Origin of the sequence: Gordonia sp. DT101 (assembly GCF_049844895.1) — a bacterium.
In the GTDB taxonomy this organism is placed as follows: domain Bacteria; phylum Actinomycetota; class Actinomycetes; order Mycobacteriales; family Mycobacteriaceae; genus Gordonia.
The window spans coordinates 457,959-684,969 of the sequence record NZ_JBNCLX010000002.1 but is presented as its reverse complement, the minus strand read 5'-3'; the positions used below and the strand labels follow the sequence as shown (position 1 = coordinate 684,969).

The 227,011-nt window shown below is 66.6% G+C and carries 216 protein-coding genes, 4 tRNA genes, 3 pseudogenes and 1 riboswitch (2 of these 224 only partly in view); of the genes and pseudogenes, 85 read left to right on the top strand and 138 right to left on the bottom strand.

Annotated features, from left to right (window positions below; translation table 11 throughout):
- The 3 genes from ACLQ3I_RS09780 to ACLQ3I_RS09770 form a co-directional block, all read right to left on the bottom strand.
- Positions 1 to 742, bottom strand: partial view of an ABC transporter ATP-binding protein gene (locus ACLQ3I_RS09780; RefSeq protein WP_425801558.1) — the 5' portion only. The gene continues 206 nt to the left of window position 1, outside the view; only the first 742 of its 948 coding nucleotides appear in the window; the start codon lies at positions 740 to 742; its stop codon lies off the left edge, out of view.
- Positions 743 to 804: 62 nt separating this feature from the next.
- The gene (locus tag ACLQ3I_RS09775; RefSeq protein WP_425801556.1) at positions 805 to 2,082 is read right to left on the bottom strand and encodes a methyltransferase family protein; all 1,278 of its coding nucleotides are present in this window, start codon (positions 2,080 to 2,082) and stop codon (positions 805 to 807) included.
- Between the two features lie 5 nt (positions 2,083 to 2,087).
- A complete protein-coding gene (locus ACLQ3I_RS09770; protein ID WP_425801553.1) occupies positions 2,088 to 3,209 on the bottom strand; it encodes a hypothetical protein in 1,122 nt (373 codons plus the stop codon).
- A 140-nt stretch (positions 3,210 to 3,349) separates the two neighbouring features.
- On the opposite strand from ACLQ3I_RS09770, the gene ACLQ3I_RS09765 reads away from it, so the two are divergent.
- Entirely contained in the window at positions 3,350 to 4,318 is a 969-nt protein-coding gene (locus tag ACLQ3I_RS09765; protein WP_425792697.1) for a YhjD/YihY/BrkB family envelope integrity protein, read from the top strand.
- Between the two features lie 4 nt (positions 4,319 to 4,322).
- On the opposite strand, the gene ACLQ3I_RS09760 is transcribed toward ACLQ3I_RS09765, so the two are convergent.
- From ACLQ3I_RS09760 to ACLQ3I_RS09740, 5 genes are all read right to left on the bottom strand, one after another.
- Positions 4,323 to 5,153: a DUF2786 domain-containing protein gene (locus tag ACLQ3I_RS09760; protein WP_425792696.1), complete on the bottom strand. Its 831-nt coding sequence runs from the start codon at positions 5,151 to 5,153 to the stop codon at positions 4,323 to 4,325.
- 113 nt (positions 5,154 to 5,266) lie between these two features.
- Positions 5,267 to 5,728, bottom strand: a complete 462-nt coding sequence (locus tag ACLQ3I_RS09755) for a VOC family protein (RefSeq protein WP_425792695.1) — start codon at positions 5,726 to 5,728, stop codon at positions 5,267 to 5,269.
- Positions 5,725 to 6,189, bottom strand: a complete 465-nt coding sequence (locus ACLQ3I_RS09750; RefSeq protein ID WP_425801550.1) for a helix-turn-helix domain-containing protein — start codon at positions 6,187 to 6,189, stop codon at positions 5,725 to 5,727. Before ACLQ3I_RS09750 ends, ACLQ3I_RS09755 begins: the two co-directional genes overlap by 4 nt.
- A gap of 22 nt (positions 6,190 to 6,211) precedes the next feature.
- A complete protein-coding gene (locus ACLQ3I_RS09745) occupies positions 6,212 to 6,481 on the bottom strand; it encodes an excalibur calcium-binding domain-containing protein (protein ID WP_425792693.1) in 270 nt (89 codons plus the stop codon).
- A 102-nt stretch (positions 6,482 to 6,583) separates the two neighbouring features.
- Positions 6,584 to 7,537, bottom strand: a complete 954-nt coding sequence (locus ACLQ3I_RS09740) for an L-lactate dehydrogenase (protein ID WP_425801548.1) — start codon at positions 7,535 to 7,537, stop codon at positions 6,584 to 6,586.
- Between the two features lie 153 nt (positions 7,538 to 7,690).
- Between ACLQ3I_RS09740 and ACLQ3I_RS09735 the strand changes: the two genes are divergently transcribed.
- On the top strand, positions 7,691 to 8,155 hold the full coding sequence (locus ACLQ3I_RS09735) for a hypothetical protein (RefSeq protein ID WP_425792691.1): 465 nt from the start codon (positions 7,691 to 7,693) through the stop codon (positions 8,153 to 8,155).
- Positions 8,152 to 8,460, top strand: coding sequence for a transcriptional regulator (locus ACLQ3I_RS09730; protein WP_425801545.1), 309 nt, complete (start codon positions 8,152 to 8,154; stop codon positions 8,458 to 8,460). Before ACLQ3I_RS09735 ends, ACLQ3I_RS09730 begins: the two co-directional genes overlap by 4 nt.
- Before the next feature lie 215 nt (positions 8,461 to 8,675).
- On the opposite strand, the gene rplA is transcribed toward ACLQ3I_RS09730, so the two are convergent.
- From rplA to ACLQ3I_RS09700, 6 genes are all read right to left on the bottom strand, one after another.
- Positions 8,676 to 9,392 (bottom strand): 50S ribosomal protein L1, encoded by a 717-nt coding sequence (gene rplA, locus ACLQ3I_RS09725; RefSeq protein WP_425792689.1) that lies wholly within the window; start codon positions 9,390 to 9,392, stop codon positions 8,676 to 8,678.
- Between the two features lie 130 nt (positions 9,393 to 9,522).
- Positions 9,523 to 9,957 (bottom strand): 50S ribosomal protein L11, encoded by a 435-nt coding sequence (gene rplK / locus ACLQ3I_RS09720; protein WP_164310977.1) that lies wholly within the window; start codon positions 9,955 to 9,957, stop codon positions 9,523 to 9,525.
- Between the two features lie 86 nt (positions 9,958 to 10,043).
- A complete protein-coding gene (nusG, locus tag ACLQ3I_RS09715) occupies positions 10,044 to 10,913 on the bottom strand; it encodes a transcription termination/antitermination protein NusG (protein ID WP_425801543.1) in 870 nt (289 codons plus the stop codon).
- Positions 10,914 to 10,984: 71 nt separating this feature from the next.
- On the bottom strand, positions 10,985 to 11,431 hold the full coding sequence (secE, locus tag ACLQ3I_RS09710) for a preprotein translocase subunit SecE (RefSeq protein WP_425792687.1): 447 nt from the start codon (positions 11,429 to 11,431) through the stop codon (positions 10,985 to 10,987).
- Positions 11,432 to 11,469: 38 nt separating this feature from the next.
- A tRNA-Trp gene (locus ACLQ3I_RS09705) sits at positions 11,470 to 11,542 on the bottom strand.
- A gap of 234 nt (positions 11,543 to 11,776) precedes the next feature.
- Positions 11,777 to 13,177, bottom strand: a complete 1,401-nt coding sequence (locus tag ACLQ3I_RS09700; protein WP_425801540.1) for a PLP-dependent aminotransferase family protein — start codon at positions 13,175 to 13,177, stop codon at positions 11,777 to 11,779.
- Here ACLQ3I_RS09700 and ACLQ3I_RS09695 point away from each other — a divergent pair.
- Complete coding sequence (locus ACLQ3I_RS09695) at positions 13,176 to 14,147, top strand: DMT family transporter (RefSeq protein ID WP_425801537.1); 972 nt, start codon at positions 13,176 to 13,178, stop codon at positions 14,145 to 14,147. The genes ACLQ3I_RS09700 and ACLQ3I_RS09695 overlap by 2 nt on opposite strands.
- A gap of 17 nt (positions 14,148 to 14,164) precedes the next feature.
- Here the strand turns inward: ACLQ3I_RS09695 and ACLQ3I_RS09690 are convergent, their stop codons facing one another.
- The 5 genes from ACLQ3I_RS09690 to ACLQ3I_RS09670 all read right to left on the bottom strand — a co-directional run bounded on the left by ACLQ3I_RS09690 (position 14,165) and on the right by ACLQ3I_RS09670 (position 16,122).
- The gene (locus ACLQ3I_RS09690) at positions 14,165 to 15,247 is read right to left on the bottom strand and encodes a fused (3R)-hydroxyacyl-ACP dehydratase subunits HadA/HadB (RefSeq protein WP_425792684.1); all 1,083 of its coding nucleotides are present in this window, start codon (positions 15,245 to 15,247) and stop codon (positions 14,165 to 14,167) included.
- A 253-nt stretch (positions 15,248 to 15,500) separates the two neighbouring features.
- Positions 15,501 to 15,668, bottom strand: a complete 168-nt coding sequence (rpmG, locus tag ACLQ3I_RS09685; RefSeq protein WP_003929651.1) for a 50S ribosomal protein L33 — start codon at positions 15,666 to 15,668, stop codon at positions 15,501 to 15,503.
- Between the two features lie 82 nt (positions 15,669 to 15,750).
- Positions 15,751 to 15,824, bottom strand: a tRNA-Met gene (locus ACLQ3I_RS09680).
- A 21-nt stretch (positions 15,825 to 15,845) separates the two neighbouring features.
- A tRNA-Thr gene (locus ACLQ3I_RS09675) sits at positions 15,846 to 15,918 on the bottom strand.
- Between the two features lie 123 nt (positions 15,919 to 16,041).
- Positions 16,042 to 16,122: transfer RNA gene (locus ACLQ3I_RS09670), tRNA-Tyr, on the bottom strand.
- A gap of 196 nt (positions 16,123 to 16,318) precedes the next feature.
- On the opposite strand from ACLQ3I_RS09670, the gene ACLQ3I_RS09665 reads away from it, so the two are divergent.
- On the top strand, positions 16,319 to 16,810 hold the full coding sequence (locus ACLQ3I_RS09665; protein WP_267630108.1) for a YajQ family cyclic di-GMP-binding protein: 492 nt from the start codon (positions 16,319 to 16,321) through the stop codon (positions 16,808 to 16,810).
- Between the two features lie 148 nt (positions 16,811 to 16,958).
- Here the strand turns inward: ACLQ3I_RS09665 and ACLQ3I_RS09660 are convergent, their stop codons facing one another.
- Positions 16,959 to 17,618 (bottom strand): hypothetical protein, encoded by a 660-nt coding sequence (locus tag ACLQ3I_RS09660; protein ID WP_425801534.1) that lies wholly within the window; start codon positions 17,616 to 17,618, stop codon positions 16,959 to 16,961.
- 97 nt (positions 17,619 to 17,715) lie between these two features.
- Between ACLQ3I_RS09660 and ACLQ3I_RS09655 the strand changes: the two genes are divergently transcribed.
- On the top strand, positions 17,716 to 18,645 hold the full coding sequence (locus ACLQ3I_RS09655; protein ID WP_425801532.1) for an oxidoreductase: 930 nt from the start codon (positions 17,716 to 17,718) through the stop codon (positions 18,643 to 18,645).
- A 252-nt stretch (positions 18,646 to 18,897) separates the two neighbouring features.
- A complete protein-coding gene (locus ACLQ3I_RS09650; protein WP_425792846.1) occupies positions 18,898 to 20,316 on the top strand; it encodes a stealth family protein in 1,419 nt (472 codons plus the stop codon).
- Here the strand turns inward: ACLQ3I_RS09650 and ACLQ3I_RS09645 are convergent.
- Positions 20,280 to 21,227: a phosphodiesterase gene (locus ACLQ3I_RS09645; protein WP_425801530.1), complete on the bottom strand. Its 948-nt coding sequence runs from the start codon at positions 21,225 to 21,227 to the stop codon at positions 20,280 to 20,282. The two genes, ACLQ3I_RS09650 and ACLQ3I_RS09645, sit on opposite strands and share 37 nt — an antisense overlap.
- 113 nt (positions 21,228 to 21,340) lie before the next feature.
- Positions 21,341 to 21,433: riboswitch (TPP riboswitch) on the top strand.
- Between ACLQ3I_RS09645 and ACLQ3I_RS09640 the strand changes: the two genes are divergently transcribed.
- Positions 21,424 to 22,206 carry a 3-oxoacyl-ACP reductase gene (locus ACLQ3I_RS09640; protein WP_425801527.1) on the top strand — a complete coding sequence of 261 codons (783 nt, stop codon included), beginning with the start codon at positions 21,424 to 21,426 and terminating at the stop codon, positions 22,204 to 22,206. (Overlaps the previous riboswitch by 10 nt.)
- Before the next feature lie 21 nt (positions 22,207 to 22,227).
- Here ACLQ3I_RS09640 and htpX read toward each other — a convergent pair whose 3' ends face one another.
- On the bottom strand, positions 22,228 to 23,088 hold the full coding sequence (gene htpX / locus ACLQ3I_RS09635) for a zinc metalloprotease HtpX (RefSeq protein ID WP_425792679.1): 861 nt from the start codon (positions 23,086 to 23,088) through the stop codon (positions 22,228 to 22,230).
- A 205-nt stretch (positions 23,089 to 23,293) separates the two neighbouring features.
- Here htpX and ACLQ3I_RS09630 point away from each other — a divergent pair, with 205 nt between their 5' ends.
- Positions 23,294 to 24,829 carry a peroxidase family protein gene (locus tag ACLQ3I_RS09630; protein ID WP_425801525.1) on the top strand — a complete coding sequence of 512 codons (1,536 nt, stop codon included), beginning with the start codon at positions 23,294 to 23,296 and terminating at the stop codon, positions 24,827 to 24,829.
- 6 nt (positions 24,830 to 24,835) lie between these two features.
- On the opposite strand, the gene ACLQ3I_RS09625 is transcribed toward ACLQ3I_RS09630, so the two are convergent.
- Positions 24,836 to 25,855 (bottom strand): polyprenyl synthetase family protein, encoded by a 1,020-nt coding sequence (locus ACLQ3I_RS09625; RefSeq protein ID WP_425792676.1) that lies wholly within the window; start codon positions 25,853 to 25,855, stop codon positions 24,836 to 24,838.
- Positions 25,856 to 25,957: 102 nt separating this feature from the next.
- Between ACLQ3I_RS09625 and ACLQ3I_RS09620 the strand changes: the two genes are divergently transcribed.
- Together ACLQ3I_RS09620 and ACLQ3I_RS09615 are read left to right on the top strand one after the other, a co-directional pair.
- Positions 25,958 to 27,232 (top strand): geranylgeranyl reductase family protein, encoded by a 1,275-nt coding sequence (locus ACLQ3I_RS09620; RefSeq protein ID WP_425792675.1) that lies wholly within the window; start codon positions 25,958 to 25,960, stop codon positions 27,230 to 27,232.
- Between the two features lie 26 nt (positions 27,233 to 27,258).
- The gene (locus ACLQ3I_RS09615; protein ID WP_425801522.1) at positions 27,259 to 28,230 is read left to right on the top strand and encodes an oxygenase MpaB family protein; all 972 of its coding nucleotides are present in this window, start codon (positions 27,259 to 27,261) and stop codon (positions 28,228 to 28,230) included.
- A 202-nt stretch (positions 28,231 to 28,432) separates the two neighbouring features.
- On the opposite strand, the gene ACLQ3I_RS09610 is transcribed toward ACLQ3I_RS09615, so the two are convergent.
- Positions 28,433 to 29,131, bottom strand: a complete 699-nt coding sequence (locus ACLQ3I_RS09610) for a demethylmenaquinone methyltransferase (RefSeq protein ID WP_425801520.1) — start codon at positions 29,129 to 29,131, stop codon at positions 28,433 to 28,435.
- Positions 29,132 to 29,261: 130 nt separating this feature from the next.
- On the bottom strand, positions 29,262 to 30,404 hold the full coding sequence (locus ACLQ3I_RS09605) for a glycosyltransferase family 4 protein (RefSeq protein WP_425801517.1): 1,143 nt from the start codon (positions 30,402 to 30,404) through the stop codon (positions 29,262 to 29,264).
- A gap of 113 nt (positions 30,405 to 30,517) precedes the next feature.
- On the opposite strand from ACLQ3I_RS09605, the gene ACLQ3I_RS09600 reads away from it, so the two are divergent.
- Positions 30,518 to 31,138 carry a Type 1 glutamine amidotransferase-like domain-containing protein gene (locus tag ACLQ3I_RS09600; RefSeq protein WP_425801514.1) on the top strand — a complete coding sequence of 207 codons (621 nt, stop codon included), beginning with the start codon at positions 30,518 to 30,520 and terminating at the stop codon, positions 31,136 to 31,138.
- Here the strand turns inward: ACLQ3I_RS09600 and ACLQ3I_RS09595 are convergent.
- Positions 31,087 to 31,608: a hypothetical protein gene (locus tag ACLQ3I_RS09595; protein ID WP_425801511.1), complete on the bottom strand. Its 522-nt coding sequence runs from the start codon at positions 31,606 to 31,608 to the stop codon at positions 31,087 to 31,089. The genes ACLQ3I_RS09600 and ACLQ3I_RS09595 overlap by 52 nt on opposite strands.
- A gap of 91 nt (positions 31,609 to 31,699) precedes the next feature.
- Here ACLQ3I_RS09595 and ACLQ3I_RS09590 point away from each other — a divergent pair, with 91 nt between their 5' ends.
- The 3 genes from ACLQ3I_RS09590 to ACLQ3I_RS09580 are packed head-to-tail and all read left to right on the top strand — an operon-like array spanning position 31,700 to position 33,723.
- Entirely contained in the window at positions 31,700 to 32,941 is a 1,242-nt protein-coding gene (locus ACLQ3I_RS09590) for an amidase domain-containing protein (protein WP_425801509.1), read from the top strand.
- Complete coding sequence (locus ACLQ3I_RS09585) at positions 32,938 to 33,348, top strand: hypothetical protein (protein ID WP_425801506.1); 411 nt, start codon at positions 32,938 to 32,940, stop codon at positions 33,346 to 33,348. Before ACLQ3I_RS09590 ends, ACLQ3I_RS09585 begins: the two co-directional genes overlap by 4 nt.
- Before the next feature lie 33 nt (positions 33,349 to 33,381).
- Positions 33,382 to 33,723: a type VII secretion target gene (locus ACLQ3I_RS09580; protein ID WP_425792667.1), complete on the top strand. Its 342-nt coding sequence runs from the start codon at positions 33,382 to 33,384 to the stop codon at positions 33,721 to 33,723.
- Between the two features lie 38 nt (positions 33,724 to 33,761).
- Here the strand turns inward: ACLQ3I_RS09580 and menD are convergent, their stop codons facing one another.
- Positions 33,762 to 35,438, bottom strand: coding sequence for a 2-succinyl-5-enolpyruvyl-6-hydroxy-3-cyclohexene-1-carboxylic-acid synthase (gene menD, locus ACLQ3I_RS09575; protein ID WP_425801503.1), 1,677 nt, complete (start codon positions 35,436 to 35,438; stop codon positions 33,762 to 33,764).
- Between the two features lie 86 nt (positions 35,439 to 35,524).
- Here menD and ACLQ3I_RS09570 point away from each other — a divergent pair, with 86 nt between their 5' ends.
- From ACLQ3I_RS09570 to ACLQ3I_RS09560, 3 genes are all read left to right on the top strand, one after another.
- Entirely contained in the window at positions 35,525 to 36,142 is a 618-nt protein-coding gene (locus ACLQ3I_RS09570; protein WP_425801950.1) for a class I SAM-dependent methyltransferase, read from the top strand.
- Between the two features lie 219 nt (positions 36,143 to 36,361).
- The gene (locus ACLQ3I_RS09565; RefSeq protein WP_425801500.1) at positions 36,362 to 37,459 is read left to right on the top strand and encodes an AbrB family transcriptional regulator; all 1,098 of its coding nucleotides are present in this window, start codon (positions 36,362 to 36,364) and stop codon (positions 37,457 to 37,459) included.
- Between the two features lie 45 nt (positions 37,460 to 37,504).
- On the top strand, positions 37,505 to 38,788 hold the full coding sequence (locus ACLQ3I_RS09560) for a saccharopine dehydrogenase family protein (RefSeq protein ID WP_425801497.1): 1,284 nt from the start codon (positions 37,505 to 37,507) through the stop codon (positions 38,786 to 38,788).
- A gap of 60 nt (positions 38,789 to 38,848) precedes the next feature.
- Here ACLQ3I_RS09560 and ACLQ3I_RS09555 read toward each other — a convergent pair whose 3' ends face one another.
- Together ACLQ3I_RS09555 and ACLQ3I_RS09550 are read right to left on the bottom strand one after the other, a co-directional pair.
- Positions 38,849 to 40,669, bottom strand: coding sequence for a hypothetical protein (locus ACLQ3I_RS09555; protein WP_425801495.1), 1,821 nt, complete (start codon positions 40,667 to 40,669; stop codon positions 38,849 to 38,851).
- 136 nt (positions 40,670 to 40,805) lie between these two features.
- Complete coding sequence (locus tag ACLQ3I_RS09550) at positions 40,806 to 41,456, bottom strand: PaaI family thioesterase (RefSeq protein ID WP_425792661.1); 651 nt, start codon at positions 41,454 to 41,456, stop codon at positions 40,806 to 40,808.
- Positions 41,457 to 41,831: 375 nt separating this feature from the next.
- On the opposite strand from ACLQ3I_RS09550, the gene ACLQ3I_RS09545 reads away from it, so the two are divergent.
- Both ACLQ3I_RS09545 and ACLQ3I_RS09540 read left to right on the top strand, forming a co-directional pair.
- Complete coding sequence (locus ACLQ3I_RS09545) at positions 41,832 to 42,800, top strand: 1,4-dihydroxy-2-naphthoyl-CoA synthase (protein WP_425792660.1); 969 nt, start codon at positions 41,832 to 41,834, stop codon at positions 42,798 to 42,800.
- Positions 42,801 to 43,009: 209 nt separating this feature from the next.
- Positions 43,010 to 44,845, top strand: a complete 1,836-nt coding sequence (locus ACLQ3I_RS09540; protein WP_425801493.1) for a glycosyltransferase — start codon at positions 43,010 to 43,012, stop codon at positions 44,843 to 44,845.
- An 8-nt stretch (positions 44,846 to 44,853) separates the two neighbouring features.
- Here ACLQ3I_RS09540 and ACLQ3I_RS09535 read toward each other — a convergent pair whose 3' ends face one another.
- The 9 genes from ACLQ3I_RS09535 to ACLQ3I_RS09495 all read right to left on the bottom strand — a co-directional run bounded on the left by ACLQ3I_RS09535 (position 44,854) and on the right by ACLQ3I_RS09495 (position 54,707).
- Positions 44,854 to 46,263: an O-antigen ligase family protein gene (locus ACLQ3I_RS09535; protein WP_425801491.1), complete on the bottom strand. Its 1,410-nt coding sequence runs from the start codon at positions 46,261 to 46,263 to the stop codon at positions 44,854 to 44,856.
- Positions 46,260 to 46,997, bottom strand: coding sequence for a hypothetical protein (locus ACLQ3I_RS09530; protein WP_425801489.1), 738 nt, complete (start codon positions 46,995 to 46,997; stop codon positions 46,260 to 46,262). Before ACLQ3I_RS09530 ends, ACLQ3I_RS09535 begins: the two co-directional genes overlap by 4 nt.
- 120 nt (positions 46,998 to 47,117) lie before the next feature.
- Positions 47,118 to 48,074 (bottom strand): GDP-L-fucose synthase family protein, encoded by a 957-nt coding sequence (locus ACLQ3I_RS09525; RefSeq protein ID WP_425801948.1) that lies wholly within the window; start codon positions 48,072 to 48,074, stop codon positions 47,118 to 47,120.
- Positions 48,075 to 48,088: 14 nt separating this feature from the next.
- Positions 48,089 to 49,111 (bottom strand): GDP-mannose 4,6-dehydratase, encoded by a 1,023-nt coding sequence (gmd, locus tag ACLQ3I_RS09520; RefSeq protein WP_425801945.1) that lies wholly within the window; start codon positions 49,109 to 49,111, stop codon positions 48,089 to 48,091.
- Positions 49,112 to 49,196: 85 nt separating this feature from the next.
- Positions 49,197 to 50,561: a hypothetical protein gene (locus ACLQ3I_RS09515; protein WP_425801486.1), complete on the bottom strand. Its 1,365-nt coding sequence runs from the start codon at positions 50,559 to 50,561 to the stop codon at positions 49,197 to 49,199.
- The gene (locus ACLQ3I_RS09510; RefSeq protein ID WP_425801483.1) at positions 50,554 to 51,795 is read right to left on the bottom strand and encodes a hypothetical protein; all 1,242 of its coding nucleotides are present in this window, start codon (positions 51,793 to 51,795) and stop codon (positions 50,554 to 50,556) included. Before ACLQ3I_RS09510 ends, ACLQ3I_RS09515 begins: the two co-directional genes overlap by 8 nt.
- Entirely contained in the window at positions 51,792 to 52,946 is a 1,155-nt protein-coding gene (locus tag ACLQ3I_RS09505; protein ID WP_425801481.1) for a glycosyltransferase, read from the bottom strand. The genes ACLQ3I_RS09510 and ACLQ3I_RS09505 overlap by 4 nt, the downstream gene beginning before the upstream one ends.
- Positions 52,943 to 53,485 carry a putative colanic acid biosynthesis acetyltransferase gene (locus tag ACLQ3I_RS09500; protein ID WP_425801478.1) on the bottom strand — a complete coding sequence of 181 codons (543 nt, stop codon included), beginning with the start codon at positions 53,483 to 53,485 and terminating at the stop codon, positions 52,943 to 52,945. The genes ACLQ3I_RS09505 and ACLQ3I_RS09500 overlap by 4 nt, the downstream gene beginning before the upstream one ends.
- Positions 53,472 to 54,707: a glycosyltransferase gene (locus tag ACLQ3I_RS09495; RefSeq protein ID WP_425792652.1), complete on the bottom strand. Its 1,236-nt coding sequence runs from the start codon at positions 54,705 to 54,707 to the stop codon at positions 53,472 to 53,474. Before ACLQ3I_RS09495 ends, ACLQ3I_RS09500 begins: the two co-directional genes overlap by 14 nt.
- Positions 54,708 to 54,979: 272 nt before the next feature.
- Between ACLQ3I_RS09495 and ACLQ3I_RS09490 the strand changes: the two genes are divergently transcribed.
- The 9 genes from ACLQ3I_RS09490 (at position 54,980) to ACLQ3I_RS09450 (ending at position 64,741) form a co-directional block, all read left to right on the top strand.
- Entirely contained in the window at positions 54,980 to 55,621 is a 642-nt protein-coding gene (locus ACLQ3I_RS09490; RefSeq protein WP_425792651.1) for an SGNH/GDSL hydrolase family protein, read from the top strand.
- Between the two features lie 354 nt (positions 55,622 to 55,975).
- Positions 55,976 to 57,040, top strand: coding sequence for a Gfo/Idh/MocA family protein (locus ACLQ3I_RS09485; RefSeq protein WP_425792650.1), 1,065 nt, complete (start codon positions 55,976 to 55,978; stop codon positions 57,038 to 57,040).
- Complete coding sequence (locus ACLQ3I_RS09480; RefSeq protein ID WP_425801476.1) at positions 57,037 to 58,032, top strand: NAD-dependent epimerase/dehydratase family protein; 996 nt, start codon at positions 57,037 to 57,039, stop codon at positions 58,030 to 58,032. The genes ACLQ3I_RS09485 and ACLQ3I_RS09480 overlap by 4 nt, the downstream gene beginning before the upstream one ends.
- Positions 58,029 to 59,174, top strand: coding sequence for a DegT/DnrJ/EryC1/StrS family aminotransferase (locus ACLQ3I_RS09475; protein ID WP_425792648.1), 1,146 nt, complete (start codon positions 58,029 to 58,031; stop codon positions 59,172 to 59,174). Before ACLQ3I_RS09480 ends, ACLQ3I_RS09475 begins: the two co-directional genes overlap by 4 nt.
- Positions 59,171 to 59,797: an acetyltransferase gene (locus ACLQ3I_RS09470; RefSeq protein ID WP_425801473.1), complete on the top strand. Its 627-nt coding sequence runs from the start codon at positions 59,171 to 59,173 to the stop codon at positions 59,795 to 59,797. The genes ACLQ3I_RS09475 and ACLQ3I_RS09470 overlap by 4 nt, the downstream gene beginning before the upstream one ends.
- Before the next feature lie 8 nt (positions 59,798 to 59,805).
- Positions 59,806 to 60,909 (top strand): DegT/DnrJ/EryC1/StrS family aminotransferase, encoded by a 1,104-nt coding sequence (locus ACLQ3I_RS09465; protein ID WP_425801470.1) that lies wholly within the window; start codon positions 59,806 to 59,808, stop codon positions 60,907 to 60,909.
- A 5-nt stretch (positions 60,910 to 60,914) separates the two neighbouring features.
- Positions 60,915 to 61,955, top strand: coding sequence for a glycosyltransferase family 2 protein (locus ACLQ3I_RS09460; RefSeq protein WP_425792645.1), 1,041 nt, complete (start codon positions 60,915 to 60,917; stop codon positions 61,953 to 61,955).
- A 1-nt stretch (position 61,956) separates the two neighbouring features.
- Positions 61,957 to 63,492, top strand: a complete 1,536-nt coding sequence (locus tag ACLQ3I_RS09455; protein ID WP_425801468.1) for an oligosaccharide flippase family protein — start codon at positions 61,957 to 61,959, stop codon at positions 63,490 to 63,492.
- Positions 63,419 to 64,741, top strand: coding sequence for a hypothetical protein (locus ACLQ3I_RS09450; RefSeq protein ID WP_425801466.1), 1,323 nt, complete (start codon positions 63,419 to 63,421; stop codon positions 64,739 to 64,741). Before ACLQ3I_RS09455 ends, ACLQ3I_RS09450 begins: the two co-directional genes overlap by 74 nt.
- Before the next feature lie 281 nt (positions 64,742 to 65,022).
- Here ACLQ3I_RS09450 and ACLQ3I_RS09445 read toward each other — a convergent pair whose 3' ends face one another.
- Both ACLQ3I_RS09445 and ACLQ3I_RS09440 read right to left on the bottom strand, forming a co-directional pair.
- On the bottom strand, positions 65,023 to 66,120 hold the full coding sequence (locus ACLQ3I_RS09445) for a WecB/TagA/CpsF family glycosyltransferase (RefSeq protein ID WP_425801464.1): 1,098 nt from the start codon (positions 66,118 to 66,120) through the stop codon (positions 65,023 to 65,025).
- Between the two features lie 907 nt (positions 66,121 to 67,027).
- Positions 67,028 to 68,095, bottom strand: a complete 1,068-nt coding sequence (locus tag ACLQ3I_RS09440; protein WP_425792641.1) for an LLM class F420-dependent oxidoreductase — start codon at positions 68,093 to 68,095, stop codon at positions 67,028 to 67,030.
- 232 nt (positions 68,096 to 68,327) lie between these two features.
- Here ACLQ3I_RS09440 and ACLQ3I_RS09435 point away from each other — a divergent pair, with 232 nt between their 5' ends.
- The 5 genes and pseudogenes from ACLQ3I_RS09435 to menE all read left to right on the top strand — a co-directional run bounded on the left by ACLQ3I_RS09435 (position 68,328) and on the right by menE (position 71,959).
- Positions 68,328 to 69,557: an anion permease gene (locus ACLQ3I_RS09435; RefSeq protein ID WP_425792640.1), complete on the top strand. Its 1,230-nt coding sequence runs from the start codon at positions 68,328 to 68,330 to the stop codon at positions 69,555 to 69,557.
- A 68-nt stretch (positions 69,558 to 69,625) separates the two neighbouring features.
- On the top strand, positions 69,626 to 69,907 hold the full coding sequence (locus ACLQ3I_RS09430; protein ID WP_425792639.1) for a hypothetical protein: 282 nt from the start codon (positions 69,626 to 69,628) through the stop codon (positions 69,905 to 69,907).
- A gap of 35 nt (positions 69,908 to 69,942) precedes the next feature.
- Positions 69,943 to 70,251, top strand: a complete 309-nt coding sequence (locus ACLQ3I_RS09425; protein WP_425801461.1) for a DUF3349 domain-containing protein — start codon at positions 69,943 to 69,945, stop codon at positions 70,249 to 70,251.
- A 110-nt stretch (positions 70,252 to 70,361) separates the two neighbouring features.
- Positions 70,362 to 70,685 (top strand): annotated as a pseudogene (locus tag ACLQ3I_RS09420) (DUF3349 domain-containing protein); the annotation flags it as partial.
- Positions 70,686 to 70,798: 113 nt separating this feature from the next.
- Positions 70,799 to 71,959, top strand: a complete 1,161-nt coding sequence (gene menE, locus ACLQ3I_RS09415) for an o-succinylbenzoate--CoA ligase (RefSeq protein ID WP_425801942.1) — start codon at positions 70,799 to 70,801, stop codon at positions 71,957 to 71,959.
- On the opposite strand, the gene ACLQ3I_RS09410 is transcribed toward menE, so the two are convergent.
- The 3 genes from ACLQ3I_RS09410 to ACLQ3I_RS09400 all read right to left on the bottom strand — a co-directional run bounded on the left by ACLQ3I_RS09410 (position 71,880) and on the right by ACLQ3I_RS09400 (position 74,964).
- A complete protein-coding gene (locus ACLQ3I_RS09410; protein ID WP_425801458.1) occupies positions 71,880 to 72,686 on the bottom strand; it encodes a pyrimidine reductase family protein in 807 nt (268 codons plus the stop codon). The two genes, menE and ACLQ3I_RS09410, sit on opposite strands and share 80 nt — an antisense overlap.
- Positions 72,683 to 73,186 (bottom strand): flavin reductase family protein, encoded by a 504-nt coding sequence (locus tag ACLQ3I_RS09405; protein WP_425792636.1) that lies wholly within the window; start codon positions 73,184 to 73,186, stop codon positions 72,683 to 72,685. Before ACLQ3I_RS09405 ends, ACLQ3I_RS09410 begins: the two co-directional genes overlap by 4 nt.
- 272 nt (positions 73,187 to 73,458) lie before the next feature.
- Positions 73,459 to 74,964, bottom strand: coding sequence for a sugar transferase (locus ACLQ3I_RS09400; protein WP_425792842.1), 1,506 nt, complete (start codon positions 74,962 to 74,964; stop codon positions 73,459 to 73,461).
- 1,507 nt (positions 74,965 to 76,471) lie between these two features.
- On the opposite strand from ACLQ3I_RS09400, the gene ACLQ3I_RS09395 reads away from it, so the two are divergent.
- Positions 76,472 to 76,975 (top strand): nitroreductase family deazaflavin-dependent oxidoreductase, encoded by a 504-nt coding sequence (locus tag ACLQ3I_RS09395; protein ID WP_425801455.1) that lies wholly within the window; start codon positions 76,472 to 76,474, stop codon positions 76,973 to 76,975.
- A gap of 181 nt (positions 76,976 to 77,156) precedes the next feature.
- On the opposite strand, the gene ACLQ3I_RS09390 is transcribed toward ACLQ3I_RS09395, so the two are convergent.
- Positions 77,157 to 78,230, bottom strand: coding sequence for a GmrSD restriction endonuclease domain-containing protein (locus ACLQ3I_RS09390; RefSeq protein WP_425801453.1), 1,074 nt, complete (start codon positions 78,228 to 78,230; stop codon positions 77,157 to 77,159).
- Between the two features lie 291 nt (positions 78,231 to 78,521).
- On the opposite strand from ACLQ3I_RS09390, the gene ACLQ3I_RS09385 reads away from it, so the two are divergent.
- From ACLQ3I_RS09385 to ACLQ3I_RS09360, 6 genes are all read left to right on the top strand, one after another.
- Positions 78,522 to 79,343 carry an SGNH/GDSL hydrolase family protein gene (locus ACLQ3I_RS09385; RefSeq protein WP_425801450.1) on the top strand — a complete coding sequence of 274 codons (822 nt, stop codon included), beginning with the start codon at positions 78,522 to 78,524 and terminating at the stop codon, positions 79,341 to 79,343.
- 136 nt (positions 79,344 to 79,479) lie between these two features.
- Positions 79,480 to 79,629 carry a hypothetical protein gene (locus ACLQ3I_RS09380; RefSeq protein WP_425801447.1) on the top strand — a complete coding sequence of 50 codons (150 nt, stop codon included), beginning with the start codon at positions 79,480 to 79,482 and terminating at the stop codon, positions 79,627 to 79,629.
- A 354-nt stretch (positions 79,630 to 79,983) separates the two neighbouring features.
- Positions 79,984 to 81,723, top strand: a complete 1,740-nt coding sequence (locus tag ACLQ3I_RS09375; RefSeq protein WP_425801444.1) for a DUF222 domain-containing protein — start codon at positions 79,984 to 79,986, stop codon at positions 81,721 to 81,723.
- A gap of 37 nt (positions 81,724 to 81,760) precedes the next feature.
- Positions 81,761 to 82,072 carry a hypothetical protein gene (locus tag ACLQ3I_RS09370; protein ID WP_425801441.1) on the top strand — a complete coding sequence of 104 codons (312 nt, stop codon included), beginning with the start codon at positions 81,761 to 81,763 and terminating at the stop codon, positions 82,070 to 82,072.
- 80 nt (positions 82,073 to 82,152) lie between these two features.
- Positions 82,153 to 82,737, top strand: a complete 585-nt coding sequence (locus ACLQ3I_RS09365; RefSeq protein ID WP_425801439.1) for a YdcF family protein — start codon at positions 82,153 to 82,155, stop codon at positions 82,735 to 82,737.
- A 76-nt stretch (positions 82,738 to 82,813) separates the two neighbouring features.
- On the top strand, positions 82,814 to 83,683 hold the full coding sequence (locus ACLQ3I_RS09360; protein WP_425792616.1) for a 1,4-dihydroxy-2-naphthoate polyprenyltransferase: 870 nt from the start codon (positions 82,814 to 82,816) through the stop codon (positions 83,681 to 83,683).
- Here ACLQ3I_RS09360 and ACLQ3I_RS09355 read toward each other — a convergent pair.
- From ACLQ3I_RS09355 to ACLQ3I_RS09335, 5 genes are all read right to left on the bottom strand, one after another.
- Complete coding sequence (locus ACLQ3I_RS09355; RefSeq protein WP_425792840.1) at positions 83,680 to 84,021, bottom strand: hypothetical protein; 342 nt, start codon at positions 84,019 to 84,021, stop codon at positions 83,680 to 83,682. The genes ACLQ3I_RS09360 and ACLQ3I_RS09355 overlap by 4 nt on opposite strands.
- Positions 84,022 to 84,468: 447 nt before the next feature.
- Positions 84,469 to 85,362 carry a Clp protease N-terminal domain-containing protein gene (locus tag ACLQ3I_RS09350; RefSeq protein ID WP_425801436.1) on the bottom strand — a complete coding sequence of 298 codons (894 nt, stop codon included), beginning with the start codon at positions 85,360 to 85,362 and terminating at the stop codon, positions 84,469 to 84,471.
- On the bottom strand, positions 85,355 to 85,645 hold the full coding sequence (locus ACLQ3I_RS09345; RefSeq protein WP_425792614.1) for a helix-turn-helix domain-containing protein: 291 nt from the start codon (positions 85,643 to 85,645) through the stop codon (positions 85,355 to 85,357). Before ACLQ3I_RS09345 ends, ACLQ3I_RS09350 begins: the two co-directional genes overlap by 8 nt.
- Positions 85,646 to 85,722: 77 nt before the next feature.
- Entirely contained in the window at positions 85,723 to 87,510 is a 1,788-nt protein-coding gene (locus tag ACLQ3I_RS09340) for an alpha/beta hydrolase (RefSeq protein WP_425801434.1), read from the bottom strand.
- A complete protein-coding gene (locus tag ACLQ3I_RS09335; protein WP_425801432.1) occupies positions 87,510 to 87,827 on the bottom strand; it encodes a hypothetical protein in 318 nt (105 codons plus the stop codon). Before ACLQ3I_RS09335 ends, ACLQ3I_RS09340 begins: the two co-directional genes overlap by 1 nt.
- Before the next feature lie 154 nt (positions 87,828 to 87,981).
- Between ACLQ3I_RS09335 and ACLQ3I_RS09330 the strand changes: the two genes are divergently transcribed.
- Positions 87,982 to 88,836: a DUF559 domain-containing protein gene (locus tag ACLQ3I_RS09330; RefSeq protein ID WP_425801429.1), complete on the top strand. Its 855-nt coding sequence runs from the start codon at positions 87,982 to 87,984 to the stop codon at positions 88,834 to 88,836.
- A 54-nt stretch (positions 88,837 to 88,890) separates the two neighbouring features.
- Here ACLQ3I_RS09330 and ACLQ3I_RS09325 read toward each other — a convergent pair whose 3' ends face one another.
- The 4 genes from ACLQ3I_RS09325 to ACLQ3I_RS09310 all read right to left on the bottom strand — a co-directional run bounded on the left by ACLQ3I_RS09325 (position 88,891) and on the right by ACLQ3I_RS09310 (position 93,777).
- Positions 88,891 to 91,455: an FtsX-like permease family protein gene (locus tag ACLQ3I_RS09325; protein WP_425801427.1), complete on the bottom strand. Its 2,565-nt coding sequence runs from the start codon at positions 91,453 to 91,455 to the stop codon at positions 88,891 to 88,893.
- A gap of 11 nt (positions 91,456 to 91,466) precedes the next feature.
- A complete protein-coding gene (locus tag ACLQ3I_RS09320) occupies positions 91,467 to 92,096 on the bottom strand; it encodes an ABC transporter ATP-binding protein (RefSeq protein WP_425792839.1) in 630 nt (209 codons plus the stop codon).
- Between the two features lie 214 nt (positions 92,097 to 92,310).
- On the bottom strand, positions 92,311 to 93,444 hold the full coding sequence (locus ACLQ3I_RS09315) for a PLP-dependent cysteine synthase family protein (RefSeq protein ID WP_425801424.1): 1,134 nt from the start codon (positions 93,442 to 93,444) through the stop codon (positions 92,311 to 92,313).
- Between the two features lie 6 nt (positions 93,445 to 93,450).
- Complete coding sequence (locus ACLQ3I_RS09310) at positions 93,451 to 93,777, bottom strand: DUF4229 domain-containing protein (protein ID WP_267630177.1); 327 nt, start codon at positions 93,775 to 93,777, stop codon at positions 93,451 to 93,453.
- 200 nt (positions 93,778 to 93,977) lie between these two features.
- On the opposite strand from ACLQ3I_RS09310, the gene ACLQ3I_RS09305 reads away from it, so the two are divergent.
- The 3 genes from ACLQ3I_RS09305 (at position 93,978) to ACLQ3I_RS09295 (ending at position 95,117) form a co-directional block, all read left to right on the top strand.
- On the top strand, positions 93,978 to 94,199 hold the full coding sequence (locus tag ACLQ3I_RS09305; RefSeq protein ID WP_161061864.1) for a BldC family transcriptional regulator: 222 nt from the start codon (positions 93,978 to 93,980) through the stop codon (positions 94,197 to 94,199).
- Between the two features lie 69 nt (positions 94,200 to 94,268).
- Entirely contained in the window at positions 94,269 to 94,478 is a 210-nt protein-coding gene (locus ACLQ3I_RS09300; RefSeq protein WP_425792608.1) for a hypothetical protein, read from the top strand.
- A gap of 162 nt (positions 94,479 to 94,640) precedes the next feature.
- Positions 94,641 to 95,117, top strand: a complete 477-nt coding sequence (locus tag ACLQ3I_RS09295; protein ID WP_425792607.1) for a helix-turn-helix domain-containing protein — start codon at positions 94,641 to 94,643, stop codon at positions 95,115 to 95,117.
- Here ACLQ3I_RS09295 and ccsB read toward each other — a convergent pair.
- From ccsB to ACLQ3I_RS09260, 7 genes are all read right to left on the bottom strand, one after another.
- Positions 95,102 to 96,118, bottom strand: coding sequence for a c-type cytochrome biogenesis protein CcsB (gene ccsB, locus ACLQ3I_RS09290; RefSeq protein WP_425792606.1), 1,017 nt, complete (start codon positions 96,116 to 96,118; stop codon positions 95,102 to 95,104). The two genes, ACLQ3I_RS09295 and ccsB, sit on opposite strands and share 16 nt — an antisense overlap.
- A gap of 27 nt (positions 96,119 to 96,145) precedes the next feature.
- Positions 96,146 to 97,849, bottom strand: a complete 1,704-nt coding sequence (resB, locus tag ACLQ3I_RS09285; protein WP_425801421.1) for a cytochrome c biogenesis protein ResB — start codon at positions 97,847 to 97,849, stop codon at positions 96,146 to 96,148.
- On the bottom strand, positions 97,846 to 98,658 hold the full coding sequence (locus tag ACLQ3I_RS09280; RefSeq protein WP_425801419.1) for a cytochrome c biogenesis CcdA family protein: 813 nt from the start codon (positions 98,656 to 98,658) through the stop codon (positions 97,846 to 97,848). The genes resB and ACLQ3I_RS09280 overlap by 4 nt, the downstream gene beginning before the upstream one ends.
- Positions 98,655 to 99,314, bottom strand: a complete 660-nt coding sequence (locus tag ACLQ3I_RS09275; protein WP_425792603.1) for a TlpA family protein disulfide reductase — start codon at positions 99,312 to 99,314, stop codon at positions 98,655 to 98,657. Before ACLQ3I_RS09275 ends, ACLQ3I_RS09280 begins: the two co-directional genes overlap by 4 nt.
- Positions 99,315 to 99,322: 8 nt before the next feature.
- Entirely contained in the window at positions 99,323 to 99,931 is a 609-nt protein-coding gene (locus ACLQ3I_RS09270) for a histidine phosphatase family protein (RefSeq protein ID WP_425792838.1), read from the bottom strand.
- A gap of 17 nt (positions 99,932 to 99,948) precedes the next feature.
- On the bottom strand, positions 99,949 to 101,286 hold the full coding sequence (gene hemL / locus ACLQ3I_RS09265) for a glutamate-1-semialdehyde 2,1-aminomutase (protein ID WP_425801417.1): 1,338 nt from the start codon (positions 101,284 to 101,286) through the stop codon (positions 99,949 to 99,951).
- 84 nt (positions 101,287 to 101,370) lie between these two features.
- A complete protein-coding gene (locus ACLQ3I_RS09260; RefSeq protein WP_425801415.1) occupies positions 101,371 to 101,970 on the bottom strand; it encodes a TetR family transcriptional regulator in 600 nt (199 codons plus the stop codon).
- A gap of 80 nt (positions 101,971 to 102,050) precedes the next feature.
- Between ACLQ3I_RS09260 and ACLQ3I_RS09255 the strand changes: the two genes are divergently transcribed.
- Positions 102,051 to 103,478, top strand: a complete 1,428-nt coding sequence (locus ACLQ3I_RS09255) for an MFS transporter (protein WP_425801413.1) — start codon at positions 102,051 to 102,053, stop codon at positions 103,476 to 103,478.
- 91 nt (positions 103,479 to 103,569) lie between these two features.
- Here the strand turns inward: ACLQ3I_RS09255 and ACLQ3I_RS09250 are convergent, their stop codons facing one another.
- The 3 genes from ACLQ3I_RS09250 to ACLQ3I_RS09240 all read right to left on the bottom strand — a co-directional run bounded on the left by ACLQ3I_RS09250 (position 103,570) and on the right by ACLQ3I_RS09240 (position 107,035).
- Entirely contained in the window at positions 103,570 to 104,457 is an 888-nt protein-coding gene (locus ACLQ3I_RS09250; RefSeq protein ID WP_425801411.1) for a DUF559 domain-containing protein, read from the bottom strand.
- Positions 104,458 to 104,651: 194 nt separating this feature from the next.
- The gene (locus ACLQ3I_RS09245; protein WP_425801409.1) at positions 104,652 to 105,536 is read right to left on the bottom strand and encodes an SGNH/GDSL hydrolase family protein; all 885 of its coding nucleotides are present in this window, start codon (positions 105,534 to 105,536) and stop codon (positions 104,652 to 104,654) included.
- The gene (locus tag ACLQ3I_RS09240) at positions 105,533 to 107,035 is read right to left on the bottom strand and encodes a PucR family transcriptional regulator ligand-binding domain-containing protein (protein ID WP_425801406.1); all 1,503 of its coding nucleotides are present in this window, start codon (positions 107,033 to 107,035) and stop codon (positions 105,533 to 105,535) included. The genes ACLQ3I_RS09245 and ACLQ3I_RS09240 overlap by 4 nt, the downstream gene beginning before the upstream one ends.
- 103 nt (positions 107,036 to 107,138) lie before the next feature.
- Here ACLQ3I_RS09240 and ACLQ3I_RS09235 point away from each other — a divergent pair, with 103 nt between their 5' ends.
- From ACLQ3I_RS09235 to ACLQ3I_RS09210, 6 genes are all read left to right on the top strand, one after another.
- Positions 107,139 to 108,533, top strand: coding sequence for an aminobutyraldehyde dehydrogenase (locus ACLQ3I_RS09235; protein WP_425801404.1), 1,395 nt, complete (start codon positions 107,139 to 107,141; stop codon positions 108,531 to 108,533).
- A gap of 10 nt (positions 108,534 to 108,543) precedes the next feature.
- Positions 108,544 to 109,896 carry a 4-aminobutyrate--2-oxoglutarate transaminase gene (gabT, locus tag ACLQ3I_RS09230; RefSeq protein ID WP_425792595.1) on the top strand — a complete coding sequence of 451 codons (1,353 nt, stop codon included), beginning with the start codon at positions 108,544 to 108,546 and terminating at the stop codon, positions 109,894 to 109,896.
- A 67-nt stretch (positions 109,897 to 109,963) separates the two neighbouring features.
- On the top strand, positions 109,964 to 111,934 hold the full coding sequence (locus ACLQ3I_RS09225) for a primary-amine oxidase (RefSeq protein WP_425801401.1): 1,971 nt from the start codon (positions 109,964 to 109,966) through the stop codon (positions 111,932 to 111,934).
- 49 nt (positions 111,935 to 111,983) lie between these two features.
- Positions 111,984 to 113,453, top strand: coding sequence for an NAD-dependent succinate-semialdehyde dehydrogenase (locus tag ACLQ3I_RS09220; protein ID WP_425801398.1), 1,470 nt, complete (start codon positions 111,984 to 111,986; stop codon positions 113,451 to 113,453).
- 76 nt (positions 113,454 to 113,529) lie between these two features.
- The gene (locus ACLQ3I_RS09215; RefSeq protein ID WP_425792592.1) at positions 113,530 to 114,078 is read left to right on the top strand and encodes a YdcF family protein; all 549 of its coding nucleotides are present in this window, start codon (positions 113,530 to 113,532) and stop codon (positions 114,076 to 114,078) included.
- 129 nt (positions 114,079 to 114,207) lie between these two features.
- Complete coding sequence (locus ACLQ3I_RS09210) at positions 114,208 to 115,128, top strand: type IV toxin-antitoxin system AbiEi family antitoxin (protein WP_425801396.1); 921 nt, start codon at positions 114,208 to 114,210, stop codon at positions 115,126 to 115,128.
- A gap of 88 nt (positions 115,129 to 115,216) precedes the next feature.
- Here the strand turns inward: ACLQ3I_RS09210 and ACLQ3I_RS09205 are convergent, their stop codons facing one another.
- The gene (locus tag ACLQ3I_RS09205; RefSeq protein ID WP_425792590.1) at positions 115,217 to 116,380 is read right to left on the bottom strand and encodes an acyl-CoA dehydrogenase; all 1,164 of its coding nucleotides are present in this window, start codon (positions 116,378 to 116,380) and stop codon (positions 115,217 to 115,219) included.
- A 117-nt stretch (positions 116,381 to 116,497) separates the two neighbouring features.
- A complete protein-coding gene (locus tag ACLQ3I_RS09200) occupies positions 116,498 to 117,256 on the bottom strand; it encodes a TetR family transcriptional regulator (protein ID WP_425801394.1) in 759 nt (252 codons plus the stop codon).
- A gap of 197 nt (positions 117,257 to 117,453) precedes the next feature.
- Between ACLQ3I_RS09200 and ACLQ3I_RS09195 the strand changes: the two genes are divergently transcribed.
- Positions 117,454 to 119,478, top strand: a complete 2,025-nt coding sequence (locus ACLQ3I_RS09195) for an acyl-CoA dehydrogenase (protein ID WP_425792588.1) — start codon at positions 117,454 to 117,456, stop codon at positions 119,476 to 119,478.
- A gap of 12 nt (positions 119,479 to 119,490) precedes the next feature.
- Here ACLQ3I_RS09195 and ACLQ3I_RS09190 read toward each other — a convergent pair whose 3' ends face one another.
- The 9 genes from ACLQ3I_RS09190 to ACLQ3I_RS09150 form a co-directional block, all read right to left on the bottom strand.
- Positions 119,491 to 120,168, bottom strand: coding sequence for a DUF3093 domain-containing protein (locus ACLQ3I_RS09190; protein ID WP_425801392.1), 678 nt, complete (start codon positions 120,166 to 120,168; stop codon positions 119,491 to 119,493).
- An 11-nt stretch (positions 120,169 to 120,179) separates the two neighbouring features.
- Positions 120,180 to 120,596 (bottom strand): hypothetical protein, encoded by a 417-nt coding sequence (locus tag ACLQ3I_RS09185; protein ID WP_425801390.1) that lies wholly within the window; start codon positions 120,594 to 120,596, stop codon positions 120,180 to 120,182.
- Entirely contained in the window at positions 120,583 to 121,347 is a 765-nt protein-coding gene (locus ACLQ3I_RS09180; protein WP_425792585.1) for a hypothetical protein, read from the bottom strand. Before ACLQ3I_RS09180 ends, ACLQ3I_RS09185 begins: the two co-directional genes overlap by 14 nt.
- Positions 121,348 to 121,484: 137 nt before the next feature.
- Positions 121,485 to 122,462, bottom strand: a complete 978-nt coding sequence (gene hemB, locus ACLQ3I_RS09175) for a porphobilinogen synthase (protein ID WP_425792584.1) — start codon at positions 122,460 to 122,462, stop codon at positions 121,485 to 121,487.
- A gap of 60 nt (positions 122,463 to 122,522) precedes the next feature.
- Positions 122,523 to 124,250 (bottom strand): uroporphyrinogen-III synthase, encoded by a 1,728-nt coding sequence (locus ACLQ3I_RS09170; protein WP_425792583.1) that lies wholly within the window; start codon positions 124,248 to 124,250, stop codon positions 122,523 to 122,525.
- Between the two features lie 113 nt (positions 124,251 to 124,363).
- A complete protein-coding gene (hemC, locus tag ACLQ3I_RS09165; protein ID WP_425792582.1) occupies positions 124,364 to 125,320 on the bottom strand; it encodes a hydroxymethylbilane synthase in 957 nt (318 codons plus the stop codon).
- Positions 125,317 to 126,675, bottom strand: coding sequence for a glutamyl-tRNA reductase (locus ACLQ3I_RS09160; RefSeq protein WP_425801387.1), 1,359 nt, complete (start codon positions 126,673 to 126,675; stop codon positions 125,317 to 125,319). The genes hemC and ACLQ3I_RS09160 overlap by 4 nt, the downstream gene beginning before the upstream one ends.
- Entirely contained in the window at positions 126,672 to 127,430 is a 759-nt protein-coding gene (locus ACLQ3I_RS09155) for a redox-sensing transcriptional repressor Rex (RefSeq protein WP_425801384.1), read from the bottom strand. The genes ACLQ3I_RS09160 and ACLQ3I_RS09155 overlap by 4 nt, the downstream gene beginning before the upstream one ends.
- 218 nt (positions 127,431 to 127,648) lie before the next feature.
- Positions 127,649 to 127,906, bottom strand: a complete 258-nt coding sequence (locus tag ACLQ3I_RS09150; protein WP_425801939.1) for a glutaredoxin family protein — start codon at positions 127,904 to 127,906, stop codon at positions 127,649 to 127,651.
- A 360-nt stretch (positions 127,907 to 128,266) separates the two neighbouring features.
- Here ACLQ3I_RS09150 and ACLQ3I_RS09145 point away from each other — a divergent pair, with 360 nt between their 5' ends.
- The gene (locus ACLQ3I_RS09145; RefSeq protein WP_425801937.1) at positions 128,267 to 129,334 is read left to right on the top strand and encodes an HAD family hydrolase; all 1,068 of its coding nucleotides are present in this window, start codon (positions 128,267 to 128,269) and stop codon (positions 129,332 to 129,334) included.
- 87 nt (positions 129,335 to 129,421) lie between these two features.
- On the opposite strand, the gene ACLQ3I_RS09140 is transcribed toward ACLQ3I_RS09145, so the two are convergent.
- The 10 genes from ACLQ3I_RS09140 to ACLQ3I_RS09095 all read right to left on the bottom strand — a co-directional run bounded on the left by ACLQ3I_RS09140 (position 129,422) and on the right by ACLQ3I_RS09095 (position 139,534).
- A complete protein-coding gene (locus ACLQ3I_RS09140; RefSeq protein WP_425801381.1) occupies positions 129,422 to 130,585 on the bottom strand; it encodes a zinc-binding dehydrogenase in 1,164 nt (387 codons plus the stop codon).
- A gap of 54 nt (positions 130,586 to 130,639) precedes the next feature.
- Entirely contained in the window at positions 130,640 to 131,833 is a 1,194-nt protein-coding gene (locus ACLQ3I_RS09135; protein WP_425801933.1) for a lysophospholipid acyltransferase family protein, read from the bottom strand.
- Between the two features lie 177 nt (positions 131,834 to 132,010).
- Positions 132,011 to 133,066 carry an NAD-dependent epimerase/dehydratase family protein gene (locus tag ACLQ3I_RS09130; protein ID WP_425792578.1) on the bottom strand — a complete coding sequence of 352 codons (1,056 nt, stop codon included), beginning with the start codon at positions 133,064 to 133,066 and terminating at the stop codon, positions 132,011 to 132,013.
- 126 nt (positions 133,067 to 133,192) lie between these two features.
- Positions 133,193 to 133,294, bottom strand: coding sequence for a 30S ribosomal protein bS22 (locus ACLQ3I_RS09125; protein ID WP_003402602.1), 102 nt, complete (start codon positions 133,292 to 133,294; stop codon positions 133,193 to 133,195).
- A gap of 243 nt (positions 133,295 to 133,537) precedes the next feature.
- Positions 133,538 to 133,771 (bottom strand): helix-turn-helix domain-containing protein, encoded by a 234-nt coding sequence (locus ACLQ3I_RS09120; protein ID WP_161061838.1) that lies wholly within the window; start codon positions 133,769 to 133,771, stop codon positions 133,538 to 133,540.
- Positions 133,772 to 133,960: 189 nt separating this feature from the next.
- Positions 133,961 to 134,830, bottom strand: a complete 870-nt coding sequence (gene proC / locus ACLQ3I_RS09115) for a pyrroline-5-carboxylate reductase (protein ID WP_425801379.1) — start codon at positions 134,828 to 134,830, stop codon at positions 133,961 to 133,963.
- A 113-nt stretch (positions 134,831 to 134,943) separates the two neighbouring features.
- A complete protein-coding gene (locus ACLQ3I_RS09110; RefSeq protein ID WP_425792576.1) occupies positions 134,944 to 135,843 on the bottom strand; it encodes a thioesterase family protein in 900 nt (299 codons plus the stop codon).
- 44 nt (positions 135,844 to 135,887) lie between these two features.
- Positions 135,888 to 136,811 carry a sugar phosphate isomerase/epimerase family protein gene (locus ACLQ3I_RS09105; RefSeq protein ID WP_425792575.1) on the bottom strand — a complete coding sequence of 308 codons (924 nt, stop codon included), beginning with the start codon at positions 136,809 to 136,811 and terminating at the stop codon, positions 135,888 to 135,890.
- 8 nt (positions 136,812 to 136,819) lie between these two features.
- Positions 136,820 to 138,442: a hypothetical protein gene (locus ACLQ3I_RS09100; protein ID WP_425801377.1), complete on the bottom strand. Its 1,623-nt coding sequence runs from the start codon at positions 138,440 to 138,442 to the stop codon at positions 136,820 to 136,822.
- Positions 138,443 to 138,541: 99 nt separating this feature from the next.
- The gene (locus ACLQ3I_RS09095) at positions 138,542 to 139,534 is read right to left on the bottom strand and encodes a hypothetical protein (protein ID WP_425792573.1); all 993 of its coding nucleotides are present in this window, start codon (positions 139,532 to 139,534) and stop codon (positions 138,542 to 138,544) included.
- 145 nt (positions 139,535 to 139,679) lie between these two features.
- On the opposite strand from ACLQ3I_RS09095, the gene ACLQ3I_RS09090 reads away from it, so the two are divergent.
- A complete protein-coding gene (locus ACLQ3I_RS09090; RefSeq protein WP_425801930.1) occupies positions 139,680 to 140,507 on the top strand; it encodes a hypothetical protein in 828 nt (275 codons plus the stop codon).
- A 166-nt stretch (positions 140,508 to 140,673) separates the two neighbouring features.
- On the opposite strand, the gene ACLQ3I_RS09085 is transcribed toward ACLQ3I_RS09090, so the two are convergent.
- The 4 genes from ACLQ3I_RS09085 to ACLQ3I_RS09070 form a co-directional block, all read right to left on the bottom strand.
- Positions 140,674 to 141,360 carry a response regulator gene (locus ACLQ3I_RS09085; RefSeq protein ID WP_425792572.1) on the bottom strand — a complete coding sequence of 229 codons (687 nt, stop codon included), beginning with the start codon at positions 141,358 to 141,360 and terminating at the stop codon, positions 140,674 to 140,676.
- Positions 141,357 to 142,772 carry a sensor histidine kinase gene (locus ACLQ3I_RS09080; protein ID WP_425801375.1) on the bottom strand — a complete coding sequence of 472 codons (1,416 nt, stop codon included), beginning with the start codon at positions 142,770 to 142,772 and terminating at the stop codon, positions 141,357 to 141,359. Before ACLQ3I_RS09080 ends, ACLQ3I_RS09085 begins: the two co-directional genes overlap by 4 nt.
- A gap of 151 nt (positions 142,773 to 142,923) precedes the next feature.
- Entirely contained in the window at positions 142,924 to 143,256 is a 333-nt protein-coding gene (locus ACLQ3I_RS09075) for a GNAT family N-acetyltransferase (protein ID WP_425801373.1), read from the bottom strand.
- Between the two features lie 64 nt (positions 143,257 to 143,320).
- Positions 143,321 to 144,067: a phosphoglyceromutase gene (locus ACLQ3I_RS09070; RefSeq protein WP_425792569.1), complete on the bottom strand. Its 747-nt coding sequence runs from the start codon at positions 144,065 to 144,067 to the stop codon at positions 143,321 to 143,323.
- Between the two features lie 79 nt (positions 144,068 to 144,146).
- Between ACLQ3I_RS09070 and ACLQ3I_RS09065 the strand changes: the two are divergent.
- Positions 144,147 to 144,461: pseudogene (locus ACLQ3I_RS09065) on the top strand (hypothetical protein); the annotation flags it as partial.
- Between the two features lie 272 nt (positions 144,462 to 144,733).
- On the opposite strand, the gene ACLQ3I_RS09060 reads toward ACLQ3I_RS09065, so the two are convergent.
- From ACLQ3I_RS09060 to ACLQ3I_RS09045, 4 genes are all read right to left on the bottom strand, one after another.
- On the bottom strand, positions 144,734 to 146,338 hold the full coding sequence (locus ACLQ3I_RS09060; RefSeq protein WP_425801370.1) for an AMP-binding protein: 1,605 nt from the start codon (positions 146,336 to 146,338) through the stop codon (positions 144,734 to 144,736).
- Positions 146,339 to 146,528: 190 nt separating this feature from the next.
- Positions 146,529 to 147,140 (bottom strand): YbjN domain-containing protein, encoded by a 612-nt coding sequence (locus tag ACLQ3I_RS09055; protein ID WP_425792567.1) that lies wholly within the window; start codon positions 147,138 to 147,140, stop codon positions 146,529 to 146,531.
- 4 nt (positions 147,141 to 147,144) lie between these two features.
- Complete coding sequence (mshA, locus tag ACLQ3I_RS09050) at positions 147,145 to 148,494, bottom strand: D-inositol-3-phosphate glycosyltransferase (RefSeq protein WP_425792566.1); 1,350 nt, start codon at positions 148,492 to 148,494, stop codon at positions 147,145 to 147,147.
- A gap of 9 nt (positions 148,495 to 148,503) precedes the next feature.
- Entirely contained in the window at positions 148,504 to 148,776 is a 273-nt protein-coding gene (locus ACLQ3I_RS09045; RefSeq protein WP_425801368.1) for a hypothetical protein, read from the bottom strand.
- Positions 148,777 to 148,799: 23 nt separating this feature from the next.
- Here ACLQ3I_RS09045 and ACLQ3I_RS09040 point away from each other — a divergent pair, with 23 nt between their 5' ends.
- Both ACLQ3I_RS09040 and ACLQ3I_RS09035 read left to right on the top strand, forming a co-directional pair.
- A complete protein-coding gene (locus ACLQ3I_RS09040; RefSeq protein WP_425801365.1) occupies positions 148,800 to 150,089 on the top strand; it encodes a cytochrome P450 in 1,290 nt (429 codons plus the stop codon).
- Positions 150,082 to 150,681 carry a TetR/AcrR family transcriptional regulator gene (locus ACLQ3I_RS09035; protein ID WP_425792564.1) on the top strand — a complete coding sequence of 200 codons (600 nt, stop codon included), beginning with the start codon at positions 150,082 to 150,084 and terminating at the stop codon, positions 150,679 to 150,681. The genes ACLQ3I_RS09040 and ACLQ3I_RS09035 overlap by 8 nt, the downstream gene beginning before the upstream one ends.
- A 17-nt stretch (positions 150,682 to 150,698) precedes the next feature.
- Here the strand turns inward: ACLQ3I_RS09035 and ACLQ3I_RS09030 are convergent, their stop codons facing one another.
- Entirely contained in the window at positions 150,699 to 151,082 is a 384-nt protein-coding gene (locus ACLQ3I_RS09030) for a DUF5313 domain-containing protein (RefSeq protein WP_425792563.1), read from the bottom strand.
- Positions 151,083 to 151,324: 242 nt separating this feature from the next.
- Here ACLQ3I_RS09030 and ACLQ3I_RS09025 point away from each other — a divergent pair, with 242 nt between their 5' ends.
- The 3 genes from ACLQ3I_RS09025 to ACLQ3I_RS09015 are packed head-to-tail and all read left to right on the top strand — an operon-like array spanning position 151,325 to position 154,051.
- Positions 151,325 to 152,260: a metal ABC transporter solute-binding protein, Zn/Mn family gene (locus ACLQ3I_RS09025; protein WP_425792562.1), complete on the top strand. Its 936-nt coding sequence runs from the start codon at positions 151,325 to 151,327 to the stop codon at positions 152,258 to 152,260.
- A 4-nt stretch (positions 152,261 to 152,264) separates the two neighbouring features.
- Positions 152,265 to 153,179 (top strand): metal ABC transporter ATP-binding protein, encoded by a 915-nt coding sequence (locus ACLQ3I_RS09020; RefSeq protein WP_425792561.1) that lies wholly within the window; start codon positions 152,265 to 152,267, stop codon positions 153,177 to 153,179.
- On the top strand, positions 153,176 to 154,051 hold the full coding sequence (locus ACLQ3I_RS09015) for a metal ABC transporter permease (RefSeq protein WP_425792560.1): 876 nt from the start codon (positions 153,176 to 153,178) through the stop codon (positions 154,049 to 154,051). The genes ACLQ3I_RS09020 and ACLQ3I_RS09015 overlap by 4 nt, the downstream gene beginning before the upstream one ends.
- A 16-nt stretch (positions 154,052 to 154,067) precedes the next feature.
- Here ACLQ3I_RS09015 and ACLQ3I_RS09010 read toward each other — a convergent pair whose 3' ends face one another.
- The gene (locus ACLQ3I_RS09010) at positions 154,068 to 154,574 is read right to left on the bottom strand and encodes a DUF2599 domain-containing protein (protein ID WP_425792559.1); all 507 of its coding nucleotides are present in this window, start codon (positions 154,572 to 154,574) and stop codon (positions 154,068 to 154,070) included.
- A 60-nt stretch (positions 154,575 to 154,634) separates the two neighbouring features.
- Entirely contained in the window at positions 154,635 to 155,609 is a 975-nt protein-coding gene (locus tag ACLQ3I_RS09005) for a DUF2510 domain-containing protein (RefSeq protein ID WP_425801362.1), read from the bottom strand.
- Between the two features lie 160 nt (positions 155,610 to 155,769).
- On the opposite strand from ACLQ3I_RS09005, the gene ACLQ3I_RS09000 reads away from it, so the two are divergent.
- Positions 155,770 to 156,804 (top strand): beta-mannosidase, encoded by a 1,035-nt coding sequence (locus tag ACLQ3I_RS09000; RefSeq protein ID WP_425801927.1) that lies wholly within the window; start codon positions 155,770 to 155,772, stop codon positions 156,802 to 156,804.
- Here ACLQ3I_RS09000 and ACLQ3I_RS08995 read toward each other — a convergent pair.
- Genes ACLQ3I_RS08995 through ACLQ3I_RS08980 form a run of 4 tightly spaced genes read right to left on the bottom strand, consistent with a single transcriptional unit; the run spans position 156,797 to position 163,524 of the window.
- Entirely contained in the window at positions 156,797 to 158,497 is a 1,701-nt protein-coding gene (locus ACLQ3I_RS08995) for an ABC transporter (RefSeq protein WP_425792557.1), read from the bottom strand. The genes ACLQ3I_RS09000 and ACLQ3I_RS08995 overlap by 8 nt on opposite strands.
- Positions 158,494 to 160,011, bottom strand: a complete 1,518-nt coding sequence (locus tag ACLQ3I_RS08990; protein ID WP_425801360.1) for a glycosyltransferase — start codon at positions 160,009 to 160,011, stop codon at positions 158,494 to 158,496. The genes ACLQ3I_RS08995 and ACLQ3I_RS08990 overlap by 4 nt, the downstream gene beginning before the upstream one ends.
- Complete coding sequence (locus ACLQ3I_RS08985) at positions 160,008 to 161,531, bottom strand: hypothetical protein (protein WP_425801358.1); 1,524 nt, start codon at positions 161,529 to 161,531, stop codon at positions 160,008 to 160,010. The genes ACLQ3I_RS08990 and ACLQ3I_RS08985 overlap by 4 nt, the downstream gene beginning before the upstream one ends.
- Before the next feature lie 7 nt (positions 161,532 to 161,538).
- Positions 161,539 to 163,524, bottom strand: a complete 1,986-nt coding sequence (locus ACLQ3I_RS08980; protein ID WP_425792554.1) for a hypothetical protein — start codon at positions 163,522 to 163,524, stop codon at positions 161,539 to 161,541.
- Positions 163,525 to 163,777: 253 nt separating this feature from the next.
- On the opposite strand from ACLQ3I_RS08980, the gene ACLQ3I_RS08975 reads away from it, so the two are divergent.
- On the top strand, positions 163,778 to 164,578 hold the full coding sequence (locus ACLQ3I_RS08975) for an alpha/beta fold hydrolase (protein WP_425792553.1): 801 nt from the start codon (positions 163,778 to 163,780) through the stop codon (positions 164,576 to 164,578).
- 88 nt (positions 164,579 to 164,666) lie between these two features.
- On the opposite strand, the gene ACLQ3I_RS08970 is transcribed toward ACLQ3I_RS08975, so the two are convergent.
- The 7 genes from ACLQ3I_RS08970 to ACLQ3I_RS08940 all read right to left on the bottom strand — a co-directional run bounded on the left by ACLQ3I_RS08970 (position 164,667) and on the right by ACLQ3I_RS08940 (position 171,350).
- Positions 164,667 to 166,217 carry a carboxylesterase/lipase family protein gene (locus ACLQ3I_RS08970; protein WP_425792552.1) on the bottom strand — a complete coding sequence of 517 codons (1,551 nt, stop codon included), beginning with the start codon at positions 166,215 to 166,217 and terminating at the stop codon, positions 164,667 to 164,669.
- 148 nt (positions 166,218 to 166,365) lie between these two features.
- A complete protein-coding gene (locus ACLQ3I_RS08965; protein ID WP_425801355.1) occupies positions 166,366 to 167,130 on the bottom strand; it encodes a LamB/YcsF family protein in 765 nt (254 codons plus the stop codon).
- Positions 167,131 to 167,170: 40 nt separating this feature from the next.
- Positions 167,171 to 168,124 carry a 23S rRNA (guanosine(2251)-2'-O)-methyltransferase RlmB gene (gene rlmB, locus ACLQ3I_RS08960; protein WP_425792550.1) on the bottom strand — a complete coding sequence of 318 codons (954 nt, stop codon included), beginning with the start codon at positions 168,122 to 168,124 and terminating at the stop codon, positions 167,171 to 167,173.
- 1 nt (position 168,125) lies between these two features.
- Complete coding sequence (gene cysS, locus ACLQ3I_RS08955; protein ID WP_425792549.1) at positions 168,126 to 169,520, bottom strand: cysteine--tRNA ligase; 1,395 nt, start codon at positions 169,518 to 169,520, stop codon at positions 168,126 to 168,128.
- Positions 169,521 to 169,573: 53 nt separating this feature from the next.
- Positions 169,574 to 170,032 carry a 2-C-methyl-D-erythritol 2,4-cyclodiphosphate synthase gene (ispF, locus tag ACLQ3I_RS08950; RefSeq protein WP_425792548.1) on the bottom strand — a complete coding sequence of 153 codons (459 nt, stop codon included), beginning with the start codon at positions 170,030 to 170,032 and terminating at the stop codon, positions 169,574 to 169,576.
- Positions 170,029 to 170,820: a 2-C-methyl-D-erythritol 4-phosphate cytidylyltransferase gene (ispD, locus tag ACLQ3I_RS08945; protein WP_425801353.1), complete on the bottom strand. Its 792-nt coding sequence runs from the start codon at positions 170,818 to 170,820 to the stop codon at positions 170,029 to 170,031. The genes ispF and ispD overlap by 4 nt, the downstream gene beginning before the upstream one ends.
- A gap of 41 nt (positions 170,821 to 170,861) precedes the next feature.
- Positions 170,862 to 171,350, bottom strand: a complete 489-nt coding sequence (locus tag ACLQ3I_RS08940; RefSeq protein WP_161061799.1) for a CarD family transcriptional regulator — start codon at positions 171,348 to 171,350, stop codon at positions 170,862 to 170,864.
- A 355-nt stretch (positions 171,351 to 171,705) separates the two neighbouring features.
- Between ACLQ3I_RS08940 and ACLQ3I_RS08935 the strand changes: the two genes are divergently transcribed.
- Both ACLQ3I_RS08935 and radA read left to right on the top strand, forming a co-directional pair.
- The gene (locus ACLQ3I_RS08935) at positions 171,706 to 172,293 is read left to right on the top strand and encodes a hypothetical protein (RefSeq protein ID WP_425792546.1); all 588 of its coding nucleotides are present in this window, start codon (positions 171,706 to 171,708) and stop codon (positions 172,291 to 172,293) included.
- A gap of 78 nt (positions 172,294 to 172,371) precedes the next feature.
- The gene (gene radA, locus ACLQ3I_RS08930) at positions 172,372 to 173,751 is read left to right on the top strand and encodes a DNA repair protein RadA (RefSeq protein ID WP_425792545.1); all 1,380 of its coding nucleotides are present in this window, start codon (positions 172,372 to 172,374) and stop codon (positions 173,749 to 173,751) included.
- A gap of 6 nt (positions 173,752 to 173,757) precedes the next feature.
- Here radA and ACLQ3I_RS08925 read toward each other — a convergent pair whose 3' ends face one another.
- Positions 173,758 to 174,342, bottom strand: coding sequence for a PaaI family thioesterase (locus tag ACLQ3I_RS08925; protein WP_425792544.1), 585 nt, complete (start codon positions 174,340 to 174,342; stop codon positions 173,758 to 173,760).
- A gap of 25 nt (positions 174,343 to 174,367) precedes the next feature.
- On the opposite strand from ACLQ3I_RS08925, the gene disA reads away from it, so the two are divergent.
- On the top strand, positions 174,368 to 175,453 hold the full coding sequence (gene disA, locus ACLQ3I_RS08920; RefSeq protein WP_425792832.1) for a DNA integrity scanning diadenylate cyclase DisA: 1,086 nt from the start codon (positions 174,368 to 174,370) through the stop codon (positions 175,451 to 175,453).
- Positions 175,454 to 175,469: 16 nt separating this feature from the next.
- Here the strand turns inward: disA and ACLQ3I_RS08915 are convergent, their stop codons facing one another.
- Complete coding sequence (locus ACLQ3I_RS08915; RefSeq protein ID WP_425801350.1) at positions 175,470 to 176,636, bottom strand: CaiB/BaiF CoA transferase family protein; 1,167 nt, start codon at positions 176,634 to 176,636, stop codon at positions 175,470 to 175,472.
- Positions 176,633 to 177,820, bottom strand: a complete 1,188-nt coding sequence (locus ACLQ3I_RS08910; protein ID WP_425792542.1) for an acyl-CoA dehydrogenase family protein — start codon at positions 177,818 to 177,820, stop codon at positions 176,633 to 176,635. Before ACLQ3I_RS08910 ends, ACLQ3I_RS08915 begins: the two co-directional genes overlap by 4 nt.
- A gap of 110 nt (positions 177,821 to 177,930) precedes the next feature.
- Here ACLQ3I_RS08910 and ACLQ3I_RS08905 point away from each other — a divergent pair, with 110 nt between their 5' ends.
- Positions 177,931 to 178,938 carry a LacI family DNA-binding transcriptional regulator gene (locus tag ACLQ3I_RS08905; protein WP_425801348.1) on the top strand — a complete coding sequence of 336 codons (1,008 nt, stop codon included), beginning with the start codon at positions 177,931 to 177,933 and terminating at the stop codon, positions 178,936 to 178,938.
- A gap of 58 nt (positions 178,939 to 178,996) precedes the next feature.
- Here the strand turns inward: ACLQ3I_RS08905 and ACLQ3I_RS08900 are convergent, their stop codons facing one another.
- On the bottom strand, positions 178,997 to 179,788 hold the full coding sequence (locus ACLQ3I_RS08900) for a hypothetical protein (protein WP_425801346.1): 792 nt from the start codon (positions 179,786 to 179,788) through the stop codon (positions 178,997 to 178,999).
- Positions 179,789 to 179,929: 141 nt separating this feature from the next.
- Positions 179,930 to 180,565 (bottom strand): carbonic anhydrase, encoded by a 636-nt coding sequence (locus ACLQ3I_RS08895; RefSeq protein ID WP_425792539.1) that lies wholly within the window; start codon positions 180,563 to 180,565, stop codon positions 179,930 to 179,932.
- On the opposite strand from ACLQ3I_RS08895, the gene ACLQ3I_RS08890 reads away from it, so the two are divergent.
- Positions 180,564 to 181,460 carry an A/G-specific adenine glycosylase gene (locus ACLQ3I_RS08890; RefSeq protein WP_425792538.1) on the top strand — a complete coding sequence of 299 codons (897 nt, stop codon included), beginning with the start codon at positions 180,564 to 180,566 and terminating at the stop codon, positions 181,458 to 181,460. The two genes, ACLQ3I_RS08895 and ACLQ3I_RS08890, sit on opposite strands and share 2 nt — an antisense overlap.
- On the opposite strand, the gene ACLQ3I_RS08885 is transcribed toward ACLQ3I_RS08890, so the two are convergent.
- Both ACLQ3I_RS08885 and ACLQ3I_RS08880 read right to left on the bottom strand, forming a co-directional pair.
- On the bottom strand, positions 181,417 to 182,310 hold the full coding sequence (locus ACLQ3I_RS08885) for an alpha/beta fold hydrolase (protein ID WP_425801343.1): 894 nt from the start codon (positions 182,308 to 182,310) through the stop codon (positions 181,417 to 181,419). The genes ACLQ3I_RS08890 and ACLQ3I_RS08885 overlap by 44 nt on opposite strands.
- Before the next feature lie 28 nt (positions 182,311 to 182,338).
- Positions 182,339 to 182,719 carry a DUF427 domain-containing protein gene (locus ACLQ3I_RS08880; RefSeq protein WP_425801340.1) on the bottom strand — a complete coding sequence of 127 codons (381 nt, stop codon included), beginning with the start codon at positions 182,717 to 182,719 and terminating at the stop codon, positions 182,339 to 182,341.
- 77 nt (positions 182,720 to 182,796) lie between these two features.
- Here ACLQ3I_RS08880 and ACLQ3I_RS08875 point away from each other — a divergent pair, with 77 nt between their 5' ends.
- The 3 genes from ACLQ3I_RS08875 to ACLQ3I_RS08865 all read left to right on the top strand — a co-directional run bounded on the left by ACLQ3I_RS08875 (position 182,797) and on the right by ACLQ3I_RS08865 (position 185,397).
- Complete coding sequence (locus ACLQ3I_RS08875; protein WP_425792536.1) at positions 182,797 to 183,105, top strand: antibiotic biosynthesis monooxygenase family protein; 309 nt, start codon at positions 182,797 to 182,799, stop codon at positions 183,103 to 183,105.
- A 29-nt stretch (positions 183,106 to 183,134) separates the two neighbouring features.
- On the top strand, positions 183,135 to 183,770 hold the full coding sequence (locus ACLQ3I_RS08870; RefSeq protein WP_425792830.1) for an LON peptidase substrate-binding domain-containing protein: 636 nt from the start codon (positions 183,135 to 183,137) through the stop codon (positions 183,768 to 183,770).
- 124 nt (positions 183,771 to 183,894) lie between these two features.
- Entirely contained in the window at positions 183,895 to 185,397 is a 1,503-nt protein-coding gene (locus ACLQ3I_RS08865; RefSeq protein ID WP_425801337.1) for an aldehyde dehydrogenase, read from the top strand.
- Positions 185,398 to 185,625: 228 nt separating this feature from the next.
- On the opposite strand, the gene ACLQ3I_RS08860 is transcribed toward ACLQ3I_RS08865, so the two are convergent.
- The 12 genes from ACLQ3I_RS08860 to ACLQ3I_RS08805 form a co-directional block, all read right to left on the bottom strand.
- On the bottom strand, positions 185,626 to 186,252 hold the full coding sequence (locus ACLQ3I_RS08860; protein WP_425792534.1) for a hypothetical protein: 627 nt from the start codon (positions 186,250 to 186,252) through the stop codon (positions 185,626 to 185,628).
- Positions 186,253 to 187,215, bottom strand: a complete 963-nt coding sequence (locus ACLQ3I_RS08855; protein WP_425801335.1) for a hypothetical protein — start codon at positions 187,213 to 187,215, stop codon at positions 186,253 to 186,255.
- The gene (locus tag ACLQ3I_RS08850; protein WP_425801333.1) at positions 187,212 to 188,675 is read right to left on the bottom strand and encodes an MCE family protein; all 1,464 of its coding nucleotides are present in this window, start codon (positions 188,673 to 188,675) and stop codon (positions 187,212 to 187,214) included. The genes ACLQ3I_RS08855 and ACLQ3I_RS08850 overlap by 4 nt, the downstream gene beginning before the upstream one ends.
- On the bottom strand, positions 188,675 to 189,925 hold the full coding sequence (locus ACLQ3I_RS08845) for an MlaD family protein (RefSeq protein ID WP_425792531.1): 1,251 nt from the start codon (positions 189,923 to 189,925) through the stop codon (positions 188,675 to 188,677). Before ACLQ3I_RS08845 ends, ACLQ3I_RS08850 begins: the two co-directional genes overlap by 1 nt.
- The gene (locus ACLQ3I_RS08840; RefSeq protein WP_425792530.1) at positions 189,925 to 191,190 is read right to left on the bottom strand and encodes an MCE family protein; all 1,266 of its coding nucleotides are present in this window, start codon (positions 191,188 to 191,190) and stop codon (positions 189,925 to 189,927) included. Before ACLQ3I_RS08840 ends, ACLQ3I_RS08845 begins: the two co-directional genes overlap by 1 nt.
- Position 191,191: 1 nt before the next feature.
- Positions 191,192 to 192,415 (bottom strand): MCE family protein, encoded by a 1,224-nt coding sequence (locus ACLQ3I_RS08835; RefSeq protein ID WP_425801331.1) that lies wholly within the window; start codon positions 192,413 to 192,415, stop codon positions 191,192 to 191,194.
- A complete protein-coding gene (locus ACLQ3I_RS08830; protein WP_425792528.1) occupies positions 192,412 to 193,470 on the bottom strand; it encodes an MCE family protein in 1,059 nt (352 codons plus the stop codon). The genes ACLQ3I_RS08835 and ACLQ3I_RS08830 overlap by 4 nt, the downstream gene beginning before the upstream one ends.
- Positions 193,463 to 194,641, bottom strand: coding sequence for an MCE family protein (locus tag ACLQ3I_RS08825; protein ID WP_425792527.1), 1,179 nt, complete (start codon positions 194,639 to 194,641; stop codon positions 193,463 to 193,465). Before ACLQ3I_RS08825 ends, ACLQ3I_RS08830 begins: the two co-directional genes overlap by 8 nt.
- A 5-nt stretch (positions 194,642 to 194,646) precedes the next feature.
- Positions 194,647 to 195,498 carry an MlaE family ABC transporter permease gene (locus ACLQ3I_RS08820; RefSeq protein ID WP_425792526.1) on the bottom strand — a complete coding sequence of 284 codons (852 nt, stop codon included), beginning with the start codon at positions 195,496 to 195,498 and terminating at the stop codon, positions 194,647 to 194,649.
- Positions 195,499 to 195,501: 3 nt separating this feature from the next.
- Positions 195,502 to 196,242 (bottom strand): MlaE family ABC transporter permease, encoded by a 741-nt coding sequence (locus ACLQ3I_RS08815; protein ID WP_203588569.1) that lies wholly within the window; start codon positions 196,240 to 196,242, stop codon positions 195,502 to 195,504.
- A 114-nt stretch (positions 196,243 to 196,356) separates the two neighbouring features.
- Complete coding sequence (locus ACLQ3I_RS08810; RefSeq protein WP_425801329.1) at positions 196,357 to 197,247, bottom strand: 3-oxoacyl-ACP reductase; 891 nt, start codon at positions 197,245 to 197,247, stop codon at positions 196,357 to 196,359.
- A gap of 95 nt (positions 197,248 to 197,342) precedes the next feature.
- On the bottom strand, positions 197,343 to 197,531 hold the full coding sequence (locus ACLQ3I_RS08805; protein WP_164310824.1) for a ferredoxin: 189 nt from the start codon (positions 197,529 to 197,531) through the stop codon (positions 197,343 to 197,345).
- A gap of 158 nt (positions 197,532 to 197,689) precedes the next feature.
- On the opposite strand from ACLQ3I_RS08805, the gene ACLQ3I_RS08800 reads away from it, so the two are divergent.
- The 4 genes from ACLQ3I_RS08800 to ACLQ3I_RS08785 all read left to right on the top strand — a co-directional run bounded on the left by ACLQ3I_RS08800 (position 197,690) and on the right by ACLQ3I_RS08785 (position 202,828).
- Positions 197,690 to 198,892 (top strand): acyl-CoA dehydrogenase family protein, encoded by a 1,203-nt coding sequence (locus ACLQ3I_RS08800; protein WP_425801327.1) that lies wholly within the window; start codon positions 197,690 to 197,692, stop codon positions 198,890 to 198,892.
- 151 nt (positions 198,893 to 199,043) lie between these two features.
- Positions 199,044 to 200,192, top strand: a complete 1,149-nt coding sequence (locus ACLQ3I_RS08795) for an acyl-CoA dehydrogenase family protein (RefSeq protein ID WP_425801324.1) — start codon at positions 199,044 to 199,046, stop codon at positions 200,190 to 200,192.
- Complete coding sequence (locus tag ACLQ3I_RS08790; RefSeq protein ID WP_425801322.1) at positions 200,189 to 201,793, top strand: long-chain-fatty-acid--CoA ligase; 1,605 nt, start codon at positions 200,189 to 200,191, stop codon at positions 201,791 to 201,793. Before ACLQ3I_RS08795 ends, ACLQ3I_RS08790 begins: the two co-directional genes overlap by 4 nt.
- A gap of 96 nt (positions 201,794 to 201,889) precedes the next feature.
- Complete coding sequence (locus ACLQ3I_RS08785) at positions 201,890 to 202,828, top strand: type IV toxin-antitoxin system AbiEi family antitoxin domain-containing protein (protein ID WP_425801320.1); 939 nt, start codon at positions 201,890 to 201,892, stop codon at positions 202,826 to 202,828.
- A 79-nt stretch (positions 202,829 to 202,907) separates the two neighbouring features.
- Here ACLQ3I_RS08785 and ACLQ3I_RS08780 read toward each other — a convergent pair whose 3' ends face one another.
- Together ACLQ3I_RS08780 and ACLQ3I_RS08775 are read right to left on the bottom strand one after the other, a co-directional pair.
- Complete coding sequence (locus ACLQ3I_RS08780; RefSeq protein ID WP_425801318.1) at positions 202,908 to 204,056, bottom strand: NAD(P)H-dependent flavin oxidoreductase; 1,149 nt, start codon at positions 204,054 to 204,056, stop codon at positions 202,908 to 202,910.
- 1 nt (position 204,057) lies between these two features.
- Positions 204,058 to 205,701 carry an acyl-CoA synthetase gene (locus tag ACLQ3I_RS08775; protein WP_425801316.1) on the bottom strand — a complete coding sequence of 548 codons (1,644 nt, stop codon included), beginning with the start codon at positions 205,699 to 205,701 and terminating at the stop codon, positions 204,058 to 204,060.
- A 69-nt stretch (positions 205,702 to 205,770) separates the two neighbouring features.
- On the opposite strand from ACLQ3I_RS08775, the gene ACLQ3I_RS08770 reads away from it, so the two are divergent.
- Complete coding sequence (locus ACLQ3I_RS08770; protein WP_425801314.1) at positions 205,771 to 206,592, top strand: crotonase/enoyl-CoA hydratase family protein; 822 nt, start codon at positions 205,771 to 205,773, stop codon at positions 206,590 to 206,592.
- A 50-nt stretch (positions 206,593 to 206,642) separates the two neighbouring features.
- On the opposite strand, the gene ACLQ3I_RS08765 is transcribed toward ACLQ3I_RS08770, so the two are convergent.
- The 3 genes from ACLQ3I_RS08765 to ACLQ3I_RS08755 form a co-directional block, all read right to left on the bottom strand.
- Positions 206,643 to 208,112 (bottom strand): cytochrome P450, encoded by a 1,470-nt coding sequence (locus ACLQ3I_RS08765; RefSeq protein WP_425792517.1) that lies wholly within the window; start codon positions 208,110 to 208,112, stop codon positions 206,643 to 206,645.
- 8 nt (positions 208,113 to 208,120) lie between these two features.
- The gene (locus ACLQ3I_RS08760; RefSeq protein ID WP_425801312.1) at positions 208,121 to 208,741 is read right to left on the bottom strand and encodes a TetR/AcrR family transcriptional regulator; all 621 of its coding nucleotides are present in this window, start codon (positions 208,739 to 208,741) and stop codon (positions 208,121 to 208,123) included.
- Positions 208,742 to 208,815: 74 nt separating this feature from the next.
- A complete protein-coding gene (locus ACLQ3I_RS08755) occupies positions 208,816 to 209,853 on the bottom strand; it encodes an LLM class F420-dependent oxidoreductase (RefSeq protein WP_425801310.1) in 1,038 nt (345 codons plus the stop codon).
- A 92-nt stretch (positions 209,854 to 209,945) separates the two neighbouring features.
- Here ACLQ3I_RS08755 and ACLQ3I_RS08750 point away from each other — a divergent pair, with 92 nt between their 5' ends.
- The 3 genes from ACLQ3I_RS08750 to ACLQ3I_RS08740 are packed head-to-tail and all read left to right on the top strand — an operon-like array spanning position 209,946 to position 213,250.
- Positions 209,946 to 210,980: a Zn-ribbon domain-containing OB-fold protein gene (locus ACLQ3I_RS08750; protein WP_425792514.1), complete on the top strand. Its 1,035-nt coding sequence runs from the start codon at positions 209,946 to 209,948 to the stop codon at positions 210,978 to 210,980.
- A gap of 42 nt (positions 210,981 to 211,022) precedes the next feature.
- Positions 211,023 to 212,072, top strand: a complete 1,050-nt coding sequence (locus tag ACLQ3I_RS08745; protein ID WP_425792513.1) for a thiolase domain-containing protein — start codon at positions 211,023 to 211,025, stop codon at positions 212,070 to 212,072.
- Positions 212,072 to 213,250: a thiolase domain-containing protein gene (locus ACLQ3I_RS08740; RefSeq protein WP_425792512.1), complete on the top strand. Its 1,179-nt coding sequence runs from the start codon at positions 212,072 to 212,074 to the stop codon at positions 213,248 to 213,250. The genes ACLQ3I_RS08745 and ACLQ3I_RS08740 overlap by 1 nt, the downstream gene beginning before the upstream one ends.
- A 196-nt stretch (positions 213,251 to 213,446) precedes the next feature.
- Here ACLQ3I_RS08740 and ACLQ3I_RS08735 read toward each other — a convergent pair whose 3' ends face one another.
- From ACLQ3I_RS08735 to ACLQ3I_RS08725, 3 genes are all read right to left on the bottom strand, one after another.
- Positions 213,447 to 213,995 carry a carboxymuconolactone decarboxylase family protein gene (locus ACLQ3I_RS08735; RefSeq protein ID WP_425801307.1) on the bottom strand — a complete coding sequence of 183 codons (549 nt, stop codon included), beginning with the start codon at positions 213,993 to 213,995 and terminating at the stop codon, positions 213,447 to 213,449.
- Between the two features lie 125 nt (positions 213,996 to 214,120).
- Positions 214,121 to 214,582 carry a nuclear transport factor 2 family protein gene (locus tag ACLQ3I_RS08730; RefSeq protein ID WP_425792510.1) on the bottom strand — a complete coding sequence of 154 codons (462 nt, stop codon included), beginning with the start codon at positions 214,580 to 214,582 and terminating at the stop codon, positions 214,121 to 214,123.
- Entirely contained in the window at positions 214,579 to 215,868 is a 1,290-nt protein-coding gene (locus ACLQ3I_RS08725; protein WP_425792509.1) for a cytochrome P450, read from the bottom strand. The genes ACLQ3I_RS08730 and ACLQ3I_RS08725 overlap by 4 nt, the downstream gene beginning before the upstream one ends.
- A gap of 341 nt (positions 215,869 to 216,209) precedes the next feature.
- Here ACLQ3I_RS08725 and ACLQ3I_RS08720 point away from each other — a divergent pair, with 341 nt between their 5' ends.
- Together ACLQ3I_RS08720 and ACLQ3I_RS08715 are read left to right on the top strand one after the other, a co-directional pair.
- Positions 216,210 to 217,373: a steroid 3-ketoacyl-CoA thiolase gene (locus ACLQ3I_RS08720; protein WP_425792508.1), complete on the top strand. Its 1,164-nt coding sequence runs from the start codon at positions 216,210 to 216,212 to the stop codon at positions 217,371 to 217,373.
- Positions 217,373 to 217,861 carry a nitroreductase family deazaflavin-dependent oxidoreductase gene (locus tag ACLQ3I_RS08715; protein WP_425801305.1) on the top strand — a complete coding sequence of 163 codons (489 nt, stop codon included), beginning with the start codon at positions 217,373 to 217,375 and terminating at the stop codon, positions 217,859 to 217,861. The genes ACLQ3I_RS08720 and ACLQ3I_RS08715 overlap by 1 nt, the downstream gene beginning before the upstream one ends.
- On the opposite strand, the gene ACLQ3I_RS08710 is transcribed toward ACLQ3I_RS08715, so the two are convergent.
- Positions 217,842 to 218,495, bottom strand: a complete 654-nt coding sequence (locus ACLQ3I_RS08710) for a TetR/AcrR family transcriptional regulator (RefSeq protein ID WP_425801303.1) — start codon at positions 218,493 to 218,495, stop codon at positions 217,842 to 217,844. The genes ACLQ3I_RS08715 and ACLQ3I_RS08710 overlap by 20 nt on opposite strands.
- Before the next feature lie 187 nt (positions 218,496 to 218,682).
- On the opposite strand from ACLQ3I_RS08710, the pseudogene ACLQ3I_RS08705 reads away from it, so the two are divergent.
- Both ACLQ3I_RS08705 and ACLQ3I_RS08700 read left to right on the top strand, forming a co-directional pair.
- Positions 218,683 to 219,938 (top strand): annotated as a pseudogene (locus ACLQ3I_RS08705) (cytochrome P450).
- Between the two features lie 114 nt (positions 219,939 to 220,052).
- Complete coding sequence (locus ACLQ3I_RS08700) at positions 220,053 to 221,297, top strand: cytochrome P450 (RefSeq protein WP_425801301.1); 1,245 nt, start codon at positions 220,053 to 220,055, stop codon at positions 221,295 to 221,297.
- 151 nt (positions 221,298 to 221,448) lie between these two features.
- On the opposite strand, the gene fadD8 is transcribed toward ACLQ3I_RS08700, so the two are convergent.
- Positions 221,449 to 223,089 carry a fatty-acid--CoA ligase FadD8 gene (gene fadD8, locus ACLQ3I_RS08695; RefSeq protein WP_425792503.1) on the bottom strand — a complete coding sequence of 547 codons (1,641 nt, stop codon included), beginning with the start codon at positions 223,087 to 223,089 and terminating at the stop codon, positions 221,449 to 221,451.
- A 182-nt stretch (positions 223,090 to 223,271) separates the two neighbouring features.
- Here fadD8 and ACLQ3I_RS08690 point away from each other — a divergent pair, with 182 nt between their 5' ends.
- The gene (locus ACLQ3I_RS08690; protein WP_425792502.1) at positions 223,272 to 223,925 is read left to right on the top strand and encodes a GNAT family N-acetyltransferase; all 654 of its coding nucleotides are present in this window, start codon (positions 223,272 to 223,274) and stop codon (positions 223,923 to 223,925) included.
- A gap of 185 nt (positions 223,926 to 224,110) precedes the next feature.
- Here the strand turns inward: ACLQ3I_RS08690 and ACLQ3I_RS08685 are convergent, their stop codons facing one another.
- Genes ACLQ3I_RS08685 through ACLQ3I_RS08675 form a run of 3 tightly spaced genes read right to left on the bottom strand, consistent with a single transcriptional unit; the run spans position 224,111 to position 226,228 of the window.
- A complete protein-coding gene (locus tag ACLQ3I_RS08685) occupies positions 224,111 to 224,491 on the bottom strand; it encodes a hypothetical protein (RefSeq protein ID WP_267630298.1) in 381 nt (126 codons plus the stop codon).
- 2 nt (positions 224,492 to 224,493) lie between these two features.
- Positions 224,494 to 225,390 (bottom strand): SDR family oxidoreductase, encoded by an 897-nt coding sequence (locus tag ACLQ3I_RS08680; protein ID WP_425792501.1) that lies wholly within the window; start codon positions 225,388 to 225,390, stop codon positions 224,494 to 224,496.
- 46 nt (positions 225,391 to 225,436) lie between these two features.
- Entirely contained in the window at positions 225,437 to 226,228 is a 792-nt protein-coding gene (locus ACLQ3I_RS08675) for an SDR family oxidoreductase (RefSeq protein ID WP_425792500.1), read from the bottom strand.
- 77 nt (positions 226,229 to 226,305) lie between these two features.
- Between ACLQ3I_RS08675 and echA20 the strand changes: the two genes are divergently transcribed.
- Positions 226,306 to 227,011: the 5' portion of a (7aS)-7a-methyl-1,5-dioxo-2,3,5,6,7,7a-hexahydro-1H-indene-carboxyl-CoA hydrolase gene (gene echA20 / locus ACLQ3I_RS08670; protein WP_425792499.1), read on the top strand. 68 nt of this gene lie beyond the right edge of the window; 706 of the gene's 774 nt are visible here — the first part of the coding sequence; the start codon lies at positions 226,306 to 226,308; its stop codon lies off the right edge, out of view.

The window sequence follows — 227,011 nt, the reverse complement described above, 5'->3', positions numbered from 1 at the left end:
TGACCTCGAGATGGCCGATGCCCCGCATCGCCGACAGGCCATCGGGGTTACCCCGGGTGCGCGCATGGACCTTGCTTCGCGACCCACGGCGCAGCTCGTCGAGACCGCCGGACCGCACCGTCTGGCCGGCCCGGATGATGGTGACGTCATGGCTGAGCGTTTCCACCTCGGCGAGGATGTGACTCGACAACAGCACCGTCACACCGTCGTTCACGCGTTCGCGCACCGACTCCTGGAACGCCTCCTCCATCAGCGGGTCGAGCCCGGAGGTCGGTTCGTCGAGGATCAGCAGGTCCGCGCGTGAAGACAGGGCCGCGATCAGCACCACCTTCTGCCGGTTGCCCTTGGAGTAGTCGCCCGCCTTCTTGGTGACGTCGAGTCCGAACCGGTCGACGAGGTCGGTACGGCGTCGTTCGTCGAGGCCGGAGCCGGCCGAGGCGAGCACGTCGATGCACTGCCCGCCGGTCAGGTCCGGCCACAGCGCGACATCACCGGGCACGTACGCCAACCGCTCATGCAACGCGACCGCGCGACGCCACGGGTCCTCGCCGAACAGTCGCGCGGTACCGCCGTCGGCACGGATGAGTCCCAGCAGCACGCGGATCGTCGTGGACTTGCCCGCCCCGTTGGGCCCGAGAAATCCGTGCACCCGACCGGTGCGCACCCGCAGGTCCAGACCGTCGAGCGCCTGCGTACGACCGAACCGCTTGCGTAATCCGGCGACTTCGATGACGTTGTCCACGGCAGCCCCTTTCTCGTGTCACTGTAATTCGGCGACGAGCCGCCCCCACCTCCGACACGAGGTCAATCTTGTGCAATGTCGCGGGGCGCTCCCCCGGACACATCGACCAGTACCTGCAGCACGTGCGAGATACCCGGCGTGGCGATGACCCACCCGGCGAGCGCCCATGCCAGGTTCAGGTGGGTCAGCATCAGGCCGAACGCCCGCACTCCGTCGACCACCACTGTCGGCGACTGATATCGCATGCGCCGCAGCTCATCCTGATGGTCTTCGGCCGGCAGCACCTCGAGGCCCACCGGTGATCGCTCGACGATCCACGCGGTGAGTTCGCTGCACGGGTCACAACCGCGCGCGAGATGCACCCGCGCCGGCTCGCCATAGGTCACCGGGTGCCGACGCGGCCACCACGGCCGCACCGCCCGTCGGTAGTCGGCCCAATCACCACCGAATCGGGTTGCCAGTGAATCGTTTTCGACATAGGCGGCGATACCGGAGGAGAACGCGGCAGCAATCAGCGCGGCACCGGCAAGCAGTGGCAACCCGGTGATCACCGCCAACAGGACCAGCAGCAGCGTGCCGCACAATTGCATCGGGTTGCGTACGTACGCATACGGCCCCGACGTCACCAGGCGATCCGGCGGGTCCCACGGGTAGGGCGTCCCGCCGTGCCGCGCGAACTCCACCACTGCCGCCACCGCCACCAGCGCGACGACCCCGGCGACCTGCATCAACGCCAGGTCGAATGGTCCGCCGACCTGGTCGAGCACCGCCTCGGCCGAGCGTCCGGACATCGTCGCCGCAACAGCCGGAATGGCCACCAGCAGGATCGCGGTGAACAACACGACCTGCAGACAGACCCGCAGGCGCAGGCGTCGTCGGCGGGCGGTCAGTTCACCGAGCAGCACGCCCGGGAGCAGGCAGGTGATCACGGCGACCACCTCACCCCACCACCAGTGCGGCGAGAGGCGGACGGCGGGATCGAGGACCGGCATCAGATAGATGTCCAGCAGGATCAAACCGACCACCGCGTAGCGGGGCGCGATCCATCGTCCGGCGAGCACCGGGATCAGCGACCACAGCACGGCCCACCCGATGATCAGGTCCGCCGGAACCCCGAACCATCCGCCGCCGGTGGTGCCGAACGACCACCACCCGACCTGCACGGCGAGAACATTCACCGCGGTCAGACCGATCAGATTCCACAGCAGCGCCGGCACCGCCGAAGCGCGGCGCGCGATGTCGGGCACCGCAAACCACAGGGCGGCGGCACCGAGCACCGGCAGCATCGTCGCCAGCGCGGTGATGGTGGCGGCGTCGAGCCAGGTACCGGCGGCGGGCATGCCCATCACCGGTGCGCGTGGGTGTCGGTCGCACCCGCGGCCGGCGGTGTCACCGACACGTCCTCGAGTTCGATGGTCCGGATCAGGTAGTCGGCGGCGCGCCAGGTGACGAGGCGTTCGATGGAACCGAAATACCAGGAGGGTGACAGCAGACGGGTGTAGCCCAGTTCCCACCGGACCTCGGTGTGGGTGGCGTCCACGGCCCGCCAACGCACGCGCATCTCGTCCCACCGCAGCCATGTGGCCAGGGGGCTCGTGTCCGCGACGCGGCGGAAGGTGACCGATGTTCGGGTCCGTTCGTCGACCACCAGATGCAGCGCCGAGGATTGTTCGCCCCAGTGGTGCGCCGACACCGGGCCCGACCGGTGATGCGCGCCGGCGAAGGTGATGGTGCGGCGTTGCCCGAGGCCGAGTCCGCCAGAGTCTGCGACGGGTCGCGGAAACCCGATCGCCAGCAGACCGTCGGGACGGGTCGCCTCCAGCCGCAGCGGCGCTGCCAACGCCGCCGGCATCTGTGCGGCCGGGAGGTCGATGATCCGGGTGGCCGACGACGTCGCGTTACCCGGCACGGTGAGCACCGGAGCCGTGCCCTCCAACGCCAGGAGAGCCAACAACGCCGGCCCGACGAAGACCGCCGGACCACGACGTTTGGCGTCTCGCGCCGACACCGACACCCGCGCACCGAGATACACGAACAGATAGAAGATCGGTGCCGCCATCAGCACGCAGCAGGCACCCTCACCCAGTACGGGAACCGACAACAACAGCAGAATCGTGGTCACCTTCATCGCCATGCCCGCCGGACGCCTGGCCGGCGAACCAAGGGTGAGGACCACGGCCAGCACGAGCGGGATGCCGATGTAGAGGGCGGCCGACTGTCCCAGACCCACGCCCTTGATCAGCCGGTAGAGGCAGAAGCCCACGCCGAACGCCACGATCGCGGCCGCCACCCCCCATTGTTGGGCAGTGGGCCGATACCGACTCTGGGCACCGTCGCCGGGATCTGCCGACGGCGGGCCGGTGTCCGCGCCGCTGTCGTCGGGCACGTGCTCCGGGGACGGATTGTCGCCGCGGTCGCCGTCGCCGTCGCCGTCGGAACCGTGCGCGCCATCGGGTGGCTCCGTCAACTCCCGCCCCCTTTCCGCGCCATCCGCGCGGGTACACCCGGGATCGGATGGACATACGCTACCGAGACGGCATCCGGCACGGCCACTAGGATTCGACCGGCAGCCGTAGGCCACCGCCCGCGGGAAGGGAGACGTCTGGGGTGAGTTCTCCGTCGCTGAGTACCCGGGTGCGTGAGCGGGGTGTCACTCTCGCCAACCGGGCCCGCGTGATCCCTGGCGCGTACCTCGTCATCCGCATCATCCGTGACCTGGCCGTCAACGACGTGACCGACCGGGCCATGACACTGGCGGCCCAGGCATTCACCTCCATCCTGCCCATCGTCATCCTGTTGACGGCGTTGCCCGACCAGACCTTCATCACCACAGCGTTGAGCGGTCTGGGCGTCGATCCCGACCGGGTGGATCTCGTCTCCGATGCCACCCCCGGCTCGGCGACCGCGATCGGGGTGCTCGGCGCGCTCATGACCATCGCGGGCGCGACGTCGCTGTCGCGGGCGCTCGGCCGGATGTACGTGTCGGTGTGGCAGGTGACCAAGCTGCCGATCTCGGGCTGGTGGCGTTGGGTGGTGGTGATCTTCGTCTTCCCCGTCGGGGTGGTCCTCCAAGGCCTCGCGAGTTCGCTGCACCACGTCACGTTGAACGGTCGCACGCTGTTCGGTGGGTACAGCATCGTCGGCCTCGCACTGGAGGTCGTGGCGACCTTCCTCATCTGGACCCTGCTGTGGACCGTCGTCCCGCGGCTGCTGGTGTCCGCACAGGTACCGATGCGGTTGCTGGCCCTCGACGGTGTCGTCTCGGGGTTGTTCATCACGATTCTGCTCATCGGCAGTCGCCTCGCCCTGCCCACCATTCTCAGTGAGACCACCAAGCACTACGGCACGCTCGGGGCCGTCTTCGTCGCGATCAGCTGGCTGTTCTTCTACGCCGCGATCGTGGTGGTCAGCGCGATCGTGGTGCACACGCTGGTCACCGACGACGGTTTCGTGGGTGCCTGGATTCGCCGCCATGCCGGCACCACCCATCCCTTTCCGGTCCGGCCCAGCGAGTTCCTTGCCGACGACGCGTTCCGCATCGATCCACCCGTCCACGACGCCCCCGCCGAACGGTGAGGTCTCACTTGTCCAATGCGCCACGGGCCGAGCCGAACTCTCGGTCCGCACCGATCTTGGCCCGTCGGCCCGCCCGATCCCCCGCCTTGCGGGCCGCCTCGGAGTAGCCGGCCGACGCGCTCGACGGCCGCCAGGTGCCGCGCGCCTTGGATTCCGCACGATAGAAGTCGGTGACCTCGATCTCCTTGTTGCGCAGGGCCAGCGCGGTACCCGACGGTCGGTCCGCGTCGTCGGTGTCGGCGGTGAGCGCATCGGCCCGGGCCTGTTCGCGGGCCTCGTTCAGCCGCTTGCCGATCCGTTCGGCGAACGCGGACTGGAAGTTGAGCCGGGCGGTGATCGGCGAGAGCGGCTTGGTCTCCACGACCCGCCGCGTCCGCCACCCCGATCCGCGGCTGACCACCCGCGAGAACTCCTCACCCTTGTAGGCGCCCGACCGCAGGTAGGCGTCGCTGGCCGCGACCATCTGCACCACCAACGACGTGTAGAGGGTCTCGCAGGTGTCGATGTCGGCGGCGTAGCCGTAGGCCATGACGAACGTGGAGTTGCCGGCCACGTCGACGGTGATGTCGTTCGCCCGTGCGATCGCCACGAACAGCTGCACGTACGTCTTGAGCCCACGTTTGCCTGCCGCACCGATGGTGATCTGCCGCGAGATCGGTGTGGTCTTCTGCCGGCCCGCCGGGTCGTGCGCCCGGGCGACGGCCAGGTCGATCGACGCCGTGGTCGCCAGACGTTGCGCGGCCTGCATGAACGTCTCGGCCTCGTGCGGGTTGTCGGTGCCCTCGGCCTGTCGCAGCAGCGCCGAGATCTTGGAGAGCAGCTTGTCATCGCGCATATGGATCAGACTATCCAGCGGCCCGTTTGGTTCCGTTCCGTCGCGAATTCGTCGCAGGGCGACACGATTGCCACGGTGCCACTGGTTGAACAGTCCACGGCCTCCGACACGGCTCAGGAACCGTCAGGCGCCCACCGGGAGAGGTCGTCGTCGGTGATGTCCCGATCCGTGGCGGCGCGTTGGGTCATCCGGATCTGGTTGCCGAACGGGTCGCGGAATGCACAGTCGATGCCGTACGGCTGGTCTTCGGGTTCCTGGGTGAACTCGACGCCCTTGGCCAGCAACTCGGCGTAGGTGCCACGACAGTCGTCGGTGGTCAGAATCGTCGTCCCCAGCGCACCCCGGGTCAGCAGATCGCGAACGGTCCCGGCCGCGTCGTCGGAGATCGAGGGCGGGCCGGGCAGCGACAACAGGATCTCGCGGTCGGGCTGACCGGGCGCGGCGATGGTCAGCCACCGCATGAAGCCCATGTCGACGTCGGTGGTCACCACGAATCCGAGTCTCCCGACATAGAACTCGAGTGCGGCGTCCTGGTCGAGGACGTAGATGGAATGGATGCTGATGCCGTTGATCATGTGCCCGACGATACGACGATCGGACGTGGCCCGGCTTCTCCGAAACTGCTCGGATCCGCTCGGCTCGGATCGTGTCGGGGGCGGGTCCAGTCCCTCACGAAGCACGACGGCACCGGCGCAGGCGCCGAGTTCCGGCGGTACTCCGTCGGACTGCGCCCGATGATCGCGGTGAACGTGCGTCCGAAGGTGCCGAGACTCTCGTATCCGACGGCGCCGGCCACCTCGGTCACCGGGAGTTCGGTGTTGCGCAGCAGCGCGCAGGCCCGTTCGATGCGCCTGCGCTGCAGGTAGCGATGCGGCGTCTCGCCGAACACGTCCCGAAACCGTCGGGTGAAATGCGCCGGGGAGCTCAGCGCGATGCGCGCGAGGGTCGCGACGTCGAGAGGTTCGGCGTATGCGCGGTCGATGGCATCCCGCGCACGCAGGAGTCGCCGGTTCTCGTCCTCACGTGGGGTGAACACACCATTCAGTGTTGCTCACAGGTCAGTGTCGCTCGCAGGCGATGCCGTCGTTGTCCCCGTCGTGCGACGATTCCTGACTGTAGAGATTGTCGTTCACCGTGAAGTTCGTGACCGGTGTCCCGGATGTCGAGTCCACGGCCCCGGACTTTCCGACACCGTGCGGGTAGTCGGCGTTGAGGGCCTTGCAGTTGCTATACGCCGATGCCTCCGCCGGCGCTGCGACCGCCAACGGTGCCACGACGAGTGTTGCCGCGGCGAGCATTCCGACAAAGATCTTCCGTGAGCACCGCATGATTGCCTCTTCCCACATTCCTCGATGAATGCGGTGACGGTAGCCCCGCCCGCGGCGTCCCGGGTCCCGAATCGAACCGGGTTACTCCGAACGACCGAACGGCTAGAGCCCGAACTTCGCCTGCATCCCCCGCAGGGTTTCCGCCGAACGCATCAGACCCGACAACTCGTCGTCGGACATCGGCATCTCCAGGCGGGTCCGGGCTCCCCCGCGGTCGACGATCGTCGGCAGCGAGAGGCAGACGTCGTCGAGGCCCTCGTAGCCCGTGGCGACCGTCGACACCGGCAGCACCCGGTGCTCGTTGTTCAGCACCGCCTCGACAATACGGGTGGCGGCCAGACCGATCGCGTAGTTGGTCGCGCCCTTGCCCTCGATGATCTTGTACGCGGCGTGGACCACCTCGTGGTGGATTCGTTCGCGAGCCGCCGCATCGATGGCCTCCCCCGAGCCCAACGGCTTCCAGTGCAGCAGTGGCACGCCGCCGATGCTCGCCGAACTCCACAGCGGGATCTCGCTGTCACCGTGTTCGCCGACGATGTAGGCATGCACGTTCTGCACCGCGACGTCGCAATGCTGCGCGATCAGGAACCTCAGTCGTGACGAGTCGAGCACGGTGCCCGAACCGAACAGCTGACTATTCGGCAGACCACTGTATTTCAGCGCCGCATAGGTGACGATGTCGACCGGGTTGGTGACCATGATGTAGACGGCGTTCGGGGCCACCTCGAGCACCCCGGGCATGATCTTCTTGGTCAAACCGATGGTGGCCTCGGCCAATTCGAGTCGCGACTGCCCGGGCCGCTGCTTCGCCCCGGCGGTGAAGACCACCACGTCGGCGTCGGCGCACACCGACACGTCGTCGTCGCCGATGATGTCGGCGCGCGGGACGAACTCCAGTCCGTGCGACATGTCGAGGACCTCGGCGGTCACCTTCGCGGTGTTGATGTCCATCAGCGCGATCGTCCGTGCCACGCCCCGGATCAACGACGCATACGCGACGGCGGTGCCGACCGCTCCCGCTCCGATGATCGCCAGCTTCGTCGGTCGTACGTCCATCAAGTCACCACCTGATCTCGTTGGCCCGCCCCTGCCGGCGATTATTCCTGCATCGCCAGGGGGTTGCAGCGTTCTGAGCCGACGGTTGACTTTCCCGGCAGGAAAGTGGACGATGACTTTCCAAGTGGGAAAGTCAAACCGGAGGAGGAGCCGATGACCGACATGACGCCCGAACAGGCGCGCGCCGCCCTGGCCGCGGCCGATCGCGCACGACGCGACGTCGCCGAGGAGATCGGGCTGCCCCGGGCCTACTGGTGGGCCATGGCCTGCGGTTGGCTCGTGCTGGGCCTGCTGGGTCAGTTCGCGCCGTGGTGGGTGGTGACCGTGGCGACGGTGGCGTTCGGCGCCGGTCATGCGACGGTTGCCTCTCGCCTGCTGGACGGCCGACGTCGCAGCTCACGACTACAGGTCAGCCGCTCGGTCGCCGATCGTCGGATCCCGTTGATCGTCATCGCGATTCTGCTGACCGCGGTGGCGTTCACCATCGCGCTCGCGTTCGCCCTGCAGGCCGACGGCGCCGGACATCCTTCGTTGTGGGCGGCGGCAATCACCGCGCTCGTCGTCGGGTTCGGTGGCCCTGAGGTGTTCACGAGCACGCGCCGATGGATCGGTGCATGACCGCCGAAGCCGACGGCGCCGCCCGTTTCGACGAGCTGATCCATCCCAGCACCCGCCTGGCACTGGTCGCCACACTCGCCGCGGCCGATTGGGCGGAGTTCGCCTTCCTCAAGGAGCAGCTGGCGCTCTCGGACTCGGCGCTGTCCAAGCAGTTGTCGACGTTGGAGGAGGCGGGATATCTCAGCACCGAGCGCCGCCTCACCGGCCGACGACGAACCGTCCGGGCTCAGCTCAACGCGGCCGGCCGCGACGCCTACACCGGTCACATCGCTGCGCTGCGGGCCATCATCGGCGACACGACCTGACATACGACCCGCGGTACGACAAAAGCCCCCGACCACGACAGTGATCGGGGGCTTTGAGTCTGCGAGCGTCGCGCCCTGAGGAGCGCCCTTCGTGACACTCCGCTAGCGCTCCGTTCCTCAGGGACCGCCACGGCTAGCGCCGCGCCCCGAAAAGCGAGCTTGCGAACGCCCCTCACCCGCCCCCTGAGGAGCGAGCTTGCGAGCGTCTCGAAGGGTCAGCCCTGCGGGGCCTCGGTGAAGTTGCGGGTCACCAGCGGGTCGACCGGGATGCCCGGGCCCGTGGTGGTGGAGACGGTGACCTTCTTGACGTAGCGTCCCTTGGCCGCGGACGGCTTCGCACGCATGATCTCGTCGTAGGCGGCGCCGTAGTTCTCCGCCAGCTTCTCGACGTCGAACGATGCCTTGCCGATGACGAAGTGCAGGTTGGCGGCCTTGTCGACGCGGAAGTTGATCTTGCCGCCCTTGATGTCGTTGACGGCCTTGGTGACGTCGGTGGTCACGGTGCCGGTCTTCGGGTTCGGCATCAGACCACGCGGGCCGAGCACACGCGCGATGCGGCCGACCTTGGCCATCTGGTCCGGGGTGGCGATCGCCGCGTCGAACTCCAGCCAGCCGCCCTGGATCTTCTCGATCAGGTCCTCGGCGCCGACCTCGTCGGCTCCGGCCGCGGTGGCCTCGGCGGCCTTGTCGCCGGCGGCGAACACGATCACGCGGGCGGTCTTACCGGTGCCATGGGGCAGGTTGACGGTGCCACGGACCATCTGGTCGGCCTTGCGCGGGTCGACGCCCAGCCGGACCGCGACCTCGACGGTCGAGTCGGTGTTCTTCGACGACGTGTCCTTGGCGAGCTGCGCAGCTTCCAGCGGGCTGTACAGCTTGCTCTTGTCGACCTGTTCCGCGGCGGCGCGGTAGGCCTTGCTCTTCTGTGCCATTGCTCTGTTCTTTCTCCGTGAATGATGTTCGGGTTAGTGGTTGCTGGGCCGAGCCGGCCCTCCCACGTTTCCCGCCGGTCGAGTAGCCCGAAGCGCTAGCGCAGGGCGTATCGAGACCAGCGGCAGATCGTCAGCCCTCGACGTTGATCCCCATCGACCGTGCAGTACCGGCGATGATCTTCGCGGCCTGATCGATGTCGTTCGCGTTGAGGTCTTCCTGCTTGGTCTTCGCGATCTCACGGACCTGGTCCATGCTGACCTTGCCGACCTTGTTGGTGTGCGGCTCGCCGGAGCCCTTCTGCACACCGGCAGCCTTGAGCAGGAGCTTCGCAGCCGGCGGGGTCTTCAACTTGAAGTCGAATGAACGATCTTCGTACACGAAGATCTCCACCGGGATGACGTTGCCGCGCTGCGACTCGGTCGCCGCGTTGTACGCCTTGCAGAATTCCATGATGTTCACGCCGTGCTGACCGAGCGCCGGACCCACGGGCGGAGCCGGGTTGGCCTGGCCTGCCTGGATCTGGAGCTTGATGATCCCGGCGAGCTTCTTCTTCTTGGGAGGCATCTAATTGTTCCTTGCTTGTCTTCTTGCAGATCCACGCCCGCTGGAGACGTGAAAGTTCGTGGTCGCCCACCGTCGGTGGGCGTTGGTCAGATCTTCTCGACCTGATTGAAGCCGAGTTCGACCGGTGTCTCGCGACCGAAGATCGACACCAGCACCTTGACCTTGCGCTGCTCGGCGTTGACCTCGCTGATGGACGCGGGCAGGGTCGCGAACGGGCCGTCCATGACGGTGACCGACTCGCCCACCTCGAAGTCCACCTCGATGACCGCGGTCGCCGCGGCGGCAGCCGCCTCGACACCCTCGGCCCCGGCCTTGGAGGCAGCGGGCTTCTTGGTCTCGACGCGCGGCATGAGGAACTGCAGCACCTCGTCGAGCGACAACGGCGACGGCTTGGAGGTCATCCCGACGAAGCCGGTCACGCCCGGCGTGTTGCGCACCGCGCCCCACGAATCGTCGTTGAGGTCCATGCGCACCAGGATGTAACCCGGCAGCACCTTGCGGTTGACCTTCTTCGGCTGGCCGTTCTTGATCTCGGTGACCTCTTCGGTCGGTACCTCGACCTGGAAGATGTAGTCGCCGACATCGAGATTCTGCACACGGGTCTCGAGGTTGGCCTTCACCTTGTTCTCGTAACCCGCGTAGCTGTGGATCACGTACCAGTCACCGGGAGCACGACGGAGCTGCTTGCGCAGTTCCTCGACCGGATCGGCGTCCTCGGCGGGTGCTTCTTCGGCAGCGACCTCGTCCGCCACGTCGACTTCGTCTGCGACCGCGTCCTCGATGGCTTCCTCGACGACGGACTCGCCGCCCTCGACGGCTGCTGCGTCATCCTCGGCGGCCTCGACCTGTGCCTCGACACCGGGATCGTCGGTCTCGTCGGCGGTATCCACCGCCGACGTGTCGACCTCACCGATCGACTCTGGGGTCGGTTCGATCTCGTTCTCCGGGGTGCTCACTGCAGCCCACGCTCCTCTTTCGGTTCCGGTTGTCCTTGGCCTGGGCCTGCGCCCCACTGGTCTGGGTGGCGTCAGCCGAACAGCCAGAGAACTCCCTTGGCGAAGGCGATGTCGAGGCCGGAGATGAATGCGGTCATCACGATCACGAAAATCAGCACGACAATCGTGTAGGTGATCATCTCACGGCGGGTCGGCCAGATGACCTTCTTCAGTTCGGCGACGACCTGCTGCAGAAAAACCCACAACCGAACGAACGGATTGCGACTCTCGCCGGCAGGTGCCTTCTTCTTGCGTTCCTTGACCGCGACCGCGGATCCGGTGTCGGAGTCCGCGCCGCCGTCGGTGCTGGAGGCACTTGTCGATGAACGACGACCCCTCGACGAGCGTTTGCCCGACGGACGCAGTTCACCCGACTCCGCGCCGTCGACGTCATCGCGACTTTCGAGCTCCCCCACCGACTCGGCGGAGGTGTCCTCCGCGGCATCTTTGGCGCGGGCAGCTCGATCTCGCTTGCTCACCTTCGAGGTCCTCTCGTCTACGTGTGCCCTCACCAGGGCAGGGGCGACAGGACTTGAACCTGCAACCTGCGGTTTTGGAGACCGCTGCTCTGCCAGTTGAGCTACGCCCCTTTGCGACTGTGCGTGGCTGATAGCCACGGTACAGCTGCCTTCTCGACCTCCTCAGATCGGAAAACTCCCGACAAAACCAACGCGCCACCCTATGGGCAGCGCGCAAGTCTGAGTCAATCCAGACACTTCAGTGTAGATCACTGCCCAGGACAAACCCAAAACGGGTTCCTGCCGCCACCTCAGAGGTTGCTCATCGACGCGGTGGGCGCACCCATCAGCGACCTTCACCCGCGACTACAACGCGCCCGCCAGGATCTCCACCGCTTCCGCGTATCGATCCGGCGCTGCGGCGGCGAAGTTGAGCCGGATGAACGGTCCGGTCGGCTCGGTCGGAAACCATTCCCCGCCGGCCGAGATCGACAGTCCGCGAGCGAGCGTGCGGGCCGCGACCAGCTCGGCGTCGGTCGGTGTCCCGTCGGAGCCCTGGCCGGGCAGGGCGGCCCACAGATTCAGCCCGCCGCGCGGTACGCGTTCCACCTCGATCATCGGCGCACCGGCGGCGAGCTCCCCGACCAATGCGTCTCGACGCGCCTGCAGCGCGCGGCGCAGGCGCAGCAGATGAGTGCGCCACGTGGGCCTCGACACCACATCGAGGGCCACCGACTGCAGGACCGGCGCGACGTAGAGATCCGACACGGTCAACGCGTTCTCGATCCGGGTCCGAGCGGGTCCGCGCGCGAGCAGCGCGGCCACCCGGACCGTCAGCGACAGGCTCTTGGTCAGCGATCGGATGTAGACGACGTGCCCGTCGGTGTCGGAGCAGACCAGTGGTCTGGGACCGGCCTCCATCGCGAAGTCGTGTGCCCAGTCGTCCTCGACGACGAAGGCACGGTGCGCACGGACGACCGCCAGGACGTCGTCGCGCTGGGCCGCCGTCCACACGTCACCGGTCGGGTTCGCAAACGTCGGCTGCACGTACGCGAGGCGCGCTCCCGACGTCGCGAACGCCTCGTCGAGATCGACGGCCGACGGCGCGCCGCCGGTGCGTGGCACGGGGACGATGATCAGCCCGGCCTGGCGCGCCGCCGCGATCGCACCCCAGTAGGTCGGCGACTCCATCACGATGGGATCACCGGGTGCGGCCAGGGCGCGGAACGTCGCCGCGAGCGCCGCCTGACCGCCGGAGGCGATGACCGCGTCGGTGTCCCGCCAACCGTCCGCCTCGAGCTCGTCGACGAACCAGCGGCGCAGGTCGGGTAGCCCGGCCGTCGGTGGGCGATGAAAACTCTCCTCGCGCCGCACAACGCGAGCGAAAGCACTGCGGACCTCACGGACAGGTAGGAGCTCGATGTCGGGGTAGCCGCTGTGCATCGCGATGGTGTCGTGCGGGATCTGACGCATCGTCGAACCGATCGGCGACGCACCCGCACGTTCGGGACCGAGCGCGGCGGTCTGCCACGCAACGTCGGCCCGATCCGAGCCGACGTGTCGTCGCCGCACGAATGTGCCGGAACCGGATCGGGTTTCGACGACGCCCTCGGCCACCAGCTGCGCGAGAGCGCGCTGCACCGTCACCGGGCCCGCGCCGAACCGCGATGCCAGTTCGCGCGTCGAGGGCAGTCGACCACCGGCCTCGGCGGCCGCGGCGACAGAACGGAGGTGTTGCGCGATCCGCTGGCTGCTATCGTCGGACATGAAAGCCAATAGTAGCGCTATCGGCAACCCTCCTCCGGTGCTATCACAGCCGGGGATGCTGTGGGGCCTCTTCGGCGTCGTCGCCTTCTCGTTCACCGTGCCGTTCACCCGGGTCGCCGTTGCGGGACTCGACCCGTTGTTCATCGGTTGCGGTCGCGCCGTCGTCGCCGCCGGCCTGGCCGCGATCGCCCTCGCGCTGGGACGCGCCCGGCTCCCGACCACCAGACAGCTGATGAGGCTCCTGCCGGTGTCGATCGGCGTGGTGGCGGGATTCCCGATCCTCACGTCGCTCGCGCTCCGCGATGTCGGGGCCGGACACTCGGCGGTGGTCATCGGTGTGCTTCCGGCGGTCACCGCGGTCGTCGTGGCGGTGCGTACCCGAGAACGACCCAGCCGTCGGTTCTGGGTGGGCGCCACGCTGGGTGTGGTGGCCACCGGCGCGTTCACCCTCGCCGGACACGGCGCTCTCGGCACCGCGGGCGTCAGCGATCTCTACCTGCTCGGTGCGGTCGCACTCGCGGCGATCGGCTACGCACAGGGCGGTCTGATGTCACGTGAACTCGGGGCGTGGCAGACGATCTGCTGGGCGCTGCTGTTGGCGTCGCCGGTCATGCTGGTCGCCACGGTCATCGTGAGCGATGGTCGATTGCCGCACGCCACGACCGGCCAGTGGGCGACGTTCGCCTACCTCAGCGCCGTGAGCATGTTTCTCGGCTTCTTCGCCTGGTATCGGGGGCTGGCGATCGGCCCGATGACCACGGTCAGTCAGATCCAGCTCGTCCAGCCGGTGCTGACCGTCACGTGGGCGGTACTGCTACTCGGCGAACGGCTGACGGTGTCGCTGGTGATCGGCGGTGCCGCGGTGATCGGTTGCGCCACGTTCACCGTGCGGAGCCGGGTCGTGGCGCCGTCAGCCGACACGACGGCGCGACGCGAGGCGGATGATCCGTCTCGCGCCGCGCTGCGGTGATGTGTGGTCGGGTCCGCTCAGTTGAACTGAACGTGCGCCTGGGCGCGCCCGAAGATCTTGCGGTCACCCTGCTTGGCGACCATGGCGATCACGCCGCGGCGCGTCTCCGGGTCCAGCGACTTGATCTTGCCGGTGAAGTCGACCTGGGCGTAACCCTCCGCGGGCACATAGACCGGGCTGGTGAATCGCACGTTGTACTCGTAGATCGCTGCCGGGTCGCCGACGAAGCTGCTGATGAAGCTCGCGCCCAGACCCATCGACTGCATTCCGTGGGCCACGCAGGTCTCCAGGCCGATCACCTTGGCGACCTCGTCGGAGAAGTGGATCGGGTTGGGATCGCCGGCCACGCCCGCGTAGTTGACGAGGTTGCCGCGGGTGAGGGTCTTGGTGACGGGCGGCAGTTCCTGACCGACGGTCAGATCGTCGAAGTTGATCGCGGCGTATGGCTTCGGTTCCACCTGCGGATCCGGCAGGTCGTAGCGGTCGAACGGGCCGTGCACCGTGTTCGGCATGTCCGGCTCGCTGTCGACCTTCATCATCACGTGCTCGAGCTTGTCGAGGACCTCGGGATCGGCCTCCACCGCGGCACGGGCCACCAGGCTGGTCCAGGTGGTCATCACCGGCTCTTCGCGCTGGTTCCAGATGATGTTCTTGGTGATCATCACGTCGGTGCCGGCCATCTGGCGGAATGAGTCGAGCGAGACGTCGCAGACTAGCTGGTCGCCCACCTTGATCGGCTGGTGGAACACCAGGCGCTGATCGGTCTGCATGATCTGCCACAGGTCGTACCCGGTGACGACGTCCTCGAACAGACGACGCTGGGCGATGATCCCGAGCACCGACACGAACGTGGGCGCGGCGATGAGGGTCTCATGGCCCATTTCCTGGGCGGCCTTCTCGTTCCAGTGGACCGGGTGGTCGTCCTGCACGGCGCGGGCGTGCTTGCGGACCTCTTCACGCCCGACCTCGTAGTAGTCGTCGACCGTGTAGTTGAAGCCCACCATCTCCCTGGTGTGGGCAGCGATCTCCTCTGGACTGAGTTTCACACCCTTCTTCAACGCGTCGATCCGTTCCTGAACCTCGGCCTCGCTGACTGACATCGGATGCCGCTCCTTTGCTCGACCAATCCGCAGATGGTCGGGATCTCGTGGACGGTCCCTCGACTGCCGAGGGGTTCGGGCGTGGTCCACGGCGGTAAGCGTCGCGTGGAGGGCAACTCCCATCGCTACCGCTCGTTGTGTGGTGCCGTTCCTGCTCTCAGGGGGTCCGGTGACGGAGTCCCCTTGCCACGGTAATGGCTGCGGGCCACCTCATCAGAGGTAGCCCGCGTAATTGCCATTTTCCGCTGAACGCTCAGCGCGATTCCTTGTGCGCCTGATGCTTGCCACAGTTCGGGCAGAACTTCTTGATCTCGAGGCGATCGGGATCGTTGCGACGGTTCTTCTTGGTGATGTAGTTGCGGTGCTTGCACACCTCGCACGCCAAGGTGATCTTGGGGCGAACATCTGTTGAGGAGGCCACTTCGTTGCCTTCTTTCGGGTGGTACGTGGCGGGCTCGGCATGCCCTTTGCGTGTCGGGTCCGAGCTGGTCGGCACCGATGTGTAGCGGTGGAGGGACTCGATCCCTCGACCTCACGATTATGAGTCGTGCGCTCTAACCAGCTGAGCTACACCGCCATGTGGACTGGAGGTCCAGCGAGCCCCCTAACGGAATCGAACCGTTGACCTTTTCCTTACCATGGAAACGCTCTACCGACTGAGCTAAGGGGGCGTGCCCGAACGAACCCGTGAGCTGTTCGAGAGCCTTAACGAGGTTACACACGAACCCAGGCGCTCACCAAATCGCTGGTCAGCGACCGGTGGCGAGCGCCAGAGTTCAGCGTGGACCACGTCGTGGCAGGTATAGGATTCGAACCTATGTAGCTTGCGCGACGGATTTACAGTCCGCTCCCTTTGGCCGCTCGGGCAACCTGCCGTGCCGTCCGTCGGGCCGGGTCATCGGCCGTAAGAACAACGCCGTGAAGAATACAACGAACTCTCGGTGTCGACGCAAACCGGCTGCTCAGCACGGCCTCCCAGGTCCGCACCCGGCCTCCTTCGTGGCGGCTCGAGTAGTTGTTCGACCACCGCACCCCACAGGAGCGCACGGCCGGGCCGATAGGGTGTCACCCATGGCTGATTCATCGTTCGACGTGGTGAGCAAGGTCGACCGCCAAGAGGTCGACAACGCCCTCAACCAGGCCGCCAAGGAGCTGTCGCAGCGCTACGACTTCCGCGGCACCAACACCGGGATCGAGTGGTCCGGCGAAGAGAACATCGTGATCACCTCGGACGCCGAGGAGCGCGCGCAGGCCGGCCTCGACGTCTTCAAGGAAAAGCTCATCCGCCGCGACATCTCGCTCAAGGCGTTCGACGCCGGCGAGCCCGCCGCATCGGGCAAGACCTTCAAGATCAGCGGCAAGATCGTCGAGGGCATCGATTCCGAGCACGCCAAGAAGATCTCCAAGAAGATCCGCGACGAGGGCCCCAAGGGTGTCAAAGCACAGATCCAGGGCGAGGAGCTCCGGGTGTCGAGCAAGAAGCGCGACGATCTGCAGGCCGTGATCTCGCTGCTCAAAGGCGAGGACTTCGGGATCGCGTTGCAGTTCGTGAACTACCGCTAGCGGAGGTCCCCGCCCGCCGATCGAGTAGCGGCGACGAAGCAGCCGCGTCCCCCTCCGCCGATCGAGTAGCGGCGACGAAGGAGCCGCGTCCCCTCCGCCGATCGAGTAGCGGCGACGAAGGAGCCGCGTATCGAGATCACCGCACCCGCTACACGATGCCCAACTCGCGCGCCCGCACACCGGCCTGGAACCTCGACTGTGCGCCGAGCGACGACATCAGGTCGGCGACCCGGCGTCGGTAGGTACGCACACCGAGGCCGAGGCTGCGCGCCGCCGATTCGTCCTTGACGCCTCGGGAGAGCAGGTCGAGCACCTGCGGCGCGAGCCGGCGGATGTCCGCGATCCGCGCGTCATAGGTGGCGAGGTCCGTCGCCGATCGCCAGGCGGCCTCGAACAGCGACGACACCCCCTGCACGGTGTCGGCCTGGGTGATGACGCTGTAACTGCGCCCGCCTGCGGTCCGATCGCCGGCGAGGATGACCAGCCGACGGTCCACAATGATCGTCTCGTTGATCTCGTCGGTGGTGACGCGAATCTCCGCGCCGAACTGGTCGCGGCGCTTGGCCAACTCGTGTGCCGCCACCGGATCGAGGAGGGTCCCGGCCTGGTAGATCTTGCGGACCCGCTGATCGGGCCTGCGTTGCTGCGCCGCCGAGTCCGCGAGTTCCCCCGCGCCGTGTGACCATGCGAAGGTCCACAGATCGTTCGCCGCACAGACGACCTCGGCGGCCGACGCGAACAGATGTGCTGTCCGCTGGAGCAGTTCCTCCTCGCCACGCACGACGGTGACGGAATCAGTCCTGTGCATGCCACATATTGTGCGCCGACCCGGCCCGTCTCCGCAGGCGTGGCAGCTTGTTGCCATCGGCTGCCCCGACGTCGGCGGCGGAGCCATGCTGGATTCCATGACCACTGATTCGACATCCACAGCCACCATCCCCACCGCCGACGCAGCCGGAACCTGGCAGCTAGGCGACCGCACCGTCAACCGCATCGGCCTCGGCGCCATGCGCCTGGGCGGTATGCCCTGGGAAGCACCCCGGAGCCGCGACGACGCGCTCGCCGTCCTCCGTCGAGCCATCGAGCTCGGCGTGAACCACATCGACACCGCCGCGTTCTACTTCACTCCGACGCGCTCCTCAAACGAACTGATCAGCACGGCCTTGCAGCCCTACCCGGACCATCTCGTGATCACCACCAAGGTCGGCCCGAGTCAGTCCAGGGACGGTGAGTTCGAGCCGATGGGACGTCCCGATCAGTTGCGCAGTCAGGTCGAGGAGAACATCCGTCAGCTGGGCCTCGAGCAGCTCGATGTGGTCAACCTGCGCTGGGGCACCACCATGGAGAAGACGGAAGGGTCGCTGGCCGACCACCTCGAGGCGCTGGTCGAGCTGCGCGACGCGGGCCTGCTGCGCAACATCGGCATCTCCAACATCACGGCCGACCAACTGACCGAAGCGATGACCATCACGCCGGTGGTCAGCGTGCAGAACCGCTACGGCCTCACCGACCGCGCCGACGACACCCTGCTCGAGCTATGCCGTGAACACGACATCGCATTCGTACCGTTCTTCGCCGTGGCCACCTCCACCTGGGCCTCCCCAGAGGGACCTGACGACACCGGAGAATCCGAGATCGCGACCATTGCCGAAGCACACGGCGCCACCCCGGCGCAGGTCCGATTGGCGTGGACCCTGCAGCGCGGTGCGCATGTGCTCGCGATCCCCGGCACCGGCAACCCGGCCCACCTGGAACAGAACGTCGCGGCCGGCGGCCTCCGACTGACCGCCGACGAGGTCGCCGTGCTCGACCGCATCGCGTCTGCCCGCCGCTAGGGCGACGGGCCGGCAGGGCAGTCCCTGACCTGGGACTAGACTGGCGATGTCGCGGTTGCGGCGAGCATCCGGAAGGTCACCATCAGCAATTCCCCCGCCCCGATCGACGTCCTCCGTGCACCCCAGCAGGAGTCCCTCCACACCGCTGTACGTGCGAAGATCCCCGCCGAGCGCAATCCATGCGAACCCGATGTGGTCCGATTCAACGGCCGCCTCGCGTTGGTGAACACGAGCACCACACCCCACGAAGCGATGGTCGAGGACCTTCTCTTCCTGCGTGACGTCCTCGACCGGGCCGGGATCGGCTACCTGCTGGTTCGCGGGAACGATGAGCGTCCCGTGCTGGCGATCGACTGGGCGCTGCGCAAGCGCTTCAGGTCGGCGTTGACCGCCGCGTGCGCGGATCATCCGTTCTATGCCAAGACCGTGGGTGCGGGACGGGGTCGGCCCGCCCTGGTCGCCGACGGCGCGTTGTCGACGCACCGCAAAGCCCGCGTGTTCCGTCTGTTCCGACCGCGCGTCCACCTCGCCAGCGGCATGACGTTCGGAGCGGCGACCGGCGTGCAGATCGAATTGTGGACGACGGCAGGTGACGATCTGCTGTTGCCCGTGGCCAATTCGTTGACGCGACGAACGGTCTCCTCACGGGAAGCGGTACGCAGCGAGGTCGAGAGGTTCGGGCGCACATGGCCGACCTTCGAGAAGATGTTCGCCCACCAGGCTTCCGACATCACTTTCGACATCGATCTGGTGTTCTCCTGGGTGGACGGGTCGTCGAAGGAATGGCAGGCTCAGCGCGCCAGGAGGATGCAGAGCCATGTGGTCGGCGAGGGTGACGATTCCGAGGCCCGGTTCCGTCAGATCGACGAGTTGCGGTATGCGCTGCGCAGTGTGCACATGTACGCCCCGTGGATCCGGAGGATCTTCATCGCCACCGACTCGCCGAAACCTGCATGGCTTGCCGATGATCCGCGGGTGACGTTCGTGCGCAGTGAGGAGTTCTTCGCAGATCCGTCGGTCCTTCCGACCCACAATTCGCAGGCTGTCGAGTCCCAGTTGCACCGCATTCCCGGTCTCGCCGAACACTTCCTGTATTCCAACGACGACATGTTCTTCGGTCGTTCCGTGAGCCCGCAGATGTTCTTCTCCCCCGGCGGAGTGAGCATGTTCATCGAGGCACCGATCCGAATCGGACTGGGCTCCAACAACGATCAACGCAGCGGATTCGAGAATTCGGCGCGAGTGAATCGCGGGCTCCTCAGAGATCGGTTCGGCCTGGTCACCACCCGCCATCTCGAGCATGCGGCGACGCCGCTGCGCAAGAGCGTGATGGCGGAGATGGAGGCAAAGTTCCCGGCCGAGTTCGCGGCCACCGCGGCCAGCACCTTTCGGGCGGAGACCAACATCTCGGTCACCAACTCGCTCTATCACTATTACGCGCTCATGAGCGGCCGCGCGGTGGTGCAGCGCTCAGCCAAGGTCAAATACGTCGACACCACAGCGAAATCCGGCCTACGACAGATGGATTCACTCCTGACGAAGCGGTCGATGGACTTCTTCTGCCTCAACGATGGCAGCACACCCGACGTCGACCTGGACGTGCGCACCATCAAGGTCACCCACTTCTTGCAGAACTACTTCCCGATCCCGGCACCCTGGGAAGCCGTCTGAGCGGCTGCCTCGGGGCCGGGTATGCGGACCCCCGCCTCGATCAGTCGCCGCTCGGTCTCCGCCGGGCTCACATATTCACCGACCGTGTCGTAGTCGCCGACCGGGACCACTGAGTGGACGACGGTTTCCGGATAGACGTGCACCAGATTGAAGCCCTGGGCTCCGTTGCGGCCACGTAAGGCCCCCGCCGGACCGGTGAGATCCTGTGTGTAGCAGGTGGCCGACGCGACCGAGACGGGAATACCGGCAAACATCGCGGTGGTCGAGTAGTGCAGGTGGCCGGCGAGGATGGAGCGCACGTCGCTGCCCCTCAGAATGTCGGCGAGCCGGTGCTGGTCGCGCAACTCCACCAGTACCGCGAGGTCGAGTACACACGGGACCGGCGGATGGTGCATGGCCAGGATGGTGCCGTGTGGCGCGGGCACCGAGAGTTCGGCCGCAAGCCACTCCAATTGATCCTCGGCGATTTCGCCATGATGGCTCCCCGGCACCGAGGTGTCGAGAGCGACGACACGGAGACCGTCGATGTCGTAGACACGATCGATCGGTGCCGCCGAAGGTGCCTCGTCGAGAAGTTCCGACCGGAAATGCGCTCGATCGTCGTGGTTTCCGATGGACCAGATGACCTGCGCACCAATGGATTCTGCGACTTCGTCGACTATCGACCGCAACTTCCGGTAAGCCGCGACCTCTCCCCGATCGGCGAGGTCGCCGGTGAACAGCAGCGCATTGGGGCGCACGTGTGAAGCCTCGACTTCGGCGAGGATCTGCCGCAGTGTCACCTCGCTGTCGACGGCGCCGTACAGCGGGCCGGCATCGCCGACCAGATGCGTGTCACTCAGGTGCAGGATCAGGTGCGACGGATGGGGGTACTCCGACATCCGGATACCGTCTGGACCCCTGTTGCTCATCGGTCTCCTGCTTCCGCCCGCCCGATGTGCAGAGCCCGATTGGGCGCCTGCCTGTGTCCAACCCTAGACGTGTGTGCCTGAGTCGTGTGCTCGCGCGGGCGCATGATCTGATGAAACACGACACGGGGTGCCGCGCGGGCGGCTGAGACCACACCCGCCGAACCTGTCCAGTTAGCACTGGCGAAGGGATGTCCACATGAATGCGCTCGCTCCTGCAGTCTCCGAGCAGATCGTCCTGGTCACCGGCGGCGCCCGGGGCCTCGGCGCCGCGATCACCAAAGCTTTTGCCGCACAAGGAGCCCGGCTGGTCATCAATTTTCACCGCAGCGCGTCGGCCGCGGCCGCACTCGTCGATGAACTCGGCGGCGCCGGGCGGGCGGTGGCTCTGGGCGCCGATGTGACCGACCGTGACGCGGTGTTCGACCTCGTCGCACGGGCTCGGGAACATTTCGGCGCGCCGGTCTGCACCGTGGTCAACAATGCGCTGGCCGACTTCTCATTCAACGGCGACGACCGCGCCAAGCCCGACACCATCGATTGGCAGGCCTTCGACGCCCAGTTCCGGGGAACCGTCGCGGCCGCGCTCAACACCACGCAGGCGGTCCTCGGCGACATGCGGTCGGCCGGATTCGGCCGCATCGTCAACATCGGCACCAACCTGGTGCAGAATCCCGTCGTCCCCTACCACGACTACACCGCCGCGAAGGCCGCACTCCTCGCCCTGACCCGAACGCTCTCCGCGGACCTGGGCCCCGACGGGATCGCCGTGAACATGGTGTCCGGTGGACTCCTCCGCACCACCGATGCCAGCGCCGCCACCCCGACTGCGGTCTTCGACGCCATCGCCGCGGGCACGCCCCTGCGAACGGTCACGACACCCGACGAATTCGCCGATGCCGTACTGTTTTTCGCGTCGCCGTGGTCGCGGGCGGTCACCGGCCAGAACCTTGTCGTCGACGGCGGGTTGGTCAAAGACTAGGAACAGGACTACGCGACGCCACTACCCCCGGCCCGACCGCCGCGCCATCTCCTGCAAGCGTGCGATGCGGTCGGGTGTCGGCGGGTGGGACGAGAACATCTTCGCGACGTTCCCGCCGCGGAACGGGTTGGCGATCATCATGTGCGACTGCGACTCGATCTTCGGGTCCGGTGGCAGCGGCGCCTGATCGATCCCGCCGCTGATCTTTGCCAATGCCGAGGCCAGCGCCAGCGGGTCACCGGTGAGTTCCGCGCCCGACTCGTCGGCCTGGTACTCACGCGAGCGGGACACCGACATCTTGATCAGCGAGGCTGCCAGCGGTCCCAACAGGCTGATCATCAGCACGCCCAGGATGCCGGGGCCGTTCCCGTCACGGTTACCGCCGCCGAAGAAGAACGCGAAGTTCGCCAGGCCGGTGATGACCGACGCCATCGCACCGGCCACCGACGAGATCAGGATGTCGCGGTTGTAGACGTGCGACAGCTCGTGGCCGAGCACCGCGCGCAGTTCCCGCTCGTCGAGCAGACGCATGATGCCCGCGGTGCAGCACACCGCGGCGTTCTTGGGATTACGGCCGGTGGCGAACGCGTTCGGCGATTCCGTCGGGCTGATGTAGAGCGCCGGCATCGGCTGGCGGGCCGTCGTCGCGAGCTCGCGGACGATCCGGTACAGGACCGGCGCCTCGACCTCGGTGACCGGCTGCGCGTGCATCGACCGCAGCGCCAGCTTCGCGGAGTTGAAATAGACGTAGGCATTCATGCCGATCGCCGCCAGCACCGCCAGCAGCAAGATGGTCGGGCTGCGGAAAAGCGCCCCGATCCCGACGATGATCGCCGACATCAGCCCCATCAGGGCCGCCGTCTTCAGGCCATTGAAGTGCATCTGTCCCTCGTTCTCAGCATTCGACCGGCGCCCGTCGCCAGGTCCTTCATGTACCGAACGGACGACCGGGCGGCAGAGTTTCCTGCGCGACGTCGCGGCCCGCACACCTCGGTGAACTTTCGGGTAGTCAACTACGCGCGACCAGGGCTTCTGCCGCCCATAGCGTTGCTGACATCCACTGGACCACCACCGTGAGGACCCGACCATGTTCACGAAATTCAGTCACACCGGGGAGGTGGCCACACAGGACGAACTACTGTTCACCACACCGTTCGGCTACATGTTCCCCGACGCCGCCCACTCGTCGTCGCGGCTGCTGCCCAATTCCCCCGAGACCCTGCCTGCGCTCAAACAGCTCGGCGACGCGATGGCCACCGACGTGGTTGCCAACCCGAACGACTCGGGCATCCCGGCCGTCTTCACCTATTTCGGTCAGTTCATCGACCATGACCTCACCGCCCGCACCGACCGCGACTCGACCATCTCCACGCTCGGGCGCGGTGAACCGGTGAACCCACGCAACCCGGACGAGGTCACCGCGAGTCTGCGCAACGGGCGTCGTCCACAGCTCGACCTCGATAGCGTTTTCGGCGATGGGCCGTCACTGGCCGCAGGCTCCACCACCGAGTCCGATGATCTGTACGACGCCGATCTCAGACTGGTGGTCTTCAACCCCGCAGGCCGTCGGGACGTGCCGCGTGACACGGCGAACCGCAGCGCCCGAATCGCCGACTCGCGAAACGACGAGAATCCCAACATCTCCGCACTGCACTGCGCGTTCCTGTTGTTCTACAACAAGATCTACGACGCACAGGTCGCCGGCACGCCAGCCTGCAAGCACGTCCGGGCACGCCAGCTGACGCGTTGGGCTTACCAATACGTGGTGGTGCAGGATTATCTCGCCAAGGTCTGCGACCTCGCCGTGGTGATCGACACACTCGCCAACGGGCCCCGCTTCTACGGCAACTCGGCCGGTCCCGGCCAGACGTTCATGCCCCTCGAATTCTCCACCGCTGCTTTCCGTTTCGGCCACACGATGATCCGACCACGCTATCAGCTCAACGGAGCCACGCCCGCGCTCGACGTGATGAAGATCCTCGGCCCGTCGCAGGGGCTCAACAACGACCCGACGCAGTCGAATCCGGACTTCTTCGACGACGCCGATCCAGTGAAGTATCAACTCAAACCCAGTGTGACGCTGGACTTCAACTTCTTCACCGGCACCAGCGCGAACGTGCAGTTCGCGCGCAAGGTCGACTCCAACATCGCCGCGGGTCTGGGTGACCTGCCACTGGGCACCCGCCGGGACGATCCGATCCTGGGACACCTGGCCAAGTCGAATCTCGTTCGCGGCTACAGTCTCTCGGTGCCGTCGGCACAGGCCTGTTGCGAAGCGATGGGTGTGAAACCGATGACGCTCAGCGAGATGGCCGACACGATGAACGGCGAAAGCGCAGCGGTCGCACAGATCTTGACCACCACCGCGCTGGGCCAACGCACCCCGCTCTGGTACTACATCCTCCGCGAGGCGGGCGCCCAGGCGGGCGGCGAGCATCTCGGCGAACTCGGCAGTCGCATCGTCTGCGAGACCATCATCGGTTCCCTGAAGTCCGACCCGAACAGCTACCTCAACGCCAACGATCTCGCGGTGACGCCCTCGGGGGTCGACGTCGGCGGAAAGGTGATCGGGACCCTCACCGACCTGATCAACCACTCGGGAGCGGGGCCGGTCGGCCCGTGACCGCCGCTACCCGGTCCGGTCGATCGTGTACCGCACCAACGACGACAATGCCGTGTGCGCGGGCCCCTCGGGCAACTGTGCGAGTTCGGCCTCGGCCTCGTCGGCGTAGGCACGGAGACGGTCGTGCGCGGCAACCATGCCCGACGACGCGTTGAGCACCTCGATGGCATCGGTGACCACCGCGTCGTCGGTCACCGGCCGCGCCGCGCCGGTCTGCGGATCGCAGAGGAGTTCCCGCAGCCGCGTGGCCGCGGCATCGTCGGCGCGCAGCGCATAGAGCACCGGCAGGGTGTGCACGCCCTCGCGCAGATCGGTGCCCGGCGTCTTGCCGGAGTCACCGGTCGCCGAGCTGATGTCGATGATGTCGTCGGAGATCTGGAAGGCGGTGCCGATGATGTCGCCGAGTCGCGACAGCCGCTCGATGCGGTCGGGCGCCGCGTCCGATGCCATCGCGCCGAAGCGTCCGGCCGCCGCGATGAGCGAACCGGTCTTCTCCCACACGACCTGTAGGTAATGATCGATGGGGTCGCCACCCTCGCGGACCCCCACAGTCTCGCGCATCTGGCCGGTGACCAGTTCGGCGAACGTCTCCGCGATGATCCGCACGGCATCCGGACCCAGTGTCGACACCAGCCGCGACGCACGAGCGAACAGAAAGTCGCCGGAGAGGATCGCCACGCTGTTGGTCCACCGCGCATTGGCGCTGGGTGCACCGCGCCGCAACTGCGCCTCGTCCATCACGTCGTCGTGGTACAGGGTCGCCAGATGGATCATCTCGACGACGGTGGCCGAGGTGATCACCTCCGACCCCCCGGGCCGTGTGCCGAATTGCGCGGCCAGGATCGCGAACATCGGGCGGAACCGCTTGCCCCCGGCCTTGGCCAGATGTGTGGCCGCCTCCGTCATGATCTCGTCGCCTGACGACAGTTCTGCCAGTAGCAGGTCCTCGACCTGCGCCAACGATCCCCGCACGGTGTCGGCGAACTCGTCGGTGCCCAGGTCCAGCCCGGCGAATGTGGACTTCACGCGTTCCACCGCTCCATCTCGTCGTCGGTCTCGAGGGCCGCCGGTCACACTCGGGGCCTGCTGCCGAGCGTAGTCGCTGATGCGGGCCGACATACTGGTCGGGTGAGTAGCGACATACCCCCTCCCCCGATACCGCAGCGCGCCGAGGTCCTCGTCGTCGGTGCCGGGCCGGGCGGATCCGCCGCGGCCGCGCACGCCGCGACGGCGGGACACGACGTGGTCCTGCTGGATGCGGCCACCTTCCCCCGCGACAAGACCTGCGGCGACGGACTGACCCCACGTGCGGTCGCCGAACTCGATCACCTCGGCCTCGGCCGCTTTCTCGACGACCGGCCGCGTCTCGACGGACTCGCCCTGCACGGCTGGGGCGCCTCGCAGCAGATCCGATGGCCCTCGGGTCGTTTCCCCACCTTCGGCAGCGCCGTGTCCCGCGTCGAGCTCGACGAGGAGATCCGCGCCCTCGCGGTGGCCCGTGGCGCACAGATGGTCCAGGGAGCGAAGGCCGTCGACGTGACGATGCGCGACGGCCGGATCGCCGAGGTGGTCGTCGACACCTCCGACGGCGCCCGGTCGATCGCGGTGCGCAACGTGATCGTCGCCGACGGCGTGCGATCCGGACTCGGCAAGGCTCTGGGGCGCGAATGGCATCGCGAGACCGCGTACGGGGTGGCCGCGCGCGCCTACGTGAAGTCGGGGCGGGCCGACGACAACTGGATGGGCTCACATCTCGAACTCCGCGGCCCCGACGGCGCGCTCCTGCCCGGCTACGGATGGGTGTTCCCGCTCGGCGGTGCGGGAGACGGCCTGCTCAACGTCGGCGTCGGCGCCCTCGCCACCGCGAAGCGCCCGGCGCACATGGCATTGCGGCCCATCCTCGAGCATTACACCCGCATGGTCGGCGACGAGTGGGCCATCGAGGGCCCACCGCAACGCCTCACGTCGGCACTCCTCCCGATGGGCGGCGCGGTGACCGGTGTCGCCGGCCCCAACTGGATGCTCATCGGCGACGCCGCAGCGTTGGTCAACCCGCTGAACGGCGAGGGCATCGACTACGCGCTGGAGGCCGGGCGCCTCGCCGTCGAACTGCTCGACGAGACCCGCGGCTCCCCCGACCACACCACCCGCTGGCGCGATGTCCTGATCGGCCAGTACGGCCTGGCGTTCTCCGCGGCCCGACGGCTGGCCGGACTGCTGACGGTCCCCCAGGCAGTCCCCACCCTCGGCCGGCCCGGCATGCGGTCGACACACCTGATGTCGATGGTCGTCCGCGTGATGGGCAACCTGATCACCCCCGACGACGCCGATCTGGTCGCGCGCGCATGGCGCACGGCCGGGCGCCTGTCGTCGCAGATCGACGACCGTCCACCGTTCCGATGACACATTTTCGATGATATGTTTCAACGATGAACGCAGCCAGCATTCCGACCCGGGTGAAACATGCCGTGCAGAACCGCGTGTCGTCCCGCTATCGGCTGCGCGGTGAGATCGACGCGGTCGACTCCGCCGACGACCCGGTGGCCATCTCCGCGTTGCTCGCCACCCGCGAGTTCCCGTGGAGCATCACCCAAGCGCTGAGCTTCGCCCTGTTCCGCACCTACGCGGTGCCGTCGATCGGTGAATTGCTCTTCGACACGCAGCAGTTCACCAAGCAGACGCAAAAGCGATACGACGACACCGTGCTGTTGCTCGACGCACCGATCGAGCACGGCTTCGACAGTGCGGCCGGCCGCGCCGGAGTCCGGCGTATCAATCAGATGCACGCGATGTACGACATCTCCAACGACGACATGCTGTACGTGCTCTCAACCTTCGTGGTGTGCCCGGTGCAGTGGGTGAACTCCTACGAGTGGCGGAAGCTGACCGGCCACGAGGTCACCGGGCTCACCAATCACTACCGCATGCTCGGAAAGCACATGGCCATCAAGGACATTCCGGCCACCTACGAGGAGTTCGAGCAGTTCTACGAGGAGTACGAGCGGCGACACTTCACGTTCAGCACGAAGTCGCTGGCGGTGGCCGATTCGACCCTCGATCTCCTCGGCACCTTCCTGCCCTACCGGCTGCTACCGCGGTGGGTGGTGCGTCGGATGTCGTTCGCGCTCATGGACGATCGCCTGCTGACTGCGTTCCACTACCCGAAGCCGACCGCGGCCGAGCGGGCCGTGGTGCGCGGCGGACTGAAGCTACGCGGCCTCGCCATCCGCTTCTTCGCCCGCCCGCGCACCGAACCGCTCTACGGCCGTCAGACCAAGCAGGTCCGCGGCTATCCGCGCGGATATCGGCTCGAGGAACTCGGCACGTTCACCCCGGGCTGCCCGGTGCCGCACCACCAGCACGCCGACAGCAACCCGGATTCCGTCGACAGCACCACATAAACGGCCCACCGACGGTCGAACAGCCACCAACCGCCAGCCGAGCCCGTCACCAACCGCCGGTCGAACAGCCACCAACCGCCAGCCGAGCCCGTCACCAACCGCCGGTCGAGTAGCCACCAACCGCCAGGCGAGCCCGTTACCAGCCGCCGGTCGAGTAGCCGGCGAGGCGCCAGCCGAGCCGGCGTATCGAGACCCCCGCCCCTCAGCGCACCGCCGAATGAATCGCCGCGATCCCCCCGGTCAGGTTCTGCCAGGCGACATCGGAGAACCCCGCCGTCCGGAGCAGCGCCGCCAGATGCGTCTGGTCGGGCCAGGCGCGGATCGATTCGGCGAGATACACATACGCGGCCGGATTGCTCGACACCTTGGTGGCCACCGCCGGCAGCGCCCGCATCAGGTACTCCATGTAGACAGTCCGGAACGCCCGGAACGTCGGTGTCGAGAACTCGCAGATCACCAGGCGCCCACCGGGTTTCAGAACCCGCCGCAACTCGGCCAGCCCTTTCTGCGCATCGTGGACGTTGCGCAGCCCGAACGAGATGGTGGCGGCGTCGAAGGATTCGTCCGCGAACGGCAGGGCGAGCGCGTCGGCTGCCACCTTGGGCACCTCCCGGTGCGCGCCTGCCTTCAGCATCCCCAAGGAGAAGTCGGCGGCGATGCAGTGCGCCCCCGACGTCGCCAGCTCCGCCGTCGACACCGCGGTACCGGCCGCCAGGTCAAGCACGATGTCGCCGGGACGCAGGTCGAGGGCCTTGCGGGTCTTGCGCCGCCAGCCGCGGTCCTGCCCGAACGAAAGCACCGTGTTGGTCCGGTCGTAGCGCTTGGCCACGCCGTCGAACATCGCCGCGACCTCGGCCGGATCCTTGTCGAGCGTTGCGCGGTCCTGCGGCCCGGTTTCCATGTCGACAACGCTACCGGCCGCCGGGCGAGCAACGAGAACCGATATGGATGCAGTCTCAGCGAGAGCTCCCGGCAATAATCTCCTCGACGGCGCACTCACACCGCATCCATATCCCGTCCGCCGACGCAGGTCAGCCGGCGAGCGGCCGAATCGCCAGGTCGCCGCCGATCACCGCGCGATAGTGCGCAAGCAGTTCGTCGCAGATCACCGGCCACGTGCGGGCCCGGACCGCCGACAGCGCGGCTCGACCCATCTCCGCTCGCAGCGCGTCGTCACGCAGCACCGCGACCACCGCAGGCAGCCGCTCGGCATACTCCGACGGGGGCAGCAGATAGCCCGTCCGGCAGTGGCTGACCAGGTCACGGGGTCCACCGGCATCCGGGCCGACGACCGGCAATCCGCTGGCCATCGCCTCCTGGATGGTCTGGCAGAACGTCTCGTGCTCACCAGCGTGCGCGAACACGTCGAAGCTGGCGTACGCCCGCGCGAGGTGTTCACCGCGGAGCTCCCCGGTGAACACCGCCCGCGGCATCAGTGCCTCGAGCCGAGCGCGTTCGGGCCCGTCCCCGACGATGACGAGTTGCACCGACGGATCGTCGGCCACCGAGGCCAGCCGCTCCACATGTTTCTCGGGCGCGAGCCTGCCCACGAAGCCGACGATCAGCCTGCCTCGGCCCCAGTCGGAGCGCAGTCCCGCATCGGCGTTCGCCGGGTCGAACTGATCGAGATCCACTCCCCTGCCCCAGTGGTGCACGCGTGGCACACCCTGCGCGGCAAGCATTCTCATCGTGTCTGTCGAGGGAGCGAGGGTACGGTCGCACATCTCGTGCAACCGCCGCGTATAGCGCCAGGCCAGTCGCGAGGTGATCGCGAGCCCGTAGCTGGCGGCGAATCCCGCGACATCGGTCTGGAACACCGCGACGGACGGCAGATCGAGGCGTCGAGCTGCGGCGGCGCCGGCCGCGCCGACGACGAACGGCGAGGCCAGATGCACGACGTCGGGGTTCATGTCGCGCAAAGTGCGGTACAGGGTCGGCGTCGGCACTCCGATCGGCAACGACGTCACCTTGGGAACCATCACCGACGGCACCAGGTGCACCGGTGTCCGACGGCCGATCAGTCGTGGTGCCGTTTCCTCACCGCGGGGCGTGTCCGGTGCGATCACCAGGGTCTCGTGGCCGGTGCGTTCGAGGTGCTCGACGACCCGCAGGACGGAGTTGACCACTCCGTTGCACTGCGGCAGGAAACTCTCGGCGACGATCGCGACCCGCATGGCTTCATGGTCGCGGAACCCGTTGTCCGGGGCCGCCGAATCCGAATGATCCGGACACGAACAGCCGGTGAACTTCTCGTCCGATCCGTCACCGTCGATGACAAACTGATCGCATGGCCGAACTCCTGCTGTTGAGTCGATGGCTGGGGGCGGTCCCCGCCTTCCTCGCCGCCCACGCGGCGGTCCCGAGCGCACGCATCGGCTTCGTGCCGACGGCATCGTCGATCTATGCCGACCGGGCCTGGGTCGACCTGGATCGCAGCACCCTACGAGAACAGGGGTTCACCACTGTCGAACTCGACATCGAGACGATGCCAACGACCGAGTTGGCCGGCGCACTCGACGACCTCGACGCAGTCTTCGTGTCCGGCGGCAACGTCTTCCACCTGCTGGCGGCGCTGCGTCGGACCGGGTTCGCCGAGATCCTCACCGAGCATGTCGACGCCGGACTCCCCTACCTCGGTGCGAGCGCGGGGGCCTGCGTCGTCGGCCCCGACATCGAGCCCCTCGCCATGCTCGACGACCCGGCCGAGGCCACCGACCTCACCTCGACGACCGGACTCGGCTGGATCGACGAGGTGGTGGTGCCGCACGCCGACGGCATCGTCAGCGGACCGGCACTCGTCGACGCAGTGCGCACCCGGTTCGCCGATCGGTTCGCCTTGCGATTCCTCGACGACGATCAGGCGTTGCTGGTCTCCGGCGTTTCGGTCTCGGTGGTCGCGTCGTCCTGATCCGGGTCGCCGGTGAGGTCTTGGTCGGTGAGGTCTTCCGATGACGAGCGGGACAGCATCCGGCGATTGATCTCGGACAGCGCGATCATCACCGCACCGACGACGAGCCACCCGACCACGGCGATCGACAGCGCCGGAATGATCGCCAGGGTCCAGCTGCGGCCGGCCGGCCGCGCCAGGTCCGGGTTCGTGACGTCGTACTCGACGCTGATCCGCTGACCCTGGGTCAGCTCCGTCGGGTACAGAAGGCCGAGACGAGGGCTGTGGAACTGCCCGTCGGGGGTCTGGAAATTGACCGCGGCGTGCAGCCGATCCGCCGACACCACGTCGGCCATGACCATCGCGCGGTTCTCGTCGATCTGCCGATCATTCCGATGACAGCCTGCGACGAGGACCAGGCCCATCGTCGTGACCACCACGCCGAGTACAAGCAGCACGATCTGCACACGGCGCAGGATGGTCGGGTTCATGAATGACAGGATATGGCCTACGGCGATTCGAGTCGTAAGCTGCTGAGGTAGCGAACCGATTCCTGGGGGGGAAATGGTTACATTTGCCGAGTTGCGAGACGCCCGACCGGCGCTGTGGGAAACCGCTGCGGACGACATCCTGAACGTCAGCAAGCAGGCCGAACGCACCGCCGACAACATCCACGCCAACGGGGTCGCACCACTGAAGGACGATTGGCCCGACCACACGGGCGCCCAGGCACGCGGAACGCTCACACAATGCGCCAATCGGATGACAAATGCAGGCGTCCTGGCGCGAGGCGTCTCGACCGCACTCGACACACTCGAAGATGCGATCGGCATCGCGCAGCGCATGCTCACGGCAGCGACAACCTTCGCCACGTCGCGCAGCCTGACAGTGGACGGCAGCGGCAGGGTGTCGATATCGCCTGACGCATCAGTCGACGACCCCCTTGGCATCGCACTGTCCCTCGCCGAAGCCCAATCCATGATCGACGACGCCATCGAGGCCGCGTCCCAGGCCGACCAATCCTGTGTCGATGCAATCGCCGCCTGCGCGGTCGACCCGGATTCGGTGTCGACCGACGAGGCACGTACCCGTCAGAGCACAGCGGTGCAGGCTGCCCTGCAGGAGATGCGAAACCTTCTTCCCGACGGACAGTCGCCGGCCGCAGTGCGGGCCTGGTGGGACGGCTTGACCGCGGAGCAGCAGATGCAGTTGAGGCGAGCTGTTCCCGTCGAGTTGCACGATCTCGACGGCGTCCCCGACGACATCAAACAACGACTCACCGATACCGGCCACGGATACAACCCTGTCGAGACCGTACGGTGGGCGATCGCGAATGCACAGAACGAGGACATTGACGTCTTTGGAAACAACTGTGCGAACTTCGCATCGCGATCCCTCGAGGCCGGCGGCCTCGACGAGAAGATGGACGCCTGGGCCGGCAGCCTCGACAGCCGCAATTGGGGCAGGTCCCCCGCGGGCGAAGACGATCTGATCCCCGGGATCGAGGGAAAGACCCACACGAAATCGTGGTACAACTCCGACGCCCAGCGTGAGTTCTTCCTCACCAACGGTGGCCACGAAGTCCCTTCGAACCAGGCGATGCCGGGCGACGTCGTCTACTTCAACTATGCTCAGCCGCACCCGTCCGGGGACGTCAGCCACCACACCGCTGTGGTCACCGGCGTACTGCCCGACGGCCAGGTCCTCTATACACAGCACACACCTGGAGCGGCCAACTTGAGTGTGCAGGACCGACTTCCGATGATCGAACAGAACGAGGGACAACAATCGATCACCATCGTGCGACCATCGGAGATCTGGTGAGCGGATCCGAGATGCGAGCCACCCGCAACCCGAGCTGGATAGCGGCGAGTATCGGGCTGGTGACGCTCGTCGTCGCTTCCGCCTGCCCGGTGATTCTCCAGCTGCGCCGCGACGATTGGGTCCGCGACGCGATACGCACTCAGTGCCGGGACCTCGCCGCGCTTCCGCCGGCCGCGGTTTTCGGAGGCCTCCAGATCACCTTCGCCCTCATCGCTGCTGCCGCCTTCGCCATGTCCTGGCGCCGGGTTCGGACCGACGGCGGCCGAAGCCGGCTGGTCCCGATTCTCGCCGTGCTCGTCTTCGTCGGCGTGGCGGTTGCGATATACGGCGCGCTCATCGTCATCGACGCACCGACGTCGCCGTATTCGGGCGTCGACGGTAGCGGACTGCCCTGCGGCAGTGGCTGAGCCTGTGAAAGAACCAAACGAAAGTGGTCTGTGATGAGCGACAGGATCACCATCGACCCGGGCGCGGTCCGGAACGCCGGAGCTGCCATCGACGCCGAGGCCGGCGAGGCAACGGCCGCACTGACAGCTCTGTTCGATTCGGCTCACCCTGCCGCAGAGGGGAACGTGGGATTCGCCACCGGCGCCAAACTCATCGCTTTCGCGGACGACCTCAGATCGGAGCTGGACGCCACGATCAGCGAATTGTCGACAACAGCCCACAAGATCGCGAACGGTGCAACACAGCTCGAGCGAACGGATGCGGATACGGCGGAAGGAATCAGCCGGATCGCCACCGCCCTCAGCGGTCTTGGCAACGACCCGCTGGCAGGTTAGCCGCGGCGCGAGGGTCGGCGTAGAGGCGCCGCTCCCCCCTACGCCAGCCGCGCCGCGATCGCCGCGTGCACGTCGCGCAACGCCGCACGATCGGTGCTCACCTCGACCACCTCGACGCCACCCGCCGGCGCCGGTTCACCCAGCACCGACGACAGCTCGCCCAGCCCGACCCGACGATGCGGGATGTGGAAACCGGCGCACAGCGACGCGAGGTCGGCGCGGTGCGGCGTGCCGAAGATCCGTTCGTAGGCACCCGCGTAGGGACCGCTGTTGAATCGCGGATCGCCCTGCTCCAGCAATCCGAAGATGCCGCCGCCGTCGTCGTTGGCCACGACGATCCGCAACGACGACGGGCGTGGCTCACCCGGCCCCACCACCAGCCCGGTGACGTCATGGATGAAGGTCAGATCGCCCATCAGGGCAATGGTGTGCGCTCCGGGATCGGACCTGTCCAAAGCCAACGCCGCGCCGATCACCGTCGAGTTGGTGCCGTCGATCCCCGCGACGCCGCGGTTGGAGAGCACCCGCACCCCCTCGGTGACCCGCCCGGCCAGCGCGACGTCGCGGATCGGGTTGCTCGCCCCGACCACCAGCTGGTCGCCGGGTCGCATGGCGGCACTGACGACCCGCGCGACGTGGAGTCCGGTGGCGGCATCCGGATCGTCGAGCAGCAGGCTGTCCAACTCGGCATCCACCGCGCCGAGAACCCGCTGCTGGGCGGCCGCGCATTCCTTGAGCCACTCCTCGCGAGCCTCCCCGATCGGTTCGACGCGCGTGCCGGTGGCGTACACGTTGCCGGACACATCCGGCCAGCGCGGACCGGTGGTGAGCGCATAGACGCGCACCTCGGGGTCGGCCAGCAGTTGCGAGACGCCCCGGTGGAGCGTGGGACGCCCGCAGATGATCGCCTGCTGGGGCCGCAACGATCCGAGCGCCAGCGGATGCAGCGGCGTATGCGCTTGCGGCGCAGTCGGTTCCGCCACCGTCGGGATACCAGCGAGCGCGGGATGAATCCCCGCCCCGTGACCCGAGATGACGACGGTGTCGAGCGACAGGTCGATGGGGATCGGCACGTCGAGCTTGCCGACCGGGGCCTGCGTCCACGGGAGTCCGTCGGGGCGGCCGGCGAAGCTCCCGAGATCATCGTCGGGGCCGGTGCTCGCATCGGGCACCAGCGGCTCCCGCAACGGGATGTCGAATTGGACGGGACCGGCGTTGCCGCTCCGGGCACCGCGGGCGGCCGCCAGCACACGTCCGACTGCCGACCGCCACTGACTGTTGGTGTCGAGGTCCTGCTCGGCCAGGCCGAGGCTGATCGTCGCGCGCACCTGGGTGCCGAAGATGCCGAACTGTTCGACGGTCTGATTGGCTCCCGATCCCAGGAGCTCGTAGGGCCGGTTCGCGCTCACCACCACCAACGGCACCCGGGCATAGTTGGCCTCGAACACCGCCGGGCTCATGTTCGCGACCGCGGTACCGCTGGTCATCACGATCGGTACCGGCTGCCGCGACGACACCGCCAGCCCGAGGGCGAGGTAGCCCGCCGACCGCTCGTCGATCCGCACGTGCAGCCGCAGCCGGCCGGCCGCGTCGGCCGCATGCAGCGCGAACGCCAGGGGCGCGTTGCGCGAGCCCGGGCACAGGACCGCCTCGGTCACGCCGCCTCGGATCATCTCGTCGACGATGACCCGGGCCTGCAGAGTCGAGGGATTCATTCCATCAGCGTAGGACTGCGCCCGGGTGTCATCCGAACAGCCTGACGACAGTGGTGCTCGTCACAGCGCTGCGGCAAGATCGGTGCATGGGCTTCTACGACGACCGCATCCTTCCGCACCTGATCAACCTGACCTGCGGAATGTCGGCGCTGACGCCGTTGCGGCGGCGCACCTGCGAAGGGCTGTCCGGTGAGGTCGTCGAATTGGGATTCGGCTCCGGCCTCAACGTCGACGTGTACCCCGACACGGTGACCCGCGTGTCCGCGATCGAACCCTCCGACGGCGGGTGGCGCATCGGCGCCGACCGCGTCGCGTCATCCCGCGTCCCCATCGAGCGAGCCGGTCTCGACGGCCAGCGCCTCCCCTTCGACGACGACACCTTCGACGCCGCGCTCACCACGTTCACGATGTGCACCATCCCCGATCTGCCCGCCGCGCTGTCGGAGGTCGCGCGGGTGGTGAAGAGCGGCGGCACACTGCACTTTCTCGAGCACGGCAGCGCGCCCGACGCCGCGGTGCGCCGATGGCAGCACCGCCTGGAACCGATCCAGCGCCGGGTGGCCGGTGGCTGCCACCTGACCCGCGACATCCCCGGGGTACTCGCCGACGCGGGCCTCACCGTCACGGCGATCGACCGCTTCTATCAGCCGGGCACCCCGAAGTCGTTCGCCGCGATGAATCTCGGGGTCGCGCGGGTCGCGTGATCTCGATTCACCTGCTCGCTACGCTCGCGGGCTACTCGATCAACGGATGACCCGTCCCGCCGGTTGAGCAACGACTGACCCGTCCCGCCAGCCCGCTTGAACAACGACTGACCCGTCCCGCCCGTTGAGCAACGACGCGCGAGCGTAGCGAGCTCGTCGTGTATCGAAACCGAGTCCGAGACCCAGGCCACACCCACCCCACCACCTACTCTCGACCGAGTGCGTCGCTGGTTCATGTTGGCCCTCCTCACCGCGATCGCGACCTACCTTCTCGAACTCCTCGAAGTGGACGCGGCCGCGCTGTTCGCCGGCCTCGTCGTGGCGGGCGCACTGGCCATCGCGGGTTTCGCCCCACGACGAAGGTCCGCACCGCGTGAGGCTGACGACGCCGACCCCGCCGACGACTCCGCCCCACCCGCGATACCGCGACCGGCGATGCTCGCCGCGCAGGGCGTGCTCGGCGTCTACATCGGCACCATGGCCGATCCCGAGACCCTCTCCGGGCTCGGGTCGTCGTGGATCCCGGTGCTCGCCATCGGTCTGGGCACGCTGGCGCTCTCGGTGATCGGCGGCGCACTGCTCGGACTGCATCGTCTGGTCGACCCGTTGACCGGGTCTCTGGCCCTGGTGGCCGGCGGCGCGTCCGGCCTCGTCGCGCTGACCAGGGAGCTCGGCGGTGATGAACGCATGGTCGCGGTGATCCAATACCTGCGGGTCGCGCTGGTCACCATCACGATCCCGCTGGTGGCCTCGGTGGTCTTCGATGCGCAGTCGTCGAACGCCACGGTCCCGTCCCCGAGCGGCGGCGACCAGGCCTGGGGACTCCTGCTGCTCGCGGTCGGCCTCGGTATCGGCATCCCGGTCGGGCGCCTCATCCACCTGCCCGCGGCCGGACTCCTCGGCCCGATGGCCGTGGCCACCATCGCCGAACTGACCGGCTTGGCCGGCGACGCCGCGGTGTCCACGATTCTGCTGACCGTGGCCTACGCGGTGATCGGATGGCAGGCCGGCCTCGGATTCACGATGGACCGTCTGCGGGCCATCGGCCGTGTCCTGCCGGCCGCGCTCGTGCTGATCCTGGCGATCGGTGTGGGCTGCGCACTGCTCGGGGTGTTGCTGTCGGCGTGGACCGGCGAATCGATGTTCGACTGCTACCTCGCCACGACCCCCGGTGGCATCTACGCCGTGCTCGCCGCCGCAACCGCGGCCGGGTCGAATGTCGCATTCGTCGTCGCTGCGCAGATCCTGCGCGTGTTGCTGATGCTGTTCGTGGCGCCGTTCGCAGCCCGTGCCGCTGCCCGTCGGTTGGTGCGCTGACCGGCGACCTCGACCGGGTACCGGCACCTGACTAGAGTCGGGGGCATGAACGGGGACGCCAGCTCACCAGCACCAGGATCGAATGCCCGCGAGTTCGATGTCGTCGTATTCGGTGTCACCGGGTTCGTCGGCGAACTGACCGCCCGATACCTCGCCGAGCACGCGCCGACCGGCACCAAGGTCGCGTTGGCGGGACGGTCGGAGACCAAGCTGGCCGCCACCCGCAAACGGCTGCCGGCCCGCGCGCACGATTGGCCACTGATCGTCGCCGACTCGTCGTCGCCCGCATCGCTCGACGCGATGGTCGCCCGCACCCGCGTCATCTGCACCACCGTCGGACCCTACCTCCGCTACGGCGAGGCACTCGTGGTCGCGGCGGCGAGCGCCGGCACCGACTACGTCGACCTCACCGGTGAGGCTCCCTTCGTCCACTTCTCCATCAACAAGGCGCACGAGACCGCGGTCGCGACCGGCGCACGGATCGTCCATTCCTGCGGGTTCGACTCCGTTCCGTCCGACCTCGGCGCCTACCTGTTGTACAAGAAGATCGCCGACGACAACGCGGGCGAACTCACCGACACGACCTTTGTGGTCAAGTCGTTCAAGGGCGGCATCTCCGGCGGCACCTTCGACTCGGTGCGGGTCATCGCCGAGCAGTCGCGCGACGCCGAGACGCGGAGATTGCTGCTCAATCCCCATTCGCTGTCCGGTGAACCCGGCAACACACCCCGGGTCTCGATGTCGTCGGAGCCCAGCGACATGACGATGATCAGCGCCAAGAAGGTCGATCCGTCGATGCGCGGCACGTTGGCACCGTTCTTCATGGCGGCGTCCAACACCCGGATCGTGCGACGGACCGACGCCCTGCTCGACAACGCATACGGCAAGGACTTCCGGTATGCGGAGACGATGTCGGTCGGGCAGGTCCCCGGGGTGTCCACGCTCATCGCCGGCGTCGTCGCGGTGGGCACGGGCGTCTTCCTCGGTGCGATGAGCTTCGGCCCGACCCGCAAGCTCCTCGACCGCCTGCTCCCCAAGCCGGGCGAAGGACCGAGCGAAAAGGTCCGGGAGAAGGGGTCTTTCGTCACCGAGACCTACACCACCACGACCACCGGCCGCCGCTACCGCTCGCAGATGCGCATGAAGGGCGATCCGGGTTACAAGGCGACCGCGATCATGCTCGGCGAGAGCGCGCTGACGCTGGCCCTCGAACGCGATCGCCTCTCGAGCCTGACCGGCGTGCTGACCCCGGCCGCGGCCATGGGCGACGTCCTCGCCAACCGCCTGCGCGCCGCCGGCGCCACCCTCGACGCCGTCGAGCTCACCTGACCCTCGCCGACGGCAACCGGCATCTCGCCGACGGCAACGTCTTTCGCGCCGACGGCAACGTCAGGCGACGACCGCCACACCCTCGACCGGCTTCACCGCGTCCACGGTCCGCCGCGTGATCGACGGAATCCCGTCCCCGGGCAGCGTGTCGGTCTCGGTGACGGCCGGGCCGGTGGTGGTGCCCTGGGCGACCAGCGTGCCGTAGAGCCTGGGCTCCCCTTCGGCATCCCGCTCGCCCTGCACCGAGGTGAGCGCGTACGCCCCCTCGGGAAGGTCGATCCGGTGTGTCCCACCGGCCTCGACGACGTAGAAGTCGGTTTGCGGCAACGTGTTCGACGCCGCGCCCCCGGTGAACACGGTGACCGCGATGTCCTGGTCGCTGTCGTTGTGGATGGTCAGTCCGCCGGTGTCGGTCGTGTAGTAGACGCCGTCCGCGGCCCCGTCGGCGCCGGTCGCGAAGGTCGGCCACAGGATGCCGGTCGCCAGACCATCCGACGGGTCCCAGAACCGGTCGTCCGGATCGGCGACGGGATCTGCGGTGTCGCGGATCGCCCCACCGAACGGGTTGAAGTTGTAGCTCAGCGTCTGATCATCCTGCACGACGACCATGCCGTAGATGATGGCCCGCCCGGCTGAATCACGTTGCCCCTGCATCACATAGCCGGAGATGTCACCGGAGGCGTCGATCGTCGTCGAGCCGCCCGCAGGGACCACGTACACACCGTCACCGTGCGGGACGTTGAACTGATCCACCGCGATGATCGCGACATCCGTCTCGGTCGTGTTGGTGAACGTGATCGTGTCGGCATCGGCGTCGTAGGTGTAGGTGATGCCGTCGTTGTCGACGATCCGGTAGTTGTCACCGATCAGCACCTGGAAGTCCGAGGGATCGAGATACTGGTTCTCCGGATCGATGCCCGACCACACCAGCCGTGCAGTGAGGACCTTGATCGCCTGGGCCAGCAACGAATCGTCGGTGTCGGCGGCCGCGACCCGGTTGCCCGACGACAATTCCGCGACGGTCCGGGTCGGGATGGTGAACCGTTCGCCCGGTCCCAGCAGACCGACGTAATCGGTGCCGTCGTCGCGGCTGCGCCGGCTGAGCACACCGGCCGTCACGAGACTCTGGTTGAGGAAGATCAGGCTGTCACGTCCGGGTCCGTTCACCAGCCGGTAGAAAACGCCAGAGCCGAGCGCCAGGGCAGGCGCCGCGACGGCGGCAGTGGTGCCCGGCTCGCCGACGAACTCGTCGACGGGCGGGGTCGACGACGATGTCTCGGAACCGGGTGCCACTGCCGCGGCGGGGTCGGGCGACGTCCGTTCCACGGAGGGTGACGTGTCCGCGCGGTGGCGTCCTGCCGACGTCGGGTCGGCACGGTGACGACCTGGGTCGTGGATGTCGGCATGATGCCGTCCCGGCCACTGGGATTGCGAAGGCGTTGTCGATGGCGAGGTCGATGGCGAGGTCGACGGCGATGTGGATGTCGGAGCCGAGGTCTCCTCGGCGGGCTGCTGCTCCGACGTCTCGGGCGCTGCGGTGTCGCCCGACGCCGCGTCGTCGGGGGCGCCTTGGTCTGCCGATCCCGCATCGGCCGCAGGCTCGGTCGCCCCGCCGGCCCCACCCGATGACGCCTCCGTGCTCGGGGCGTCGGGTGCCGGGGTCGATTCGCCGGTCTCACCGGTCGAAGGCACGTCATCCGTTTGACCCGCGCCGGCGTCCGCTGCCTCCGATCCGGAGTCCGCATTCGACGGCGACGAGACGCCGGAGTCGGATCCGGTGCCGTCATCCGCGGCGGCGATCGCGGCAGGCGCGGCGATCACCAGGGCGGCAGCAATGCCCGATGTGGCGACGATTCGCCGGGTCCGACTCAGTCTCTGCACCGACGATCTCGTCATTTCAGCCCCTCAGCGTCACGACCGCACCGAATCCCGCGAAATTGTCGCCGGGATGGTCATGAGTTCGATCGCGATTAAGGCCGGCGACGTTACCGATTCCAGAGGTCGCCGCTGGGGATCGCTATTGCTGGCCGGGATTGAGCTTGATGAACAACGCGTCCATCTCGGCGCACAGCCGGTCACCGTCGTGGATGGTGCCCTTGATGAACACCTTCCGGCCGTCGACCTTCTCGGCCCAGGTCCGGCATTGCAGAGGCGTGTTCAACGGGGTGATCGATCGGTACTGCACGGTGAGATAGGCAGTCCGGCTGACGCCTTCGATCGCCACCGCCGATGCATATCCGCCGAGATCGTCGAACGCCACCGCAACCTGACCACCGTGCGCGGCGTTGTTGCCCCCGAGGTGGAAATCGCGGAAGGTCACGGTCGCAAAGACCCCGTCGTCGTTCACGTCGGTGACCTCGAACGGCGGAAGGGTGATGTTGCCGCGGGCGGGCAGGTCGATGCGCGTTCCGGCAGGTGAATGCCACTCGTCGATCCGAACGGCCGCAAGCTTCTCGTTGACGGCGGCGAGCTGATCGATCAGTTCGTCGGTCAGCTCGGGCGTCGGGCAGGCGTAGCGCGCGCGGTCCATGAGAGTGCGGACCTGCTCGCTGAACTCCCCGTACCGCGGGCCGCCTCGTTCGGTTGTGATGGCCGTGTGCGCGCGGAAGCCGCCCTCGTGGGGATCCTCGATCTCGGTGGTATCGGGACTGACGGCACCATCACTCATGGATCAACCGTATAGAACGGACAAAATGCGGTCGCGACCGACTGTTGCGTTGCTGCACACATCCGAACAGCCGACAACGGCCGACTAGTCAGGACGGTTGAATTCCGACGGCGATCGACCGGCAGACATGGACCGACCGCGGGAGGACTCGTAATGATCTCTCAAATGGACCGCGCGACCGACGACCAGCGCCACGACGAGAGCGATTGTCACCCACACCGTGAGCGCCAACACGATCCCGATCGAAACGGACATATAGTTACTGTTGCAAAGAACGAAATCTCATGCAATGAGTTTAAAGATAAATAACCGGCAACGTTGGGTCACAAATGGCGCGCCCGCTTGCCACCGATCGACCGGCGATACCCTGACCGGATGGACGCCGATCACCGGACAGAAGACCAGCAGCCCTTCGACACCTCGGCCTGGGCACCCATCCGCGCCATCGGCGACTTGACCGACATCACCTACCATCGCCACACCGGCGCCGGCCGCGAGTACGGCATCGTCCGCATCGCCTTCGACCGGCCAGAGGTTCGCAACGCGTTTCGACCGCACACGGTCGACGAGCTGTACCGCGCTCTCGACCACGCTCGCCGCTCCCCCGATGTCGGCACGGTGTTGCTCACCGGCAACGGTCCGAGCCCCAAGGACGGCGGCTGGGCGTTCTGCAGCGGTGGAGATCAGCGGATCCGCGGCCGCTCGGGCTACCAGTACGCCACCACCCACGATTCCGACGTGACCGGCGCCGGCGCCGACACCGTCGACGACGCGCGCGTGAAGGCCGAAGGTGGCCGCCTGCACATCCTCGAGGTTCAGCGACTGATCCGCACCATGCCCAAGGTCGTGATCGCGGTGGTCAACGGATGGGCCGCCGGTGGCGGTCATTCGCTGCACTCGGTGTGCGATCTGACCCTCGCCTCCCGTGAGCATGCGCGGTTCAAACAGACCGACGCCGACGTCGGCTCCTTCGACGCCGGCTACGGCAGCGCCTACCTCGCCAAGCAGGTCGGCCAGAAGTTCGCCCGCGAGATCTTCTTCCTCGGCGAGGCCTACGACGCGGACACGATGTACCAGATGGGCGCGGTCAATCGCGTTGTCGCACATGCCGACCTCGAGAAGACCGCCATCGAATGGGGCCGCAAGATCAACGGCAAGTCACCTACGGCCCAGCGCATGCTGAAGTTCGCGTTCAACCTCACCGACGACGGCCTCATGGGGCAACAGGTCTTCGCCGGCGAGGCGACACGGTTGGCATACATGACCGACGAGGCCGTCGAGGGGCGAGACGCGTTCCTGGAGAAGCGGTCTCCGGACTGGGACGCGTTTCCGTATTACTACTGAACGCGAGCGGCCGGTCAATGAACGATTCGGCGCCTTGCCGACGATCGGTCATCTACCGTGATCACCAGGACCTACTGAGGCCTGCCGAGGGCTACGCGCACACCTGATCGATACTCTCCCGAGCACATCCCACCCTCGCACCAGATGTCGTAAGGTGAGCGGTGACTCGGGGCACCTGACGGCACGTCCTGTTCGGGAGGAACACCGCGATGAGCGACTCCAATCAGCCTAGGCAGGCGGATTCCGGAACCGCCGAACGGCACTTCGTCGAAGCCGGTTCACCCGCCGACGTCTGTGTCGTGATCGTGACCTACCAAAGCAACGACGACATCGACGCCATCATCGACGACCTACGTCTGGAGGCCAGGGATCTACGTCTCCGGATCGTGGTCGCCGACAACAACTCGCCCGATGGAACTCTCGAGAGGGTGCGCACCCATCCGGATGTGATCGCGGTCGACACCGGCGGCAACCTCGGTTATGCGGGCGGGATCAACGTGGCGACCGAGTTTGCCGAACCCTGTGAGACATTGTTGATCCTCAATCCAGACCTGCGACTCGAGCCCGGCGCCGTCGGTGAGATGCTCGCAACCCTTCGAGCAGACCAGCGCATCGGGGCGGTGCTCCCGAAGATCTTCCGGCCAGACCACACGGTATATCCGTCGATACGCTTCGAACCCTCACTGAGTGGTTTGCTCGGAGACGCCGTGTTCGGCAGCGCAATCTGGCTCGGACGACCAACGGCATTGTCCGAATTCGACTATCGCGCACACAGTTACGATGACGCCCACGACGTCGACTGGGCGACCGGTGCCGCGGTGCTGATCCGCTCTTCGGTGGCCCGCGAGGTCGGTCCGTGGAATGAGTCCTTCTTCTTGTATTCCGAGGAGATCGATTACTTCCGAAGAATCAGAGACAGCGGTCACCTGATTCGGTATCAACCGCGCTCCGCAGTCGTGCACACATTGGGCGGCTCCGGCACCTCGCCCGTGCTGGCAGACCTGTTGGCAGTCAATCGTGTGCGGTACCTCGAACTGCACCATGGTCGCCTGTACAGTGCCGCCGGCCGAGCGTCGGTGGCGTTGTCCGAGGCACTCCGGTCCTACGATCGGGACCACAGACGCCGACTCGGCATCGTCCTCCGACGACAACGCTGGGCGCAACTGCCAACCGCCGACATTCCGAAATCCGCCGAATCCATCGCAGTCGACCGAGACCGAGGGACGGTGATCGTTCCGGCCTACAACGAATCAGCGGTGATCGAACGGACGCTGATGCCGCTCAGCCGTGCGGCCGTCGATGGAGTCATCGAGCTGATCGTCGTCTGCAACGGGTGCACTGACGACACCGCCGCGCGCGCCCGAAAGATTCCCGGTGCCCAAGTGATCGAATTGACCACCGGATCCAAGACCCTTGCATTGAATGCCGGCGACGAACTCGCTACGTCCTGGCCGCGTGTATATCTCGACGCCGACATCGAGATCACCCAGCGCGCCGTGCTCGACATCCTCGATCGATTGCGACGCGGCGATATTTTGGCCGCGCGACCGGAATTTCGTTATGGCACCGACGATGCCGGACCAATCGTCCGCAGCTATTACCGCGCACGCTCACGCATGCCAGTCCATCGCGACGCATTGTGGTGGGCAGGTGTGTACGCCCTGACTGAAGAAGGCCACGCTCGCTTCGGACGGTTTCCGGACGTCACCGGCGACGACAAATTCGTGGACACCCAGTTCGCGCCCGACGAGAAGACTGTCGTGTCGACCGATCCGTCGATATGGACGACGCCGACGAACACTCGTGGACTGATCAAGGTGCTCGGACGCCACCAACGAGGCAACGCCGAACTCGCCGAGCACAACCCGGAATCCGCGCGCCCGACAGGCCGCACGACCGCACTTGCGGTGCTGGCGTCCGTTCGTGGTCCACGCACGGCCGTCGACGCACTCGCCTACCTCGTGGTGGCGACATTGTCCCGGTACAAGGCCGGGCGCGGCGAGACCACCTGGGAACGCGACGACACCAGCCGACGACGGCGCTGATCCGGATATCAGCGCACGCCTTGTGCCGCGGCCTGTTTCCCGATGCGGGGAAGTGACTCCGGTTTGTCCGTGCTCCGTTCGTTCTCGTCACTGAGCACAGCCACCAGGCTCCAGAACAATCCGTAGAGCAGGAAGATCAACAGAACCGCCTGCTGAAATGAGAACAGGTCGAATACCGTCGTGGACACCACGATCGCGCCGAATGATGCGGCCAGCGCGAAGACGAGGTCTCTGTCTCCGGGCGTCCGCGTCTCACGCAACGCGCCGGTTATCCCCACCACGCCGCCGACGATCAGGAGGATCAGCGCTACGGCTCCGACGACGCCGCCCATCACGAGAACCTGTAGCCATTGGTTATCGAGGTATCGGGTGTGTTCCGGCACGGTGCTGCCCAAGCCGTGCCCGAGCCAAGGTTTCAAGCGGAACATGTCGCCGACGTACTTGTAGTCGTCCAGGCGTGTGGTGATGCTCGGATCCTTTGCCGCACCGGTAAAGAGATTCTTGACCGCGGCAAACAGATCCGGGGCGGCCACGTAGTACACCGCCGTGATCACCCCGACAGCGGCGACGGAGGCGAATATGACCTTCAGCGGCTGCGCAATCATATAGATCAGCGCGACCACACCCAGCGTCACGATGGCCGACCGCGACACACTGGCCGGCACGGCGACGAGAAGCAGCACGCTGACACAACCCGTGAACAACCGAATTCGTGATGTCGCCCCGAAACGGGTGTAATGCAAAGCTATCGGAAGGAGCGCGGAGACGAGTACCGAGAACTCGATGGGGTGCGCAGCCGTACCCGTCACGCGCGTGAAGCCTTCGCGGATGGCCAGTCCGACCTGGCGGGTCTCGACAAACCCAGGCGGCACCAAGAAGTCTCGATAGTCGACGTTCATCAAGCCTTGTAGCAGCCCGATGCAGACCGATATCGCGGCGCCGGCGAGGATTGACAACAGGACGAGGTCGATCGCTCGTCGAGTCCGCACAGTGGTGATGATGAACAGGCTCAGGCCGACAAATGCAACCGACCCGAGCAGTGATCGGATCTCGGCCGCGACGATGTCAGCGGGAACGGTCGCCGACTTGTCTCCCTGTGTGAACAGCACGCACTGGATCATCAGGTAGACCGCGAGAATCATGACACCGACAAGAATCAGAGGCTGGGCACGAGTCCTCCGCGACAGCAGCTGATTCGATGCGCGTCTCGCCGGCGAGCACAGTGAGAGCGCGACGCAGGCGAACATCAGCAGGCCGAGCAATCGAGCGGGCGAGCCGTTGCCGCGCAACGGTCCGGGCAGCACTGCTTCCGACGGCAATGCGAAGAGGACGAAGCCGAATGCCATGAGCGCGAACGGTAATCGCATGTCACGCGGTTGCTGGTCGCGAACGGGCACGAGCTCGGGGCCGACACTCATCGATGCGAGGACACAGTATGTTCTGGGGTGGAGGGCTGCTCGTCCGGCGCCTCCCCGGACGAGGGCTCGTCGCGGTCGGCCCGACGACTACGCCTTCTCCCGATGAACTCGATGATCGCGTTCACGATGACAGCGGCCAGAGCGGCAATCAGAATGCCGGCGACAACGGTGGCGATCAGTTCGCGGGTCCGTGCCGGGATCGCGCCCACCGGCTGCGACGGCTGCGCGACGACAAATGTCTTCGCCATCTGATCTGGCGGGACACCGGCCGCTTCCTGCAGTGACCTCAACGCCTCATTGGATGCCGCGACCGTCAAGGCGACACTTCGCGCAACCGCATCAGCGTCCTCGCCGGCGGCGCTGATCTCGATGATCGGTAGCTGGCTGCCACTGTCGGAGCTCTTCACAGTGATCGTGACCGGGGCGGTTCCCCCGCCCGCCCGCACCTTGTCGCCCACCTGCGGTTGCAGCAATGCTGTGTCGAGCAGGTTTGCCAGCATACTGGGACCACCGGATTCTTCGAGGCCGTTGCGCGACTGAACGGTGGAGCCGTCCGGACGAGAACCTGCCACCACTTCGACACTCGGCGTCGTGATTCCGATGGTGGCACTCGAGTAGTACTCGATTTTCACACCCGAATAGTTGTTGTAGGCGATCACGAACGTGATGAGGACGATGGGGAGGGTCACCCACCATCTTCGGAGAGCGATCCGGGTGACGTCGAAGAGGTCCATTCGGCCGCAGCCTCCTAATCACAGACCGGCGAACATACCAGGATGCGCCGAGGCACCGCCGACTGTTCCGGTCCCGGCGGTGTGTTCTTCCATATCGACATCGCACTTGATTGTGTTACGTCATCTGCGCACATGATCGCCTCGTCGATACCAGTCCACGGTTTCCCCGATCCCCTTCTCGAGATCGATCTGTTGCGACCAGCCGAGCCCATGCAGCGTGGTGATGTCGAGTACCTTACGCGGCATGCCATCTGGGCGGGACATATCCCATTCGGTCGTGCCGCTGAAACCGGTCAGCTTCGAGACGATCTGCGCGATGTCGGCGATCGACATGTCCTCGCCCGTACCGACATTGACGGGTGCCGTCTCGTCATAGTGCTCGAGCAGGTGGATGCATGCACCTGCCGCGTCGTCGACATGCATCAACTCACGTCGCGGCGTCCCGCTCCCCCAGTTGACCACCGCATCCCGGCGGTTCGCCACGGCATGCGAGTAGCGCACGATCAATGCGGGGACCAGATGGGAGGAATACGGTGAGAAGTTGTCACCGGGTCCGTACAGATTGGTCGGCATCGCCGAAATCCATGGAAGCCCGTACTGACGCCGGACAGCCTGCACCTGGATGAGTCCGGCTATCTTCGCGATTGCATAGGCCTCGTTCGTAGGTTCCAACGGCCCTGTGAGCAGGGCGGACTCCTCGATCGGCTGCAGCGAGTCCCGCGGGTACACACACGAGGAGCCGAGGAAGAGTACCCGCGGCACGTCCACCTCGAGCGCCGCGTCGAGCACGTTCACCTGGATCTGCAGGTTCTCCGACACGAAAGCGACCGGCTCGACGCTGTTCGCCCCGATTCCTCCGACCTTCGCTGCTGCCAGGACGACGACCTCCGGCCGCTCGCGGCGCATGAAGGAGAAGACCTGGTCCCGGTCGCGTAGGTCGAGGTCATCGCGTGTACACACCATCGGATCGATGCCTCGCGCGGTGAGGGCACGCACTATCGCAGAACCCACCAGCCCTCGATGACCAGCGACGAAGACACGACCTGCCGTCCCGAGTGGATGGACGGCAGGACTCACCTGACCACTGACGCTCACACCCACCCCCGGACGTCGGGCCTGTCGATGTACGGCTCGCCCGCACTGTCGAGCGACTTGATATCGGCGTCGACCATGATGGCAGCGAGCCGGGGAGCCGTGATGGTCGGCCGCCAGTCCAACACCCTGTTCGCGCTGCTCGCATCGCCGACGAGATCATCGACCTCGGTCGGGCGGACATACCTCTCATCAAACGCGATGTGATCACGCCAGTTCAGCCCGACTTGCGAGAATGCGGCCTCGGCGAAATCTCCCACGGTATGGCCGGCCCCGGTCGCGAGCACGAAATCCTCCGGCACCGGGGCCTGGAGCATGCGCCACATCCCCTCGACGTATTCTGGCGCGTATCCCCAGTCCCGCACCGCATCGAGGTTTCCCAGATACACGCAATCCTGTTCTCCGCGATGGATTCTCGCGACGGCACGGGTGATCTTTCGCGTGACGAACGTTTGCCCGCGTCGTGGCGACTCGTGATTGAACAAGATGCCGTTGACGGCAAACAGTCCGTAGGCCTCCCGATAATTGCGTGTGATCCAGTGCGCGTAGAGTTTCGCGATCCCGTATGGCGACCGGGGATGAAAGGGCGATTGTTCGTTCTGCGGTGGGGACGTCGATCCATAGATCTCCGAGCTCGACGCCTGATAGAACCGGCATTGCAGTCCGGTCTGCCTGATCGCCTCGAGGAGCCTGGTGGTGCCGATCGCGGTGACGTCACCAGTGTGCTCCGGCTCGTCGAAGCTCACGCGCACATGTGACTGGGCCGCGAGGTTGTAGACCTCATCCGGCCGGATGTCTGCCAGTAGCCGCATGAGCCGAATCCCGTCGGTCAGGTCGCCGTAGTGCAGCAGCAGCCGTGCGTCCGGGTCATGTGGGTCGCGATATATGTGGTCGATCCGCCACGTGTTGAACGATGATGCTCGCCGAACGAGGCCATGCACCACATAGCCCTTGGACAGCAGAAGCTCCGCGAGGTAGGAGCCGTCCTGCCCGGTGATTCCGGTGATGAACGCAGTTGGCAATGTGGGCCATCCCTTCCACCTGTTGGCCATGCGGGACCACCTGATTCTGCGAGAATACGGCCACCCTCATCGCGGAACCGGTCGATCAGTACCAGGTTCGTCTGTACAGATGCATACGGAAAAGCCGCATGGTGCGCGTCCATCCCTCCGCCATCGCACCCGTCGACGATCTTGCGACCAACCAATTGAACACCGAGACGAGCGCGCAGGCCACGAGAAGAACCCAGAAAAACCGCCAGCACAGCCTCGAGGAGTACTGCACGGACAGGAACGCCAGCATGAGCGCGGCGACGGTTCCGGCGTGGCGATACGGCGCAAAGGGTCCGGCATCGAGCAGTCGATACAGCATGCACGGGACCGCCGCGAACACACCGAAGACGCCGAGTTGCCCCAGGATGCCGGCGGCGCCGTACCAGGTACCTGCGAACGAGAGGGGCACCCAGTCCCACGGGAAGTAGCGCTCCAACTCCGCCGAGTTGCCCGACCCGAGAAGCGGATTCGCGTTCTGGATCTGAATGTTCATGGGTACCCCGGCGATGACCGAATGGTCCACGATCGGGTAGGACGCGGCGACCGATGCGACCACCTGGCGGACCGATCTCGCAATCGCCGATGGATCATCGGTCATCGCGGTTACCTTCCCGCCGAAGATGACCCGTGGCAGGAACAGGAGACCGTGGGTGCCATAACGCGCCTCGATAACCCAGCCGAACGTGAGTATGGCGACTCCGATCAGCACCCCGCCCGCGAGGAACATCGGCCGCCGGTACATCGGATCGTGTCGGCCTCGCGCAATGATCATCAGTCCGGCCATCACCGGGATCGTCACGGCGCCACGGGTCCCGATCGCCAGGAGCGACATGAACCAGACCACGGTCAACACGAAGAGCACATTGCGTGGACGTCGGTCGTGACACAGGAACAGCGTCGCGGTGGTTGCCATGGCAGCGAGGGTGCCTCCCGGGGTCGTGGCCCGAAGAAGGATCTGGATGCCATCGGTGTCCAGATAAACCTCGCGGATCAGCAGACTGGGCCCCTGACCCAGACACCAGCAGACGAACACCAGGGCCGACAGACCGGCCACCCACCAGGCCATCTCGGAACTCACCGACCGTGCCGGCTGATCGGAGGAGCGGTGCTGGCCACCGGCGCCGTCGACGCGGAAGCCGCGTGGCATCAGACACGCGATCGCCGACGCTGCCATCGATGCGACAAGCAGTGCGCGCACCCCCACCGAATCGGCGAATGAGACCACCAGGGCGTCCGAGGGCAACCCGGCGCCGAGCGAGGACTTCGACCATGACCACGCCGGGTACCCGAAGACGCTCAGCGCCACAAAGATCAACGACATCCACAGAGCGGGCCACCCTGCCGTGGCCCTCCCGCGGACACGCCAGAACGCGAGGACGAGCAGCCCGAGGGCGGGCACGAGGAGCAGCGCGTTACTCATGGTCGGCCGCGACAGACACGAACTCGCGATCCACCCGCGAAAGTCTGACACACACTGCAGCAGCCAGCGTGCCCACGATCCCGGACAACGCGAGCGCCGTAGCGATGGCCGGGCCGGTACCCCACGACAATCCCGCGTACACACAGGCGATCAGCTGGAACCCGCCGTAGCCGAGTCGAACGGCCAGCAGTCGGGCCGATTGACCATGCGCTTGCAGGACGCTCGAGAAGTAACCGAACCAGGCGAGCGCCGCGTACTCGACTCCCAGGTACGGCATCACATCGACGGCGCGATCCCAGGTATCGCCGAGAACCACGGCCCCCACACTCTGCGGAAGCAACGGCACCCCTACTCCGATCGCGAGTGCCACCACCGACACCGCCGTCACCGCAGCGCCGACCGCCGGCGCCACCCCGCGGACCGTGCCGCGTGAGAGTCTCGGGATGACGGTCAGCGGAAGGCTGCTGATGAGCACGGCCACCGGACCGAACAACGTGCCGGCGCCCCGCACCGCAGCGGCGACCACCGCCCCGGAGGTGACCAGCGCTATGCAGGTGACCAACGCGGCACCCAGAGAATCGAGGGCGTATACCGCCGCGAGGCGCAGCCGCTCTGCGGTGCCGGTCGCCGGGTCGGGGTACTGCAGCGTGCGAACATCCACACGCAGTAAGAGGCTCAACAACACGCCCGCGATCCAGGCCAGTGCGACCCAGATGCCCAGTACCGCCGCGACCGGGACCGAGTGGTTGAATGCGTTCAGGACGAACACACCGGCCATGCCAGACGTCCACAAGCCGTCGGACACGAGGGCTCGGCGTACTTGACCGAGAGCAATCGCGCAGTAGCGCAACATGTCCTGAACGAGCAACGCGGGCAACGCCAGTGAAGCCAGGGCGATCATCGGATGTCCGAGACCGATTCCCACCCCGAGCACGACCGCTGCGCAGAGCGCTGCGTTCAGAAGGCACAACGTCACCGATCGTGCGGCCGCCTGGCGTATCTCCCGAGAGTTCCGGGCCGAGGCGACGAGCAGGGGGACGCCGACGGCGCCACGACCGGCACCGAGGCTCGTCGTCACCACCGCGAAGACCAGTGCCACGACGCCGAACACCGCCGGCGCCGCGACCTGCGCGACACACACCAATGCGAGCGCATTGCCCACACTGGACAGGATCTGGTCGGCGACCGTGGCGGCCGCATTCCGCGAGCCGAGGCGCGTACGTGTAGACGTCATCGAAATCTGCTTCGTCCTCGCCTCCCTCTCGGCCGGGGGGTGGCGTAGATCTGCTCGAGCGTGTCGATGACACCGCCCATCCCGTACTTCTCGCGGGCGCCGGTCAGCGCGCTGCTCGACATCTGATCCAACCGCGTGTCGTCGCAGATGATGTGACCGATCGCCGAACTCAGCTCCTCGACAGACTCGCCGACCACGACACCTGCGCCGATGTGCTCCACTCCGCGCGCCAGGCCGCAGCTGTCGGTCACAACCACCGGCGTGCCCACCGACATCGCCTCCAGGACGGTCATCGGGAAAGGTTCGTCCACCGACGGGAGGACGTACAGGTCGGCCGCTGCGAGGTAGGCGAGCACGTCGTCAGGCGAAACCGGCGGCTCGAGCACTATTCGGTCCTCGTGCCCGGACTGTGCGATCGCCTCCACAACGTGACGGCGTTCCCCTTCGTCCGGGCCGGCGATCGCGAACTCGGCGTCGACTCCTTGCCGCAGTAGCGCGACGGCGGCTGCCACGAATGCGGTGGGTCGCTTGCGCGGATGCAACCGGGCCAGGAACACGACCCTGGGTCTCACGGCGAGCTGCGGTTGCTTCATCGCGGCCTCGTCAACCGGTACCCCATTGGGCAGCAGACGAACAACGGCTTTCGGTGAGATCTTCGCGATGTCGGCACCTTCGCCTGAGGTGAGACAGAGGACCGCGTCCGCGCCGGCGAGAACACGCCGGGTTGCCAGCACATCGAGCAGCCGAGCGCTGATCCGGCCGGATTCGTCGATCATGCCGTGCGGTTGCAGATACAGGTCTCGGCCGAGCAATCTGGCAACCATTGCGGCCGGCAAGGTGACCAGATCGCGGGCGACGTGCACATGCACGACGTCGTAGCGACGCATGGACCGAGCCAGCCAGATCAGCAGACGCGGCGAGAACAACCCGGCGAAACCCCAGCGGGCGCCGAGTGATCCGACGCGCCAGAGGCGTGCCGGGACATCACCGATCGATTCCGGGGGGCGGGGGTGCCCTCGATATCCGCCGGCGATCGTGACGTCATACCCGCGGCTTCGTAGGCCTTCCGACAGATTCTGCGCCACCGTGATCGGCCCACCGTAGGCACGGTCGGGGCTGACCAGAGTCACCACCTGCAACACGGCGGTCATGGCCCACATCCGTACACGACCTGCCCTGATGCGACATCGGACCGAACCAGCGAATGAGCGCCCACGACGGCACGATCGCCGATCGTGCAGCCTCTGAGTACGGTGCTCCGACAAGCGATCCATACGCCGTCACCGATCGCGATCGGGCCGTTGTCGAATCGGAAGTCACGGGCGAGTCGATCGTGACTTCCGGTGCACAACAACACTTCTTGCGAGACGCATGTGTTCGACCCGATCGTGACGTCTTCGAGATTCAGGATCCACGCGCCCTCACCGATCCACGATCCGTCTCCGACGGTGAGCTTCCACGGCCAATGAATTCGCACCCGGTGCCGGATCACACATCCTTGGCCGATCCGGGCGCCGAACGAGCGCAGCACCGCAATGCGCAGCCGTCCCGGGCACCACCACGACCGGACGACCACACCCGAGACGAGTAGCCACGCAAGCTGCCACCCGACCCCACGGCCTCGCTCGTAACCCTGCGCGGTGAACGCCGACAACTCGAATCGGCTTCGCGGCTGGTCATCTGTGAACATTCACCCCTCGCTCCCGAGCCGAAGCGAGAACCTCATCCCATTGGGTCAGGCATGCGTGTGCCGAGAGAACGCGTCGCGAGTAGGCAAGCCCGTTCTTCCCTCGGCAGTGCGCCTCCCGAGGATCTTCGATCAGACGACGCACCGCCATCACGAACTCGGCGGGATCGGTGTTTGAGACGACAATCCCGGCGCACGAGTCGTTGACTTCCTCCGCAGTGGCGCTGGTCGGATCGACGGCGGCAACGATGGGTCTACCTGCCGCGAAGTACGCCGAAAGCTTGCTCGGCATGGCCATCTCGCGAATCCCGGGTGCCTCGTTGACCACGAGCACACGAGCGCCCTCGAGTAACTGGTGGAACTGCCGGTCCGGCAACAGATCGAGGAAGAGAATGTTCGGGACGCCCTGCGCATACTCTTGGACTGCGCGACGTCTGCTCCCGTCGCCGAGAATCACGAACGTGAGACAGTCGCCGGCGTCGGCCGCGTATCGCGCACAGTCCACGAGGTGCTCGAGGCCCTGCTTGTGACCGATGTTGCCCACGTGCAGAACATAGGCACGGCCGCACAGGTCCGAGAGCGCCGACGGCATCTGCCCGGGCTCGTCCCGGCCGGGGGCCGGTGGTCTGGTCCAGTTCCGAACGGACCTGACGTTCGCGCGCGACACACCGTTCTCGTGCACAACGGACTCGGCAAGGCGTGGATGTGGCACGACGACACGGTCTGCGGCACGCAGCACCGCCGATTCGAGCCTGCGCACCAGGGTTGCCGGCAAGCCGTGCGCAATCCGGGTCTCCGCGGCTCCGTTGCCGTACAGATCCTGCGACCAGACCACCACCGGCTTACGATGCACCCGGGCCGCCACGACGGAGACCGCGCTCGACAACAGCGACGGTGATACTGCGACCACCAGGTCCGCACGCCGCCACGCGGAGAATGCCACCCGAAAGGCGAACGTGGCCTCCATCGCCAGACGCCCCATCAGCGCCGGATGTCGTGGAACGTAGTGACTCTTCCGGCGCACGAGTCCCGAACCACGCCTCTCGATCATCGTTCGGTGTCGGCGGTAGGCGGGATCGCGAACCCACGCAGGGTAGTGGGGCACGCCCACCACCGCCACCACCTCGTGACCGGCCGTCGACAGGTGATCGAACAAGCCGGCCGTATACGGCGCGACGCCAATGGGTTCCGGGTCGAAGTTCAACCCGATCAGCAAGATTCTCAATTCGAGTCCGGATACCTTCCGCCCGGCGCGCATACAATTCCCAGACGGCGTCTCGCGCTGTCCAGCTCAGAGTTCTGCCACCCTACACCCGCCAGACCACCATCAGAGGCCCGGCGAGAATCTTCATCAATCGAACTGCGCCGAGAACAGCCGCACCGACTAGGATGAGCGCCGTGCTCAATTTGCACGACGCTTCGGCTCATTCATCGGCAAATTACAGGGATCGCCGGAGATTATTTCTTTCGTTCGGCAAAATAATTACCCCAGTCGCCATGTTGCTGTGCATTCTTCTCTCCGGATGCGGCGGTGAACCACCGCTCCATACCCCTCTGCGCATCTCGATCATCGGCGATTCCTACACCACCGGCAGTGCCATGGGCGGGTACGGCGACCGCAACTGGACCAAGATCCTGAGGTCGGAGCTGTGGGCGACGCACGGCATCGCACTACAAACCCAAACACTTGCCGCCGGGGGCTCCGGATACGTGAAACGCGGCATCGACGGCACCAGGTTTGCCGACGATGGCGCCCTCGTACACCCCCGGTCTCAGGTGGTGATCGTGTTCGGGAGCCGAAACGACATCGCTGCGGCCGGAGCGGTCGGCAACGCGGCCGACGACGTGTACTCGGCCATCCGCGCCAGGGTCCCCGACGCAAAACTGCTCGTCGTGGGGGCCCCGTGGGTGGATGGAGCAGTTCCCGAACCGATCTCGACGATCAACTCGGAACTCGCGACCGAGGCTGAAGTCGCCGGCGCCGAGTTCGCCGACCCCGCGGCCGCCAACTGGCTCGCAGGGGGCGCCACGCAGGCCGTCGGCGCAGACGGCATCCACCCCACCGACTACGGGCACCGGCTCATCGCCGCCCACATGGAGCACCTGCTGCTCCGCGTCACGAGTGGCATCGAGCGGTGAGGACCGAACCGGAGGCCGCGGAGCCTCGACAATTCACCTCTTCGAACGACAGCAGTGCGCCGCCGCGGCCGGCGGCGAGACGGTATTCTCAGCGTTCACATGACCATCTGATGCGCAACGGTCAGTTCTCGCGCATCGGTCGGAATTCGTCGACGTTTCGCCGGCATTCTCACCAACCAGGGCGGCAGAAATGATCGGAGAATTTCGACCTCCGCGCCGGCCATTCCGGCGACCATCCAAAGAATTCTCGAAAATGTGTAATATCCGCACGTCCGTGGACGGTATACCCCCCGAGATCGAGATATCGGGGAGGTATCTCCCTCACCCCACCGTCCCCTACCGAGGACCGAGATGATGCCTGAACGCATGCGCGCCGCCGTCGTGGGAGCCGGCTACTGGGGGCCCAACCTCGCCCGGAACTTCCACACGTCCACCGATTGGGATCTGGCGGCGATCTACGATCTCGACGCCTCACGCGCCGCCGCCGTCGCTGATCGGGTCGGGGGCGTGCGCGTGGCCGCGAGTCTCTCCGAGGTTCTGAGCGATGACGAGATCGATGCCGTTGCCGTGGCGACACCGGCCCGCACGCACCACGATGTCGTCTGCGCAGCACTCGCAGCAGGCAAACACGTCATCGTGGAGAAACCCCTTGCCGATACGCGTGATCGCGGCGTTGCGATGGTGCGCGCGGCGCGCGAGCGGGAGTTGGTCCTGATGGCCGACCACACCTACTGCTATACCCCTGCTGTCCTCAAGATCCGCGATCTGATTGCCGACGGTGCCATCGGCGACGTCCTGTTCGTCGACAGCGTGCGCATCAACCTCGGACTGATCCAACCCGACGTCGACGTGTTCTGGGATCTTGCGCCACATGACCTCTCGATCATCGACTTCATCCTCCCGAGCGGGCTCGACGCCGAGTCGGTCGCGGCCCACGGCGCCGACCCGCTGCTGACCGGAAAGGCATGCATCGGCTATCTCACATTGCCGTTGGCGAACGGTGGTATCGCGCATGTTCACGTGAACTGGTTGAGTCCCACAAAGATTCGTCAGATCGTCATCGGTGGCACCAAGCGCACCATCGTGTGGGACGATCTGAATCCGCAACAGCGCGTCAGCGTGTACGACCGGGGCGTCGACCTCGAACTCCAGTCGAAGGAGACCGCCGATGCACGGGCGGCGAATGTGTCCTACCGCCTGGGCGACACCTGGGCCCCTGCCCTGCCGGAGCAGGAGGCGCTCGGCAACGTCGTGGCAGAGTTCGCCGCCGCGATCCGCGCCAAACGTGAAGCCCGAACGAGCGGAGAAGCGGGACTGCGGGTGCTCTCCATCCTGGACGCGGCGCAGGCCAGCCTCCGTGCGGCCGGCGCCCCGTGCCCTGTGACCAACGACCATCTCATGAGAGCCATCCGAACATGACCGATCCCGACGGTTCACACATCCTGGTCACCGGCGGCGCCGGGACAATCGCTTCGACGCTGGTCGACCAGCTCATCGATGCCGGCGCCGCCCACATCGACGTCGTGGACAATCTCGTACGTGGCCGTCGCGCAAACCTCGACGGCGCAATCGCTTCCGGCAAGGTGAGCCTGATCGAGGGCGACATCCGCGATGCGGCGCTCGTCGACGAGTTGACCGCCGGCAAGGACCTCGTCTTTCACCAAGCGGCCATCCGTATCACGCAGTGTGCCGAAGAACCCCGACTCGCGCTCGAGGTCCTCGTGGACGGCACGTTCAACGTCGTCGAGGCCGCGGCACGGCACCAGGTGGGCAAGCTCATCGCGGCGTCGAGTGCCTCCGTGTACGGAATGGCGGAGCGGTTCCCCACCGACGAACGTCACCACCACGAGAACAACGACACGATGTACGGGGCGGCCAAGACCTTCAATGAGGGACTGGTCCGAAGTTTCCGCGCGATGGAAGGTCTCGACTACGTCCTGTTGCGCTACTTCAATGTGTACGGGCCACGGATGGATGTTCACGGCCTCTACACGGAGGTACTCGTGCGGTGGATGGAGCGGATCGCCGACGGAAAACCTCCGCTGATCTTCGGCGACGGCGAACAGACCATGGATTTCGTCTGTGTTCCCGACATCGCGCGCGCCAACGTGCTCGCTGCCCGGTCCGACATCGTCGAAGGGACCTACAACATCGCGAGTGGCACCGAAACCAGCCTGCTCGAACTCGCCGAAGCTCTTCTCAAGGTGATGGACGCGACCCACCTCGGCGTCGAGCACGGTCCGGAGAGGGCGGTGAACGGGGTGATCCGACGACTCGCCGATACATCGGCGGCACGACGCGATCTCGGGTTCACGGCGACGATCAGCCTCGAGGACGGCTTACGTCAACTCGTCGAATGGTGGACTCCCCTGCGCGACCAGATAGCCGCCGGCCGGGTTGCGGCACCGTGACCGGCCGCATCAACATCATGGTTCCCTGGCTCGGCCAGGAAGAAGCCGACGCTCTCGCCGAGGCGATCTCCAGCGGCTGGGTGGCGCAAGGGCCTCGCGTGGCGAGATTCGAGCGGGAGTTCGCGGCGGCGATGGAGGCGCCTTACGCGGTGGCGACGACCAGTTGTACGACCGCGCTCCATCTCGCGCTGATCGTCGCCGGCATCGGCCCAGGCGACCACGTCGTGGTCCCCTCGTTCTCCTTCATCGCGACCACGAATGTCGTTTGTCATGTCGGCGCCACACCAGTTTTCGCCGACGTCGACGCAGAATCCGGAAATGTCACGTCCGCTACCGTCAAAGCCGCTCTCACGCCGCAGACAAGGGCGGTGATCGCCGTCGACCAGGGCGGTGTACCGGTGGACATCGACGATATCCGTTCGATCACCGACCCCCTCGACATCGTTGTCGTCGAGGACGCCGCCTGCGGTGCCGGATCGACCTACCGGGGCCGACCGGTGGGCGCTGGTGCCGAGATCGCGGCGTGGTCATTTCATCCGCGCAAGCTCCTGACCACCGGCGAGGGTGGCATGATCACCACGTGTCGACCTGACTGGGCTGAACGCGCGCGGCATCTGAGGGAACACGCGATGAGCATGTCGGCCGCCGACCGCCACCGGTCCGTACTTCCTCCGGCCGAGAGCTACGACGAGGTCGGATACAACTTCCGGATGACCGACCTGCAGGCGGCGGTCGGCCTCGTACAGCTCTCCCGTCTGCCCGAGATGGTGGCACGCCGTCGTCAGCTCGCCGCCAGGTATCACGCGGAGATCGCACCGATCCGAGGCCTGCGTGCTGTTGCCGATCCGGTTCATGGGACCGGCAATTTCCAGTCGTTCTGGGTCCAGGTCGGCGACGAGTTCCCGGTCGACCGCGAGAAGCTGTTGGAACTGCTTGCCATGGCAGATATCTCGGCACGTCGGGGGATCATGGCGACGCACCGTCAGGCCCCCTATCGCGACCTGACACCGCCTACCGGACTGCCGGCGACCGAGTTCCTCACCGACACCACGCTGATCCTCCCGCTGTTTCATTCGTTGGCCGAGGTCGACCAGGATCGCGTCATCCGCGTGCTGCTCGAAGCCGCCGGGGCGGCGCCGTGACGGCGGGACTGCTCCTGCTCGGGGCGGGAGGGCTGACGCGGGAGGTTCTCGCCTCCGGGATCGACGGCGTCGTCGGCATACTCGATGACGATTTCTCGCTGCAAGGCGCCGTGGTGGGTGGCGTTCCGGTGCTGGGAGTCATCGCCTCGGCCGTCGACCGCGACGAGTCGCTGCTGGTGTGCGTCGGCCCCGGTACCGGCCGTCGTGACATCGTGGGTCGGCTCAGATCTCTCGGGATCGAGGAGCGTCGATTCGCCACCTATGTCGCGCCGTCCGCTCGGATCGGCACGACCAGCACTGTCGGGGTCGGCAGCGTCGTCCTCGACAACGTGGTGGTGACCGCCGACGCCGGCATCGGCAGACATGTGGTGCTCATGCCGAACTGCACCATCACCCACGACGATCTGATCGCAGATTTCGCGACGCTTGCGGCAGGGGTGACGCTCGGCGGGCGGGTCCGGGTCGGCGAGGCTTCGTATCTCGGGATGAATGCATCAGTGCGGCAAGGACTCACAATCGGCGGCGATGTCACCGTGGGCATGGGGGCGGTCGTACTGTGCGACGTCCCCGACGAACAGACCTGGGTTGGTATGCCGGCCCGGCCAACGGGGGTCACCGTATGACAGTCCGTGTGCCCTTTCTTGATCTTGCCGCTCAGCAGGCGGAGATCACCGACGAGGTCCTGCCGGTATGGCAGAAACAGTTCACGTCGGCCGCATTCATCGGCGGATCCGAGGTCGCCGCCTTTGAGGATGAGTTTGCCACCTATCTCGGAGTCGACCATGTGGTCGGCGTCGGAAACGGAACGGATGCACTCGAACTCGCATATCGTGCGGTCGGAATCGGGCCCGGCGACGAAGTGATCATCCCGGCGAACACCTTCATCGCCACCGCGGAGGCGGTCACCAGAATCGGTGCCGTCCCGGTCCTGGTGGACGTCGACGAGCATCTCTTGCTCGATGTGTCCGCCGTGGCGGCGGCCATCACCGATCGCACCCGCGCAGTCGTGCCGGTCCATCTTTATGGCCAGACCGCCGACGTACGTGCGCTGAAAACCATTGCCGCACAACACGATCTCGTCATCGTGGAAGATGCCGCACAGGCCCAGGGAGCCTCGTCCACCGATGGCCACGCCGGCGCGATGACACGGATCGCCGCGACGAGCTTTTACCCGGGCAAGAACCTCGGTGCCGCGGGTGACGCGGGTGCGGTGATGACCAATGATGATGACGCCGCGTCGTTTGTTCGCAGCTACGCGGCCCATGGCAGCACGGTCAAGTACGTCCACGACCGTGCGGGCGCCAACTCGCGACTCGATGCGTTGCAGGCACCAGTCCTACGCGCCAAGCTGCGCCGCCTCGACAAGTGGAACAGCGCCCGGCGTACCGCGGCTGAACGCTACGAAACGTTGCTGGCCGGCTTCCCCGGTGTACGCCTGCCCGTCCCACGTCCCGGCAACGAGGATGTGTGGCATCTGTATGTGATCCAGGTCGACGACCGCAATCGGGTGCTCACCGACTTGACCACGGCCGGAATCGGCGCGGCGATCCATTACCCGGTCCCGCTCCATCTCACACCTGCCTATGCGCATCTCGGTTACCGACGCGGTGAGTTTCCGGTGGCTGAGGCTGCTGCCCAGGCCATTCTTTCGCTGCCGATGTTCCCGCACATCACGCACGATCAGCAGGAGATGGTGGCCGCAGGCCTGGCCAAATCCCTGGGAGGTGCCAGTTGAGATTCATGCGCCCCGTTGCATTGAGACAGCAGCCCAGGGTCAGCGTCGTGGTTCCGCACTACAACTACGGCCAGTTCCTGCCGACCGCGGTCGCCTCGGCACTGGACCAGACAGATATCGACCTCGAGGTCATCATCGTCGACGACCGCTCGACCGACGGCAGCGTGGAGATCGCCCGGCAGCTCGCGGCGTCGGATCACCGAGTCCAGCTCATCGAGCATGAGCAGAACATGCGTCACATCCGCACCTACAACGACGGATTGTCACGAGCGACAGGCGAGTACGTGGTCCTCTTGTCGGCTGACGACGCCGTCAGTCCGAACTCGATCTCACGTGCCGTAGGTCTCATGGAGGCCAATCCCGATGTGGGACTTGTCTATGGCCGGGTCGAGTGCTTCGACGGCGACCTCCCCCGCTTTCGCCCGACTCGCCATTGGTGGCAGATGTGGGACGGCGCGGAGTGGATCGAACGTGTCGCCCGCCGTGGACGAAATGCCATCACCAATCCTGAAGCAGTGATGCGAAAGTCGGTGTACGAGGATATCGGGGGATACAACCCTGCATTTCCTCATGCCGGCGACATGCTCATCTGGCTACAGGCCGCAGCACGATCCGACGTCGGTTTCGTCGGAGGACCACGTCAGGGGTACTACCGCGGGCTGCACGGAAACAACATGCACGACATCGACTTCGGCGGTGTGCTCGACGACATCAGTCAGGTACGCGATGTCTTTCAGCAGATCTTCGCTGAAGTCGGCCCCAACCTCCCCGATGCCGACGGAATAGAACCCGTGTGGCGCTCTGCTCTGGCTCGAGAGGCGATACTCAAGGGCACACTGCTCGTCGCGAACGGCGAACCTCGCGACACGCTCGAAAAGTTCCGCGCATTTGCTGAGGAGACATGGCCGCGATCGAGCGACTCGTTGGCCTGGCGATGGTCCGCGCTGGCCGATATCACGAATGCATCAGTTGAGCACGCCCTCCGCACGACGGAGAACCAGAGGTGGACCGCCCGCTATCGCCGTGCCAATTTTCTTGGCCTCTGACGTGAGCGCCGACTCCGGGTCCGAGTGGACGGAAGGGTTGGGTGCCAAGGTTCGGCGTGGCCTCGTCTGGTCGACCCTGAACACCATTCTGCTGCGTACCGCCAACCTTCTCCTCGGGATCATCGTCGCGAGACTCATCAGCCCGGAAGAGTTCGGGGTGTGGGCGGTGTCGCTCACCGTCCAAACCGTGCTGCTCACGCTCGCCGATCTCGGTCTGAGTGCAGAGATCGTTCGCACGGATCGTCTCGCTCAGCGCATGCCGACGGTTGCGACCATCGCGGTGGTCTCCGGAGCAATCCTCACGGTGAGCATGGCGCTGAGTGCACCCTGGATTGCACGGACGCTCAATGCGCCGGATGCCACACCTGTCATCGTCGTGATGTCATCGACGATGCTTCTTGTGGGGTTCGCGGTCGCGCCGCTCGGCTTGCTGCAACGAAACATCCAGCAACGGCGCGTGCTTGCGGTCTCAGCAGCCGACCTCGGGGTCGGGACCATCGCGGCGGTCGCGCTCATCGTGTTGGGTCTTGGCCCCATGGCGCTCGCGATATCGCGTGTCCTCGCTCAGTCGGTGTCAACGGTCCTCGCCTTCGTTCTGAGCCACACGCGCCCACGATTCGGCTTTGACCGCGCGGAGGCCGGACCTGCCCTGCGCTACAGCGTTCCTCTCGCCGCGGCGAACTTCCTGTCCTGGGCGGTTCTGAGCATCGACAACGTCGTGGTGACAAGGGTTCTCGGCCCCGCAGCACTCGGGATCTACGTGTTGGCCTTCAATATCGCAATGTGGCCGATGAACATCATCGGGCAGGCGGTTCGGTCTGTCTCCATGGCGGCGTTCGCACACGTGTCACGCGGGCGTGCCGCAGGAACTGACGACGCGACCGACGCCGGCATCGGCGAACGCGACCAGTCTGTTGCTGTCGGAGTCGCAATCTCGTGGGCCGCCGCGGTGCCCGCAGGCATACTCCTCGGCGCGTTGTCCGGCCCCTTGATCGAGCTCCTCTACGGGACCAAATGGTCCGCCGCCGGGCCCGTCCTGGCCGCACTCGCCTATTTCGGAATACTACGAGTGCTGATCGACATTCTGGCGACATACCTCCTGGCGCGGGGATACTCAAAGCCTGTCTTCTTCGTTCAGGTCATCTGGATGTTGATACTCATACCGACCGTGATGGCAGGGGTCCGCTCGTTCGGAATAGCCGGCGCCGCGTATGCACACCTCATCACCGGCATCGTGGTCGTCGTCCCCGTCTACCTGGTGTACCTGCACGTTGTCGGCGCCGACAACCGGGCGGTCCTGAGGTCCGTCATCGTGCCGGTGCTTGCCGGTATCCCGACCTGGATGGTGGCGACCGCTGCGTGCCACTTCATCCACGCTCCGTTGCCGGCGCTCGCCGTCGGCGGCGGGGCTGGTATCGCGACCTACGCGCTCCTCGTGTACCGCTGGGCCCTTCAGCAACGCAATGTGGCCCGCCGTCTCGAGCAATCGCTGGAGCCCGCCACCGCATCGGCACACGGCGGGCAGAAGACAGAATGAGAGCAGTATGAACAGACATCTGCCAGTTCCATCGGACGTCGGACGTAGGATTCGGCAGGCCCGAAACCTATGGCAGGCGGGCGGTGTGCGTTCACTGACCCAACGAGCGGCACGACGCCTGTATGAAGCGACCGACGCCCGAGAGCTCGACGCTCCGATCAATTGGAGTGAGATCGTCGATCCGCCGAAGCGTATGTCCGTCCCCGAGCAGCGGCCCGCAGCGGGTACACATCTGACGATCGGGTGGATCAGTTCGCCTCCAAGCGCGGGGTCGGGAGGGCACACGACCATGTTCCGTATGGTTGAGGCTCTCGAACGGGCCGGGCATCAGTGCATCCTCTATCTCCACGAGGAGCACGGCAGTCCCATCAGCTTTCATGAGCAGACCATTCGAACATCGTGGCCGAGGGTCAAGGCAACGGTCTCCCACACCGGAGCAGACATGTCGAAATGTGACGCGATTGTCGCAACCACATGGCAGTGTGCGTATGTGCTCGCGTCACGCACACAATCGACGCCCACCCGCCGCCTGTACTTCATCCAAGACTTCGAGCCCTTCTTCGAGCCCAGAGGGTCCGCCTACGCCCTGGCCGAGATGACATACGGTTTCGGCTTCCGCAATGTTGCTCTCGGGGCCATGGTCGGGGACCTGATCGCTGGGTTCGGACCATACACTCAGATCGAATTCGGCTGCGATACAAATACTTACGAGCTAACCGAGGTTGCCAATCGCTCAGGTGTGGTGTGTTACTCGCGTCCGAAAACGGCTCGCCGGGGTACTCAACTCGCGATTCTCGCACTGCAGGAGTTCCATCGCCGCATGCCAGACGAGCCGATTCACATCTTCGGCGATCCGATCGCGGACCTACCGTTTCCGGCGGTCCACCACGGCAAGCTCGCACCGAAGGATTTGGCCAGACTCTACAACGAGTGTGTTGCCGGTCTCGGTCTGTCCTTCACCAACATCTCGCTCGTTGTGGAAGAGATGCTGGCGTGCGGCACCATACCGATCGTCAACGACTCGACCTACGCCCGAGCCGACATGCCCAGTCCATACGTCAAGTGGGCACGCCCGACCCCGGCCGCACTGGGCGCGGCACTGGCAGAAACGGTCCGAACCTTCGACCCCTACATCGCGAAGCGCGCGGCGACCAGTGTCCGATCCGGCAATTGGGAGGACGCACAACAGGCATTCGTGAACATTGTCGAGTCCGAGATCTACGGCAGCAATCAACAGGAGGCCCGATGACTGACTACTTCGTTCACGAACACGGCCTCTGCGAGTCTTCGGATATCGGTGCCCGCACCAGGATCTGGGCGTTCACCCATGTTCTCCCCGGAGCTTCCATCGGATCCGATTGCAACATCTGCGATCACGCCTATGTGGAGGGCGGGGTGACGCTCGGCGATCGGGTGACCGTGAAGAACCGGGCACTGCTCTTCGACGGTGTCACGGTTGAAGACGATGTCTTTCTCGGACCGGGCGTGATCTTCACCAACGACGTCCGCCCGCGCGCCGAGGTCAAGAAGTCAGGCGATGCCCTTGCCACCACACTCGTTCGACACGGTGCCACCCTGGGCGCCGGAGTCACGGTTGTGTGCGGACACGTAATCGGGCCGTACGCCTTCGTCGGTGCCGGAGCGGTTGTCACCACCGATCTGCTCCCCCACGGAATCTACGTCGGGAATCCCGCTGCCCGTAAGGGCTGGGCATGCGCCTGCGGCGACAAGCTTGGACCCGATCTCGTCTGTGTATGCGGACGGTCGTTCGAGGCGCGCGGCACCGATCCCGACACCAGCGGTCTGCGCGAACGTGTTTCGTGAATCGGGAAGGTGTCCCACCACCATGCGCGCCGCACCGAGGTGGATGAGGAACACCGGTATGCCGACGAGATACCGACGCGCCAAACGGTGGGGTTCGAGGTAGAGCCGATAGGCCCACTCCAGTCCCCACCTGCGAACGGCAGCCGGCGCACGATCGACCCTACCTCCCAGGAAATCCAGAATGGCCCCGCCGTTCACCACCACAACCGGATATGTCAGGCGACGGCGTAGCGCGGCGGCGACGGCCTCCTGCTTCGGCATCCCCATGGCGAGGATGACCAATTCGGGTTCGACTCGCTCCGCCAACTCGACATATGTCTCGACCGATGAGTATCCGTCGTGTTCGGCAACGACGGACAGACCTTGGGAGGTCAAGATCTCCCGGGCGTTGTGCAGCCACGGCTCCTGAGTGCCGAACAGGGCGACACGGCGGCCGGCGTAGCACTTCAACAGCCGCGGGATGAAGTCCGTACCGTTCATGTTGAGTCCCACAGGCCGGCCGAACACCCTGAGGGCCAACTGAACACCTACCCCATCGCGCAGCACCAGATCGGACGAGACGAGATCGCGGTACAGCGCCGGAGTCCGCCAGGCCAGATTGGCTGCATGCGCATTGACGAACGACACGACGAACGGACCCGCCGGTCGCCCTAGGGACGCCACGAGTTCGTCATAGGCAGTGTCGGAATCGACGCAGCAGATGCACATGTGCAAGGTGTGGAAGTTGCCCGTGGACCCGACCATTGTCCGGCCGCGGCGAAGCGGTGACACAGCAGCAGATATCCGATCGACGCCAGAACCCATCAAGTTTCCTTTCGCAGGTCCATACAGCGGGCACAGTCCAACCCCCGTCCAGGCATGTCAGGTCAGTGCGTACCTCCTGGCGGCTCGGGACTCGGCAACGTTGTGCAATCGGCCTACCAACGGGGACACCGGAGGAAGCGTCTGTTCCCAGGCGCCCGCCTTGCGCATCAAGGGTCGAATCACCACTCGCGATCCCTCCCTGCACCAAAGGCCCAAAAATGATTGCGGAAACAATCAATATCGACCCACTTGATCACCAATTGGAATATTACGACAGCCGACGTCAAACGAGCAGAAATTCGTTCGACAGGTTTGCATAGACACGCTGCGCAACCGCCTGAACTGCGGAGATAGTTTTCAATATCATCCAATAAACTGCCAGAGGAATTCATTTAGCATTGCGAGCAAAATACTTCACTTAGTTAGCAAGGCAATGAATGTATTTCCGGATGAGCGTAAGACGCAGAGTCAATTGTTTACATTCCGGTTACGCAATGCCGAGACATATTGGGCTATGTCGGCGCTGAAGAATGGCGGCGGGGTGGCGACCACTCATGGCCGCGTCAAAGGAAGACCGAGGCGAAGGAAGACCGGGGGGTCGCGATCACGGAATCGGTGATCCACTGCGCCACAACAGATTTACAATTCTTCGCCAATTCGAGTCGACGGAGCGCAGGGCTCGGGCGACAGCACGACTCGACTCCGGAGCGCCACCTGGAGCCGCGGCGTTCGTGCGCGGCGGGGCGACGCTCACGTTATTCTGCCGTGGCCCAGCCCGATGAACAGGCGTCACCGCGAGCGCACGCGCCCGGCCGTGTGCGGCATGGGCGCCGGCGTCAGCCGGCCGACAAGGGTAGCCGGCCGGCGGACGCTGATGGTTTACAACGCGTCGAGATAGCGGGGACCGTCAGCTTCCGACGATCTCCCGCAACTCCCGCATGTCCTCCACGCGTTCCTTGTGCGACCCTGCCGACGGCGTCCCCAGGATGCAGCCGACCCCGGCGGCACGGAAGGCCTCGACGCGCTCCGCCACCAGCGAGCGCGGACCGATCAGCGACATCGCGCGCACCAGCTCGTCCGGCACGGCGGCGGCGGCCTCTGCCTTCTTCCCGTCGAGGTAGAGGTCCTGGATGATCTTGGCCTCGTCGACGTAGCCATAGCGCTGCGCGAGGGTGTTGTAGAAGTTCTTCCCGCGAGCTCCCATGCCGCCGATGTACAGCGCGGCGTGGTGGCGGACCGCCTGCAGCGCATTCTCGACCTCCTGCTCGTCGTCGGAGATCAGGGTCGCGGCCTGCACCACGATCTTCAGCGGCGGCATCGACGGATCGCGCTTGGCCTTACCGGCGGCCAGCGGTTCGCCGAACGCGGCGTCGACGAACTCGGGATGGAACAGGAACGGCTGGAACTCCTCGAACATCTCGGCGGCGAGCTCGGTGTTCTTCGGGCCGATCGCGGCCAGCAGCATGGGAATCCGCTCGCGGACCGGGTGGTTGATGATCTTCAGCGGCTTGCCGAGCCCGGTGCCGCCATCCTCCTTGGTGAGCGGGAGGGTGTAGTGCTTGCCCTGGTAGTCGGACTTCTCGCGCTTCCAGATCTTGCGGCAGATCTCGGCGTGCTCACGGGCACGGCCGACCGGATAGTCGTACTTGACACCGTGGAAGCCCTCGATGACCTGTGGTCCCGACGCGCCGATGCCCAGCACCGCCCGGCCGCCGCTGATGTAGTCGAGGCCGGCCGCGGTCATCGCGAGGTTCGTCGGGGTGCGTGAGTACATCGGCAGGATCGCGGTCTGCAGTTCCATCTTCTCGGTCTTGGCCGCGATGTACCCGAGCTGACTGACGGCGTCGAAGCTGTAGGCCTCGGGGACCGCGATGCGGTCGACACCGACCGATTCGAAGTCGCCGAGGTTGTTGATGGTCTCGCGGAAGTCGCCCGCGTAGTTGATCGGCATTCCGAGCGTCATCGCAGCAGTCATGGTCGGATTCTTCCACAGCTGTCGTGCGGGTCACACAGCTGCCCGAGCGCTCGATCTGTCCCTCCGCGAATCAGTAAGGACCGGAAGCGGGCTCGCTCGGTGGCGGATTGGCGGCGGCCACATGAACAACGGATGAACATATCGAGATTCTTGGCAAACTCCCAGGTCAAATCGAACATCTCGGGCCCTGGAGGGTTAGGTGGGAGGGGCTGCGGGACCGCATCATATGAACATGACCGGAGAGACGCTGATTCTTGTGCTGCTGGTGATCACAGCACTTGGCTTCGACTTCACCAACGGATTCCACGACACCGGCAACGCGATGGCCACGTCGATCGCCACCGGCGCCCTCAAGCCGAAGGTGGCCGTCGGACTGTCGGCGATCCTGAACCTCGTCGGCGCGTTCCTGTCGGTCGAGGTCGCGGCCACCATCACCAAGGAAGTGCTGAACATCCAGCAGACCTCCGGTGACGACAAGGGCGACATCATCACCGGCCTCACGCCCACCACCGCACTGCTCATCATCTTCGCCGGCCTCATCGGCGGCATCCTCTGGAATCTCTTCACCTGGCTCTTCGGCCTGCCGTCGAGCTCATCGCATGCACTCTTCGGTGGCCTGATCGGCTCGGGCATCGCCGCGCTGGGAATGTCCGGCATCAACTGGCATGGCGTGTTCTCGAAGATCATCGTTCCGGCATTGCTCGCTCCCGTGATCGCGTGCCTGGTGGCCTCCTGCGGCACCTGGATGATCTTCGCGATCACCAAGAGGATCACCGAGAGCAAGAAGGAGGAGGGCTTCCGGTACGGCCAGATCGCCAGCGCGTCACTGGTCTCCCTCGCCCACGGCACCGGCGACGCCCAGAAGACGATGGGCGTCATCGCAATGGCCCTGATCGTGACCGGCCACCTCGATGCGTCGTCGGTCAGCCACGGCCTGCCGTTCTGGATCGTGCTCAGCTGCGCCGGCATGATCGCCCTGGGGACCTATCTCGGCGGCTGGCGCATCATCCGGACCCTGGGCAAGGGCCTGGTCGAGATCAGCTCGCCGCAGGGCATGGCGGCCGAGGCATCGTCCGCGGCCATCATCCTCACCTCCAGCGCCGCGGGCATGGCGCTGTCGACCACACAGGTTGCGACCGGCTCGATCCTCGGCTCGGGTGTCGGAAAGAAGGGCGCCCAGGTCCGCTGGGCCGTCGCGGGTCGCATGGCCATCGCCTGGGTGACCACCCTGCCGGCCGCCGGCCTGGTCGGCGCGCTCTGCTTCGGCATCGCACACGTGCTCGGCAACACTGTCGGCGCACTGGTGATCTTCGGCCTCCTGATCGTCGCCTCGGGCTACATGTACTGGCGCGCACAGCAGAACAAGGTCGACGCCAACAACGTCAACGCCGAATGGGACGACTCCACCAACTCGATCATCCCGGCCGAGACCGTCACCGAAGCCAAGGCCCCGGTCGCCTGACCCCGCCGTCTCACCACTGTCTCCTGACCGGCCGCTGACGCCGTCAGACACGAAAGGACAAACCCCCGATGGACATCGTCGAATCGATCGGCAAGGTTCTGATCGTCGGACTGATCTTCGGTGCCGGCCTGCCCGCCCTGTTCGCATTCGGCCTCCGCTTCCACGCCGAGGGCGCTTCCGAGACCAATGCGGACGGCACTGTGTCACAGGGAAACCCGGCGATGCGGACGCTCGGATACGTGATCTTCGGTGTGGTCGGACTGCTGATCCTGCTCGGTCTCCTGTGGATCACCCGGCAGACCATCTTCTATTACACCGACATCAAGATCTTCCCCTTCGGCTACAAGTAGGCCTACGCGAGAGACACCCCGGAGGTAATGCACCCATGGCTGACGGCACCCCGTTGTTCGAATCCGCGATCACCTGGATCCGCAAGGGCTATCCCGAGGGCATCCCACCGACCGAGTTCCCGCCGCTGCTCGCCCTGCTGACACGCGTCCTCGACGACAACCAGGTCACCGATGTGGTGCTCCGCCTCGCCAGGTACTACGACGTCGAGAATCCGATGACCGAGGACCGCATCCGCGAGGCCATCGCGAAGGTCATCCGTGACGAGCCCAATTCCGAGGAGATCAATCAGGTGGCCAGCCGCCTCGCCTCGGCCGGGTGGCCCCTGGCCTCCGGAGTCTCCTGACCCGACCGCCGCTCGTCTGTTCACCGTCATTGTCGGAATCTTTGCCTGACCACATAGAATCGCGGCAGAAGAGTCTCGTCTGCCGTCGGGGGAGAAAGGGGGCCGCATCCGTGGATCGACCACAGTTCCTCCAGCGAATCGTCGAGTGGCTGCGCGCCGGCTACCCAGACGGAGTGCCGCAGGGGGATTACATCCCACTCGTCGCGCTGCTGCGGCGCCAGCTGACGGAGGATGAGGTCCAGGAGGTGTCCGTCGACCTCATCGCCGAATCCCCGCCGCCCCCGGAACCCATCTCCAAGATCGATGCGGCCGTCCGGATCACCAAGGTCACCCATGAGCTCCCTCACGAGGCGGACATCGCCCGCGTCCGTTCGCACCTCGAGGCATCCGGGTGGCCCTTCGACGACAGCCCTCTGACCTCGGCCACCCCAGACAATCCATCGACGGACCCCAACACCCCGCCGACAGCAACCGAGAATCCGTCGAGCGGGCACACAAATCCGCCGAGCGGGCGCGACGACACCGACGACACCGACGGTGATGAGTCCTGAAGACTCTCCGCGCACTTCATTTACCCGCCAGACCCGAGGTTCTCGACCGCCTCGGTGACCTGTCCGCGGTCCTCGACGGTTCCGCCGCGTACGTACCGGTACCCGACGATGCTCGCGAGGTGGCCGCGCTGCGCGAGGCGCTCGGTGTCGATGAGGTGATCGACGACGATGTCTCCCTGGTGGTCTCGACGTCGGGCACCACCGGCGTACCGAAGGGTGCGCAGCACACCGCCGCCACCCTGGCGGCATCGGCCACCGCCACCGCGACTCGGCTCGGCGGTCCGGGCAACTGGCTGCTGGCGCTCGCCCCGCACCACATCGCCGGCGTGCAGGTCCTGTTGCGTGCCTTGGCATCCGGATTCACTCCCGCCGCCCTCGACGTCACCGACGGCTTCGACCCCGACGCCTTCGCTGATGCCCTCGAGAACCTCGACGGCCCGCGCCGCTACACCTCGCTGGTGCCCACACAGCTGATCAAGGTGCTCGATTCGCCACGGGCCACCGCGGCGCTACGAGAGGCCGACGCGCTTATGGTCGGCGGCGCTGCGACACCGATTCCGTTGCTGCGCAGGGCCATCGACGCTGGAGTCCCGATCACCCGAACCTACGGCATGAGCGAGACCGCGGGCGGTTGCGTCTACGACGGCATACCACTCGACGGAGTCACCGTCCGCATCGACGACCCGAATCCCGAAGGCGTTGGCCGGGTGATCCTCGGCGGGACCGTCGTCGCGCACGGCTATCGCAATCGCCCCGATCATCCCGCCTTCGTCGAACCGGGCTGGTTCCGGACCGATGACCTCGGCCACCTCGACGACGCAGGCGTGCTGTCCATCGTCGGCCGCGCTGACGAGGCGATCTCGAGTGGGGGTTTGACCATCGTGCCGCAGGTGGTGGAGGCGGTGATCCTCGACGACCCGGCCGTCGCCGAGTGTGCCGTCGTCGGCGTACCCGACGATCGGCTGGGCGAAAAGGTCGTCGTGTTCGTGGTCGCTTCTGGTACAACAACTCTCGACCCGAATCGGATTCGGGGTGCGGTTGCCGAGCGACTGGACCGCTACGCCGCGCCGCGGGAGGTCATCGAACTTCCCGATCTCCCGACACGGGGGCCGGGGAAGGTGGATCGTCGCGCCCTGCGCGCCCGATACTCCGGGTGACATACCGCAGGAAGAGATGGTCGTCGTGGGCCACCGAGTGCCGCAACGTCGCCCGCACCGGTACCGGGAGGAGATTGGTGCCCTCCGCCGCAGCGCCGGCGCCCACGCCCGCCGGTTCAGCCGTCAGAACGGGCGCGAGTGTGAGACACAGTTCTTCCACCAGCCCGGCCGCGGTGAGCGCGGCGAGGAGCGTCGGCCCGCCCTCGCAGAGGATTCGGCGGAATCCGCGCGCCCGCAGGCCACCGATGGCTTCGGCGAAGTCGATCTCCTCGTCACCGGCGGCGATGACGTCGGCGTGCCCGGTCACCGATGTCGCGTCGGCTCGCTCGGTGGTGATCACGAGCGGCCGCAGATCCGATTCCGCCGCCAACGCGGTCGCCGGCACCGAGCAGGTGCGGGTGACCATCGCGATGTGAGGGGCCGGCGCCGCAGACGGCCCCAGCTGTCGCTTTCGAAGAGCGGTGAGTTCGTCGTCGAGGATCGCCGGACCGTACTGCTCGACTCGCGCGGTGCCGGCGCCCACCAGGATCACGTCCGCCATCGCCCGGAGGGCGTGGAACAGACGTTGGTCGGTCCGGGACGACAACGGCCGCACCTTCCCTTGGAAGACCGCAGCACCATCGAGACTCATGACCATGTTGGCGCGCACACCTTCGGGCCAGTCCGCGTATCGCTGCTCGGCCAGCGCGACCGCGTCGAACGCGTCGTCGGCTCCGGGCTCGATCACGCGTCACGACCCGGATCGACGTCTTGCACGTCGGAGAACGTCACCCACGCCTGAGTGCGGTTCGCGGAGCTTTGTGAACCGCTGTCGACCGGATCGAGCAGGAAGGCGTCGTGGTCGCCGGCATCGAATCGTCGCAGTGTCTTGCCGACGAACCAGAAGGCGACGCCATCGAGGATCGGCAGCCCGTGCGGCCCCTCCGACCATGCACATTGGGCGAACTTGTCGGTCTCGTATCCGCTGTACCCGCCGAACAGTCGGGCGAGGTCGGTGCGTTCCCGCGGGAGCAGATGTACCGCGAGGTGGTCGGTGTGCTCAGCGACCTCGTGCGTCAGGTTGTTTTTCGAGATCCCGATGAGGAATCGGCGCGGGTCGATGCTGGTCTGGCTGGCAAACCCCACCAGGCATCCGGCGCGTCGGCCGTCGGCCTGTGCGGTCACCACGAACATTGGGTAGTTGATCGCATCGACCATCTCGTCGAAGCCGGTCTGGTCGTCGCCCAACTCGATACTCCCGTCGGTCGTGACTCTGTGTCGACTGCGCGACCCGCGACGTCGATCGATCGCGAGTCTGTTCCAGCATGCCAGAGGTCGGCCGCGGCGCGATCGCGGTTCGCGGCGAGCCCGGACCGCGGGCGGTTGCGTCTACGACCATGCGTCTACGACCGCGGGAAGTCATCGAGCTCACCGAGCTTCCGACGCGCGGACCGGGCAGGGTGGACCGGCGGGCGTTGCGGGCGCGGTACGTCTGACCACGCCGTCGCCGAGCGCCCTTCTCAGTACGCTCCATCTTTGGAAATCACGGCTTTGGATGTGCGCCAGAGGATCACAAGGTCCTGCATGATGGACCAGTTCTCCACATAGGAGAGATCCAGGCGTACCGATTCCTCCCACGACAGGTCCGATCGTCCCGAGACCTGCCAGAGCCCCGTCATCCCCGGCTTGACGAGCATCCGCCGCGCCGCGCGACCGTCGTACTGTTCGACCTCTTCCGGAAGGGGAGGACGCGGGCCCACCAAACTCATGGTCCCACCGAGCACGTTGAACAGCTGCGGGAGCTCATCGATGCTGAACCGGCGAATGAACGCGCCGACGCGAGTGACCCGCGGGTCGTCGCGCATCTTGAAGAGGACACCGCCGGCGCCCTCGTTGAGGCCCCTGAGGTTACTCTTCAACGCGTCGGCGTCGCGCACCATCGAGCGAAACTTCCACATCGGGAAGTGAAGGTTGCCGACCCCGACGCGGTGGGCACGATAGAACACCGGACCGCGTGAGTCGAGCTTGATCGCCGCCGCCACGGCCAGCAACACGGGCAGGATCATCAACACGATGAGCGCGGCGCCTACCCGGTCGACCAGCGCCTTCCGGAATCGGTTGGCGCCGTCATATTGCGGCTTGTCGATATGCAGAAGAGGCAGCCCGGCCACCGGGCGGACCATCATGCGGGGTCCCGCGACGTCGGTGACGCCCGGGGCCACAACCATGTCGACGTCCAGCCCCTCGAGGTCCCACGACAGATTCTGCATGGCTTCATGCCCCAGTGCCTCGGCCGACGTCACCGCGACCGTCGTGGCGTCGCAGACGGTCACTGCGTCGACCACGTCGTCGAACGTCCCGCACACCGGAATGAGACGATCTCCCACCCTGACCTGAGTGCGGTCGGCAGCACGCTCCGGAACGCAGAGGCCGACAACCCGGTAGCCGAGCACAGGTTGCGCCGAGAGACGCTCGATGAGGGGTACCGCAGATTTGAGCCCGCCGATCACGAGCACATTCTCGAGGTTGCGCTGCTGGAGGCGCTGACTCATGAGCCGATGGCGCCATAGCCATCGTGACACGAGCAGCGATATTGTTCCGACGGGGAAGGCGACCACCAGGAAGCCTCGGGCGAGGTCAAGCTTGAACAACAGGTCAACCATGGCGAGCAGGCCGAAGACCGAAAAGCACGCCGTCGTCACCCGGCTGTACTCCTGAGATCCCGACCCGATGATGCGGCGGTCCGCAGTGTGGAAAATTCGTAGCCAGGCGATCCACGCGACGATCAATGACACCGACACCGCGCCCGCCGGCAATGAGCTGCCATTCGGGATGTGGCTACTACTCGGCCCGAACCGGATCCATTGCCCGGCCATCACGGCGCCGGCCACGATCAGAGCATCCGACCAGGCGAGACGAGTCACATAGCCGTCGACCCAGGACCGTGAACGCTCGCGCGCTCGGGAGACCAACAGCAAACGTGACACCACGCTCGGCGGTGCACGTTTGGGCGCCACCGCTTCCATAGCGGACTCACTGGTCACGCTGCCTCCCCTACTCGTCGAGGTCTGACGCGAACCGACACAAACGAAACCGATCCGCTGTGACAGCTGTGCCGTTCTGTCGATCGCAGAACCCGACCTCGACCAACAACGAGAAGACTAAGCCAAGGAACCGACACCAACAACCGCTTATCGACATAAACCACAACGTTTGTTACAGGTGAAATCTCGACGTGCGAAAATCATCAAATCCGATGTAGTCCGAACGGACGAATGCCAGCCAGGCGTTCCACGCGACGACATCTTTAGCAAGGAGAAATATGTTGTTGCGCAACACTACTGGCAGGTCAGTAAGCACGCTCCGAAGCGACGCGTCGCAGCTGAGTCTACCAAGGCGAAAAATACAAAACCCACGCCTGCGACATTAATCAAACGTCAGATAGTACATTTCAGAATGGCACCCGATCACTCGCGAAATCGGACAAATACGAAGTAGAATTCTCCGTCGGGGCGATCGGCACCGAAAAATTCGCCTGACCTCGTTGTGGGGCTACCCCGCACCCGGCCTCCCGTTCCGCGCCTAAGCCGACCGAACGGCCCTTTCATCGCCAGCTAGTGCCAGACCCGAAATCGATGAGCTTCAGCAAGCGTTGAATTTACGGCATCGGAACCGGACCGGCAAACGATATGCCGCCGTCGTTGCACGTAGATATCGATTTTGGCCGAAACGTCCCGTGCTCGGTTGACCCGAGCCTCCGGCAGGCGACCTCCAGAAAAGACCCTCGGCGGGGCGGTATCGACCGCCGCCCTGGAGCGCGCTCGCGCAGATCGGTGCTCCCTCCGCGCGCCGGGCAGGCGTTGCGCGACAGCGTCCCGCCGAGAACCGTACCGCGAGGTCGCCGGCATCCTGCCGGATCGAAACGCCTTGGTGTCACAGCAGATCACGCGGCCGCCACTGCGCCGATAGATGCGTTCACACAGACCTGGTGCGGCGTCAGCCGATCGAACCAATGTCTCTCGATATCGAATCCTGCATGTGAGAAACTGAACTCCGAGTCCGCACCCTGAAGACAGGGCTGCACTACCGCGGGCCAGGGCGACCAGATTACTTAGTGTCTGCAACGAAATTGTCGTGGGATTTGTTGAGAGCGTTGCACAACCAACAATCAGCGGTCTGATGACGATGTCGAACGTCTCGAGAACAGAGCAGCCATGACCACCCGTACCCAAAAAAATCGCCGCCGGCATCGCCGTGTGCGCAGCTGTGTCGATCCCGTTGGCGCCGATCGCGTCCGCGGCGCCAACAGAGGCCACCGCGCCTACGCCCCACGACGCGGCCACCATCTACGTACCAAACCTTCCGGTACCCCTCCTGCCGGTTCCGCTCCTTCCGGTCCCCTTGGTTCCGATCTTCCCGATCCCTGACGCCCCGAAGACGGTCTGCATCACGATCGTCTGCTTCCCGGTTTCCTGACGCCCGTCGAGCTCCGGAGTCGCGGTGACGCGGACGACAAGACGTCAGGAGCGAGAGATGCCCATTCCGAATCTACGACTCGACCGCGCCAACGCCGTCCAACGTCGCACTGGGCAGTTCGGTTTCACGCCGGCCGGGCAGTGGTTCCTCCGAACCATTTCGCCGCGTGTTGATCCGACCCTCATCCGACTCACCCGCGGGCACCTGAGTTCGATCGGTCCGTGGCCGCGGTTCGTTCTCTTGACGCGTACCGGAGCCAAATCGGGAATCGGGCGAACCACGCCACTGATCTACTTCACCGACGCCGATCGGGTCATCCTGATCGCCTCCAACTACGGCGGCGCCCGCCACCCGGCGTGGTATCACAACATCAAAGCGAATCCGGTCGTGCAGATCTACGCGGGCGGTGTCGACGCGACATTCCGCGGTGAGCAGGTGACAGGCACCGAACGCGACCGCCTGTGCGACAACGTCAAACAGGCCATGCCCGGGTATGCCAAATACGAGTCCTGGGCCGGCGATCGCACGATTCCGATCTTGGCTTTCACTCCGATCGGGTAGCCCGGTCCCGACGACACGGTGATGACGTGGATCGTCAATCCGGTTGCGGCGTGGTCACCGCTGTCGTTGACATGGACATCACCTCAGCGGGCCGTCGGACGACATACGTGGTCGACGGCTCTGACAGGTGTTCCATGTGCGGGGCCTCAGATCAGACCGTCCACAGATGCGCCGGCGTCCGCTACTCGCAGGCGACCCCGTCACCGTCACGATCCAAACCGGACCGATAGCCGGGCTGGCCTGCGTGAATCGGCGCAGCGCCGGCCGCCCGCACCGCAGAGCAGTTCCGGTAGTAGGTGCTGCCGCCGTCATCCGCCGCGGGCGGAGGCGCCACGTACACCGGCTGGGTGGTGGTCGGCGGCGGCGTATAGGCGGGCGCGGGTGTCGCTGTCCTCGTCGCGGTCTCTGATAGTTCCGGTGCCGGAGTGGTGGTCGCGACCGGGGTACCGCCGCAGCTGGACAGAATCCGCGCCATCGCGTCCTTCTCCGCTTGCGTCACCCATAGGCGATACAGCACCTTCACGTCAATCTGACGGGATACGTAGGTGCAGCGATACGACTTGTTCGGCGGGAGCCACGTCGCCGCGTCGCCGTCGCTCTTCTGCTGATTCGCCGGTCCGTCGGCGGCCTGCAGGTTGCGCGGATCGTTCGCGAGATTGCGCCGCTCGATCGCGCTCAACTGCTGGGCGCCCTTCTGCCACGCGTCCGACAGCGCCACGACGTGATCGATCTGCACTGCCGACGACGTCTTGATTCCCCGGGCGAACGAAATGGTCTTCCCCGTGTACGGGTCATTCAACGTGCCGGTTTGCACCGCGCAGCCATTGGAACCCGACTTGAAGGTGATCGCCGTCAAGTCGCGACGCAGGATGTCGTTGCGGGTATCGCAGCCGTTGTGTCCGCCGGCCACCGAGACGTCGTCGGTCCACGCCTGTCCGAATTGTTCGCGGGAGTAGCCCGTCTTCGGGGCACGGCCCTTCACGGCCAGCGTCTCCAGTTTCGCAAGCGAGCCGTCGGCGGAGTTGGCTGACACCGTGGTTGCCCCGGCGGCGGCGACAGGCCGCAATGTCGGCTCGCTCGACGGCGTCGTGGTGGTTCTGCTGGTGACGGACGTTGACGACGCCGTGGAGACCGGTTCCGACCCGCCCGGTCCACAGGCTGTGCCGATCACGACGACACCGGCCAACACCGCGACGCCGGCTACGCGCGCCGTCCGACTGTTGCGCGAGATTCCCGACTTCGGTTGCGCGTTCACTTCTTCACCCTTATTCCTTGGCATTCCCCACCCAATGATCGGCGAGCGGTGTGGGGACGTTACCCAACTCCTGGTTCTGGCCGCACCTCCGGTTTCCTGCTCGAAGCCGATCCTGCGGCCAGGATCAGAAGGTGCGGCAGGAACGTCGACTATCGTTGCGGGCCCGGGGGTATCCCGCGACCGCCGACTGTCGATGCGGTTACAGTGATCGACGTTGGTACTTGACCAGCCATTGCGCGGAGCGGTGTTGCGAGTCGATCGCACACGTCAGGAAGTTCGGAAGTCCCTCGGATGTCCACTGTGTTGAAGCGAATCGCCGGATCGGCGCCCCTCTGGGCATGGATTGTGATGGTCGTACTCGTCGTCGGTCTCATCATTTCCGGTAATCGGACAGCTCCGGTCTCGTCGACGGGGGCGCATACCGACCCGACCAGCATGTCGCCGGCCTCGACTCCGGCAACGGCCGGCTTCATCGACGACGCGAAGGCCAACCCGAGTACTCCGAAGACTCTGGTCCTGCTCGGCGACTCGACCGGCGCGGACCGAAAGGGTTGGACACCCGCCCTCGCCACGTCGATCAGTCAGAATCTCGACCGGCCGGTCGCCATACGATTCTGGAACACTTCCGCCGACGCGTACGGTCCCGTCGTCGGAGTCGGCAACGGCACCAACGCCGCGATCGGTTTCTGGAATGCCAGCGCGCCGGGTAAGAGCGTGGCGTATACGGCGCAGAATCTCGACGAGATGATCCCATCCCAAGTGACGCCCGATCTGGTGCTGCTCAATTTTGGGCCGGGCCAGGACGCGTGCAAACCGCTCGCCGCACAGATCCAGCCGTTGATCACCGAAGTACGCAGTAAATACCCGAACGCCCAGATCGCGGTGATCAAGCAGGGGCCTCGGCAGGGGTCGGATGTGTCGCGCCAACTCTCAGACTATGCATCCGCTATGTCGGCTGACGGCATTCAGGTGATCGACGTCTACTCCGCATTCCCCAGCAGCACTGCGGGTCTCGCGGCGGTGATGCGCGACGCGGCCAACCCGAATGCGCGGGAGCAGCAGTTGTGGAGCACGACGGTACTGGCGGCGTTCGGTCTGCCGGCCGGACAATAACGGACAATCAGCGGCGCCGCGCCACCTTCATCTGGAACCGCGGCATCCGCGCCATCGCCCGCTCCCCTCGGCTACCCCGAGCCGGGATGGTTCCGATCTGTCGAGCGAACTCGGTCATGTCCATCACGACGCGGAAATGACTTGCGAGCCCGTCCCGGAACTCGATGATCTCCCGGACGTCGAACTCGACGTCTTTGCCCGTGGCAGCCAGCCCGGCGGATCGAGTGAGCCGGTGTGGGTTCCCACTGCAGTCCAGGCAAAGCTGACGCGCGGCGCGTGCGGGTGAAAGAAGGGGCCGCCGAACCACTGTGCTCAAAGACGACGTCCTCGGTCATCACTGCCGTGAACACGTCGGGGTCGTGCGCATTGAACCGCGGAGGAGTTCTGCGACGAAATCACTGGCTGCGGTTTCATCGACGGGAGTTTGCGGAGTGTCATCGAGCGACATGATTCCACCTGACAAGACTGAGTTTCTTCAGTTGGACAGTACGGTCGCCAGCCTCTCAACGATCCGCCCTTCGAAGAAATTTCGTCTCACTGATCGACGCCGATTGCCTCGGCGAAAGGGCTTGCGCAGACAGTTTTGGCTCTGTTAGACTTCGAACATACGTTCGAACGAATCGGATCGGGGGTCCGCCGCATGAGCGAGTCCGATCCTGGTCATGTGGCCATCGATGACGGTGGGGAGGACGTGGATGTGGCGGCGGTGGCCGGCCAGTGGTTGCCGCAGGGCATGTTTCAGCAACATCATCCGCGCAGTCATGACGAACTGCTCGAGCGGCAGGCCGAATTGGCCACGGCCGCCGCGGCTTCGGTCGGGGTTCTGCCCGCCGGTGAGAATGTGGTGGAGCTCTACCGCGAGTTCCATCACCTGCTCGACCGGATCGCCGGCGTCGACACCACCAGCGCCTCGCCCGCCGATCTGGTGGCGGTGGCCGTCGAACACGAACGTGCCGCCCGGCGGATGAGTTCGATCGGACATCGCCGAGTCATGGATGTCTGCGACCGCGACGCCCACACCGCTGCCGGCTACCGCTCACTGCACAACTTCATGGCCGAAAAGCTGCGCATCGGCGACCTGCGCCACCGCAAAGAACAGATGGCCGCGGTCTCGCAGATGTACAACCTGCACGGCGAATTACTGGCACCACGCCACCCGCAGACCGCCGCCGCGCTGGCCGAAGGTGCCATCGGACCCGACCACGTCCAAACCATCGTGAACGCCATGGCACGCATCCCGGCCGCGGTGGCACCCGATCTGGTGGAGGCGGCCGAGGCCAGTCTGGCCTACTTCGCTCGCGACTTCTCCCCGAAAACACTGACCGACCTCGGGGCCCGCATCCTGGGCCACCTCGACCCCGACGGCACCGTGACCGACCAGCGTGACCGCGCCCGGCAACGCCGCCTACTGCTGAGCAAACAAGACGCCCAGCAGCTCAGCCGGCTGACCGCCACCCTGGACCCGACCACCCGCGCCATGTTCGACGTCGTCCTCGCCGCCTGGGCCGCACCCGGCATGAACAACCCCGACGACAAGCAATCACCCACCGGAATGCGCGAACACGCCGACCCCGACGCCCTCGCCGAGGCCGTCACCCGCGATTCGCGCACCCCCGAACAACGCAACCACGACGCGTTACGCGCCCTGCTCGACTACATCCTGACAAGCGGTGGACTCGGCGCCAGCCACCGCGGACTACCCCCACACCTGATCATCGCGATCACCGAAAGTGAACTGCGCGAACGGGCCGGCCTCGGCTACACCACCACCGGCGCCTCCCTGCCCATCGCCGACATCGTCGAACTCGCCGCCCACGCCGACCTGCACCTGGCCGTGTTCGCCGACCACACCCGCGAAGTCCTGCACCTGGGCACCGCGAAACGATTCGCCAACCAAGCCCAACGGTTCGCGCTCTTCGCCCGCGACGGCGCCTACTGCACCCACCCCGACTGCGACATGCCGTTCAGCCACACCGACATCCACCACGCCGAACAAGACTGGGCCGAAGGTGGCCGCACCGACATCGACGCCCTCGCCGCCGCGTGTCCCACCCACAACCGCATGGTCGGACACAAACCCGGACAATTCACCACCCACATCGTTGCTGACGGACCCGACGCCGGCCGCCCCGCCTGGACCCGCAACACCAACGGCACCGGACCACCCAACCCGCCACGCATCAACCGGCGCAACCACATCGCCGATACCCTCCGACACCACCTGCGAAACCACGGACTCTCAGGTGACACCCCCACGCGCCCAAAAGAAGTGGCCCCACCCGACTACCGATACGCCGGACCCATGCGCTTCACCCGACTCGTACACGACGGAATCACAGTCGAAATCCTCACACCCGACGACCTCGACCTGGTTCAGTAAATGCGACTGCCCACCGCGGTCACTGGATACTGGTGGGATGCGATCGATCGATCCGTTCCACGCGCTTGTCCTCCTCGGGCTGCTCTTCACCAGCGGCGCATGGTGCCTGGCCCGTCCGGGACGATGGTCGGCCGCGGTGCTCATCGTGGTGGCCGGTGCGTGGATCGTGTTCAACGGACCGCTGGAGGGTCGGACGCTGTTCGTGATCAGCGCCCGCCACGGAGTGACCGAAGGGGATGTGCTGGCGGTCGTCGGTTTCGCCATCGCGGGATGGGCGCTCTGGCAGAACGAGACTCGGGCCGGGCGTCGGTGGGCGCACGAGCGGCGAACGCGGCGCAGGTCTCGCTGAGCGAATGGCTCGTGACTCGTCCCGTGTGATCTGCCGGACCACGATCAGCCACTCGTACTCGAGCCGTGCACAATTCAGGAATGGCGGTCAGGCGATCTCGACTCAGATCCATTGCCGCCATCGCTGTCTGTGTGCTGCTCATCGTCGCGGTGACCCTCGCTGGGCTCGGCTATCAGCTGTTCAACAGAGAGCACCAGGACGGTCTGCGACCTGCGGATGCCATCGTCGTCCTCGGCGGCGAGCACGACGGCCGGGAGGATTACGGACTCCGATTGGCGCACGAGGGATACGCGAACACCGTCGTGATCTCCGATCCGTACCGCCCTTACCCACTCCTCGACAAACAGATCATGGACCGCGTCTGCAATGCAGGCACCCCCGACATAGAGGTCATCTGCTTCGCGCCGAATCCATCGACGACGCAGGGCGAGGCCACGTTCATTCAACGCTTGGCGAAGGAGCGTGGCTGGCGATCGGTGATCGTGATCAGCTGGCGCTATCACATGGTGCGCGCCCGGTACATCTTCGGACAATGTTTCGACGGACAGGTGATCATGCGCAGCGTTCCGCGTGACTATTCGCGATCTGTCTTCATGTGGGCGTACCAATATGCCTACCAATACGGCGGGCTCGCCAAGGCTGCCATTCTCGGATGCGCCCGATAACAGTTCTGCCCGTGTCGTCGATGGGCTCGACCGGGCGCCGAGTGCGCAGCAGTTCCTGCGTGGCAGGATCGACCTCGTGGCAACCCCGAAGCAGTGGTTAGAAGGCGCGCGTCCGCGCACGCTGCCCAACGCGATCGCGCCGGTCGTCGTCGGCGTCGGAGCGGTCCGCGACCTCGGCGATGTGGTCTGGTGGAAGGCAGTACTCGCCCTCCTGGTCGCGGTCGCCTTCATCATCGGCGTGAACTTCGCCAACGATTACTCCGACGGGATACGTGGCACCGACGACGATCGCGTGGGCCCGATGCGATTGGTCGGCTCCGGCGCCGCGTCGCCCGGTGCGGTGAAGCGCGCTGCGTTCGCCTGCTTCGCGGTCGGCGCGATATGCGGCTTGGCGCTGGCCGTCAGCACCGCCTGGTGGCTGGTGGTGGTGGGCGCGATCTGCATCGCCGGCGCCTGGTTCTACACCGGCGGCAACAAACCGTATGGGTACATCGGGCTCGGCGAGATCGCCGTGTTCGTCTTCTTCGGGCTGGTAGCAGTGCTCGGCACGCAGTACGTGGTCAGTGACACGGTCGACTGGGTCGGCCTGCTGTGTGCGATCGCGATCGGCTCCATCTCGTCGGCTGTGCTGGTGGTCAACAACCTGCGCGACATCCCCAGCGACACCGAATCCGGCAAGGTGACCCTCGCGGTTCGTCTGGGCGACAAGAAGACCCGCATCTTCTTCGGCGTACTCCTCGCCGTACCGCTGGTGGTGAGCCTGGCACTCATCGCCGCGACACCCTGGGCACTGCTCGGATTGCTCGCCGCTCCGCTGGTGTGGTTCGCCTACAAACCCGTGCGGGCCGGCGCCCTCGGCCCCGGGCTGATCCCGGCGCTCGGCGGCACCGGACAGGCCATGCTCGCATGGGCGGTGCTGACTGCGGTCGGCCTGATGATCGGTTAGCCGGCCGGAGACCCGCCTGATCTCCGCCCATGCGGAGGAGTCGCCTCCGCGGGCCGCAAGGCCCAGCCCGGCACCCAGTGCGTCACCTTCTCCTGCCGGTCCTTGGCGGTGATCGTGTAAGTGACCTTGCCGTACCACTCGCCCCACTCCGAACGCGCCCATGCGGTGAGCACACCGAGGTGCACCGACCGGATCTGCAGACCATCCGGAAAGTACTCGCCGGAGTAGTGCGGGGTCTGCGGATACAGCGCGTTCAGATCGACGAGCACCGCCTTGTGGCCGACCGGGAAGTACACCGGTCGTCGTGGTTGGCCGCTGTCGCCGCCGATCCACTTCATGCTCACCCATCGAACATTAGTTCGAATGACGCACACGGACAAGCCGGCCCCCAAAGCGGTCACAGGGCGGGACCACTCAGGCCGATCAGGCGATACCGAAGCGCGTGATCACGTCGCGCCCCGCGGGCGGCGCCAACGGCAACCGCAATACCCCCGGCTCGCAACAATCGGACCACATCTCTTGCACGACAACATATTCGGAATCACCGGTATTCGCAGATGGTCGCGGCCGACAAGCGTTGCGACGTCCCCGAGACTGACGGCCAATTACCTGCTGAGTTCCGTCCTGATCGCTGCGATCAACTGGTCACTGCTGTTGATCTCACTGTACGGCGCCATCGCGTTGACCCCGTACCGACAGAGATCGGCCGGCCGCCCTCGATCACGAGGTCGACCGGCCGATCATATTGTGCCGCTGGGTATCACACCCAGAGCATCACACCGGCGTCACACGCCGGCATCGACCTCCGGCAGGCTCGCCAGCACGGCGGCCTTGAGATCGTCGGCACTGGTCGCCGACTCGATGACGGCACGCGATGCGTCGTCACCGGCGTCGATGATGCCGATCAGCAGGTACTCGGGACGCAGCCGCGAGTCGCCACGCTCACGCGCGAGTTCCACGGCCTTCCCGAACACCTCCCGAGTCTCGGCGGCGAAGCGGGGGCGCGACCCACGGCCACGCGGTCCGCGTCGTCCGCGTCCCGGCTCCCAAGGGCCCTCGTCGTCGGCGAACGGGCCACCCGGACCGAAGGGTCCCGGGCCGAATCCGCCGCGGCCGAAGCCTTCCGGACCGAAGCCCGGTCCGCCGGGTCCGAAGCCTGGCCCGAATCCACCGGGACCCTCGGGACCGAAACCCTCCGGGCGATGTCCACGACCCCGATGCGGGCCGTGTCCGTGCCGGTGTCCCCGGCCGCGGCCGCGACCCTCTGGACCGCCGCGGCCGCGTCGGCCGTATCCGCGGTCCGGGCGCTCGGCCCAGCCCTCGGATACGTCTTCACCGAATCGGCCGCGGACGGCCTCGCGCACCTTGTCGAGGTCGATGCCGATGCTGCGCAGGGCATCTCGGTCCTCTTCATAGCGTTGCTTCGCCGATTCTTCGACGCCGGCGTCGGTGGCCTCAGCGGTGTCGTCGTGCTCGGCGTGATACTTCTGCGCCGCCTCGCGTGCCGTCGCCAGGGTCAGGCCCTGCTCGCCGAGCAGCGTGAACAGCGGACTCCGGGCGTTGCAGAGCATGCCCAGGATGAGGTGATCGTTGCCGAGTTGCCGGTGACCAAGATCGCCGGCCTCCTGCATGGCGAAAGCCAGCAGCATTCTGTCATCACGGTTGAATCGTTCAAACATTGTTGATGTCTCCTTCTGACCCACTGCCGCGGGCCTCACGTTGTGAATGTTTCTGGTGCACGGCTTGGCGGCTGATCTGCAGAACTTCTGCGATCGACTGCCAGCTCCATCCGTTGGCACGGGCATTGGCGACCTGGACGTCCTCGAGACGGTCGGCCAGGGTCCGCAGCGCCCGTACCGCGGCCAGCCCCCGGGCGGGGTCGCTGCTCGCGGCGTCACCCGCGAGGCCGGCGCCAGTGGCGTCGTCATGTGCCGTATCGGTCGGATTCTGTTCGTCGTGCATGGTGTCAGGTTATGTTGACATCATCCGGTTGTCAAGAATTATTGACAGTCAAGTTTCCGCAGGCTGCCCCGAGCGACTCACCAGGGCAGACGCAGGGGGATGTCCGGGATAGGACCCGGCAGGTCGATGTCGCCGTCGAGCAGATCACCAAGCGGACCGAGACCGTCCGTGATGATCTGCTTGCCGCCTTCGACCACGATGTGGAGCAGCCCCTCGGCGTACGGATCGGTGGGCCGGTCCGGCGCGCGCTCGACGTATGGAGTGGGGTCGTCGCCGTTGATGACCCGGACGACGTTCCGGAACGCGTCGGAGTCCGGGTCGTGCCAGTAGGCACCGTGTGAGCTCGCGCCCTCGAGCAGGGCGCGGTGCCCATTCGCGTCGGGCCCGGTGAATCCGGTGTCCAGCCGGACCACCCCGGCCGCGGTGTCGGGGTCGGAACCGTGTGGGTTGCCGGGCACCGACTGGACGTACTGGATCGGGTCACCCGGGACGGTCAGCGAGTATCGCTCGACCTCGGGGTTCGGGTTGCGCCACGGGCCGTCGAACACGCCGGTACCCGCCGACGACGCGTAGACGACCCGGTCGGCGCGCAGCCCCAGCTGTTCGGCCGATCCGACGACCGAGCCGCCGTAGGAGAAGCCGATGAACGTCGTCTTCGCCTCCGGCGCGTACTGCGCGAGCTCGGCGTCGAGAGCCGTCCCGAATCCGACAAGACGCGGAGCCATGGCCCGGGCGAAACCGGTCTCGACTGCGGAGTCGTCGATCGACTCCGCCAGGCCGGATCCGATACCGAGAAGCCCGGCAACCGCTCCCCTGCCGAGTGCGTCGGGCAACCCCTCGAAGCCGACCTTCTGCGGCAGGTCACCGTCGAGGTAGACGAACACGGGCCCGCCGGTTCGCTGCGCGAGATCCTTCGCAACGCGGTAGGTCTCCGCGCTCCGATTCATCGAGGAGTTGGTCCCCGGGACATAGACGGTGGCGTTGCGGGTGCCCGATCCGATTCCGCCGACCATCTCGACGAATCGCCCGTCGGCGGTGTTGTCGAAGGCGATGAACCGGCGTTCCGCGGTTCCGTCGGGGCTCCGATGCGAGAACTCCTCGAGCACAGCTGCACGCGGACCCGCGGCCCGGCCGGCCTGCCGCTCCTCGATCAGCGCGTTCCGGACGTTGATCTCGTTGGCGTCTGCGCGGGAGTCGAAGTCGACACCGTCGAGGTTGCCGATGGTCTGAGGATCGGCATGCATGACCCGGCGTCGGTCATCGACGGCCATGCGGGACCACAGTTCTCGGCGCCCGACCGCCGTCATGCCCCGCAACATCGCTACCACCTCGTCGGGATTCACAGTGTCTCCGTTGAGGAGCCGGACATCCGGGTGGCCATACCGCATCGCGGCGAGGTCGTCGGCGAGCGCACCCAGGCGCGAGCCGTGGTCGTCGTCGAGTTGGCAGACCGAGTCGAGCGCCGCGATGATCGCCACCTCGAGCTTCTGGGCGTCAGCCTCTTTCGACGTATCGGCGTGCGCGACCCCGCCGAGATCGGTGACGACGAATCCGCCCGCGAGCGCGGCGTCGACCTGTCGGAGCACGCGTTCGCGCGCATAGGTCAGATCGGCGCCGGCATCCTCGGCCTCGTCCGCGATCTGGTTCAGGATGTTGCGGATCTCGTTCACGTGACCGCGTTCCCGAGCCACGCTCAGGTCCGCCGCACAACGGCTCTCGCCACGCCAACCCGACGTCGCGTCGAGTGCACGGATCACCGCATCCATCGCGCCGTCGAGGGTTGCCGCGCCGGTCTCGGCGGATACTCCTGCCTCAGTGAAGCGGTGGGTGTTCCAGTGGCGCAATTCGGAAATCGTCGGACGCATCAGCGTCCGGAGAGGTCGGTGAAAGATGTCGCGGCCGCCCGGTCCTCGATGTCCGAGTCGATCCGCAGGCGATGCAGGATCATGCCCATTGCCTCCAGCCGGTCGGCGAAGGCGGCAGTCGCGTTCCGGGCCGCCGACGCCGCGGCCCGCAAAGCCGACGCCACCCGGCTCGACGGGCACGAAACACGCTCCAGCGCTGCGACATCAACGTCTCGGATCACCACCGACTGAGCACGCCACGCATCCGCCGTCCGCGCGATCTCGTCGGGCCGGATACCGAAGCCGGCAGTTGTCGGGTATGGCCGGTCCGATACCATCGTCGACCTCCTTCGAAGCGGATCGGCGCAACGCCGATGGGGCATGTCTGGAGATACGACGCAGTGCACATCGTCGGGGTTCCATGAGCGCCGGTTGTCCACAGATGCGTCACGGGCACGGTCGGTCGGCACCTCTCAGGTGATACTCATCGCCATGAAGTACATCGGCGTGTACAGCTACGCAGAGTTGATCGCCACCGGACTGACACGCAAAGAGATTCGGCGCCAATGCAAGACGGGTGATCTCATCCGCCTGGGGCGGGATCGGTATGCGGACAAGGCCGCCGACCAGGTCGTGTGCGAGGTGGCCCGTCGGGGGCACGTCGTGAGCTGCCTGACCGCGCTGCGCTATCACGGCGTCTGGGTTCCGGGTACGGCGACGAAAGTGCACAAACGCGGGAACTCGGATGCCTACCGGAAAGCCAACGCGCTCTGCCGGCAGTACGGGCGTCCGGAGTCGCTGCGCAGCGCGGTCGACGATGTTCCGACTGCGCTGCGTCATGCCGCCAAGTGCGTCGATGGCGAAGAATTGGTCGCGGTCTGTGATTCGATCCTCAACAAGGAACTGATGACCATCGACGAGATCCGGACGGAAATGGCATCCGCCCCGCTCGCCAAGCGCCGACTGCTCGACGTCTGCGACGGCCATGCGCAGTCCGGCACCGAGTCGATGGTCCGCTGTCGGCTACGGTCACGACGAATCTCTGTGCGCGTTCAGGTGCAGATCGAGGGCATCGGCCGGGTCGACCTCCTCGTCGGAGACCGGTTGATCATCGAGATCGACAGCGAGGAATATCACCGGACCGCGGAACAGTACGAGGAAGACCGGCGACGCGATCGCAAGGCCGCCGAACTCGGTTACCTCACACTGCGTTTCACCTACGCAGCAGTCACCACCGGGTGGGCGGACGCGGAAGGCCAGGTGCTCGCGATCGTGCGCGAAGGTCGCCATCTACGGCGAGGCACGAAGAAGAAGACTGACACCAGGATCACCTCAGCGAACCCTTGAGCACACTATGTGGCCAACGCCCGGCTGAGGTGATGCTCATGCCACCGGAGCCGACTACTCGGTGAGGATCGACTCGCTGATGTTCATCCGCGAGGCCCGCATGGCCGGCACCAGCGCACCGCCGATGCAGAGCACACAGGCGATCCCGACGAACAGCAGCGTCGACGGACGGGGCGAGTAGGCGATCTCGATCGAGGTTGTCGCGGAGAGGATCTTGTCGGAGAGGAAATGCAGCGCACTGCCCAGCACCAGCCCGGTGACCGAGCCGATCAGCGCGATGCCGGCCGCCTCGGCCACCACCATCCGCGAGATGAACCGGCGAGATGCGCCCATCGCGCGCAGCACCCCGAGTTCGCGTCGACGCTCGATCACGGAGAGCAGCAAGGTGTTCAGCAGTGCGACCGCGGCCGCGAGCGCCACGATCCATTGGATGGCGATGGTGAACGCACCGGCCTGTTGGGCCTGCTCCTGGGCGGCCGACAAGGCCTCCGCGCCGGACTCCACGGTAACGGCCTGTCCGCCGGCCGACGGGTTCGCCGTCGCGATCGCATCGAGCCGCTCCCGGATCTGGGCCTGGTCGGCGTTCGGGTCGGTGGAGACCTGAAGGTACGTGTCATAGGGCCGGTCGAACCAGTCCGAGAGCACCGAGTTCGACATCGCCGCGGTACCCGAGCCCATCGAGATGTAGTTGACGGTCTCGATTACCTGGATGTCGCGGTAGCCGCTCGGGGTGGCCAGCCGCAGGGTGTCGCCCGCGTGCGCGTCCAGAGTCCGGGCCAGCACGTTCGACAGCAGGATGCCGTCGCCGGCCAGAACCCGCTGCAGCGCTTCCGAACTCGCCTTCTTCACAAAGGGCGCCAACGATCCCGGCTCGAGTCCCTGCACGTATACCGCTGCCTCGCCGATGTTGAGGCTCGCCCATTGGGCGCCGACGACCTTCGTCACGCCCGGCACCTTCGCCACCTGGGACTCGATCTCCGACGACATCGGCGGCCCGGTCGGCAGGCCGCCGCCGGGGTCGGAGGACAGGTAGAAGTCGGGGTCCGCCAGCCCGTCAAGCGAATTCGATATCGACCCGACCAGGTTGTCGAGCGCACCCGAGGTGCCCATGCCGACGGCCACGGCGACCGCGACGGTCATCAGGGTGGCCCAGGCACGCCGCGGCGCGCGTTCGGTGTTCACCGCCGCGAGCTGCCCCGGCCCGCGGAACCGGCGCGTCAACATCACGACCAGCGCGACGAGTTGCTTGGTCAGCGCGTAGCAGACCAGCAATCCTCCGACGGCGTAGACGGCCCCGGCGAGAATGGCGGGACGGCCGGGCACGGTGGTCGCGACGAACCACGACGCCACCAGCAGCGCGACCCCGACAACACCGGAGATCCACACGGCGCGTCCGGGTTTCGTCGAGTTGTCGGCGACCTCACCCGCGATCATCGCCTCCACAGGGGACACCGCGAACACCGACCGCGCGGCCAGCGACGTCGCCGCCACACAGGCCACTACGCACGCGACGATCGCGATCACCGGCGCATAGCCGGGCAGGTGATAGCTCACGGCGGTCGCCAACGTATCCGACTCGGCCTCGGGAATCCTGCCGATCGCCCATCGTCCGGCAAGGATGCCGATCGGTACCCCGATCAGTCCGCCGACAAATCCGAACAGCGCCGACTCGCCGAGCAGGTCACCGACGAGATGTCCGCGCCGCGCGCCGAGCGCACGCATCATCGCGAGCGACTGACGGCGCGACGCCACGGCCATGTTCATGGTGTTGAAGACCAAGAAGCCCGCGATGACCAGCGAGATGAGCGAGACGAGGAGGGTGGCGTCACGGGTGACCGAACTGGCCACCTCGGCCTGCTTCGCGCGGAAATCCGGGTCCACGACGACGGCGCGGCCGTCGACGACTCGGGAGACGTCCGACTTCAGGGCCGGGATGTCGGCTCCCGGTTTCGCGACGATGAGGATCGAGTCCACCTTGTCGGCCCGCGACGCCAGTCGCTGCGCGAGGCCCAGATAGGCGAAGATGAAGTTGCCCTTGTTGAGCACCGATGCCTGGTCGCCCTCGACCACCGAGATGACCCGCACCGGAACACCGTTGACGGTCAGTTGCTGATCTTTGTGCAATCCGGTCCCCGCGCCGACCACGATGCCGTTCTCGAGGTCCTGCTGCCCGATACCCGCGGACTGCTGCGCCGAAACCGCCTGCCGCAGTTCGCCGGACAGCGCGGTGACCCGGAAGTCCGAACCCAGCAGGGCGGTTTTGCGGTTGTCGATCACCACCGAGTCACGGATGAGCGGCACCACCGACTTCGCCTCGGGCACATCTCCGCGGATCTCGCCGGCCAGTCCTTCGTCGATGCCCGAATCCGCGATCGACGCAACCTCCACCTGGGCGGTCCCCGTGATGGCCGCATTCACCTGGCGCACCGATTCGGTCAGTGACCCGTACAGGCCGAGTACCGAGATCAGCAGCGCCGACGCGACGATCACCACCAGCAGCGACGTGACGACCCGCAGCCGGTGGGTGCGGATCTCGCGAAGGTTCAGCACCCGGATCCGCGACAACCCGGACGCGATCGAACGGAGCGGACTCGCCGGCCGGCCCGCTGCCGTCCTCACCGGTCGAACATTCACGCGATCTTCCCGTCGCGCACCGTGATCGTGGTGTCGGCGACATCCGCGGCATGCGGATCATGGGTCACCATCACCACCAGACGGTCCGCCGTGTCATGCGCCACCTCCGAGAGCAACGCCAGCACCGAATCGCCCGTCGTCGAATCGAGGTTCCCGGTCGGCTCATCGGCCAGCAGGATCGTCGGATCCATGATCAACGACCGGGCAATCGCCACCCGCTGCATCTGCCCACCCGACAGCTCCGACGGCCGGTGATCGACACGATCGCCGAGCCCTACCCGCTCCAGGAGTTCGACCGCCCGCGGCTTGGCCTTGCGCAACGACTGACTGTCCAACAACCGCGGCAACGCCACGTTCTCCCAGGCCGACATCGTCGGCACCAGATTGAAGAACTGGAACACGAAACCGACCCGATGGCGCCGGAACGCCGAGGCCTGCTCGTCGTCGAGCGAACCCAGATCGACCCCGTCGATCGAGATCGTGCCCGACGTCGGAGAGTCCAAGGCGCCCAGCACATGCAGCAGAGTGCTCTTTCCCGCACCCGACGGCCCCACAATCGACGCGAATTGCCCACCGTCGAGAGCCAGGTCCACACCGTCCAACGCCCGCACCAGCTGATCCCCCATCTGGTACTCACGCACCAGACCAACAGCCTTGACCAGCGGTTCACCCTCGAGATCGCCCACACGCGAATGCTATCCCACGGCGATGAGGTAACCCTAAGTGCGACCCTTCGAGACGCTCGCAAGCTCGCTCCTCAGGGAACAGAGGGGCACGCTCGCAAGCTCGCTCCTCAGGGAACAAAGGGGCAAGCTCGCTCCGCAGCGACGGGTCGCGCGGTCAGGAGACCGCGGCCGTCCACATCCCGGACGCGAGGAACTCGTCGAGCACCGCCGTCGCCTCGGTCAGATCGAATCCGTGCTCGCCGAGCCACTCGTCGTCGAAATAGGTGTTGCCGTAGCGGTCCCCGGAATCGCAGAGCAGGCTGACCACACTGCCGGACTGCCGCTGCGCCACCATGTCGGCGACGATCTGCAGGGCTCCCCACAGGTTGGTCCCGGTCGAGGCGCCGACGCGTCGACCGAGCCGGTCGCTGATGCAACGGGCGGTCGCGATGGACGCGTCGTCGGGAACGCCGATCATCCGGTCGATGACCTGGGAGACGAACGACGGCTCCACGCGCGGGCGGCCGATGCCCTCGATGCGCGAACCCACCTCGGAGGTGAGCGTGCCGTCGGCGGAGTCGTAGGCCGGCAGGAAGACGGAGTTCTCCGGGTCCACCACGGCGAGCCAGGTGGGGTGTCGCCGGTAGCGCACGTAGCGACCGAGAGTGGCCGACGTGCCACCCGTCCCCGCCCCGACCACGATCCAGGTCGGGATCGGATGATCCTCGTCGGCCAGCTGCGCGAAGATCGATTCGGCGATGTTGTTGTTGCCGCGCCAGTCGGTCGCCCGCTCGGCCATCGTGAACTGATCGATGAAATGTCCGTTCAGTTCGGCTTCGAGCCGGAGTGCCTCGGCATACACATCACCAGCGCGTTCCACGAAGTGGCAACGACCGCCCTCCCGCTCGATGAGCGCGGTCTTCGACGGCGACGTACTCGACGCCATCACCGCGATGAACGGGACGCCGATCAGTTTCGCGAAGTAGGCCTCACTGACCGCGGTCGACCCGGACGACGCCTCGATGACGGTGGTGCCCTCTCGCACCCAGCCGTTGCAGAGTGCATAGAGGAACAGCGAGCGGGCCAGTCGGTGTTTGAGCGAACCGGTCGGGTGGGTGCTCTCGTCCTTGAGATAGAGGTCGACGCCGACGTCACTGCCGTCGTCGGCGGTCCACCTCGACCAGTCCGGCAACAGCACGCGATGCAGGTGGGTGTCCGCACTGCGACGGCCGTCCGCCTCGATCAGACGTACCGCGTTCTCCGACCACGTGCGGTCGCCCCGATGGTCGACGATCCTGGTCGGCTTCATCCCGACTCAGTCGGCCTGGCCGCGCAGGCGGGATTGCAGATCGTCGTGTCGTCGCCGACGGGCGTCGTCGACCGCCGCGATCTGTCGGTTCACCCGCAGACGCAGCGACTTGAACAGGACCATGCCCAGCGGCAGGGCGATCAGGACACCGAACACGGCGGCCACCAACAGCGGCACCTGGACGCCGGCGATCGCGCCGCCACCGATGATGATCGCGGCCACCACGACGACCAGCGCCAGCCGCGCGAGGGTGTAAAGCGCCAGCGACAGCGCAACGCTGCCTGCGGTCGCCTCGCGGTCGGTACTCGTGTCCACTGCCTTGTCTTCACTCACGGTGTCAAGGGTACTGCCCGTGAGGTCGCGCATTTTCGCCCAATTACGACGAACCGGGCGTCTCGAATGTCGGTTTTGCACTCTCTTTACCAATTGCTGACCGTTCGAGTACCCGGGCATCCGGCGTGTATCCATGAACGAGACCCCACGTATTTCATCGTTGCAGGTTCATCGTTGCAGGCGAGAGAAGAGGAACACACATGACTGTCATCGACTCAGCCACCCCCGGCATCATCACCCCAGGTCTTGCGAGTCAGCACACCCTGACGCCCGGCCAGGTTGCGTCCATGTTCAACGTCAACCCGAAGACCGTGGCCCGCTGGGCCAGCTCCGGCCTGCTGGGATCGATCCGCACGCCGGGCGGTCACCGTCGCTTCCGTGAGGCCGACGTCGTCGAGTTGCTGAACCGCCGCACTCACTGATCTTGTTGACCGGCGGGGTCCGCCCCGCCCCATGGCAACCTCACGTACGCTTGTACACGGGAGGTTGCCATGACGTTTCTGTTCGCTTTGATCGGCATTGCAGCGATCGGTTTCCTGCTGTGGCGCGCCTTTGGCCCCCAACTCGCCGATCGCGAAGATCACGACGACCGTCCCACCCGGCCGATCGGTCCGGTCGGGCCCGACGACGATCCCGATTTTCTCATCGATCTCGACCGCCGCACGCGGGGCCCCAACGGGTCGGATGCCGACGACGCCTGACACCTCCACGCAATATCCGTCCTGACGTCGCAGAATCCCGGACTTACGCCCGCGTACCCTACTGGCAGGTAGGGTAATCTCTTTCCATCACGCAGTGGGTGCCACCGTGTGGGCCCGGCGAAAGGTGCAGGAGATCAACGAATCACGCGCGGACAACCGACGTTGACGCCCGAGCGGGGGCGCCCGACGCCCGACGACGAGCCCGGCTTCGCACAGAAGCTGGGCTACCTCTTCGAGCATTCGCGGGATGAGAACGGCGTGCCCTACACGGGTAAGAAGATCGCCGAACGGGCCAACGACCTCGGATATTCGCTCTCGGACGCCTACATCTCGCAACTCCGGACGGGCAAGGCCCGGACGCCGTCGTTCCGGACCGTCGAGGCCATCGCGCGGGCGTTCGAGGTCAGCGTCACCTACTTCCTCGCCAATCCCGACGAAGACCTCGAGCGCGTCCGCCAGCAGCGCGACTACGTGGAGATGCTGGCGACCACTGGAACGCATCTGTCCGGGATCGACGTCCGCTCGATCTGCCCGGACACCATCGACGTCGTGATCGCACTGCTCAAGATGGTCAAGGCGCAGGCTGTGGAGACCCAGCGGACGCCTCCCGGCGAAGACAGCGGTCAGAGTCCCGCGTAGGAGTGCAGGCCGGACACCACCAGGTTGATGATGAACAGGTTGAACAGCAGCGCCACAAAGCCCGCGACGTTGATCCAGGCGGCCGCGTTGCTCCGCCAGCCCGCCGTCGCCCGAGCATGGAGATACGCCGCATAGATCACCCAGGCGATGAACGACACCGTCTCCTTGGGATCCCAGCCCCAGAACCGGCCCCATGCCGACTCGGCCCAGATCGCACCGCAGATGACGCCGAGACCGAACAGCGGGAATCCGAAGACGACGCACTTGTAGGCGAGCCGATCGAGCGTGTCCGCGTTCGGGATTCGGTCGATGACCCGTCGCACACCCGCGACGATGCCGGATCCGGCAGCCGCCGGATCGTCGCTCTCCGGGCGACCCCACCGCATCTTGATCAGGTAGAGCGCACTGGCCACGCCCGACACCAGCAGCACGCCCGACGACACCGAGATGATCGAGACGTGAATCGCGAGCCAGTAGGACTTCAGCGCGGGGACCACCGGAGCGGCCTGCGTGTACAGCCAGCGACCGCCGATGAACATCAGCAGCGAAACCGGTAGCAGCACAAAGGTCAGCAACGGCCGGTGTTCGGGCTTGCGCAGCACTACCAGGCCGGCGATGACACAGGCCGCACACGTCAGCGAGATGAACTCGTACATGTTGCCCCACGGCGGACGCTCGGTCGCCATACCCCGCAGCACGATGGATGCCACATGCGCGATCAGTCCGACGACGACCACCGGATAGGCCATGTTGCCGAGCCGGTCGCCGAGATTGCGGCGGGGTGTGTCGGCGACCTTGCCGGGCGCCCGATCGTCCACGGCCACCCCGGACCCACCCGCGGTGACCAGCTGGGCCGTCGACGTCAGCTTGCGGCTACGGGCACCGGCGAGTGCCGCCAGGAACAGGAGCATCGCGAGCACGTAGATGGTGATGGCCGTACCGAACAGCAGATCGGAGTATCGCGCCAGTGTCTCGTCGACGTGTATCGAACCGGTGTTCATCGCACTCGTCCTCTCAGTCGATCCCGCTTACAGACGCCGCACACGTAGCCGACGTACCCGCGAGGTGCGCTCGGCGTCCGGGTCGGCCGGGTCGCGCACCAGGTCGTGGGCCTGCTCCTCGAAACCCTCGCCCCAGCCCGCCTGATCGGTGCGTGCCAGACCGGCAATTTCTACTACAGTACGTCGTTCGCCGGGGTCACCGGAAACCGTACCGGGGACGGGCACGAGTCGGACCCAGATGCGCCGGCGCCGGATCAGCAGCGACACGAGCAGGCCGCCGAGCATCGTGATCGCCGAGACCAGGACCCAGACCTGCGAGGGATCGTGCGAGACCTGCACCGACACCCATCGCTGATAGCCGTCGAATCGCACCGAGGTGCCGTCGGCGAGCGCGTGGGTCTGCCCCTGCGCCAGGTTCACCTGCGCACGCTGCTGCAGGCGTCCCTGCTCGATGAGCGTCTGGTCCAGGGAGTACGCATTCTGCGGTTTGCCGGTGTCGAGCCCGGTGTCGCCCTCGTAGATGCGGATCGCCACCGCCGGGTCCTTGGGAATCGGCGACGACGAGGTCAGCAGGGTGCCGTGGTAATTGGCGGTCGGGGCGAACAGCCCTTCGAGGGCCACCTGATGCGAGCGACGCTCGTCTTCGTTCGGGTAGAGCCCGGCCGGGGTGTCGAAACGCGCCGCCCCCGACGACATCATCGTCTGCATCTCCTCCGGGATGAACAACGCCGTCTGCTGACGCTGTTCACCGTTCGGGAACGTGACCGTGAACGTCGGGGCGTAGCCGTTGCCGAGCACGTAGACGCGGTCACCGGCCACCCGCAACGGGTCGTTCACCCGGATCTTCGTCGACTTCCAGGTCGACGGGTCCGTCTGCTGGACGCCGTCGGTGTAGCGCACCTTGGCCGTGTACATGTCCGGCTGCCCGTTGGGCAGGAAGGTCGCGTCGAAGCCGTCGACGCGGAAACAGAACGGGTCGAGGTCGGTACCGTCGACGAGATTGCCCGCCTTGAACGAGTCATAGACGGCGGTCGAGGTATTGCAGAGGCCTTGCTCGCCGTCGGCGACCAGGCTGCGGGTGCCCTCGTAGCCGTACAGCTTGCCGAAGGCGATCGACACCAGGAGCGCGAGGAGCGCGAAATGGAAGACCAGGTTGCCGAACTCGCGGAGGTAGCCCTTCTCGGCGGAGACCTCCACCACGCCGTCGTCCCTGACGACGGTGGTGCGTCGCCATCCGCGGAGATTGCCGGAGATGCGTCGCGCCAGGCCCTCGGGGTCGCCGTCCACCTCGTGCTCGACGTGTCGCGGCAGACGCTTCAGATTTCGCGGTGCGGCAACGGGTTTGGCCCGCAGGCTGTGGAAGTGCTCGATCATCCGCGGCGTCAGGCACCCGACGAGCGAGACGAACAGGAGTACATAGATGGCGGTGAACCAGGCGCTGGCGAACACGTCGAACAGCTGGAGTCGGTCCATCCACTGGCCGAGCCAGCCGTGTTGATCTATGTAGGCCTGTGTCTTCTGCTCGTTCAGCGGCCGCTGCGGGAGGAGTGCTCCGGGGATCGCGGCGAGGGCGAGCAGGAACAGCAGGACCAGTGCGGTCCGCATCGAGGTGAGCGAGCGCCAGAGATTGCGGAGCGGCCAGAGCACGCGGCGGAAGATCCAATGCGGGCGCGACGGGCCCGGCGTCGGGCCGGACACCTCGGCGTCGGGGGTCACGTCTGTATCGGTCATACGGGCAGCTCCGTGTCGGTGATGAAGGCGTCGCGGACCCAGACGATGAACTGATCCCAGAGCCCGGTCACCAGGGCGACCCCGACGGCGATGAGCATGATTCCGCCGAAGATCTGGATCGCCCGGGCGTGGTTGCGCAGCCAGCCGAGGCTGCGCAGGGCCCAGGCCGACGAGAACGCGAGCACGACGAACGGGATGCCGAGGCCCGCGCAGTAGGCGACGATGAGTGCGACGCCCTTGGCGGCGGTCGCGCCCTCGGTGCCGCTGGCGGTCGCGATGACCGCGGCGAGGGTCGGCCCGAGGCAGGGTGTCCAGCCGAGGGCGAACACCGCACCCAGCAGGGGCGCCCCCACCAGGTTGGACATCTGGCGGGGCGCGAATCGGAACTCGTGCTGCGCCATCGGCACCAGCCCGATGAACACCAGGCCCATCAGGATGGTCACCACACCGCCGATACGTTGCAACACTTCGCGATTCACCACAAATGTGTTGGTGATACCGAGCACGCTCGCGGTGGCCGCGACGAAGATGACGGTGAATCCGAGGACGAAGAGTCCGGCCGCGACCGCGACCCGCGATCGGCCGCGCTTGGCCGGTTCGCCGACGGTGACGGCCGGGGCCTCGGCTCCGACGAGCCCGGCAAGGTAGGACAGGTAGCCGGGCACCAGCGGGACGACGCAGGGTGACGCGAAGGACACCAGTCCGGCGACCACACACGCGGCGAGCGCGAGCAGCAGCGGCCCGCTCGACACCGTGGTGGCGAATGTGTCACCGATGGCGGCCTGGGGTGCGAGTTCGATCATCGTCATGGTCGGCCCGGGGCCGAGGTGGCCGGCGACTGCGGAGCGGGCGAACCCGGAGTGGACGACGCCGGGGTCGACACCGACTCGGCAGCGACCTTCCGGACGGTCGCGTCGAGCTCGTCGGCCGTCACCGCCTTGAGGAACACTGCGGCGGGCCGATGCTGACGGTCCAGGACGACCGTGGTCGGCACCACGGCGGTCGGTGTGGTGAGGCTCGACAGCGTGATGCCGTCGTAGTCGTAGATCGACGGGTAACCGACGTTGCGGTCGGCGACGAAGTCCTTGGCCGACTGCCGATCGTCGCGCAGATTGATACCGAGGAACTCGACACCGAGGTCCTTGGTCTGCTCGTAGACGCGCTCGAGGTCGTCGGCCTCACCGCGACACGGCCCACACCACGAACCCCAGACGTTGATGACGACAGCCTTGTCGCGGAACCGGGCATCGGACAGCGACAGAGGCTGGTCGGTGACGAGATCCGGTCCCGACAGGTCGGCGACCTTCTTGCGGTCGGCGGGCGGATACGTGATCACCGTCTGCCCACCCGGGGAGACGAACTGGAAGGTGTCCCCCTGCGCCACTGCGTCGTCGCCGGTGCCGCAGCCACTGATCACCCCGATCAGGGCCGCCAGTACCGCAACCAGCAGGCAGAACCTTCGCACGCTCGTCCTTACGCTCCCGTTGCCAACGGGTCCGACGCACCGGCCGGCTCGGAGTAGATGATGTCGACGAGGGCGTCGCCCTCGTAGATGAGGCTGGTCAGCGAGGCCAGCGAGCACTGCCGGCGACGCGGGTCGTGCCAGAGCCGCTGGCCCTCCAGGAAGCGACGCAGCGTGTAGACCGGCAACTGATGGCTGACACAGATGGCCTCGTGACCGCGGGCGGCGTCACGTGCCTTGTTGGCGGCGGCCAGCATGCGGTGCGCAAGCTGGATGTACGGCTCGCCCCACGACGGGGTGAACGGGTCACGCATCTTGGGCCAGTGCCGGGGCTTGCCGAGGGCGCCGTCGCCGACCGAGACCTTGAGACCCTCGAAGACGTTGTCGGCCTCGATGAGCTCGTCGTTGGTGACGATGGTCAGCCCATGGGCGCCCGCGATGGGTGTCGCCGTCTCCTGGGCCCGCTGCAGCGGCGACGCGAACACCGCGGTCACATCGTGGTCGGCGAGCGTGTCGGCGACCTTGTTGGCCTGCGCGCGACCGCTGTCGGACAGCCGGAAGCCCGGTAGCCGCCCGTAGAGGATGCCGTCGGGATTGTGCACCTCACCGTGCCGCATCATGTGGACGATCGTGTTGGTCACTGGGACTCCCCCGTTGCACTGGCCGATGCGCGTGCTGCGGCCCGGGCCGCAGCCGGCAACGCGTCGGCGATTCGTGAGAAAGCATCCTCGTCCAGCGCCGCGCTGACAAACCAGGCCTCGAACGCGCTCGGCGGCGGATAGACCCCGCGCTCGAGCAGCGCGTGGAAGAACGGCGCGAACCGCCAGGTCTCGGTGGCCTTGACGCCGGCATAGTCGGTGATCGGGTCGGCCCGATCGGCGAAGAACACGCTGAGCAGATTGCCCGCCTTCTGCACGCGGTGCGCCACTCCCTCGGCGCTCAGCGCCTCGGTGAACAGGGCCGCCAGACGATCCGCGTTGGCATCGAGATCGGTGTAGGTCTGCGCGTCGGCGTGCCGGAGAGTCGCGAGCCCGGCGGCCACGGCGACCGGGTTCCCCGACAGCGTGCCCGCCTGGTACACCGGTCCGGTCGGGGCGAGGTACTCCATGATGTCGGTGCGGCCGCCGAATGCCGCCGCGGGCAGACCGCCGCTCATCACCTTGCCGAAGGTGTAGACGTCACCGGCCACGCCCTCGATGCCGTACCAGCCGGCCGGACTCACCCGGAAACCCGTCATGACCTCGTCGATAATCAGCAGCGCACCGTGCCGGCGAGTCAGTTCCCGCAGGCCGGCGTTGAAACCGTCGTGCGGGGCGATAGCGCCCATGTTGCCGGCAGCAGCCTCGGTGATCACCGCGGCGATCTCGTGGCCGAACTCCTCGAAGGCCTTCGCGACGGCCTTGAGGTCGTTGTAGGGCAACACGAGGGTGTCGTGGGCGGAGGCGCCGGTGACCCCGGGCGAGGTGGGCAGGCCGAGTGTCGCGACGCCCGAGCCGGCATCGGCCAGCAGCGCGTCGACATGGCCGTGATAGCAGCCGGCGAACTTGATGATCTTGGATCGGCCGGTGAATCCGCGCGCCAGCCTGATCGCCGACATGGTGGCCTCGGTACCGGAGTTGACCAGGCGGACACGCTCGACCGGGTCGACCCGGTCGATGATCTCCTCGGCCAACTCGATCTCGCCCTCGGTCGGAGCACCGAACGAGAGTCCGCCTGCGGCGGCCTTCTGGACTGCCTCCACGACGGCGGGATGGGCGTGGCCGAGGATCATCGGCCCCCACGAGCTGACGAGGTCGACGTAGTCGTTGCCGTCGACGTCGGTGAGGTGGCAGCCCTTGGCCGAGGCGATGAACCGGGGATGGCCGCCCACCGCGGAGAAGGCGCGGACCGGTGAGTTGACGCCGCCGGGAGTGGCCGCCGTGGCGCGGCGAAAGAGTTCTGCGGACTTCGCGGCGGCATCAGCGGATCGGGTCACGGCCTCCAGTGTTCCAAACCGCGCCGACGGGGCCCAAATCGTTCAGGCTGCTCTCAGCCTGCGTCAACAGGTCGGTGACGACGGTCACCCGCGGTGAGATTCCGTCGACCATCCGTTGTCGAGCAGATCGACGATCGCCTGCAGGGCCGCGCGGGAGTCCGGCCGGAACCCGGTGAGCCCGGGGATCTCCAGCAGATACCGTGCGAGCGCGCGGATCTGGATGTCGTCGGGCTCGCGGCCGTAGGCATCGGCGAGCACCGCCGCCAGGTCACCTTCGCCGGCCATCCAGAGCTTGCGTGAGTAGTCGGTGAGCGCGGGCGTGTCCATGATCAACCGGGTGCGCTCCGCCCATTCGGCGTCGGGCTCCTCGAGGAACGGGCCCCGGGTGAGCAGGAAATCGCCGACGGCGGCCAGCGCCGAACGATCGGGGGCCCGATCGCGGATCGCCGCGACTATCCCCTCCCGCCGCTCGGTGCCGTCGTCGAAGATCAGGGCCGGCTTGCCGTCGACGAAGTGCTTGAAGACGGTCGCTACCGCCGTGTCGGCCGCCTCGGCCACCTCCGCCACCGTCACGTTGTCGTACCCGCGCTGCCGGAAGAGCTTCATCGCTGCGTCGCTGATCGCCTGACGCGTCTGCGCCTTCTTCCGCTCGCGGCGGCCCATCGCGGCAGATGTTGTCGTCATGGTCACAGTTTACATTCTTGCAGTAAGTCCATTTGTAGAGTTATTCTACTTTCATACTGACTACGAGATGGAGGTCCGCCATGACGACGACATACGACACATCCCCGGCCAGATCCGGGCCGTCCACCCTGCTGATGTGGGCAATCCTTGGCCTGGTGCTCCTGGCCGACGCGTTGGACATGATCGATTCGACGGTGACCAACATCGCGGCGCCGACGATCGCCGACGAACTCGGCGCGGGCGAGGGCCTCATCAAGTGGCTCGGCGCCAGTTACGCGCTGGCAATGGGAGTGCTGCTCGTGGTCGGCGGGCGCCTCGGCGACAAATTCGGGCAACGCCGGGTGTTCCTGGTCGGCATGGCCGGGTTCACCATCGCGTCGGCGGTGTGTGGCCTCTCCCCCGACGCCTTGCTCCTCGTGGTCGCGCGGGTGGCCCAGGGCGCCTTCGGCGCGTTGATGCTGCCGCAAGGCATAGCCATCATGACCAGGACCTTCTCGCGCGAGATGCTCGCCAAGGCCTTCGGGCTGTTCGGACCGCTGCTCGGCATCGCCTCGGTGGGCGGGCCCGTCCTCGCCGGCTTTGTCATCGACTGGGACATCGCGGGGTTGTCGTGGCGTCCGATCTTTCTGGTCAACGTCGTGCTCGGCGTCGTCGGACTCGCCCTCGCCGTTCGCCTGCTACCCCGCGACGACGGCGACCGCGACACCGTGATCGACGGGTGGGGTTCGGGCATCCTGGCGGTCGCGATGTTCGGGCTGATGTTCGGTCTCATCGAGGGTTCGACGGCCGGCTGGGGCCCGGTCCCCATCGCGTCCCTGATCGTCGGCGCCTGCGCCGCAGCATTGTTCGCGTACCGGCAGGCCCACACCGCCGACCCGTTGTTGCGACCCAGCCTCTTCAAGAACCGCGGCTTCACGTCGGGCCTGGTGATGGGACTTCTCGTGTTCGCCGCCACCAGCGGACTCGTCTACGTGTTGTCGCTGTTCATGCAACTGGGCATCGGGGCATCGGCCCGCGAAGCATCGCTCGGCCTGCTGCCGCTGACCCTCGGCATCATCGTCGCCGCCGGCGCGACCATGGGCGGATTGATGACCCGGCTCGGGCGGACCCTCGTCGTGCTCGGTCTGGGCGGGATCGTCGTCGGGGTCGGCTGGCTGCTCGCCCTCGTCGCCGCGTCCGGCACCGATCTCGGTCTCTGGATGATGGCCCCGCCGATCTTCGTGATCGGCCTCGGGATGGGCGCGTGCTACGGCACGATCTTCGACATCGCACTCGGCGACATCGACGCCGACGAGGCCGGCAGTGCCAGCGGTTCGATGTCGGCGATCCAACAGCTGGCCACCGGAATCGGCTCCGCGACAGTGACAACGGTGTTCTTCCAGCTGGCCACCGGCAGTGAGGTCCATGCGATGGAGATCAGCCTCGTGATCGTCCTCGTCGCGGCCGCGATCTGCCTGCCCGTGGTCCGGCTGCTGCCGCGTCGGGCGCCGGCGGAGCTCGCACACTGAGTGGGCGGCCGGTCCGGCCGGGGTCCTGCCGGCCGGACCCCGGCCGGCCGGACAGCGATATGGATGCGGTGTCAGCGGGTGCTCGTGACAATTATTGATCCGAGACCCCGCTGACGCCGTATTCATGTCGCGATACTCCCCCGGCCAGCTTCTTCACGTGCTCACGCCGGCGAACCAGGTCGAGCACCGTTGCCTCCGCCTGTTCCCACTCATGCACCACCCGTTGGTAACTGAACCGCAGGGTGACGTAGCCGAGGCGGGCCGCCTCCTCGTCCCGCCGACGATCCTTCTCGATCTGTTCCGGTGACCGATCGTGGTACTCCACACTGTCGATCTCGATGATGAGACGGTCGCCGACCAACAGATCCACCCGACCCACGCCGATGATCCGTTGCTGCACCCGCACTCTCATGCCGAGGGCGCGCAGGCGAAATCGGACCATCGTCTCGGTACCCGATTCGGCATTCGCGTCGCACCGGTCGAGGAGGCGACGAATGCGGCGAGGAGCGCCGATGAACACCGCGTCGAGGTCGGACCTTTCCAGCAGGTCCTGATGGAGGATCGAGTCGCAGACGACGACGATGCCCTCCTCGTCCAGGCATTTGAGGGCATGCCGGAGTGCGATCCGGATCTCGTCGACGGCATCGACCTCCCGCTCCGGGGGCGCGTACTGCTTGCAGTAGCGATGCTTACCGGATCGATGTGCCGCCTCACGACCGCGAATGTGCATCTTGCTGGGCCCGGGAGGAATCCAGACCCCGTGGATTTTCAGCGCCGACACACAACTGACCACACCACCGGTGGCCACCGCCGCCGCCACCGACGTGTTCGCCGACCGAGTCGCATACCAGCCGCGCCGCAACAACCTGAGATCGCCGTCCGCGCACGCCCGTCGGAGCCGGCTCTGGGTGACATCGAGGCCTCGTAGCTGCGCCCAGGATGCGACTCCGTACGGAATGTGGAGATCACTCAGGTCCATGGAGTCATCGTGGCGCAGAAAGGCGCACAGAATTCGGCAGCGCCAGGCCGGATGGGTGATCTGTGGATTGTTCTGCGACTGTGGACAAGTGGCAGCCGATATGGATGCGGCACCGGCGGACCGTCGTGACAACTATTGATCCGAGACCCTGCTGACGCCGCATCCATAGTGACGAAGGTGACGACCCACGCCGTCTACCGCAGGGCCGCGGCCAGCTGATCGGCGATCGCCTGCTGCCCCAGCTCGTTCGGATGAGCCGGGGCGGCGCCGGTTGCGCCGGTCTGCGGCTCGATCCACCGCGTACCCACCGGTTCGCAGGCGTCGTGCCCCTCCGACACTCCGGACATGTTGACATAGGTAGCGCCCGCCTGCTCGGCGGCCCTCTGCACCGACCGGTTCAGAACTGCTTGCAGTTCACGGAGATACGGGACGTCGCCGGATGCCACACGCATCGTCGGATAGCAGCCCGTCTGCGCCGGCAGGATCCACGGGTAGCCGACCGCCAGCACCTGCGCGTCCGGCGCCTTCGCCCGCACTGCCTCGAATGCCCTCACCAGCGACGGGTACGTGCGCTCCCGGACGATGTCGATGTACTCCGGGCCGTGCGCTGCGCGACAGGGCGACCCACTCGGATCGGTCGCCGCCACGTCGGAGCACGCGCGGATCGCGGTGGTGTACACCGCGCTGTCGTTGCCGCCGATCATCACCGTCACCACGTCGGGAGTGCCGGTGAGGGCATCCAATTGGGCGGGTACACCGGCATATTGGTCCGTGAAGAAGTCCGCGGTGTCGGCGCCGCTACAGCTGACGTCGTCCAGCCGGTAACCGCGCGCAGCCGCCAGCAGGTGCGCGAAGTTGCGCGACGACCGCAGGCACAGCACGGGTGAATCCTCCACCAGCGGTTGCACTCCCGCGGCAGCGCTGTAGCTGTCGCCGAGGTTGACCTGCCGGGGCGCAGACACCGGCGAGCTGTCGGCAGCGGACATGGAGGTGGACGGCTGCGGCTCGTCGGTGGCCGTCGCGCAACCCCCGAGAACCGATACCACCAGCGCCAGAACGACTGCCGCGGCGCGCCTCATGCGTCCGCCCCCAGCAGCATCAACAGCAGCTCTGCCCGGGTCCGCGCATCGGACAGATCCACCTCCAGCATGTCCTCGATCCGCTCGATCCGGTGACGCAGTGTGTGGCGGTGTACCCCCTGCGCCGCGGCGGCCACGCCCCAGTTGCCGTTCGCCTCCAGGAATGCCAGCAGGCTCGCGCGCAGATCCGTGCCGTGCTGGGCGTCGTGCGCCATCACCGGCGAAAGGCGTTGTGCGGATGCGTCGGCCAGCGCCTGCCGCACCGGATTCATCGTCAGCAGTGACCGGCTGCCGCACAGGTCGACGAGCTGCCCGACGGCCGCCGACCGGCACGCCAGTCGCGCCTGCCGCACCGATTCGCCCACCTCGCCCAGCTCGGCCGCCGGACCGATCCCGCCCGACACCGGTGCGCTGCGATTCATCATGGCCAGCAGGCCGACGGCGAACTCCACGTGATCGTCGCCGCGCAACAGGGCGATCACCTCGACGTCGTCCCGATGGACGAACACCGGTCGCCATCGATGATCGAGTTCGTCGACGAGTCGACGATGCCCCTGCGTGGCGGCCTCGGGGTCGGCGAAAGTGAAGACCGCCGCGCGGACCCGACCGGCCCGGTCCGCTGCGCGCCCGAGGATCCGGTGCAGTCCCGGTCCCGCGGGAGAGCCGTCGACCGCGAGGGCGAGCGCGTCGTCGTGCAGGTCCACGATGTCGCGTGTCACCTGACGCGGTTTGGCATGTTCGATGGCGAGCAGCGAGGTGGCGTGGCCGACCAGCATGCGGGCGACATCGTCGAGGGCCGACGTCCCGACGACCCCGAGATGTCCGTAGGTCCGACCACCCGATCCCACCCGGGCCACCGTGATCGTCGCGTCGTCGGTCATCCACACGGCACCCGCGGACGCGGGATCGCGCACCACCAGATCGCGAATCCGATTGAGGTCGGCAGACGGGATGGTGCGCGGTGCCGTCGCCACCACGGAGTGGCCGGTGTCGAGGAGTACCACGTGCTGGTCGATGGCCTCGGCGAGCTCGCGGACCAGCGCCGTGGAACCGCCGGACGCGGCGGCCCGGGTCATCCGCGGCTGCGCCTTGGTGGCCGTGACCAGCCGGGCCGACCGTTGTGCGGCGATCTGATCGAGCACGGCCCGGGTCACCGCGGAGAACGGGATCGGCAGCGGCACCTCGAATAATGGCAGACCCAGCTCGTCCGCGGTCTCCGTCATGTCCCGGGGCACCTCGGCGAACCCGAAGCCGACACCGAGACCGACCGCCGCGACACCCACCTGGTCCAGACCCGCCAGATACGCACGGCGCCCGGCCACCTCGTCGCCGAGCCGCAGCCCGGTGGTCAGCAGCACCTCCCCGCCCGACAACCACTCACCGGCGTCGGCGAGCTCCGACGACACCGCACAGTCGAGCGAGCGCCCCAGCCCGTCGGCCCCGCCACGCAGCGCCAACTGGAGCCTGCGCTGCGCAAGCAGCCACCGGACGGTCGTCACACAGATCACCCTAGCGACGAATGGACATCATGGAGCGAACTCCGCCCGGGCCTGTACAGAATGTCAGGCCACGTCAGCCCGCGTGGAGGCGAACACTGGACCCATGTCCGTGCTGCAGAACTACATCAACGGCGAGTTCGTGCCGTCAGCCTCCACCGAGACCATCGACATCATCAATCCGGTCGACGAATCCGTCGTCGCCGTGTCTCCGGTCTCCACCGCCGCCGACGTGGACACCGCGATGGCGGCGGCCACCGCGGCCTTCGTCGGCTGGAGCACCACCACCCCGTCCGAGCGCCAAAAGGCGCTGTTGAAGCTCGCCGATGCGATCGAGGCCGGGTCGGACAAGCTCGTCGCCGCCCAGGCCCGCAACACCGGCCAGCCCGAGGAGCAGATCGCCGACGAGGAGGTCACCGTGGGGGCCGACCAGGTGCGGTTCTTCGCGGGTGCCGCACGCACGCTCGAGGGCAAGTCCGCGGGCGAGTACATGTCCGGCCACACCTCGTTCGTCCGACGGGAGCCGGTCGGCGTGATCGGCCAGGTGACGCCGTGGAACTACCCGCTCATGATGGCCATCTGGAAGATCGCGCCCGCCATCGCGGCCGGCAACACCGTGGTACTCAAGCCGTCGGACACCACGCCCGAGTCCACCCTCGCGCTGGCCGAGATCAGTCGGGGCATCCTGCCGCCGGGCGTGCTCAACGTGGTGCTGGGCAACGGCGAGACCGGGGCGGCCGTGGTGGGTCATCCCACCCCGAGGATGGTGTCCATCACCGGCTCGGTGCGGGCCGGGATCGCCGTCGCGGTGTCGGCCGCGCAGCAGCTGAAGACCGCACACCTCGAACTCGGCGGCAAGGCCCCGGCGGTGGTGTTCGCCGACGCCGATCTCGACAAGATCATCGAACCGCTCGCGGCGGCCGCGTTCTTCAACGCAGGCCAGGACTGCACGGCGGTCACCCGCGTCCTGGTGCACGAGTCCATCCACGACAAGGTCGTCGACCTGCTCGTCGAGGAGGCGGAGAAGGCCACCGTCCCACCCCTCAACAACATCGACCACTTCGCCAAGGTCACCGCCATCCTGGATGGGATCCCGCCGCACGCGACGGTCGCCACCGGAGGAAAGCGTAAGGGCGACAAGGGGTTCTTCGTCGAGCCGACGATCATCACCGGCGTTCGGCAGGACGACAAGCTGGTGCAGGAGGAGACCTTCGGACCGGTGATCACGGTTCAGCCGTTCTCCGACGAGGAGCAGGCGGTCGAGATGTCCAATGAGGTGGCCTACGGCCTGGCGGCGAGCGTCTGGACCACCGACCACGGGACGGCCATGCGGATGTCTGCCGCCCTCGACTTCGGATGCGTGTGGGTCAACTGCCACATACCGCTGGTCGCCGAGATGCCGCACGGCGGTTTCAAACATTCCGGCCATGGAAAAGACCTGTCGCTCTACGGTATCGAGGACTACACCCGGGTCAAGCACGTGATGAGCAACGTCGAGTGAGGTGAATGCGATGACCACCATGGCCCATCGGCTGCCGCAGAAGCGACATCTGGTGACCGAACTGCCCGGCCCGCGGTCGAGTGCGCTGACCGTCCGCAGGCGAGCCGCGGTGGCGCCCGCCGTGGGATCGGCCGCCCCGGTGTACGCGGTCGACGCCGACGGTGGCGTGATCATCGACGTCGACGGCAACTCACTCATCGACCTCGGGTCCGGCATCGCGGTGACCACAGTGGGTGCCAGCAACCCGGCGGTGGCCGACGCCGTTGCCGCGCAGGCTCATCGGTTCACCCACACCTGCTTCATGGTCACGCCGTACGAGGGTTACGTCGCGGTGGCGGAGAAACTCAATGAACTCACCCCGGGTGATCACGAGAAGCGCACCGTGCTGTTCAACTCGGGCGCCGAGGCGGTGGAGAACGCCGTCAAGATCGCGCGACTGGCCACCGGTCGCGATGCGGTGGTCGCGTTCGATCACGCCTACCACGGTCGCACCAACCTCACGATGGCCTTGACCGCGAAGACGATGCCGTACAAGCACAATTTCGGTCCGTTCGCCCCCGAGGTCTACCGGATGCCGATGAGCTACCCCTACCGGGACCCCCTCGGCGCCGACGGCGTGGCCGCCGCGAATCGGGCGATCACCATGATGGACAAGCAGATCAGTGCCGACAGTCTGGCCGCGGTGATCGTCGAGCCCATCCAGGGTGAGGGCGGATTCATCGTTCCCGCACCGGGATTCCTGCCCACGCTGGCCCAATGGTGCCGTGCCAACGGGGTGGTGTTCATCGCCGACGAGGTGCAGAGCGGTTTCTGCCGCACCGGCGACTGGTTCGCCTGCGACCACGAAGGGGTGATCCCCGACCTGGTCACAATGGCGAAGGGAGTCGCGGGCGGGATGCCGCTCTCGGCAGTCACCGGACGCGCCGAACTGATGGACGCGGTCCACCCCGGCGGGCTCGGGGGCACGTACGGCGGCAACCCGGTGGCGTGCACCGCCGCACTCGCGGCGATCGACCAGATGACCACGCTCGATCTGCCGGCACGCGCCCGGCAGATCGGTGAACTCATCCTGTCGTCACTGTCGGCGACCGCGGCGTCCCTGGCCGGAGAAGGACGCGACGTGATCGGCGACATCCGCGGCCGGGGTGGCATGGTCGCCATCGAACTGGTCCGCCCCGGCACCACCGAACCCGATCCGGAACTGGCCAAAGCCGCGGCCGCACATGCCCTCTCACGCGGCGTCATCGTGCTCACCTGCGGCACCTTCGGCAACATCCTCCGGCTGCTTCCGCCACTGGCCATCGACGACGAACTACTCGGCGAGGGACTCGACATCATCGCCGAGGCACTCGCCGCCGACTGAACTGCACGGCACCGCCGGACAGCACACGTATCCGACAGACAGCACGCGACGAGCAAGGAGACCGCCCATGACGGACACGGCAGCTCAGGCAACCGATTTCGGGCATCCTCTCGATCCGCTCGACGCCGACGAGTTCCGGGCCGTCACCGCCCTTCTCGCGCGTGAGTACGGCGTGGGCGACGGCTGGCGGATCGCCTCGATCGAGCTCGCCGAACCGACGAAGCCCGAGCTCGCGGCGTACGCGGCCGACGGCACCGTGCCGGCGCGCCGGGCCGTCGTCATCTGCCTGGACTCCGGTCAGAACGCCACCTACAAGTCATTCGTCACCCTCGGCGCGGATTCCGACGCACCCGGAACCGTCGACTCCTTCGACCACCTGCCGGGCGTCCAGGCGAACTTCACCGTCGACGAATTCGAGGAATGCGATCGCGTCCTGCGCGCGCATCCCGATGTGCAGGCGGCACTCGCACGCCGCGGCATCACCGACCTCGACAAGGTCTTCATGGACACCTGGACCTACGGCGGCGCAGTGATCCCCACGGAGTTCGAGGGGCGCCGGCTCGGCTGGTCGGACACCTGGGTCAAGGATGCCGACGGCGCGAATCCGTACGCCAACCCCGTTGCGGGACTGCATTGTGTGATCGACGTGAACACCATGGAGCTGTTGCGCATCGAGGACAGCGGCGGATTCGAGCAGGCCGAGGTGATGGGCGAGTACGTGCCCCGACACATCCCGCAGCGCGTCCGCGACGAGTCCCGACGTCCACCTCTGAAGCCGCTCGAGATCACCCAGCCCGAGGGTCCGTCCTTCACCCTCGAGGGCAACCGGCTGACGTGGCAGAACTGGTCGTTGCGGGTCGGTTTCAACTATCGCGAGGGCATGACGCTGCACACCGTCAGCTATCACGACGCCGGCCGGGAACGCAGTGTTGCACATCGACTCTCGTTCGCCGAGATGATGGTCCCCTACCGCGACCATTGCGAGGACCACTACCGCCGCACCGCATTCGACATCGGCGAGTGGGGCCTCGGCTTCATGACCACCTCGCTCGAGCTGGGCTGCGACTGCCTCGGCGAGATCCGCTACCTCGACGCCGTGCTGCACGACAGCACCGGCGAGCCGTTCACCATCACCAACGCCATCTGCATCCACGAGGAGGACAACGCAGTCCTCTGGAAACACGTCGACCACGACGCCGGCGCCGAGGTCCGGCGGATGCGGCGCCTCACGGTGAGTTCCCATGTCACCGTGGCGAATTACGAGTACCTTATCTACTGGCGGTTCTATCAGGACGGCAACATCGAATGCGAGGTGCGGGCCACCGGCATCATGGTCACCACCCCGATGCCACCGGGGGTGACGTCGAACCCGCACGGCACCACCGTCGACAACCGCACCTACGCACCGTTTCACCAGCATTTCCTGGTCGCCCGGCTCGATCTCGACATCGACGGCACCGACAACACGGTGTTCTCGTCGGAGACCGTCGCCGAGCCGATGGGCCCCGGGAACCCGCTCGGGTTGTCGCTGATCCAGCAGAACATCGCGTTGCGAACCGAATCGGAGGGCATGCAGAACATGAACTTCGCGACGCAGCGGGCGTGGAAGATCGCCAACACCAACGTCACCACGACGCTCGGGCACCATCCCGCCTACAAGCTGGTGCCCACCGGCGCGCTCCCGGCCATGTTCGATCCGGCGTCACCCATCTTCCGGCGCGCCACGGTGATCGGCCACACGCTGTGGGTGACCCCGAATCATCCCGATGAGCGTTGGCCGGCAGGCGAGTTCGTGAATCAGTCGGATCACGACACCGGACTCGGTGAATGGACCAAGGCCGATCGTCCGATTCTCGACACCGACGTCGTGCTCTGGTACACCTTCGGCATCCATCACATCACCCGTCCGGAGGACTGGCCGGTGATGCCGGCCGACACGGTGTCGTTCTGGCTCAAGCCATTCGGCTTCTTCGACCGGAACCCGGCACTCGATGTGGAACCCTCGCCCGGGTCGGGCGCCTGTCACGGCGATGACTGATCCGCGCCGCACACCTGCCCGCAAGCAACTGACAAGGATATGAGATCGAATGAGCAACAATGACGTGATGGACCCACAGGCCGTTCTCGACGGCGTCCCGACCGGACTCTGGATCGGCGGAGCGTCGGTGCCGTCGTCGGCGGGCGGCACATTCGCCGTCTACGACCCCGCTACCGAGGAGGAGCTGGTCTCGGTCGCCGACGCGACGGTCGAGGATGCACGCCTGGCACTCGACAAGGCGGTGGCGGCGGCCGACGACTGGGCGGCCACCGCGCCGCGCGAGCGTGGTGAGATCCTCCGTCGGGCATTCGAGCTGCTCACCGATCGCGCCGACGACCTGGCGCTGCTGATGACGCTGGAGCTCGGCCGGGCGCTGCCCGACAGTGCCGCGGAAACCAAGTACGGCACAGAGTTCCTGCGGTGGTTCGCCGAGGAGGCGGTGCGCATCGACGGCCGGTTCACGCGGTCACCCGCGGGCAACGGGCGCATCCTCGTCTCGCACGCGCCGGTGGGTCCGTGCCTGGCGATCACCCCGTGGAACTTCCCGCTCGCGATGGGCACCCGCAAGATCGCGCCCGCTCTGGCCGCCGGGAACGTCATGCTGGTGAAGCCGGCACACGAGACACCGCTCACGATGCTGGCCCTCGCCGAGGTGTTCGCCGAGGCCGGGCTGCCCGGCGGCGTGTTGTCGGTGCTGCCGACGAGCAGCTCGGGCGATCTGTCGACGGCGATCATCACCGATGATCGGATCCGCAAGATCAGTTTCACCGGCTCCACCCCCGTCGGCCGCAACCTGTTGGGGCAGGCAGCCGAACGCGTGCAGCGCACGTCGATGGAGCTGGGCGGCAACGCACCGTTCCTGGTGTTCGACGACGCCGACATCGACGCCGCAGTCGAGGGGGCGTTCGCCGCGAAGATGCGCAACGGCGGGGAGGCCTGCACCGCGGCCAACCGGTTCCTGGTGCAGGCAGGTGTTGCCGAGGAGTTCACCGCCAAGCTGACCGAGAAGATGTCGGCGGCGCGCCTCGGCCCCGGCTACGACTCCGGAATCACGCTCGGGCCGCTGGTCAGCGCCAAACAGCGGGACAAGGTCGCCGAGGCCGTCGACGGCGCCATCGGCGACGGCGCACGAGTCCGGTTGGGCGGCAAGGTGCCCGAGGGCAAGGGATTCTTCTATCCGGCGACGGTGCTCGATCAGGTCGACGCGTATGCCCCGGTGACACGGGGCGAGATCTTCGGTCCGGTGGCCGTGATCAGCACCTTCGAGTCCGAGTCCGACGCTGTGAAGGCCGCCAATTCCACCGAATACGGACTCGCCTCGTATTTCTACAGCCGCGACCTCGATCGCTGCATGCGTGTCGCGGAAGCTCTCGATTCCGGCATGGTGGGCGTCAACAGGGGCGTGATCTCCGATCCCGCCGCGCCGTTCGGCGGCGTCAAGCAATCGGGCATCGGGCGCGAGGGCGGCAGTGAGGGCATCGAGGAGTACCTGTCGGTGAAATACATCGCCCTGACCTGAGGTCAGGGCGCTATTCGCTGGACGTCGGCTGTGTCGTACGGATGCGACTTCCGGCGATGTCCGTACACTCGTGCACATGCGTGTCAGGGTCACCGCCATTCTCGTATCACTCGTCGCCGCACTGGGCCTCACGGTCGCCGCGCCCGCGCAGGCCGCGCCGGGTCCCGGTAGTTCCGACCTGCTGTCGCCGAACAGCCTGTTCCTCTGGCAGAGCCCGCCGACGCGCTACATCGTCGTGCTCGGCGCCAAGATGGGGACCTTCGGACAGACGCCCGGGATCTTGGAGCAGCGGATGAATGTCGCGGCCGGACTTGCCCGGTCGCACCCGTTCAATCGCATGGTCGTCTCCGGGGGAAACACCTGGTGGCTACCGGTGTCGGAGGCGCAGTTCATGAACGTGGGCCTGCTGAAGCGTGGTGTGCCGATCTGGCAGATGGTCAACGAGGGTGCGTCCACCAGCACGGTCCAGAACGCGAGCAACACGGTTGGCATGCTCAAGGCGATGGGCGCCTCGGGCGCACTGATCGTGACCAACGGTTTCCACATGCCGCGCGCCATGAAGGACTTCCGCGACGCGGCCGCGAAGGCGCACGTTCGTCTCGACTTCCGTCCGGCCTACGCCTGACCGCTACCAGGAACCGCACCTCTCGCGACAGACCTTTGGCGCGCGAAAGGTCGTTTGCGAGAAGTGCGGTCTCTGCGTCGCGTGCGCCGCTGATGCAACCGGCGGCCGGTCCGGTGCGTCTGATATCGCATGGACGGTTTCGCATCGCTGCAGGGCGCGGCCACCCGCGCTGAACTGATCTCCGCCGGCTATGCCGACCACGAGCTCCGGGCGGCGGTCCGGACCGGCGTATTGACTGCGCTCGCGGCCGGGGTGGTCATCCCCGCAGAGTTGCTCGACGGTACCCCCGAGCAACAGCATCGCGAGCTCGCACTGGCACGGGCCCGCGGCACGGCGACGCCCGGCCGTGCGCTCGCCGACGCGTCTGCGGCCGCGGTGCTCGGGCTCCCGGTGTGGGGCCTCGACACCAACCGCGTCGCCATGGTCCAGAGCGGCACCAAGTCGCGGTCGAGATCGACCGGCGTCCTGCGTGTGGTGTCGGATCGGCGTCCCGCCGCCACGGTCATGGTCGACGGCGTTCCGGTGCTCGCACCCGCACGGGTCGTCGTCGACATCGCCCGCCATTCGCCACGGATTCCTGCGATCGCACTCGGAGATGCGGCGCTGCATGACGAGTTGTGCAGCCCGGACGACCTGGCGAACGAACTCGACCTGATCACCGGAATGACCGGTGCGGCCCGTGCCAGACGGGTCATCGGTGAACTCGACGGCGTGGCCGAATCGGTTCTGGAATCGCGCAGTCGCATCGAAATCCTCGACGCCGGACTACCCGCACCCGAACTCCAGGTGGACCTCTACGACGCGTGGGGCAATTGGGTCGCGCGGGTGGACTTCTACTGGCCCCGGCATCGGGTCGTCGGCGAGAGCGACGGGAAGTCGAAGTACTCGGGCGCAGACGGCGACGACCGTCTGCGCTACGAGAAGGGACGCACCGATGCGCTCGTCGAGATCGGCAACCGCGTGATCCATTGGGGCTGGGACGATGTCGATCAGCGTGCGCGCCTGATCGCACGACTCACGACGATGCTGTCGGTGTCGAAGGCTTCGTGACGAGACAAAGAAACCTCACCTGGCGCCAGGGACCTTCCGCGTGCCGGCGGTCTGTGGCGACAGGTGAGGTTTCCGGTGTCTGGAAGGATCAGCGCAGCAGCGCGCGACTCATGACGACGCGCTGGATCTGGTTGGTGCCCTCGTAGATCTGGGTGATCTTGGCGTCGCGCATCATCCGCTCGACGGGGAAGTCGCGGGTGTAGCCTGCGCCGCCGAAGAGCTGCACGGCGTCGGTGGTGACCTCCATCGCGACATCGGAGGCGAAGCACTTGGACGCCGCGGAGATGAACCCGAGGTTCTTCTCACCACGCTCGGCGCGAGCGGCCGACGTGTAGACCATCAGACGGGCCGCCTCGACCTTCATCGCCATGTCGGCGATCATGAACTCGACGCCCTGGAACTTGCTGATCGACTGACCGAACTGCTTGCGGTCCTTCACGTATTCGATGGCCTTGTCGAGCGCACCCTGCGCGATGCCGACGGCCTGCGCGCCGATGGTCGGGCGGGTGTGGTCGAGGGTCTGCAGCGCGGTCTTGAAGCCGGTGCCCTCATCGCCGACGATGCGGTCCTCGGGAATGGTGCAATCCTCGAAGTAGAGTTCCGCGGTCGGCGAACCCTTGATGCCCAGCTTCTTCTCCAGCGGTCCGACGGTGAAGCCGGGATCGTCCTTGTGCACCATGAACGACGAGATGCCGCTGGCGCCCTTTTCCGGGTCGGTCACGGCCATCACCGTGTACCAGCTCGACTTGCCACCGTTGGTGATCCAGCACTTGGAGCCGTTGAGCACCCAGCTGCTGCCGTCCTTGCGGGCGCGGGTCTTCATGGATCCCGCATCGGAGCCGGCCTCACGCTCGGAGAGCGCATAGGACGCCATCGCCTCACCGGACGCGATGGACGGCAGCACCTGCTTCTTCAGTTCGTCGGAGCCGTTGAGGATCAGCCCCATGGTGCCGAGCTTGTTGACGGCCGGGATCAGCGACGACGACGCACACACGCGCGCGACCTCTTCGATGACGATGCAGGCGGCGACGGAGTCGGCACCCTGACCGTCGTACTCCTCTGGCACATGGATCGCGTTGAACCCGGACGCGACGAGTGCGTCGAGGGCCTCCTGCGGGAACCGCGAGTTCTCATCGACGTCCGCGGCGTGCGGTTCGATCTCCTTCTCGGACAAGGCACGGATCGCCTCGCGCAGCGCCACGTGCTCCTCGGGCAATTCGAAGACGTTGAATTCCGGGTTACCGAATCCCATGATCACTCCCTTACGAGTCTGTGCACTTGTGCATGACGATGACACTGCGTGCCATCAGATGTGTCCAGGCTAACGCACTGCGGCACTCAGTGCCAACCACGTTCACCGCACTCTCGTTCATTGTCCGCGATGTGGCTGCTGCGCACGCAGTTGTTCGCCGACCTGCCGGGCAATCTCGGCCGGCGACGTCCCGGACGGGTAGGTGACCACCGACACCACGGCCCCTGCCCCTGCCCCGGCCCCCGCCCCTGCCCCAGCCCCTGCCTCAGCTGATCCGGATTCCTCCGCCGGCGCGGACGCGGCGAAGCTTGCGCGCACCCGTCCGAGTTCGGCGCGCAACCGTTCCATCGTGGCGTCGGCGTCGCCGCGGATCATGGATCGCAGGAGAAAGTTGTGCGCGCCGGTGATCGCCGCGGCGTACGCGACCACACGCACCGGCGACTCCCCCCGCAACCGGGCACGCAGGAAATCTTCGAAGAGCCGTTGATATCGATAGGTCGTGACCAGTTCGCGGTCGCGGAGTGCGGGCACCTCCTGCACCACCCGGAACCGTCGTACGGCCAGCTCTCGAGTGTCCCGGAAGTGCGCGAACACCTGTTCGGCGGCCGAGCACACCACCACCCACGGATCGCCGTCGGCGGCCTCGAGATGTGCGGCGACCTGCGCCAGGAGCGCTTCGTGGTCGGCGAAGATGACATCTTCCTTGGCGCCGAACTGCCGGAAGAAGGTGCGCCTCGAGATGCCGGCGGCCACGGCGATCTGCTCCACCGTCGTCGATTCGTAGCCCTGCTCGGAGAACAACCGGATCGACTCGGCGACCACGTGGACACGAAAGTTCGCCGGATCGGGGGTGATCGCATCCGTTGCCATCGACATGGGTTCAGTATCGCCGACGCGCACACCCTCCCGCTGCCGGTCGCACCTTCCATCTCTGGCCGCCCCTTCCCTTTCTGGCCACCCGGCGATCCGTGAGCCGGAACGCGAAGGGTGCGGCCAGAAACACAGAACGCACCTCGGGTAGCAGCCGCCACAAACCCCTCAACTCGCGTCGGTCCGGTACGTAACGTGGAGACATGGCGACATCCACCGAGAGCCCTGCCACCCCGCCCGCCGACGTCACCGACGACCCCGAGGCTGTCACGCCGCCCACCGACGACCTGACGGCCGACGAGCGTGCGCTGCTGGTCGACAACCTCCGGTACGTCCTCGACGGACGGTGGCGCGCCACCCGCGACCTGGTCCGCGAGAGCGCCGACCGTTCCGACCTCCTCCCCGACCCGTCCCGCACTCTCGACGAGGCCCGTGCGCGCATCCTCGCGGAAATGCGCGAACTGGCGCAGAACGGTTTCGCCGCAGCCGGTTTCGCGTCCGACCACGGCGGGACCGGCGACGTCGGGGCGTCCATCACGGCCATCGAGATGCTCGGGTACGCGGACCTGTCGCTGATGGTCAAGGCCGGCGTCCAGTGGGGACTGTTCGGCGGTGCCGTCGAGAACCTGGGCACGGCGCGTCACCATGATCGGTACGTCACCGACATCATCAACCTGGATCTGCTCGGCTGTTTCGCGATGACCGAGACCGGCCACGGGTCCAATGTGCAGGCGCTGGAGACGACCGCGACCTACGACTCGGCGACCGAGGAGTTCGTCATCCACTCGCCGACGCCGTCGGCGCGCAAGGACTACATCGGCGGCGCCGCCGAGCACGCTCAGGTGGCCGCGGTGTTCGCTCAGCTCATCACCGGCGGTCCGGGCGAGGAACCGTCGGGCCGCGGTGTGCACTGCTTTGTGGTGCCGATCCGCGACGAGAACGGCGACCTGCCGGGTGTGACCACCAGTGACTGCGGATACAAGGGCGGACTCGCCGGCGTGGACAACGGCCGGATCATGTTCGACCAGGTGCGCATCCCCGCGGAGAACCTCCTCAACCGTTACGCCGACGTGGAGGCCGACGGCACATACACGTCACCCATCGAGAATCCGAACCGCCGCTTCTTCACCATGCTCGGCACGTTGATCCGGGGCCGGGTGAGCGTGGCCGCCACCGCCGGCGCAGCAGGCCGCAAGGCCCTGACGCTGGCGACGCGATACGGGTTGGTACGCAAGCAGTTCGAGGCTCCCGAGGGAACTGATGAAATCGTCGTGATGGACTATCTGGCGCATCAGCGGAAGTTGCTGCCCCTCATCGCGAAGTCGTATGCGGTCGCCTGCGCGCAGAACGAGCTCACGTCCGAGCTCCACGAGGTGCAGTCCGGCGCGGCGGACGATTCGGATGCCGGCCGTCAGCGACAGCTGGAGAGTGATGCCGCCGGACTCAAGGCGTACGCCACCTGGCACGCGTCACACACCATCAACGAGTGCCGCGAGGCATGCGGCGGCGCAGGCTATCTCGACGAGAACCAGCTCTCGATCATGCGGGGCGACATCGACGTCTTCACCACCTTCGAGGGCGATAACACGGTCCTGACCCAGCTCGTCGGCAAAGAACTACTGTCCGCCTATGCCGAAGACGTGCAGGGTCTCTCGACGGCCGGGTGGGTCCGGTTCGTCGTGGGGATGGCACGCGACGTGGTGGTCGAGAAGACCGCCGCGCGGCAGGTGGTGCAGACCTTGCTCGAGGGCTCCGACGAGGACACCGAGAAGTCGAACCTGACGAACCGCGGCACCCAGATCCGACTTCTGCGCAACCGGGAGGATCACCTGATCCGCACCTGTGCGCAGCGTCTGCGCGTCGCCCTCGACGACGGCAACGATGCGTTCAAAGTCTTCAACAACGCCCAGGACCACCTGCTCAAGGTCGGGCGGGCCCGGACCGAACGCGTCGTGCTCGAGGCATTCATCCAGGCCATCAACGACTGCGATTCACGCTCGGCGGCAGAGGTTCTGGGCAAGGTGTGCGATCTGTTCGTGTACTCGGCCATCGAGGAGGACATGTCGTGGTTCCTGATGCACCGGCACATCTCGGTGGAGCGCGCCAAGGCCATCCGTCGCGGCGTCAACGAATTGTGCACGGAGCTGCGGCCGCACGCGCGGAGCCTCGTCGACGCCTTCGGTGTGCCGGAGGAACTGCTCGGCGCCGCCATGCTGGCGAACGGCTGAGGTAGACCGGGCTCAGCTGTCGTCGCGTTTACCGCGCGGCGGCAGCCCCATCTGCGCGGCCTGGTGCGCGACGGTCAGCTCGTCGCGGAACCGCCCGACGTTGCGGGCCCACGCCTGGGCGAGCCCGCCGTCGGCGAGCTTCACGCCCACCCCCTTGCGGCGGCGGGGCACGGCGGGGAGTTCTCCCAGAGCCCGTGCACTCTCCCACGTCTGGTGCTCGGGGCCGTTGTTCTCCGGATAGATCTTCGCGATGTCGGTCAGCAGCAGCTTTCGCGTGCCCTGCTGCAAGGTCGCCTCGGTGAGTCGAACGCTGACATGGGTGCGGGCCGCGTGGACCTGCACGAGAGAGAAGCCGACCAGGATCACCGCGAAGATCATCATCACCGGCCAGTGGACCTGGCCGGGCCCGGCGATCTCCATCGCGAGTACTGCGCCGATCAGGATCGGGCCGATCGACACCACCCACCAGCTGCCACCGGGTTCGTAGAAGAGGACCTCGCCCTCGTCGATCGGCTCTGTGGGTTCAGGTGCGGCGAGCGAGTCGTCGGCGGCGGGTTCGTCTGACACGTCGGCCACGGTGTCGTCGGCCATGGCTTCATCCGTGGCGCGAGACTCATCAGCGGCTGTGTCCGCGTCGTCGGGGATGTCGTTCGCCTCATCGTCGGGGTGCGACTCGTCTGGTTCGGTCACGTCAGGGCGGCTCACTTCTTGCTGGGCTTCGGCGGATTGGAGGTGGCGTACCAGGCCTCGGATTCCGGGCGGTAGGCCAACAGAGAGCCGAACAGACCGACCAGCGCCGCCACCAACGCGAACGCCAGGATCGGGAGTCCGAAGCTGACGATCAGCAACATGATGACCACCACCAGCGTCAATGCGGAGAGCGATGACCGCCATCGGGCATCACCGACGAAGGCCTTGCTCCCGATGAGGAAGTAGCAGACACCGATGATGGCCACGATGATGCCGACACCGATGGGCAGCAGGGTCGGACCCGACGAGACGATGCCCAGCACGATGAACAGCACTCCGAGCGCTACGAGAAGGCCACCCGACACCGTCCAGCACCGATAAGCCCAGACGACGAGATTCGGTCGTTCGGCGGGATCAGGACTCACCACGTGATTCGTTTCCTTCGTTCGGCTGCGGAGTGGGCTGGGTCTCCGGAGGAGATTGCTGCCCGCCACCATACGGCCACGATTGCGGCGTCGCGCCCTGATGATCTCCCGGCCCCGGCGGCCACTGTGACCCACCTGTGGGAGGCCCCTGCTGGTGGTGAGGCTGCTGTGGATGGTGGGGGTACGGCGAGTATTGGGGATGCTGCGAGTACTGGGGGTGCTGCGGATATTGCGGGTGCTGCGGCGGGCGCTTTCGGTGATCGGCCATCTCACGGCAGTACTGCTCGGACTCCCGACGGAGCAGGAGTACCGACGCGCCGACGCCCGCGACCCCGCTGATGATCATCGGGATCATCACCCATCGCGGCGCGACGTCGCCGAACAGGCTGAACACCAGATTGACCATGATGAACACGCCCATCGCCGCCACGATCATGCGCGCCCAGTTGTAGCCGTTGCGGGCCAACAGGACCAGGCCGGCGGACACGACCGTCAGCGCCACTCCGAAGATCGCGAGCACGACGATGAGGGTTCCGCTCGATGTGAGCAGGTCAACCTGCTCACGCGGGGTGTCGGCGGGCAGGGTGCGGATCTGCCGGTCCCACGCGTCACGCAGTGACGGGTACTGACCGATGAACGCGACGATCTGACCGATGATCACCACCGCCCACAACTCGGTGGCGATGGACATGGCGTCCGGGCGATCGGGACGTGCGCCCTGATCGGGTGGCGCCGGTTGGGTCGGTGCGGTCATGGCTCCAGGGTAATGAATGGCCGAACGTGTTCACCACGTCGTCGAGCCGGGACTCCGGGACTCCGGGACGAGATCGACTCGGTGTCTATGCCAACCGACTCGCGACCTCGGTCGCCCACCGGCCAGACCGGACAGGCCTATGCCAACCGACTCGCGACCTCGGTCGCCCAATACGTGAGGATGATCGAGGCGCCGGCGCGCTTGATGGAGGTCAGCGATTCGAGGATGGCCCCGTCGCGGTCGATCCAGCCGCGCTCGGCGGCCGCGGTGATCATCGCGTACTCGCCGCTGATCTGATATGCCGCCACCGGGACGTCGGCGATCTCGGCGGCATCCCGGACGATGTCGAGGTAGCTCATAGCGGGTTTGACCATCACGAGGTCGGCGCCCTCCTCGAGGTCGAGACGGATCTCGCGCAGCGCCTCGATCCGATTCGACGCGTCCTGCTGGTAGGTCCGGCGGTCGCCTTCCAGGGACGACCCGACGGCCTCGCGGAACGGACCGTAGAAGGCCGATGCGTACTTGGCGGCGTAGGCCAGGATGCCGGTGTCCGTGAGCCCCTCGGCGTCGAGACCGGCGCGGATCGCGGCGACCTGACCGTCCATCATGCCGCTCGGGCCGAGCAGGTGGGCACCGGCGCGCGCCTGTGCCAGCGACATGGACACGTACCGGTCCAGGGTGGCGTCGTTGTCGACCCGCCCCCGGTCGTCGATGACCCCGCAGTGCCCGTGATCGGTGAACTCGTCGAGGCAGGTGTCGGCCATCAGCACGGTCGAGTCGCCGAGATCGTCCGACAACGTCCGCAATGCGCGGTTGAGCACGCCGTCCGGATCATCGGCGCCCGATCCGACGGCGTCCTTGTCGTCGGGGGCCGGGACACCGAACAACATCAGCCCGCCGACTCCGGCCCGGATCGCCTCGTCGGCGGCCTTGCGCAGCGAGTCGGGCGTGTGCTGGACGACACCGGGCATCGACGATATCTCGCGCGGTTCGTCGATGCCGTCGGCGACGAACATCGGTAGGACCAGATCCTGAGGCGCGACGACGGTCTCGGCCACCAGGCGCCGCAGCGCCGGAGTGGATCGCAGTCGGCGGGGACGGATCACTGGTGCCATGGACGCATTCTCCTTTGCTTGCGAGCCCTTCGAGACGCTTCGCTCCTCAGGGAACGAGGATCAGGACCGCGACCGCCGCGACTTCTTGCGCGGAGGCGGCAGCGCACCCTCGGCCCGCAGCCGTGCGGCATGCTCGGCCAGCGCGTCCACCAGTTCGGACACCGAGGCGCTCTCCGGCTGCACGTCCACGCGCAGACCGAATTCCGTTGCGGTCTCGGCAGTCTTGGGACCGATGCACGCAACGATGGTGCGCGCGTGCGGCTTTCCGGCGATACCGACGAGATTGCGGACGGTGGAACTCGAGGTGAAGCACACGGCGTCGAAGCCACCGGTCTTGATCATCTCGCGCGTCTCGGCGGGCGGCGGAGCGGCCCGGACGGTGCGGTACGCGGTGACGTCGTCGATCTCCCAACCACGCTCACGCAGCCCCTCCGAGAGAGTCTCGGTGGCGATGTCCGCACGCGGCAACAGGATTCGGTTGACCGGATCGAAGACGTCGTCGTACGGCGGGAAGTCGTCGAGCAGTCCCAACGAGCTCTGCTCGCCGGAGGGAATGAGCTCGGGCTGGATGCCGAAGGTACGCACCTTCTCCGCGGTGGCCTCGCCGACGCAAGCGATCTTGACGCCGGAGAAGGCCCGGGCGTCGAGGCCGAACTCGGCGAACTTCTCCCAGACGGCACGCACCGCGTTGGTGGAGGTGAACACCACCCACTGGTAGCGGCCGTCCACCAATCCCTTGACGGCCCTTTCCATCTGGGCCGGGCTCCGCGGCGGCTCGACGGCGATCGTCGGCACTTCCTTGGGGATGGCACCGTGCGACTGCAGTCGATCACTCATGTCGCCGGCCTGATCCTTCGTGCGCGGCACCAGCACGGTCCAGCCGTACAGCGCCCGCGATTCCCACCACGAGAGCTTGCCGCGGTGACCGACGACCTTGCCGATGGTCAGGATCAGCGGGCCGACGAGCGCGTTGCCCTGTTCGTTGAGCGAGGCCAGCGTCGACTCGATGGTCCGCTGAGCACAGGTGGTGCCGTTGACGGTGATGGCGACCGGCGTCTGCGGGGCCATACCGTGTTCGGTCAGCGCACTCGCGGTCTCCGCGAGGTGTCCGGCGGTGGCGTGCAGCACCAGCGGGCCGGGGGCTGCAGCCAACGCAGCCCAGTCGACACCTTCCGACCGGACGTCGGCCTCGGTGTGACTGGATCCGAGCGGCATGCCGGCGTAACTCGGCACCACGGACGCGGCGGGGAGTCCGGGCAGAACCTCGAACTGCACCGACGACCGCGCGACGGCATTCACCTCGGCGAGCACCGAGTCGGTGGTCAGGGGATCACCCGAGACCACGCGCACCACGTCGTCGCCGGCCTTGGCGGCCGCGACGAGGGTCTTGGCGACCTCGGCGGGATCGCCGAGTGCCGGATGCACCACCGATGTCTCGTCGGAGTCGCCCTCGACGTCGGAGTCGGCGACCTTCGTGGATTCGGCGTCGGCCGGTTCGGACTTGCCTGCGTCATCCTTGGCGGCGACTTTGGCGACGGTGTCCTTGGCGGCGGCGTCCTTCGTGACGTCCTTGCCCGTGTTCTTGCCCGACCGCGCCGACGACTCGGATTCGACGCGAGTGGCCGCGCCGATCATGTCGACCACACCGGCCGGGACGTCGGGATCGATGTAGGCCGTGGTGGCCTTCTCGATGACGTTTCGGGCGCGCACGGTCAGCAGGTCGGGGTCACCTGGTCCCGACCCGACGAACAGGATCCGTCCCGGATTGACCTTTTTCGTACGGCTCATGAGTTCGCACTCTCCTGCCCCTGTCGGAGCTGCAGTTCTCTCTGCTACCGGAGTCGCGAGGGTGAGTGGGCTCGATTGTCGCGACCCGCTCACCGAGGGCGCCGAGGGCGCCGCTAGGCTTGCGAACCGCGGCCGACGAGCACTCCCGCTCCCAGCTCCAGCAGTTCGGCGGCGAGATCCTTGCCGAGTTGCTCTGCACGATCGATCGGCCCCACCACCGAGGCACGGATCACGTCCGATCCGTCCTCGGCCGCCACTACCGCGCGAAGCGACAGTTCGGCGAAGATGCGCCCGTCGTCGTCGATCGACTCGACCACCTCGGCGATCGCTCCGACCGGGGCGGTGCACCCGGCCTCGAGGGCCGCGAGCACCGATCGCTCAGCGTCGATCGCCGTATGTGTGGACGGGTCGTCCAACTCGGCGAGTATTCTCACCAGTTCGGCATCGTCGGAGCGGCACTCCACGGCCAAGGCCCCCTGTGCTGGCGCCGGTAGCATGACCACCGGCTCCAACGCCTCGCTGACCTCATCAGCCCTGCCGATGCGTACCAGACCGGCTCTGGCGACCACGACCGCGTCGAGTTCACCGCTGGCGACTTTGCCCAACCGAGAGTCAAGGTTGCCTCGTAGGGGGCGGATTTCCAAACCGAGACCCAATGCTCTAAGCTGTGCCACCCGACGGGGCGCCGAGGTCCCCACCGTGGACCCGGGAGGCAGCTCCCCGAGCACCATTCCACCCCTGCTGACCAGCGCGTCTCTGGGATCCACGCGGGGTGGGACGGCGGCGATGGTCAGTCCGGATTCAGGTGCCGTCGGCAGATCCTTGTACGAGTGGATCGCGACGTCGATCTCGTCGTTGTGGAGCGCGACGCGGATCGCCGTGGTGAACACCCCGACACCGATCTCGGCGACCGGTGCCTGCGAGGCGTCACCGGCGGTGCGGATGATGACCAACTCGGCCGGGTGTCCGGCGGCGATCAGCGCATCGGCGACGGTCTGGGCCTGGGTGGTGGCCAGCAACGAGCCGCGGGTACCGATGCGGATCACGTTGCTGTCGGTCCCCGCGCTCACTGCTCGGTCCGGCCGGCGTCGCCCATCTCCGACGCCGAGACCGACTCTGCCGCGCCCGGCCTGAGCTCGAAGAGTTCACGCAACGCTTCGGCGTAGTGGTCGCCGTTCGGGGTGGAGGCGAGTTGCTTCACCCGCACGGTCGGGGCGTGGAGCAGCTTGTCGACGACGCGTCGCACCGTCTTGGCGACCTCATCGCGCTGCGGGTCGTCGAGGCCGGGCAGTCGGGTCTCGAGGCGCAGGATCTCCGCCTCGACGACGTCGGCAGCGCGCTGACGCAGCGCGGCGACGGTCGGGGTCACCTCGGCCTGACGCTGGTGGGTGAGGTAGTCGGCCAGTTCGGCGGCCACGATGAACCGTGCGGCGCTGGTGTCGTTCTCCGCGGCCTGGGTCTCGGAATCTCCGCGCAGCCCCTCGATGTCGACGACGTGGACGCCGGGCAGCCGTCCGGCGGCCGGGTCGACGTTGCGTGGCAGCCCGAGGTCGCAGATGACCAGCGGGCGCGCATCGGTCCGGGCGGCGAGCGCCGAGTGCACCTCACCGACGCTGACCACGGTTCCGACCGATCCGGTGCAGGTGACCACGACGTCGGCAACGGCCATCGCGGCCGGCAGCTCGTCCAGCCCGGCACCGCGGACCGCGATGCCGTGATTGGCGGCGATGTTGCCTGCGAGGTGTTCGGCGTTGGCGACGGTGCGGTTGACCACCACGAGGTCGCGGACGCCCTCGCGGGCGAGCTGTGCGGTCGCGAGGCCGCCCATCGCCCCGGCACCGACCACAACTGCCGAGTGCAGCCCTGAGGTGGCTCCGGTGCCCGCTGAGCTCGACAGGACGGCCTGCGCCCGATGCAGGGCCACCGAGACGACAGAGGCGCCCGCGCGGTCGATCCCCGTCTCGGTGTGGACGCGCTTGCCGACGCGCAGCGCCTGCTGCGCAAGTTCGTGCATGACCCTGCCGGTGGACTGATTCGCATCCGCGTCCAGATAGGCGTTGCGGATCTGGCCCAGGATCTGCTGCTCGCCGACGACCAGCGAGTCGAGTCCGGCGGCAACGGTGAAGAGATGTTCCACGGCCGCTTCCGAGTAGCGGACGTAGGCGTGGCGCGTCATCTCGGTGACGGTCATCCCCGAGTGGTCGCCGAGGACCGCGCCGACCGCCTCGAGCGCGGGGTGGAACGCGTCGACCACCGCGTAGATCTCCACGCGGTTGCACGTCGAGACGAGCATCGCCTCGGAGATCGCCCGCGACGACAACAGTTCGTCGACGAGCTTGGGTCGATCGTGGTCGGAGACCGCCAACCGCTCGAGCACCTCCACGGGTGCACTGCGATGCGAGACCCCGAACAACAAAACACTCACGCCGTCACCGTTTCCTCACCCGTGGGTGAGCCCATTCGATCCATGCGGGTCCCACCCATTGCGGGTTTCCTGTTCGACGCACGCACACCCGCCGTCCGACCGGCCGAAGCCGATCCGGGACGCGTTCGCGTCGCGTTGAACGCCAACACCTGTAGCTCCAAGGCTAGATCAACCTGTCGCACGACAACATCGGAGTCCGTCCTCAGTGTCATCTGAGTGACGTTGAGGAGTTGCCGGACACCGGCCCCCGTGAACGCGTCACACGCGGCCTGAGCGGCGGCGTCGTCGGTCGCAATGACCCCGATCTCGATCGTCTCGGTGTCCTGACCTGCACAGAAATCGGCGATCGTGGACAGCGGCGCGATCACCGGGCCGCCCGGCTCGATGATGCTGCCGATCAGGGTGGGGTCTGCGTCGAACATCGCCGCGACGCGGAATCCGCGACCGTATCCGGCGTGCGCGAGCAGTGCTCGACCGAGCCGTCCCGCCCCGGCGAGCGCCACCGCGTGCGCGCTGTCGTTGTGCAGGGCGAGGGAGATCCGCGCCGTCAGCCGTCCGACGTCGTAGCCGACCCCGCGCACGCCGTTGGCGCCCACATGGGACAGGTCTTTTCGCAGGATCGCCGAGTTGACGCCTGCGGCGGTGGCCAGTTGGACGCTGGAGGCCACCAGCACGCCCTGTTCGGTGAAGGACCGCAGCACGTGAAGGTAGGTCGCGAGGCGGGTCACGGTCGGTTCCGGGATGTCCGGGCTCACCGCAGATGAGTCGTCCGCCGAGGATGCGGACACCGAATTGTCGGATGCGGGGGCCTCAGAGTTTGTCGCGCTGCCGCTCACGGTCTGGTCATCCTCCTCCGGCCGTCGGCGGAAACCACCCGCCATCCCCCATCCAGATCCCCCTACCGGACCTCAGCGTATACCGCCCGACAACCTCTTCCGCCCCGGCCTACCGAGTCCCGTCAACCCCACTGCCCTCAGCTGTCACGCCTTGCCAGATCGGTACGCAGACGAGGCTCGTCGATCTCCCAGTAGCTGTGTTCCTCGCCGTCGAGCAGCAGCACCGGCAGCCGGTCGCCGAACTCCGCTCGCACCGACGGATCGCCGTCGTCGGCGGCCCGATCCACATCCACCTCGTCGAACCCGGTCCCGAGTTCGGCGCAGATCCTCGCCAGGTCGGTGCGGGCGGTGGCACACGCGGAGCAGTCTGCTCTCGTGAGCAACGTCAACGGCATGGCGCCCTGCATCGATCACCTCCATCGCGGCCGTGTGGTCGGCCTTGTTCCGTCAGCCTTCTCCGGTCGGCCTTGTCACAGCGCCAGTGTGACACCCTCACGATCGAGCCCGACTAGTCTGGACCGTGGCTACTGTGGACATCCGGAGACGGAACCGAAGGCGTGGGAGGTTGACCTGTGGGCGAAGCTCCGGACGGCGCCGGGAGCGAAGCGAGCGGGCCAAGTCAACGCGGCGCCGGGAGCGAAGCGAGCGGGCCACACCAGCACGGCGCCGGGAGCGAAGCGAGCGGGCCACATCACGACGGCGCCGGGAGCGAAGCGAGCGGGCCACCGGTCGGCGATGTCGATGCCATCCCCGCCGTGGACGAGACCGCGCTCGATGGTGAGGACTGGGAGACCCACGCCGACAGCATCGATCCGTCCGGAACCGGCGGCGACGACGGGCTCGACGACTCGGGCGGCGACGACACCGTCGACGACGACGAGGACGCCTCCCGGGTCGCCACCTGGATCTCCGAACGTGCCCGCGCCACCAGCGGCCGCTTCCGGCAGACGGCTCACGAACTCCGTCAGGCCCTTGCCGGTGAGGCGAGCGCCCGCGTCGCCGTCGACACGCTCCGCGCCCGGCCACCGTCGGATGAGGAGACCCCGCGGGATCTCACTGCCGCCGCGTTCTTCGACGTCGACAACACGCTCGTCCAGGGCGCATCCATCATTCACTTCGCCCGTGGCCTGGCCGCGCACAAGTACTTCACCTACGGCGACATCCTCGACTTCGCGTGGACGCAGGCGAAGTTCCAGATCACCGGCAAGGAGAACCCCGACGATGTCGCGGAAGGTCGCGAGAAAGCACTCTCCTTCATCGCCGGTCGCCAGACATCGGAGCTGATCCAGCTCGGCGAAGAGATTTACGACGAATACATCGCCGACAAGATCTGGCCCGGCACAAGGGCTTTGGCACAGCGCCATCTGGACGCAGGTCAGCAGGTGTGGCTGGTGACGGCCACCCCGGTGGAACTCGCGCAGACGATCGCCGAGCGCCTCGGGCTGACCGGCGCCCTCGGTACCGTCGCCGAGAGCGTCGACGGCGTGTTCACCGGTCGGCTCGTCGGCGACATCCTGCACGGTCCCGGCAAGGCGCACGCCGTACGCGCGCTGGCCATCCGGGAGGGTCTGAACCTCAAGCGCTGCACCGCATATTCGGACTCGCACAACGACGTGCCCATGCTGTCCCTGGCCGGGACGGCGGTGGCGATCAACCCGGATGCCGACCTCCGCGAAGTGGCCAAGGTGCGCGGGTGGGAGATGTACGACTTCCGTACCGCCCGCAAGGCGGCGAAGTACGGCGCGACCACGGCGCTGGTACTCGGCGCGGCCGGGGCGGGTGCGGCAACCGCGACCAGGTTCTGGCGGCAGGCCCGCGGCTGAGGCCAGGGTTGCTGTCGGCGGGATCCGGGTTGCTGTCGGCGCGAAGTCGGTTGCTGTCGGCGGGATTCGGGTTGCTGTCGGCGGGGGTTACAGCGTCACGACATCGGACATCGGATCGATCAGCACCTTTGCGTGGCGTTCTGCCCCGGCGAGTGCGTCGAAGGCCGCCTGCACTCCGCCGAGTCCGACGGTTGCGGTGATCAACGGACTCGGGTCCACCTTGCCGTCCGCGATCATGTGCAGGGTGTCGCGGAATTCGCCTGGGTCGTAACCGAAGACGAAGCGCAGATCGATCTCCTTGTTGATCGTCATGGCCGGCCGGAAGGTGTCGGGCTGCATACACACGCCGACCACGACGACCCGTGACCGGAACGGCGCATGCGACACGATGTCCTCGATGATGCCGGGTACGCCGACACACTCGAACACCACCGGCCCCTGCGGTGTCGCACCGACGCGTTCGGCGAGCCGCATCACCTTCCACCACGGCACCCCGGGGATTCGTTGCAGTTCGTGCATCGCGCCGAACGCGGTGTCGAACAGGTCGCTCGCGCGCGTCAGGTACTTGCGCTTCTCGGTGCACGCGTCCCACGGCGACTCCGTCGTCGGGTCGACCACCACGTCTGCCCCGCAGCGCCGGGCGAGCGCCCGCCGGCCGGCCGAGAGGTCACTGGCCACCACCCACCGGACGCCTGCCGCCTTCAGCATCAGGATCACTGCGAGACCGATCGGTCCGCAGCCGACCACCACCGCGACGTCGCGCTTGCCGACGTCACCGCGCCGGACCGCGTGGTGCGCGACCGCCATCGGCTCGGTGAGGGCCGCGAGATCCGCCGTCACGTCGTCGGGTACCGGCATCGTCAGGTCCTCGGACACCAGCAGCAGGTCGGCGTAGGCGCCCGGCGCGTGGACGGACAGACCGGTGAGATGGGCGTCGTCGCCGTGCTTGATCATCGGCATCGCCACCACCGACGTCCCCGGCGCCCAACGCTTTCGACAATTGGGCCCGTACGCGACCACGTCACCGGTGAACTCATGTCCCATGACCACCGATTCCGTCGACCGCATGAATCCGCCGTAGCCGACCTCGTCGGCGACGTCGGCGCTGGCGTCGCACTGCGTCCGCGCATGGAGGTCGGACCCACAGATACCCGCGCGGATGACGCGGATGAGCACCTGCCCCGGTCCGGGTGCCGGTATCGGGAGCTCCACCACCGACAGCTCACCGTCGTGGCATGCCACTGCTTTCATCTTCGGTCCCCACCCTTCGTCGCCTCGCTGTCTTCCGGCGACGGCCGGGGTCGATCAGCCGAAGTAGACGCTACCGCGACGACTGAGCATACGGAACAAGGTCTGCTGGATTTCCTCACGGACATGATCGGTCAGGTCGAAGACCACCATCGGATCGTCGGCAGAACTCTCACCGTAGGAGCCGGTGTCGATCGGGCGGCCGAAGTGGATGTGCCACTTCGACGGCAGCGGGACCACCCCCAGCGGACCGAGCCACGGGAAGGTGGGGGTCACCGGAAAATACGGTAGGCCAAGCACCTTCGCGATCGGCTTGAGGTCGGCGAGCATGGGATAGATCTCTTCGGAGCCCACGATCGATACCGGGACGATGGGGGCCGCGTTGCGCAGGGCGGTGGTCACGAAGCCGCCGCGCCCGAACCGCTGCAGCTTGTAGCGGTCCTTGTACAACTTCCCGACGCCCTTGTAACCCTCGGGCCACACCGCGGTCAGCTCGCCGGCCCGCAGCAGCCGGTCGGCGTCGTGATTGCAGGCGAGCGTCGCGCCGATCCGCCGGGCGACCTCGCTGATACCGGGGGTGTCGAATGCCATGTCCGCAGCCAGAACTCGCAGATATCGTCCGGTCGGATGATTGTCCCGCACGGCCAGGGACGTCATGATCGCGTCGATCGGGAGCGTACCGGCGTGGTTTGCCACCAGGAGCGCCCCGCCCTCGGCCGGCAGGTTCTCGATGCCGGTGACCTCGACGCGGAACCACTTCTCGTAGACCTGCCGAATCGCCGGGAACCACACTGACTCGGTGAAGTGCGGATCGAAGCCGAACTCGTCCACCTCGTATTCACCGGTCATCCGTTCCCGGATGAACCCGGCGGTCGCGGTCAGCGAGTCGGCGACCGCACCCCGGAAACCGGACAGCGAGAAGAGCGGGCTCGACCGCGACGGACCCAGGTGCTCGAGGAGCGATTCGGCGGGCAGGCGCACGTCCTCGCTGATCGGCGTCACGCGCGCGGGCGGCAGACCGAAGCCATCCGTGTTGGGGTGTCCGGGTTGTGCGACTTGTCCGGAATTTCGTTGCGTCGTCGAGGTTTTCGCGGCAGGTCGGGCGCCGGCGGGCTGCTGACTCGGGTGGCGCGCACGGCCTTGTTCACGCGCGGCACGACGGCTCGAATGTGGCGGTTCGACACCATCGCCCGGCGTCGCGTAGAGCTGGATCACCTTTGCAGTACGTGCGTCATTGGCGCCACCTGCCAAGAGTCTCACCCCTACGTTCCACGTTGCGTTCGAACCCCGACAGCCACAGATACGTCGCAGCGATTATGCTACGCGCTGATCGGACTGGGTCTGGTGTCCAAGTCTAAGGCCTAGGTCTCGTTCGTGCACAGGTGTGTGCGAAGTCACGCGGTGAGTGTCGGGCACGGCTCCGATTCTCTATTGGAGCTGATGCGCGGCATCGACCACCCGCCGCTCAAGCGTCCGCCACGAGTCGGGTTCGACGACGGCCGACGACCCGCCGCGCTCGATGAAGTCGTCGACGGTCTCCAAGGTCGAAAACCGCGGCGCGAAACCGAGTTCCGTACGCATCCTGGTGGTGTCGAGGACTCGGCCGTACGTCAGGTACTCGGTCTGGCTGGAGCGCAACTTGGCCGACCTGAGATCCTGGAACACGCCCGTGACCGGCGCGAGCAGACTGCTAGGCACCGGGAGTTCGATGTGGCCGATACGCCGGATCGCCTGCGTCAAGGTCACCACACCCTCACCGGAGACGTTGAAAGTACCGGGCTTGCCGGTGAGCGTCACGTGCTCCATCGCCGCCAGCGCGTCCTCCTCGTGGAGGAACTGCAGCCGCGGCTGATACCCGATCACGGTCGGCACGATCGGCAACGACAGGTACGAGCCCATGCGCGTGTTGATCCGTGGCCCCAGCATCGCCTGCGGCCGGACGATGGTGACCTCGATGTCCTGTCGCCGACGCCCCAGCCCGCGGACGTAGCCCTCGATGTCGAGCAGATCCCGGCCGTACCCGCGCTTGGGCTCGCGGCGCGCAGGTGTCTCCTCGGAGAAGTGCGACGGATCGTGTGCACTGGCCCCATAGACCATCGCGGTGGAGCGCAGGATCAGCCGTTTCACCGAGGGACTGCGCTGGCAGGCCGCGCACACCTGCATCGCGCCGACGACGTTGAATTCCTTGATCGCGGCCGAGTGCGGCGCGGTCTCCATGATCGAGGTCGCCGCGTGCACCACGGTGTCGACTTCGTAGCTCGCGATCGCCTTGGCGATCGCCGGCCGCCGGATGTCGAGACGCAGGAACTCGGCGCGACCCATACGCCGCATCAGGTCCTTACGCGGGATTCGCGAGTCGACCGCGAGCACCCGCTCGATGTCGGGGTTGGCCGCCAACCGCGCGACGAGGTATCCGCCGAGGAAGGTGGACGCCCCGGTGACCAGCACCGTGCGCGGCGTCGCGGTGGCCCGCTCGTCTGACATGCCCCAAGGCTAGCGGGCCGTCACGCGCTCCGCTGCGCGCAGCCGATCAGCCCAGAGGTGCGGAAACACGAAGAACCCGCCATGAGCGGGTTCTTCTCGGCAGGTAGCCGGTCCTTGCTCCGACGACTATTTGCCGAGCTTACGACGCTGCACCCGGGTCCGCCGCAGCAATTTGCGGTGCTTCTTCTTCGACATGCGCTTGCGGCGCTTCTTGATCACAGAACCCATCGGGGTGCTTCCTCACGGTTGACGCTTCTATTTCTGACAGTCTGGTGTGCCCAGCCATGCGTGGCGCAGCGCGTAGGCATCAGCACGCGAAGTCCCACATTACCGGCCCGTGGTGGTCAAGCGAAAATCAGGTCGCCAGATGCCACAACTCCCCCGGCCGAGTCGCGCCGATGGGGCGCACTCCGCCGAGGGAGTGGAGATGTCGTTCGGGCCGGATGACGTCCGGCGCCGAGGGGTCGGCGACTAGCCGACGTCGAAGTACGAGGTCTCCAGGTAGTCGTGCACGGCCTTGGCGTGCACCCGGAACGACCGACCGACGCGCACGGCGGGCAATTCTCCGCTGTGCACGAGCCGGTACACCGTCATCTTCGATACTCGCATCAGCGATGCGACCTCGGCCACCGTGAGAAACTGCGAGCCCGAGGCCGCATTGCTCACCGCGCCAGTCCTGTCACCAGGCTTTTCTGCAGGTGCCATGAAATACTCATACCTCCGGTGCACGCGTCGCGGCCGCCGGCTTCCCCTCCGGCGGACATCAGACACGCACGTGCTTAAAGGAGCTTAGCGTGGCTGATGTGAAAAAAGCGACGTGAGTTGTGTGAAAGTTGCGGCAAATTTTGCGTCAACCCCTACATCCTGGGGTTTCGCAGGCCGGCAACCACAAATTCAGGGGGTGTCGGAGTCCGTCCGACGCCCATTCACACTCGACAAACCCTCAACGTCGGGTCGATGTCCGGCCTTGGCGCTCGCCTGTGCGCACGCGCGCGTCGCCTCGTACACGCCGTGTCGAAAGCCGTTGGCCTCGAACTCGCGGATCGCCGCCGCCGTCGTACCGCCGGGCGACGTCACCGCAGCGCGCAGATCGACCGGTGACAGTCCCGATTCGCTGAGGAGCAGACCCGCACCCCTGATGGTCTGCACCGCCATCTCGGTGGCCTGGGGCCGACTCAGGCCGAGAGCCACACCGGCGTCGATCATCGCCTCGGCCATCAGGAAGACGTAGGCAGGCCCGGAGCCGGAGACCGCGGTCACCGCATCCATCTGCTTCTCGGGCACCACCGTGACCTTGCCGACCGATTCGAGGAGCCCCACGACCGCGGCGAGCTGCTCGTCGCCGACATAACGTCCCGCCGACACCGCCGACATCGCCTCGTTGATCAGCATCGGCGTGTTGGGCATCACGCGGATCACCGGGGTCCCGGCCTGCAGGGCATTCTCGTACCGGGAGATCGGGACACCGGCCACCAGGGTCACCGTGACACGCTCGGAATCCGCGCTGTCGTCGGCACTGGCCAGCTGACGGAGCACCGAGTCGACATCGTCCGGCTTGATCGCCAGGAACACGTAGTGCGCACCCTCGGCGGCCGAGGCCACGTCGGTGACGAGGACGCCGTACTCGTCCGCGATCTCCTTGGCCCGACTCGACATCCTCTCGGCGACGACGAGGTTCTTGGTCTGCTTGCCGGACTGGATCAAGCCGGCCAGTAGTGCCTCCCCGATCTTTCCGCCGCCCACGATGGCGATGCGTTCGGTCACGAGTGATGCCTTCCTGAAGTCTGATGTGCGAGCGGGCCGCGGCGGACACCGCGACCCGAGTGCTGCCCCGTGGCCCGAGCCCGGGGTCCGAGCCCAGTGGTCCGGGCTCGATGCTAGGAGCGCTGCGGGATGAGAGCGAGCTGTCGCGACTGCGCGACGACCGTCCCGGTCGAGTCCACCACGAGATGATCCTCCTCGAACATCCCGGGTCCCACCTCGGTACTGGTCGCGGCGAATCGCAGCCACCCCGGTGCCGGATGCCTGCGGATGTACGTAGTCAATTGGACGGTTGGAGCCCAGCCGAACAGCGCGAGGTTCATCACCACCGGTGGCGAGATGTCGCAGACGAGCACGGCGAAGTTCGTGTCCGGCTCCCCACCCTTCGGACGGACCCACCCACGCACCACGGGTTCACCGGTCTCGCCGCGGGCGATCGGAAAGGTCTCGGCGTCGAGCACGAAATCCAGCGCGGGCCCGAGGTGGTTCACCTCGGCGATCGGCGAATCGTCGAGAGCGATACCGCCGGGCGGTGGTTCGACGGGCATTCCGTCGAGCACCGTCGGGGCCGTGTGGTGGGGCGCACCGGTATCGGGCCGCGCACAGGTGATCGACGACGACACCATCGTCCGACCGCCCTGCACGGCGTCGACGGTCATCACGGTCACCGTGCGACCTCGCTTGCGCACCAGCACCTCGAGGTCGATCGCCGCGGCGTCCGGGGCCGCGAGATAGTCGCTGCTGATGGCGACCGGGATCTTCGCGGTTTCCGTGTCGTCGTCCGACGCCCCCGGCAGGGAGCCCGACGCCCCCGGCAGGGAGTCCGACGCCCCCGGCGGGGAGAGTTCGGTCAGCGCCTGCCGGGCGGCATGCGCCACGACCATCTGCAGACTCCCGCCGTGCACCTTCGGTCCGATGGTGAACACGGGGTCCATCACCGCGCGGTAGGTGATCCGGTCGTCGCCCGACCTGCCCACCTCGGTGAGGGCCAACACATCGGTCAGCTTCTGGGTCATCGATCCGCTCTCTGGGTCATGTCGGGCGGACTCGACCGGCGCGTTCACACATGGTCGGTCCGGACCCGTTCGGGGCCGTCCGAGGGCAGCGTCCGTCGGAGATGCTGCCGCGCAAAATCTAGCGAATGTGCCAACAGTGCACTGCGTTCGGGTTTGTTGCGGGCGGAGCTCGTGGTGATCTCGAGCACAACGGCGCCGTCGAAGTCGCTCGCCGCGAGAAGGCGGCAGACCTCGGCACACGGCTGATTGCCGTCGCCGGGGAGCAGGTGTTCGTCGGTGGCTGCGCCGTCGCCGTCGGCGAGGTGCAGGTGATTGAGCTGTGATCCCATCCGGTCGAACATGGCCAGGGCGTCCACGCCCGCAGTCGCGGTGTGGGAGAGGTCCAGGGTGTAGTTGGCGTAGCCGTCGTCGGTCGGGTCGATCGACTTGCCGAACGCGGAAGCCGCGAGCCCGGGGCCACCACCGCGGCCGGCGAGACGTCGCGCCGAGCGTTCACCCGCTCCGAACAGGCGGTCGGCGCGCATCGGGAACATGTTCTCCACCGCGATCGCGATACCGCTGTCCTCCTCGAGTTCCGCGACGAGATCGTCGAAGGCATCGACATAGGCACGCTGCCAGCGAAAGGGCGGATGCACCACCACGGTCTGGGCGCCGAGGTCCTCGGCGGCCTGCACCGACCGCGCCAACTTGACCAGTGGGTCACGACCCCAGACGCGCTGGGAGATCAGCAGACACGGTGCGTGGATCGACAGGACGGGCACCTGGTAGCGCTCGGACAGGTACTCGACGTGCCGGATGTCCTGACTCACCGCCTCGCCCCAGACCATCAGCTCCACGCCGTCGAATCCGAGTTCTGCGGCGTAGGCGAAGGCCGCCTCGGTGTTCTGCGGATAGACCGAGGCCGTCGACAACCCGATGGGGATGTCGCGGGTCTCGGGACGTGTCGGCGATGGCACGGGCTCGGTCACGGTGGTGCTCAGGTGGCCAACAGCACCAGTGGGCCGATCGTGACGATCAGTCCCACACCGAGCGCGAGAAGAGTGGTCGTGAGATCTTTCGTCCGCCGCACGAGATGCGCGAAGGTGACGATCCCGAAGATCACCAGTACGGCCAGCACCAGCGCGAAGTAGACGTTCCACTTCCACAGCTCGGTGAAGCCCCAGAACAATCCGACGCCGATCGCGAGACCGGCGATCGACTGTCCGATCACCAACAGCCACGCCACCGTCGGCGAGTGCTCGCTCCGGCCGGTGCCGCGCTCGGCGTCGGTGTGGTCGTCGTCGGTGTGGCCGTCGGTGACCGCACGTGTGGTCGCCGGCGCGACATCGCGATCGCTGGTCGTCGCCACCGGGTCGAGAGCCTCGGCACGAGCGGTCTCGATCGCCGCGGCGCGGCGACGGCCCGCACGGGTGCTGAGATCGTCGGGGCCGGGGCCGGGGCCGTCGGTCTCGTCGAGGTCGCTGCCTGTGGGCGCGCTGCCGGTCGGCGCGCTGTCGGTGGGTTCGTTGTGGGTGGGTGCGGCGTCGGTGTGAGCCGTGTCGAAATCCGGGCCGCTGGTGAGGTCACCGAGGTATTCGGTCCGGGCCTCGGCGGGGTCCGACGGCTCGGCGACGGCCGGTGCGGCGAACGCGGCGGTACGCCCCACTGACAGACCGTCGACGTCGGGCTCGGGGTCGGTGCCCGCGACGACCTGGTCTGGTTCGGCGAGGTCTGGTTCGGCGAGGTCTGGTTCGGCGGCCGCGACCTGCTCGCGCTCACGCGCCGCCGCGGGACGGGTGGAACGGTCGGACTTCGGTTTGTTCTTGAGCCAGCCGAAGCGTCGCTTCGGGGGCTCGGGCTCCTCACCGATGTCGGCGAACGCACGGTAGGCCTCGAAGTCGTCGACCCCTTCGGGCGCTTCCTCGATCACCTCGGCCGTTCCGGACGGGGACGCCAGGTCGTAGCCGTCGATGTCGTCGGGCTCCACGACCACCAGGTCGTCGTCATCCTCCACCACCGGGATGATCCCGGTCACCGCATTCGCGTTCTCCGAATCGGCGGCCGAAGGACGGCCCCGAGGTGCCGGCGCCGGCCGGTTGGTGCCGGTCTGGGGCGCGAATCGAGCGGCGACCGACGAGGCGCTGAAGTCCCGCGTGGAGGGCGAGGCATATCCGGGCATCCCGCTCGCGGTGGGACCGGACGGCCGGTCGGCCGGCGGCGCCGACGAGTCCGGACCGGGCCTCGGCGACGGGAAGGGCGACGGCGCCCGGTCCGCGACCGAGCGGTCCTCCGCATAGCGACGTGCGACCGGGTTCGCCGACCGCGGGAAGGCGCCTACGTCGTCGCGGCGAGCCTCCGGCGCGGGCGGTTTCGGAGCCGACCGGCGATTGCCACCGGCCTCCGGCTCGGCGGGACCGGCGTCGGCCGGGTCGGCCGACCGGACGCGCGGGATCTCACCGGTCAGTTCCGACACCGACACCGAACCCTCGCGGCCGACGCGACGCCTGCCGCGACCCTCGCGGCCACCGCCGGTGGCGGCACCGCCCTCCTCGCGACTGCGTGCCAGCAACTCCGACACGGAGATCGGCCGTGAGTCCGGTGCATCCGGTTCGTTCGCCATCAGAGTGCGCTCTCCGTCCTCGAGATCAACCCGCCCCCTCGCGGGACATCGTCATGTGTGTGTCCGATGTCCTCCGCGCCTGCGGATCGGGCACACCGGTCATCCAACGCCGCGGTCCACCACCCTGGTTCCCACGGCTCCGTCTCCGATGGACTCCGCCGACTCCGCCGGCTCCGAATCGAGCCGACGCAGGATGACCCCCTCGCGCAGCGCCCACGGACAGATCTCAAGTGTATCGACTGACAGCGCCCGCATGGCCGCCTCCGCCACGAGAGCGCCGGCGACCAGCTGACCTGCGCGGTCAGCGCTCACGCCCTCGAGTTCGGCACGATCGTCACGAGTCATCCGTGAGATGAACGAGATCAGCTGACGCAACCCGCTCGACGTCAGCTGCCGTTTCGCACGGGGGCCGGCACTCGACGGCGCCGCACCGGTCAGCCGCGCCAGACTCCGGAAGGTCTTGGACGTGCCGACGGCAAGATCGGGTTTGCCCGGGTCGATGAGTTCTTTCGCCGCAGGCCGCAACTCGGCGTCGAGCCAGTCCCTCAGCACCGACACCCGGCGGCGGTCCGGCGGGTCGCCGGGCAGCCACTCCCGCGTGAGCCGGCCGGCACCGAGCGGTACCGACAGCGCCACCTCGGGTTCCTCGTCGACCCCGTTGGACATCTCCAGCGACCCGCCGCCGATGTCGAGCGCGAGAATGCGGCCGGCGCTCCAGCCGTACCAACGCCGCACCGCCAACGACGTCAGGCGCGCCTCGTCGGGACCGGAGAGCACCGCGACCTGCACGCCGGTCTTCCGTGCGACCTCGGTGAGCACCTCGTCGCTGTTGCTCGCATCGCGAACCGCCGACGTCGCGAAGGCCATGATCTGCTCGCAGCCCGACGACGATGCGATGTGGGTGAACTCGTCCACCGACTCGATGAGCTTGGCTGCCGCGCGATCGGACAGGCGGCCGCGGTCGTCGATCTGCTCGGCGAGGCGCAGCACGGATTTGGTGGAACTCATCGGGGTGGGATGGCCACCGCGGTGGGCGTCGACCACCAGCAGATGAACCGTGTTGCTGCCCACGTCGAGCACTCCTAGACGCACGTCCTCAAACCCTACTGCGTCGTCGACCACGCCACACCGGAGACCCATGCAGCGGTCCGCGGCGTGGCACGTCCCCGCTCGACACGCGAAGACGGCGCCGACGGTTACCGTGGACACCATGGCCCGCACCGAAGCATCGACGCGCATGAAACCTGCGCCCGAGGTGGATCTCGACTTCCCGCGTGAATGGTACGAATTCATCGATCCCGACAATTCCGAACACGTCATCCGGGCGGACCTGACGTGGTTGCTCTCCCACTGGACATGCGTGTTCGGGACGCCGGCATGCCAGGGCATCATCGAGGGTCGCGAACACGATGGCTGCTGTAGTCACGGCGCCTATCTGTCCGACAAGGACGACCGCCGGAAACTGGCCGAAGGCGTGGCCATGCTGACTGCCGACGACTGGCAGTTCCACAAGAAGGGCTCCGGCAAGGACCCGCTCGGTCCTCGCGGTTATCTCGAAGAGGGCGACCTCGACGACGAACCCGCGCTCAAGACTCGAAAGTACAAGGGCGCCTGCATCTTTCTGAATCGACCTGGCTTCGAGGGTGGGGCCGGGTGCGCATTGCACTCGATGGCGCTGCGGCGGGGGCTCGAACCGCTCACCGTGAAGCCCGAGGTGTGCTGGCAACTCCCGATGCGTCGCGAGGAGAGCTGGGTGGAACGCCCCGACGGCACCGAGATCCTCCAGACCACCATCACCGAGTTCGACCGACGAGGCTGGGGCGAGGGCGGACACGACCTCCAGTGGTACTGCTCCGGATCGCCGGACGCGCACGTCGGCGCCACCCAGGTCTGGGAGTCCTACGGCCCGGAGCTGACCGAGCTGATCGGCCGACGCGCCTACGAGGAGTTGGCCGCCGCGTGCCGACGCCGAAACGGACTGGGCCTGATCGCGATCCACCCGGCCACCGCCGCCGCGACGACCCGGCGGGAGACCGACATCAAATACGAGCTCCTGGAGGACTGAGCTGCGTCTCGAGGCCGAGACACCCACCCTTCGCGCCGACCGTGCGCAGAATTCCGCCGACCGGGTACAGTTTCTCGCCGATCGTGCGGACACGACGACGTCGTGCGCACGGTCGGCGAGATTCTGTGCACGATCGGCGGGGACGCCGAGTCCTCCGCCCGGCGGACTACGGCTCGAACTTGTAGCCCAGACCGCGGACCGTCACGAGGTGTTTGGGAGTGCCCGGGTCGGGTTCGATCTTGGACCGCAGACGCTTGACGTGGACGTCGAGGGTCTTGGTGTCACCGACGTAGTCGGCGCCCCAGACCCGGTCGATCAGCTGCCCACGGGTGAGCACTCGTCCGGCATTGCGCAGCAGGTATTCGAGGAGGTCGAACTCTTTCAGCGGCAACGTGGTCGACTGACCGTCGACCGCGACCGTGTGGCGCTCCACGTCCATCCGCACCGGCCCCTCCTCCAGCACGCCGATGGTCAGATCCTCCTCACCCCCGTCGCCGCCGCGGCGCAGAACCGCACGGATGCGCGCGATCAGTTCGCGCGCCGAGTACGGCTTGGTCACGTAGTCGTCGGCGCCCAGTTCGAGTCCGACGACCTTGTCGATCTCACTGTCACGAGCGGTCACCATGATCACCGGTACCCCGGACCGTGCCCGCAGTGACTTGCAGATCTCGGTGCCCGACATGCCGGGCAGCATCACGTCGAGAAGAACGATGTCCGGGCTGACACGGTCGAACGTGGTGAGCGCCTGGGCCCCGTCGGTGACGACGCTGGCCTCGAATCCCTCTTTGCGAAGCAGGAAGGCCAATGGGTCGGCCAACGATTCCTCGTCCTCGACGATCAATACGTGCGTCACCTATGCAATTCCTTCGGTCGACTCGGATGATCCGATCCGGCGTTCGACGCCGGATCGCGGTGTGCGGGCAGGACGAGATCGTCGTCGAGAAACTCGGGGGTCAGATCCTGCGGAATGCTGAGGGTGAACGTCGATCCGGTGCCGGACTTGCTCCACAAGCCGATGGTGCCCCCGTGATTGGCGGCCACGTGCTTCACGATGGCCAGACCCAGACCGGTGCCGCCGGTGAGGCGCGACCGTGCCTTGTCCACCCGGAAAAATCTCTCGAAGACGCGCTCCTGATCGTCGGGCGCGATGCCGATGCCGCGATCGGTCACCGCCAGGGCGACCATCGGCCGTCCTTCGGTGGTGGTGATGCGACGACTGATGGAGACCGTGGTGTGGGGAGGCGAATACGCGATGGCGTTGACCACGAGATTGGACAGGGCGGTCAGCAGGAGCCTGCGGTCACCGCGCACCGTGAGTCCGGACGGCTCGTCCGCGCGCATGGTGATCGAGGCTGCTTCGGCGGTGGTCGTCGCGGTGTCGATCGCCTCGGAGACCAACTCGTCGACGTCGACCCTGGCGAACTCCGACGTCTCGCCACCCTGCAGCCGCGAGAGGGCGATGAGTTCGCTGACCATGTTGCCCATGCGATCGGATTCGACGAGCACACGACGTCCGAAGTGTTCGACGGACTCCGGGTCGTCGGAGGATTCGAGGAGGGCCTCGGCCAGCAGGCCGATCGCACCGACCGGGGTCTTCAACTCGTGCGAGACGTTGGCGACGAAGTCGCGCCGCGTCGCCTCCACCCGGGAATGTTCGGTGTCGTCGACGCCGAAGACCACGGCGTAGCGCTCGTCGTCGTGCGCGACGAGGCGCACGAGACAGCGCACCGATTCGACATTGCGCGCGGTGGTGCGCCCGGTGGAGATGAAGCCGAGCGACGACTGGGTCGGGGTGAACTCGAAACGTGCCTCCACCTCGGTGTCGAGGACTTCTTTGGCCGCATCCCATACGGCGTCGGCGAGCAGCCGGTCACGGACGACACCAAGTTCGACGGCCTGATGGTTGTAGAGGACGACGTCGCGGAATCGGTCCACCACCGCGACCGCGCTCTCGCTGTTGCGCACGATGAGGCTCAGCAGTCCGGCCTTCGTCATCCGCCCGTCGTCGGTGGTCACATCGACATCGGTGTCGCGCAGCTCGGCCGCCTCGTCCACCTCGCGCGGCGCGTGCGCGGCGTGCACCCGCGATTCGAGCAATGCCGTCGCCACTTGGGCCGAGGTCGCCTGCGGCGAACTCGTCCTGGGGGCGGAGAACGGTCTCCACGCACGGCCGGCGCTCCAACTCCGCCCGCGCCAGCCGAGTCCGACGACCACTCCGCAGACCAGTGCGAGCGCGAAAGCCGCGACCAACAATGCAACGGTCACAATTGCAGCTTACGGCGCAACAAACGCCCACTGCACATTCCCGACCATTGTTCCGCGGCTGTTCACCCGGTGTTCGACCGTTCCGCCACACCGCCGGTAGGTGGTTGCTACGGCGGGCGATCCCATCACCCGTGAACGTCCGGGGCGCCGATCACTGCGGTACCGGAACCGCCATGTCCGCATACTCGGGGTGCTGTGAGATGAAGCGCTGCACATACGAACAGACCGGCATCACCTGCTTGCCGGTCGCGCGGATGTCGTCGAGCACGTACCGAACGAGTTGTCCCGCATAGCCGTGACCGCTGAACTGCTCACGGACGACGGTATGGGTCAGCACCACCTGATACGGCTCCGAGACATAGTCGAGATAGCCGACCATCTCCTCGTCGCCGCTTCCGTCGGCCGCCGGATCCGCAGGCAAGATCGCTTCGTACCGCTCCTGAGCAGGGGAATGGGTGATGCGTAAGGTCCCGACATTCGCCATGGCATCCAATGTAGCGCGCGTCACACCATCGGCACCATGACGATTTTGTTACAGCTGGCCAGAGCTACTTCTGCCCTTGGGCCGCAACGGCTGCGGCGCCCGCAGCGGCGGCTTCCGGGTCCAGATAGGTCCCCCCGGGATTGAGGGGTTTCAGGTCATCGTCGAGGTCGTAGCGCAACGGGTTGCCGGTCGGGATGTTGAGGCCGGCGATGTCGGCGTCGGAGATGTCGTCGAGGTACTTCACCAGTGCGCGCAGCGAGTTGCCGTGGGCAGCGACGAGCACCGTCTTGCCCGCCTTGATGTCGGTCGCGATGCTCTCGGTGAAGTACGGGATCATGCGAGCGACGACGTCCTTGAGGCATTCCGTCAGCGGCACCTCGGCGAGATCGGCATACCGCGGATCGTCGGATTGGCTGTACTCGGCGTCACGCTCGATGGGCGGTGGCGGGGTGTCGTAGCTGCGACGCCACAGCATGAACTGTTCCTGGCCGTACTTCTCTAGGGTGTCCGCCTTGTTCAGGCCCTGCAGCGCGCCGTAGTGACGCTCGTTGAGACGCCAGTCGCGCTTGACCGGAATCCAGTGACGATCCGACTTGTCGAGCGCGATCTGCGCGGTCTGGATCGCCCGGCGCAGCACCGACGTGTAGAGAATGTCGGGCAGCAGGTCGTGTTCGACGAGCAACTCACCGGCACGGACCGCTTCGGCCTCGCCCTTCTCGGTGAGCGCCACATCGACCCAGCCGGTGAACTGGTTCGACGCGTTCCACTCGCTCTCGCCATGCCGCATCAGAATCAAGGTGCCGTTGCTCATGGGAAGAGTTTCGCATAATCAGCACGGGGTCACCCGTCCGCTCCCGAACGGCCACGAACCCGCCTCAGCACGATCAATAATGCGCAATTCGGTCAAATCGGGTCCAGCTTCTCTACAGACCGTCAGCGCGGAAACCGGCGCGCCCGGCGCCGGAGAGTCCGAACAGGCCGAACTCAGACGTGTGCTCGGATGGAAGCTGCTGCTGCTCTTCATCATCGGCGACATCCTGGGAACCGGCGTCTACGCCCTCACCGGCCAGGTGGCCGGCGAGGTCGGCGGCGCGGCCTGGGTACCGTTCCCGATCGCCTTTGCCGTGGCCACCCTCACGGCGTTCTCATACCTCGAACTCGTGACCAAATACCCGCAGGCAGCGGGTGCCGCACTCTACGTACACACGCCGCCTCGCTCCGCTCGGAGGCTACTCGATCAGCGGAGGTGGGCCACTCGAAGACGTGAACCGACGGGAACCATCCAACCAACCGCTGGTCGAGTAGCCGCGACGAAGGAGCGGCGTATCGAGACCACTTGTGCTGCAGGTGATCTCGATACGCCGCCTCGCTCCGCTCGGAGGCCACTCGATCAGCGGAAGTGGGCCACTCGATCAGCGGAAGTGGGCCACTCAATCAGCGGAAGTGGGCCACTCGATCAGCGGAGAGGGCTGTCCGGTCAGCGGCGCAGGTCCTTGCGCAGGATCTTGCCCGACGCCGACTTCGGGATCGCATCGATGAACTCGACAGCCCGAACCTTCTTGTGCGGCGCGACCTTTGCCGCGACGAACTCGATGACGTCGGCCTCGCTCAGCTCGGCGTCGGCCTGCTTCACAACGAACGCCTTCGGGATCTCCTCGCCGTCGTCGTCGTTGACGCCGATGACCGCGGTGTCGGCGATCTCGGGGTGCGTGAGCAACAGCGCCTCGAGTTCGGCCGGCGGGACCTGGTAGCCCTTGTACTTGATGAGCTCCTTGAGCCGGTCGACGATGTAGACGCATCCGGTCGGGTCGACCTGCGCCATGTCACCCGTGTGCAGGTAACCGTCGGCGTCGATGGTGTCGGCGGTGGCCTGCTCGTTGTTGAGGTAACCGAGCATGACGTTCGGGCCCTTCACCCACAGTTCCCCGGGTTCCGACAGCCCGTCCGTCGGCAGGTCGATCTCGTCGCCGGTGGCCGGGTCGACGATCTTGTTCTCGGTGTTGGGAATCGCCCAGCCGGTGGACGAGAGCGGCGGCTCGTCAAGTCCGAGAGCAGCTTTCGTATCGACCGGGATCTGGTGACTGACCGGCGACAACTCGCTCATGCCGTAGCCCTGCAGCATGTGCAGCTTCAGCCGCTTCGCGACCGCCTTGCCGAGCTCGTCGTCGAGGGGCGCGGCGCCCGACATCATGACGCCCAGCGACGACAGGTCGTAGTCGTCGACGATCGGGTGCTTCGCCAGTGCGACCGCGACCGGCGGTGCGATGTAGGCGCTGGTGACCCTGTAGGTCTGGATGTTCTCCAGGAACTCGACGAGGTCGAAGCGCGGCATGATGACCAGGCGGCCGCGGTTGTACAGGGCGGCGTTGAGCAGCACCGTCATGCCGTAGATGTGGAAGAACGGCAGCACCGCGATAACCACGTCGTCGTGGGTCATCCCCTGCAGCGGTTTGATCTGGGCGACGTTGGCCACCAGGTTGCGGTGGCTGAGTGCGACGCCCTTCGGGTTGCCGGTGGTGCCCGAACTGTAGGGCAGCGCCGCCACGTGGGTGGCCGGATCGATCGTGATGTCCGGCGCGGGCAGATTCGGCCCCAGCAGGTCGACCGCGTTCGGATGACCCGAGCTCTTCTGCCCCTCGCCGTCGAGGACGATCAGGTTCTCGTCGGCGATGCCGACCTCCTTGGCGGCCGCGGCCGCCTGCTCGAACATCGGCGAGACGGTGATGAGCATCGTCGCGTTCGCGTTCTTCAGCTGCTTGGCGATCTCCGTCGCGGTGAACAGCGCATTGATCGTCGTCGCCGTGCCGCCGGCACGCAGGATCCCGTGGAAGACCGTCGCGAAGGCAGGAGCGTTCGGCGACAGGACGCCGACCACATCTCCGACCCCGATCCCGCGAGCCGCCAGGGCGCCTGCTGCCGCATCGATCTGGCCGATCAGCCGGCGATAGGTCGTTTCGTCACCCGACTTCGGATCGACCAGGGCCACCCGGTCGAGATCCTCGTCGGCGATCGACCCGAACAAGAAGTCGTAGACACTCACGTTGGGGATCTCGACGTCGGGATAGGGACTCTTGAAGCTCATGACACCTCCGTTGGTGATTTCCGGGCGCAATCGTAGCAATACTCGTTGTCAAGTTCCGCCCGAAGGCAATGTCCACATCGTCCGATTTCACCGCATATGGCGATTCGGGTCTGCGCAGGCACAACTCTACGAGACGACCCCGGTCGCCGGGACCGCGCCCACGCCCTCGGTCGGACGGTCCGGGTCCTCGTCAGTCCAGGTCATCGGCCGAATCGCCCGACCGTTCCCCCACCGCATCGACCGACGTCACGCCCGGCTCGTAGCGGTCCGGCAGCGGCTCGCCGGGTTCGGGCAGCGACTCCTTGTCGATCAGATGCTCGAACGCGAGCAGATTGCGCAGGGACTCGCCGCGCGACACCCGCCACGCCCATTCACGTTGGATCGAGGCGAGGAAGCCTATCTCCAGGAGCGTGTTGAAGTCGCCGTCGGCGGCCTCGAGGACCTGACCGAGTACCCGGTCGAGTTCGTCGGCGCTCAGCGCGTCACCCGAGATGCGGCCGACCAGGTAGATGTCGCCCGTGTTGTCGATCGTGTACGCGACCCCGTACAGCCGTCGGTTGCGCCGGAGCAGGTACCGATAGACGCCTTCGTGGTTCTCGTCCGGGCGCCGGCACACGAACGCCTCCACCCGGACGCCGTGCGGACCCGCGGTCAGCAGCACCGTGGTCGTCAGTTTTCGCTCGCCGGGCAGTTCGAGGACGAGGTGATCGGCCTGGGCGCCGCCGGCATCCTTGCGACTGAACGAGATCTCCCGTTCGGTCAGGGCGGTTTCGAGCACTTCGACGATCTCGGCCTGATTCACTCGATCATCCTTGTCCCACGCTCATCTTGGACCGGCGCCTGCGCCAGCGCCGGGAACCGCGTCGTACCGTGGCCGCTCCGGCGGCCGCCGGGTTCCGGGTGGCGAACGACTGCATCGCGGCCGAATAACTGGAGAGCAGCTGGGTCGAGGTGTGCTCCCACGAGAACTGCTCGGCGTGCGCACGGGTGTTCTGCCGCATCGCCGCCAGGCGGTCGGGATCGGCGAGGAGCCCCCCGAGCGCGTGCGACCAGTCCTCGACGTCGTGCCCGTCCACCAACACCCCGGTCCGGCCGTCCGCCACGGCCACGCTCAGGCCTCCCACGTCGGCGGCCACCACCGGGGTGCCGCAGGCCTGCGCCTCGATGGCGACCAGCCCGAAGCTCTCCGAATAGCTCGGCACGGCAACCAGATCCGAGGCGCGATACACCTGGGCGAGCCGATCGGCGGACTGCGGCGGGAGGAAGGTGACGGAGTCGGCGATCCCCAGGTCCGCGGCCAGATCGATGAGGGCGGTGGGTTGCGCCAGGCCGGTCCCCGACGGCCCGCCGACGATGAGGACCCGGACCGGTCGCCCCTGCCTGCGCGACCGCTCGACGATCGGCGCGGCCGCCGCCAGCAGCACGTCCGGAGCCTTGAGCGGCTGGATCCGCCCGACGAAGGTCAGCACCGTCTCGTCGTCACGGAGACCGAGTTCGGCGCGCGCCCGAGCACGCGGCCCCGGCGAATAGACATCGAGATCGGCGCCGGGCGTCACCACGTCGATACGCGAGCGGTCGGCGTTGTACATCGACACCAGCTCGGTCGCCTCGGTCTGGGTGTTCACCACCATGCGATCGGCCTCGTCGACCACCTGCTGCTCGCCGATCACCCGCAGCATGGGTTCGGCGGTGTCGCCCTTCGCCAGCGACGCGTTCTTCACCGCGGCCAGTGTGTGCGCGGTGTGCACCAACGGCACTCCCCATCGGTCCCGCGCGAGCCAGCCGACCTGGCCGGACAACCAATAATGCGAGTGGATGAGGTCGTAGTAGCCGGGCTTCTGCATCGCCTCGGCGCGCAGGACGCCCGCGGTGAACGCACAGAGCTGAGCAGGCAGATCACGTTTGTCGAGACCTTCGAACGGTCCGGCCACGACGTTGCGGACGGTCACCCCCGGAGCTGCCTGCACGCTCGGCGCGTCCGACGACGACGTCGCGCGGGTGAAGATCTCGACCTCGACCCCGCGACGGGCCATCCGCGTCGCGGTCTGCCAGACGTAGACGTTCATCCCCCCGGCGTCGCCGGTACCCGGCTGCGCCAGTGGTGACGTGTGCACGGAGATGAGTGCCACGCGCCTCGGCAACGGGGGGCTGGTCATCCCTCCACCTTAGAGAAAGTCGACGGAGCCACTCGGCCCGGCCGCGTCGACGTCCCGCGCGCACCCGTCCACTCGTCGAGCGGGCGCAGCTTTCCGCCGAGCGGGCACAGAATTCAGCCGAGCGTGCGCACCGCTCCCCGGGTGCGCCCGGTGGGCGAGATTCTGCGCCCGCTCGGCGAGATTCTGCGCCCGGTGGGCGAGATTCTGCGCCCGCTCGGCGAGATTCTGCGCCCGCTCGGCGAGGTTTTGCGCCCGGTCAGCGAGCGGCGGTTGACACTTCATCCAAAGTGTCTAATCATCGAAACATGTCAACCGAAGTGTCTGAACGCGCAGAGTACGTCTTACGGTCGGGACCCTCGTGGGCGGACCCGCATCCGATGTACGCGGCGCTCCGCGAACGGTCACCGGTGCACCGCGTGGCCGCCGACGCCGGCAACGGCGCCGCAGGCGACTTCTGGGTCCTGACCCGCCACGCCGACGTCATGGCCGCGGCGAATGACACCTCGACCTTCTCCTCCGCACAGGGACTCACGGTCACCTATGGCGAGCTCGATGCCATCGGCATGGCCGACCACCCCCCGATGGTCATGCAGGACCCGCCGTCGCACACCGAGTTCCGCAAGCTGGTTGCACGCGGCTTCACCCCGCGGCAGGTCATCGAGGTGGAACCGAAGGTCCGCGAGTTCGTCACGGAGCGCCTCGACCGACTGCCCACCGATGCTCCCGCCGACATCGTCGGCGAGCTCTTCAAGCCGCTGCCGAGCATGGTGGTTGCCCACTATCTCGGTGTGCCCGAAGAGGATTGGTCCCGCTTCGACGGCTGGACCCAGGCGATCGTGGGTGCCGCATCCGGCGTCGGGGGGATGGCGGCGGCCGGCGAGTCGGCGGGCGCGGCGACCATGGAGATGCTCTCGTACTTCACCGAACTCGTCGACCACCGCAAGCGCCACCCCGCCGACGACACGGTCTCGCAGCTCGTCGCCGCGGGCCTCGCCGACGACCCCGACGATCCCGGCGGCCTGCTCTCCATCCTGGCGTTCACCTTCACCATGGTGGCCGGCGGCAACGACACGACGACCGGCCTGCTCGGCGGCAGCGTCGCGCTACTCCACCAGCACCCGGATCAACGGCGACGGCTCGTCGACGATCCGGACCTGATCCCCGGGGCCATCGACGAGTTCCTCCGCCTCACCTCGCCCGCACAGGGATTGGCGCGCACCACGACCCGCAACGTCTCCTACCCGGCGCCTGATGCGCAACGAGTGGGTCATCTGCCGCCCGATGCGCCCGACGGCACCGTCACGATCCCCGCGGGCCGCAAGGTGCTGCTCTGCTACGGGTCGGCCAACCGCGATCCCGAGGTGTACGGACCCGATGCCGACGTCCTCGACGTCACCCGCCGGCCCCGCAACATCCTCACCTTCAGTCACGGCAACCATCACTGCCTCGGCGCCGCAGCGGCTCGGATGCAGGGACGGGTCGCGCTGACCGAGCTACTCGCCCGCCATCCCGAGTTCACGGTCGATGTCGACGGGATCGTGTGGGCCGAGGGCAACTACGTTCGACGACCGACTTTCGTCCCGTTCCATGTCTGACACGCCGGCGGCCGACTGGCTTGCGCCGGAACGGGCCGAGCTCGCCGCGCAGCGCATCCTCGACATCGCCGAGCGGATGTTCGTCGAGAAAGGGGTGTCCGCGGTGACCATGCGCGACATCGCCTCGGCCACCGGATGTTCGCGTGCCACGTTGTACCGCTATTACCCCGGGAAGTCGGAAGTGCTTGCGGCCTACGTCGATCGGGCGGCCGCCGAGTTGGGGTCAGCGGTCGGTGCGGCCACCCGGCACGAGTCCGATCCGGGTGCCAGGCTGGTCGCCGCGGTGACCACCGCGGTCGGCGGAGTGCGATCGAATCCCGCACTGTCGGCGTGGTTCGTCTCCGATGCCGCTGGTCGGTCGGCGAACCTGGCACTGCTCTCGCCCGCCATCGAGGAGATCGCGGTGGGATTCCTCGGCGACATCGCGCCGGGTACCAATCCGGCCGAGCAACGCGACCGCGCGAGGTGGGTGGTGCGCGTCATCGTGTCGCTGTTGACGAGCCCCGGCGAGACCGCAGCAGAAGAGCGAGAGATGCTGCAGCGATTCGTCGTTCCGGTCGTGACGACCGGGGCACGAGGACCCGTCGACTGATCCGTCCGACGGATGCGTCACCGGCCGCGATACTTCCTCCGGTACTCGTCGTACAGGTCGGCGTTGCGCTCGCGCTCGAGTTTGTTGACCAGGTCGGGATCGAGTCCGTGCTGGCTCAACCGATGTCGCCGGTACACCCGGTTGAGTGCGATCGAGAAGAAGATGTACGGAATGATGATCGGGATCGTCATGGTCAGCCGCACCGACAGGTCGGCCGGCACGAACATCATCGGGGTGATCAGCAGCAGACAGGGGATCGCCCAGCGCACGACCATCCGAACCGTGGCGCCGGGACCCGCCAGATCATGGGCCACCCAGTCGGTCATCGACTGCGGAAGTTTCGCCCCGTAGGCGTATCGCACATACTGCAGGGCCGTCGGGGTCGTGCGTTGATCGGTCATGCGGCACCGCTACGTCGCATCCCGCTGATACGCCGACCCATGTCCGAACTCCTTGTCGCCGATGCCCCGCGGTCCGAGCGTAGTCACAGTGCCTCGCTCCGTCAGAAATTCGATAGTACACGATTAAATCGATGGCGATTCCTCGCCGCAGACCATCGTCGATCCGCCCGATTCGCCGACCGAGCCGGCGCTCACCTACACTGCTGTCGGAAACGATTGTCATTTGCGTGAGCGGAGAACAGATGAGGCGAACACTGGCTGCGACCGTGGCCCTGCTCGGCGCCGGGGCCCTGGCCCTGGCCGGGTGCTCGGGCACCGACGCCGGCAACTCGTCCGGCACACCGACGGTGGTCACCTCGACAAATGTGTGGAGTTCCGTCGCCTCGGCGGTCGCCGGCGACAAGGCCACCGTCACCTCGCTGTACACCAACTCCGAGGGCGATCCGCACGAGTTCGAGCCGTCGGCAGCCGACACCGCCGAGGTCACCGATGCCGACGTCGTCGTGTTGAACGGCGGCCACTACGACGCCTACATGGAGGACGCCGTCAAGGACTCGGAGGCGACTGCGATCAACGCCTACGACGTCCTTGCGGGCGAGAGCCACGAGGGTGGTGACGACGGCGACCACGACCACTCCGATCTGAACGAGCACGTCTTCTACGATCTTTCGGTCGCCGCGCAGGTGGCGACCCAGGTCGGTGACGCACTCGCGGCCAAGGACCCCGGCAACGCCGACACCTTCCGTGCCAACGCGAAGGCCTTCAACGAGAAGATCACCGGTCTGCGTGGGCAACTCGCCGCCATCAAGGCAGCTCACGATGGGACCAAGGTTGCGCAGACCGAGCCGCTGGCGGGCTATCTGCTCGACGAGGCAGGGCTGGTCGACGCGGCACCCGCCGGATTCACCCAGTCGGTCGAAGAGGGCCAGTCACCGTCGGCCGCCGACCGGGCCGCGATGGACGATCTGCTCACTTCGCGCACCATCGGCGCCCTCGTCTACAACACCCAGGCGGTGGACTCGGTCACCGAGAGTGTGCTGGAGACCGCCCAGAAGGCCGCCGTTCCGGTGGTGAAGTTCACCGAGACCCTGCCCGACGGCGTCACCGACTACATCGCGTGGCAGTCCGGTCAGATCCAGGCGTTGAGCGCCGCACTGGGTGAGCATGCCGCACACTGACATCATGGCTGATCCCGACCACAGGGCCGACCCAGCGGCCACGCCGACGACCGCCGTCGGGCCGGAGCCGGTGGCCACCTTCGAGCACGGACGACTCGCCTTCGGCTCGCGGGTGCTCTGGGAGGACCTGAATCTGCGCATCTCGCGCGGCGAGTTCATCGCGGTGCTCGGACCGAACGGTTCCGGCAAGACCTCGTTCCTGCGCTGCCTACTCGGCCAATACCCGCTCGACGCCGGCCGGCTCGAGGTCACCGACGCCATCGGCTATATCCCGCAGCAGCACGCCGACGACGCCGACCCGATGGCCATGCGCGGCCGCGACCTCGTCGGCTTCGGCGTGGACGGCGGCCGGTGGGGCATCGGACTGCGCGGCCGATCGCGTCGCAAGCGGCTCGTGGACGCCGCACTCGCCGAGGTCGGCGCGACCGCCTATGCCGACGCCCCGATGGGGCTGCTGTCCGGTGGCGAGCAACAACGCCTGCGGGTGGCCCAGTCGCTCACCGGCGACCCGACATTGCTGCTGTGCGACGAACCGCTGTCGAGCCTGGACCCGACGAATCAGCAGCTCGTCGTCGAACTCATCGACGAACGACGACGGAAGGCCGACACCGCTGTCGTGTTCGTGACCCACGAGCTCAACCCGATCCTCCCCTACGTCGACCGGGTGCTCTACCTGGTCGGCGGACATTTTCGGATCGGCACCCCCGACGAGGTGATGACCACCGAAACCCTCTCGAACCTCTACGGCAGCGACGTCGAGGTGTTGCGGGTCAACGGACGACTGCTGGTGATCGGCGGCGAGGACGCCCATCACTGCGAGCACCGGCCCGAGCCGACCACGTCCGCAACAGCGCCGTCCGCAACAGCGCCGTCCGCAACCCAGCCGGGCGACGACGGAGGGCGGTCCGGCCTCACATGACCGTCGCAATCCCTCAGGCGGCCGCGGAGATACAGATCAGCAGACTCTGGGATTTCAGCGAGACCGCCGAACTCCTCGGGCGTGGCTTCGTCCAGCAATCACTCATCGCGCTTGCACTCCTGGGCCTGCTCGGCGGCATCCTCGGTCCCCTCATCGTGGCCCGGCAGATGTCCTTCGCAGTCCACGGCATCAGCGAGTTGTCGGTGACGGGCGCCTCGGCTGCCCTCCTGCTCGGCATCAGCATCAACGTCGGCGGGGTGATCGGCGCGGTCGTCGTGGCCGCGGTCTTCGGCTTCATGGGCAACCGTGCGCGCGAACGCGATTCGGTGATCGGCGTGGTGATGGCCTTCGGCCTCGGCCTCGGTGTGCTGTTCCTGTCGCTCTACGGCAGCGCGCGAACAGGTTTCGCGATGTTGACCGGGCAGGTGGTGAGCGTGGGCACCGGCGGCTTGACCGCGGTCGCGATCACCGCCGTCGTGGTCGTCGTCGGCATGGCGGTGATCTATCGCCCGTTGCTGTTCGCGTCGCTCGACCCGCGGGTGGCCCGCGCGCACGGCGTGCCCATCCGGCCCCTGTCGGTGGTGTTCGCCGTGTTGATGGGCCTCGCCTGCGCGCAGGGCGTCCAGATCATCGGCGCCCTGCTGGTGATGTCGTTGCTGATCACGCCGGCCGCGGCCGCCGCTCGCCTCACCGCGAATCCGACGACAGTGCTGGTGCTGTCGGTGGTGTTCGCGGAGATCGCCGCGGTGGGCGGACTGATCCTGTCACTCGCGCCGGGTCTACCGGTTTCGGTGTTCGTCACCACGCTCTCGTTCGTGATCTATGTGGTCTGCCGGTGGGCCGGACACCGACGGCACTTCGCGACCCGCTGATCCCCGCCCGCAGGCCTCACTCCTCCGGGCCACCCGGATTGCACCGGGTCTCGATCATCACCTGATCGGTCACCACGGGTCGCGACGGCTCGAGGTTCCAGCTGGGTTTGTTCGGTTCGACCAGCCGCGCGAACTGCCAATGGCAATCGAACTGGGCTCGCATCCCCGGGGTGTCGGCGTCCGGTGCCTGCGCGAGGACCTCGTGCCAGGCGACATCGGCACCGCGCGGATCGTCGGTGCGCCTGCCCGACGTCGTCGGGTGCACCTGCAGGCTCGGGCCGACCGCCGTCTGCACCCACTCGACATGGTCGACGTAGGGCGGGTCGAAGACCGGTGCCGGGCTCTCGACCGCACCGGGCACCGACGTGGTCGTCGTTGTCGTCTCCGGCGCCGACACCGAATTCCCCGAGACCTCACCGGACGACCCACATCCGGACATCGCGAATGCGACGACCAGGACAGCGCAGACGATTCCGACGATGCTGCCCACGCACCGAGCGGCAGAAACCCGATCGACACCCATGAACCGAACTCTATTGGACAGTTCGACGCGCCGGCCGAACAGAGCCCGGAGGTCCGGTGATCACCGCAGTCTCGCGAGGAGCGCAGCAGCGATCGATGGCGACGAGTTCCGCTGGAAGATGAAGATCGATGCGAGCTGACGATTCGATACGTTCAGCCGCAGGCCGTCGGCGTACTGCTCGATGGCCACGAGCTTGTCATAGCGGAACTCGAGAGTCCGTTTGCGCCCGATGAACACCGCACGACGATCGGTGATCACCAACTGCCCGGTGTCCTGCTCCTTCAGCTCACTCCCGACCACCACGCTGCGGCCACGGACGTCACCCACCCGGTAGGTGAGCCCCTTCGCCAACCGCACCGAGACACCGCGAGAGCCGCCGCGGAATTCACGTACGTCTGTCTCCTTCATGAGGGATACCCGCGGTGCGTAATACGCGACTTCGTCCGGCTTCGTCAGCAGTGGCGCGTCCTCGTCGACCGGAAGCCGGCCATCGTTGATCTGCGCAACCACGAGATCTTCGAGAAGTTCGAAGTCTCGAACCGCGAGATCCTCGTAAGGTACGGCCAGAGCCGAGGCGAGGTCCTCGAGATGCTGTTCCTCGTCGGTGCTGACGATGTCGTCGGCAAGGACATCGTGCGCGGCCACGCGGAACACCTCCCAGGCCTTGTCCTCATACTTCTTCCCCCGGTACAGGTCACGGGCACTCGCCACCATGGCCGGCAGTGCGCGCAACGCCGTGCGGTCGCCATGGGCAGCGCTGACGGCGGTCGTCTCGAAAGCGTCCCTGGCCTCGCGGCGGTCACGCCAGAACGGCCGATGATGGTGGGGCGCGGGCGAGGCGGACCGATCCGGCGCTTCTGGCGCCCTGGTCGGAACACCGGCGGATACCGCCGGACCCGACGGCTCGGTCGACGCGAGGGGATCGATGCCTTGCTGCCCGGCGTCGGCGACGTGCTCGGTCCATGTCTGACCGTTCCAATAACGGAATTGGTGCCGACCTGCCGGGTCCGGATACCAGGCGGGAGGAGCGCTCATCTCGGCCACTGTAACGCCCACCCCCGCGTCGTGCGCTGAAATACCGCGCGCCGAGGAGCAAACTCGGTACCCTCCGCTGGTGGGATGGCTTCGAGCGGTTCCCCGCCTGTGCGCCACCCTGATCGTGGCGTCCGTCGTCGCGACCGGATGCTCCCAGTCGATGTCCGCCCCTTCGTCGTCCGGCCACGATTTCGGCGGTCGCGTCGCCACCACCGACAACGGGCTACTTCTCGACGGGCACCCGTGGTGGCCGACCGGTTTCAACGCCTATCAACTCGGCACCGACTGGTCGGTCAACCGCGGCTGCGGGGCCGAAGTGAATCTCGACGACTACTTCGCCCGACTCCCGCCGCACGCGCTGACCCGGGTCAACCTCTACGCGATGTTCGTCGTCGACAAGAAGACCGGCCTGGTGGACTACGGCCCGCTCGACGCGGTGTTCGACGCCGCCACCCGCCACAGGCAGATGGTGCTGCCGGTCCTGACCGGCAGCTCCGGCGACTGCGAGGACGGGAAGTTCAAGGACCGGGCCTGGTACGGCAACGCTTGGCAGAGCCGCAAATCCCTGGGCGGTATGACATTTGCCGATTGGCTGTCCACCGCGGTGACCCGCTGGAAGGGACGGCCCGTGGTGGCCGGTTGGGAACTCGTCGGTGAACCCGAGGCCGGCGTCTGCAGCACACAGGGATGCAATTGGCAGGTCCGTCAGTGTCCGGCCGGCGGAGCAGACGTGCTGCGCACCTTCTTCGACCAGGCCGGCGAACGACTGCACTCCATCGACCCTCACCGCCCGATCTTCTCCGGTTTCATCGGCGGCGATCAATGCGGACTCACGGGCGCCGATTACGAGAGAGTCGGCGCCTCGCCCCAGATCGACGTGCTCGACTTCCACGACTACGGCGGCGGCCCCACCGATTACGGCCCCGCCGGCAGCGACCTCCCGACCCGGATTCAGCAGGCCCACACGCTACGAAAGCCCATCATGGTCAACGAGATCGGGATCACGGCCGGCAGCTGCCTGCCGGTCGCCACCCGCGCCGATCAGTTTCGCAAAAAGCTCGCCCAGCAACGGTCGGCGGGCACGGCCGGCGGCCTGTTCTGGGCGTTCGTGCCGGATCCTCGACCCAGCGAGTGCACCTACGACATCGGTCCCGACGATCCGGCCTGGAAGGTCGTGGCGGACACCGTCAGTTGACGGTGTCCGCGGGGTCGATCTCGGACTCGGTCAGTTCGGCTGCGGGTGTGACCCGATAGATCCGCCAATCCGGCAGGTCCGCACCCTGATTGCGGGCCTCGAGGACGAGCACTCCGATACCGGCACCGTTCTCGTACAAGGTGGGATACCGGATGTTGAGGGCGTCCGACGCCCCACGTCCGGTCGGCGGAACCGACAGCATCAGCTGGACACCGTGTGCGACAGGGTCGTTGAGGATCGTGGCGAAGTCCTGGTCCGAGGGGATCACGAACCGTTTGGGATGCTCGGACTGTGCGATGACGGCGAACCCGTAGACGGTGTCGCAGAGCACGCTGCCGTCGGGCAGGTTCAGCCGATCGAGATATTGCGCCAATGACCGTTCGGTGGAGAACGAGCGTACGGTGCGCTGGGCGTCGAGAGACTTCTGATCCACCGCATCCGGATTCGGCGTGACCACCTGCGTCAGGGCGTACTCCTGGGGTGCGTACTTCTTGGATGTCATTCCCCACGCGGTCACGGGGACGGCCACCACCATCGTGACGACAGCGGCCACACCCAGCATGAAGTGCCCCCTTGTCCGGGCATCGACCATGTCCGGCATGCGCGCGTAGGCACCGAGCCGCCGGACCGGAGTCGATCGACGAGCCGGATTGGTGATGAACGCGATGATCGTCGCCAACAGAACCACGGTGATGTAGAACCGCAGGAACCCGAACGTGGAACCCCGGGCATAGGTGAAGATCTGGAAGAACAGGACGGAGCCGATCAGCGGAAGCGGCGCGAGTACGGGCCCCATCCGTCCCCACCGCCGCCGGGCGACCAGCACGATGGTCAACAGCAACGGGAAGAGGGGTGCAAGGATGAGGACCTCGACGATCGAGAAACTCAACGCTCGGAACGGCCCTCCCGTGCCGCCGCCGCCGGACTGCTCCAGGATGGCGGTGTTGCCGTATTGCGAGCTCAGCTGCGCGAAGAGGTCACCGGTGATCAGCCAGCTGGTGATGGCCCACACCACGAAGGCGACCGCGCTCGGGAGAGCGATCAGCCCCATGTCGAGGATCGCCCGGGAGAGCCGATTGTCCCGATCGGCGCGTCGGTAGGTGACGATGAAGACCACGATGCCCGCTGCCAGCGCCGCCGCGGCACCGTCGTATCGGGTCAGGTAGGCGAAGCCGAGAGCCATTCCGGCGGTGACGAGTTCGTGCACGTCGTCGGTATCGATCCACCGCATTCCGCGCCGCGCCGCCCATACGAGGAAGAACAGATACGGCGCCTCGCTCATACCGTTCGCCGCGTAGAACACGATCATCGGGTTGGCCGCGTAGCAGATGGTCACCGGGATCACGATGTGCTTCGCGACCCCGCGGTCCCGGGCGATCCCGGACACCTGGATCACCGAGCCGGCCATGAACGCCGACGACATGACCGCCGCTGAGATCGCCGACGTGGTCATCGCGGGGAAGATCGGGGTCAGCGCGGTCAGCGGCAACTGTACGAGCGCCGTCAACGGGGTGAAGATGAAGCCGATCGCCGAGACGTGCGGCTCCCGGCTGAACAGGACGCTCTGCGCGGATTGCACGCGCGAGAGCGAGTCCCCCACATAGAACCGGACATCGGTGGCCAGATAGACACCCACCACGAGGTAGACGACCCAGACGATCGCGAAGAGCGCGATGATCTGCCGGCGACTCATGCCGACCCGCTCTCGGCGGGCTCGGGCACGGAATCGCCGGCATCCAGGGCATCATCAGCACTGCTCGACAGCCCGTGGAAGGTCTTCTCCCAGTACGACGGATTGAACAGCATCTGCCACATGCCCTTGATGGCCGCGACACTCATCAGCACCCAGTATGCAGGCACCATCAGGGCGGACCAGAGAAGCTTGCTCCGGCCGTCTTCGCGGATCGAGACGAGGTTCATGTAGATGGCCGCCCCGTTGCCGAAGATCAACGACACGAGCGACAGGTAATAGATCGGGCCGGGGAAGATCTCCGCGAACACCTTCGGCTGTCCGGCCAGCCAGATCACCATGATCAGCCAGAACACCATGTTCATGCACGCGATCACCGGGGTCCCAGCGATCAGCAGGGTGAACCGGTACCACGCGACCGGACCGAGGATGCGCCACAGCGCCACCGGGCGGCGCATGTGCACCAGCCACGTCTGCATGTAGCCCTTGTACCAACGTGATCGCTGCCGCACCCAGTTGATCGGATCGACGTTGGCTTCTTCCAGGGTCAGCGAATCGAGCACGGCCGTCCGGTATCCGCGTCCGGCGATCCGCACGCCGAGGTCGGCGTCTTCGGTCACGTTGAACGGATCCCACGCACCGATGTCGTCGAGGACGTCACGGAGGAAATGATTCGAGGTGCCGCCCAACGGGATCGGTGCGCGACTGACCATCAGACCGGGCAGCAGGTAGCTGAACCAGATGCCGTAGTCGGCGGTGAACCACTCGGTGAGGATGTTGTCGCGTGAGTTGTGGAAGTTGAGTTTGCCCTGCACGCACACGACCGTGTCGTCCGACGCACGGAACGCCGCGACCGCGCGACGTAACTGGAGCGGATCGGGCAGGTCCTCGGCGTCGTAGATGGTGACGATGTCGCCGGTCGCGAAGTGCAATCCGTAGTTGCAGGCCTTGGGTTTCGTCCGCGGCTGCGCGGGCGGCACCAGGACCACGGTCACCATCTCGTTGTCACCGACGTCGCGGGCGGCGGCGATCGTCGGTTCGTCATCCTCCTCGAGAAGCAGCAGGACCTGGAGCTTGTCGTGTGGATACTCCAGTGATTCCATGGCCCCGATGAGGTCCCCCACGACCTCTGGCTCGCCGTAGGCCGGCACGAGCACGGTGTAGGGCGGCAGGTCGGCGTCGGCGATGGCGCGGGCCTGCTCGTCGGTGATCGCGATCGCCCCACTGACCAATCCTCGCCGGAAGATCGTGACGCGGTCGATGAGCGCCAGGATGTAGACGACGGTGGCGACCGACATCAGAGCCGCCGTGGCGCCGATCGGGAACACCACGACCAACGCCACGATGACCGCGAGGGTGCCGAGGCCGATGATCTTCTGGCCGCGGCTGAACGGCACCGACGCGGTCATCAGCGGGTCCTCGTCACGCAGCCGCTCGACGGCGTCGTACAAGGCGGCCTGGCGATAGTCCTCGTCGGCCATCAGTTCGTCGATGGGGCGACCGCCGCGGGTGCTCATGAGGCTCCCTTTCCGATCGCGTCCACCTGCGCGTTGATGAGGTCCTCGGCGCAGCCGACGAGGAGATCCATGTCCTTGAACTGCGGTTCGAGGTCGGCGGTCACCGAGTTACCCCGGAACAGCACGGTCAGGAAGGTGTTCAGGTTGTGGGCGACAGTGATGTCCGGGGACGGGAACACCGCATCGGGATCGTGGTTGTCGACCGAGACGAGCATGACCTGTTGGGTGTGCTCACCGTCGTTCCAGAGCCAGTAGAGCCTGTTGTAGGTCAGGTAGCTCTCGTCGTCCACCACCGTCTGCAGGCGCGCGGTCACCCCGTGCGGGAGGTCGACGTCGATCGACTTGCTGAACCGGTCGCCGACGAGGTCGGCGAGGAAGAACACCGGATACACCTGGAAGCTCAACGGTTTCGACGTTTCGATCGTGTTCGCCATGATTTTTCGAGGACGTGCGAACTTGTCGAACTCGAGGCTGCCCTTCGACTGGTAGATGTCCTGCGAGGTCATCACCGCATCGCGCCCGTAGAGCCGGGTCACCCAGTCGTAGCCGGTCACCGAGCCCTGTACCCATCCGGGCGGGACGATCAGCGGCGGACGGGTGTCGAGTCCGGGGACTCGTTGGTTCGGGACGTTGCCGTAGGACGGGATCGGTACGAAGAACATCCCGATCGCGAGGACCACCACCACGAGAGCCGGGCGTCCGACCTTCCCCACACAAACCGGGTACATGGGCCTCCCGAGAGGACTCCAGGACGCACCGTGCTGGCGGCGATAGTCGACGTACAGCCACGCACTGGCCACGAGCGCGGCACCCACGGCCGGGACTGTCTGGAACACCACCCGCGGCGCATCCGGGAACAGGGCCCACACCCCGACGAGGGCCAGCATGCCCACGACGCCGGCGATAGCTGCGCCGGCGAGCCCCCGACGTGGGGTCCGTGCGGTCGCGACGGCGGTCGCGGTGGCACCGAAGACGACCATGATCGTGCCGGCGGCGAAGGGACCACCTCCCAGCGGCAAGACCAGCACCCGGTAGGGCACCGGAAAGATCACCAGCAGCAGGAACCACGCCCACCGGTACCGGGCAGCCGGTCGTAAGCCGAACACCAGACAACAACTGCCCAGCAGAAACATCCACAGGCCCAACAGGTCCACATGCGTGGTCAGATAGGCGCCGGAGTACCTGAGGCTCATCGCCTTCAGGGTGATCGAGATGAGGAGGAGGAGGATCCCGACGATGCCATCGGTCTGCCGGTCGTGGATGGGCAATTCGATGCCACGGCGCCACGACACCCCGATGGCCGCGATGATCACCAGGACCACGGCAGCCGGTATGTAGGTGATGATCGTCTGGGCACGCATCTCCGCGATGACGGCCACGAGGGTGGTCCAGAACGCCAGCGTCGTCGCTGCGACCACGAACACCCACCGGAACGCCACGACGGCGGCCGGGTTCTGCGCGATCCGCTCGCGGAGTCCCGGACCGCGCGCCGCGGGCGCCGGTGCGGTGTCGACGGTCATGGGCTGCCTACTGTTTCGGCTGTTGTGCCGGCCGGGCCGCCCGCGCTCGCCGTCTGCGCACGATGATCGTCCCGCCGATCACGATCCCGACCAGTAGCGCAGCACCCACGATGACCCCCGTGATGGTGAACCAGGCCTCCTCCTCGTCGGACGACTCCTGGTCGGCGGCAGCATTCACCTCGTCGGAAGCGACCGCGACCGGATCATGCCCGGGAACCTGAAGAATCGCGTCACCGCTGACCGACGACCACCGCTTGTCGGTCGACATCCACCGCAGCAGGCCGTCGAGGTCACTCGCGTCATCGGTGGAGGTCGCCACCAGCAGACTCCGGTCACCGGATCGGGTCACCTCGAGAGCGCCGTAGTCGACACCCGGATTGAGCGTGACCGAGGACTCCTGGGGATCGTCGCCCTGCGACACGACCTTCAACGTTCGGCCGTCGGACTGCAACGGGAGACCCAGGTCCGGCAATCCCTTCCCGTCGGCAGAGATCAGGATCGCCGGCTGATCGGACGAACCGGCGGTGTCCATCGACACCACGTCGACACCGAACGGCACCGCAGACATCGCCTGCAATCCGGATGCGATCGAGACGGCCCGCGAGACGTCGCCGACATCGCCCTTGGACCACGCGAGTTGGGTACGCGGCATCAGGGCCTGGGGCACGGATTGGAATCCGCTGGGCACCGGCGGATCAGATGCTTCCGACTGGATCTCACCGGCCGAGCTCAGACTCAGCGAGCTGCGGTAGCCGGTGCCGCAGCTCTCGCCGAGGTCGCCGCGCTCGAGGGTCACGGTGAGTTCGGTGTAGCGGGTCACGACGTCCTGAGGCACATCGACCCACGAGTTGAAGGTCCCGCTGCCGTCGTTCTGCAACGTCGCGATCGCCCGATCGCCGACCTTCACCGAGATCAATCCGTCGGCGTCGCGCGGACCGGGGCTGTAGGAGCCCTCCAGCTGCACCCGGATGTTCTTGGACGGCCGTCCCAACCGGGTCTGATCGATGCCAACGGTGACCGAAGGCCACGATGCCGACGTGGCGCTCTGATCCGGGATCCCGATGTCGGAGAGGGTCTGCACGTCGGGCGGGAGTTGCGGTGCCCCGTGCAGGGTTCCGGCCACCGCCGCCGAGCTCAGCGCGATCGGCGAGAGACTGGACGTGAGGAATTGTGTCTGCGTGAGCAGTTCGTCGCCCGACCCACCGATCTCGAGATAGTTGCTGCCGCGGTTGTCGTGCAGGGACAGCCCCGGCGGCGCGTCGGTGCTGATCACGACCTGTCTCTCCAAGGGGCCCGGCACCGTCGGGGGTGTCGCACCGCGTGGCAACGCAACCGTGTCGATCGGCACCGGAGTGGTCCCGTAGTTGGCCACCACAGCGGTCGCGAGATTGACCGCCGCGGCCCCCTCGGCCTGCTGCACATCCTGGGGGACGTAGATCGTCAATCCGCGCAGGACCGGCGGCAAGAAGTCGGCGACGGTGTCCGGGATCGCCTCTCGCCCTGTGTAGGCGACACTGGCATTGACGATGCGCAACGCGTGTTGTGGGTCGAACTGACAGAACCCCTCGATCTGGAGGTAACCGCGCAGGACCAGATCGGCGGCGTTCTTGTCGACGCGGACCCCACGCAGGGACAGCTCGATCGGCGCGTTGGGCGCCGGATTGATCGGTGTCCGAGAGATCAGCCGATCGCCCTGCAGGACATCGATGCTGCCGCCTTTGACGAACGCCGGCAGTTGGGTGTTGCCGCGCAGCACCGACGGTGTGAGGTCCTTCGGGACGGGCAGGGTCAGGCTGACCTCACCCTGCTGTCCCGGGAAGGTGATCGTCGAGGACGAACCCAGGTCTGCCAAGCTCATCGCGGGCGGAGGATCCCCGGGAGCCGCAGTCGCGGTCGGGGCCAGCCCGGAGAGTGCGGCGACCATCCCGACCACGGCCACGACGACTGCCGGAACCACGCCGGCACGACGCAGCGACCTCTGACGAATGTCCATCGGACCCCTTCAATGCGCGCACGTCCTGCGGTCGTCCGCGCCCCTCGGCGAGACGTACTCAGTGTTACTGAAGTGAACCTAATCGACCAGCCGTATACGTGTCAGAGATAACCCCGTTCTCATCTGTGGCCTCTGTCTCGATTGTCCCTGCCCCGATTGTCCCCTGCCCCGATTGTCCCTGCCCCGATTGTCGTTGTGGATTCGAGTCACAACCGTTTCCCGATGGGCGGCGACTTCTGGAACGATGGGCGGAGTGTCGAGCGTGACCGCGGGTGAACAGATCGACGGCGGCGTCTATGTGGACGTCGGCGGACGGCGAGTGTGGCATTTCCACGGTGGCGACCCTTCTGGTCAGGCCATCGTGCTGCTGCACGGGGCCTTCGGGTCGGCAGCCACCTGGGGTGCACAGATCGCCGACTTCACAGGTGTCGGGTTGAACGTCTACGCCCCCGAGCGCAGTGGACACGGCCACTCACCCGATCACGACGGCCCGTTCACCTATGCCGACATGGCCGCCGAGACCATCGACTATCTCGAGAACGTCGTGAGCACACCGGCCCATCTGGTCGGTTGGAGCGACGGCGCGGTGATCGCCCTGCTCGTCGCCCGGCAACGACCCGATCTGGTCAACCGCATGGTGCTGGTGGCCAACTACGTCAACACCGACGGCCAGGAGGCCGCGGAGTTCTTCAGCCTCATCAAACAGCGGAATCCGTCCACGGTGGAGTTCCTGCGCAGCGGATACGTCCCGGTGTCACCGGACGGGCCCGACCATTTCGAGGTCGTGTACGAGAAGACGGTGGCCATGCTCAGTCGCGAGCCCGAATACGATCTCGACGACTTCGCCGAGGTCGCGGCGCCGACGCTGGTGGTCGCGGCCGATCGGGGCGTCGTTCGCATCGAGCACGTGCTGGCACTCTCGCGAGTGCTGCCCCACGGCCGGTTTGCCGTGCTCCCGGGCACGCACATCCTGCCGGTGGAATCGCCCGAACTCTTCAACCCGCTGGTGGTCTCGTTCCTCGCCGCCGATCCGGCGAGTCACTGGGCGCCCTGACCGACCTGCCACCTGGCCACCCGACCACCGCCGACAGCAACCCGTATCTCGCCGACAGCAACCCGCTCCCCGCCGACAGCACCGCCAGTCAGGCCGAGGCGTGGACCTTCTGCCAGGCGGCGCGACGGGCACCCTCCGGATCTGTCTGCACCCGGTCGGGATCGTCGATGATGAGTACCTTGCGGCTGCCGGACTCGTAGGCCGGCCATCCCACCCCGGGAACGCCGCCGGTGGCGAAGGCACCCCAACGATCCTGCACGTCGGCGATCACCCGCCCGGTGGAACGCCAGTCCCCGACCGCGAGGCCGGCACCCAACGCCGTGCGATAAGCACCGAACACCGCGAACAACTCGGTGGCGTGGGTCGCCCCGACGCCGGTCGCGGCCAGGATGCGGGTGTGAAAGTCGTAGCGATAGACGTAAGTCGGCGCCACCCGACTGTGTCCCTCGGCGAACGCCACCATCGGCGCCCAGAACACGGCATCCGCCGCCAGCTGGACGTCATCGCGCTCGCCGCCGTTGTACAGCGCCCGGATCTCGCGACGGTCCTGTTCGTCGCTGACCCGGACCAGTGCCTTCTCGGCGTCCGGCAGTACATTCCAGAACTTGGTGAACAGCTGCCCCTCGTCGTGGTTGCTGCCGATGATCAGCGGCACCGGAAGCGTCGTGCCGGCGGCGGCCGCATCCAGTGGCGAGGCGGGCAGATAATCACCGTCGACGACCGGTCCGTACGGGATCGCGTCGTCGACGCCGGCCGCGGCGGCGAACTTCATCAGACGATCTCCGGCACGAAGGATCTCGTTCGCCGACGACCGAGCGATCAGCGCCTGGGCGTCGGCGGCCGGAATCGGTTCGGCCTCGGTGTCGATCCGCGTCGACCGGCGCTGTGGATCTCGCAGCAAACGCAGGAACTCGTCGGCATAGATCCGTGCGGAGTCCTTGCCGATGACGAGTTCGGTGGCCGGGCTCTCCGCGATGGCCCGGTTGAACAGGCCGTTCGCGGCGGGCGTGCTCAGCAGGCTCACCACCGACGTGCCGCCGGCACTCTCACCGAAGACGGTCACGTTGTCGGGGTCACCGCCGAATGCCGCGATGTTGCGCTGCACCCACGACAATGCCGCCACGTGGTCCTTGAGGCCGAGATTCGAGTCGAACGGACGGTCGTCGGTGGCGTAGGCGCCGAAGTCGAGGAATCCGAACGGGCCGAACCGGTATTGGACGGTCACGACGACGACATCTTGCGCACGGGCGAGCAACGACCCTTCGTAGAGGGGGGTTGCCGCGGTGCCGAGGATGTACGCACCGCCGTGGATGAAGAACATGACCGGTCGCGGCGTCGACGACGGGCGGTCGGGCGCGAACACATTGAGGGTGAGGCAGTCCTCCCCGACCGGCTGATACTTGCCGGGTGCGACCGCAGTGAACTGCTTCTCCTGGATCGCCGCCTTGGCGAATCGGGTGCAGTCGCGGACGCCGGGCCACGGATTGACCGGCTGCGGATCACGAAAGCGCAGGCCGGCCACGGGCGGCGCGGCGAACGGGATGCCTTTCCAGCTGATGGTGCCGCGCCGGGTGCGCTTGCCCCGCGCACCCTCGACGATGCCATCGGTGGTGGTAACCCTGCTATCGATCGATGTCATGTACCCCAACATAGACGACGCCCTGATCCCGCCCGCGGAGCCGGTTTGTCCCGCCGACAGCAACACACTCAACGCCGAGAGCAACCACCTTCTCGCCGACAGCAACGTGCATCGACGCTTCTGGGCCCGAAACCATCCACCGGCGACCTCAGTCTGCCGAGATCGAGATACCGGCCTCCCGAAGTGCGCCGCGGACGGCACGCGCGTGCGCGACGGCACCGGGGGTGTCGCCGTGCAGGCAGACGGACTCTGCGTCGACGGCGATCACCGATCCGTCGACGGCGGTGACCGTGCCGTCGGCGATCAGCCCGACGACACGTCGCGCGATCTCGCCACTGTCGGTCAGCACGGCCCCCGGCTCGGTCCGCGGAACCAGGGTGCCGTCCGGCCGATAGCCACGATCGGCGAAGGCCTCGGTGATGAACGGGATCCCGGCCTGCGCGGCACGTCGCAACGACACCGATCCGGGCAACCCCATCAACGGCAACGATCCACCGAGCTCCACGATCGCCGCCACCACCGCGTCCGCCTGACCCTCATGCTTGACGATCGAGTTGTACAGCGCACCATGCGGTTTCACGTATGAAACCTCGGCACCGACGGCGCGGGCGATGCCGTCGAGGGCACCGATCTGATAGATGACATCGGCAGTCAGGTCGTCGGGCGCGACATCCATGAAGCGCCTGCCGAAACCCGACCGGTCCGGATACGAGACCTGGGCACCGATCCGCACGCCGGCGTCGGCCGCCGACCGGCAGGTCGCGATCAGCTCTGCGGGTGTCCCGGCGTGAATGCCACAGGCCACATTCGCGCTGCTGACGACCTCCAGCATCGCCTCGTCGTCGCCGACGCCCTCACCGAGGTCGGCGTTCAGGTCGATGACGAGATCCGTTGTCCGTCCGCGTCCACCCATACCGCGAAGTCTAGTGGCCGCGGCGGGGCCGAGATACGTCCTACTGCCGTCGCTGACGTGCGAACTCGGCGAGCACGACGCCGGCCGCGACCGAAGCGTTCAGGCTCTCGACATCACCGGCCATCGGGATCGACATGATGGAGTCGCAGGTCTCGCGCACCAGCCGCGAGAGTCCCTTGCCCTCCGAGCCGACCACGATGACGGTGGGCCCCGTGCCGTCGTACTCGTCGAGGGTCACATCGCCCCCGGTGTCGAGACCGACCAGCTGGGCCCCGTCGGCCGCCCAATCCTTCAGCGTGCGGGTCAGATTCGGCGCCTGCGCCACCGGCAGCCGCGCGGCCGCACCGGCGCTCGTCCGCCAGGCGACCGCCGTGACACTGGCGCTGCGTCGTTGCGGGATGAGGACACCGTGGCCACCGAAGGCCGCGACCGAACGGATGACCGCACCGAGGTTGCGCGGGTCGGTGATGTTGTCGAGGGCCACCAGCAGCGGTGGCGTCCCGCTGTCCACGGCGTCGCGCATCAGGTCGTCGGGGTGGGCGTACTGATACTCGGGCACCTGCAGGGCGATGCCCTGATGCATCCCGTTCGACGACAGGCGGTCGAGCTCGTTCTTTCCCACCTCGAGGATTGCGATACCGAAATCGCCTGCCATCTTCACACTCTCGGCGACCCGCTCGTCGGGCTCGGAGTTGGTGGCCAGGTACAGCGCGGTTGCCGGCACCCCGGCGCGCAGGCACTCCACCACCGGGTTGCGACCGAGGACGTACTCGGGGCCGTCGTCTTTGCGGCTGCGGGCACCACCGCGGCCGGTGGTGGTCTTCGCGGCCGCCTTGGCCCGCTTGTGAGCAGGGTGATACGGCCGGTCGACCGCCTTCGGAGTGGCCCCGCGCGCCTCGAGTCCGCGGCGTCGCTGCCCGCCCGAACCGACGGTCTGCCCCTTCTTGCTGCCGGTCTTGCGCACCGCGCCTTTACGTTTGGAGTTTCCTGCCATGTCAGGACGTTCCCTTCAGCGACCACTGCGCACCATCTGGTGTGTCCGTGACCTCGATACCGGCCTCGGCGAGTCGATCGCGGACCGAATCCGCGGTCGCCCAGTCTTTTTCCGCGCGCGCCTGCGACCTGCGTTCCAACTCGGCGCGCACCAGGACGTCGAGCGCCGTGGTGGCCGCGCTCTCGTCCGCACTGTCGTCGGACCAGTGTTCGTCGAGCGGATCCACTCCGAGGATGCCCATCATCGCGCGCACCGACGACGCGGCCGCGAGCGCCCCGGGTCCGTCACCCGACTCGAGTGCGGTATTGCCTTGCCGCACAACGTTGTGCACCACTGCCAGCCCCGCCGGCACGCCGAGATCGTCGTCGAGTGCGTCGGCGAAGTCCGTGGGGACCTCCCCGACCGCGACCTCGCCCACGCGCGACGACACCCGCGTGACGAAGGACTCGACCCGCCGGTATCCCGCGGCCGCCTCGGTGAGAGCGCCGTCGGAGTATTCGAGCATCGACCGGTAGTGCGCACTGCCCAGGTAATAACGCAGTTCCACCGCGCGCACCCGCGACAGCATCGCCGGGATCGACACCACGTTGCCCAGCGACTTGCTCATCTTCTCGCCGCCCATGGTCACCCAGCCGTTGTGCAACCAGTAGCGGGCGAACGGATCTCCGGCGCCGTGCGCCTGCGCGATCTCGTTCTCGTGGTGCGGAAAGATCAGATCCATGCCACCGCAGTGGATGTCGAACTCCGGGCCGAGGAGTGAGGTGGCCATCGCGGAACATTCGAGATGCCAGCCCGGACGTCCTGGCCCCCACGGCGTGGGCCACGACGGCTCGCCGGCCTTGGCCGCCTTCCACAGGGTGAAGTCACGCGAATCCCGTTTGCCGGTACCCGCACTCTCCCCCTGGTGCACGTCGTCGAGTCGATGCCCGGAGAGCGACCCGTACTCGGGCAGGCTCAGCACGTCGAAGTAGACGTTGCCGTCCGATTCGTAGGCATGACCGCGGTCGATGAGCCGCTGCATGTACTCGACCATCTGGGTGACGAATCCCGTGGCCCGGGGTTCGCCCGACGGCGCGATCACGCCCAGTGCGTCGTACGCGGAATCGAAAGCACGCTCGTGGGTCGCCGCCCACTCCCACCAGGGACGACCGTTGTCCTCGGCCTTCCGGAGGATTTTGTCGTCGATGTCGGTGACATTGCGGACGAACAGGACGTCGAGGCCCTGATGTTCGAGCCAGCGCCGCAGTACGTCGAAGGCGATCCCGCTGCGCACATGACCGATGTGGGGCACGCCCTGGACGGTGGCGCCGCACAGGTACACCGATGCGTGTCCGGGGTGCAGCGGAACGAAGTCGCGCACCTCTCGGGACGCGGTGTCATACAGGCGCAGGGTCACGACGAGCAATCCTACCTGGTCAGATTCGCCATTCGGCCCCGGTGGCTCCCGGGTCAGTCGAGCAACGCGGTCGCGACCGCCGCCACGCCCTCGCCTCGACCGGTCATGCCCAGCCCGTCGGTGGTGGTCGCCGACACCGACACGGGTGCGCCGAGCGCCGCGCCCAGCACCTGCTGGGCCTCGTCACGACGAGGTCCGATCTTCGGCTGGTTGCCGATCACCTGGACCGCGGCGTTCACCACGTGGAAACCGGCGTCGGTGACGAGTTGGCGAACGTGCTCCAGCATCGCCGCCCCGGAGACGCCCGCCCATTCCGGACGGCCTGTCCCGAACACCGAGCCGACATCGCCGAGTCCGGCTGCCGAGAGCACCGCGTCACACAGGGCGTGCGCGCCGACGTCACCGTCGGAATGGCCTTCGCAACCGGGCGCATCGGGGAAGTGCAGCCCGACCATCCAGCAGGGCGCATCCGCGTCGACGCGGTGCGCATCGGAACCGATGCCGACTCTCATGAGGGGGGCTCCGTGAGGTGGTCTCGATACGTCTCCTCGCTACGCTCGTCGACTACTCGACCAGCGGGAGGCAACGTCTCGCTACGCTCGTCGACCACTCGACCAGCGGGGGACGTCTCCGCGACGATGTCACGTGCGATCCGGAGATCCCAGGGCGTGGTGATCTTCATGGCCAGCGGATCACCGGCGACCACGTGGACCGGAATCCCGGCACGCTCGGCGAGCCCCGCATCGTCGGTGGCGAGTCCGGAGGCGTCGGCATGAGCCTGCATCAGCGCCGCGCGGGTGAAGCCCTGTGGGGTCTGGATGGCACGGAGACGTTCGCGATCGACGGTTCGGATCACCGGTTCTCCGGTGCCCGGCCCGGCCGCCACCGGTTCGACCTCTTTGAGTGTGTCGGCAACCGGCAGTCCGGGGACCACGGCGAGATGTCCGTGACGCACGGCGGCGACGACCCGATGGAACACGTCGGGCGGCGTGAAGGGACGCGCGGCGTCATGGACCAGCACGATGTCGGAGTCGGTACCGGCGATGCCTGCCCGGACGGACTCGGACCGATGGGATCCACCGGCGACCACCGTGGCGTTCGGGACCAGGCGCGTCGCCTCGTCGATCAGGTGGGCGGGAACCACCACGACGACAGTGTCGGCAACCCCTGCGCGCAGGATGCCGTCGACACAGCGTTCGAGAATGGTCGTTCCGCCACCCAGATCGACGAAGGCTTTCGGGACCGCCTCACCCAGCCGGGTGCCAGACCCCGCGGCCGGGACGACCACACTCACCGTCATTCCGGCGCCGCCGGGATGTCAGTCACGTGCAATTCAGCGGGTCAGGACGCCGCGGCCAGCACCTCGTCGAGAATGCTGGTCGCCTTCTCGTCGTCGGTGTTCTGCGCCAGCGACAGCTCGTCGACCAGGACGCGACGGGCACGGGTCAGCATGCGCTTCTCACCGGCCGACAGTCCACGGTCCTGTTCGCGACGCCACAGGTCACGAACGATCTCGGCGACCTTGATGATGTCGCCCGAGATGAGCTTTTCCTGGTTCGCCTTGAACCGGCGCGCCCAGTTGGTGGGCTCTTCGGTATGCGGGGCGCGAAGCACCTCGAAAACCTCACCGAGCCCCTCTGCGCCGACGACGTCACGAACGCCGACGTATTCCAGCTTTGTCGAGGGGATCTGAACGGTCATGTCACCATCGGCAACTTTGAGAACGAGATATTCGATCTGTTCGCCCTTGATGGTCCGAGTCACGATGTCCTCGACCCGAGCAGCACCGTGATGTGGGTAGACAACGGTGTCGCCAACTTTGAAATTCAATGTTCCGTGCCCCTTTCGAGTAGACCCAGTCTAGCACGGGCGTCCGAGAGGGCCCACACAACGGTGCAGGTCAACGCGCTGTACCGTGCGCTCCGGCCACACCTCGCGGGGCGACGGACCAGCACAAACCGGGCCGTGATCGGCCACACACAGGCACTGCCGAAACCCCCTCCGGCACATCGTCGCACCAACCCCGGCGGCACCAATCCGACACCCGATCGGGCTTTTGCGGTTGCCGCCCACTACGCTGCGTAGTGCAGGGTTCACGCATGTGCGTATCGGCCTTTCGAATACCTGGGAGGAACGGGTGTCAGTGCTTCGGAAAACCGCTCGGCGTTCGGCTGTCCGTACGCGCATGGGGCGTACGACCAAGGTGACCGCGATCGCCGCGGCGGGCATCGCTCTCGCACTCGGCACCACGGCGTGCGGTGCGGGTCAGATCTCGCAGACGGCGAGCCAGGAACCCGCCGTCAACGGCAACCTGGCGAACGTCGGTTCGATGCAGCTGCGGAACGTGCAGATCATGTACCCGACCGACAAGGCCGACGAGGTGTTCGGCAACGGCGGTCCGTTCGAGATCTCGTTCGTGATCAGCAATGTGGACCCCGTCCTCAACGACCGGCTGGTCGCCATCGACGCTCCAGCCGGCGGCAAGGTCACCATCGCCGGTGACACGAGTATCGCTGCGGGACAGGCGCTTCGTGCCGGCAAGCCCGTCGGGCTGCTCGAACCCGAGAACGTCCAGTCCACCGACGAGGAGAAGCGCCTCACGGTGATGCTGTCCGGAGCAGGCGACTCGGTCGCCCCCGGCCTCACGACGCCGCTGAAGTTCCGCTTCGAGAAGTCCGGCGAGGCCACTGTCGACACGCCGATCGACTCGGGCACCACCCTGCCGCGTCAGGACAAGATCCGGCAGGCCGAGGCCCCGCCCGTCGAGCACTGAGCTCTTCTCTCGGCTGTCGCTCTCCTCTCGGCTGTCACGCTTCGCACGGCTGTCGGGGGCCCTCACTAGGCTGACCGGGTGGCCAAACCGAAGTCGTCCTTCCGCTGCAGCGCCTGCGGGCATTCCGTCGCAAAATGGGTGGGTCGCTGCCCGGACTGCGGCGAATGGGGCACGGTCGACGAGGCCGCCACGACGATCGGTGGCCGTGGCAATGCGGTCGGCGGCGTCACGCCCACCAGCCCGGCCCGGCCGATCACCGAGATCGATGCCAACGCGTCGGTGGCGATCCCCACCGGCATCGAAGAACTCGACCGCGTCCTCGGGCGTGGCGTGGTGCCCGGATCGGTGATCCTGCTCGCGGGCGAGCCGGGTGTCGGCAAGTCGACCCTGTTGCTCGAGACGGTCAAACACTGGGCACACCGCGGCCAGAAGGCCCTCTATCTCACCGGCGAGGAGTCGGCCGGCCAGGTCCGGATGCGCGCCGAGCGCACCGACGCGGTCCACGAGAACGTCTATCTCGCGGCCGAATCCGACCTCGCGACCATCCTCGGCCACGTCGACGAGGTGAATCCGTCACTCGTCGTCGTGGATTCGGTCCAGACGGTCGTCGCGACCGGAACCGACGGCGTCACCGGCGGCGTCACCCAGATCCGTGCGGTGACAACGGCATTGGTGTCGATGGCCAAGAACCGCGGGATCGCCGTGGTACTCGTCGGGCACGTCACCAAAGACGGGGCGGTCGCCGGTCCTCGCTCGCTCGAGCATCTGGTCGACGTCGTCCTGTCCTTCGAGGGCGACAAGCATTCCAGCCTCCGGATGGTGCGCGGCATCAAGAACCGCTTCGGCGCCGCCGACGAGGTCGGTTGCTTCGAGCAGCGCGACGACGGGATCCATCAGGTACCCGACCCGTCCGGGATCTTCCTCCATCAGCGCGACGCCGACGTCACGGGTTCGACCACCATGGTCACGATGGACGGCAAACGCGCGCTGGTCGGCGAGATCCAGGCGCTCGCCAACAAGAGCACCATGGCGACTCCCCGGCGTGCCGTCTCCGGCCTGGACTCGGCGCGCGTGGCGATGGTGCTGGCCGTGCTGCAGGCCCGGCTCGGTGCGCCCCTCAACGACCAGGAGGTCTACCTCGCGACCGTCGGCGGGATGCGCGTCACCGAGCCGGCCGCGGATCTCGCGATCGCGCTGTCGGTGAGTTCGGTTCTCGACAACACCCCCATCCCGCACACCACGGTGGCGATCGGCGAGGTCGGGCTCGCCGGCGAGGTGCGGCGGGTGTCCGCGGTGGCGAGGCGGGTGACCGAGGCCCGACGGCTCGGTTTCCGCCACGCGATCATCCCGGCGGGTACCGACGAGAACCTGCCGTCGGGGATCCGGGTCACCCGCGTCGGCGACCTCGAGCAGGCAGTCCGTGCCGGACTGGCGAGTGTGGTCGACGCGCCGTTCTGAACGGGCTCAGGGACGCGACAGTCGTTGTTTGTACTCGTCGGAGAGCTGACTCTTGCCGATGTGCTCGGCGAAGTGTTCGCGGGCGTTGATCGACACGAAGATGGCGTGGGCCGCCGCGACCGGCTGATCGGGGTCACCGATGTGCGCAACGCCCTCGGTGTAGAGCTTGCGGCGTTGCCGCCCGAGCAATGTCGCGCGGAACTCCAGGGTCGATCCGACCGGGATGGGTCGGAGGAAGTCGACCTCGATGTGCACGGTGACCGCCGACGGCCCGACGAGCAGCGGCGCCATCCCCATCACGTCGTCGAAGGCCGTGGTCAGGATGCCGCCGTGCAACACGCCGGGGCCACCCTCGAAGTGGGTCTCGACGGTCATCGACGCGGTGACCGTGAAGTCCTCCCCGGCATACATCTCGAGATGCAGACCGTGCGGGGAATCCTCGCCACACCCGTAACACATCGGGTTGTGCATCCTCATCGGCTCACCCGGCCGGACGGCCTTGGGATGACGCTCGATGGGGTCCAGGTCGGTGGGCACCACAAAACCGCTCTTCACGTCCCGATACCCTAGTCCGTACGCGGTGTCACCCATGCGACGAGGTGGGACCGGAAAGGGCATGATGGCCGAGATCGCGAAGTCGGAGCTGACCAGGGAGACCCTGGCACGGGTGGCCCCGGGTACCGGTCTGCGCGATGGGCTCGAGCGCATCCTGCGCGGCGGGACGGGCGCCTTGATCATCCTCGGCCACGATTCCGACGTCGAGAAGATCTGCGACGGCGGATTCCACCTCGACGTCGAGTTCGCCCCGACACGTCTGCGCGAGCTCGCCAAGATGGACGGGGCCGTCGTCCTCTCCACCGACGGCAAGCGGATCGTGCGGGCGAATGTCCAGCTCGTGCCGGATCCGTCGATTCCGACCGAGGAGTCGGGTACCCGACATCGTGCCGCCGAGCGCACCGCCATCCAGATCGGCCACCCCGTGATCTCGGTGAGTGCGTCGATGTCGATCGTGAGCGTCTACGTCGACGGCGTGCGGCGCGTGGTCGAGAGCCCCGACCCCATCCTGTCGCGGGCCAACGTCGCCTTGGCGACGCTCGAGCGGTACAAGACCCGACTCGACGAGGTCATCGCGGGACTGTCGCGGGCCGAGATCGAGGACTACGTGATGCTGCGAGATGCCATGTCAACCGCACAGCGCATGGAGATGGTTCGGCGGGTGTCGGTCGAGATCGAGGAATATGTCCTCGAACTCGGTGTGAACGGCCGCCAGGTGAGCCTGCAACTCGAAGAGCTGATCAGCGACAACGACACCATGCGCGAACTACTGGTCCGTGACTACTACGCGAGCCCGGAGCCGGCGCGCACCGAGGAGGTCCGGCAGGCGCTCGAGAGCATCGAGCAGTTGTCCGACGCCGATCTCCTCGACCTCACGCTGCTCGCGGGCGCTTTCGGGTATCCGACCACCATCGAGGCCCAGGACACCGCGATGAGCCCGCGCGGTTACCGGCTCCTGGCGCGGATCTCACGTCTGCAGTTCGCGCACATCGACCGTCTGGTGCGTAGCTTCGGGACGCTGCAGGCCCTGCTCGCGACGAGCGCCGCCGACCTCCAGGCCGTCGAGGGCATCGGCAGCATCTGGGCCCGCCACATCCGTGAGGGATTGTCCCGGCTGGCCGAGAGCAGCATCGAGCGATACGAGTAGAGCACGGGCGAACAGCTCAGACGGCGTCGACGAGCGGATCGTGTTCGTCGAGGCGGGGTGGCGCCGACCGGTAGGTCGCCGGGGTCGTGCTCATCCGGATCGGGTTGGCCACCTGCCGGATCGGCGAGTCACGTCGCGGGTCGTCGATGGTCACCACCGGCGCGAGGCCGAGTCGCTCGGCGAGCGCGATCGCGTCGGCGATGTCGTTGAGCGGCCCGCAGGGCACGCGAGCACCGGTGAGCCTGGCGAACCAGTTGTCGGCGGTGTCCTGTGCGAGAAGCGAGTTCAGGATGTCGACGAGCCCGGTGCGATGGGCCACCCGATCGGAGTTGGTGGCGAAACGCGGGTCCGAGGCCAGCTCCGGCCCGCCGAGAACGTCGACGAGCGCGGCGAATTGACGGTCGTTGCCGACCGCGAGGACCAGTGGCCGGTCGGCGGTGTCGAAGACCTCGTAGGGCGCGATGCTCGGATGCCGATTGCCCATGGCGTGCGGCACCACCCCCGCCGCCACATATCCCGATGTCTGATTGACCAGCGCCGAGAGCAACGACGAGAGCAGATTGACCTCGATCCGCTGTCCCTCGCCGGTGCGATCTCGATGGCGCAACGCCGCGAGAATGCCCACCGCAGCATGCAATCCGGTGATGACGTCGACCATCGCGACGCCGACCTTGGTCGGGCGGTCGGGGTCGGGACCCGTGATGCTCATCAAACCGCCGACGGCCTGGATGAGCAGGTCGTATCCGGGGAGCTGATTGTCTCCACCGAACCCCGTCACCGAGCAGTAGACGATGTCCGGGTTGGACTCGCGCACAGCGTCGTAACCCAGACCCAACCGGTCCATCGTCCCCGGCAGAAAGTTCTCGACGACGACGTCGGCCCGCTCGACGATTCGTCGGGCCTCGGAGAGACCGTCCGGGTCGGTGAGGTCGAGGGCGACCGACCGCTTGTTACGGTTCACCGACAGGAAGTACGACGACTCAACAGCTTCCGGACCGCCGACCCATGGCGGCCCCCAGCTGCGGGTGTCGTCGCCCGAGCCGGGTCGCTCGATCTTGATCACCTCGGCGCCGAGGTCGGCGAGCAGCATCGTCGCGTAGGGGCCGGCGAGCACCCGGCCGAAGTCGGCGATCACCAGCCCGCCGAGCGCTCCGCCCGCGTCGTCGCCGAGCGAACCACTCACCGGAAAGCGCCTTCGCCGGTGAGCGCCTTGCCGATGGTCAGCTGATGGACCTCGGAGGTGCCCTCGTAGGTGAGCACGGACTCGAGATTGTTGGCGTGGCGGATCACCGGGTATTCGAGGGTGATGCCGTTGGCGCCCAGGATGGTTCGGCACTCGCGCGCGATTGCGATCGCCTCACGTACGTTGTTGAGCTTGCCGGTGCTGACCTGCTCGGGGGTGATCTCGCCGCGATCCTTGAGGCGGCCGAGGTGATAGGCCAGCAGGTGTCCCTTGCCCACCTCGAGCGCCATGTCGGCGATCTTGGCCTGGGTCAGCTGGTATCCGGCGAGCGGCTTGTCGAACACCTCACGTGTCTGCGAGTAGTCGACCGCGACCTCGAGGCAATCCCGTGCGGCGCCCATGGAGCCGAAGATGATCCCGAAGCGCGCCTCACCGAGACTCGTGAGCGGACCGCGGAGTCCCTGCGCCTCCGGCAGCATCGCCGACTGCGGCAGACGGACACCGTCGAGCACCAGCTCGGACGTGACCGATGCGCGCAGCGAGACCTTCTTGTGGATCTCGGGGGCCGAGAAGCCCGGCGTGTCCGTCGGCACCACGAACCCGCGGATGCCGGCCGCACCGTCGGCGAGATCGGTATGTGCCCACACCACCGCGACGTCCGCGATCGATCCGTTGGTGATCCACATCTTGGTGCCGTTGAGCACCCAGTCGTCGCCGTCGCGTTTGGCGTGCGTGCGCATCCCGGCGGGGTTCGACCCGAAGTCGGGTTCGGTCAGACCGAAGCACCCGATCGCGTCGCCGGCGGCCATCCGCGGCAGCCACTCCTGCTTCTGCTCCTCGCTGCCCCAGTGGTGAATCGAGAACATGGCCAGCGAGCCCTGCACCGAGACGAGACTGCGGATACCCGAGTCGACCGCCTCGAGTTCGAGGCAGGCGAGACCGTAGGTCGTCGCGCTGAGCCCCGGGCAGCCGTAGCCCTCGAGATGCATGCCGAGCGCGCCGAGTGAGCCGAGTTCCTTCGCGATGTCGCGGGCAGGCAGCTTCGCCTCCTCGAACCAGTCCGCGACATACGGACGCAGGCGCTCGTCGGCGAACTTCCGGACCGTGTCCCGGATCGCGATCTCCTCCGGCTCGAGAAGCGAATCGAGGGCGAAGAGCTGGCTCAGGGTCTGCGGTCGGGACATCGGTTCCTCCGGGTTTGCGAGAACGATTGCAAGAACGTTTGCATCGACTAATGTAGGGCTGCCGGGACGAGTTCGTCAACCCACATCCGGCCGGAGGGAGGTGCGTGCGCATGCGTGACGGAAACCGCGCGCCGACGCTGAAGGAGATCGCCGAACGCGCGGGCGTGCATGTGTCGTCCGCCTCCCGCATCCTGCGTCAGACCGAGCCCGCCGACGGATGGTCGGAATCGGCGCTGCGAGTCCGGCGGGTGGCGGCGGAACTCGGCTACCAGCCCAACCTCTGGGCGGCCAGCCTGCGCACGCGCAAGACCACCACCCTCGGAGTGGTGATGACCCGCCTCACCGACGGGGTGGTCGCGACGACATATCAGGGCATCGAGGAGGCCGCGTCCCGTGCCGGGTACTCCGTCCTGCTGTCGAGCCCACCCGACGATCTCGACGCCCAACGTCGCGCCATCGAGCTACTCGTTGGCCGCCAGGTGGACGGCCTGCTGCTGAGCAGCCTGCACAACCCGGGGCGGCCGTTCATCGACGCGCTCCGCATCGGCAACGTCCCGATGCTCGCCGTCACGCGCCACGCCGAGTCCGGACTGCCCTTCGTCGGCGGCGACGACATCACCGGCGGCCGACTGGCCGCCCGGCATCTGCTCGACCGCGGGCACACCGACATCGCCGTCGTCGCCGGTCCACGCCATGCCACCACCGCGGGCGACCGACTCGAGGGATTCCGGGCCGAACTCGGCAACGCGTCCGTAGAGCTCCGGGCGGACCGGATCATGCACTCCACATTCGAGGTCGACGGCGGCATCGCGGCCGGCCGGGCCCTGCTCGACTCACCCACGCGGCCCACCGCCATCTTCACGGTGTCCGACACCATCGCCATCGGCGTCATGGGTGTCGCCCGCGACCTCGGACTGCGCATCCCCGACGATCTGGCACTGGTCGGCTACAACGACATCCCCGTCGTCGCGCAACTGCCGGTCCCGCTCACGACCGTCCGGTCTCCGGCGCATGAGATCGGTGCGACGGCGGCTCGACGGTTGCTCGATCTGGTGGCCGGCCGGGAGCCGGAGACCGTCCGGCTGCCGGTGGAACTCGTGGTGCGCGCGACCACCTGACCGATTTCGTAGCAATAACCCGCGCTCACCGCGGATTATTGCTACCGAATCGAGGGACTCAGGGCTGCGCCGGCGCCACCACGTTGAACGTGATCGGCGCGGACTCCTTCTCCCCGACCTTCCCGATGGCCTGGTAAGCCCCGACCGCGATCGGCACGCGCGGCTTGTCGCAGCCGGGGCTGCTCGTGGTGCCCGACCAGGTGATGGTGTCGCGCACCTGCTGCGAGGGTTTGAGATTCACGTTGTTGACCGTCTGCAGCGGCGAGCAGTCGCGCGCCGACCAGAGGGTCCGGGTGCCGTCGAGGGTGCGGACCACGACGTCCTGCGCGGCCTTGCCCACGTCGCGGGTGCAGTCGGTGAGTCCGGCGTTGGTGGTGACGATCGTGAAGACCGGCTGGTCACCCGTGCTGTAGGTCGGCTTGTCGGTGTACAGGACCACCGAGATGTTCGCGTCCGGGCACAGTCCGGACGGCGGCACCGGACCCGGAGCCTGCGCGACACCACTCGGAGACGGCACCGACGACGCGGCCACCGATCCACTGGCGCCGGCCGCGGCCTCGCCTGGCACTCCGTTGCTGGAGCTGCTGTCGGTTCCGCCACCGGTTCCGCCGCCGGAGACCTGACCACTCGCCGACGGATCGGACGACTCGGCTGTCGGCTCGCTCGAATACGCCGTGGACGACGCGACCGACGAGGCGGCCGCCGCATTCGACGGATCGTCGCCGTTGCTCCCGGTGGCCCAGATGATGAGACCGATGATCAACGCAAGCGCGACGGCGCCACCACCGATGGCGACGATACGACGTCGCCAATAGATCTCAGGTGGTAGCGGGCCTTGCGGTTCGATCACGGAACCCACGCTAACGGCCCCTGTTGACGCCGTGTCCGACCGCGCTCGGCGTGTCGCACAAACAGCACCTGACCGGCCAAAAGTCTAAAGTCAGGGTTCAGCCCCGCACCCCCCGTCGCGCGCACCGGCCCGACGAGCGCGTCAGGCGTCGACGGTCTCGATACCGTCGAGCTGACCGATCACGCCGCGCACCTGCGCGCGTCCCTCGCCCAGCTGATAGGTCAGCCCCACGATCGCGAGGCGGCCGTCGGCGACCCGATCCGCGATGATGCGGCTGCGTTCCATCAACTGCTTACCGGTCTCCAGGACGTGGCGCGCCTCGAACTCGTCGACACGGGTCAGCCCCTCGCTGCGGCCGGCCAGGATGCTCGGGCTCACCTTCTCGACGAGTTCGCGGATGTAGCCGCCGGGGATCTGCAGGTTGTCGAGGGCGTTGAGGGTGGCCTTGACCGCCCCGCAGCTGTCGTGGCCGAGGATGGCGATCAGCGGCACCTCGAGCACCTCGGCGGCGAACTCCAGCGAGCCCAGCACCGCCGAGTCGATGACCTGCCCCGCCGTGCGGACCACGAACATGTCGCCGAGACCCTGATCGAAGATGATCTCGGCCGAGAGACGCGAATCCGAGCAGCCGAAGAGCACCACATGCGGGTGCTGTCCCGACGTCAGACGCTCCCGATCCTCGATACCCTGTTTGGGATGTTGAGACTCACCGGCAACGAACCGATCGTTCCCTTCCTGCAGGATCTTCCAGGCCTCGGTCGGCGTCACTTGGCTCATGTCCACTAGTGTGCCACCGGCCGTTCTGCTCGGCTGGTTCGACCTCCACGAGCGCGATCTGCCCTGGCGTGAGCCGGGGTTGTCGGGCTGGCAGATCCTGATCAGCGAGATCATGTTGCAGCAGACCCCCGTCTCGCGCGTCGTCGGGCCGTGGCGCGAATGGATCGAACGGTGGCCGGTGCCGTCGGCGATGGCGGCTGCGTCACCCGGCGAAGTGCTCCGTGCGTGGGGCAAGCTCGGCTACCCGCGGCGGGCGCTGCGGCTTCACGAATGCGCGACCGTGCTCGCCGAACAGCACGACGATCGCGTCCCCGACGACGTGGAGACGATGTTGACGCTCCCCGGCATCGGCGACTACACCGCCCGCGCGGTCGCGTGTTTCGCCTATGGGCAGGCGGTTCCGGTGGTGGACACGAATGTTCGGCGGGTCATCGCCCGGGCGGTGCACGGACGCGAACAGCCGGGCAATCCCTCTCGTGGCGACCTCGCCGACGCCACCGCTCTCCTACCGCACAGCACCGACGGCTCCGTCGACGCCGCCGCGCCACGGTTCTCCGCCGCACTGATGGAACTCGGGGCCCTCGTGTGCACGGCCCGCAGCCCGCGGTGCGACGAGTGCCCGCTCCCCGACTGCACCTGGATACGCCTCGGCCGGCCGGCCCACACCGGCCCCGCCCGCAAGGTACAGAAGTTCGCCGGCACCGACCGGCAGGTCCGGGGACTTCTGCTCGACGTCCTGCGCGGTACCGACCATCCGGTGGTCCGGGCCCGCCTGGACACGGTGTGGACCACCGACACCGCCCAACGCGACCGTGCCCTCGATTCGCTACTGACCGACGGACTGGTGGAGCTCACCGACGACGGTCGGTTTTGTCTTGCAGGGGAGGCGAATTGATGACCCAGCCGGCCGAGGTGGTCGGCATTCCGGCCAGAAACGCCTCCACCGCACCGCGATAGATGTCCGGGGCGTCGTCGTGCACCAGGTGTCCGGCGTCCGGCACACGTAGGTACTGCGCTGCGCTGCGGGCCGAACACATGGTCCGCATCTGCCCGGGTGGTGTCACCGAGTGTTCGGCCTCGATCACGAGCGACGGTACCCGCACCGAACTCCATTCCGACCAGAACTCGCGACCGCCCCACTCCTCGGCGATCTCTGACCAGATGGCCAGGCTGCCGTGCAACCGGCCGTCGTCGAAGGCCTCGTAGAAGTAGCGGCCGGCGACCTCGCCGAACATCTCCTGTGCATGCGACATCGATGCGAACCGGTCGGGCCAGCTGTCGAACCAGGGGGTCCAGTTCCGGGTGGTGCGTCCGCGGAAGTCCGGCGCCATGTCTTCGATCACCAACGCCGACACCATCTCCGGGTAGGCGGCCGCGGTGCACCAGGCGTGCAGCGCGCCCATCGAATGTCCCACCAGGACCGCGGGGCCCTGGTCGATCCAGATCAGGACCTCGGCCAGATCGGTGACGAATCGCTCGGTGCTCAGCTCCGCGGGATCGTCGGGCGCCTCCACGTCGGCGCCGGTGTGGAAGGCGGCGTCGAGAGTGAAGACGCGACCGTGGCGACGCAGCCACGGGATCTGTCGTCGCCACGTGCGTCCGCGCCCCATCAGGCCGTGCAGCAGGACGATCGGGCCGACACCGCGGACCGGCTGACCGTCGGAGTCGGTGGGTCCGCCGTGATCGAGCAGGCCGATGTCTGCGGCCCCGGTCTCCGCAGGCGTCGCGGTTCGAGTGGCGGTCACGGCTGAAGGGTATGGCAGCAGCCGCCGATCAGCCCGACGCCGCGTCGACGTCGACCGACACGCGACCCGGATAGAACGCGACATGGTCGGCGATCGGTGCGACGGCGTCGTACGGGGATCGGTAGACCCAGACCGCGTCGGTCAGTACCTCGGCACCGAGGGTGAGGTCGTAGTAATTGCACTCACCCTTGTACGGGCAGAAGGTGGTGGTCGCGCTCTCGCGGAGCAACGACGGGTCCACCGATTGCCGGGGTAGGTACTGCACGGGCGGGTACTCCGCCTCGCGCAGGGTGAGCGCATCCGCCGTCCGTGCGACGACGGTGTCGCCGACCCGGACGACGACACGATCATCCGTCGGCGACACCGTGATCGGGTGATCGGGTCCCGGTTCCAGTCTTCCGCGTGCCATGACACCTCCACTGCGACATATCTGCGGGGCGTTGAACTGTCGATATCCCACTCCAGCATGCCAGTAGGGTGGGTCCCATGGCAGTTGTGAAGATCAATGCGATTTCGGTACCCGAGGGCGCCGGACCGGAACTCGAGAAGCGATTCGCGAATCGTGCCCACTCGGTCGACGGCTCCAAGGGATTCCTCGGATTCCAGTTGCTGCGCCCGGTGAAGGGCGACGACCGGTACTTCGTGGTCACCCAGTGGGAATCCGAAGAGGACTTCCAGGCGTGGGCGTCGGGCCCGGCGAAGGAGGCACACTCGGGCGAGCGTGCGAAGCCGGTGGCGAGCGGAGCCGATCTGCTCGAGTTCGAGGTCGTACTCGACGCCAAACCCAGCGCCTGACAGGCGTGCCGCGCGCCTCGGGCACGCCGATGTTCCCGCTGGGAACCGCGTTGCTGCCCGGTGAGCCGCTGCCCTTGCGGATCTTCGAGCCGCGATACCGGCAGATGCTCGAAGACTGCCTCGACGGCGACGACCAGGAATCGACTGCGGCGACCCCCCGCGACGCGGGATTCGGCGTCGTGCTGATCGCACGTGGCCACGAGGTGGGCGGCGGCGACGTCCGGCACGATGTGGGCACCTTCGCCCACATCGAGAACCTGATGCGCCAACCCGACGGCCGGGCGTCGCTCACCTGCACCGGCGCCGCGCGAATCCGGGTCACCGAGTGGCTCCCCGACGATCCGTATCCGAGGGCCGTCACCGAGGTCCTCCCGGAACCTCGGATCGGTCCCGCCGACCATGCCAGGGTGATCGAACTCGGCCTCGCGCTGCGCGCCTTCGTCGACGAGGTCGCCACCACCCGACCCGAGTCGGTGCCCGTCGGCCTCCCCGAATTCGACGTCGCCGACCTCGCCGAACACGGCCTGTTCGAGTGGGCCATCCGGCTGCCCATCGGCCCGGCCGACCGGCAGCAACTGCTCGAGTGCGACACCGTGCCGGAGCAGATCTCTGTTCTCGACGACGTCGTCGAGGGACTCACGGCGATGATCCGCTTCGGCCGCTGACATCTGCCGGGTGCGAAAATCCGGCTTCGGTCGGCGCAGGTGGCGACCGCCCCTGGCCCCGAAGTTAGAACGTGTTCTAGTATCGGTTGTGGAGTAGTTCACACCACCACTCAGGAGCACATCTATGACCGAGACCGTCGAGTCCCGTCCGGCATCCGACCTGGTCGGCGCCGGCGACCAACCGCAACTGTTCATCGGTGGACAGTGGGTGGATCCGCATTCGACCGAGACGCTCGAGGTGTTCTCGCCCGCCACCGGGGAGCGGGTCGGTTCCGTACCGCTCGCCGACGAGGTCGATGTCGACACCGCGGTCAAGGCCGCCCGGGCCGCGTTCGCGTCGGGTGTCTGGCGCGACACCGCACCGGCCGATCGAGCCGCCGTCCTGAACCGCGCAGCAGATCTGATCAACGAGCGCATGGGCGAGATCAGCAGCCTGGTCTCCGCCGAGATGGGCGCCACCCCCACCGATGTCACCACCCTCCAAGGGCTGGCCGGCACCGGCGTGCTGCAGGGGTACGCTGCCGCGACCACCGAGTTCCCGTGGGAGGAAAAGCGCGCCGGGCTGTTCGGCGAGACGCTGGTGACCCGCGAGGCCGTCGGTGTCGTCGGCGCGATCATCGCATGGAACGTCCCGCTGTTCCTGCTGTGCAACAAGTTCGGCCCGGCGCTCGCCGCCGGCTGCTCGATCGTTCTCAAGCCCGCGCCGGAGACACCGCTCAACGCGAACCTGCTCGCACAGCTCTTCGTCGACGCCGGCGTCCCGGAAGGCGTCATCTCGGTCGTCCCGGGTGCCGTCGCTGCCGGCCAGGCACTCGTGGAGCACCCCGACGTCGACAAGATCACCTTCACCGGCTCGACTGTCGCCGGACGCGCCATCGCCGCGCGCTGCGGTGAGAACCTCAAGCGTTGTTCGCTGGAGCTGGGGGGCAAGTCGGCCGCGATCGTCCTCGACGACGTCGAGCTCGAGGCCAACATCCACATGCTGGTGTTCTCGGCCGGCCTGATCAACGCCGGTCAGGCATGTGTCGCGCAGACCCGTGTCCTGGTCCCCCGGTCCCGCCACGACGAGATCGTCGACGCAATGGTCGAGACCGCCAAGACCTTCACTCCGGGTCTGCCGACCGCAGAGGGCACCGGCCTCGGACCGATCATCACCGCCAAGCAGCGGGACAAGGTCGAGGGTTACGCGGCCAAGGGCAAGGAAGAGGGCGCCACCGCAGTGCTCGAGGGCGGCCGTCCGGAAGGCCTCGACAACGGCTTCTACGTCACCCCGACGATCTTCACCGGCGTCACCAACGACATGACGATCGCGCGGGAGGAGATCTTCGGCCCGGTCATCAGCATCATCGCCTACGACACGGTCGACGAGGCCATCGCCATCGCCAACGACTCCGATTACGGTTTGGCCGGCTCCATCTGGACCGCCGACGTCGAGCGCGGTGTCGAGATCGCGAAGCAGATCCGCACCGGCACGCTCGGCATCAACTGGTACGCCATCGATCCCGCGTCGCCGTTCGGCGGATACAAGAACTCGGGTATCGGACGCGAGAACGGACGCGAGGGACTCGAGTCCTACCTCGAGCACAAGGCGATCCTCATGCCGATGGGATATACCTCCGAATCCTGATCTCTCACAGGGGAATCGGGGCCGGTCGCCGAAGGGTGACCGGCCCCGTTTTTCGTCTGCATGCGCCTGCGTCACAACAGCGGGCCGCAGAAGTGCGAATCAGCTGCCGATCGAGTAGCCCCCGAGCCGACGAGGGCGCGTTTCGAGATCGCCGCAACAGGTCTCGATTCACCTCGTCGCATGCTCCTCGACTACTCGACCGGCAAACGGCGAATCAGGAGTGGGGCGTCAGCCGGCAGGCGGAGCAGACGGGGCAGGCGAGGCGGACGGGGCCGCTGGCGACGGCGACTTGGACGTCGGCAACGGGACAGCGCCGGGCGGCGGTGTGTCCGTCTGCTCGATGCGGCTTCGGAACGAGTCGTCGGTGATCACGTCGATCCCGTTGATCATCCACCGATCACCCTGCTTGACCATGCTGAACGTCAGACGGCTCGGGTCCACGCGGACGAGTTCCTTGTTGTTTCGGGTGACCGACTGGTTCATGAAGATCAGCACCTTGGAGGTGTCCTGGGTGTTGGTCACCACGCCGGCGTCCTGGATGGTCACGGCCGACACCACACCCTGCTTACGCACCTCGGCGGCGAGATTGTTCTTGGTGACCAGGGCGTCATAGGTCGGCTTCGCCGCCCCGGTCAACACCGCCTTCGACTCCGCGACGTGCTGATCGACGTTCTGCGGGGTGTACCCGAACATGGTGGTGGCATAGCCTTTTGCCGCGTCCAGTGACGAATTCCGCGCGTTCTCGGTTGCGCGGTCGTCGAAGAACCGGATACCGAGGAACACCGTCACGGCCGCAGCCGCGACCAGCAGGATGACAAGCGTTGCCGCGACGACGCGGCCGGTGGTGATACGCATCTACGTCACCCACTCGAAGTTCGTCATCTTCAGGTCGCCGTTGATCCGGGTCATCTGCACCCGCCACCGGAACGTCTGAACGATCGTCTCCTCCTTGGGATCCGGATTCTTCATCTGCCACCCGTAGACGACGATCGCCGTTCCCTCGTCCGGTTCCGCCTTGGTGACGGCTTCCGACAGGATCGTGGTCTTGGTGTCGATCTTCTGGTCCTTGACCAGACCGACGGCTTGTTTCATCGAATCCTGCATCTGCTGCTGGGCCTTGCCACTCGTCTTGTCCTGCAACGTCTTCAATGCACCATCGACGTTGTTCGGGTTGAGTGTGGTCAGGTTGACGATCATCTGCGAAGCGAAATCCGAGTACTCGGCTCGCAGGTCGTTCTTCTTGTCATAGCGGTTGATACCGACCGCGAAGATCACCGATACCGCAACACACGCGATGATCACGACGCTGCACACCGAGGCCAGGACGATGCGCTTGGTCCGCGACGAGTCGGTGCCCTTGTATCGGACCGGCGACCCGTCGTCACCGGCGAGACGGTCGTCGCGGCTCCGACGTGCCGCTGCGTTGCGCGCACGCCGCCGCTCCCGATAGGTGAGCTGATCGCCTGCGACCGTGGATTGCTGTTCGGCGTCGCCCTTGCCGGTTTCGTCTGTGTTCTCCACCGCTGCGGCCGCATCCGCCGCCTCGGGAGCACCGGCGGATTCGCCGGTGCTCGAGGTATCGCCGCTGCCCGCAGGATCGTTCGAACCTTCGACCTCGACGGCCTCCGACGACGACTCCTCGGCAGACGCCGCGGGACCTTCCGGTCCGGCCGAACTCGAGGGCCGCTTGCGCCCACGGCCGAGCGGGGCCTTGCGAACGGGTGCGCGGCGAACCGGCGTCGACGGGGCCGACGCCTGTTCCTCCGTGTTTTCCGGGCTGGGGTCGGGCGTGGTGTCCTCGGGCTTGTCCGAGGTCACTTCTGCACCGTATTGCTGATCATGCTCTCCCACGTACTGTCTTGTCCTTGTGAATCCTGTCCCAGACCGGCGTTATACGTCTTGCCGTCGGGACCGATGTAGTCACCCGTCTTCGGATCGTACGGGGTGGCGTACACAGCGGCGCCGGGCGTGTAGCTCGACGGGGTCGCCTGCGTGGCCTGACCGGTCGGCACCTTCGCCGGGGCCTTGGCCGGAGACTTGGCCGATGCGTTCGCCGGCGGCTTGAGCCCGAAGGGCAGGCCTTCCGGGAAGGCCACGTTCTCGCCCTTGGGCTTGTAGCCCGTCCGGCATTCCTCGGGTGTCGGAGCGCGACGACCAGGGAACTCCGCGCACGGGAAGTTGCGGGCACCGCGGACTGCCAGATTCGAATCCTGCGGCACCCGGCACAGCATGCCCGGCGGTATGTCGCGGGGGGTCTGAATCGCGGGCGACCGCCACTGTGAAGCCGGCAAGAAGCCCATCGTGCAGGTCCCCGGGTCCTGGAATCCCAAGGCGAAATCCACGTTGGCGCCGTAATGTCCGTTCTCGGTGTTGAGTGCGGTGATGAGCGCCGCCATCAGACGCGGATAGATCACCACGATCTGCTGGAGATTCGGGTGATAGACCGCAAGTGTCTTCGCTGACACGCCCAGATTCGCGATGAGCATCGGCAGTGTCTGGTCCATCGACGAGAACAGTTCCTGCGTCTGGGACGCGGTGGACGGCCCCTTCTGCAGGATGTCGGTGACCTGCGGGTTGTTGGCCCGCAGCTGATCGGTGAACTTGGTGACATCCGCAGTCCAGGAACGGATCTCGTCGGAGGTCTGCGACTGGGTGGACAGCAGCGGTCCGGACTGGTCGATGAGTTTCATCAACGGCTCGGTGTTCTTCGATGCGTCGCCCACCAGCAAGGTCATCGAGTCGAGCAGACGTTGCAATTGCTCACCGGTGCCGTTGAAGGCCTCGAAGGCCTCGTCCATCACCGAGCGCAGTTTCGTGTCGCCGACCTTGTTCAGCAGCGCGTTCGCCTGGTCGAGCATGGTCGAGATCTCGACGGGCACCTGACCGCTGTCCACCACCGAACCGTCGTAGAGGTGGCCGGACGGTCCGTTGGGCACCGGAGTGAACTCGACGTACTGCTCGCCGATCGCCGACACGCTGCGCACCGCGGCCTGCGACGACACCGGAATGTCGGTACCGCTGTCGATCGAGAGGTCGGCGACCACGCCGTTCTCGGTCAGCTTGACCGCGGTGACCTTGCCGACGTTCACGCCACGGAAACTGACGTTCGCGTTCTGGTAGAGCCCGCCGCTGCTCGGCAGTTTGAGCTCGACGCGGTACTCGCCGATCCCGAACATCGACGGAATCCGTATGTAGAAGATCGCCATCGCAACCAGCGCGACCACCGTGACGATGGCGAAGATGAGCAACTGGATCCGGACAAAGCGGGTGATCTTCATCAGTTGCCCCCGCTCTTGGGTGCCGGCACCGAGGCGGTCGCCGGCTTCTTGCCGTTCGACTGCTTACTTTGCGGCTGCATCCCCTCCGGGCTCAGCGGCGAGGTGAACGGATCGAGACCGCGTTTGGCCGCGCCCGCCTGCTGTCCGACGATGCCTTCCGGTCCGACCAGCCCGACCGAGGAGAGCAGACCGCGCGAGAGCCGTCCGAAGCTCAGGTCGAGCACGAGATCACTGTTCACGTAGTCGCCCTTGACGATCTTCGGGATCGCCGACTCGTAGAAGGGGAAGGTCAGGAAGATGCCGAGCGACTGTGTGAGAGCCGGCCCGGTCGCCTGTAGCTGATCGAGGACCGGCGACAGATTCGACACGATGGTCTTGATGTCCTTGTCGTTGGCATCGATGATGTCGTTGCTCGTCTTGGACAGCTTCCCCAGCGCACCCAGGGTGTCGGTGAACTGTTGCTTCTGCTCGTTGAGGAGACCGAGGATCTGCGGTCCGTCGGAGAGTGCCTTCTCCACCGTCGGGGTCTGCTCGTTGATCGACGCCGCCAGTCTGTCCAGCCCCTCGGTCGCCCGGATGATGTTGGCCTTCTGGTTGTTCAGATCGCCGACCAGGGTGTTCAACCGTGGCACCAGCTTGCTGATGGTGTCCTGCCGCCCGGTGAACACCGAGTTCATCTCGTGCACGATGTCGCCGAACTGCGCCAGCCCACCACCGTTGAGCACCACCGACAACGAACTCAGTACCTGCTCGGTGGTCGGATACGTACACGCGGCGACTTGTTGTGCCGAATTGATGTCCGGCACCGACGGCGCACCCGGACTCGTCGTGATGTTGCTCTGCTCAGGACATTTGGTCAGCGGGATCTCCTCGCCGGCCGACATCACTCCGCCGGTCGGCTTCTCCGGCTGGACGATCTGCAGATGCGACGAACCGAGCACACTGGTCATCCCCACCATCACATGCGAGCCACGCGGCACGGTGACGCCATGGTTGAGACGGATGTCCACGTGGGCGTTCCAGTTGTCGACCGTGATCGGCCCGACGCTGCCGACCGTCGCGTCATCGATCATCACCGGCGCGTTGGACACCAACCCGGCCGCCGTCGGGATCATCGCGGAGATCTCGTACGACCCGTTGCCGGTGCCCTGCGCCCCAGGGATCGCCATGCTGTTGAGCCCCTGAAAGCTGCATGCGGACGCCCCGACCATCACCACCGCCAGGAGCACCGCCAATCCGGCGCGGCGCATCACTTCTCACCTCCGAACGGGACGAGGAGATTGCCGAGAGCATTGTCACCGGTGTTGTCGTTCTTGCGGGTCTGAGCGTCCTGCTCGCGAATCCCGGCCTGTGCACGGGCCTTCACATCGGAATTCTGGTACTGGATCTGGTTGGGCCGCGCGTTGATACCCGTCACCGGGTTGGTGAGGAACGGCGGGTAGTTCATCGAGATCGAGGAGAGGACCGGCGCCATCACGTCCACGCACTTCTCCACCTCTGCCTCACTCTGGCCCGGCCGGTCGTTCGCCTGCATCGACCCGCACAAGAGCGTGATGAGGTTGGCGCCCATACCGAGACCGAAGATGCCGGAGAGCGAACCGGTCATCGGGTTGTAGATGTTGTAGAAATTGGCCAGCTGATGCGGCCCCGAGTGCAGGAGTCCGCGGATCTGTTGGTCTTTGTCTGCCAGGATCTTCGTCGTGTCGGCGAGATTCTTCACCGAACCGGAAAGTGTCTTTCCGTTCTTGTCGATGAAGTCCTGCACGTCCGACATCGCGCTGTCGAGGTTGTGCAACGCGCCGTTGAGTTCGTCGGTGTTGTTGCCGAGCACCTTGCTGACCGACGCGATGCGACCGTTGAACTGAACCATCTGCTCGTGACTGGTCGACAATGCGTCGGTGAGTTTCTGGAGACTCCGAATGGTCGAGAACAGGTCTCCGCGGCCCGCCGACAAAGTACCCATCACGTCGGAGAGTTCCTTGATCGACGCGTTGATGGCCGCCCCGTTGCCGTCGAGGTTCTTGTCGGCGACATCGATCAGCTTGGAAGCCGACCCGGGGTCGGCGCCCTTGGGACCCACCGCCTCGGTCAGCTTCGACAGCTGCTTCTTGATGTCGTCCCATTCGACGGGGACGGCCGTCCGGTTCATCGGGATGTCGGCGTTCTCGGCCATCTTGGGTCCGCCGGCGTAGACCGGTGTGAGCTGGACGAACCTGCCCGACACCAGACTCTGCGCGACGACCACAGCCTTGGCGTCGGCCGGGATCGGGGTGTCCTTGTCCACCTGCATCTTGATCTCCACGTCACCGTCCCGTGGCGAGATCGCGGTCACCTTGCCGACATTCACACCGAGGACCCGTACCGGGTCACCGTTGTAAAGCCCGCCGGCGGACGGGAAGTACGCCGTGATGGTGTTGTTGGTCGCCTTGTTGAAGCCCACGTAGCCGATGACGATCACCAGGATCGCCAGCACCACAGCGGCGATGACCTGCCAAACGCGTTTGCCGATGCCCATGTCAGCCCCCCTGCCCCGGTGTGGTCGCGGGGCCCTTCGGATATTCCAGCTTGGGCGCCTTCGGCTTCGGAGCATTGTTGTCGTAGCCGGGAACCAGCTTGAAACCGTTCGGGTTCAACGGATTCGTGTAGTTGAAGGCCTTCCAGACCTCCGGGTACTTACGTTGCAGGACCTTCATGAACACCGCGGTGTAGTCGCCGAAGGTCGGGATGCCGACCAGCGACGAGAAGTACGGCCCCGAGGACACCGCCTCACCGAGGACGTTTGCGTACGGACCGAGCTCGTCGATGGCCGATTTCAGGCTCGCCTGGTTGTCCGTGAGAATCTTCAGCACTCCGTCGAGTTTGGTCAGCACCGGGCTCAGCTGGGCATTGTTGTCCTTGATGAAGCCGCTGATCTGCGCACTCACATCACGCGTACCGGAGATCAGCGCAGCCATCGCCGCCTGCCGGGTCTGCAGTTCACCGACGAGCGAATTGGCATCCAGCAGAAGCCGATTGATCTGTTCGCTGCGATCGCCGACGATCTTGGTCACCTGATTCGCCTTGCCGAGCAGTCCTCGCAACGCGTCGTCACGGTCGGCCACCGACTTGGAGAGTCGGGCGACACCGTCGACGGCACCGCGCACCTGATCCGGCGTCTGCGAAAACGTGTCCGACATGACATTGAGCGCCTTGTTGAGCTGGTCGGTATCCGTCTCGGCCAAGGTGTCGGTCGCGCCCTCGAGGGCATCGGTCAGCGAATACGGCGCGATGGTGTTCTCGTTGGGGATCTCACCGCCGGGCCGGATATGGTCTGGCCCGTGCGGCAGGATCGTCAGGTTACGCCGACCGAGGACGGTCTCGGTCTTGATCGCGGCCTGTGAGTCGATACCCATCATGACCGTGTCATTCATCCGGAACGTCACCTGCGCCTTGGTGCCACCCTTGGTGTTCGCCAGCGAAACATTCTGCACAGTACCGACATTGACGCCCGAGACGGAGACGATATCCCCCGACACCAGACCGCCGGCGTCGTCGAAGTAGGCCTTGTAGGTACTGATCGGGGACAGGTACGGGAGTTTGTCCACCTGCATGGCCACGATCACCACGAGCGCGGTGATCACCACACCGATCACACCGATCTGGGCGCGACTACGCCCGCCGCGCTTGTCCTCCCGTGCGACCTCTGCGTCGCCCGACGTCGTGCGCTTGTTGCGGAACATTCCGCTGAACGGAAGGCTCATGAGATCGGGCACCTCCCCCCGGGTCCGGTCGTTTGGCCCGTTGCATCGATGTTCGTCCACGAGATCTGTTTGCCGCCCGGACCACTGAAGATGAGCCGAACCTTGCAGAGCCAGATCTGCAGCCACGCACCGTAACTACCGAGGTTGGACAGCTTGTGGAAGTCACCGGGCAGCCGCTGGATCAGGCCACTCACGTAGTCGCCCCCCTTGAGGACCTGCTCGGAGGTCTTGCCCAGGTTGGCGGTCGTGGACTGGATGTCGGGTCGGGTGGCCACGAGCAGATCGGACAGTCCGTTGGTCAGCTTGGATGTCTGGGTCAACGCATTGCCGATCGTGCCCCGCTGCGCGGACAGCCCGGTCACGAGTTGTTGCAGCAGGTCGACACTCTGGTCGAGGCCCTTTCGGTCCCCGTCGAGGGTCGTCAGGGTCTTGTTCAGATTGTCGATGACCTGACCGATCAGTGCATCGCGATCGGCGAGGGCATTGGTGAACTGCGACGTGTTCGACAACAGACTGTTCAGTCCTGCGCCCTGCCCCTGGAACACGTCGATCAACGACGCCGAGAGCTCGTTCACCTCAGCCGGATTCAAGGTACGGAAGAGCGGCTTGAACCCACCGAGGAGCTTGTCGAGGTCGAGCGCGGGTTGGGTGTGCGAGGCCGGGATCTGGTCACCGGGCGAGAGCATCTTGTCGGGGTCGCCGGTGCCGCGCTGCAACTCGAGGTAGCGGTCACCGGTGAGGTTCTCGTACCGCACGAGCGCCTGGACAGAGGTGGGCAGCGGGAACTGCTGGTCGACGCTGAAACCGATCTTGGCCTCGTTGTCGGTGGTGAGTGAGACGTTCTTGACAGACCCCACCTCGACACCGGCGATCTTCACCTTGCTTCCCGGCTTGATCGCCGACGCACTGGTGAACAGTGCCGAATACTCCTCGGACTTGCCCGATCGGTATTGGCTGAACACGACGACGAGCGCCACGAACACCAGGACCATCACGACGGTGAACGCTCCCAGTTTGATGAGAGTTGCGCGGAACGCGCGGGCACGGTTATCCACGGGGCGGTGCTCCGAACAGCAATTGGAAGATCTTCGTCTTGTCGGCCTTGGGGGTGGTGCGGGGCTGGTAGGGCGTACTCGCGGTATCGCTCACATAGAACGGCACGTGCTCGGTCGAGTCCACGTTGCTCAGACCGCCTTCACACGTGGGAGGACCGTTCGCAGCCACCCGCGGGAGATCCTCGGGATATCGGTACGGTTCCTTGCCCGGCAACAGGCCGGCGTTCAACTTCAAGAGGCCGTCGTCGACACCGAAGATCGGTGCCGCCTTCTGGCCACCTTGGGCGACCGCGGTGATGAAACACTTCAGGCCCGGGGCCTGATATCCGAGCAACCGTGCGGTCGGGTTCAGGTTCGACAGCGCCGAGATCAGCGTCGACTTCGACGGCGCCACGATCCCGTTGATCGTGTTGGCCATCCCGGTCGCGTTGATGAGCAGCGCGTCGAGATTGGCGGTGTTGTCCACCAGGGTGTTCCCGACGTAGGTGAAGTTGTCCACCGTGCGCATCAGGTTCGGCATCGAGTCCGCGTACACATTCGTCACAGTGGCGGTTTGCCGGAACAGTGCATTGAGTTCGGGAAGGTGCTTATTGGTGGTGCCGACCAGCTTCGACAACTGATCGACCGCGACGCCGACCTGCTCACCGCGTCCGGACAGCGCGGTATTGATCGCACCGAGCGTCGCGTTCAGCTTCTCCGGCTGCAACTGCGCGAGTACCCCCACCAGCTGCTGATACACCGTGTTGAGCTCGACCACCACGTGGTCGGCGTCGATGGTCTGTCCCGACTGGATGGTCCCCGACGCCCCCGAAGTCGGGACCACCAGGTTCACCGCCTTCGCACCGAAGATGGTGTTCGACTTGATGTCGGCGCTCACGTTGCCCGGGATCTTCGACATCTGGTCGGACGCGATGTCGAGTTTGACCACCGCGTTGTCGCCGTTCTCCGAGATCGACGCGACCCGGCCGACCTCCACACCGCGCAACTTGACCTTGGCGTCCGGGTTCATCACCAGCCCGGCGCGCGGTGCCTGCAAGGTGACCGGCTGGGTCGAGGCGAACCAGCCGAGGAACTGGCCGGTGGCCGCCGCGATGACGGCGACCAGCGACACGACCATGACGGTCGCCGCCGTCCGGCGGACCGCTCTGCTGCGCTCCTGACGTCTGACCATGTCCCTTATCCCGCCAAGTTGAACTTGCCGTCGGCGCCATAAATGGCGAGCGACGTCAAAAGTGTGATCACGACCACAACAACGAGCGATGCACGAACTGCGTTCCCCACCGCGACGCCGACGCCCACGGGACCACCCGACGCGTTGTAGCCGTAGTAGGTGTGGATGAGCATCACGGCCACCGCCATGCAGATCGCTTGCACAAAGGACCAGAGGATGTCCGACGGGATGAGGAACGTGTTGAAGTAGTGGTCGTAGACGCCCGGCGACTGTCCGTAGATGAACACCGTGGCGAACCGACTGGCGACGAACGAGGCGAGCGACGCGAGCGCGTAGAGCGGGACGATCGCGATCAGGCCCGCGACGATCCGCGTGCTGACCAGGTAAGGGATCGAGGAGATCGCCATCGTCTCGAGAGCGTCGATCTCCTCACTGACTCGCATCGCGCCGAGCTGCGCCGTTGCACCTGCGCCGATCGTCGCGGCGAGGGCGATACCCGATATCACCGGAACCGCGATACGCACGTTGATGAACGCCGAGAAGAAGCCGGTCAGCGCCTCGACGCCGATATTCGCCAGCGAGCTGTACCCCTGCACGGCGATGGTGCCGCCGGTGAACAGCGTCAGGAAGCCGACGACCACCACGGTGCCGCCGATCATGGCGAGCGCTCCGGTGCCCATCGAGATCTCCGCGATGAGACGCAGGGTCTCCTTCTTGTAATGCTTGATCGCTCGCGGGATCGCGACGATGCTGTCCCAGTAGAAGAGGGCCTGATCGCCGATCTGATCCCAGTCCTCGCCGGCGCGCCTGGCGGCGATCCGGGCAGTGCGGAACCTGGTCGTGAACGGAAGAACCATGTGTCAGCCCGCCGTCGCTTTGAGACCGACCGCGGTCACCACGACGTTGACCACGAACAACGCCATGAACGAATAGACGACGGTCTCGTTGACCGCGTCGCCCACGCCCTTGGCGCCGCCCTTGACGTTGAGGCCCTGGTAGCAGCCCACCATCCCGGCGAACAAGCCGAAGAGCGCTGCCTTGACCATCGAGATCATCAGCTCGCCGAAGCCGGTCAGCAGTGTCAGGTTCGCGATGAACGCGCCCGGGTTCACATCCTGCAGGAACACCGAGAACATGAATCCGCCGCCGATGCCGATCGTGCAGACCAGGCTGTTGAGCAGGATGGCCACCCCGGTGGACGCGATGATGCGCGGGACGACGAGGCGGTGGATCGGGTTGATGCCGAGCACCTTCATCGCGTCGATCTCTTCACGGATGGTGCGCGCACCGAGGTCGGCGCAGATGGCGGTGGCACCGGCACCCGCGACGATCAGCACCGTCACGATCGGTCCGATCTGGGTGATCGTGCCCAACGCCGCGCCGGCACCCGAGAGATCCTGTGCGCCGATCTCGCGCAACAGGATGTTCAGCGTGAAGCTGACCAGGACGGTGAACGGGATGGCGACCAGCAGGGTGGGGACCATCGAGACCCGAGCGATCGCCCACGATTGCTCCACCGTCTCACGCCATTGAAATGGCCGGCGGAACAGCTCCCGTGCGGATTCGACCCCCAGGGCGACGAAGTCCCCAACACCCGACATAGGCGTGGCGAGCTTCTCAAACACCAACACTCCTTACCCCCCGGGGAAACCCCCGTCGCTGTACCCGCCCCGGCGAATACCGCGAATTTATCATGTGGTCAACACACGTTCTGGTCAGTCGACCAATTCACTCGCCGAGAACGTCCGGCTCGCATCACGGTCGGCAAAATAGCTGGTCAGCGTCTTCGCCAGGTCGCCATCTTCCCACGCCGCCCCCACCGCGGTGAAGGTTTCCTCGACCGTCGGAGCGGCCATCAGCATCACCTTGCCGCCATAAACCACAAAGACCTGTCCGGTCACCCTTTCGGCATCGCTTCCTGAAAGGTATTTCACCAGCTTGACCACATGTTCCGGCGCCAGCGGATCGGCGCCGCCCTCGGGGGCATCCCCGAAGACGTCCGAGGTCATCGGCGTACGCGCGCGAGGGCAGATCGCATTCGCGCGGACACCGTAGCGTTCGAGCGCCCGCGAGGCCGACACCGTCAGGGCGATGATCCCGGACTTCGCCGCGGCGTAGTTCGCCTGCCCGCCCGGTCCGAGGAGTCCCGCTTCCGAGGCCGTATTGATCAGGCGCCCGTAGACCGGCCCCCCGGCCGCCTTCGAGGCGCTGCGCCAATGACTCGCGGCGTTGCGGTTGAGCAGGAAATGCCCGCGCAGGTGGACACGGATGACCAGATCCCACTCGTCGTCGGTCATGTTGAACAACATCTTGTCACGGGTGATCCCCGCGTTGCTCATCACGATGTCCAGACCACCGAGGTCCTCGGTGGCGGTCCGCATGATCCCCGTAGCGGTCGCCGACTCCCCGATGTCTCCGGCCACCGGGACTGCCCGACCGCCGGCCGTGGTGATCACGTCGATGACATCACTCGAATCGAGTGATGCCGCAAGGTCGTTCACGATCACGGTGGCCCCCTCGCCGGCCAACCCGATCGCCTCCGCGCGACCGAGGCCCCCACCGGCACCGGTAACGACCGCTACACGTCCGTCCAACGACTGACCCACGCCAGTTCCCTCCTCAAGGCTGCAACAAACTAGAACCTGTTCTAGCACGAACGCGCTCAGACCGGAACCGGTTGGTCAGATTCCCGTCGTTCGGCTCATTCCAGGGAGAGCGCGGACTTGGGGCAGCTGGCCACCACCTGCCGCATCTCCTCCTCGCGCTCGGCGGGCACCTCTTCGTTGAGAATCACCAGGTAGTCGTCATCATCGAGGTCGAATACATCCGGCGCCATGCCCACGCACACGGCATTGGACTCGCAAAGGTCGAAATCTGCCTTGATTCGCATCCTGGCCACTCCTTCGAGACTGTTCGTCTGGTTGACGGGCTGTGTCATTCAGGTTAGAACGTGTTTCAGAAGTTGGCGAGTACCACCTCGCCATCCCCGGTTGATCACTGTGACATATCGCCGGTACGCCCCACCCGCCCGAGGACACGGAGAGCCCGATGCGCATCGCCTACACCGACCAGCAGACAGACCTTCGTCGGGAGTTGCGATCCTACTTCGCGGCCCTGATGACCGATGAGCGCCGAGCCGCCCTGACCGGCGGCGAAGGCGAACTCGGCGAGGGCGACGCGTACCGCGACGTGGTCGCCCAGATGGGCAGCGACGGGTGGCTCGCCCTCGGCTGGCCGACCGAGTTCGGCGGCCAGAACCGGTCCATGATGGACCAGCTGATCTTCACCGACGAGGCGGCGATCGCCGGGGCGCCGGTCCCGTTCCTGACCATCAATTCGGTGGCGCCGACGATCATGCACTACGGCACCGAGGAGCAGAAGGCGTTCTTCCTGCCGAAGATCGCGGCAGGACAGTTGCACTTCTCCATCGGCTACTCGGAGCCGGGCGCCGGCACCGACCTGGCGGCGCTGCGGACCACGGCCATCCGTGACGGCGACGAATACGTGATCAACGGCCAGAAGATGTGGACCAGCCTGGTCCCCTACGCCGACTACATCTGGCTCGCCTGCCGGACCGATCCGAGCGCGTTGGAACCCGGCGGGAAGAAGCACAAAGGCATCTCGATGATCATCGTGCCGGCCACCGCGGAGGGCTTCAGCTACACGCCGGTGCACACGATGGCCGGCGTCGACACCAGCGCCACCTACTACCAGGACGTCCGGGTGCCCACGTCTGCACTGGTCGGCGAGGAGGGCGGCGGCTGGCCGCTGGTGACTAATCAGCTCAACCACGAGCGCGTCGCGCTGTGCAGCGCCGCGCCCATCCAGACCGCACTGCGGGAGACGATCGAATGGGCACAGAACACCAAGACCGGTGACGGGCAGCGGGTTATCGACACGCCGTGGGTCCAGAGCAATCTCGCGCGCGTCCACGCCAAGGTGGAGTTCTTGAAGTTGATCAACTGGAAGATCGCGTCGATCGCCGCATCCGGCGCCTCCCCCAGCCCCGCCGACGCGTCCGCGACCAAGGTCTACGGCACCGAGTTCGCAACCGAGGCATATCGATTGCTCATGGAGACGGTCGGCCCGGCGGCGACCCTGCGTCGCGGCAGCACCGGGGCACACCTGCAGGGCCGCCTCGAACGGTTCCAGCGGTCCTCGCTGATCCTCACGTTCGGCGGCGGCACGAACGAGGTCCAGCGCGACATCATCGGCATGCTCGCCCTCGGACTGCCGCACCAGCGCCGATAGTCCGCCGGCCGCCCCACCAACCGCTGGTCGAGCAACCGCCCCACCAACCGCCGGTCGAGTAGCCGCCCACCAACCGCTGGTCGAGTAGCCGCGACGAAGGAGCGGCGTATCGAGACCACTACCACCCACCACCGAAAGCAGCGCACGAACAATGGATTTCACACTTCCCGAATCCGGCGAGGACGTCCGCGGGCTCGCACGCGACATCGCCACCAAGATCAGCACCCCGGAGCGGGTGGCGGAACTCGAGATCGCCGACGCACCGATCGACGCCGACCTCTGGCGCGAGCTGGGCGCCGCCGGACTGCTCGGCCTGGAGTTGTCGACCGAACTCGCGGGTGATCGTGGCGGCGACCTGTCGGCGATCGAGAACTCCCTCGTCGCCGAGGAACTCGGTCGCGTCCTCGCACGCGTTCCGTTCACCACCCACGCGTGCGCGGCGCTCCCCGTCATCGCGACCCGCGGTGCCGCCGGCCTGCGTCAGTCGGTCGTCGTGCCGGCCGCCGCTGGCGACATCGTCCTCACCGTGGCGTTCGAAGAAGACCTCGGCAGCGACGTCACCACCCCGACCACCACCGTGACACGAGCGGGCGATCGCCTCGCCCTCAGCGGCACCAAGGTCAACGTGCCTTATGCCGGGGCCGCGAACACGCTCGTGGTCAATGCGATCGGCCCCGACGGCCCGGTCGTCGTCGTCGTGTCCGCCGACGATCCGGGAGTGCAGATCACCGCCACCGCGTCGACGGGCAAGATCCCCACCGGTCAGATCGACTTCACCGATGTGACGATCGTCGCCGATCGCATCCTCGACGGCGGGGTCACCGCGGTCCACGATGTCGCCGATCGACTGACGTTGGCGATCTGCGCGGAACAGTCCGGAATCGTTTCTCGCGCACTCGAACTCACTGCCGAGTACGCCCGCGAGCGCGAGCAGTTCGGACGCGCGATCGGCTCGTTCCAGGCCGTGGCGCAGCGCCTCGCCGACGGCTATATCGACTCACAGGGCCTCTCGCTCACCACCACTCAGGCGGCGTGGATGCTCGCGAACCTCCACGGCGATGCGCCGACCGGCAACGAGTCCGATCTGCGGACGGCGATCAACACCGCCAAGTTCTGGGCGACCGAGGCAGGCCACCGCGTCGCCCACACCACCGTGCACGTCCATGGTGGTGTCGGCCTGGACACCAGCCATCCGATACACCGGTACTTCCTGCGCGCCAAGCAGAACGAGTTCACTGTCGGGTCGTCTCCGGTCGTACTCGCGTCAATAGGCGCCGTGCTCGCCGACACACCGGTGTGACTCTCGCCGAGCTGCTGTCCGCGCTGTCCGAGGTGGACGATCGCGGCCTTCGCCACGACGACGAGTTCATCTCGTGGCGGTCCCACGTCGCCGCGTCGACCGCACGAGGTACCGCCCTGCGAGATCTGTTGCCTGCGGATCGTCCACCGCACGTGGGCGTGCTCATGGAGAACTCCCCCGAGTTCAGCTATCTACTCGGCGCCGCGGCGCTGGGTGCGTTCGTCCTCGTCGGACTGAACACCACCAGGCGCGGGGCCGGACTGGCCGCGGATGTCGCACGTGCGGACTGCCAGGTCGTGCTCACGGACGACCGGACACGACATCTGCTCGACGACGTCGACCTGGGTGACGTGCCGGTGATCGACGTCGACGATGAGGGCTGGGTGATCTCGATACGCGACTCACTCCGTTCGCCGCTACTCGATCAGCGGGAGGAGTGCGACGAACCAGCCGCATCCCCCCGCCAGTCGAGTAGCCGCGACGAAGGAGCGGCGTATCGAGACCACCCCCCGGCGCCCGACGACCTGATGATGCTGATCTTCACCTCGGGCACCACCGGGGACCCGAAGGCCGTCCGGTGCACACAGCGAAAGTTCGCCGAGAGTGGCCGGATGCTCGCGGAGCGATTCGAGATCGGTTCCGACGACGTCGTGTATCTGGCGATGCCGATGTTCCATTCCAACGCGGTCATCGCCGGCTGGTCGGTCGCACTTGCCGGCGGCGCGTCGATCGCTCTGCGTGATCGATTCTCCGCCAGTGGTTTTCTGCCCGATCTCCGTCGCCACGGGGTCACCTTCGCGAATTACGTCGGCAAGCCGCTCAACTACATCCTGGCAACGCCGGAGCGTCCCGACGACGCGGACAACACGCTCCGCATCATGTACGGCAACGAGGCGTCCGCGCGGGACCGAGTTCGCTTTGCCGAGCGCTTCGGGTGCCGCGTCGTCGACGGATTCGGCTCCACCGAAGGCGGTGTCGCGATCACGCGGACCCCCGACACTCCCCCGGATGCGCTCGGCCCGCTCCGCGCCCCCACCGCACTGATCGATCCGCACACCGGCGATCCGGTGGCCACCGGTGAGATCGGCGAGATCGTCAACTCTTCCGGTCCGGGATTGTTCAGTGGGTACTACAACGACCCGGAGGCATCGTCTGAGCGCCTCCGCGGCGGTGTCTACCACACCGGAGACCTCGCCTGGGTCGACGACGCCGGCTACCTCCACTTCGCCGGCCGGCTCGGCGACTGGCTCCGCGTGGACGGTGAGAACCTCGGCACCGGGCCGATCGAACGCATACTGCTGCGTCATGAGCACATCCGGCAGGTCGCGGTCTACGGGGTGCCGGTCGAGATCGGCGACGAGATCGAAGCGGTGCTCGTGGTCGACGACGAGGCCCTGGATTCCGATGGCTTCACCGAGTTCCTCGAGGCACAAGCCGATCTGGGGCCGAAGCAGTGGCCGCATCGGGTGCGCGTGACCGACGCCCTGCCCGACACGGCAACCTTCAAGACCGTCAAACGCACCCTTCGCGACGTTCAGGCGCCACCCACCTGGGTCCGCGATGGTCACCGCTATCGGTTCCCTGCCGGTACGCCCTGCTGACCCGAACACCGAGAACTCCCACAAACACGCAATGCATACCGTGTTTGTGGGAATTCTGGTAGCACAGAATTCTCGACGGACCCGATCGAGCGGCTGGTGCGTCCAATCTTCATGCATGATTTCCCCACCGGCCGTCACCGGATCACCTTTCGTCGCGACGCCCTGGCTCAGGGCTTCACCGACAACCAGCTCGCACGCGCGGTGAGCGACAAACATCTCGCCAAGATCTGGCCCGGCGCATTCGTTGCGACCGCAGACCTACCGTCGGACCCCGAGCAACGTCATCGCCTGCGCTCGTCGGCTGCCTTCGAGCTCAGCGGCGGCAACTTTGCACTCAGCCATGAATCGGCTGCGCTACAACACAACCTGTCGTTGCTGAAACCTCAGCTGGATCAAGTACATTTCGTCACCGGACTCCGGACCGGTGGACGGGTCGAAAAGCAGCGGCACCTCCACTCGGGTCACCTCGATCCAGCCGACGTGACCACAATCGACGGCCTCGCGGTGACCTCGCTCGAACGGACGGCGATCGACGTGGCGTGTGGCGGCGAGTTCGCGCAGGCGTTGGCAGTCCTCGACTCTGCCTTGCGACGAGGTGCCGATCCCGAAGTTCTCGGCGAGCTTCTCGAGAGCCGTCGCCGGGGGGTCACCCAGGCACGCCGGGCACTCGACCATGCTGACGCGGGTGCGGAGAACGCTGGTGAATCGTGGGGGCGTGCCCAGATCATCGCGGCCGGCCTACCGGTGCCGCGCCTCCAACACGAGTTCTTCGACACGAACGGCGACTTCGTAGGGCGAACCGACTACGACTGGGTGGGCAAGCTCGCCGCGGAGTTCGACGGCATGAAGAAATACGAACGGCATCTCCGCACCGGGGAGACCCCGTTCGACGCCATGCGCCGCGAGAAGGAACGCGAGGATGCCCTCCGACGCCTCGGCGTCATGGTGATCCGCTGGGTGTGGGCCGACCTCCGACACCACCGGGTCGTTCCGATGGTCCGCGAATGGCTCGAGCGCGAAGGGATCGCCACCTGACCCGAACACCGAGAACTCCCACAAACACGCAATGCATACCGTGTTTGTGGGAGTTCTGTGTGTCTGCGAGTGCGCGGAGTCAGGCGACCGGCGACGTCAACGTCGCGTTCATCCGTCCGACCGCCTGCTCGTACTCACTCACGAGATCGGCGATCATGTCGGCGACCGGGGTGATCTCGTTGCACCTCCCCACGATCTGACCGGCCGGCATCGCGACGACGTCCGGATCGTCGGCCGCGGAGATCCGCGCATGAGCCTCCGCGACGAGCAGGTTCTGCAGTGGCATCGGCAGCGGGTCGGGCGCACCGGGCGCATCCCAGGCGTCGGTCCACTTGGTCTTCAGCAGCCGTGCGGGCTTGCCCGAGTAGATACGACGACGCACGGTGTCGCGCGACGTCGCCTTCAGCAGCGCCTTCTGGACTGTCGACGGACCGTCGGCGTCGGGCTCCATGCCCAGTTTGTATTCGGCGGCGGTGAGCCAGTAGGTCCCCATCCACACGCCCTGCGCGCCGAGCGCGATCGCGGCGGCGATCTGACGACCGCTGCCCACACCACCGGCGGCAAGCACCGGCGCCGAATCCTGCACGGCATCAACGAGTTCCGGCCACAGGATCATCGAGGTGACCTCACCGGTGTGTCCACCGCCCTCGTAGCCCTGCGCGATGACGATGTCGACGCCGGCCTCCACGTGATGCAGCGCATGTTCTTTGGCGCCGGCCAGGGCCGCCACCAGCACGCCGTTGTCGTGCGACGTCTGGATCACATCGGCGGGCGGCGATCCGAGCGCGTTGGCGATCAGCTTGATCTGCCCGTACTTACGCGTGTGCTCCATCGCGATGTCCACATGGGACCGGGCCACCGAGTGCAACCAGCCCAGCACGCCGGCATCCACCCGCTCGCCATTCGGCAGCGGCGGCACGCCCAGGTCGTCGAGGGTGCGCTCGACGAACGCACGATGCTCCGGCGAGATCATCGAGTCGAGGTCGACCTTGCTGCCCTCGGTCGGGATCTTCGCGGGCATCACGATGTCGACACCGAACGGCTTGCCGTCGGTGTTCTCGTGCATCCACTCGAGGACCTCGTCGAGTTCCTCGGCGTCGTTGAAGCGGACACAGCCGAGGACGCCGAGGCCACCCGCACGACTGATCGCGGCCGCCACGTCCTGGCTCGGGGTGAACCCGAAGATCGGGTACTCGATGCCGAATCGATCGGCGAGTTCGGTGCGCATGTCAGCTCTTCTCCGGGGCGCCGAGCGCCTCATCTGCGGGACGTTCCTGGGTGATTCCGACACCCCACCGGTAGTCTGGCTTACCTGCCGGGGATCGCTTGATCTCGTCGACGAACCACACGCTGCGGGGGCATTTGTACCCGGCGAGTTCCTTGCGGACCACATCGTTCAGGTCGGCCAGCGCGGGACGCGCATCCCCGCGGGTGGCGATCACCGCAGAGACTCGCTGCCCGAACCGGTCGTCGGGAACACCGACGACGACGGTGTCGAACACATCCGGATGGGCCTTCAGAGCGCCCTCCACCTCCTCCGGGAACACCTTCTCGCCGCCGGTGTTGATGGACACCGAACCGCGGCCCAGCATGGTGATGCTGCCGTCGGCCTCGAGCTGGGCCGAGTCGCCGGGAAGTGAATAACGAACACCGTTGAACTCCCGGAAGGTCTTCGCCGACTTCTCCGGATCATTGTGGTAGCGCAGCGGGATGTGCCCGGACCGTGCCAGCACTCCGACCTCTCCGCTGCCCGGTTCCACCGGTGTCCCGTCCTCGCGCAGGACATGGGTCTCGCTATCGGCGTTCACGCGTGGTCCGCCGGTGTGCGGGGTGTCCTTGGCGACGACGCCGAGTCCACCGAAACCGGTCTCCGAGGACCCGATCGCATCGATGATCACCGAATTGGGGAACCGGTCGAGGAACTGCTCCTTGATGCTCGGCGAGAACAGGCAGGCCGACGACGCGACCGACACCACGCTGGAGAGGTCGTAATCGTCCTTCACCTCCAGCGCCTCGATCATCGGCCGCCCCATGGCATCTCCGGTGATGAAGATGACGTTGACCCCGTGCCGTTCGACGGCCTCCCAGGCGGCCGGCCCGCTGAAGTCCGGGTAGACAACGGCTTTCCCGCCGCCGAACAGCGCCTGGAACACCGCCCACTGCGATCCACCATGGATGAACGGCGGTATCGGGAAGCGCACCAGCTGTCCGCCGTCGGCGCCCGCGCGGGCCAGCTCCCATTCGTCTGCCACGGGTTCGCTTGTGTACCAGTCGATGCCGCCGCCGAGAACACGCCAGACATCTTCCTGGCGCCACACCACACCCTTCGGCTTGCCCGTGGTGCCGCCCGTGTAGAGCATGTACAGGTCGTCCCCGGAACGATCCTCGAAGTCCCGCTTCGCCGATGACTCGGCGATGGCGTCCTCGTAACGGATCGCGTCGCCGTACCCCGCGCAGGAAAGATCGGCGTCGGTTCCGTCCTCGATCACGATCCGGTTCGTGATCGTCGGAGAACTCGGCAACGTGTTGCACACGCGCTCGCAAAACTGGCGCTCGTGGATCAGCACCGACATCCCCGAGTCGGTGAAGATGTGCTCGAGCTCCGCCTCCACGTAGCGGAAATTGACGTTGACCATCACCGCGCGGGCCTTGAAGATGGCGACCATCGCCTCGACGGACTCGATGGTGTTCCTGCTGTACAGCCCCACCCTGTCCCCTGGCTGCACGCCGAGATCGCGCAGTTTGTGGGCGAGCGCGTTGGACCGCGCCTCCAGTTCGGTATAGGTCCGGGACTCCTCACCCGAGACGAGGGCTGTTCGTTCGGGCATGAGATCGACCGCATGCTCGATGAGGTCGGCAATCGTGTAGGCCATGGTTCAAAATTAGAACGTGTTATCGTTTCGGGCAAGCCGCAATCACACACACATTCGCGAGGGACGACGATGACCACATTTGCCGGTTCCGACACTTCCACCGACCGGGGCCCGGATTGCCTCGTCGAGAAGCGCGGGCATGCCCTGATCGTGACGATGAACCGTCCCGAGGCACGCAACGCGCTGTCGGCCGAGATGATGCGGATCATGGTCGAGGCCTGGGATCAGGTCGACAACGATCCCGACATCCGGGTGGCCGTCCTGACGGGTGCAGGCGGCGCCTTCTGCGCGGGCATGGACCTCAAGGCGATGAACCAGAACTCCCCCGGCGACACCGCCGATTCGGGATCGTGGAATCCTGCCAGCCTGCCCGCACTGCTCAAGGGTCGCCGTCTCACCAAGCCGTTGATCGCCGCCGTCGAGGGTGCGGCCATCGCGGGCGGCACGGAGATCCTGCAGGGCACCGACATCCGCGTGGCCGGCGAGAAGGCCAAATTCGGTGTCGCCGAGGCCCGCTGGGGATTGTTCCCGCTCGGCGGCAGCGCCGTTCGGCTGCCGCGTCAGATCCCGTACACGATCGCGGCCGATCTCCTGCTGACCGGCAGGCACATCACCGCCGCCGAGGCCAAGGAGTACGGCCTCATCGGTTATGTGGTGCCCGATGGTTCGGCGCTGGACAAGGCACTCGAGATCGCCGAGACCATCGCGGCCAACGGCCCGCTCGCCGTGCAGGCGATCCTGAAGACCATGCGCGACACCGAGGGCATGCACGAGCTCGATGCCTTCGAGATCGAGTCCAAGCTCGGCATCTCCGTCTTCAAGAGCAAGGATGCCAAGATCGGCCCGAAGGCCTTCGCCAACAAGGAGAAGCCGGTCTTCACCGGCGAGTGAGCCGATTTCGTAGCAATAATCCGCGGCACGCGCGGATTATTGCTACGAAATCATGTGTTGAGCGCGAGCTGCCGTCGCGGCTCGAGGCCGAGTTCGAAGTCCCGCGGCACCATCGTGAGCCGTTCGTCGACCGCGAGTTCGTAGTCGGGATCGCCGGTCAGGTCGTACCGATGGAGCAGGCACGCCAAGACCAACACCGCTTCGTGGATCGCGAACTGCCGGCCGATACACGCCCGCAGGCCGCTGCCGAACGGCTTGTAACTGTGTGCGGGACGCTGCTTGATGTTCGCCGGCAGGAAGCGATCCGGATCGTAGACGTCGGGGTTCTCCCAGACGGCGGGATCACGGTGCACTTGACCGAGCACGATCACCGCCCAGTCCTCCGGCTGCATCCGGTATCGATCCGCCAGCGTCGTCTCCGACCGCGGGCTCCGCGCGAACGCCGGCACCGTGGGCCAGATTCGGAGCGCCTCATCGAGGCATCGGCGGATGTAGCGGAATTTGGGTACCTGCTCGAAGGTCGGTGTCGCGCGGGGATCCGCGCCGAGGATCTCATCGGCCTCACGCTGCGCGGCCGCGAGCACTTCGGGATTCCTGGAAAGGTAGTAGAGAGTGAACGCCAATGCACCCGAGGTGGTTTCGTGCCCCGCCACCAGGAAGGTCAGGATCTGATAGCGGATGTTCAACGGGGACAGCCGCTCTCCGGTCTCCGGATGCGAGACGTTGAGCATGATGCCGAGCAGGTCGTGCTGATCGGTCGACCCGGTGCGTTCGGCGATCAGGTCGTCGAGGAGCCGATCCACATACGCCTGCTGGTCCGCGTTGCGATGATCGAGGTAGCGTCCGAGCAACCGACCACCCGGGGCGGTCAACAATCCGCCTTTGCGCCGGCCCGTCTCCAGCGCACGGATCATCGCCCCCACGAACGGATGCGGCTCAGATGTGGTGAACGACCCGAAGTCGTGACTGAACGCGGCACGGCTGAGCGTCTCCATGGTCAGCTTGGTCATCGACCGGGTGACGTCCACCGGGCCGCTCTGCCGGTCCCAGTAATCGAACAGCTCCCCGGCCGTCTCGAGCATTATCGGGTGGTACGACTGCATGGCCGCCTTTGTGAAGGCCGGCATCAGGAGTTCATGTGCGAGCTGCCAATTCGGCTCGTCGTTGTGGGCCGTGAACAGACCGTCGCCGGCGTACTGACGGAGCGCGGTGATGGCCGGCGGAAGCGCCTTGCAGAAGCGCGACTCGTCGCACAGTTCGGCCGCGAGCTCGGCGTTCGAGACGAACACGAAGTTCTGGCGGAAGATCCGCATCTCGTAGATGGGCCCGAGGTCGGCTCCCCACTCGAGAAGACTCAGCAGGGGATGCCGAGGGTCGGACACGCCGAGATCGCCGATGAAGGGTTTGCGCCGGCCGGCGTGCGGAAAGGACTGCCCCGACCAATCGTTCTTCAGTTTCCTGCCCACGATTCGACGATGCGCGCGCCGACAAAGGATGTCAATCCGCCCATGGGTGGACATTCGCGACCTCAAGGTCCGTTCGCCGCATCTGCTCCGACCGCGACTGCCGGCGCGACCCAACGTCGCAGATAACAGCGCAGGCCCGCTCCCGTCCGGGGCGGCTCGCCGGGATCGACGATGAAAGATTGCAGGGTCCGCAACATGAACTCGACCAACTCATCGAGATCAGCGTCGGTCCAGCCCCGATCACGCCAATCCACGCCGACCTCGTCGAGGATCGATCGTCCGACTGCGATGGCCTCCGGCGAGGTGACCTCGTCGAGATACCGAGATCGGCCGGTGGCGTTGAACAGCAGGGCGAAGCGTTGGTCGGCCCGCAACTGTTCGATCGTGATGGCGATTCCCTCGACCACCGTGTCGACCGGGCCGGCGATCTCACGCAACGCCGTCGAGAGTTCCACGAGGAACTTCGACGCCGCCGATTCAGCGGCCGCCAACACAATCGAATCCGCGCTCGAGAAGTAGCGGTACACGGTCTCGCGGGTCACGCCCGAGCACTGCGCCACACGTCGGACACTGACCGACTCGCCACCTTCGATGAGATCGCCGGCGACCTGGATGATGCGATCGATCGCGTCGGTGTCTACGCACGGCGCAGGGTCTTGTCGTCCGCTATCGGGACCGCTCACGATTGCCGACGCCCGACGGTTGGGGGCGACTTGTCCGACCTCCCAATATATTTCGACATATTCGGCATTGCAGATCAGACCAGTGTGGCGAGCTCGCGGATCGTCCCGGTGTCTCGCGCGGTCACCAGGAGCATGCTGACCCCGGCTGCCTCCCACTGCTTGATCTGGGCGCGGACCTCGTCGGCGGTCCCGACGATCATCGTCTCCCGGACCATCTCGTCCGGCACCGCGGCCATCGCCTCCGCCTTTTTTCCGGCGCGGAACAGCGCACCGATCTCGTCGACCGCGTCGCCGTACCCCATCCGCCGGTAGAGCTCGGCGTGAAAGTTCTTCTCCTTTGCGCCCATCCCACCGACATAGAGTGCCGTCGACGGCCGGTATCGCTCGATGGCGGCGGAGATGTCGTCGGTGATGACCACCTGAGCCGTCGCCGCCACCTCGAAGTCGTCACGACTGCGCCGTGCACCCGGCCGCGCGAAACCTTCGGCGAGCCATTCCTCGTACTGGCCGGCCAGACGCAGACTGTAAAAGATCGCCAACCAGCCGTCGGCGATCTCCGCGGTCTGTGCCACGTTCTTTGGCCCCTCGGCCCCGAGCCAGATCGGGATGTCCGCGCGCAGCGGATGGGTGATCGGTTTGAGCGACTTGCCCAGTCCGGTCGATCCGGGCGCGTCGGCCGGATACGGCAACGGGTAGTGCGACCCGGGGTTGCGCACCGGCGCTTCCCGCGCCAACACGTCCCGCACGACTTGCACGTATTCCCGCGTCCTCGCGAGCGGCTTGGCGAACGGTTGGCCATACCAGCCCTCGACGACCTGCGGTCCCGACACCCCCAGACCCACGATGTGTCGCCCGCCCGAGAGGTGGTCGAGCGTCAGCGCGTGCATCGCCAGGGAGGTCGGCGGCCGCGCGGAGAGTTGGGCCACCGAGGTCCCCAGCTTGATCCGCTCGGTCGCCGCGCCCCACCAGGCCAGCGGCGTATAGGCGTCCGAGCCCCACGATTCGGCCGTGAAAACCGCCTCGAAACCTGCATCTTCGGCCGCCGCGATCAACTCCGGGGCGTTCTCGATGGGCCCCTGCCCCCAATAGCCGAGCTGTAGTCCGAGCTTCATCTGGCGTCCTCCAACGTCGCCCCGGCCATCGCGGGCCCGAGTCTGTGACATGCACCTTGTGCCTCAATACTAGAACGTGTTCTACTCGATGCGTGAGCACCAGCACAACAGCACCCCGTCCGGCCCCGGCCAGCCCCGTTGCGGCGGTACCCGAGCCGGAGTCCCCGATCCTCACCGCTCCCCTGAAGAACTCGTTCGAGTACACGCGTTCGCTGGGGCCGGTCCTGAGTCAGTTCGCACTCGCGTTGCGCGACGGTCGCATCGTCGGCTCCAAGGGCAGCGGCGGCACCGTCTCGGTCCCGCCTGTCGAGTTCGATCCTGCCGGCGGCGCCCCGACGACCGAGTTGGTCGACGTCGCCCCGACCGGCACCGTGATCTCCTGGTCGTGGCAGCAGGAACCGCTCGATCCCCAGCCCCTCGACAAGCCGTTCGCCTGGGCGCTCATCAAGCTCGACGGTGCCGACACGTCGATGCTGCACGTGGTCGCCGTCGATGCGCCCGGCGACATCTCGACCGGCCTTCGCGTGCACGCCGTCTGGCGTCCCGCCCGGATCGGCCGAATCGACGACATCGCGTACTTCGCTCCCGGCGAGTCCGGGGAGGCGGCTCCCGCCAACGAGGCGGAGAATCCCGAGGGTGACCTCGTGGTCATGACGACGCCGATCACCACCGAGATCGCGCACTCCGCAACCGAAGAGGAGTCCTGGTACCTCGAGGGACTCAAGGCCGGCAAGCTCTACGGCTCCCGGATCGGTTCCGGCGTCGACGAGGGACGCGTCTACTTCCCGCCGCGCAAGGTGAGCCCGGCCGACGGCGCCACGGCGGTCGAGCGGGTGGAGTTGGGCAACACCGGGATCGTCACCACGTTCTGCATCGTCAACGTGCCGTTCCAGGGACAGCGGATCAAACCCCCGTATGTGGCCGCGTACGTCTTGCTCGACGGTTCGGACATCCCGTTCCTGCACCTCATCCTGGACTGTGCCGCGGAGGATGTCCGAATGGGCATGCGCGTCAAGGCCGTCTGGCTCCCCGAGGACGAATGGGATCACTCGATCGGCAATATCAGCCACTTCGCACCGACCGGTGAGCCCGATGCCGAGTACGAGACCTACCGCGATCACCTCTGATCGATCATCTGACCCTTCTTCTCTGAAGAACTAGGAGCTCTTGTGACACTCCCCCGGATTGCGATCATCGGGTTCGCGCACAGCCCGAACATCGTCGGGACCCACGGCACCACCAACGGTGTCGAAATGCTGATCCCGTGTTTCCAGAAGCTGTACGCCGACATCGGCATCTCCCGCACCGACATCGAGTTCTGGTGCAGCGGATCGTCGGATTACCTCGCCGGACGCGCATTCTCGTTCATCTCCGCAATCGACTCCATCGGGGCGATGCCGCCGATCAACGAGTCACACGTCGAGATGGACGCCGCCTGGGCGCTGTACGAGGCATGGGTGAAGATCGCCACCGGCGAGGTCGACCTCGCGCTGGCCTACGGCTTCGGCAAATCGACCGCGGGCAACATGGATCAGACCCTCGCCCTGCAGACCGATCCGTACACCGTCGGTCCGCTGTGGCCGGATGCCCGTTCACTCGGCGCCCTGCAGGCCCGTGCCGGTATCGACTCGGGTGCCTGGACCGAGGCCGACATGGCTGCGGTCGCCGCGCGCACCACCGGCAAGTCGGTCGACGATCTGCTCGCCACCGACCTCGTCGCCGATCCGCTTCGCGCTCATGACATCGCGCCGTACACCGACGCCGCCGCCGCGGTGATCATCGCGAGCGAACGACGGGCCCGCGAGCTCGTCGCCAACCCGGCGTTCATCACCGGCTGGGATCACCGCATCGACACACCCAACTTCGGCGCGCGAGATCTGACCGTCTCACCGTCGACGTCGCTCGCCGCCGACACCGCCTTCCGTCATCGCACGCGGGCGGTCGATGTGGCCGAGATCCATGCACCCTTCACTCATCAGGAGCTGATCGTGCGCAACGCGATCGGCCTGCCCGACTCGGTGCGGATCAACCCGTCCGGTGGCGCACTCACCGGGAACTCGTTGTTCTCGGCGGGCCTTCAGCGGGTGGGCTACGCCGCACACGAGATCCTGAGCGGCGAGGCAGAGACCGCGCTGGCACATGCGACGAGCGGCCCGCTGTTGCAGCAGAACATGGTGGTCACCCTGAGCGCAGACGAGAATGCGGGAGACGAGAACTGATGGCACACAACAATCGCGCAGCGGTCCTGGGCACCGGCCAGACCAAGTACGTCGCCAAACGCCACGACGTGACGATGGCGGGTATGTGCCGTGAGGCCATCGACGCCGCCCTGGCGGACGCGAAGGTCTCCATCGACGACATCGATGCGATCGTCATCGGCAAGGCCCCCGACCTGTTCGAGGGGTCGATGATGCCCGAACTGGCGATGGCCGAGGCCATCGGTGCGGTCGGCAAACGGATGATCCGTGTGCACACCGCCGGTTCGGTGGGCGGCTCCACCGCCAACGTCGCCGCGTCCCTGGTGTTCGCCGGTGTCCATCGGCGGGTGCTGGCCGTCGCCTGGGAGAAGCAGTCCGAGTCGAATGCCATGTGGGCGTTATCGATCCCGGTTCCGTTCACCAAGCCGGTCGGCGCGGGTGCGGGTGGCTTCTTCGCACCGCACGTGCGGTCCTATATCCGGCAGTCCGGTGCGCCGTCGAACATCGGCGCCATCGTCGCGGCCAAGGACCGGCGCAACGGCTCCAAGAACCCATTGGCCCACCTGCAGCAGGCCGACATCACCACGGAGAAGGTGATGGAGTCCCAGATGCTGTGGGACCCCATCCGTTACGACGAGACCTGCCCGTCGTCGGACGGCGCGTGTGCAGTGGTGATCGGCGACGAACAGGCCGCCGACGACGCTGCTTCCGCGGGTGATCCGGTGGCGTGGATTCACGCCACCGCCATGCGCACCGAACCACTCTCCTACGCCCACCGCAACGTGGTGAGCCCGCAGGCCGGCCGCGACGCCGCTGCGGCCCTGTGGAAGTCGGGCGGGATCAGCAATCCGCTCCAGGAGATCGACGCCGCCGAGATCTACGTGCCGTTCTCCTGGTTCGAGCCGATGTGGCTGGAGAACCTCGGTTTCGTTGCCGAGGGCGAGGGCTGGAAGCTCACCGAGGCAGGCGAGACCGAGATCGGCGGGCAGCTGCCGGTCAACGCTTCCGGTGGCGTGCTGTCGTCGAACCCGATCGGCGCGTCGGGCATGATCCGCTTCGCCGAGGCCGCGATCCAGGTGATGAACAAGGCAGGCGATCACCAGGTGCCCGACGCCCGCAAGGCGCTCGGTCACGCGTATGGCGGTGGCTCGCAGTACTTCTCGATGTGGCTGGTGGGCGCGGACAAGCCCGCCCACTAGGCGGCGCATTGCCGGTCGAGTAGCCACCGACCCTCCGCCGGTCGAGTAGGTGCCGACTCCGCTGGTCGAGTAGCCACCGAGCCGCCAGGCGAGGCGGCGTATCGAGACCACTCCCGACGAGTGATCTCGATACGCCGCCTCGCTTCGCTCGGTGGCTACTCGATCGACGGGATGGTGCCGACGGCAGGCGCGAAGTTCAGACCCTTGGCTCCGGCAACGCGCACGCCGCACCGTCGGACATACCAGTCGGACGGACACCGAGGGACTGGTTCAGCCGCGCCCGCTGGTTCTCCCAGGCGACGGTCGCGGCGAGTTCGGCGATCTGACTCTTGGTCAGCTGCTCGGACAGCCGGGCACGCAACTCCGCCAGGTCGTCGCCGACGGCCGGCGTCACCGTCATCGCCTCGGCGTAGGCGAGCACCAGCTTCTCCAACTCCGTATACGCCTCGCTGTCCCGATAACGTGGCAGGTCGCGCATCTGCTGTTCCGTGACCCCGGCGCCGCGCGCCAGGGCGGACCCGATGTCGAGGCAGAACTCGCAACTCACGAGACCCGCGGTCTTCAGCTCGGCGAGCTCCTTGATCTTCGGATCGAGGCGATTGCTGAACAGCAGCGCCGATTCGTAGATGCCCGTGGCGGCCAGCAGTTGTGGTCGGCGACCGAGCCATCCGCCCAGATCACCTCGATGTCGTTTCGACGACCCAAAGGCATTGACGTAACCGCGGATACGCTCGATCGCACGCATTGCTCCACCTTCGCAGCAGCTGGTGTGGGGCAATGCGGAAGACGAATCCACCCCACCTCTCGTGATCCACCTTCGTCGGGGACGAGGTGGAAAACAAGAGATGGGGTGGAAAAGTGGTGTCCGCCTCAGGCCGGCCGGACCGACTTGATCGTCTTCTCGACCTCCCAGAAGGCCCGCAGCGCAGCCATCTTCCCGTCGGCATCGGCACGGTAGGTGAACACCCCGTGCGCCTCGGAGACGTGCCCGGCGATGTGCGTGACGATCTTGCCGACGTAGGCGACCTCATCACCGCAGATGATCTCGTCGTCGAACACGAACTCGATGCTCTCCGTGGTGGCGATCGACTTGTCCCAGAACTCCGCGATCTGGTCGTGACCGTGGAAACCCTTGCCCTCGGGGTCGAACATCGACGGCCCGACCGGGTCCTCTACCGACCCCTCGACGGCAAAGTTGTCCAACCACGCCTGCTTGTCGCGGGCCGCGACGAGCTCGCGGGACCGACGACCCGCCACCACCGCGGGATGATTCTCCCGGTCGATGTTGAGGTAGGCGGGCGAGTCGTTCCGTCCGGTCTCCTGCGCGGTCATTTCACGCCGTAGTCGACCTGGAGCTCCTTGACGCCGTTGATCCATCCGTGACGGAGTCGGCGCGGCGCCTGCAGACGACTGATGTCCGGGACCAGATCGGCGAGCGCGTTGAACATCAGGTTGATCTCCATACGCGCCAGGTTCGCACCGATACAGAAGTGCGCCCCGTTGCCACCGAATCCGACGTGCGGGTTCGGGTCGCGCATGATGTTGAACGTGAACGGGTCGTCGAATACGTCCTCGTCGTAGTTCGCCGAGCCGTAGAACATGCCGACGCGTTGACCCTCCTTGATGTCGACGCCACCGATCTGCGTGTCACGCTTGGCCGTCCGCTGGAAGCAGTTGACCGGGGTCGCCCACCGCACGATCTCGTCGACCGCGGTCGCCGGACGCTCCTTCTTGAACAGCTCCCACTGATCGGGGTTCTCCAGGAAGGCGTTCATGCCATGGCTGATCGCGTTACGCGTGGTCTCGTTACCCGCCACGGTCAGCAGGATGAAGAAGAACCCGAACTCCGTCTCGTCGAGGCTCTGACCGTCGATGTCGGCGTTCACCAGGGTGGAGACGATGTCGTCGACCGGGTTCTTGCGACGCTCTTCGGCCATCGTGTAGCCGTAGCCGAGGATTTCGGCGGACGCCATCTCCGGGTCCTCGCCGAACTCCGGATCGTCGTAGTTCATCATGTTGTTCGACCAGTCGAACAACTTCCCCCGATCGACCTCCGGCACGCCCAGGAGATCGGCAATCGCCAGCAGTGGCAGGTCGACGGCGACATCGTGGACGAAGTCGCCGGTGCCCGTCTCCGCGGCCTTGCTGACGATGGTGCGGGCCGCGTTGTCGAGCTTGTCCTCCAGCGCCTGCACCGCGCGCGGGGTGAAGGCCTTGGAGACCAGCTTGCGCAGCCGCGTGTGATCCGGCGGATCGTGGTTGATCAGCAGCGCCTTGGTGACGTCGAGCTGATCTTGGTTCATCTCGTCGTCGAACCGCATGATGACACCGTTGGTCGCGGTCGACCAGTCGTCGTTGTTCTTGGAGATCTCCCGGATGTGGGCATGCTTGGAAGCCACCCAGTAGCCGCCGTCATGGAAGCCGCCACCCTTGCCTTCCAGCTGGGCGTTCCACCACACGGGAGCGGTCTTGCGCAGCTGCGCGAACTCCTTGACCGGAATACCCTGTTCAAGCAGGTCCGGGCTGGTGAAATCCCAACCCTCCTGCTCCATGAACGAACTTGTCGCCTCTGCGCCCCCGATATCGGCGCCTGTAGTCGCACCCTGAGCCTGGGTCACGTCACACCACCTCGCTGTGAGATTTAGAACCTGTTTCAAAACCCATTAGAGCACACTGTGACCCAAAAGACAGTCCCCAACGAGAACTTGTTCTAGTTTTGCTTGCCCGGCAAGCTTGCGAGGTGCGGAAATAATATCAATATTCATTGCCACATCGACGACGCGGGGCCGGTCACGAGGTCAGCCCGGTGCACATCTCGCCCGCGACCACCCAACGCCCTTGCGGGCGAACGCGTTCTGAACACCGCCGTGGCCACAAGCCGCCCCGGCCATAGACGCGAATAGGAACTTGTTCTACTTTGAGGAGGTCGAAGTAGAACAGACCTGAAGAGGAGTTGGGCATGGGTGTGCCGGTTATCGTCGAGGCAGCGCGGACGCCGATCGGCAAGCGAGCCGGGTGGTTGTCCGGCCTGCATGCCGAGGAACTCCTGGGGCTCACGCAGAGCGGCCTGATCGACAAAGCAGGCATCGATCCGAGCATCGTCGAGCAGGTGATCGGCGGCTGCGTGACCCAGGCCGGGGCGCAAGCAGGCAACATCACCCGCAAGGCATGGCTGTCGGCGGGTCTTCCGGAACACGCCGGCGCCACCACGATCGACTGTCAGTGCGGGTCCGCCCAGCAGGCCAACCACCTCATCGCGGGGCTCATCGCCACCGATGCGATCGACGTGGGCATCGCGTGCGGCATCGAGATGATGTCGATGGTCCCTCTCGGCGCGAACGTCGGCACCGACGCCGGCCCCTATCACGCGGATTCCTGGACGGTCGACCTGCCGAACCAGTTCGAGGCGGCCGAACGCATCGCAACGCGACGCGGCATCACCCGGGCCGACGTGGACGCCCTCGGCGAGCGCAGCCAACGTCTCGCCAAGCAGGCCTGGGACGAGGGACGATTCGACCGCGAGGTCCTGGCCCTCAAGGCACCCGAGCGCACCAAGGAGGGTGAGCTCACCGGGAACGTCCTCGACGTCAGCCGGGATCAGGGCTTACGGGAGACCACCCTGGAGTCGCTGGCCGGACTCAAGCCGGTCCTCGACGGCGGCATCCATACCGCGGGCACGTCGTCGCAGATCTCCGACGGTGCCGCCGCGGTTCTCATCATGGACGAGGCGAAGGCCCGCGCTCTCGGTCTGACGCCCCGTGCACGGATCAAGGCCCAGGCACTCGTCGGCGCCGAGCCCCACTACCACCTCGACGGACCGGTCCAGTCGACCGAACGCGTGCTCGCCAAGTCGGGAATGGCGTTGTCGGACATCGATCTCGTCGAGATCAACGAGGCCTTCGCCTCGGTCGTGCTCAGCTGGGCCCAGGTCCACAACGCGGACATGGACAAGGTGAACGTCAACGGCGGCGCCATCGCACTCGGACACCCGGTGGGCAGCACCGGTTCCCGGCTGCTGACCACCGCACTGCATGAACTCGAGCGCACCGACGGCCAGACCGCCCTCGTCACCATGTGCGCCGGTGGTGCACTGTCCACCGGCACCATCATCGAACGAATCTGATGCCGGTCATGGATCCCAATGCACGGCCGAAACAGCTGAGCTCGCCGGCCGTGGCGTCGCTGATCAAGGTCGGCTCTCGCCTCAACGCGAAGGTGTACAAGGCCACCGGCGGGCGGTTGGGCAATACCTGGCGCATCGGCGCCGGTCTACGAAATCCCGTCCCGATGTGCCTGCTCACCACCATCGGACGCAAAACGGGCGAGCCGCGGACGGCACCGCTGCTCTACCTCCGCACGGGCGATTCCTTCGTGGTGGTCGCGTCGCAGGGTGGGTTACCGAAGAATCCGGCCTGGTATCTCAACCTGGTCGCGAACCCCGAGGTGACCATCCAGGTCGGCAAGGAAATCCACGAGTTGACGGCACGGACGGCGACGGATGCCGAGCGCGACGATCTGTGGCCGCAACTCGTCTCCCTCTACGCCGACTTCGACACCTACGCGGCGTGGACCGACCGGGAGATCCCGGTCGTCATCTGCGAACCGCGCTGACCCGGTCCGGCCGCACCCCTCGCCGGGGTGCGGCCACCAGGCCACGTATGGACGCCCCCATCCACGCATCCAGGAACTCCCGGAGAGCGGCCGCCGAACGCGGCGGAGAGCCGGGGTCGATGACCATGGATTGCAGTGTGCGCAAAACGATTTCGACCACGACGTCGAGCTCGCGGTCCGTGTAGCCCGACCCCGCCCAGTCGACGTCCATCCGATCGACCATCGACCGTGCGAAGACGCGGCCGATCTCCGAGGTGATCTCGCCGACGACCGGCACGCTGAGCCGGTCGGTGCGGAACAGGAGCCCGACGTAATCGTCGTCGCGGAGTTCTTCGAGCACGCCCGCAACACCTTCCACCACTGCGTCGTCGGCAGCCGTGATCCCGCGCAACCGCTCGGTCATCCGATCCAGGAGCGCGCCGACGGCATCGAGCGCGGTTGCCGAGAGCAACTCCTCGGTGCTGGCGAAGTACCGATAGACGGTCTGCCGCGTGACATCGAGTTCACGCGCGACATCGGCAATGCTCGTCGACGCCCCTCGTCTGTCGATGATCGTCCGGGTGGCGGCGAGAATTCTCGCGGTGGCCTCGTCGTCGTTGCGAGGCACCCGACCACCCCAACCGTGCGTCCTCATCGGCATGCAACCGTCGACGCGATCCGGACCGGATTCATGGGAACCGACCCTACCTGCCAGGGCGGATGTCGCGCCGAGCCCGGCGGCGGTAGACCATACACATCGGTTGGAGATGTATGATGTAGTGGCGTCGGCCACACCGCGCGTGGTCCATCGCGACCCGCGCCGGCAAGAGCAGGGAGAACTCATGACGGCAACCACCAGCGGAGTCTGTCCATTCGGCGAAGGCTATGACTTCACGAATCCCGATGTGCTCGAGAAGGGCATCCCCCGCGAGGAGTTCGCGCAACTCCGTCGCACCGCGCCGGTCTGGTGGAACGCGCAGCCACCGGGCACCTCGGTGTTCACCGACGGCGGCTATTGGGCGATCACGAAGCATCGCGACATCCGCGAGATCTCGAAGCGCAGCGATGTCTGGTCGACCAACGCGAAGGGCGCCATCATCCGACTGCCGGACTACATGACACCCGATCAGCTCGAGTTCACCAAGGCACTCCTGGTCAATCACGACCCGCCCGAGCACACCCGTCTTCGCAAGATCATCTCGCGCTTGTTCACCCCCAAGGCCGTGGCCGCGCTCTCCGAGGTGCTCACCGACTACGCACGTGACATCGTGACCGAGGCCGCCGCCAAGGACACCGGGAACTTCGTCGACGACATCGCCATTCACCTACCGCTACAAGCGATCCTGGATCTGATCGGCGTTGCCGAAGCCGACCGGTCACGGATCCACGTACTCGTCGACGCCATCATCAACACCGATGACCCGGACCAGACGATCGACCCGACGATGGCCAACGCCGAACTCCTCGGATACGCGTACAACCTCGCCGAGGAACGGCGCAAGAACCCGACCGACGATGTGGTCACCATGCTGGTCAACGCCGACATCGACGGCGAGGCCCTCGACGAGACCGAATTCGGGTTCTTCGTCATCCTGCTGATCACAGCGGGCAACGAGACCACCCGCAACGCGACCACACACGGGATGAACGCGTTCCTGGAGAACCCCGCTCAGTGGGAACTCTTCAAGCGTGACCGGCCCGGCACCGCCGTCGACGAGATCCTCCGCTGGTCGAGCCCGGTCAATGCGTTCCAACGCACCGCCCTGGCCGACACCGAGGTGAGCGGGGTGTCGATCCGCGCGGGCGAGCGGGTCGGATTGTTCTACGCTCGGCCAATTTCGACGAGGACGTGTTCGACGAGCCGTTCACCTTCGACGTCACACGCGATCCGAACCCGCATCTCGCATTCGGCGGGAACGGCCCGCATTTCTGCATCGGGGCCAACCTCGCCCGGCTCGAGCTCAACCTGATCTTCACCGCGATCGCCGACACCCTGCCGGACATCGGCAAGATCGGCGAGATGCGGCGTATCCGCTCCGGTTGGCTGAACGGCGTCAAGGACCTCCCGGTGCGATACGGGGTCTGTCCGGTCTCCTGAGCCGTCACACGAGCGCCTCGCGGCGCGGCATCGAGACCATACATCGTCGAATTGGGTGTAATTTCGAGTGATGTGGGCCACACTCCGGCCACTACCGCGACCCGCGAGGACGACATGACTGCATCGGCCACCCGCAAGTTCGAGGACATCGACTTCACCGACCCCGACCTGCTGGAACGCGGTCTACCGCTTGCCGAGTTCGCCGTTCGCCGTGCAACCGCGCCCGTCTGGTGGAACAAGCAGGCGCTCGGTCCCACCTACTTCGACGACGACGGATTCTGGGTGATCAGTCGGCACTCGGACATCAGATCGATCTCGAAGGACACCGCGACCTGGTCCAACTGGGCCAAGGGCGCGGTGATGCGGGTTCCCGAGCATGCAACGCGCGAGCAGCTCGAGGCATCGAGGTGCTTTCTGCTCAACATGGATCCACCGGAGCACACCCGCATGCGCAAGATCGTGTCCCGCATGTTCACCCCACGGGCGGTGGCATCACTCGAGGAGCAGCTGTCGGCGACGGCACGCGAGATCGTGACGGCCGCGGCCGAGAAGGGCAGCGGAAACTTTGTCGACGACGTCGCCATCCACCTGCCGCTGCAGGCCATCCTCGGCCTCCTCGGCGTGCCGGCCGAAGACCATGACCGTCTCTGCGACCTCGCCGATTCGATGGTCAATCCCGATGACCCCGACTCCAAGTACGACCCGCTCACCGCCAACACCGAGATGCTCGCCTACGCGTACGCCATGGCCGAGGATCGTCGGAAGAATCCTCGCGACGACCTGGTCACCACGCTCGTCGAGGCCGACATCGACGGTCATGCACTGAGCGAGCTCGAGTTCGGTTTCTTCGTGATCCTGCTCGTCATCGCGGGCAACGAGACCACCCGAAACGCGATCTCGCACGGCGTCAACGCATTTCTCGACAATCCCGATCAGTGGGCCCACTATCGAAGCGATCGACCGGCGACCACCGTCGACGAGATCATTCGCTGGGCCACGCCGGTGCACTGCTTCCAGCGCACCGCAATCACCGACACCGAGGTGGCCGGCGTGCCGGTCGCGGCCGGGCAGCGTGTGGGGTTGTTCTACAGCTCGGCCAATTACGACGAGACGGTGTTCGACGACCCGTTCACCTTCGACATCACGCGAGATCCGAACCCACATCTGAGTTTCGGCGGCAACGGCGCCCACTTCTGCATCGGCGCCAACCTCGCCCGGCTCGAGGTGAACCTGATGTTCGGCACCCTCGCCGACATCGTCCCGGACATGTCCAAGATCGCCGAGCCACAACGTGTCCGGTCGGGCTGGCTGAACGGGGTCAAGGAACTACGCGTGTCCTACGGCTCGCCGGTCGAGTAGCCCGCGAGGAACGAGCGTGCGTATCGAGACCACCCGCAACATCCCCCGGGGTCTCGATACGTCACTCGCCTAGCGGCTCGCGACTACTCGACCAACAGGTCGGTAACAGCTCGCGACTACTCGACCAACGAAGTGGCGACGACGACAGTCCTCAGCCGACCCCGCGCTCCGAGTTCTCCCAGAACTTCGCGCGCAGGGCCTTCTTGTCCGGCTTGCCCAGTGCGGTCAACGGAAGCGACTCGACGAAGACAACCTGCTTCGGCGACTGCACCGCGCCCTTGCGGTCCTTCACCGACTGCTGGATCTCCTTGGTCACGAGCTCCTTGGCCTCGTCGCTCTGGTCCGCGTCCCCGCGCAGCACCACGACGGCGGTCACGGCCTCACCCCACTTGTCGTCGGGCACCCCGATCACGCCGACCTGACCGACCGAAGCATGCTCGGCGACAACGTCTTCCACCTCGCGCGGAAACACATTGAAGCCGCCCGTGACGATCATGTCCTTGGTGCGGTCGACGATGTACCAGAACCCGTCCGCGTCCTCGCGGGCCACGTCGCCGGTACGCAGCCAGCCGTCCCGGAAGGTCTCCGCCGTCTGTTCCGGCAGACCCCAGTACCCGCCGGCCAGCAGCGGCCCGGCGACACAGATCTCGCCGGGCTCGCCCTGGGCCACCGGCTTGTCGTCGGGACCGAGCAGCGCGGTCCGCAGGAATGCCGACGGGCGGCCGCAGCTGCTCAGCCGCCGGGTGTCCTCGCCGGGCTTCGGGTGGTCGTTCTTGCCGAGGTAGCTGATGACCATCGGCGCCTCAGACTGGCCGTAGTACTGCGCGAAGATCGGACCGAAGCGTTCGATCGCCTCCGCGAGACGAACCGGATTGATCGCCGACGCACCGTAATACACGGTTTCCAGCGACGAGAGGTCGCGGGTTCGGGAGTCCGGATGATCCATCAGCGCATAGAGCATCGACGGCACCAGCATCGTCGCGGTGATGCGCTCCTCCTCGATCACCCGCAACACCTCGGCGGGATCGAACTTGGCCATGACGACCATCGACCCGCCCTTGATGAGGGTCGGCACGAAGAATGCGGCACCGGCATGGGAGAGCGGCGTGCACATCAGGAACCGCGGGTTCTCCGGCCACTCCCACTCGGAGAGCTGGATCTGCGTCATCGTCGACATCGCACGTGCGGTGCCGATGACACCCTTCGGCTTGCCGGTGGTGCCGCCGGTGTAGGTGATCGAGACGACGTGCTCGGGCGGCAGGTCGGCGGCCACGAGCGGCCGGGGCTGGTAGTTGGCCGCCTCCGCGATCACGTCACGGCCGTAGGCGGCGAGTTCCTCCGGCACCGGCCCCAAGGTCAGCACCTGCTTGAGGCTGTCGACACGCTCCATCAGCGCTGCCGCGCGCTCGACGAACATCGGGACCGGATCGATGACGAGTGTGGTGACCCCGGCATCGGACAGAACGTAGGCGTGGTCGTCGAGGGAGCCGAGCGGGTGCAGCGCCGTGCGTCGCCACCCCTGGGTCTGCCCGGCACCGATCACCAGCAGCACTTCCGGCCGATTGAGTGCAAGCAGCCCGACCGTCGCGCCGGTCCCGGCCCCCATCGATTCGAACGCCTGCTGATAGCGGCTGACGGCGTCGGCCATCTCGCGTCCGGTGAGCTCGGTGTCCCCGAGAAACAGCACCTTGCGGTCGGCGTGGCGGCCCAACGCGGCCACCAGCAGGTCGCCGAGGTGGGTGCCGCCCCGCAGATGGTCGAAGTCGGTCGTCGCATCCTGAACATCAGTCATGGTCACCAACACTAGGACGTGTTACAGACCAAGGGAAGCACCGGACCCATATTTGCCGCCATGACATGGCGATATCCCGACCTTGAATCCGGCAACACCGACATAGAACACGTTTCAGTTTTGGGTCGTCGGCGGATACGTCTCCCACGCACGCGCGCATCCACTGAACTACGATCATGCTCATGACCGATCTGGATCTGGCGACCACCCGCCGCGACATCACCGACGCCCTCCTGACCGCCCTGGAGCGGCGCCACGAAGTCCTCGACGCCATCGTCGACGCCGAGAACCGTGCCGAGGCCGTCGACGCCGTCGCCACATTGCTCGACAAATCGAAACTAGGTGCCGAGGCGATCCTCGGGATGTCCCTCGAGCAGCTCACCAAGGACGAGCGCCGGAAGAACCAGGCGGAGCTCGACGATCTGAACAACGCGCTGACCTTCACCCTCGCCGAGCGCCCGGCCAGCAGTGGCGACACGCTGGAACTCCGCGCGTTCACCGGCGACGACGCAGACCTCTTCAAAGTCCGCACCGAGGAGTTGAAGGTCGCCGGCGACGGTTCGGGCAGCCCCGCGGGCGCCCTGTCCGACGAGATCGCGAAGGCCACCGAGCGCGTCGACAACGAGGACGCCGTCTGGTTGGTCGCCCTGGAAGGCAGCACCAAGGTCGGACTCGTCTTCGGCGAGCTCATCAACGGCGAGGTGGACGTCCGGATCTGGATCCACCCGGACCACCGCAAAAAGGGATACGGCACCGCGGCGCTTCGCAAGTCACGTTCCGAGATGGCGGCGGACTTCCCCGGTGTGCCGATGGTGGTGCGGGCACCGAGCGCCTGACCCGCACCCGCCGACCGGACACGCTTTCCCGCCGACCGGGCACAGCTTTTCGCCGATCGGGCACAGTTACCCGCCGACCGGGCCGTCCCACCGACAAGCGAGAGCTGGTCGGCAGCCAGACTGCACGGTCGGCGGAATTCTGTGCCCGATCGGCGAAAAGCTGCGCACGATCGGCGCGCGTCACTTCACTTACGTCGGGGCACCCCGAACCGGGCCACGATCGCCCGGATCTTGTTGTCCTCGTCGACGACGAAGGACTCGGTCACCTGCGCGGCGAGGCCGAGCGTCTTGGGACGCACATGCACCCAGAATCGCGTCGACACCATGTGCCCGTCCACCTCGGCGGTGAAACCACTGATGCGATGGATGAGCCGGAACTGCGGCCCTCGTGCGAGCCCACGGGCGATGTGAGCTCCGTTGCGTCCCGTCTTCATCCCCATCTCGGTACGTGTGCAATCCGGATGCAAGGCGACCCCCGACGGGTCGTGACTGACGAGCGCGTCCACATAGGCCCGCGCCGACGCGATGAGCTGTGCTTCACGCTCGGGGCCGGCGGTCGGCGTCACGTCTACCGCGCGCCGTAGACGGGTACCGGAACCGGCGACTTCGCCAGGATCTCGTCGACCACGGGCCCGAGTTCACCGGGCGCCCAGCGTGATCCCTTGTCCTGCTCGGCGCTGCGCTGGAATGCGTCGACGACGGTGATCTTGCCGCCCTCCACCTCGAAGACGCGTCCGGTGACCGACGACGACTCCGGCGATCCGAGCCAGACCACCAGCGGCGAGATGTTCGCCGGGTCCATCGCGTCGAACGAGCCGTCCGCCGGCGCGGCCATCTGTGCGGCCATCGCCTCGCCCGCACCCATCGTCATCTGGGTCCGCGCCGACGGCGCGATCGCGTTCGCGGTGACGCCGTAGCCGCCCAACTCCGCGGCCGCCTGAATGGTCAGAGCAGTGATACCGGCCTTGGCGGCAACGTAATTCCCCTGCCCGACCGACCCGAAGAGTCCGGCGCCCGACGAGGTGTTGATGATCCGGGCCGCGCGCTGCTCACCGGCCTTCGACTGCGCACGCCAGTACGCGGCGGCATGGTGCAACGTGACGAAGTGGCCCTTGAGATGAACGCGGATCACCGCGTCCCATTCGTCCTCCGACATCGCGACCAGCATCCGGTCGCGGACGAATCCCGCGTTGTTGACCAGGATGTCGAGGCCACCGAATTCCTTGACCGCGGTCTCGACCAGAGCGGTCCCGTCGGCCCAGTCGGCGACATCGGCCACGCCCGCCACGGCGGATCCACCCGCATCGGTGATCTCACCGACCACGGCGTGCGCCGCATCGGCGTCGAAGTCGTTCACCACGACCTTGGCCCCGTCGGCGGCGAGGGCCAGGGCATGCGCCCGGCCGATTCCCTGTCCGGCACCGGTCACGATCGCGATGCGGCCCTCATTCAGCTTGTCAGCCAAGACTTCTCCCCTTGTGTCGATTGTTCGGTGTCATGGCGTGATCGGATCACACCTGATTGTCTGCGGTGGCGACGGCCAGGAACGCCGGCTTCTCACCACCACCATGCACGGTCAGTGTCGATCCGGTGATGTAACCGGCCAACGGACTGAGCAGGAACGCGACCGCGTTACCCACATCGGCGGGCATCGCGAGCCGACCCATCGGGATGGTCGCCCCCACCGCGGCGACCCCGTCGTCGTCGCCGAGGTGTAGGTGCGCCTGCTCCGTCAGCACTGCCCCACACACCACCGAGTTGACGCGGACCTGCGGTGCCCACTCGATCGCGAGCGAGGTCATCGCGTTGTCCAGCCCGGCCTTCGCCGCACCGTAGGCCGACGTCCCCGGCGACGGCCGATGTCCGCTCACACTGGACACGTTGACGATCGCGCCGCCGGTCTCCTGCTGCCGCATCACCGCGTGGGCGGCGCGCGCCACGGTCAGCGGTGCCAGCAGGTTCAGCTCGACGATCTTGCTCGTGAACCGAGGGGACGCGTCTGCCGCGAGCGCGAACGGCGAGCCGCCCGCGTTGTTCACCACCCCGTCGAGACGGCCATGGGTCTCCGCGATCCCACGGATCATCTCGTCGACCGCATCGGCGTCCCGGACGTCGCAGGCGACGAACTCGACATCCGCGTCGTCGCCGGGGTTGCGTCCACACACGACCGGGACCGCGCCCAGTTCGGCCAACGCCCTCGTGATGCCCGCGCCGACGCCACGCGTGCCGCCGGTGACCAGGACGACCTTCTTGTCGATGCCGAGGTCATGGCCCTGACCTGCGGCCTGCGACTGTGCCTTCATGGGTGCTACCCTACCAAACAACCAAGCACTTGCTTGGTTCCAGCTTGGTTCACAGGCAGTACCCGAGAGGAGCTGGTGTGCCGATCACCACGACACACACCGAGAACGGCATTGTGACCGTCACGGTGGACTACCCACCGGTCAACGCGTTGCCGTCGGCGGCGTGGTTCGAACTGGCCGACGCCATCACCGCCGCGGGCGACGACATGTCCACGCATGTGGTGATCCTGCGAGCCGAGGGACGCGGCTTCAACGCGGGCGTCGACATCAAGGAGATGCAGGCGACCGACGGCTTCGACGCCTTGATCGGAGCCAATCGCGGTTGCGCTGCGGCCTTCTCCGCGGTGTATGACTGTGCGGTCCCGGTGATCGTCGCGGTCAACGGCTTCTGCGTCGGCGGCGGTATCGGACTCGTCGGCAATGCCGACATCATCGTCGCCTCCGACGACGCGGTCTTCGGTCTTCCGGAAGTCGACCGTGGCGCCCTCGGCGCCGCCACGCACCTGGCACGGCTGGTGCCTCAGCACATGATGCGCACGCTGTACTACACGGCGCAGAACGTCACCGCCCAGCAGCTGGAGCACTTCGGCTCGGTGTACAAGGCCGTCCCGCGCGAACAGCTCCTCGACACCGCACTCGAGATCGCCGAGAAGATCGCGACCAAGGACACCCGCGTCATCCGGGCGGCCAAGGAAGCCATCAACCACATCGATCCCGTCGATGTGAAGGCCAGTTACCGCCTCGAGCAGGGCTTCACCTTCGAACTCAATCTCGCCGGCGTCG

Excerpts from the sequence above, each read along its gene's own strand:
- gabT (WP_425792595.1), top strand. The coding sequence starts at position 108,544 with ATGACCACCATGGCCCATCGGCTGCCGCAGAAGCGACATCTGGTGACC.
- ACLQ3I_RS08770 (WP_425801314.1), top strand. The coding sequence starts at position 205,771 with ATGACCACATTTGCCGGTTCCGACACTTCCACCGACCGGGGCCCGGAT.
- ACLQ3I_RS09100 (WP_425801377.1), bottom strand. The coding sequence starts at position 138,442 with ATGGCGAACGAACCGGATGCACCGGACTCACGGCCGATCTCCGTGTCG.
- menD (WP_425801503.1), bottom strand. The coding sequence starts at position 35,438 with ATGAATCCCTCGACTCTGCAGGCCCGGGTCATCGTCGACGAGATGATC.
- ACLQ3I_RS08990 (WP_425801360.1), bottom strand. The coding sequence starts at position 160,011 with ATGAGCACCCGCGGCGGTCGCCCCATCGACGAACTGATGGCCGACGAG.
- ACLQ3I_RS08800 (WP_425801327.1), top strand. The coding sequence starts at position 197,690 with ATGCGCATCGCCTACACCGACCAGCAGACAGACCTTCGTCGGGAGTTG.
- ACLQ3I_RS09010 (WP_425792559.1), bottom strand. The coding sequence starts at position 154,574 with ATGGGTGTCGATCGGGTTTCTGCCGCTCGGTGCGTGGGCAGCATCGTC.
- ACLQ3I_RS08980 (WP_425792554.1), bottom strand. The coding sequence starts at position 163,524 with ATGGACATTCGTCAGAGGTCGCTGCGTCGTGCCGGCGTGGTTCCGGCA.
- ACLQ3I_RS09485 (WP_425792650.1), top strand. The coding sequence starts at position 55,976 with ATGCCTGAACGCATGCGCGCCGCCGTCGTGGGAGCCGGCTACTGGGGG.
- rplA (WP_425792689.1), bottom strand. The coding sequence starts at position 9,392 with ATGGCACAGAAGAGCAAGGCCTACCGCGCCGCCGCGGAACAGGTCGAC.
- ACLQ3I_RS09060 (WP_425801370.1), bottom strand. The coding sequence starts at position 146,338 with ATGAGCTTCAAGAGTCCCTATCCCGACGTCGAGATCCCCAACGTGAGT.
- ACLQ3I_RS09640 (WP_425801527.1), top strand. The coding sequence starts at position 21,424 with ATGAATGCGCTCGCTCCTGCAGTCTCCGAGCAGATCGTCCTGGTCACC.
- ACLQ3I_RS09615 (WP_425801522.1), top strand. The coding sequence starts at position 27,259 with ATGAACGCAGCCAGCATTCCGACCCGGGTGAAACATGCCGTGCAGAAC.
- ACLQ3I_RS09270 (WP_425792838.1), bottom strand. The coding sequence starts at position 99,931 with ATGATGCGGCACGGTGAGGTGCACAATCCCGACGGCATCCTCTACGGG.
- ACLQ3I_RS08860 (WP_425792534.1), bottom strand. The coding sequence starts at position 186,252 with ATGCGTATCACCACCGGCCGCGTCGTCGCGGCAACGCTTGTCATCCTG.
- ACLQ3I_RS09330 (WP_425801429.1), top strand. The coding sequence starts at position 87,982 with ATGAAGTACATCGGCGTGTACAGCTACGCAGAGTTGATCGCCACCGGA.
- ACLQ3I_RS09005 (WP_425801362.1), bottom strand. The coding sequence starts at position 155,609 with ATGAGCGCTCCTCCCGCCTGGTATCCGGACCCGGCAGGTCGGCACCAA.
- ACLQ3I_RS09385 (WP_425801450.1), top strand. The coding sequence starts at position 78,522 with ATGTCCACTGTGTTGAAGCGAATCGCCGGATCGGCGCCCCTCTGGGCA.
- ACLQ3I_RS08890 (WP_425792538.1), top strand. The coding sequence starts at position 180,564 with ATGTCCACTAGTGTGCCACCGGCCGTTCTGCTCGGCTGGTTCGACCTC.
- ACLQ3I_RS09220 (WP_425801398.1), top strand. The coding sequence starts at position 111,984 with ATGAGCAACAATGACGTGATGGACCCACAGGCCGTTCTCGACGGCGTC.
- ACLQ3I_RS08995 (WP_425792557.1), bottom strand. The coding sequence starts at position 158,497 with ATGAGTCGCCGGCAGATCATCGCGCTCTTCGCGATCGTCTGGGTCGTC.
- ACLQ3I_RS09505 (WP_425801481.1), bottom strand. The coding sequence starts at position 52,946 with ATGACCGCCGTGTTGCAGGTGGTGACTCTGGTCAGCCCCGACCGTGCC.
- ACLQ3I_RS09695 (WP_425801537.1), top strand. The coding sequence starts at position 13,176 with ATGAAAGCCAATAGTAGCGCTATCGGCAACCCTCCTCCGGTGCTATCA.
- ACLQ3I_RS08735 (WP_425801307.1), bottom strand. The coding sequence starts at position 213,995 with ATGCGTGCGATCGAGCGTATCCGCGGTTACGTCAATGCCTTTGGGTCG.
- ACLQ3I_RS09550 (WP_425792661.1), bottom strand. The coding sequence starts at position 41,456 with ATGAGTGATGGTGCCGTCAGTCCCGATACCACCGAGATCGAGGATCCC.
- ACLQ3I_RS09430 (WP_425792639.1), top strand. The coding sequence starts at position 69,626 with ATGGACATCGTCGAATCGATCGGCAAGGTTCTGATCGTCGGACTGATC.
- ACLQ3I_RS08710 (WP_425801303.1), bottom strand. The coding sequence starts at position 218,495 with ATGAGGACGCACGGTTGGGGTGGTCGGGTGCCTCGCAACGACGACGAG.
- ACLQ3I_RS08935 (WP_425792546.1), top strand. The coding sequence starts at position 171,706 with ATGGGGCGTACGACCAAGGTGACCGCGATCGCCGCGGCGGGCATCGCT.
- ACLQ3I_RS09170 (WP_425792583.1), bottom strand. The coding sequence starts at position 124,250 with ATGAGCCGTACGAAAAAGGTCAATCCGGGACGGATCCTGTTCGTCGGG.
- ACLQ3I_RS09530 (WP_425801489.1), bottom strand. The coding sequence starts at position 46,997 with ATGGACCTCTTCGACGTCACCCGGATCGCTCTCCGAAGATGGTGGGTG.
- ACLQ3I_RS09650 (WP_425792846.1), top strand. The coding sequence starts at position 18,898 with ATGGTCGAGGACCTTCTCTTCCTGCGTGACGTCCTCGACCGGGCCGGG.
- ACLQ3I_RS09645 (WP_425801530.1), bottom strand. The coding sequence starts at position 21,227 with ATGAGCAACAGGGGTCCAGACGGTATCCGGATGTCGGAGTACCCCCAT.
- ACLQ3I_RS09510 (WP_425801483.1), bottom strand. The coding sequence starts at position 51,795 with ATGACGTCTACACGTACGCGCCTCGGCTCGCGGAATGCGGCCGCCACG.
- ACLQ3I_RS09450 (WP_425801466.1), top strand. The coding sequence starts at position 63,419 with ATGTGGCCCGCCGTCTCGAGCAATCGCTGGAGCCCGCCACCGCATCGG.
- ACLQ3I_RS09345 (WP_425792614.1), bottom strand. The coding sequence starts at position 85,645 with ATGCACGACGAACAGAATCCGACCGATACGGCACATGACGACGCCACT.
- ACLQ3I_RS09610 (WP_425801520.1), bottom strand. The coding sequence starts at position 29,131 with ATGGAAACCGGGCCGCAGGACCGCGCAACGCTCGACAAGGATCCGGCC.
- ACLQ3I_RS09130 (WP_425792578.1), bottom strand. The coding sequence starts at position 133,066 with ATGTCAGACGAGCGGGCCACCGCGACGCCGCGCACGGTGCTGGTCACC.
- ACLQ3I_RS09125 (WP_003402602.1), bottom strand. The coding sequence starts at position 133,294 with ATGGGTTCTGTGATCAAGAAGCGCCGCAAGCGCATGTCGAAGAAGAAG.
- ACLQ3I_RS08740 (WP_425792512.1), top strand. The coding sequence starts at position 212,072 with ATGGCACACAACAATCGCGCAGCGGTCCTGGGCACCGGCCAGACCAAG.
- ACLQ3I_RS08820 (WP_425792526.1), bottom strand. The coding sequence starts at position 195,498 with ATGGTTCTTCCGTTCACGACCAGGTTCCGCACTGCCCGGATCGCCGCC.
- fadD8 (WP_425792503.1), bottom strand. The coding sequence starts at position 223,089 with ATGACTGATGTTCAGGATGCGACGACCGACTTCGACCATCTGCGGGGC.
- ACLQ3I_RS09020 (WP_425792561.1), top strand. The coding sequence starts at position 152,265 with ATGGCTGATCCCGACCACAGGGCCGACCCAGCGGCCACGCCGACGACC.
- ACLQ3I_RS08700 (WP_425801301.1), top strand. The coding sequence starts at position 220,053 with ATGACTGCATCGGCCACCCGCAAGTTCGAGGACATCGACTTCACCGAC.
- ACLQ3I_RS09025 (WP_425792562.1), top strand. The coding sequence starts at position 151,325 with ATGAGGCGAACACTGGCTGCGACCGTGGCCCTGCTCGGCGCCGGGGCC.
- ACLQ3I_RS08840 (WP_425792530.1), bottom strand. The coding sequence starts at position 191,190 with ATGGGCATCGGCAAACGCGTTTGGCAGGTCATCGCCGCTGTGGTGCTG.
- ACLQ3I_RS08910 (WP_425792542.1), bottom strand. The coding sequence starts at position 177,820 with ATGTCCCGACCGCAGACCCTGAGCCAGCTCTTCGCCCTCGATTCGCTT.
- disA (WP_425792832.1), top strand. The coding sequence starts at position 174,368 with ATGATGGCCGAGATCGCGAAGTCGGAGCTGACCAGGGAGACCCTGGCA.
- mshA (WP_425792566.1), bottom strand. The coding sequence starts at position 148,494 with ATGACCAGCCCCCCGTTGCCGAGGCGCGTGGCACTCATCTCCGTGCAC.
- ACLQ3I_RS09335 (WP_425801432.1), bottom strand. The coding sequence starts at position 87,827 with ATGGTATCGGACCGGCCATACCCGACAACTGCCGGCTTCGGTATCCGG.
- ACLQ3I_RS08905 (WP_425801348.1), top strand. The coding sequence starts at position 177,931 with ATGCGTGACGGAAACCGCGCGCCGACGCTGAAGGAGATCGCCGAACGC.
- ACLQ3I_RS09700 (WP_425801540.1), bottom strand. The coding sequence starts at position 13,177 with ATGTCCGACGATAGCAGCCAGCGGATCGCGCAACACCTCCGTTCTGTC.
- ACLQ3I_RS09370 (WP_425801441.1), top strand. The coding sequence starts at position 81,761 with ATGCGATCGATCGATCCGTTCCACGCGCTTGTCCTCCTCGGGCTGCTC.
- ACLQ3I_RS09320 (WP_425792839.1), bottom strand. The coding sequence starts at position 92,096 with ATGGGGGATCAGCTGGTGCGGGCGTTGGACGGTGTGGACCTGGCTCTC.
- ACLQ3I_RS08720 (WP_425792508.1), top strand. The coding sequence starts at position 216,210 with ATGGGTGTGCCGGTTATCGTCGAGGCAGCGCGGACGCCGATCGGCAAG.
- ACLQ3I_RS08875 (WP_425792536.1), top strand. The coding sequence starts at position 182,797 with ATGGCAGTTGTGAAGATCAATGCGATTTCGGTACCCGAGGGCGCCGGA.
- ACLQ3I_RS09500 (WP_425801478.1), bottom strand. The coding sequence starts at position 53,485 with ATGTTCACAGATGACCAGCCGCGAAGCCGATTCGAGTTGTCGGCGTTC.
- ACLQ3I_RS08805 (WP_164310824.1), bottom strand. The coding sequence starts at position 197,531 with ATGCGAATCAAGGCAGATTTCGACCTTTGCGAGTCCAATGCCGTGTGC.
- ACLQ3I_RS09355 (WP_425792840.1), bottom strand. The coding sequence starts at position 84,021 with ATGAAGTGGATCGGCGGCGACAGCGGCCAACCACGACGACCGGTGTAC.
- ACLQ3I_RS09255 (WP_425801413.1), top strand. The coding sequence starts at position 102,051 with ATGACGACGACATACGACACATCCCCGGCCAGATCCGGGCCGTCCACC.
- ACLQ3I_RS09580 (WP_425792667.1), top strand. The coding sequence starts at position 33,382 with ATGAGCGACAGGATCACCATCGACCCGGGCGCGGTCCGGAACGCCGGA.
- ACLQ3I_RS09560 (WP_425801497.1), top strand. The coding sequence starts at position 37,505 with ATGAACGGGGACGCCAGCTCACCAGCACCAGGATCGAATGCCCGCGAG.
- ACLQ3I_RS09070 (WP_425792569.1), bottom strand. The coding sequence starts at position 144,067 with ATGAGCAACGGCACCTTGATTCTGATGCGGCATGGCGAGAGCGAGTGG.
- ACLQ3I_RS08715 (WP_425801305.1), top strand. The coding sequence starts at position 217,373 with ATGCCGGTCATGGATCCCAATGCACGGCCGAAACAGCTGAGCTCGCCG.
- ACLQ3I_RS09605 (WP_425801517.1), bottom strand. The coding sequence starts at position 30,404 with ATGCGGGTCGCGATCGTCGCCGAGAGTTTCCTGCCGCAGTGCAACGGA.
- ACLQ3I_RS09375 (WP_425801444.1), top strand. The coding sequence starts at position 79,984 with ATGAGCGAGTCCGATCCTGGTCATGTGGCCATCGATGACGGTGGGGAG.
- ACLQ3I_RS09745 (WP_425792693.1), bottom strand. The coding sequence starts at position 6,481 with ATGCGGTGCTCACGGAAGATCTTTGTCGGAATGCTCGCCGCGGCAACA.
- ACLQ3I_RS09425 (WP_425801461.1), top strand. The coding sequence starts at position 69,943 with ATGGCTGACGGCACCCCGTTGTTCGAATCCGCGATCACCTGGATCCGC.
- ACLQ3I_RS09150 (WP_425801939.1), bottom strand. The coding sequence starts at position 127,906 with ATGCCGTTGACGTTGCTCACGAGAGCAGACTGCTCCGCGTGTGCCACC.
- ACLQ3I_RS09205 (WP_425792590.1), bottom strand. The coding sequence starts at position 116,380 with ATGGGATTCGGTAACCCGGAATTCAACGTCTTCGAATTGCCCGAGGAG.
- ACLQ3I_RS09075 (WP_425801373.1), bottom strand. The coding sequence starts at position 143,256 with ATGGCGAATGTCGGGACCTTACGCATCACCCATTCCCCTGCTCAGGAG.
- ACLQ3I_RS09600 (WP_425801514.1), top strand. The coding sequence starts at position 30,518 with ATGGCCGAACTCCTGCTGTTGAGTCGATGGCTGGGGGCGGTCCCCGCC.
- rplK (WP_164310977.1), bottom strand. The coding sequence starts at position 9,957 with ATGCCTCCCAAGAAGAAGAAGCTCGCCGGGATCATCAAGCTCCAGATC.
- ACLQ3I_RS09180 (WP_425792585.1), bottom strand. The coding sequence starts at position 121,347 with ATGACCGCACCGACCCAACCGGCGCCACCCGATCAGGGCGCACGTCCC.
- ACLQ3I_RS08755 (WP_425801310.1), bottom strand. The coding sequence starts at position 209,853 with ATGAAGCTCGGACTACAGCTCGGCTATTGGGGGCAGGGGCCCATCGAG.
- ACLQ3I_RS09245 (WP_425801409.1), bottom strand. The coding sequence starts at position 105,536 with ATGAGGCGCGCCGCGGCAGTCGTTCTGGCGCTGGTGGTATCGGTTCTC.
- ACLQ3I_RS09120 (WP_161061838.1), bottom strand. The coding sequence starts at position 133,771 with ATGGCACCTGCAGAAAAGCCTGGTGACAGGACTGGCGCGGTGAGCAAT.
- ACLQ3I_RS08765 (WP_425792517.1), bottom strand. The coding sequence starts at position 208,112 with ATGTCCACCCATGGGCGGATTGACATCCTTTGTCGGCGCGCGCATCGT.
- ACLQ3I_RS09090 (WP_425801930.1), top strand. The coding sequence starts at position 139,680 with ATGAAACCTGCGCCCGAGGTGGATCTCGACTTCCCGCGTGAATGGTAC.
- ACLQ3I_RS09365 (WP_425801439.1), top strand. The coding sequence starts at position 82,153 with ATGGCGGTCAGGCGATCTCGACTCAGATCCATTGCCGCCATCGCTGTC.
- ACLQ3I_RS09595 (WP_425801511.1), bottom strand. The coding sequence starts at position 31,608 with ATGAACCCGACCATCCTGCGCCGTGTGCAGATCGTGCTGCTTGTACTC.
- ACLQ3I_RS08780 (WP_425801318.1), bottom strand. The coding sequence starts at position 204,056 with ATGCGCACCGAACTCGCCGATCGATTCGGCATCGAGTACCCGATCTTC.
- ACLQ3I_RS09730 (WP_425801545.1), top strand. The coding sequence starts at position 8,152 with ATGACCGCCGAAGCCGACGGCGCCGCCCGTTTCGACGAGCTGATCCAT.
- ACLQ3I_RS09035 (WP_425792564.1), top strand. The coding sequence starts at position 150,082 with ATGTCTGACACGCCGGCGGCCGACTGGCTTGCGCCGGAACGGGCCGAG.
- ACLQ3I_RS09480 (WP_425801476.1), top strand. The coding sequence starts at position 57,037 with ATGACCGATCCCGACGGTTCACACATCCTGGTCACCGGCGGCGCCGGG.
- ACLQ3I_RS09110 (WP_425792576.1), bottom strand. The coding sequence starts at position 135,843 with ATGACCCAGAAGCTGACCGATGTGTTGGCCCTCACCGAGGTGGGCAGG.
- ACLQ3I_RS09755 (WP_425792695.1), bottom strand. The coding sequence starts at position 5,728 with ATGATCAACGGCATCAGCATCCATTCCATCTACGTCCTCGACCAGGAC.
- ACLQ3I_RS09250 (WP_425801411.1), bottom strand. The coding sequence starts at position 104,457 with ATGGACCTGAGTGATCTCCACATTCCGTACGGAGTCGCATCCTGGGCG.
- ispF (WP_425792548.1), bottom strand. The coding sequence starts at position 170,032 with ATGAGAGTCGGCATCGGTTCCGATGCGCACCGCGTCGACGCGGATGCG.
- ACLQ3I_RS08865 (WP_425801337.1), top strand. The coding sequence starts at position 183,895 with ATGACCGAGACCGTCGAGTCCCGTCCGGCATCCGACCTGGTCGGCGCC.
- ACLQ3I_RS08775 (WP_425801316.1), bottom strand. The coding sequence starts at position 205,701 with ATGGCCTACACGATTGCCGACCTCATCGAGCATGCGGTCGATCTCATG.
- ACLQ3I_RS09665 (WP_267630108.1), top strand. The coding sequence starts at position 16,319 with ATGGCTGATTCATCGTTCGACGTGGTGAGCAAGGTCGACCGCCAAGAG.
- ACLQ3I_RS09655 (WP_425801532.1), top strand. The coding sequence starts at position 17,716 with ATGACCACTGATTCGACATCCACAGCCACCATCCCCACCGCCGACGCA.
- ACLQ3I_RS09380 (WP_425801447.1), top strand. The coding sequence starts at position 79,480 with ATGACTTGCGAGCCCGTCCCGGAACTCGATGATCTCCCGGACGTCGAA.
- ACLQ3I_RS09660 (WP_425801534.1), bottom strand. The coding sequence starts at position 17,618 with ATGCACAGGACTGATTCCGTCACCGTCGTGCGTGGCGAGGAGGAACTG.
- ACLQ3I_RS09140 (WP_425801381.1), bottom strand. The coding sequence starts at position 130,585 with ATGAAAGCAGTGGCATGCCACGACGGTGAGCTGTCGGTGGTGGAGCTC.
- ACLQ3I_RS09540 (WP_425801493.1), top strand. The coding sequence starts at position 43,010 with ATGAGCGACTCCAATCAGCCTAGGCAGGCGGATTCCGGAACCGCCGAA.
- ACLQ3I_RS09200 (WP_425801394.1), bottom strand. The coding sequence starts at position 117,256 with ATGTCGATGGCAACGGATGCGATCACCCCCGATCCGGCGAACTTTCGT.
- ACLQ3I_RS08845 (WP_425792531.1), bottom strand. The coding sequence starts at position 189,925 with ATGCGCCGCGCCGGATTGGCGGTGCTCCTGGCGGTGGTGATGGTCGGG.
- ACLQ3I_RS09195 (WP_425792588.1), top strand. The coding sequence starts at position 117,454 with ATGGCGACATCCACCGAGAGCCCTGCCACCCCGCCCGCCGACGTCACC.
- ACLQ3I_RS09570 (WP_425801950.1), top strand. The coding sequence starts at position 35,525 with ATGGGCTTCTACGACGACCGCATCCTTCCGCACCTGATCAACCTGACC.
- ACLQ3I_RS09515 (WP_425801486.1), bottom strand. The coding sequence starts at position 50,561 with ATGAGTAACGCGCTGCTCCTCGTGCCCGCCCTCGGGCTGCTCGTCCTC.
- ACLQ3I_RS09015 (WP_425792560.1), top strand. The coding sequence starts at position 153,176 with ATGACCGTCGCAATCCCTCAGGCGGCCGCGGAGATACAGATCAGCAGA.
- ACLQ3I_RS08965 (WP_425801355.1), bottom strand. The coding sequence starts at position 167,130 with ATGGGTGGACGCGGACGGACAACGGATCTCGTCATCGACCTGAACGCC.
- ACLQ3I_RS08835 (WP_425801331.1), bottom strand. The coding sequence starts at position 192,415 with ATGAGCCTTCCGTTCAGCGGAATGTTCCGCAACAAGCGCACGACGTCG.
- ACLQ3I_RS08985 (WP_425801358.1), bottom strand. The coding sequence starts at position 161,531 with ATGACCGTCGACACCGCACCGGCGCCCGCGGCGCGCGGTCCGGGACTC.
- ACLQ3I_RS09760 (WP_425792696.1), bottom strand. The coding sequence starts at position 5,153 with ATGCGCGATGACAAGCTGCTCTCCAAGATCTCGGCGCTGCTGCGACAG.
- ACLQ3I_RS09030 (WP_425792563.1), bottom strand. The coding sequence starts at position 151,082 with ATGACCGATCAACGCACGACCCCGACGGCCCTGCAGTATGTGCGATAC.
- ACLQ3I_RS08895 (WP_425792539.1), bottom strand. The coding sequence starts at position 180,565 with ATGAGCCAAGTGACGCCGACCGAGGCCTGGAAGATCCTGCAGGAAGGG.
- ACLQ3I_RS09210 (WP_425801396.1), top strand. The coding sequence starts at position 114,208 with ATGGACGGTTTCGCATCGCTGCAGGGCGCGGCCACCCGCGCTGAACTG.
- ACLQ3I_RS09305 (WP_161061864.1), top strand. The coding sequence starts at position 93,978 with ATGACTGTCATCGACTCAGCCACCCCCGGCATCATCACCCCAGGTCTT.
- ACLQ3I_RS08795 (WP_425801324.1), top strand. The coding sequence starts at position 199,044 with ATGGATTTCACACTTCCCGAATCCGGCGAGGACGTCCGCGGGCTCGCA.
- ACLQ3I_RS08850 (WP_425801333.1), bottom strand. The coding sequence starts at position 188,675 with ATGAAGATCACCCGCTTTGTCCGGATCCAGTTGCTCATCTTCGCCATC.
- ACLQ3I_RS09350 (WP_425801436.1), bottom strand. The coding sequence starts at position 85,362 with ATGTTTGAACGATTCAACCGTGATGACAGAATGCTGCTGGCTTTCGCC.
- ACLQ3I_RS09775 (WP_425801556.1), bottom strand. The coding sequence starts at position 2,082 with ATGCCCGCCGCCGGTACCTGGCTCGACGCCGCCACCATCACCGCGCTG.
- ACLQ3I_RS09215 (WP_425792592.1), top strand. The coding sequence starts at position 113,530 with ATGCGTGTCAGGGTCACCGCCATTCTCGTATCACTCGTCGCCGCACTG.
- ACLQ3I_RS09535 (WP_425801491.1), bottom strand. The coding sequence starts at position 46,263 with ATGAGTGTCGGCCCCGAGCTCGTGCCCGTTCGCGACCAGCAACCGCGT.
- ACLQ3I_RS08730 (WP_425792510.1), bottom strand. The coding sequence starts at position 214,582 with ATGACCGCGCAGGAGACCGGACGGAACGACTCGCCCGCCTACCTCAAC.
- ispD (WP_425801353.1), bottom strand. The coding sequence starts at position 170,820 with ATGACGGTGAGTGTGGTCGTCCCGGCCGCGGGGTCTGGCACCCGGCTG.
- ACLQ3I_RS09740 (WP_425801548.1), bottom strand. The coding sequence starts at position 7,537 with ATGGACGTACGACCGACGAAGCTGGCGATCATCGGAGCGGGAGCGGTC.
- ACLQ3I_RS08925 (WP_425792544.1), bottom strand. The coding sequence starts at position 174,342 with ATGGGTGACACCGCGTACGGACTAGGGTATCGGGACGTGAAGAGCGGT.
- resB (WP_425801421.1), bottom strand. The coding sequence starts at position 97,849 with ATGACCGATACAGACGTGACCCCCGACGCCGAGGTGTCCGGCCCGACG.
- ACLQ3I_RS09490 (WP_425792651.1), top strand. The coding sequence starts at position 54,980 with ATGTTGCTGTGCATTCTTCTCTCCGGATGCGGCGGTGAACCACCGCTC.
- ACLQ3I_RS09300 (WP_425792608.1), top strand. The coding sequence starts at position 94,269 with ATGACGTTTCTGTTCGCTTTGATCGGCATTGCAGCGATCGGTTTCCTG.
- ACLQ3I_RS09315 (WP_425801424.1), bottom strand. The coding sequence starts at position 93,444 with ATGAAGCCGACCAGGATCGTCGACCATCGGGGCGACCGCACGTGGTCG.
- ACLQ3I_RS09440 (WP_425792641.1), bottom strand. The coding sequence starts at position 68,095 with ATGACTGCTGCGATGACGCTCGGAATGCCGATCAACTACGCGGGCGAC.
- ACLQ3I_RS08675 (WP_425792500.1), bottom strand. The coding sequence starts at position 226,228 with ATGAAGGCACAGTCGCAGGCCGCAGGTCAGGGCCATGACCTCGGCATC.
- ACLQ3I_RS09040 (WP_425801365.1), top strand. The coding sequence starts at position 148,800 with ATGTCAACCGAAGTGTCTGAACGCGCAGAGTACGTCTTACGGTCGGGA.
- ACLQ3I_RS09000 (WP_425801927.1), top strand. The coding sequence starts at position 155,770 with ATGTCCGCCCCTTCGTCGTCCGGCCACGATTTCGGCGGTCGCGTCGCC.
- ACLQ3I_RS08870 (WP_425792830.1), top strand. The coding sequence starts at position 183,135 with ATGTTCCCGCTGGGAACCGCGTTGCTGCCCGGTGAGCCGCTGCCCTTG.
- ACLQ3I_RS09545 (WP_425792660.1), top strand. The coding sequence starts at position 41,832 with ATGGACGCCGATCACCGGACAGAAGACCAGCAGCCCTTCGACACCTCG.
- ACLQ3I_RS09225 (WP_425801401.1), top strand. The coding sequence starts at position 109,964 with ATGACGGACACGGCAGCTCAGGCAACCGATTTCGGGCATCCTCTCGAT.
- ACLQ3I_RS08815 (WP_203588569.1), bottom strand. The coding sequence starts at position 196,242 with ATGTCGGGTGTTGGGGACTTCGTCGCCCTGGGGGTCGAATCCGCACGG.
- ACLQ3I_RS08690 (WP_425792502.1), top strand. The coding sequence starts at position 223,272 with ATGACCGATCTGGATCTGGCGACCACCCGCCGCGACATCACCGACGCC.
- ACLQ3I_RS09445 (WP_425801464.1), bottom strand. The coding sequence starts at position 66,120 with ATGGGTTCTGGCGTCGATCGGATATCTGCTGCTGTGTCACCGCTTCGC.
- ACLQ3I_RS09735 (WP_425792691.1), top strand. The coding sequence starts at position 7,691 with ATGACCGACATGACGCCCGAACAGGCGCGCGCCGCCCTGGCCGCGGCC.
- htpX (WP_425792679.1), bottom strand. The coding sequence starts at position 23,088 with ATGCACTTCAATGGCCTGAAGACGGCGGCCCTGATGGGGCTGATGTCG.
- hemB (WP_425792584.1), bottom strand. The coding sequence starts at position 122,462 with ATGGCACCAGTGATCCGTCCCCGCCGACTGCGATCCACTCCGGCGCTG.
- rlmB (WP_425792550.1), bottom strand. The coding sequence starts at position 168,124 with ATGGCAGGAAACTCCAAACGTAAAGGCGCGGTGCGCAAGACCGGCAGC.
- ACLQ3I_RS09395 (WP_425801455.1), top strand. The coding sequence starts at position 76,472 with ATGCCCATTCCGAATCTACGACTCGACCGCGCCAACGCCGTCCAACGT.
- ACLQ3I_RS09400 (WP_425792842.1), bottom strand. The coding sequence starts at position 74,964 with ATGGAAGCGGTGGCGCCCAAACGTGCACCGCCGAGCGTGGTGTCACGT.
- ACLQ3I_RS09435 (WP_425792640.1), top strand. The coding sequence starts at position 68,328 with ATGACCGGAGAGACGCTGATTCTTGTGCTGCTGGTGATCACAGCACTT.
- ACLQ3I_RS08825 (WP_425792527.1), bottom strand. The coding sequence starts at position 194,641 with ATGGTCAGACGTCAGGAGCGCAGCAGAGCGGTCCGCCGGACGGCGGCG.
- ACLQ3I_RS09690 (WP_425792684.1), bottom strand. The coding sequence starts at position 15,247 with ATGTCAGTCAGCGAGGCCGAGGTTCAGGAACGGATCGACGCGTTGAAG.
- ACLQ3I_RS09340 (WP_425801434.1), bottom strand. The coding sequence starts at position 87,510 with ATGCGTCCGACGATTTCCGAATTGCGCCACTGGAACACCCACCGCTTC.
- ACLQ3I_RS09260 (WP_425801415.1), bottom strand. The coding sequence starts at position 101,970 with ATGACGACAACATCTGCCGCGATGGGCCGCCGCGAGCGGAAGAAGGCG.
- ACLQ3I_RS08880 (WP_425801340.1), bottom strand. The coding sequence starts at position 182,719 with ATGGCACGCGGAAGACTGGAACCGGGACCCGATCACCCGATCACGGTG.
- ACLQ3I_RS08970 (WP_425792552.1), bottom strand. The coding sequence starts at position 166,217 with ATGACATCGATCGATAGCAGGGTTACCACCACCGATGGCATCGTCGAG.
- ACLQ3I_RS09280 (WP_425801419.1), bottom strand. The coding sequence starts at position 98,658 with ATGACGATGATCGAACTCGCACCCCAGGCCGCCATCGGTGACACATTC.
- ACLQ3I_RS09235 (WP_425801404.1), top strand. The coding sequence starts at position 107,139 with ATGTCCGTGCTGCAGAACTACATCAACGGCGAGTTCGTGCCGTCAGCC.
- ACLQ3I_RS09460 (WP_425792645.1), top strand. The coding sequence starts at position 60,915 with ATGCGCCCCGTTGCATTGAGACAGCAGCCCAGGGTCAGCGTCGTGGTT.
- ACLQ3I_RS09630 (WP_425801525.1), top strand. The coding sequence starts at position 23,294 with ATGTTCACGAAATTCAGTCACACCGGGGAGGTGGCCACACAGGACGAA.
- ACLQ3I_RS09045 (WP_425801368.1), bottom strand. The coding sequence starts at position 148,776 with ATGAAGTGTCAACCGCCGCTCGCTGACCGGGCGCAAAACCTCGCCGAG.
- ccsB (WP_425792606.1), bottom strand. The coding sequence starts at position 96,118 with ATGAACACCGGTTCGATACACGTCGACGAGACACTGGCGCGATACTCC.